Source organism: Haloferax sp. Atlit-109R (genome assembly GCF_003665865.1).
In the GTDB taxonomy this organism is placed as follows: Archaea; Halobacteriota; Halobacteria; order Halobacteriales; family Haloferacaceae; genus Haloferax; species Haloferax volcanii.
Genome location: NZ_QPLO01000001.1, coordinates 547,108 through 766,315, shown reverse-complemented (window position 1 = coordinate 766,315; position 219,208 = coordinate 547,108). Strand labels below are relative to the sequence as shown.

Annotated in this window: 227 protein-coding genes, 3 tRNA genes and 1 pseudogene (2 of these 231 running past the window's edge); 105 read left to right on the top strand and 126 right to left on the bottom strand. The window is 67.8% G+C overall.

Annotated features, from left to right (window positions below):
• Positions 1-1,548, bottom strand: the 5' portion of a protein-coding gene (gene lonB / locus DVK03_RS04025) for an ATP-dependent protease LonB (protein ID WP_004064360.1). It extends 537 nt beyond the left edge of the window; 1,548 of the gene's 2,085 nt are visible here — the first part of the coding sequence; its start codon is at positions 1,546-1,548; its stop codon lies off the left edge, out of view.
• Between the two features lie 169 nt (positions 1,549-1,717).
• On the opposite strand from lonB, the gene DVK03_RS04020 reads away from it, so the two are divergent.
• Genes DVK03_RS04020 through DVK03_RS04010 form a run of 3 tightly spaced genes read left to right on the top strand, consistent with a single transcriptional unit; the run spans position 1,718 to position 3,709 of the window.
• Positions 1,718-2,263 (top strand): nicotinamide-nucleotide adenylyltransferase, encoded by a 546-nt coding sequence (locus tag DVK03_RS04020; protein ID WP_006600584.1) that lies wholly within the window; start codon positions 1,718-1,720, stop codon positions 2,261-2,263.
• 1 nt (position 2,264) lies between these two features.
• On the top strand, positions 2,265-3,053 hold the full coding sequence (locus DVK03_RS04015; RefSeq protein WP_115802279.1) for an S-adenosyl-l-methionine hydroxide adenosyltransferase family protein: 789 nt from the start codon (positions 2,265-2,267) through the stop codon (positions 3,051-3,053).
• On the top strand, positions 3,053-3,709 hold the full coding sequence (locus tag DVK03_RS04010; RefSeq protein ID WP_004044157.1) for a trimeric intracellular cation channel family protein: 657 nt from the start codon (positions 3,053-3,055) through the stop codon (positions 3,707-3,709). Before DVK03_RS04015 ends, DVK03_RS04010 begins: the two co-directional genes overlap by 1 nt.
• Before the next feature lie 33 nt (positions 3,710-3,742).
• Here the strand turns inward: DVK03_RS04010 and DVK03_RS04005 are convergent, their stop codons facing one another.
• The 4 genes from DVK03_RS04005 to DVK03_RS03990 all read right to left on the bottom strand — a co-directional run bounded on the left by DVK03_RS04005 (position 3,743) and on the right by DVK03_RS03990 (position 7,973).
• Positions 3,743-5,062 carry an APC family permease gene (locus DVK03_RS04005; RefSeq protein ID WP_115802278.1) on the bottom strand — a complete coding sequence of 440 codons (1,320 nt, stop codon included), beginning with the start codon at positions 5,060-5,062 and terminating at the stop codon, positions 3,743-3,745.
• A gap of 187 nt (positions 5,063-5,249) precedes the next feature.
• Positions 5,250-6,812, bottom strand: a complete 1,563-nt coding sequence (gene thsA, locus DVK03_RS04000) for a thermosome subunit alpha (protein WP_008607594.1) — start codon at positions 6,810-6,812, stop codon at positions 5,250-5,252.
• Positions 6,813-6,986: 174 nt separating this feature from the next.
• Entirely contained in the window at positions 6,987-7,268 is a 282-nt protein-coding gene (locus DVK03_RS03995; RefSeq protein ID WP_004064366.1) for a HalOD1 output domain-containing protein, read from the bottom strand.
• 54 nt (positions 7,269-7,322) lie between these two features.
• Positions 7,323-7,973 carry a helix-turn-helix domain-containing protein gene (locus DVK03_RS03990; RefSeq protein ID WP_004064367.1) on the bottom strand — a complete coding sequence of 217 codons (651 nt, stop codon included), beginning with the start codon at positions 7,971-7,973 and terminating at the stop codon, positions 7,323-7,325.
• 187 nt (positions 7,974-8,160) lie between these two features.
• On the opposite strand from DVK03_RS03990, the gene DVK03_RS03985 reads away from it, so the two are divergent.
• Positions 8,161-8,985 carry an amidohydrolase family protein gene (locus DVK03_RS03985; RefSeq protein WP_004044162.1) on the top strand — a complete coding sequence of 275 codons (825 nt, stop codon included), beginning with the start codon at positions 8,161-8,163 and terminating at the stop codon, positions 8,983-8,985.
• A gap of 9 nt (positions 8,986-8,994) precedes the next feature.
• Here the strand turns inward: DVK03_RS03985 and DVK03_RS03980 are convergent, their stop codons facing one another.
• Both DVK03_RS03980 and DVK03_RS03975 read right to left on the bottom strand, forming a co-directional pair.
• Positions 8,995-9,897, bottom strand: a complete 903-nt coding sequence (locus DVK03_RS03980) for a glycosyltransferase family 2 protein (RefSeq protein ID WP_115802277.1) — start codon at positions 9,895-9,897, stop codon at positions 8,995-8,997.
• Between the two features lie 70 nt (positions 9,898-9,967).
• Positions 9,968-10,723 (bottom strand): class I SAM-dependent methyltransferase, encoded by a 756-nt coding sequence (locus DVK03_RS03975; protein WP_199505974.1) that lies wholly within the window; start codon positions 10,721-10,723, stop codon positions 9,968-9,970.
• Positions 10,724-10,836: 113 nt separating this feature from the next.
• Here DVK03_RS03975 and DVK03_RS19980 point away from each other — a divergent pair, with 113 nt between their 5' ends.
• The 5 genes from DVK03_RS19980 to DVK03_RS03955 all read left to right on the top strand — a co-directional run bounded on the left by DVK03_RS19980 (position 10,837) and on the right by DVK03_RS03955 (position 13,550).
• Positions 10,837-10,998, top strand: coding sequence for a hypothetical protein (locus tag DVK03_RS19980; protein ID WP_199505973.1), 162 nt, complete (start codon positions 10,837-10,839; stop codon positions 10,996-10,998).
• Between the two features lie 121 nt (positions 10,999-11,119).
• Positions 11,120-11,392 carry a winged helix-turn-helix domain-containing protein gene (locus DVK03_RS03970; RefSeq protein ID WP_004044165.1) on the top strand — a complete coding sequence of 91 codons (273 nt, stop codon included), beginning with the start codon at positions 11,120-11,122 and terminating at the stop codon, positions 11,390-11,392.
• Between the two features lie 114 nt (positions 11,393-11,506).
• Positions 11,507-12,289, top strand: a complete 783-nt coding sequence (locus DVK03_RS03965) for an MBL fold metallo-hydrolase (RefSeq protein ID WP_004064370.1) — start codon at positions 11,507-11,509, stop codon at positions 12,287-12,289.
• Between the two features lie 96 nt (positions 12,290-12,385).
• Positions 12,386-13,081: a YkgJ family cysteine cluster protein gene (locus DVK03_RS03960; protein ID WP_115802275.1), complete on the top strand. Its 696-nt coding sequence runs from the start codon at positions 12,386-12,388 to the stop codon at positions 13,079-13,081.
• Between the two features lie 64 nt (positions 13,082-13,145).
• A complete protein-coding gene (locus DVK03_RS03955; protein ID WP_004044168.1) occupies positions 13,146-13,550 on the top strand; it encodes a TRAM domain-containing protein in 405 nt (134 codons plus the stop codon).
• Between the two features lie 176 nt (positions 13,551-13,726).
• Here DVK03_RS03955 and DVK03_RS03950 read toward each other — a convergent pair whose 3' ends face one another.
• Positions 13,727-15,424 carry a radical SAM protein gene (locus DVK03_RS03950; protein ID WP_115802274.1) on the bottom strand — a complete coding sequence of 566 codons (1,698 nt, stop codon included), beginning with the start codon at positions 15,422-15,424 and terminating at the stop codon, positions 13,727-13,729.
• A gap of 121 nt (positions 15,425-15,545) precedes the next feature.
• Between DVK03_RS03950 and DVK03_RS19975 the strand changes: the two genes are divergently transcribed.
• Positions 15,546-15,704: a hypothetical protein gene (locus DVK03_RS19975; protein WP_004044170.1), complete on the top strand. Its 159-nt coding sequence runs from the start codon at positions 15,546-15,548 to the stop codon at positions 15,702-15,704.
• Positions 15,701-16,189 carry an Hsp20/alpha crystallin family protein gene (locus DVK03_RS03945; RefSeq protein WP_004044171.1) on the top strand — a complete coding sequence of 163 codons (489 nt, stop codon included), beginning with the start codon at positions 15,701-15,703 and terminating at the stop codon, positions 16,187-16,189. Before DVK03_RS19975 ends, DVK03_RS03945 begins: the two co-directional genes overlap by 4 nt.
• A 45-nt stretch (positions 16,190-16,234) precedes the next feature.
• Here the strand turns inward: DVK03_RS03945 and DVK03_RS03940 are convergent, their stop codons facing one another.
• Together DVK03_RS03940 and DVK03_RS03935 are read right to left on the bottom strand one after the other, a co-directional pair.
• On the bottom strand, positions 16,235-17,401 hold the full coding sequence (locus DVK03_RS03940; RefSeq protein WP_115802273.1) for an FAD-binding oxidoreductase: 1,167 nt from the start codon (positions 17,399-17,401) through the stop codon (positions 16,235-16,237).
• Positions 17,402-17,683: 282 nt separating this feature from the next.
• Positions 17,684-18,466, bottom strand: a complete 783-nt coding sequence (locus DVK03_RS03935) for a hypothetical protein (RefSeq protein WP_004064374.1) — start codon at positions 18,464-18,466, stop codon at positions 17,684-17,686.
• A 428-nt stretch (positions 18,467-18,894) separates the two neighbouring features.
• Here DVK03_RS03935 and DVK03_RS03930 point away from each other — a divergent pair, with 428 nt between their 5' ends.
• A complete protein-coding gene (locus DVK03_RS03930; RefSeq protein WP_115802718.1) occupies positions 18,895-19,383 on the top strand; it encodes a DoxX family protein in 489 nt (162 codons plus the stop codon).
• 144 nt (positions 19,384-19,527) lie between these two features.
• Here DVK03_RS03930 and DVK03_RS03925 read toward each other — a convergent pair whose 3' ends face one another.
• The 4 genes from DVK03_RS03925 to DVK03_RS03910 all read right to left on the bottom strand — a co-directional run bounded on the left by DVK03_RS03925 (position 19,528) and on the right by DVK03_RS03910 (position 23,013).
• A complete protein-coding gene (locus DVK03_RS03925; protein WP_004044175.1) occupies positions 19,528-20,124 on the bottom strand; it encodes a CoA pyrophosphatase in 597 nt (198 codons plus the stop codon).
• Positions 20,125-20,153: 29 nt separating this feature from the next.
• The gene (locus DVK03_RS03920; protein ID WP_115802272.1) at positions 20,154-20,642 is read right to left on the bottom strand and encodes a hypothetical protein; all 489 of its coding nucleotides are present in this window, start codon (positions 20,640-20,642) and stop codon (positions 20,154-20,156) included.
• On the bottom strand, positions 20,639-21,745 hold the full coding sequence (locus tag DVK03_RS03915) for a glycosyl transferase family 2 (RefSeq protein WP_115802271.1): 1,107 nt from the start codon (positions 21,743-21,745) through the stop codon (positions 20,639-20,641). Before DVK03_RS03915 ends, DVK03_RS03920 begins: the two co-directional genes overlap by 4 nt.
• A gap of 107 nt (positions 21,746-21,852) precedes the next feature.
• Positions 21,853-23,013 (bottom strand): MFS transporter, encoded by a 1,161-nt coding sequence (locus DVK03_RS03910; protein ID WP_115802270.1) that lies wholly within the window; start codon positions 23,011-23,013, stop codon positions 21,853-21,855.
• 181 nt (positions 23,014-23,194) lie between these two features.
• Between DVK03_RS03910 and DVK03_RS19970 the strand changes: the two genes are divergently transcribed.
• Positions 23,195-23,365, top strand: coding sequence for an HVO_0758 family zinc finger protein (locus DVK03_RS19970; RefSeq protein WP_004044179.1), 171 nt, complete (start codon positions 23,195-23,197; stop codon positions 23,363-23,365).
• Between the two features lie 45 nt (positions 23,366-23,410).
• Here the strand turns inward: DVK03_RS19970 and DVK03_RS03905 are convergent, their stop codons facing one another.
• The 12 genes from DVK03_RS03905 to DVK03_RS03850 form a co-directional block, all read right to left on the bottom strand.
• A complete protein-coding gene (locus tag DVK03_RS03905) occupies positions 23,411-24,502 on the bottom strand; it encodes an aldo/keto reductase (RefSeq protein ID WP_115802269.1) in 1,092 nt (363 codons plus the stop codon).
• Between the two features lie 91 nt (positions 24,503-24,593).
• Positions 24,594-25,778: a bifunctional oligoribonuclease/PAP phosphatase NrnA gene (locus tag DVK03_RS03900; RefSeq protein ID WP_004064867.1), complete on the bottom strand. Its 1,185-nt coding sequence runs from the start codon at positions 25,776-25,778 to the stop codon at positions 24,594-24,596.
• Positions 25,779-25,879: 101 nt separating this feature from the next.
• Positions 25,880-26,776: an SDR family oxidoreductase gene (locus DVK03_RS03895; protein WP_115802268.1), complete on the bottom strand. Its 897-nt coding sequence runs from the start codon at positions 26,774-26,776 to the stop codon at positions 25,880-25,882.
• Positions 26,773-27,192, bottom strand: coding sequence for a DUF5791 family protein (locus tag DVK03_RS03890; protein ID WP_004064871.1), 420 nt, complete (start codon positions 27,190-27,192; stop codon positions 26,773-26,775). Before DVK03_RS03890 ends, DVK03_RS03895 begins: the two co-directional genes overlap by 4 nt.
• A gap of 58 nt (positions 27,193-27,250) precedes the next feature.
• Entirely contained in the window at positions 27,251-30,316 is a 3,066-nt protein-coding gene (locus DVK03_RS03885) for a hypothetical protein (RefSeq protein ID WP_115802267.1), read from the bottom strand.
• The gene (locus DVK03_RS03880) at positions 30,304-31,188 is read right to left on the bottom strand and encodes a hypothetical protein (protein WP_115802266.1); all 885 of its coding nucleotides are present in this window, start codon (positions 31,186-31,188) and stop codon (positions 30,304-30,306) included. The genes DVK03_RS03885 and DVK03_RS03880 overlap by 13 nt, the downstream gene beginning before the upstream one ends.
• Entirely contained in the window at positions 31,185-31,577 is a 393-nt protein-coding gene (locus tag DVK03_RS03875; RefSeq protein ID WP_013035432.1) for a hypothetical protein, read from the bottom strand. Before DVK03_RS03875 ends, DVK03_RS03880 begins: the two co-directional genes overlap by 4 nt.
• Positions 31,555-32,025 (bottom strand): hypothetical protein, encoded by a 471-nt coding sequence (locus DVK03_RS03870; RefSeq protein ID WP_004064877.1) that lies wholly within the window; start codon positions 32,023-32,025, stop codon positions 31,555-31,557. The genes DVK03_RS03875 and DVK03_RS03870 overlap by 23 nt, the downstream gene beginning before the upstream one ends.
• A gap of 54 nt (positions 32,026-32,079) precedes the next feature.
• Positions 32,080-33,843, bottom strand: coding sequence for a pilus assembly protein (locus tag DVK03_RS03865; protein WP_115802265.1), 1,764 nt, complete (start codon positions 33,841-33,843; stop codon positions 32,080-32,082).
• Positions 33,837-35,819, bottom strand: a complete 1,983-nt coding sequence (locus tag DVK03_RS03860; protein WP_115802264.1) for an ATPase, T2SS/T4P/T4SS family — start codon at positions 35,817-35,819, stop codon at positions 33,837-33,839. The genes DVK03_RS03865 and DVK03_RS03860 overlap by 7 nt, the downstream gene beginning before the upstream one ends.
• 32 nt (positions 35,820-35,851) lie before the next feature.
• Complete coding sequence (locus tag DVK03_RS03855) at positions 35,852-36,313, bottom strand: hypothetical protein (protein ID WP_115802263.1); 462 nt, start codon at positions 36,311-36,313, stop codon at positions 35,852-35,854.
• A complete protein-coding gene (locus DVK03_RS03850; protein WP_004064881.1) occupies positions 36,310-36,936 on the bottom strand; it encodes a hypothetical protein in 627 nt (208 codons plus the stop codon). Before DVK03_RS03850 ends, DVK03_RS03855 begins: the two co-directional genes overlap by 4 nt.
• Before the next feature lie 121 nt (positions 36,937-37,057).
• Between DVK03_RS03850 and cetZ2 the strand changes: the two genes are divergently transcribed.
• Both cetZ2 and DVK03_RS03840 read left to right on the top strand, forming a co-directional pair.
• A complete protein-coding gene (gene cetZ2 / locus DVK03_RS03845) occupies positions 37,058-38,140 on the top strand; it encodes a tubulin-like protein CetZ2 (RefSeq protein ID WP_004064883.1) in 1,083 nt (360 codons plus the stop codon).
• A 205-nt stretch (positions 38,141-38,345) separates the two neighbouring features.
• Positions 38,346-39,455, top strand: coding sequence for a glutamate-cysteine ligase family protein (locus tag DVK03_RS03840; protein WP_115802262.1), 1,110 nt, complete (start codon positions 38,346-38,348; stop codon positions 39,453-39,455).
• Positions 39,456-39,470: 15 nt separating this feature from the next.
• Here DVK03_RS03840 and DVK03_RS03835 read toward each other — a convergent pair whose 3' ends face one another.
• Complete coding sequence (locus DVK03_RS03835; RefSeq protein ID WP_004064887.1) at positions 39,471-40,820, bottom strand: alkaline phosphatase family protein; 1,350 nt, start codon at positions 40,818-40,820, stop codon at positions 39,471-39,473.
• Between the two features lie 254 nt (positions 40,821-41,074).
• Between DVK03_RS03835 and DVK03_RS03830 the strand changes: the two genes are divergently transcribed.
• The 3 genes from DVK03_RS03830 to DVK03_RS03820 are packed head-to-tail and all read left to right on the top strand — an operon-like array spanning position 41,075 to position 43,823.
• Positions 41,075-41,515, top strand: coding sequence for a DUF5788 family protein (locus DVK03_RS03830; protein WP_004044195.1), 441 nt, complete (start codon positions 41,075-41,077; stop codon positions 41,513-41,515).
• The gene (gene polX, locus DVK03_RS03825) at positions 41,512-43,260 is read left to right on the top strand and encodes a DNA polymerase/3'-5' exonuclease PolX (protein ID WP_115802261.1); all 1,749 of its coding nucleotides are present in this window, start codon (positions 41,512-41,514) and stop codon (positions 43,258-43,260) included. The genes DVK03_RS03830 and polX overlap by 4 nt, the downstream gene beginning before the upstream one ends.
• Positions 43,257-43,823, top strand: coding sequence for a Mut7-C RNAse domain-containing protein (locus tag DVK03_RS03820; RefSeq protein WP_115802260.1), 567 nt, complete (start codon positions 43,257-43,259; stop codon positions 43,821-43,823). Before polX ends, DVK03_RS03820 begins: the two co-directional genes overlap by 4 nt.
• A gap of 53 nt (positions 43,824-43,876) precedes the next feature.
• Here DVK03_RS03820 and DVK03_RS03815 read toward each other — a convergent pair whose 3' ends face one another.
• Positions 43,877-44,869 (bottom strand): ribonuclease BN, encoded by a 993-nt coding sequence (locus DVK03_RS03815; protein ID WP_115802259.1) that lies wholly within the window; start codon positions 44,867-44,869, stop codon positions 43,877-43,879.
• Positions 44,870-45,040: 171 nt separating this feature from the next.
• Here DVK03_RS03815 and DVK03_RS03810 point away from each other — a divergent pair, with 171 nt between their 5' ends.
• From DVK03_RS03810 to DVK03_RS03800, 3 genes are all read left to right on the top strand, one after another.
• On the top strand, positions 45,041-45,322 hold the full coding sequence (locus DVK03_RS03810) for a DUF5789 family protein (RefSeq protein WP_004064895.1): 282 nt from the start codon (positions 45,041-45,043) through the stop codon (positions 45,320-45,322).
• 2 nt (positions 45,323-45,324) lie between these two features.
• Positions 45,325-45,996, top strand: coding sequence for a type II CAAX prenyl endopeptidase Rce1 family protein (locus tag DVK03_RS03805; RefSeq protein ID WP_004044200.1), 672 nt, complete (start codon positions 45,325-45,327; stop codon positions 45,994-45,996).
• Between the two features lie 79 nt (positions 45,997-46,075).
• A complete protein-coding gene (locus DVK03_RS03800; RefSeq protein ID WP_004064897.1) occupies positions 46,076-46,531 on the top strand; it encodes a DUF302 domain-containing protein in 456 nt (151 codons plus the stop codon).
• A 32-nt stretch (positions 46,532-46,563) separates the two neighbouring features.
• Here the strand turns inward: DVK03_RS03800 and DVK03_RS19965 are convergent, their stop codons facing one another.
• The 3 genes from DVK03_RS19965 to DVK03_RS03790 form a co-directional block, all read right to left on the bottom strand.
• Positions 46,564-46,737: a hypothetical protein gene (locus tag DVK03_RS19965; RefSeq protein ID WP_004064899.1), complete on the bottom strand. Its 174-nt coding sequence runs from the start codon at positions 46,735-46,737 to the stop codon at positions 46,564-46,566.
• A 35-nt stretch (positions 46,738-46,772) separates the two neighbouring features.
• Entirely contained in the window at positions 46,773-48,035 is a 1,263-nt protein-coding gene (gene nreA, locus DVK03_RS03795; RefSeq protein ID WP_006600604.1) for a DNA repair protein NreA, read from the bottom strand.
• An 84-nt stretch (positions 48,036-48,119) separates the two neighbouring features.
• Positions 48,120-49,100: a transcription initiation factor IIB family protein gene (locus DVK03_RS03790; protein WP_013035638.1), complete on the bottom strand. Its 981-nt coding sequence runs from the start codon at positions 49,098-49,100 to the stop codon at positions 48,120-48,122.
• 118 nt (positions 49,101-49,218) lie between these two features.
• Between DVK03_RS03790 and rnhA the strand changes: the two genes are divergently transcribed.
• Together rnhA and DVK03_RS03780 are read left to right on the top strand one after the other, a co-directional pair.
• Complete coding sequence (gene rnhA / locus DVK03_RS03785) at positions 49,219-49,812, top strand: ribonuclease HI (RefSeq protein ID WP_004064903.1); 594 nt, start codon at positions 49,219-49,221, stop codon at positions 49,810-49,812.
• Positions 49,805-50,365, top strand: a complete 561-nt coding sequence (locus DVK03_RS03780) for a hypothetical protein (protein WP_004064905.1) — start codon at positions 49,805-49,807, stop codon at positions 50,363-50,365. Before rnhA ends, DVK03_RS03780 begins: the two co-directional genes overlap by 8 nt.
• A gap of 35 nt (positions 50,366-50,400) precedes the next feature.
• On the opposite strand, the gene DVK03_RS03775 is transcribed toward DVK03_RS03780, so the two are convergent.
• Complete coding sequence (locus DVK03_RS03775; protein WP_004044207.1) at positions 50,401-50,760, bottom strand: PadR family transcriptional regulator; 360 nt, start codon at positions 50,758-50,760, stop codon at positions 50,401-50,403.
• Positions 50,761-51,096: 336 nt separating this feature from the next.
• Between DVK03_RS03775 and DVK03_RS03770 the strand changes: the two genes are divergently transcribed.
• From DVK03_RS03770 to DVK03_RS03755, 4 genes are all read left to right on the top strand, one after another.
• A complete protein-coding gene (locus tag DVK03_RS03770; RefSeq protein ID WP_004044208.1) occupies positions 51,097-51,630 on the top strand; it encodes an inorganic diphosphatase in 534 nt (177 codons plus the stop codon).
• A 517-nt stretch (positions 51,631-52,147) separates the two neighbouring features.
• Complete coding sequence (locus DVK03_RS03765; RefSeq protein ID WP_004064906.1) at positions 52,148-53,047, top strand: rhomboid family intramembrane serine protease; 900 nt, start codon at positions 52,148-52,150, stop codon at positions 53,045-53,047.
• 1 nt (position 53,048) lies between these two features.
• Complete coding sequence (locus DVK03_RS03760) at positions 53,049-53,885, top strand: endonuclease V (protein WP_115802258.1); 837 nt, start codon at positions 53,049-53,051, stop codon at positions 53,883-53,885.
• 87 nt (positions 53,886-53,972) lie between these two features.
• A complete protein-coding gene (locus DVK03_RS03755; protein WP_004064910.1) occupies positions 53,973-54,818 on the top strand; it encodes an SDR family oxidoreductase in 846 nt (281 codons plus the stop codon).
• Between the two features lie 63 nt (positions 54,819-54,881).
• On the opposite strand, the gene DVK03_RS03750 is transcribed toward DVK03_RS03755, so the two are convergent.
• Positions 54,882-56,111, bottom strand: coding sequence for an ArsA family ATPase (locus DVK03_RS03750; RefSeq protein ID WP_115802257.1), 1,230 nt, complete (start codon positions 56,109-56,111; stop codon positions 54,882-54,884).
• Positions 56,112-56,260: 149 nt separating this feature from the next.
• On the opposite strand from DVK03_RS03750, the gene DVK03_RS03745 reads away from it, so the two are divergent.
• Positions 56,261-56,791, top strand: a complete 531-nt coding sequence (locus DVK03_RS03745) for a CinA family protein (protein WP_004044214.1) — start codon at positions 56,261-56,263, stop codon at positions 56,789-56,791.
• 70 nt (positions 56,792-56,861) lie between these two features.
• Positions 56,862-57,386, top strand: coding sequence for a metal-dependent hydrolase (locus DVK03_RS03740; protein WP_004064917.1), 525 nt, complete (start codon positions 56,862-56,864; stop codon positions 57,384-57,386).
• A gap of 56 nt (positions 57,387-57,442) precedes the next feature.
• On the opposite strand, the gene DVK03_RS03735 is transcribed toward DVK03_RS03740, so the two are convergent.
• On the bottom strand, positions 57,443-58,207 hold the full coding sequence (locus tag DVK03_RS03735; protein WP_188148151.1) for a PHP-associated domain-containing protein: 765 nt from the start codon (positions 58,205-58,207) through the stop codon (positions 57,443-57,445).
• A 98-nt stretch (positions 58,208-58,305) separates the two neighbouring features.
• On the opposite strand from DVK03_RS03735, the gene DVK03_RS03730 reads away from it, so the two are divergent.
• Positions 58,306-58,608 carry a hypothetical protein gene (locus DVK03_RS03730; RefSeq protein ID WP_004044217.1) on the top strand — a complete coding sequence of 101 codons (303 nt, stop codon included), beginning with the start codon at positions 58,306-58,308 and terminating at the stop codon, positions 58,606-58,608.
• A gap of 180 nt (positions 58,609-58,788) precedes the next feature.
• Here the strand turns inward: DVK03_RS03730 and DVK03_RS03725 are convergent, their stop codons facing one another.
• The 5 genes from DVK03_RS03725 to DVK03_RS03705 form a co-directional block, all read right to left on the bottom strand.
• Entirely contained in the window at positions 58,789-59,241 is a 453-nt protein-coding gene (locus DVK03_RS03725) for a transcription elongation factor Spt5 (RefSeq protein ID WP_004044218.1), read from the bottom strand.
• Position 59,242: 1 nt separating this feature from the next.
• Positions 59,243-59,416 (bottom strand): protein translocase SEC61 complex subunit gamma, encoded by a 174-nt coding sequence (locus tag DVK03_RS03720; protein WP_004044219.1) that lies wholly within the window; start codon positions 59,414-59,416, stop codon positions 59,243-59,245.
• A gap of 180 nt (positions 59,417-59,596) precedes the next feature.
• Entirely contained in the window at positions 59,597-60,736 is a 1,140-nt protein-coding gene (gene ftsZ, locus DVK03_RS03715; RefSeq protein ID WP_004064924.1) for a cell division protein FtsZ, read from the bottom strand.
• A 158-nt stretch (positions 60,737-60,894) separates the two neighbouring features.
• Entirely contained in the window at positions 60,895-62,214 is a 1,320-nt protein-coding gene (locus tag DVK03_RS03710; RefSeq protein ID WP_006600608.1) for a D-aminoacyl-tRNA deacylase, read from the bottom strand.
• A 195-nt stretch (positions 62,215-62,409) separates the two neighbouring features.
• Positions 62,410-63,381 carry a calcium/sodium antiporter gene (locus DVK03_RS03705; protein ID WP_004064932.1) on the bottom strand — a complete coding sequence of 324 codons (972 nt, stop codon included), beginning with the start codon at positions 63,379-63,381 and terminating at the stop codon, positions 62,410-62,412.
• A gap of 174 nt (positions 63,382-63,555) precedes the next feature.
• Between DVK03_RS03705 and DVK03_RS03700 the strand changes: the two genes are divergently transcribed.
• The 5 genes from DVK03_RS03700 (at position 63,556) to DVK03_RS03680 (ending at position 68,499) form a co-directional block, all read left to right on the top strand.
• A complete protein-coding gene (locus DVK03_RS03700; RefSeq protein WP_115802256.1) occupies positions 63,556-64,365 on the top strand; it encodes a shikimate dehydrogenase in 810 nt (269 codons plus the stop codon).
• A gap of 44 nt (positions 64,366-64,409) precedes the next feature.
• Positions 64,410-65,186, top strand: a complete 777-nt coding sequence (locus DVK03_RS03695; protein ID WP_115802255.1) for a helix-hairpin-helix domain-containing protein — start codon at positions 64,410-64,412, stop codon at positions 65,184-65,186.
• 93 nt (positions 65,187-65,279) lie between these two features.
• Complete coding sequence (pabB, locus tag DVK03_RS03690; protein ID WP_115802254.1) at positions 65,280-66,794, top strand: aminodeoxychorismate synthase, component I; 1,515 nt, start codon at positions 65,280-65,282, stop codon at positions 66,792-66,794.
• Positions 66,791-67,510, top strand: coding sequence for an aminodeoxychorismate/anthranilate synthase component II (locus DVK03_RS03685; RefSeq protein WP_115802253.1), 720 nt, complete (start codon positions 66,791-66,793; stop codon positions 67,508-67,510). Before pabB ends, DVK03_RS03685 begins: the two co-directional genes overlap by 4 nt.
• Positions 67,507-68,499 carry an aminotransferase class IV gene (locus DVK03_RS03680; protein WP_115802252.1) on the top strand — a complete coding sequence of 331 codons (993 nt, stop codon included), beginning with the start codon at positions 67,507-67,509 and terminating at the stop codon, positions 68,497-68,499. Before DVK03_RS03685 ends, DVK03_RS03680 begins: the two co-directional genes overlap by 4 nt.
• Positions 68,500-68,529: 30 nt before the next feature.
• Here the strand turns inward: DVK03_RS03680 and DVK03_RS03675 are convergent, their stop codons facing one another.
• From DVK03_RS03675 to DVK03_RS03660, 4 genes are all read right to left on the bottom strand, one after another.
• On the bottom strand, positions 68,530-68,955 hold the full coding sequence (locus DVK03_RS03675) for a Rieske 2Fe-2S domain-containing protein (RefSeq protein ID WP_004064939.1): 426 nt from the start codon (positions 68,953-68,955) through the stop codon (positions 68,530-68,532).
• 341 nt (positions 68,956-69,296) lie between these two features.
• Positions 69,297-69,371 (bottom strand) — tRNA-Met (locus tag DVK03_RS03670).
• A 60-nt stretch (positions 69,372-69,431) separates the two neighbouring features.
• Positions 69,432-69,899 (bottom strand): GtrA family protein, encoded by a 468-nt coding sequence (locus DVK03_RS03665; protein WP_115802251.1) that lies wholly within the window; start codon positions 69,897-69,899, stop codon positions 69,432-69,434.
• Positions 69,892-70,677 (bottom strand): glycosyltransferase, encoded by a 786-nt coding sequence (locus DVK03_RS03660; protein ID WP_115802250.1) that lies wholly within the window; start codon positions 70,675-70,677, stop codon positions 69,892-69,894. Before DVK03_RS03660 ends, DVK03_RS03665 begins: the two co-directional genes overlap by 8 nt.
• Before the next feature lie 95 nt (positions 70,678-70,772).
• On the opposite strand from DVK03_RS03660, the gene DVK03_RS03655 reads away from it, so the two are divergent.
• Positions 70,773-73,136, top strand: coding sequence for a DUF2298 domain-containing protein (locus DVK03_RS03655; RefSeq protein WP_004064945.1), 2,364 nt, complete (start codon positions 70,773-70,775; stop codon positions 73,134-73,136).
• Here the strand turns inward: DVK03_RS03655 and DVK03_RS03650 are convergent.
• Positions 73,133-73,393, bottom strand: a complete 261-nt coding sequence (locus DVK03_RS03650) for an HAH_0734 family protein (protein WP_004044233.1) — start codon at positions 73,391-73,393, stop codon at positions 73,133-73,135. The two genes, DVK03_RS03655 and DVK03_RS03650, sit on opposite strands and share 4 nt — an antisense overlap.
• A 202-nt stretch (positions 73,394-73,595) precedes the next feature.
• Between DVK03_RS03650 and DVK03_RS03645 the strand changes: the two genes are divergently transcribed.
• From DVK03_RS03645 to DVK03_RS03625, 5 genes are read left to right on the top strand one after another with little or no spacing between them, the layout of a single operon-like run.
• Positions 73,596-73,877 (top strand): 50S ribosomal protein L44e, encoded by a 282-nt coding sequence (locus DVK03_RS03645; RefSeq protein ID WP_004044234.1) that lies wholly within the window; start codon positions 73,596-73,598, stop codon positions 73,875-73,877.
• A gap of 3 nt (positions 73,878-73,880) precedes the next feature.
• A complete protein-coding gene (locus DVK03_RS03640) occupies positions 73,881-74,075 on the top strand; it encodes a 30S ribosomal protein S27e (RefSeq protein ID WP_004044235.1) in 195 nt (64 codons plus the stop codon).
• Positions 74,076-74,093: 18 nt separating this feature from the next.
• Complete coding sequence (locus tag DVK03_RS03635) at positions 74,094-74,894, top strand: translation initiation factor IF-2 subunit alpha (protein ID WP_004044236.1); 801 nt, start codon at positions 74,094-74,096, stop codon at positions 74,892-74,894.
• Between the two features lie 4 nt (positions 74,895-74,898).
• The gene (locus DVK03_RS03630) at positions 74,899-75,090 is read left to right on the top strand and encodes an RNA-protein complex protein Nop10 (RefSeq protein WP_006600615.1); all 192 of its coding nucleotides are present in this window, start codon (positions 74,899-74,901) and stop codon (positions 75,088-75,090) included.
• 54 nt (positions 75,091-75,144) lie between these two features.
• Positions 75,145-75,912, top strand: a complete 768-nt coding sequence (locus DVK03_RS03625; protein WP_004064950.1) for a proteasome assembly chaperone family protein — start codon at positions 75,145-75,147, stop codon at positions 75,910-75,912.
• A gap of 45 nt (positions 75,913-75,957) precedes the next feature.
• On the opposite strand, the gene DVK03_RS03620 is transcribed toward DVK03_RS03625, so the two are convergent.
• The gene (locus DVK03_RS03620; RefSeq protein ID WP_006600616.1) at positions 75,958-76,857 is read right to left on the bottom strand and encodes a PhzF family phenazine biosynthesis protein; all 900 of its coding nucleotides are present in this window, start codon (positions 76,855-76,857) and stop codon (positions 75,958-75,960) included.
• 121 nt (positions 76,858-76,978) lie between these two features.
• The gene (locus tag DVK03_RS19960) at positions 76,979-77,149 is read right to left on the bottom strand and encodes a hypothetical protein (RefSeq protein ID WP_004044240.1); all 171 of its coding nucleotides are present in this window, start codon (positions 77,147-77,149) and stop codon (positions 76,979-76,981) included.
• 210 nt (positions 77,150-77,359) lie between these two features.
• Between DVK03_RS19960 and DVK03_RS03615 the strand changes: the two genes are divergently transcribed.
• The 3 genes from DVK03_RS03615 (at position 77,360) to mtnP (ending at position 80,116) form a co-directional block, all read left to right on the top strand.
• Positions 77,360-78,073 carry a phosphoribosyltransferase gene (locus DVK03_RS03615; RefSeq protein ID WP_004044241.1) on the top strand — a complete coding sequence of 238 codons (714 nt, stop codon included), beginning with the start codon at positions 77,360-77,362 and terminating at the stop codon, positions 78,071-78,073.
• A gap of 141 nt (positions 78,074-78,214) precedes the next feature.
• Entirely contained in the window at positions 78,215-79,210 is a 996-nt protein-coding gene (locus tag DVK03_RS03610; RefSeq protein WP_115802249.1) for an AEC family transporter, read from the top strand.
• A 45-nt stretch (positions 79,211-79,255) separates the two neighbouring features.
• Positions 79,256-80,116, top strand: coding sequence for an S-methyl-5'-thioadenosine phosphorylase (gene mtnP / locus DVK03_RS03605; RefSeq protein WP_006600617.1), 861 nt, complete (start codon positions 79,256-79,258; stop codon positions 80,114-80,116).
• A gap of 7 nt (positions 80,117-80,123) precedes the next feature.
• On the opposite strand, the gene DVK03_RS03600 is transcribed toward mtnP, so the two are convergent.
• From DVK03_RS03600 to DVK03_RS03570, 7 genes are all read right to left on the bottom strand, one after another.
• A complete protein-coding gene (locus tag DVK03_RS03600; RefSeq protein WP_115802248.1) occupies positions 80,124-80,600 on the bottom strand; it encodes a hypothetical protein in 477 nt (158 codons plus the stop codon).
• Between the two features lie 32 nt (positions 80,601-80,632).
• Positions 80,633-81,790 (bottom strand): ScpA family protein, encoded by a 1,158-nt coding sequence (locus DVK03_RS03595; RefSeq protein ID WP_115802716.1) that lies wholly within the window; start codon positions 81,788-81,790, stop codon positions 80,633-80,635.
• Complete coding sequence (smc, locus tag DVK03_RS03590) at positions 81,783-85,505, bottom strand: chromosome segregation protein SMC (RefSeq protein ID WP_115802247.1); 3,723 nt, start codon at positions 85,503-85,505, stop codon at positions 81,783-81,785. The genes DVK03_RS03595 and smc overlap by 8 nt, the downstream gene beginning before the upstream one ends.
• A gap of 83 nt (positions 85,506-85,588) precedes the next feature.
• Positions 85,589-85,912, bottom strand: a complete 324-nt coding sequence (locus tag DVK03_RS03585) for a chromosome segregation protein SMC (protein WP_115802246.1) — start codon at positions 85,910-85,912, stop codon at positions 85,589-85,591.
• 105 nt (positions 85,913-86,017) lie between these two features.
• Positions 86,018-87,352 carry an amidohydrolase gene (locus DVK03_RS03580; RefSeq protein ID WP_115802245.1) on the bottom strand — a complete coding sequence of 445 codons (1,335 nt, stop codon included), beginning with the start codon at positions 87,350-87,352 and terminating at the stop codon, positions 86,018-86,020.
• A gap of 46 nt (positions 87,353-87,398) precedes the next feature.
• The gene (locus DVK03_RS03575) at positions 87,399-87,863 is read right to left on the bottom strand and encodes a hypothetical protein (protein WP_115802244.1); all 465 of its coding nucleotides are present in this window, start codon (positions 87,861-87,863) and stop codon (positions 87,399-87,401) included.
• Position 87,864: 1 nt separating this feature from the next.
• Positions 87,865-88,749 (bottom strand): DUF3100 domain-containing protein, encoded by an 885-nt coding sequence (locus DVK03_RS03570; RefSeq protein WP_006600621.1) that lies wholly within the window; start codon positions 88,747-88,749, stop codon positions 87,865-87,867.
• Between the two features lie 169 nt (positions 88,750-88,918).
• On the opposite strand from DVK03_RS03570, the gene gatB reads away from it, so the two are divergent.
• Positions 88,919-90,409 (top strand): Asp-tRNA(Asn)/Glu-tRNA(Gln) amidotransferase subunit GatB, encoded by a 1,491-nt coding sequence (gatB, locus tag DVK03_RS03565; protein WP_115802243.1) that lies wholly within the window; start codon positions 88,919-88,921, stop codon positions 90,407-90,409.
• 65 nt (positions 90,410-90,474) lie between these two features.
• Here the strand turns inward: gatB and DVK03_RS03560 are convergent, their stop codons facing one another.
• On the bottom strand, positions 90,475-91,170 hold the full coding sequence (locus DVK03_RS03560) for a hypothetical protein (protein WP_115802242.1): 696 nt from the start codon (positions 91,168-91,170) through the stop codon (positions 90,475-90,477).
• A 296-nt stretch (positions 91,171-91,466) separates the two neighbouring features.
• Between DVK03_RS03560 and DVK03_RS03555 the strand changes: the two genes are divergently transcribed.
• Entirely contained in the window at positions 91,467-93,989 is a 2,523-nt protein-coding gene (locus DVK03_RS03555; RefSeq protein ID WP_115802241.1) for a DNA topoisomerase I, read from the top strand.
• On the opposite strand, the gene DVK03_RS03550 is transcribed toward DVK03_RS03555, so the two are convergent.
• Positions 93,986-94,948, bottom strand: coding sequence for a restriction endonuclease (locus tag DVK03_RS03550; protein WP_115802715.1), 963 nt, complete (start codon positions 94,946-94,948; stop codon positions 93,986-93,988). The genes DVK03_RS03555 and DVK03_RS03550 overlap by 4 nt on opposite strands.
• Before the next feature lie 147 nt (positions 94,949-95,095).
• Between DVK03_RS03550 and DVK03_RS03545 the strand changes: the two genes are divergently transcribed.
• On the top strand, positions 95,096-95,818 hold the full coding sequence (locus DVK03_RS03545) for a phosphoglycerol geranylgeranyltransferase (RefSeq protein ID WP_004044255.1): 723 nt from the start codon (positions 95,096-95,098) through the stop codon (positions 95,816-95,818).
• Positions 95,819-95,841: 23 nt separating this feature from the next.
• Here DVK03_RS03545 and DVK03_RS03540 read toward each other — a convergent pair whose 3' ends face one another.
• Positions 95,842-96,609: a DUF4013 domain-containing protein gene (locus DVK03_RS03540; RefSeq protein WP_199505972.1), complete on the bottom strand. Its 768-nt coding sequence runs from the start codon at positions 96,607-96,609 to the stop codon at positions 95,842-95,844.
• 76 nt (positions 96,610-96,685) lie between these two features.
• Positions 96,686-97,237, bottom strand: coding sequence for a cupin domain-containing protein (locus DVK03_RS03535; protein WP_004064992.1), 552 nt, complete (start codon positions 97,235-97,237; stop codon positions 96,686-96,688).
• Between the two features lie 159 nt (positions 97,238-97,396).
• Between DVK03_RS03535 and aspS the strand changes: the two genes are divergently transcribed.
• The 6 genes from aspS (at position 97,397) to DVK03_RS20380 (ending at position 101,902) form a co-directional block, all read left to right on the top strand.
• A complete protein-coding gene (gene aspS, locus DVK03_RS03530) occupies positions 97,397-98,701 on the top strand; it encodes an aspartate--tRNA(Asn) ligase (RefSeq protein ID WP_008605403.1) in 1,305 nt (434 codons plus the stop codon).
• A gap of 350 nt (positions 98,702-99,051) precedes the next feature.
• Complete coding sequence (locus DVK03_RS03525) at positions 99,052-99,471, top strand: SHOCT domain-containing protein (protein WP_115802239.1); 420 nt, start codon at positions 99,052-99,054, stop codon at positions 99,469-99,471.
• Positions 99,472-99,525: 54 nt separating this feature from the next.
• Positions 99,526-100,359, top strand: a complete 834-nt coding sequence (locus tag DVK03_RS03520) for a pantoate kinase (RefSeq protein ID WP_004064999.1) — start codon at positions 99,526-99,528, stop codon at positions 100,357-100,359.
• Between the two features lie 55 nt (positions 100,360-100,414).
• A complete protein-coding gene (locus DVK03_RS03515) occupies positions 100,415-101,167 on the top strand; it encodes a 4-phosphopantoate--beta-alanine ligase (protein ID WP_115802238.1) in 753 nt (250 codons plus the stop codon).
• Between the two features lie 46 nt (positions 101,168-101,213).
• A complete protein-coding gene (locus DVK03_RS03510; RefSeq protein ID WP_223173880.1) occupies positions 101,214-101,714 on the top strand; it encodes a hypothetical protein in 501 nt (166 codons plus the stop codon).
• Between the two features lie 56 nt (positions 101,715-101,770).
• A complete protein-coding gene (locus tag DVK03_RS20380) occupies positions 101,771-101,902 on the top strand; it encodes a hypothetical protein (protein ID WP_255409736.1) in 132 nt (43 codons plus the stop codon).
• A gap of 42 nt (positions 101,903-101,944) precedes the next feature.
• Here the strand turns inward: DVK03_RS20380 and DVK03_RS03505 are convergent, their stop codons facing one another.
• On the bottom strand, positions 101,945-103,018 hold the full coding sequence (locus DVK03_RS03505) for a molybdopterin-dependent oxidoreductase (protein WP_115802237.1): 1,074 nt from the start codon (positions 103,016-103,018) through the stop codon (positions 101,945-101,947).
• A 116-nt stretch (positions 103,019-103,134) separates the two neighbouring features.
• Entirely contained in the window at positions 103,135-104,115 is a 981-nt protein-coding gene (locus DVK03_RS03500) for a glutathione S-transferase family protein (protein WP_115802236.1), read from the bottom strand.
• Positions 104,116-104,365: 250 nt separating this feature from the next.
• Between DVK03_RS03500 and DVK03_RS03495 the strand changes: the two genes are divergently transcribed.
• From DVK03_RS03495 to DVK03_RS03485, 3 genes are read left to right on the top strand one after another with little or no spacing between them, the layout of a single operon-like run.
• Positions 104,366-105,400: a thiamine pyrophosphate-dependent dehydrogenase E1 component subunit alpha gene (locus tag DVK03_RS03495; RefSeq protein ID WP_115802235.1), complete on the top strand. Its 1,035-nt coding sequence runs from the start codon at positions 104,366-104,368 to the stop codon at positions 105,398-105,400.
• On the top strand, positions 105,397-106,407 hold the full coding sequence (locus DVK03_RS03490) for an alpha-ketoacid dehydrogenase subunit beta (RefSeq protein WP_115802234.1): 1,011 nt from the start codon (positions 105,397-105,399) through the stop codon (positions 106,405-106,407). The genes DVK03_RS03495 and DVK03_RS03490 overlap by 4 nt, the downstream gene beginning before the upstream one ends.
• Positions 106,408-107,421, top strand: coding sequence for an NAD(+)/NADH kinase (locus DVK03_RS03485; protein WP_115802233.1), 1,014 nt, complete (start codon positions 106,408-106,410; stop codon positions 107,419-107,421).
• Positions 107,422-107,475: 54 nt separating this feature from the next.
• Here the strand turns inward: DVK03_RS03485 and DVK03_RS03480 are convergent, their stop codons facing one another.
• Positions 107,476-108,996, bottom strand: a complete 1,521-nt coding sequence (locus tag DVK03_RS03480) for a 2-oxo acid dehydrogenase subunit E2 (RefSeq protein ID WP_115802232.1) — start codon at positions 108,994-108,996, stop codon at positions 107,476-107,478.
• A gap of 90 nt (positions 108,997-109,086) precedes the next feature.
• Here DVK03_RS03480 and DVK03_RS03475 point away from each other — a divergent pair, with 90 nt between their 5' ends.
• A complete protein-coding gene (locus DVK03_RS03475; RefSeq protein WP_004065032.1) occupies positions 109,087-110,010 on the top strand; it encodes a sulfide-dependent adenosine diphosphate thiazole synthase in 924 nt (307 codons plus the stop codon).
• 103 nt (positions 110,011-110,113) lie between these two features.
• On the opposite strand, the gene DVK03_RS03470 is transcribed toward DVK03_RS03475, so the two are convergent.
• From DVK03_RS03470 to DVK03_RS03450, 5 genes are all read right to left on the bottom strand, one after another.
• Entirely contained in the window at positions 110,114-110,581 is a 468-nt protein-coding gene (locus tag DVK03_RS03470; protein WP_115802231.1) for a hypothetical protein, read from the bottom strand.
• Positions 110,582-110,647: 66 nt separating this feature from the next.
• Positions 110,648-111,379, bottom strand: a complete 732-nt coding sequence (locus DVK03_RS03465) for a class I SAM-dependent methyltransferase (protein WP_115802230.1) — start codon at positions 111,377-111,379, stop codon at positions 110,648-110,650.
• Between the two features lie 12 nt (positions 111,380-111,391).
• A complete protein-coding gene (locus DVK03_RS03460) occupies positions 111,392-112,291 on the bottom strand; it encodes a thiamine-phosphate synthase family protein (protein ID WP_008607614.1) in 900 nt (299 codons plus the stop codon).
• Complete coding sequence (gene dcd / locus DVK03_RS03455; RefSeq protein WP_115802229.1) at positions 112,288-112,875, bottom strand: dCTP deaminase; 588 nt, start codon at positions 112,873-112,875, stop codon at positions 112,288-112,290. Before dcd ends, DVK03_RS03460 begins: the two co-directional genes overlap by 4 nt.
• A 129-nt stretch (positions 112,876-113,004) precedes the next feature.
• Positions 113,005-113,745 carry a Yip1 family protein gene (locus DVK03_RS03450; protein WP_115802228.1) on the bottom strand — a complete coding sequence of 247 codons (741 nt, stop codon included), beginning with the start codon at positions 113,743-113,745 and terminating at the stop codon, positions 113,005-113,007.
• 95 nt (positions 113,746-113,840) lie between these two features.
• Between DVK03_RS03450 and pth2 the strand changes: the two genes are divergently transcribed.
• Together pth2 and truD are read left to right on the top strand one after the other, a co-directional pair.
• Positions 113,841-114,179: a peptidyl-tRNA hydrolase Pth2 gene (gene pth2, locus DVK03_RS03445; RefSeq protein WP_004065043.1), complete on the top strand. Its 339-nt coding sequence runs from the start codon at positions 113,841-113,843 to the stop codon at positions 114,177-114,179.
• Positions 114,179-115,570 carry a tRNA pseudouridine(13) synthase TruD gene (gene truD / locus DVK03_RS03440; protein ID WP_115802227.1) on the top strand — a complete coding sequence of 464 codons (1,392 nt, stop codon included), beginning with the start codon at positions 114,179-114,181 and terminating at the stop codon, positions 115,568-115,570. The genes pth2 and truD overlap by 1 nt, the downstream gene beginning before the upstream one ends.
• A gap of 43 nt (positions 115,571-115,613) precedes the next feature.
• Here the strand turns inward: truD and DVK03_RS03435 are convergent, their stop codons facing one another.
• Positions 115,614-116,426: a hypothetical protein gene (locus DVK03_RS03435; RefSeq protein WP_115802226.1), complete on the bottom strand. Its 813-nt coding sequence runs from the start codon at positions 116,424-116,426 to the stop codon at positions 115,614-115,616.
• A gap of 125 nt (positions 116,427-116,551) precedes the next feature.
• On the opposite strand from DVK03_RS03435, the gene DVK03_RS03430 reads away from it, so the two are divergent.
• Positions 116,552-117,277, top strand: a complete 726-nt coding sequence (locus DVK03_RS03430) for a DUF2103 domain-containing protein (protein ID WP_008609097.1) — start codon at positions 116,552-116,554, stop codon at positions 117,275-117,277.
• A 38-nt stretch (positions 117,278-117,315) separates the two neighbouring features.
• Here DVK03_RS03430 and DVK03_RS03425 read toward each other — a convergent pair whose 3' ends face one another.
• Positions 117,316-118,341, bottom strand: a complete 1,026-nt coding sequence (locus DVK03_RS03425; RefSeq protein WP_115802225.1) for an NAD-dependent epimerase/dehydratase family protein — start codon at positions 118,339-118,341, stop codon at positions 117,316-117,318.
• Between the two features lie 102 nt (positions 118,342-118,443).
• On the opposite strand from DVK03_RS03425, the gene DVK03_RS03420 reads away from it, so the two are divergent.
• From DVK03_RS03420 to DVK03_RS19660, 6 genes are all read left to right on the top strand, one after another.
• Positions 118,444-118,713 (top strand): hypothetical protein, encoded by a 270-nt coding sequence (locus DVK03_RS03420; RefSeq protein WP_004044282.1) that lies wholly within the window; start codon positions 118,444-118,446, stop codon positions 118,711-118,713.
• A gap of 34 nt (positions 118,714-118,747) precedes the next feature.
• Positions 118,748-118,882 carry a DNA-directed RNA polymerase subunit P gene (locus DVK03_RS03415; protein WP_004044283.1) on the top strand — a complete coding sequence of 45 codons (135 nt, stop codon included), beginning with the start codon at positions 118,748-118,750 and terminating at the stop codon, positions 118,880-118,882.
• 1 nt (position 118,883) lies between these two features.
• The gene (locus DVK03_RS03410) at positions 118,884-119,153 is read left to right on the top strand and encodes a KEOPS complex subunit Pcc1 (protein WP_115802224.1); all 270 of its coding nucleotides are present in this window, start codon (positions 118,884-118,886) and stop codon (positions 119,151-119,153) included.
• Between the two features lie 43 nt (positions 119,154-119,196).
• Positions 119,197-119,580: a prefoldin subunit beta gene (locus DVK03_RS03405; protein ID WP_004044285.1), complete on the top strand. Its 384-nt coding sequence runs from the start codon at positions 119,197-119,199 to the stop codon at positions 119,578-119,580.
• A complete protein-coding gene (locus DVK03_RS03400; protein ID WP_006600635.1) occupies positions 119,581-119,835 on the top strand; it encodes a DUF3194 domain-containing protein in 255 nt (84 codons plus the stop codon).
• Between the two features lie 180 nt (positions 119,836-120,015).
• The gene (locus DVK03_RS19660; RefSeq protein ID WP_144860029.1) at positions 120,016-120,222 is read left to right on the top strand and encodes an HVO_0649 family zinc finger protein; all 207 of its coding nucleotides are present in this window, start codon (positions 120,016-120,018) and stop codon (positions 120,220-120,222) included.
• A gap of 111 nt (positions 120,223-120,333) precedes the next feature.
• On the opposite strand, the gene DVK03_RS03395 is transcribed toward DVK03_RS19660, so the two are convergent.
• From DVK03_RS03395 to DVK03_RS03385, 3 genes are all read right to left on the bottom strand, one after another.
• Positions 120,334-122,247 (bottom strand): DUF2070 family protein, encoded by a 1,914-nt coding sequence (locus DVK03_RS03395; protein ID WP_115802223.1) that lies wholly within the window; start codon positions 122,245-122,247, stop codon positions 120,334-120,336.
• A 176-nt stretch (positions 122,248-122,423) separates the two neighbouring features.
• Positions 122,424-122,975, bottom strand: a complete 552-nt coding sequence (locus DVK03_RS03390) for a GMP synthase subunit A (protein ID WP_004044289.1) — start codon at positions 122,973-122,975, stop codon at positions 122,424-122,426.
• Positions 122,976-123,075: 100 nt separating this feature from the next.
• Positions 123,076-123,618, bottom strand: coding sequence for a hypothetical protein (locus tag DVK03_RS03385; RefSeq protein ID WP_115802222.1), 543 nt, complete (start codon positions 123,616-123,618; stop codon positions 123,076-123,078).
• Positions 123,619-123,720: 102 nt separating this feature from the next.
• Here DVK03_RS03385 and DVK03_RS03380 point away from each other — a divergent pair, with 102 nt between their 5' ends.
• Positions 123,721-124,068 carry a DUF192 domain-containing protein gene (locus DVK03_RS03380; protein ID WP_004044291.1) on the top strand — a complete coding sequence of 116 codons (348 nt, stop codon included), beginning with the start codon at positions 123,721-123,723 and terminating at the stop codon, positions 124,066-124,068.
• 207 nt (positions 124,069-124,275) lie between these two features.
• A complete protein-coding gene (locus DVK03_RS03375) occupies positions 124,276-125,814 on the top strand; it encodes a (R)-citramalate synthase (RefSeq protein ID WP_004044292.1) in 1,539 nt (512 codons plus the stop codon).
• Positions 125,815-125,883: 69 nt separating this feature from the next.
• On the opposite strand, the gene DVK03_RS03370 is transcribed toward DVK03_RS03375, so the two are convergent.
• Both DVK03_RS03370 and DVK03_RS19955 read right to left on the bottom strand, forming a co-directional pair.
• Positions 125,884-126,063, bottom strand: a complete 180-nt coding sequence (locus DVK03_RS03370; protein ID WP_115802221.1) for a hypothetical protein — start codon at positions 126,061-126,063, stop codon at positions 125,884-125,886.
• A gap of 137 nt (positions 126,064-126,200) precedes the next feature.
• Positions 126,201-126,350 carry a hypothetical protein gene (locus DVK03_RS19955; RefSeq protein WP_199505971.1) on the bottom strand — a complete coding sequence of 50 codons (150 nt, stop codon included), beginning with the start codon at positions 126,348-126,350 and terminating at the stop codon, positions 126,201-126,203.
• Between the two features lie 105 nt (positions 126,351-126,455).
• Here DVK03_RS19955 and bluB point away from each other — a divergent pair, with 105 nt between their 5' ends.
• Positions 126,456-127,112, top strand: a complete 657-nt coding sequence (gene bluB, locus DVK03_RS03365) for a 5,6-dimethylbenzimidazole synthase (RefSeq protein ID WP_004065082.1) — start codon at positions 126,456-126,458, stop codon at positions 127,110-127,112.
• 326 nt (positions 127,113-127,438) lie between these two features.
• On the opposite strand, the gene DVK03_RS03360 is transcribed toward bluB, so the two are convergent.
• Positions 127,439-127,523, bottom strand: a tRNA-Ser gene (locus tag DVK03_RS03360).
• A 198-nt stretch (positions 127,524-127,721) separates the two neighbouring features.
• On the opposite strand from DVK03_RS03360, the gene DVK03_RS03355 reads away from it, so the two are divergent.
• The gene (locus tag DVK03_RS03355; protein WP_004065084.1) at positions 127,722-128,672 is read left to right on the top strand and encodes a MoxR family ATPase; all 951 of its coding nucleotides are present in this window, start codon (positions 127,722-127,724) and stop codon (positions 128,670-128,672) included.
• Positions 128,673-128,705: 33 nt separating this feature from the next.
• Here the strand turns inward: DVK03_RS03355 and DVK03_RS03350 are convergent, their stop codons facing one another.
• The 4 genes from DVK03_RS03350 to DVK03_RS03335 are packed head-to-tail and all read right to left on the bottom strand — an operon-like array spanning position 128,706 to position 131,996.
• Positions 128,706-129,212: a hypothetical protein gene (locus DVK03_RS03350; RefSeq protein WP_115802220.1), complete on the bottom strand. Its 507-nt coding sequence runs from the start codon at positions 129,210-129,212 to the stop codon at positions 128,706-128,708.
• The gene (locus tag DVK03_RS03345; RefSeq protein WP_115802219.1) at positions 129,200-130,468 is read right to left on the bottom strand and encodes a DUF58 domain-containing protein; all 1,269 of its coding nucleotides are present in this window, start codon (positions 130,466-130,468) and stop codon (positions 129,200-129,202) included. The genes DVK03_RS03350 and DVK03_RS03345 overlap by 13 nt, the downstream gene beginning before the upstream one ends.
• Positions 130,465-131,037: a hypothetical protein gene (locus DVK03_RS03340; protein WP_115802218.1), complete on the bottom strand. Its 573-nt coding sequence runs from the start codon at positions 131,035-131,037 to the stop codon at positions 130,465-130,467. Before DVK03_RS03340 ends, DVK03_RS03345 begins: the two co-directional genes overlap by 4 nt.
• On the bottom strand, positions 131,034-131,996 hold the full coding sequence (locus tag DVK03_RS03335) for a DUF4129 domain-containing protein (protein ID WP_004044300.1): 963 nt from the start codon (positions 131,994-131,996) through the stop codon (positions 131,034-131,036). The genes DVK03_RS03340 and DVK03_RS03335 overlap by 4 nt, the downstream gene beginning before the upstream one ends.
• Before the next feature lie 765 nt (positions 131,997-132,761).
• On the opposite strand from DVK03_RS03335, the gene DVK03_RS03330 reads away from it, so the two are divergent.
• The 3 genes from DVK03_RS03330 (at position 132,762) to DVK03_RS03320 (ending at position 138,241) form a co-directional block, all read left to right on the top strand.
• The gene (locus DVK03_RS03330; protein WP_004065096.1) at positions 132,762-133,988 is read left to right on the top strand and encodes an orc1/cdc6 family replication initiation protein; all 1,227 of its coding nucleotides are present in this window, start codon (positions 132,762-132,764) and stop codon (positions 133,986-133,988) included.
• A gap of 225 nt (positions 133,989-134,213) precedes the next feature.
• A complete protein-coding gene (locus DVK03_RS03325) occupies positions 134,214-135,668 on the top strand; it encodes an ATPase domain-containing protein (protein ID WP_115802217.1) in 1,455 nt (484 codons plus the stop codon).
• Complete coding sequence (locus tag DVK03_RS03320) at positions 135,665-138,241, top strand: PAS domain S-box protein (protein ID WP_115802216.1); 2,577 nt, start codon at positions 135,665-135,667, stop codon at positions 138,239-138,241. The genes DVK03_RS03325 and DVK03_RS03320 overlap by 4 nt, the downstream gene beginning before the upstream one ends.
• Positions 138,242-138,264: 23 nt before the next feature.
• Here the strand turns inward: DVK03_RS03320 and DVK03_RS03315 are convergent, their stop codons facing one another.
• The 5 genes from DVK03_RS03315 to DVK03_RS03295 all read right to left on the bottom strand — a co-directional run bounded on the left by DVK03_RS03315 (position 138,265) and on the right by DVK03_RS03295 (position 145,225).
• Positions 138,265-138,660 carry a hypothetical protein gene (locus DVK03_RS03315; RefSeq protein ID WP_004065102.1) on the bottom strand — a complete coding sequence of 132 codons (396 nt, stop codon included), beginning with the start codon at positions 138,658-138,660 and terminating at the stop codon, positions 138,265-138,267.
• A 6-nt stretch (positions 138,661-138,666) separates the two neighbouring features.
• The gene (locus DVK03_RS03310; protein WP_004065104.1) at positions 138,667-139,602 is read right to left on the bottom strand and encodes an ABC transporter permease; all 936 of its coding nucleotides are present in this window, start codon (positions 139,600-139,602) and stop codon (positions 138,667-138,669) included.
• Positions 139,599-140,618: an ABC transporter permease gene (locus DVK03_RS03305; RefSeq protein WP_004065106.1), complete on the bottom strand. Its 1,020-nt coding sequence runs from the start codon at positions 140,616-140,618 to the stop codon at positions 139,599-139,601. The genes DVK03_RS03310 and DVK03_RS03305 overlap by 4 nt, the downstream gene beginning before the upstream one ends.
• A gap of 25 nt (positions 140,619-140,643) precedes the next feature.
• The gene (locus tag DVK03_RS03300; RefSeq protein ID WP_004065108.1) at positions 140,644-142,374 is read right to left on the bottom strand and encodes an ABC transporter substrate-binding protein; all 1,731 of its coding nucleotides are present in this window, start codon (positions 142,372-142,374) and stop codon (positions 140,644-140,646) included.
• A gap of 148 nt (positions 142,375-142,522) precedes the next feature.
• Complete coding sequence (locus DVK03_RS03295) at positions 142,523-145,225, bottom strand: ABC transporter ATP-binding protein (protein WP_008605714.1); 2,703 nt, start codon at positions 145,223-145,225, stop codon at positions 142,523-142,525.
• Between the two features lie 168 nt (positions 145,226-145,393).
• On the opposite strand from DVK03_RS03295, the gene DVK03_RS03290 reads away from it, so the two are divergent.
• Together DVK03_RS03290 and DVK03_RS03285 are read left to right on the top strand one after the other, a co-directional pair.
• Positions 145,394-145,903, top strand: coding sequence for a hypothetical protein (locus DVK03_RS03290; protein WP_115802215.1), 510 nt, complete (start codon positions 145,394-145,396; stop codon positions 145,901-145,903).
• A gap of 108 nt (positions 145,904-146,011) precedes the next feature.
• The gene (locus DVK03_RS03285; RefSeq protein WP_004065113.1) at positions 146,012-146,437 is read left to right on the top strand and encodes an EamA family transporter; all 426 of its coding nucleotides are present in this window, start codon (positions 146,012-146,014) and stop codon (positions 146,435-146,437) included.
• A 35-nt stretch (positions 146,438-146,472) separates the two neighbouring features.
• Here DVK03_RS03285 and DVK03_RS03280 read toward each other — a convergent pair whose 3' ends face one another.
• Positions 146,473-146,985, bottom strand: a complete 513-nt coding sequence (locus DVK03_RS03280) for a zinc ribbon domain-containing protein (RefSeq protein WP_115802214.1) — start codon at positions 146,983-146,985, stop codon at positions 146,473-146,475.
• A gap of 97 nt (positions 146,986-147,082) precedes the next feature.
• Positions 147,083-147,529, bottom strand: a complete 447-nt coding sequence (locus DVK03_RS03275) for a MoaD/ThiS family protein (protein WP_233521747.1) — start codon at positions 147,527-147,529, stop codon at positions 147,083-147,085.
• 126 nt (positions 147,530-147,655) lie between these two features.
• Here DVK03_RS03275 and DVK03_RS03270 point away from each other — a divergent pair, with 126 nt between their 5' ends.
• Together DVK03_RS03270 and DVK03_RS03265 are read left to right on the top strand one after the other, a co-directional pair.
• Complete coding sequence (locus DVK03_RS03270) at positions 147,656-148,549, top strand: UbiA family prenyltransferase (RefSeq protein WP_004065117.1); 894 nt, start codon at positions 147,656-147,658, stop codon at positions 148,547-148,549.
• 115 nt (positions 148,550-148,664) lie between these two features.
• Positions 148,665-150,446, top strand: coding sequence for a histidine kinase N-terminal 7TM domain-containing protein (locus DVK03_RS03265; protein WP_006600648.1), 1,782 nt, complete (start codon positions 148,665-148,667; stop codon positions 150,444-150,446).
• Between the two features lie 77 nt (positions 150,447-150,523).
• Here the strand turns inward: DVK03_RS03265 and DVK03_RS03260 are convergent, their stop codons facing one another.
• Positions 150,524-151,645 carry a site-specific integrase gene (locus tag DVK03_RS03260; RefSeq protein ID WP_115802213.1) on the bottom strand — a complete coding sequence of 374 codons (1,122 nt, stop codon included), beginning with the start codon at positions 151,643-151,645 and terminating at the stop codon, positions 150,524-150,526.
• Positions 151,646-152,563: 918 nt separating this feature from the next.
• Here DVK03_RS03260 and DVK03_RS03250 point away from each other — a divergent pair.
• Complete coding sequence (locus tag DVK03_RS03250) at positions 152,564-154,006, top strand: lamin tail domain-containing protein (protein WP_006600651.1); 1,443 nt, start codon at positions 152,564-152,566, stop codon at positions 154,004-154,006.
• A complete protein-coding gene (locus DVK03_RS03245; RefSeq protein ID WP_006600652.1) occupies positions 154,003-154,302 on the top strand; it encodes a DUF3006 domain-containing protein in 300 nt (99 codons plus the stop codon). The genes DVK03_RS03250 and DVK03_RS03245 overlap by 4 nt, the downstream gene beginning before the upstream one ends.
• Positions 154,303-154,333: 31 nt before the next feature.
• Here the strand turns inward: DVK03_RS03245 and DVK03_RS03240 are convergent, their stop codons facing one another.
• The 5 genes from DVK03_RS03240 to DVK03_RS03215 all read right to left on the bottom strand — a co-directional run bounded on the left by DVK03_RS03240 (position 154,334) and on the right by DVK03_RS03215 (position 158,884).
• Positions 154,334-155,263: a transcription initiation factor IIB family protein gene (locus DVK03_RS03240; protein WP_049896132.1), complete on the bottom strand. Its 930-nt coding sequence runs from the start codon at positions 155,261-155,263 to the stop codon at positions 154,334-154,336.
• Positions 155,264-155,362: 99 nt separating this feature from the next.
• Entirely contained in the window at positions 155,363-155,587 is a 225-nt protein-coding gene (locus DVK03_RS03235) for a hypothetical protein (RefSeq protein ID WP_006600654.1), read from the bottom strand.
• A 48-nt stretch (positions 155,588-155,635) separates the two neighbouring features.
• On the bottom strand, positions 155,636-155,887 hold the full coding sequence (locus tag DVK03_RS20225) for an SWIM zinc finger family protein (RefSeq protein WP_223173879.1): 252 nt from the start codon (positions 155,885-155,887) through the stop codon (positions 155,636-155,638).
• A 620-nt stretch (positions 155,888-156,507) separates the two neighbouring features.
• The gene (locus DVK03_RS03220; protein WP_115802212.1) at positions 156,508-157,392 is read right to left on the bottom strand and encodes a DUF955 domain-containing protein; all 885 of its coding nucleotides are present in this window, start codon (positions 157,390-157,392) and stop codon (positions 156,508-156,510) included.
• 640 nt (positions 157,393-158,032) lie between these two features.
• Entirely contained in the window at positions 158,033-158,884 is an 852-nt protein-coding gene (locus tag DVK03_RS03215) for a DNA-binding protein (protein WP_115802211.1), read from the bottom strand.
• Positions 158,885-160,175: 1,291 nt separating this feature from the next.
• Here DVK03_RS03215 and DVK03_RS03205 point away from each other — a divergent pair.
• Together DVK03_RS03205 and DVK03_RS03200 are read left to right on the top strand one after the other, a co-directional pair.
• On the top strand, positions 160,176-160,649 hold the full coding sequence (locus DVK03_RS03205; RefSeq protein ID WP_223173878.1) for a hypothetical protein: 474 nt from the start codon (positions 160,176-160,178) through the stop codon (positions 160,647-160,649).
• Positions 160,650-160,699: 50 nt separating this feature from the next.
• Positions 160,700-160,963, top strand: a complete 264-nt coding sequence (locus DVK03_RS03200; RefSeq protein ID WP_049896150.1) for a hypothetical protein — start codon at positions 160,700-160,702, stop codon at positions 160,961-160,963.
• A gap of 18 nt (positions 160,964-160,981) precedes the next feature.
• Here DVK03_RS03200 and DVK03_RS03195 read toward each other — a convergent pair whose 3' ends face one another.
• Positions 160,982-161,200 (bottom strand): hypothetical protein, encoded by a 219-nt coding sequence (locus DVK03_RS03195; protein ID WP_115802713.1) that lies wholly within the window; start codon positions 161,198-161,200, stop codon positions 160,982-160,984.
• Between the two features lie 1,140 nt (positions 161,201-162,340).
• Here DVK03_RS03195 and DVK03_RS03190 point away from each other — a divergent pair.
• Positions 162,341-162,700 (top strand): annotated as a pseudogene (locus tag DVK03_RS03190) (hypothetical protein); the annotation flags it as partial.
• A 436-nt stretch (positions 162,701-163,136) separates the two neighbouring features.
• Here DVK03_RS03190 and DVK03_RS03185 read toward each other — a convergent pair.
• The 4 genes from DVK03_RS03185 to DVK03_RS03170 form a co-directional block, all read right to left on the bottom strand.
• Positions 163,137-163,784 carry an MBL fold metallo-hydrolase gene (locus DVK03_RS03185; RefSeq protein WP_049896133.1) on the bottom strand — a complete coding sequence of 216 codons (648 nt, stop codon included), beginning with the start codon at positions 163,782-163,784 and terminating at the stop codon, positions 163,137-163,139.
• Positions 163,785-163,918: 134 nt separating this feature from the next.
• Complete coding sequence (locus tag DVK03_RS03180) at positions 163,919-164,350, bottom strand: universal stress protein (RefSeq protein WP_004044322.1); 432 nt, start codon at positions 164,348-164,350, stop codon at positions 163,919-163,921.
• A gap of 535 nt (positions 164,351-164,885) precedes the next feature.
• Positions 164,886-166,373, bottom strand: a complete 1,488-nt coding sequence (locus DVK03_RS03175) for a tripartite tricarboxylate transporter permease (RefSeq protein WP_006600663.1) — start codon at positions 166,371-166,373, stop codon at positions 164,886-164,888.
• A complete protein-coding gene (locus DVK03_RS03170) occupies positions 166,373-166,888 on the bottom strand; it encodes a tripartite tricarboxylate transporter TctB family protein (RefSeq protein ID WP_115802208.1) in 516 nt (171 codons plus the stop codon). The genes DVK03_RS03175 and DVK03_RS03170 overlap by 1 nt, the downstream gene beginning before the upstream one ends.
• Positions 166,889-167,181: 293 nt before the next feature.
• Here DVK03_RS03170 and DVK03_RS03165 point away from each other — a divergent pair, with 293 nt between their 5' ends.
• Entirely contained in the window at positions 167,182-167,829 is a 648-nt protein-coding gene (locus DVK03_RS03165) for an MBL fold metallo-hydrolase (protein WP_006600665.1), read from the top strand.
• A 219-nt stretch (positions 167,830-168,048) separates the two neighbouring features.
• On the opposite strand, the gene DVK03_RS03160 is transcribed toward DVK03_RS03165, so the two are convergent.
• Entirely contained in the window at positions 168,049-169,092 is a 1,044-nt protein-coding gene (locus tag DVK03_RS03160; protein ID WP_115802207.1) for a zinc-binding dehydrogenase, read from the bottom strand.
• Between the two features lie 246 nt (positions 169,093-169,338).
• Here DVK03_RS03160 and DVK03_RS03155 point away from each other — a divergent pair, with 246 nt between their 5' ends.
• From DVK03_RS03155 to DVK03_RS03145, 3 genes are all read left to right on the top strand, one after another.
• On the top strand, positions 169,339-170,349 hold the full coding sequence (locus DVK03_RS03155) for a tripartite tricarboxylate transporter substrate binding protein (RefSeq protein WP_004044327.1): 1,011 nt from the start codon (positions 169,339-169,341) through the stop codon (positions 170,347-170,349).
• 204 nt (positions 170,350-170,553) lie between these two features.
• A complete protein-coding gene (locus DVK03_RS03150) occupies positions 170,554-171,243 on the top strand; it encodes a 4-carboxy-4-hydroxy-2-oxoadipate aldolase/oxaloacetate decarboxylase (RefSeq protein ID WP_115802206.1) in 690 nt (229 codons plus the stop codon).
• A gap of 221 nt (positions 171,244-171,464) precedes the next feature.
• Entirely contained in the window at positions 171,465-172,238 is a 774-nt protein-coding gene (locus DVK03_RS03145; RefSeq protein WP_115802205.1) for an IclR family transcriptional regulator, read from the top strand.
• 60 nt (positions 172,239-172,298) lie between these two features.
• Here the strand turns inward: DVK03_RS03145 and DVK03_RS03140 are convergent, their stop codons facing one another.
• The gene (locus tag DVK03_RS03140; RefSeq protein ID WP_004065139.1) at positions 172,299-173,195 is read right to left on the bottom strand and encodes an NAD(P)-dependent oxidoreductase; all 897 of its coding nucleotides are present in this window, start codon (positions 173,193-173,195) and stop codon (positions 172,299-172,301) included.
• Positions 173,196-173,524: 329 nt separating this feature from the next.
• On the opposite strand from DVK03_RS03140, the gene DVK03_RS03135 reads away from it, so the two are divergent.
• Both DVK03_RS03135 and DVK03_RS03130 read left to right on the top strand, forming a co-directional pair.
• Entirely contained in the window at positions 173,525-174,193 is a 669-nt protein-coding gene (locus tag DVK03_RS03135) for a type I 3-dehydroquinate dehydratase (RefSeq protein WP_115802204.1), read from the top strand.
• Positions 174,194-174,803: 610 nt separating this feature from the next.
• The gene (locus tag DVK03_RS03130; RefSeq protein ID WP_004044332.1) at positions 174,804-175,478 is read left to right on the top strand and encodes a type I 3-dehydroquinate dehydratase; all 675 of its coding nucleotides are present in this window, start codon (positions 174,804-174,806) and stop codon (positions 175,476-175,478) included.
• 76 nt (positions 175,479-175,554) lie between these two features.
• On the opposite strand, the gene DVK03_RS03125 is transcribed toward DVK03_RS03130, so the two are convergent.
• Together DVK03_RS03125 and DVK03_RS03120 are read right to left on the bottom strand one after the other, a co-directional pair.
• On the bottom strand, positions 175,555-176,505 hold the full coding sequence (locus DVK03_RS03125; protein WP_115802203.1) for a homoserine dehydrogenase: 951 nt from the start codon (positions 176,503-176,505) through the stop codon (positions 175,555-175,557).
• Positions 176,502-177,035 (bottom strand): hypothetical protein, encoded by a 534-nt coding sequence (locus tag DVK03_RS03120; protein WP_004065146.1) that lies wholly within the window; start codon positions 177,033-177,035, stop codon positions 176,502-176,504. Before DVK03_RS03120 ends, DVK03_RS03125 begins: the two co-directional genes overlap by 4 nt.
• Before the next feature lie 570 nt (positions 177,036-177,605).
• Here DVK03_RS03120 and DVK03_RS03115 point away from each other — a divergent pair.
• Complete coding sequence (locus DVK03_RS03115) at positions 177,606-178,052, top strand: ester cyclase (protein WP_115802202.1); 447 nt, start codon at positions 177,606-177,608, stop codon at positions 178,050-178,052.
• 238 nt (positions 178,053-178,290) lie between these two features.
• Here DVK03_RS03115 and DVK03_RS03110 read toward each other — a convergent pair whose 3' ends face one another.
• The 14 genes from DVK03_RS03110 to DVK03_RS03045 form a co-directional block, all read right to left on the bottom strand.
• Positions 178,291-179,022 carry a hypothetical protein gene (locus DVK03_RS03110; protein ID WP_004065151.1) on the bottom strand — a complete coding sequence of 244 codons (732 nt, stop codon included), beginning with the start codon at positions 179,020-179,022 and terminating at the stop codon, positions 178,291-178,293.
• Between the two features lie 118 nt (positions 179,023-179,140).
• Entirely contained in the window at positions 179,141-179,608 is a 468-nt protein-coding gene (locus DVK03_RS03105) for an OsmC family protein (protein ID WP_115802201.1), read from the bottom strand.
• Positions 179,609-179,672: 64 nt separating this feature from the next.
• Entirely contained in the window at positions 179,673-180,257 is a 585-nt protein-coding gene (locus tag DVK03_RS03100) for a hypothetical protein (RefSeq protein ID WP_006600671.1), read from the bottom strand.
• Positions 180,254-181,027, bottom strand: coding sequence for a P-loop NTPase (locus DVK03_RS03095; protein WP_115802200.1), 774 nt, complete (start codon positions 181,025-181,027; stop codon positions 180,254-180,256). Before DVK03_RS03095 ends, DVK03_RS03100 begins: the two co-directional genes overlap by 4 nt.
• A gap of 378 nt (positions 181,028-181,405) precedes the next feature.
• Entirely contained in the window at positions 181,406-182,419 is a 1,014-nt protein-coding gene (locus DVK03_RS03090; protein ID WP_115802199.1) for a histidinol-phosphate transaminase, read from the bottom strand.
• Between the two features lie 99 nt (positions 182,420-182,518).
• Positions 182,519-183,274: an adenosylcobinamide amidohydrolase gene (locus tag DVK03_RS03085; protein ID WP_115802198.1), complete on the bottom strand. Its 756-nt coding sequence runs from the start codon at positions 183,272-183,274 to the stop codon at positions 182,519-182,521.
• Positions 183,267-184,289, bottom strand: coding sequence for a threonine-phosphate decarboxylase CobD (cobD, locus tag DVK03_RS03080; protein WP_115802197.1), 1,023 nt, complete (start codon positions 184,287-184,289; stop codon positions 183,267-183,269). Before cobD ends, DVK03_RS03085 begins: the two co-directional genes overlap by 8 nt.
• Entirely contained in the window at positions 184,279-185,346 is a 1,068-nt protein-coding gene (locus DVK03_RS03075) for a nicotinate-nucleotide--dimethylbenzimidazole phosphoribosyltransferase (protein WP_115802196.1), read from the bottom strand. Before DVK03_RS03075 ends, cobD begins: the two co-directional genes overlap by 11 nt.
• Positions 185,337-185,942, bottom strand: coding sequence for an NTP transferase domain-containing protein (locus DVK03_RS03070; RefSeq protein ID WP_115802195.1), 606 nt, complete (start codon positions 185,940-185,942; stop codon positions 185,337-185,339). Before DVK03_RS03070 ends, DVK03_RS03075 begins: the two co-directional genes overlap by 10 nt.
• Positions 185,942-186,706, bottom strand: a complete 765-nt coding sequence (gene cobS, locus DVK03_RS03065; protein ID WP_004065184.1) for an adenosylcobinamide-GDP ribazoletransferase — start codon at positions 186,704-186,706, stop codon at positions 185,942-185,944. Before cobS ends, DVK03_RS03070 begins: the two co-directional genes overlap by 1 nt.
• Positions 186,697-187,605 carry an adenosylcobinamide-phosphate synthase CbiB gene (gene cbiB / locus DVK03_RS03060; RefSeq protein ID WP_004065186.1) on the bottom strand — a complete coding sequence of 303 codons (909 nt, stop codon included), beginning with the start codon at positions 187,603-187,605 and terminating at the stop codon, positions 186,697-186,699. The genes cobS and cbiB overlap by 10 nt, the downstream gene beginning before the upstream one ends.
• The gene (locus tag DVK03_RS03055) at positions 187,596-188,231 is read right to left on the bottom strand and encodes an HAD family hydrolase (protein WP_004044348.1); all 636 of its coding nucleotides are present in this window, start codon (positions 188,229-188,231) and stop codon (positions 187,596-187,598) included. Before DVK03_RS03055 ends, cbiB begins: the two co-directional genes overlap by 10 nt.
• A 65-nt stretch (positions 188,232-188,296) precedes the next feature.
• Positions 188,297-189,280 (bottom strand): aldo/keto reductase, encoded by a 984-nt coding sequence (locus tag DVK03_RS03050; RefSeq protein ID WP_115802194.1) that lies wholly within the window; start codon positions 189,278-189,280, stop codon positions 188,297-188,299.
• Positions 189,281-189,480: 200 nt separating this feature from the next.
• Positions 189,481-189,554, bottom strand: a tRNA-Tyr gene (locus DVK03_RS03045).
• Between the two features lie 112 nt (positions 189,555-189,666).
• Here DVK03_RS03045 and DVK03_RS03040 point away from each other — a divergent pair.
• From DVK03_RS03040 to ftsZ (DVK03_RS03030), 3 genes are all read left to right on the top strand, one after another.
• Positions 189,667-190,269 (top strand): zinc ribbon domain-containing protein, encoded by a 603-nt coding sequence (locus DVK03_RS03040; RefSeq protein ID WP_008605665.1) that lies wholly within the window; start codon positions 189,667-189,669, stop codon positions 190,267-190,269.
• Positions 190,270-190,481: 212 nt separating this feature from the next.
• On the top strand, positions 190,482-190,667 hold the full coding sequence (locus tag DVK03_RS03035) for a ribbon-helix-helix domain-containing protein (RefSeq protein ID WP_004973176.1): 186 nt from the start codon (positions 190,482-190,484) through the stop codon (positions 190,665-190,667).
• A 2-nt stretch (positions 190,668-190,669) separates the two neighbouring features.
• Positions 190,670-191,872, top strand: coding sequence for a cell division protein FtsZ (gene ftsZ / locus DVK03_RS03030; protein ID WP_004044352.1), 1,203 nt, complete (start codon positions 190,670-190,672; stop codon positions 191,870-191,872).
• A gap of 179 nt (positions 191,873-192,051) precedes the next feature.
• Here ftsZ (DVK03_RS03030) and DVK03_RS03025 read toward each other — a convergent pair whose 3' ends face one another.
• A complete protein-coding gene (locus DVK03_RS03025) occupies positions 192,052-193,017 on the bottom strand; it encodes a TIGR00269 family protein (protein WP_008605664.1) in 966 nt (321 codons plus the stop codon).
• Positions 193,018-193,157: 140 nt separating this feature from the next.
• Here DVK03_RS03025 and DVK03_RS03020 point away from each other — a divergent pair, with 140 nt between their 5' ends.
• The gene (locus DVK03_RS03020) at positions 193,158-193,805 is read left to right on the top strand and encodes a hypothetical protein (protein ID WP_115802193.1); all 648 of its coding nucleotides are present in this window, start codon (positions 193,158-193,160) and stop codon (positions 193,803-193,805) included.
• Between the two features lie 60 nt (positions 193,806-193,865).
• Here DVK03_RS03020 and DVK03_RS03015 read toward each other — a convergent pair whose 3' ends face one another.
• Positions 193,866-194,147, bottom strand: coding sequence for a hypothetical protein (locus tag DVK03_RS03015; protein ID WP_006600677.1), 282 nt, complete (start codon positions 194,145-194,147; stop codon positions 193,866-193,868).
• Positions 194,148-194,222: 75 nt separating this feature from the next.
• Between DVK03_RS03015 and DVK03_RS03010 the strand changes: the two genes are divergently transcribed.
• On the top strand, positions 194,223-194,438 hold the full coding sequence (locus DVK03_RS03010; RefSeq protein WP_004044356.1) for a zinc ribbon domain-containing protein: 216 nt from the start codon (positions 194,223-194,225) through the stop codon (positions 194,436-194,438).
• 17 nt (positions 194,439-194,455) lie between these two features.
• Here DVK03_RS03010 and DVK03_RS03005 read toward each other — a convergent pair whose 3' ends face one another.
• Complete coding sequence (locus DVK03_RS03005; protein WP_004044357.1) at positions 194,456-194,803, bottom strand: helix-turn-helix domain-containing protein; 348 nt, start codon at positions 194,801-194,803, stop codon at positions 194,456-194,458.
• Positions 194,804-194,945: 142 nt separating this feature from the next.
• Here DVK03_RS03005 and DVK03_RS03000 point away from each other — a divergent pair, with 142 nt between their 5' ends.
• Positions 194,946-195,584, top strand: a complete 639-nt coding sequence (locus DVK03_RS03000; protein WP_008605661.1) for an NAD(P)-dependent oxidoreductase — start codon at positions 194,946-194,948, stop codon at positions 195,582-195,584.
• 63 nt (positions 195,585-195,647) lie between these two features.
• On the opposite strand, the gene DVK03_RS02995 is transcribed toward DVK03_RS03000, so the two are convergent.
• From DVK03_RS02995 to DVK03_RS02985, 3 genes are all read right to left on the bottom strand, one after another.
• Complete coding sequence (locus tag DVK03_RS02995; RefSeq protein ID WP_233505989.1) at positions 195,648-196,445, bottom strand: class I SAM-dependent methyltransferase; 798 nt, start codon at positions 196,443-196,445, stop codon at positions 195,648-195,650.
• A gap of 82 nt (positions 196,446-196,527) precedes the next feature.
• Positions 196,528-197,403: a deoxyribonuclease IV gene (locus tag DVK03_RS02990; RefSeq protein ID WP_115802191.1), complete on the bottom strand. Its 876-nt coding sequence runs from the start codon at positions 197,401-197,403 to the stop codon at positions 196,528-196,530.
• A gap of 54 nt (positions 197,404-197,457) precedes the next feature.
• Positions 197,458-198,285, bottom strand: a complete 828-nt coding sequence (locus DVK03_RS02985) for a biotin/lipoate A/B protein ligase family protein (RefSeq protein ID WP_004065206.1) — start codon at positions 198,283-198,285, stop codon at positions 197,458-197,460.
• A 176-nt stretch (positions 198,286-198,461) separates the two neighbouring features.
• Between DVK03_RS02985 and DVK03_RS02980 the strand changes: the two genes are divergently transcribed.
• From DVK03_RS02980 to DVK03_RS02970, 3 genes are all read left to right on the top strand, one after another.
• Entirely contained in the window at positions 198,462-199,112 is a 651-nt protein-coding gene (locus DVK03_RS02980) for a VOC family protein (protein ID WP_115802190.1), read from the top strand.
• Between the two features lie 48 nt (positions 199,113-199,160).
• Positions 199,161-200,216 carry a sensor histidine kinase KdpD gene (locus DVK03_RS02975; RefSeq protein WP_115802189.1) on the top strand — a complete coding sequence of 352 codons (1,056 nt, stop codon included), beginning with the start codon at positions 199,161-199,163 and terminating at the stop codon, positions 200,214-200,216.
• A 528-nt stretch (positions 200,217-200,744) separates the two neighbouring features.
• Positions 200,745-201,656 (top strand): serine/threonine-protein kinase RIO2, encoded by a 912-nt coding sequence (locus DVK03_RS02970; protein ID WP_006600682.1) that lies wholly within the window; start codon positions 200,745-200,747, stop codon positions 201,654-201,656.
• A gap of 210 nt (positions 201,657-201,866) precedes the next feature.
• Here DVK03_RS02970 and DVK03_RS02965 read toward each other — a convergent pair whose 3' ends face one another.
• Together DVK03_RS02965 and DVK03_RS02960 are read right to left on the bottom strand one after the other, a co-directional pair.
• The gene (locus DVK03_RS02965; RefSeq protein WP_004044365.1) at positions 201,867-202,937 is read right to left on the bottom strand and encodes a TrmB family transcriptional regulator sugar-binding domain-containing protein; all 1,071 of its coding nucleotides are present in this window, start codon (positions 202,935-202,937) and stop codon (positions 201,867-201,869) included.
• 5 nt (positions 202,938-202,942) lie between these two features.
• Complete coding sequence (locus DVK03_RS02960; RefSeq protein WP_115802188.1) at positions 202,943-205,126, bottom strand: alpha-amylase family glycosyl hydrolase; 2,184 nt, start codon at positions 205,124-205,126, stop codon at positions 202,943-202,945.
• Between the two features lie 104 nt (positions 205,127-205,230).
• Here DVK03_RS02960 and DVK03_RS02955 point away from each other — a divergent pair, with 104 nt between their 5' ends.
• Complete coding sequence (locus DVK03_RS02955) at positions 205,231-207,237, top strand: glucan 1,4-alpha-glucosidase (protein WP_115802187.1); 2,007 nt, start codon at positions 205,231-205,233, stop codon at positions 207,235-207,237.
• A 60-nt stretch (positions 207,238-207,297) separates the two neighbouring features.
• On the opposite strand, the gene DVK03_RS02950 is transcribed toward DVK03_RS02955, so the two are convergent.
• A complete protein-coding gene (locus tag DVK03_RS02950; RefSeq protein WP_115802186.1) occupies positions 207,298-208,437 on the bottom strand; it encodes an ABC transporter ATP-binding protein in 1,140 nt (379 codons plus the stop codon).
• 230 nt (positions 208,438-208,667) lie between these two features.
• Here DVK03_RS02950 and DVK03_RS02945 point away from each other — a divergent pair, with 230 nt between their 5' ends.
• The 5 genes from DVK03_RS02945 to DVK03_RS02925 all read left to right on the top strand — a co-directional run bounded on the left by DVK03_RS02945 (position 208,668) and on the right by DVK03_RS02925 (position 213,134).
• Positions 208,668-209,960, top strand: a complete 1,293-nt coding sequence (locus DVK03_RS02945; RefSeq protein ID WP_115802185.1) for a substrate-binding domain-containing protein — start codon at positions 208,668-208,670, stop codon at positions 209,958-209,960.
• A 5-nt stretch (positions 209,961-209,965) separates the two neighbouring features.
• A complete protein-coding gene (locus DVK03_RS02940) occupies positions 209,966-210,901 on the top strand; it encodes a carbohydrate ABC transporter permease (RefSeq protein WP_115802184.1) in 936 nt (311 codons plus the stop codon).
• Positions 210,898-211,974, top strand: a complete 1,077-nt coding sequence (locus DVK03_RS02935; protein WP_004044371.1) for a sugar ABC transporter permease — start codon at positions 210,898-210,900, stop codon at positions 211,972-211,974. Before DVK03_RS02940 ends, DVK03_RS02935 begins: the two co-directional genes overlap by 4 nt.
• Positions 211,975-212,202: 228 nt before the next feature.
• A complete protein-coding gene (locus DVK03_RS02930; protein ID WP_004044372.1) occupies positions 212,203-212,793 on the top strand; it encodes a 50S ribosomal protein L15e in 591 nt (196 codons plus the stop codon).
• Between the two features lie 107 nt (positions 212,794-212,900).
• The gene (locus DVK03_RS02925; protein WP_008577269.1) at positions 212,901-213,134 is read left to right on the top strand and encodes a hypothetical protein; all 234 of its coding nucleotides are present in this window, start codon (positions 212,901-212,903) and stop codon (positions 213,132-213,134) included.
• Between the two features lie 47 nt (positions 213,135-213,181).
• On the opposite strand, the gene DVK03_RS02920 is transcribed toward DVK03_RS02925, so the two are convergent.
• Positions 213,182-213,535: a rhodanese-like domain-containing protein gene (locus DVK03_RS02920; RefSeq protein ID WP_049921808.1), complete on the bottom strand. Its 354-nt coding sequence runs from the start codon at positions 213,533-213,535 to the stop codon at positions 213,182-213,184.
• 136 nt (positions 213,536-213,671) lie between these two features.
• Here DVK03_RS02920 and moeB point away from each other — a divergent pair, with 136 nt between their 5' ends.
• Positions 213,672-214,484, top strand: coding sequence for a molybdopterin-synthase adenylyltransferase MoeB (gene moeB, locus DVK03_RS02915; RefSeq protein ID WP_115802183.1), 813 nt, complete (start codon positions 213,672-213,674; stop codon positions 214,482-214,484).
• Between the two features lie 21 nt (positions 214,485-214,505).
• Here moeB and DVK03_RS02910 read toward each other — a convergent pair whose 3' ends face one another.
• The 3 genes from DVK03_RS02910 to DVK03_RS02900 all read right to left on the bottom strand — a co-directional run.
• Complete coding sequence (locus DVK03_RS02910; RefSeq protein WP_233505991.1) at positions 214,506-215,228, bottom strand: SDR family NAD(P)-dependent oxidoreductase; 723 nt, start codon at positions 215,226-215,228, stop codon at positions 214,506-214,508.
• A 214-nt stretch (positions 215,229-215,442) separates the two neighbouring features.
• A complete protein-coding gene (locus tag DVK03_RS02905) occupies positions 215,443-217,113 on the bottom strand; it encodes a methyl-accepting chemotaxis protein (protein WP_115802181.1) in 1,671 nt (556 codons plus the stop codon).
• Positions 217,114-217,318: 205 nt separating this feature from the next.
• On the bottom strand, positions 217,319-219,208 hold the 3' portion of the coding sequence (locus DVK03_RS02900) for a methyl-accepting chemotaxis protein (protein WP_006600686.1). Its footprint extends 606 nt past the window's final position; 1,890 of the gene's 2,496 nt are visible here — the last part of the coding sequence; the start codon falls outside the window, past its right edge — the gene reads right to left on this strand; its stop codon occupies positions 217,319-217,321.

Genomic DNA, 219,208 nt, shown 5'->3' with positions numbered 1-219,208 from the left:
CTGACCGGGGCCCTGCGAGGGCGTGACTTCGGCCATCACGGGGAGCATGATACCGGAGTCTTCGCCCATGACGGCGAGACCGTTGACGCGGCCGGTGACGAAGCCGTCGTTGACCGACAGCTCGTAGTCCTTGCGCCGCTCGATGTACTGGTCCGCAATCTGCTGCTCGATGGAGCGCGCGCGGCGCTTGGCCTGGAGCACGTGGTCGCGGGTGGTCAGCTCGGCGTTCTCGCCGCGGGCGATGTCGCCGGCGACGCGGACGAGGCCGCCGAGGTTACGGAATTCGAGGGTGAGGTGGCCCTTGCGGCCGGCGCGGCGGCGGGCTTCGAGGATGAGCTCCTCGACCGCCTCCTCGGTGAAGTGCGGGAGCCGGCCGTCGTTGGTGACCTCCTGGGCCACGAAGCGCGCGTACTTGCGGCGCATCTCGGGGGTGTCCTCGATGGTGTCGTCCATGTACACCTCGTAGCCGTAGCCCTTGATACGGGAGCGGAGCGCGGGGTGCATGTTCTCCATCGCGTCGAGGTTCCCGGCAGCAATCATGATGAAGTCCGTCGGGACGGGCTCGGTCTGGACCATCGCGCCCGAGGAGCGCTCGGACTGGCCCGTGATGGAGAACTCGCCCTCCTGGATGGCCGTCATCAGGTGCTGCTGGCTGCGCACGTCGAGCGTGTTGATCTCGTCGACGAACAGGACGCCCTTGTTCGACTTGTGAATCGCGCCGGGTTCGACGCGGTCGTGGCTGGGCGTCTCCATGCCGCCGGACTGGAACGGGTCGTGGCGGACGTCGCCGAGGAGCGCACCCGCGTGAGCGCCCGTCGCGTCCTGGAACGGCGCGGACTTCTGGTCGGCGTTGTTCACGATGAGGTTCGGAATCATCGCGTCGCTGCCGCGCGAGCCGTAGCGGAACGCGAGATAGATGATACCCGCGGCGAGGATGCCGAGCAGGACCTGCTGGGCGATGATGAGCGAGTAGCCCAGCACGACCGCGATAATAATCCACATGAGGAACGAGCGCATCTGATTGCGCTTGCGTGCCTCCTCTTTGTGCGCCTCGACGATCTGGTCACCTTTGCCCGCGGGGACCGTGCGGACCTTGGGGCGATTGCCGTCGTCGGGGTTGTGGTAGACGAGCACGTCCTGGAGCTCCTCGCGGGGGAGAAGCTCGGACATCGCCTTGGCGAGCATCGACTTCCCCGTCCCCGGGGAGCCGATCATCATGACGTGGCGGCGCTGCTTGGCCGCCTTCATGATGACGTCGCGGGCGTGTTCCTGCCCGATAACCTGGTCGACGAGGCGGTCCGGGACGGGAATCTCGTCGGTCGTCTCTATCTGGAGACCACCGAGGAGGTCGTTCTCGTCCACGTTCTCGGCCACGTCGGCGTCGATTTCGACATCGCTCCCGAGGTCGTCGATCGTCTTCTTGTCGACCTCTTCGGCCTCGTCGTGCTGGAGCGACCCCCCGTCGTCGATACCCTCTTCCGAGGGCGCGTCGTCGGGTGAATCCTCCCGCTCGTGGAGGCTGTCGTCGGTGTTCGTATCGTTACTCATAGAACTGTCGTCGCTACTTCTAACGTAGGCCCTGCGACTGATATACTTTCTCCCCGTCACCATCCGGTGGCTCTTGCCGTAATCTCGCGTTTCGACCTTCCTACCACCAGAATACCGGAGTTCTCCGAACTCGGCGTATTTATAAGTAATCCGGACTAACGCCCGACGCATGCGGGGGTTCTACATCGGCCGGTTTCAGCCGTACCACAACGGCCACCACCGAATGGTCGAAGAGATTGCCGCCGAGGTCGACGAGCTCGTCCTCGGTATCGGGTCCGCGGGCGACTCCCACTCGCCGCGGAACCCGTTCACCGCGGGCGAACGAATCATGATGGTCAACAAGGCCGTCTCGGATTTCGACATCACGACCTACGCGGTCCCCATCGAGGACCTCGACCGCAACTCGGTGTGGGTCAGCCACGTCCAGTCGATGTCCCCCGCGTTCGAGGTGGCGTACTCCAACAACCCGCTCGTCATCCAACTGTTCACGGAGGCGGGCGTCGAAGTCCACCAATCGCCCATGTTCAACCGCGAGGTGCTAGAGGGCACGGAGGTCCGCCAGCGCATGATAGAAGACCGCGACTGGGAGTCGCTCGTCCCCGACGAGGTGGCCGACGTGGTCCGCGAAATCGACGGCATCGAGCGTCTCCAGCGCGTCACGGCCACCGACGGGGCCGAGCGCGTCGACGACGACGAGGACCCCAACCCCTGTTGAGATGATTACGCTCGCGTCCGACTTCGGGCTCGCGTACCCCGCCGCGATGAAGGGCGTCGTCCTCTCGCGGACCGACGCGCGACTCGTGGACGTGGCCCACGACCTCCAGCGACAGGACGTTCGCGCGGCCGCCTTCTGGCTCCGCGAGACGCTTCCGTACTTCCCGCCCGCGGTCCACCTCGTCGTCGTCGACCCCGGCGTCGGCACCGACCGCCGCGCGGTGGTCCTCCGGGTCGGTGGCCACGTCTTCGTCGGCCCCGACAACGGCGTCCTTCGTCCGCCGGCGAGGCGCGTGGCCGCCGAACTCGACGACGACGCGCCCGTCGAAGCCTACGAAATCGACGTTCCGAACCCCGAGTCGACGACCTTCCACGGGCGGGACGTGTTCGCGCCCGCGGCCGCCGACGCCCACGTCGCCGGCGCGTCGGCGCTCGGGTCGGTCGACCGCTTCGAACCGATACCCGTCGACTCGCTCTCCGAGTGCCGCCTCCCCGAGGCGACCGTCTCCGACGACGGCCGCGAGGCGACCGGCGAGGTGCTGGTCGTCGACGACTTCGGCAACTGCATCACGAACGTGCCGGGCGCGTTCGTCCGCGACGCGGCGGGCGAGACCGTCTCGGTGAACGGCGAGTCGGTCTCCGTCGGTCGCACGTTCGAGGCCGTCGCGCGCGGCGAGAAACTGGTCACGGTCGGCAGCCACGGCAACGTCGAGTGCGACGTGAACCACGGCCGCGGCGACGAGGCGTTCGGCCTCGCGCCCGGCGACCGCGTCGAACTCCGGGTCGACTGATGGCGACGCTGCTTTTCGTTTCGGCCCCCGCCGCCGTCGCGGTCCCCGAAATCGACCCGTTCGCGGTGATGAACGTCGTCGGCCTGCTCGCGTTCGCGGTCGCCGGCGCGCTCAAGGCCGCCGAGGCCGGCCTCGACGTGTTCGGCGTCTCCGTGCTCGGCATCGTGACCGCCCTCGGCGGCGGGACGACCCGCGACGTGCTCGTCGACCGGCTGCCGGCCTCGCTCGCGGGGACGTGGGACATGAGCGTCGCGCTCGTCGGCGTCGCCCTCGCAATCGTCCTCATCCACTCGATGGAGGGGCGCGTGCGCGACCACCCGGCGTTTCTGACCACCGACGCGGTCGGGCTGTCGGCGTTCGCGGCGACCGGCGCGCTCGTCGGCGTCGACGCCGGCGTCACGTCGTTCGGCGTCGTCATCCTCGCCACCATCACGGCCGTCGGCGGCGGCTCCATCGCCGACATCCTCATCGGGCGCGTGCCGGTCGTCCTCCGCGACGACTTCTACGCGACGCCCGCCGTCGTCGGCGGCCTCGCCTTCCTCGCGGCCCGCGCGGTCGGCGCGCCGACCGGCGTTCCCTCGGGGCTGTGCGCCGCGGTCGTCTTCTCGGTTCGGGTGCTCGCGCTCCGCTACGACTGGCGGCTCCCGCGGGTCTGAGGCGGGGCTGGGAGACCACCGGGAACGGAATCCCTACAACTCGTTTTCGACGCGTCGTTCCGCCGACCGAACCTCGCTTGCGATGCTCTCGCGCTCGAAGTAGAGCACCTCGACGCCGACGACGACCACGGCGAGCGCGAGGACGGTCCAGAACGTCCCGCGCTCGGCGTCGAACAGGTGCCACAGGAGCGCGGCCGCCGAGCTAACTCCGCCGATGGTCCCGACGGCGGGAATCACGGCCGTCGCGAGGTCCTCGCGCTCCCGAAACGCGAGAAACGAGAGGCCGCCGAAGATGCTGATGAACGCGAGCGACGCGAACGAACTGATGGCGTCGAGGCTCCCGAGAAAGGCGAACCCGGCGGCGAGCACGCCGAGCGTCGCGAGCGGGCGAACCGGCTCGTCGGCGGACGCGTCGCGGAGGCGACTCGGGAGCAGGTCGTCGGCGACGAGGCGCTTCGAGAGCCGCGCGGAGCTGAACAGCGTGGCGTTGATGGCGCTCCCCGTCGAAAACAGCGCCGCGACGGAGATGAGGACGAACCCGGCCTGCCCGAGGAACGGCCGGGCGGCGACCGCGAGGGCGGTCTCGGCGTGCTGTTGGATGGCGTCGATGCCGGCGAGGTTGGTCGTGACGAGCGCGACCATGATGTACAGCCCCGTCGCGCCCGCGATGGAGATGTAAATCGCCTTTCTGACGGTCTCGCGGGGGTCGGCGATGTTCTCCTGGTCGAACAGCAGGAGCTCCCAGCCCTCGAAGGCGACGAAGGAGACGGCGGCGGCGACGAGCGGGCCGATACCGAGGTTCGACAGGCCAAAGGAGAGGCCGCCGTGGGTCGCGCCGTAGGCGACGCCGCCGACGCCGAACACGAGCAGGATGGCGACCTTGAGGCCGACCAGAACGTCTTCGGCCCGCCCCGAGGCGTGCGCCCCGAAGACGTTGAGGCTCACGAACGCGGCGACGGTGAGCGCGGAGACGAACGGCTGTATCGAGACCGATGCGACCGTCGAAACGCCGGTGAGTTCGACGAAGTAGCCGCCGAAGGCGTAGGCGTACATCGCCATCGTCCCGACGTAGCCGAAGACGAACGTCCAGCCCACGACGCCCGCGAGCGTGGTGTTGTCGTCGGTGAAGCGCTCGACGTAGCCGACGGGCGACCGCGGCGACTCGCACAGCCCGTTCAGTCGGAGCAGCGAGTAGCCGGCACAGGCCGCGAGCACGCCGGCGACGACGAACGCCGCCCAGGCGAGCGTCCCGGCCGCGCCGGCGACGACGCCGAGCACGGCGAAGATGCCGCCGCCGACCATGCCCCCGATCGCCATCGACACGGCTTCCGGAAGCCCGACTTCGTCGGACATGGCGTGCAGTTCGACGCTCGTGACGGAAGAACGTAGCGGCCAGTTGAGAGGTATTATTCGGCGGCGCGGCTCCGGAGAGAGTGGCTGTGGGCGGCACGACCGCGAAAAGCGACACGAAGTGGCCCGGCGGCGGGAGCGCCGCCGGAGATGGGTTTGATGGGGGGAGTGCGTTCTGCGAGCGGAGCGATTACTTGGCGGCGATGACGTCGTCGATGCGCACGATCATCGTCGCGGCCTCGGTCGCGGACTCGATGGCTTCGCGCTTGACCGCGACGGGGTCGATGACGCCGAGTTCGACGGGGTCACCGATTTCGCCGGAGCGGCCCGAGGAGATGATGCCGGCGAGGCCCTCGTTCTCGTAGCGGGCGCGGAGGTCGACGAGCGCGTCGATGGGGTCCATGCCGGTGTTCTCCGCGAGGGTGCGCGGGAGCGCCTCGACGGCGTCGGCGTAGGCTTCGACGGCCAGCTGCTTGCGGCCCTCGATGCCGGCGGCCTCCGAGCGGATGCGGTCGGCGATGGCGATTTCGGTCGCGCCCGCGCCGGGGACGACGCCGCCCTTGTCGATGGCGGCGACGACCACGTCGACGGCGTCTTCGATGGCGCGTTCGAGTTCGTCGACGACGTGTTCGGTGCCGCCGCGGAGGAACAGCGTGACGGCCTTGGCCGCCGCGCCGCCCTCGACGAACGCGAGGTCGTCGTCACCGAAGCTGCGGATGCTGACGGCGTCGACGCGGCCGAGGTCAGACTCGTCGAGGTCCGAAAGCGAGCCGAGGCGCTTCGCGCCGGTCGCGCGGGCGAGGGCCCGGGCGTCGGACTTCTTCACGCTCTTGAACGCGAGGATGCCCGCGTCAGCGAGGAAGCCCGCGACGCGGTCGTCGATGGACTTGGTGCAGAACACCACGTCGACGCCGGCGTCCGCGAGCGCCTTCGCGTAGCCGCGGAGTTCGCTGTCCTCGGCGTCGATAGCGGCGGTAAGCTGGTCGACAGAGGTGATGTTGTACTCGGTGTCGACCTCGCTCTTGCGCACGTCGAGTTTCATGTCGAGGACCGCGACGGTCGCGTCGGAGACGGACCGCGGCATATTCTCGTTGACGGGCTCCTTGTCGAGGACGACGCCCTCGACGAGTTCGGTCGCCGAGGAGGACGCGCCCGTGCGGGTGAGCACGCGAACATCGTCGCGGTGGAACACACCGTTGTCGTCTTCGTGGACCATCTGGACCGCCTTGACGACGTGTTTGGCGAGCACGTCGGCGGTCACGTCGCCGGTGCCCTTGCCGGTCATGGAGGACTCAGCGACCTTCCGGAGCAGGTCGTCGTCGAGCGTCACGTCGAGAACCATGTCGTCGATGGCGTCCTGGGCGATGCGGGCGGCCTCGGTGTAGCCCTCGACGATGACCGTCGGGTGGAGGTCGTCGTCGAGGAGGTCCTCGGCGTGCGCGAGGAGTTCGCCGGTGAGGACGGCCGCGGTGGTCGTGCCGTCGCCGACTTCCTCCTCTTGGGTCTGGGAGACTTCGACGAGCATCTGCGCGGCGGGGTGCTCGATGTCCATCTTCTCCAGAATGGTCGCGCCGTCGTTCGTGATGACGACCTCGCCCGAGGAGTCGACGAGCATCTTGTCCATGCCGCGTGGCCCGAGTGTGGTCCGTACGGCTTCGGCGACCGCCTTTCCGGCGCGGATGTTGGAGTCCTGCGCTGAGCGGCCGTGCGTTCGGTTCGTCCCCTCTGCGAGAATGTATAACGGTTGCTGCATTCGTGAAGCCATGTTGAAACCTCAACCGCTATCAACGATTGCAGTTCTATAAATACGTTTCGCCGGGAGTGAGCTACGAAATCGCACGACAGGGCGACGGTTTTCGAATCTCGTCCGAGGTGTCAACGGCCCGAATCAGCGACCGGGCGAGGTTCCGTCGAAACGGGCGCAGGGCTACTCGTCGAGCGGGTGGACGGTGAGCGTCCCGTCACCGAACAGCGAGACGAGGTGGCCCGCGTACTGGAACGAGAACCGCCGAGACGGGTCGTGAGAGGGGTGAAAGAGAACGTCGAGGGCTTCGGGGTCGACGCCGATGTCCGAGAGCGGCGGGAGTTCGAGTGGGCTGAGTTCCGTGGCCGTCGCGACCGCCGAGGCGATGGCGACGGCCACCTCGTCGTACCGGTCGACGGAGGTGGTTACCACGGACCCAACTCCATCTTCGAACGGGTCGTCCATACAATCCGAATGGGTAGTGGAGTACCTATTGGTGTGGGTTGATTATGTAACCCGCTATTGTGGGGGTCGCTCGTCTCGAATTCGCTCTGCGAGCGTCCGGTACGCGCGTTTGAGACGGGCGGCGACCGCCTGCCGCGAGATGCCGAGTTCCGCGCCGAGTTCGGCCAGCGACGTGGCCCGGTGTTCGTCGAAGTAGCCGCGTTCGAGCGCGAGCAGCAGGGTTTCGAGCTGCGCGTCGGTCAGCTCCTCGCCCGGCGGCGCTTCCTCGGCCGCGACCGTGGTGATGCGGTCGAACTCGGCGTCGATGCCGTGGGCCGCCCACTCGCGTCTGAGGTCGGTCAGCACCCGGTACGACGACACCCGAAGCTTGAGCCACCACGAGTCGACGGTCGAGCGGCACTCCAAGAGGACCGCGTCGCGTTCGGCCAGCGCGTCGAAAATCGGGACCTGTGAGACGTTCCAGCTGACGCCGTAGAGCACCCGCCCCGAGACGGATTCGACGAGCGTGAGGTCGTCGACGCTCGGAAGCGACCGCACCGCCTCCCCGAACGACGCCGCGTCGGGACCGCGGACCCAGACGAACGACACCGACCGCGAGGCGGTCGGAACGGAGCGTTCCAGTTCGAGTTCCACGTCGTGTTCCACGACCGCGGACCCGAACGGGACCGCGGACAGCGGCGCGACGACCTCGGCGATGAGGCACACGCGTGAACGATAGGAGTATCAAGCCAAAAAGTTGCGTTTCAGGCTCTCTCCGTACCGTCGTGGAGGAATGAACGTCACGCGTCGATGAACGAACCCCGGCGGGCGAGCGGCCGATACTGTGAGCGCGGTGAAACGACGACGGCGGATTCTACAACCTATTTGACGGCCACCGGAGAGTGACACCACAATGCTGGAGTTGGAACACGGGTTCAGGGTCGTGGACGTGAACGCCCGCCTCGACCCCGACGAGCGGTCGGTCGCGGTACGCGGGCGGGAGATAAGCCCCGAGCGCCTAGAGCGCGAACTGCATCAGGCGGGCGTCGTTCGCGCCGTCGTCTCGCCGGGCGCACAGCGGGTCGCGGGGAGCTACCTCCGCCCGAACAACGCTGTCGCGCGGATGAGCGTCGACCGCCCGTTTCTGGCGTTCGCCCGCATCAACGGCCCGCGCGACCCGAGCGGCCGGGCCTCGGCGCGGCTCCGGAACTTCAGGTCGTCGCGGGCGGACCACCACGCCGACCCCGACGACATCGAACAGTACGCCTACGACGACCGCTTCCACGGCTTTTCGCTCGCGCCGGCGGTCGACGGGCTCCCGGACGACGAGACGCTGGCGATGCTGGAGGACGTGGGGCTGCCGGTCTTCGTCGAGGGCGGGCAGGCCTTCGAGCCGAGCGCCGTCGCCCAGTCGCTGCTCGGGCGGTTCCCGGTCATCCTGTCGGGATTCGGCGGCTTCCCGCTCGACCGCGGGCTGATGGACGAGGCTATCGACCTCCTCGACGACCACGAAGACCTCTATCTCGACACGAGTTTCGTCCGCTACCGGAGCGTGCTCGAACGCGCGCTGCTCGAACACCCGGACCGGGTGCTGTTCGGCAGCGGCGCGCCCGAGACCCACCCGAACGTGGGCGTCATGGAGATACTGACGCTCGACGTGTCGGAAGACGCGCTGGCGAAGGCGTTCTCGAAGAACGCGGCGCGGGTCATCGCGGCGCTCGGCCCCGGAGAACAGTAAGGAGGCGAGTCAGCGCCGGTCGTATCGGGCGACGGCGCGGTCGGCGCGCTTCGACCGGCCGTGGGGGTTCCGCGTGCGAGTTCGGTCGCGGGCGCGGGCGACCAACCCGTCGGAGACGCCCGTGGCGATGCCGCCGACCACGTCGCGGCCGGTTCCGAGCCAGCCCGACGGCGTCACGTCGCCTCGCAGGACGCCGAGGGCGGCGTCGACGCCGTCCGAAACCGCGTGTGTCACCGTCCGCTTGACGGTCCCCGGTCTGATGCCGTAGTTCTTCACGAGTCGATAGGTCAGAGAGCGGTACTTCCAGCCCCAGTCGCGCTCCGAGACGCCGCCGTCGGCCTCGAACTCGCGGCGGACGCACATCTCGGGAGCCCACGCGACGGAGCGGTCGAACCCGGCGAGGCGGTGGGCCGCGTCGCGCGCGCCGCCCGTCTGGAGGTACTCGTCGAAGCCGTCGAGGGCGTCGATGGCCCCGCGGCGGAACGCGACGTTGCCGCCGTTGAAGTACGTCACCGTGCGGCCGCCGATGGCGTTCCGTTCGAGCGACTCGGTCGTCATGCCGTTGCGGAGCGTCTGGTGCATCGGCCCGGTAACCACGTCGGCGTCGGCGATGCCGGCTTCGAGCGCCGACAGCCACGACGACTCGACGGAGAGGTCGTATCGAAGGAGTGCGACCACGTCGCCGCCGGCGACTTCGAGGCCGGCGTTACGGGCGACGTTGAGGTTGCGGTCGGAGATTTCGACCAGCACGTCCACGTCGTCGCGCTCCCTCACCATCCCGGTCGTGCCGTCGGCGGAGGGACCGTTGACGACGACGACTTCCGCGTCGGGGGCGTGCTCGGCCAGCGCGTCGAGGCTGGTGGCGAGCCGGTCCCGACCGTTGAGCGTCGGGAGCACAACCGAGAGGTCCATACCCGACAGTTGCGGTGGACGTACTTAAATGTGAATCGAGAACTGTGTTAAAATCTGCCGTGAGAACGCCTCACTCGGCGTCGCTCGCCCGCGTCGCCGCGCGGGACGACTCGTCGGCGGATTCGACCCGCGCGTTCCAGTACGACACGGACGCGAGGTCGTCGCCGAGCGGTGAGTCGCCGACGGCGAGGTCGAGCGAGCGGAAGGGCTGTGCGATGCCGTTGGGGACCTTCCGGTAGAAGCCGAACGGGATGACGAAGTCGTGATTCGCACCCGCGAGGTCGAGTCCGGCGTCGCCGAGCAGCCGCCGCACGTCGCGTTCCGAGTAGAGCCGCGACCCCATCGGGAGCAGCCAGTTGTAGGCCACACGGAGGCTCCCGTCGTTGAAGGTGTCGAAAAACACCTGCCCTTTCGAGACGCGGGCCATCTCGGCTAAGAACTTCGCCGGGGTGTCCGCGAGGTGGAAAAACCGCATCGCGAACACCGCGTCGAAGTGGTCGTCCGGGAACGGCAGCCGCGCCGCGTCGCCGCGGAGGAACTCGATGCGGTCGGCGACGCCCGCTCTGCGGGCCTTCTCCCGCCCCTGTACCATCATCGCCCGCGAGATGTCCAGTCCGACGACGTTCGCCCCCTCCTGGGCGAGCATCACGGTGAACCGGCCGGTCCCGCAGGCGATTTCGAGGATGTTCTTGTCCTCGACGGGGCCGAGCGCCGCGAGGACCGCCTCCTTCTCTCGCCGGTCGATGAGGCGACCGCCCTTGGAGAACCGCTTCGAGTCGTACTCCTGGGCGACCTCGTCGGCCTGGTACCACTCCTTTCCTTTCACGCTACGCATACTCGCGGGGGGGACCGTAAAACGGTACTGGATACGCGGTGCGGAAGCGGGGTTCGACGGGCGGAGGGGAGGGGTTTTCGTCCGCCGAGCGCGCACCATGGTATATGCCAACGTGTAGAAACTGCGGCGCGACCTGCGAGGCGGACGCGTTAACACGACACGTCAGCGAAGGGTGGCTCGTCGTCCACTGCCCGGACTGTCACGCGCCGCTCGGGAGCTATCGACTCGGCACTCCAGCGGTCGATACGATGCGAAACGTGGAGTGAGACGCCTACTCGCGGTCGATTTCCCAACAAACGCACGATATTAATATGTGTATTATGTGTCTGGATTCTTTTCACACACTTGTAGCTAACCCTTAACACGGAGCAACCGACTGTGACGGGTATGAGCACCACCACCGCAGAGCCAGATACTGAAGACCTGCTCTCGGAAGCCGAGTTCCGAGAGCGCCTCCGCGAGCTTCCCCCGAGCGCGAAGCTCGTCGCAAAAGTCCTCGAAAGCGACGCGCCCCTCTCGCAGGGCCAGCTCGCGGAGGAGTCGCTGCTGCCGGACCGTACCGTCCGCTACGCGCTCAACCGTCTCGAAGAGTCCGACCTCGTCGGCTCGCGCTACTCCTTCAAGGACGCGCGAAAGCAGGTCTACTTCCTCAACACGTAAGCGCGCGGTCCCACCGATAGCGCGACAGACCACCGCCCGCGGGGGCGCACTCCCGCAGACCAAGCCACCACTTCTCTCGAACGACCTAACCCGCCGGCGAGCGTAGCCGCCGCCATGCACGCCACGCGCGTCTCCGTCCCCGTCGCAACCCGCGCGCCGACCGGCGCGACGAACGCCTACCTCGTCGCCGGCGGCGGCGACACGCTGCTCGTCGACCCCGCGGCCCGCACCGACCGCCTCGACGACCTCGTCGCGCGCGAGGGCGTCGACCACCTCGCGGTCACCCACACCCACGCGGACCACGTCGGCGCGGTCGCCGCCTACGCCCGCGAGACCGGCGCGACGGTCTGGTGTCGTCGCGGCCGCGAGCGCGCCTTCTCGGCCGCGACCGGAGTCGACCCCGACCGGACGTTCGCGGAGGGGACGACCGTCCCCGTCGGCGCGGGCGTCGAGGTGCTCGACACGCCGGGGCACGCCCGCGACCACGTGAGCTTCGTCGCCGGCGACGACGTGCTCTGCGGCGACCTCGCGGTGGCCGAGGGCAGCGTCGTCGTGGGCGCGCCCGAGGGCGACGTTCGGGCCTACCTCGTCGCGCTCAGGCGACTCCACGCGCGCGGTCCCGAGCGACTGCGTCCAGGTCACGGCCCCGAAATCACGGACCCGCGGGCGACGCTCGCGCGACTCGTCGCGCACCGAAACGACCGCGAGCGGGCCGTCCTCGACGCGGTGCGCGCCGGGAACGCGACGCCGGACGCCGTGACCGACGCCGCCTACGACAAGGACGTGTCCGCCGTGCGCGACCTCGCCCGCGCGACGGTCGTCGCGCACATCGAGAAACTGGCCGCCGAGCGGCGGGTCCGCTGGGACCCCGAGGCCGAGCGGGTCGAACCGCGATAGGGCGCGCGTCGTCGGTGTCCGAGACCGCGGGTGGCCGGGGGTCGCGCCCCCGCGAAAAACCGCGCCCCTCTTTGGGCTCGCGCCCGCATCGCGGGTATGGACCTCGACGCCGAACTGGCCCGCGCCCGCGACCTCGACGTGTCGGAACTCGCCGACGCCATCGAGTCCATCGGCTTCGAGTGCACGCGCTGCGGGGCCTGCTGTAAGGGCTACGAGGGCGACGACGGCCCCGAACCGCACACGGCGACCGTCTTCCCCGACGAGGTGCGCGCCTTGCAGGAGGCCGGCGGAGACGACTCGGAAGGCGAGTCGGGAACCCCGATGGAGTGGCGGGACGTGGCCCGACCGATGCCCTACGGCCTCGTCGAGGGCGACGACGGCCCCGAGGGCGAGACGTTCGAGTGGGCGCTCCAGACGACCGCCTGCGGCGACTGCCGATTCTACGAGGAAGACGACTCCGGGCGGGGCGCTTGTCAGGTCCACGAGGACCGCCCGCTCATCTGCGAGACCTACCCGTTCAGCGTCGCCCTCGGCGGCACGAGCCAGCCGATGGGCGAGGCCGTCGACGAGGAGGGCGTCGTCCGCGCCCACGAGTGCGAGGGCCTCGGCCGGGACATCTCCCGGGGGGACGCGGAGGAACTGGCGCGGGCGCTGAAAGAGCGGGCGGTTCGAGAGCTCCGCGAGGCGCGGGGCGTCACCGACGCCTACGAACCGGTCGAGACCGGGCCGGGCGAGGTCGTCGTCCACGACTCGGAGGGCGCGAAACGGCCCGACGGGACGCGGGTTCAGTAGTCGAATCCGCTGACTGCGGTACATCTTTAACACTCCGGCCTGACCACATATTGGAGGTCTTACGGTGGAAATCTCAGATAAACTCCTGTGTCTGTTCAATGCTGACGTTCGCACCGAGGACGACCGTTACGTCGTCGAAATTCCGCGCCGCGAAGTCGAGACCGGGACCGTCGAACCCGGCGAGACGTACCGCGTCGCGCTCATCTCCCGCGAGTCGAACGAACCCGCCGAGTCCGAACCGAACGCCGGACCGACGCCCACGAACGAACCGCAACCGCCCGTCGAAGCCGGCGAACTCCGCTACGTCGAAATCGAGGACATCGGCAAGCAGGGCGACGGTATCGCCCGCGTCGAACGCGGCTACGTCATCATCGTTCCCGGCACGGAAGTCGGCGAGCGCGTGAAAGTCGAAATCACCGAAGTCAAGTCTAACTTCGCCGTCGGCGAGGTCGTCGAAGACGACTTCTGACGGCGCTCTTTTCGCGGTTCGACGCCGTCCGCCGCACCGACAGTGCTCACCCCACCGACAGACCACGGCTGCAAGTGAACGACGCACCACGCTTGCGAGTGAACGCGGCGGTCGCGTCGGGCGCGCAGAGAGAGCGCGGTTGCAGGTGAAGAACGGCGTTTCGAGGACTGAACGCGCTACTGAACGTACTTCGTCACGTCGGCATCGACGCCCACGTCGGCCGCGTCGGCGTAGGGACGGTTCACCACGATGTCGCCGGCGGTCGACCGCCCGATGCCGGGGATGGCGGTGAGTTCGTCCATCGACGCCTCGTTGAAGTCAAGCGGGTAGGGGACGCCGGTGACGGAGCGGTAGCCGTGGTCGACGACGGCCACGTCGATTGTCTTCCCGAGTTCGCGCTCGCCCGGAATCCCGACCAAAAGCGGGTAGGTGCCGAGTTGGCGGCCGAACGTGCGGCCGTCCTGGTGGTACTCGAGGTGGACGTTCGGGAGGACCGTCCCCGCGGGGGCGACCCGGCGAAGCATCGGCCGGTCGATTTCCTCGCGGACCTCCGTTTTGTACGTCTTGAACAGCTGTTTGTGGTCGCGGGCGATGTCGGCACCCGTGTCTGACATGTCGGTGCCGTCGAACGCCATCACCTGCCGGATGTTGATGCGGCGGACCATGAGGCCCTCGTCGTAGACGCGCTGGAGGAACCGCTTGTTGTGCTCGAACGTCTCCTCGCGCTCGCCTTTCAGCCCGTGGAGGAGGTTGATGCCGGGGAGGAGCTTCGGCAGGCGGTTCGCGGCGTCCGAGCCGTGGGTCGGCGCGTCCGCGGGGTCGTCGCCGGGTCGCCAGCCGGCGACCTCGTTGACGATTTTGACCGCCTCGAAACACTCGTCGGCGGTGACGTTGAGGTTGTTCTCCTCCTGCACCACGGGGTCGGCGGATTCGAGGCCGAACGCCGCGGTGTCGCCGGCCGTGTTGTGCTCGGCGATGATGCGGAGCGCCTCGCGGGACTTCTCGGGCCAACCGACGATGGTGATGGGGTTGACGTTGTCGAGGTGGAGCGTGCCGAGGTCCGGCGCGACCTCGCGGATGCCGCCGTAGAGCCGGCGGAGCGCGTCGGGGTTCGGAGCCTCGCCGTCGCCGCCGAACGCGAGGATGTCGGCCTGCCGGCCGAGCCGGAAGTGTCGCGCGCCGCGGTCGTAGAGGTTCTCGACCTCCTTGACGACGGAGTCGGCGGTGCGGAACGCGGGGTTGCCGTACAGCGGTTCGGTACAGAACGAACAGCGGTAGGCACAGCCCCGCGAGGTCTCCATCTCGCAGATGAGGTGGTCGGGGTGGTTCGGGTGCTGTTCGACCACGAACGCGCCCATGGCGGCCCAGCGGTCGAGTTCCTCGTTGTCGCGCATGCGGTTGCCGAAGCCTTCGAGGCCGGAGTCGACGAGGTCGTAGGCGGCCGCCTCGATGTCGCCCTTGGCGACGAAGTCGTAGTCGAGGTTCTTGCGCTCCATGTCCTGGCCGCCGGCGTTCTCGTCGCCGACGCCGAAGCGAATCGGCCCGCCCATCAGGGCGGTGCCTTCAGCGACCCACGCGAGTTCGCGCACCTCGTCGGGTTCGGCGGGCGTCCCGCCGACGTACTTGCCGGGGACGGTCATGCCGCCGATGTAAATCATGAGGTCGGCGTCGGCCACGTCGCGCCACTTCTGTTTGTCCTCGCGGAGTTCGTCGATGGTGTGGTAGACGACGTTGGACTCGGGGACGCCCGCGTCGACCACCGCACCCGCGGTGAACCTCGGATACGTCGAGATGTACGGCGGCACGCCGAAATGCGCCGGCTCGTCGACGTATCCGTCGACGATAGTCACGGTGAGGTCGGCGGGGTCGGTCATCGGTCGCGGTTCGGGTTCGACGCGGAAAACGCAACCGGTCGGCGGTCGCGGCCCCGAACCGCGTCGTGGGGGCGCTTCCGCCTCCCGCGCGTTTATGAGCGTGGGAGCGTAACTGACGGCCATGCCCGCGACCCTCGAAGTCAAGTGCGCCAACGAGGACTGCGAACTCGACATGTTCGAGCTGCACTACACCTACGACATGCCCGACGACGTGACGGTGGCGGACTTCTCCTGTCCGTACTGCGGCGAGTCCCGCGCCCTGGAGGAGATTCAGCTATGAGCGACCTGCGGAAGTACGGCGAGTCGGCGGCGAACGCCGTCCTCGAACGGGTCGGCCGCGGCGTCAGCCAGATGCAGGAGCGCAAGCCGCTCGCCCACGACCTGCTCGAATCCGAGGACGCCTACCTCGTCGTCTTCGACGCACCCGGCGCGCGCGCCGAGGACGTGCAGGTCCGCTTCCTCGACGGCGAGGTCGAGATTCGCATCGACCGCTTCCGCGACTTCCACGAGGGCTACGAGATGCGCTTCCCCGGCCGCGGCCTCACGCTCTCGGGAACGGCGACCATCCCCTCCGACGCCTCGGTCGAAGCCGCCGAGGGAACCGCCACGGTCGGCAAGCACGGCACGCTCCAGATTCGGATTCCCAAGGACGAACGCGCGAGCGACATCGCCGTGACCGAGGAGGAAGACGAAGCCGACGGCGAGGCCGACACCGAGTCCGACGACGAAGTCGACTTCGGCGACGTGGACGACCAAGACGCCTGAGTCTCAGTTTCGGGCGCGACGACCCCTCCGAACCTCCGTTTCGCGCTAGTCGCCGTCAAGCGTCATCCCTTCGACCACCGCGAACTCCTCGTCGCCGTCGAAGCGGCGAGGGTCGAACGCGGCCGGAATCCGTTCTTGACCGTCTCCGAGCACCGCCTCCGCGAGTCGTTCCCCGATTGCCGGGGCCCACATGAAGCCGTGGCCGTGCCAGCCGGCGGCGACGTAGACGCCTTCAGCGACCGCGCCGACGAGCGGGTTCCGGTCCGGGGTCGCCCCGCAGAGGCCGGCCCACGCGCTGTCCGGCTGGTCGGCCTCGGCCGCCGCCTCGCCGGCCTCGTCGAAGCCGTCGATGCCGGTCCGGTGGCGAACCCCGTCGAGGGCGTCGGCGACGAACCAGTCGTCCGCGGTCGGGTCCCAGTCGTCGGGGTCGGGTTCGACCGGTTCGACGCCGTCGCCCGCGAGGACGCCGCCGGGATGCGGCCGCAGGTACGACTCGTCGGTCGCGTCGTAGACGGTCGGCCCGCGGTAGTCGCAGTCAGCGACGAGCGCCTGCGCCCGGTAGGGCTTGAGCGCGATTGGGTGGCCCGCGTCGGCGAGCAGGCGGCGCGAGTGGACGCCCGCGGCGACGACGACGGCGTCGAAGCGGGCGGTCACCACGTCGTCGACGGCGACGGCCGGCGGGTCGGTTCGAAGCGTCACCGCGTCGCCGACGCGGAACGCGACGCCGGCCGACTCGCACTGCTCGACGAACAGGTCCACGTAGGCCGCGGGGTCTGCCCAGCCGGCGTTCTCAGCGACGCCCGCGAGGAGCACGTCGTCGGTCCGAATCGGGAACCGGTCGCCCAGTTCGTCGGCTCCGACGAGCGACACCGCGCGGTCGTGGACGCGCATTCGCTCGACCGACTCTTCGAGGGCCGCGGCCGCCGCGTCGTCGCCCTCGCGCGCGAGAAAGACGTAGGGCGTCTCGTGGAAGGCGAACCCGCCCTCGCCCGACAGGCTCCGAAAGCGGTCCATCGCGCTCCCGGCGACGGCCGCGTCGATGTCCTCCGCGTAGGCGTCGTAACAGATGCCGGCGGCGCGGCCAGTCGACCCGCCGCCGGGGGCGTCGCGCTCGAACAGCGTGACTCGCGCCCCGCGCTCGGCGAGGTCGAAGGCGGTCGTCAGGCCGACCGCGCCCGCGCCGACGACCGCGACGCGCGCTGATTCGTTCATACCCCGTCTGCGTCGGCGACCGACTTGAATGGCAGTTGCTCGCCGGTCGTGGGGCGAGAGTGGTCGAGAACTGCGCGGCGCGGTCGCTCAGGATTGTAGAGAGACGGGGTAGGTCGGCCGGCCGTGGCCCGCGTGGAAACCACGTGGGTCCGAAAGGAGCCACCCGACCGTGCCGTCACCTGTCCTCTCCGGCGACCGCGTAAAAGGCCTCCGGTGCTCGGCGCGGCACAGGCGGGGCGAACCGCAGGAGGCGGAGAGCGGGCGACCGCCCGGCGCGCCGGACTACTCTGCGAACTCGTCGACGCCGCGGGCGGGGTAGCCGACCACGAGGTCGATACCGGCGTCGCGGAGGTCGTCGATTCGCCGGCGGATGTCGTCGACCGAGCCGATGAGCGCGTAGTCGCGGGCGGCTTTCAGGAGCACCTCGCGGGCGCGGCCCTCGGCCGAGGCGTCGGTCGCGGCGTCGTCGGGGAGCGCGCGAGCGACGGGACGGCGACGGGAGACGTACGCGCCGACGGCGTCGAGAATCTCGTCGTCGTCGTCGGTGAGGGCGGTCGGGGCGTAGAGCGCGACCTCGCCGCCGAAGCCGGCCGCCCGGAGCGCCCGAACGTCTCTGCGGGTCGACCGCGAGAGGAGTTCGTACTGCGTGCCGCCGGCGGCGAGGGCGATTCGCTCGATGCCCTCGGTGCCGACCCACGCGTCGGGCGCGCGCTCCCTCGCGGCGCGGAGCCGGGGGGCGACCGCCCGGCGCGCCTCGTCGTCCGTCAGATACGCGCCGTGGCCGGCCACGAGCACCTGCCGAACCCCGTCGGGGAGCCACTCGTACAGCGAGTCGTCGCCGAGCGGGTCGAAGCCGTCGGTGCGGACCGGCGTGGTCAGTCGGACCTCCTTTTCGGCCGCGAGGTCGCGCAGTACGTCCTCGTCGGGGAGCCGCTCGCGGCCCTCGTAGTCGATGGCAACGACATCCAGCGGGACCGAAAGCGCCTCGCGCACGTCGCACTCGGCGGGTTTGAGCGCGACTGCGTCCAGACCGGCTTTCGAGACCGCACGCTCGGCGGTCAGCATGCTATCACCACAGAAGTTTCAGTACCGTCGCGGAACGCGATCCATCGTCTGTGCGACCATGTGAGAACGAGTAGCGCGGAGGAGGGCAAAACCCTGTCGATGACGGCGATGCTGGCTCTCCCGGCGGTGTTTATATACCCTGCATCGCCCGGCAGCGACCGGTTCCGCAGCGCGTGTCAGCCGGTCGCACTGCGAGAGACCGCCGTGTTCACCCGCGTCTCGACACGATTGTATTTGGGACACAATTCTATGTCTCGATTAGTAGTCGAAAACGAATCGTGACAGTCTCAGACGCCCGTTTTCGGTCATTCCCAGTTCTATGGATTCGGAAGTCGCGTCGCCGTTATATGGGGTTCGCGGCCGACGATTCAGATGTAAGGTGAACCGAGATGCCCGCTAACGCACAAATCGAGATGCTGGGGAACAGAATCGACTTCGACTACTCGCGGGGCGTCACGGGCTACGTGCTCGTGTTGACCCGCCTCATCACCGGTTACTGGTTCCTCCACGCGGGACTGGGGAAGATAACCGGTGAGCCGTTCAGCGCCGCGGGCTACCTCGCGAACGCCCCCGCAGCCTCGCCGCTCCAGGGCTTCTTCGCGTGGGCCGCCGCGACCCCGTGGCTCCTCGACCTCACGAACGTCATGGTTCCGTGGGGCGAGTTCCTCATCGGTCTCGGGCTCATCGTGGGTGCACTCGTCCGGCTCGCCGCCTTCTTCGGCGGCGTCCTGATGGTGTTCTTCTACCTGGGGAACGCCGAGTGGGGCCACGGCGTGGTCAACGGCGACCTGTTCGGGCTGATGATGTTCGTCATCGTCGGCACGCTCGCGGCGGGCCGCATCCTCGGCCTCGACGCCATCATCGAGAAGATGGAGTTCGTCCGCCAGCGCCCCGCGCTCAAGTACCTCCTCGGCTGAGGGGGTACTCGGGGGGCAGAAAGGGAGTTGTCGTGGGGACGACGACACGCTGACGCGGTTTTGTTTTTCGGAACTGACTCAGACACCGTGAGCGGGCGCGCTGGGGGCAGTACGCCGAGGAGAACGAGACGTCGAGTGGGGACGCTACACCGGGTAGTCGGCGTCGGGGTCGACCACGCGGTCGACCTCCTCGGGGACGCGCCAGTCGGTCGTGAGTTCGAGCAGTTGCACGAGCATCCGCCCGGTCGCGCCCCAGACGGTGTAGCCGTCGACGTGGAAGAAGTGGAGCCGAATCTCGCCGTACTGCGGGTGGTCGCGGCGTTCCGACTCGTAGTTCGCGCGGTCGATGAGGTCGCCAACCGCGAGCACCGCGATTTCGGCCACCTCGCGCTGGTCGGGTTCGTACGCGCGGTCGGGAACCGTGGCGACGAACGGCGAGACGGCGTAGTCGGTCACGGTTCGGATGTCGTCGAGGCGGCCGTGAAACGCCGCCTCCTCGGGTCGAAGTCCGATTTCCTCGTTGGACTCGCGGAGCGCGGTCGCCCGCAGGTCGGCGTCGCTCGGTTCGCGGCCGCCGCCGGGAAAACTCATCTGGCCCGGGTGCTCGCCGAGGTGGTCGGCGCGCTTGGTAAACAGGATGTGCGGCCGCTCGTCGCGGAACACGACGGGGGCGATGACGGCCGCCCGCCGGCCCGCGTCGACGGTCACCGGTTCGTGTCGAGTGACGCCCGCGAGGTCCATCGTCACGGTTCGTAAAGCGATGCCGCGACTTAGGCCTGCCCCTCCGAGTCCAGCGCGGCGTCGAGGCGCTCGCGAATCGACCCCACGTCGGTGTCGGCCCACGCTTCGAGGTCGTACGTCACGTCCAGCAGACGCTCGATTTCGTCGTCGTCGCCCGTCTGAACTGCACTCGCGGCCGCCGCCCGGAGACGCGACTCGACCTGCGTCGCGAGTTCGTCCCGCGGCACCTCGCGGGTCGGGTAATCGAGGATGTGCGGCAGGTCCTCCGCCCGGTCGGGGAGCGTCGGAAACGCCATCGGGCCGACCGTCAGAAGCTCCGCGTCCGTCTTGTCGTCCTCGTAGGGGACGAGGTAGTAGGCGTCGACCGCGTCGGAAATCGCGCCCGACAGCGCGTCGCCGTCGGTCTCGCGGCCCTGCTTGAACGCGAGTTCGTCCAGCGCGGTCGCAAGTTCCTCGCGGGTGAGCGCGCCGAAGAGGTCGACGACGCCCGCGAGGTCGTCGTAGGTCGCCTCGCTCATCGGCCCGCGCCCTCCCGAACGTCGTCGAGGTCGTCGCCCGCGGCGGCGAGCACCTCGTCGGGCGACAGCGACGTGTCGTTCCACGCCGGGAGCCGCGTGTCCTCGCCGGGTTTCGAGATGGCATCGGCGTAGGTGGCGACCTGCTCGCGCTCGTCGCCGCGGTCGTAGTCGAAGCCGTTGAACGCCGCGTCGGCCGCGTACTGCTCGACCAGCCGGTGTCCGGCCTCGCGGTAGCGCTCCGCGAGCGTGTCGAACTCGACGCTCCCGCCGTGTTCGACGACCGCTCTGAGGAGCGTCCGCCCGACCGACTCGCTCATGTCCGAGAGGCCGGTCGGGCCGCTCACGGAGCGGTGGTCGTGTTCGTACTCGCCGAGGTCGACCTGTGCGCTCCGGTCGAAGCCGGCGTGGGCGAAGGCGTCGCCGAGGGTGCCGACTTCGAGGCCCCACTTCCGCGGCGACCGCATCCGCACCGCGAGGTCCGAGGTGGCGGCGAACTCCCCGGCCAGCGCGTACCGAAACGAGTCGAGATACCGGACGATGGGGGCGTCGGTCTCGGCTTCGAGCGCGCGGACGAGCGGGGCGTAAAACAGCCTGAACAGCCGGCCGTAGAGCCGCTCCTCCTCGACGCGGGCGTAGTAGCCTTTCGAGAAGTCGTGGCCGTGCGCGAGCGGGAACAGAAGCCGCGGGACGTAGCGCTCGTCGTAGGTCTTCGTGTCCGCGTCGTGGACGACGACGTACTCCTCGCTGGCGGCGCAGCCGAGCGCGAGCCACACGTCGCGGCCCTTGCCGCGCTCGCCGTCGAGGCCGTGGGAGTCCAGCAAGTCGGCAACGCGGGGGCCGTCGCACCACAGCACGTCGAGCGGCAGGTCGTACTCGTCGAGCCAGTCGGTAAAGGGGGCGACCCGGTCGGCGGGCGCGCGGAGGGGGACGACGACCCGCGCCGGCGAGAGCGACTCCAGCGTCGACAGCACCCGGTCGGCCGCGAGGCCGGCGTACTCCCGCTCCGTCATCGGCACGACCACGGCCGCGCGGTCGGTCGGGGCGTCGGGGACCGAGCCGGAGAGGTCGTGGAGCGTCGTGACCCGCTCTTGTACGTACTCCATCGTGTCGGCCGTGGGACCGGGCGAGCAAAAGTGCGGCGAGAGCCGAGTCGGCTGCCGACTTCGCTCCGGGCGTCCCCGGTCGCCCCCCGGTCACCCCCGGTCGCCCCTCAGTTCGGGATGCGCCCGGCGTGTTGGAGCGCGATGAGGCCCGCGACGACGACCGCCAGCCCGACCGAGAACCAGAAGAACACCTCGTCGAACGCGTAGCCGACGTCGGTCAGGGTGCCGACCGCGCCCGACCCGCTGGCCTGGAATATCATCATGCCGAACGAGTACACCGAGTAGGCGCTCCCGCGGCTCTCGTCGGGGAGCGTGTCGAGCAGGTAGGCGTCGAGCGCCGGAAAGAGGCTGTGGATGACGTAGCCGACGACCGCGGTGACGACGATGAGACCGACGAGGCTCGTCGTCATCGTGAGGACGAACACCGAGACGACGAAGGAGACGAGCACGCCGAGGATGTAGGGGATGCGCGGAAGCTTGTCCGCGAGTCGCCCCGAGAGGAAAAACGCCGGCACGCCCGCGCCGAAGACGACCGTCAGCATGTTTCGCGCCGTCGTCGCCGGCAGGCCCTTCGACACCATGTACAGCTCGTAGAAGTTGAACAGGCCCTGCCAGACGAAGCCGGTGAAGCCGAGGATGACGATGCCGGTGAGGATGACGCGCCACTCCGTGCGGGCCGCGCCGAGGAGGTCGCGGTCGGCCGCGCCCGCGTCCGGGAGGTCCGTCGAGCGCGCCGTGACGAACAGCGCCAGCGTCACGACGGCGGCCGCGAGACCGACGCAGACGAAGACGAGCTGCCACGCCGCGGAGACGAACGGGAGGCGGTCGACGAGGTCGGGGCCGACCGCGAGGACGAGCGTGACGAAGGGGGCGACGCCGACGGCCGCGAGCTGGCTGGCGGTGCCGTGGATGCCCATCGCGCGGCCGACGCGGTCGGGAAACAGCTCGCTCACGAGCGGGTTGGCGGCGACGAAGTACGCGCCCGAGGCGAGCCCCATCGAGACCGCGCCGACCATCAGCGCCTCGATGGTGGTCGCGCTGGCGGTCACGCCCGAGGCGACGACGAGGACGACGCCGGTCCCGAGCACCACGCGATGTCTCGGCACGCGGGTGAGCAGCCAACCGGTCGGGACGCGGAGGGCGGCGCTCCCGAGCCAGACGAGGGTGGCGACGATGCCGACGGTAGCCCGGTCGACCTCGAAAAAGAGAATGAACTCCCCGAGAAGCGGTGCGAAGACGACCCGAGCGAGATTGACGAGTAACACCATCCCGCAGAGCGTTCCGAAGAGGCGGCCACGTGACACGGACGGAACCGCGCGCCGCGAGGTGACAACAGTTTCGGCTGAACGAGACCGCGGGGCGTCGTGCGGGTCGAAAACGGGGGTGTTGTGCGGGTCGAAAACGGGGATTGTCGTCGGGTTTTTATGTTCGTTGCACAAACGGGAGCGTATGAAGACAACGCGGAAGGGGCTTCGAGACGGGGAGTTGGAAAAAGACACCTACGGACGGCTGACCTGCTCCGAGTGCGGCGAGTCGCTGAAGAAGAAAAACGACCCCGACGAGGTGTTCTCGGTCCGTATCTGCGCCGACTGCGGGCGCGAGTGGAAGGAACTCAGATAACCGCGAGTCGACCGAAAGCGGCCGTCCGAGAACGGGGGCGACTGCTCACTCGAAGACCGAATCGAACGTCCGCGCCCCGAGGGGGTCGAACGTGCCGGCCGCGACGTTCTCCGCGACGTGTTCTACCGACGATGCGCCGACGAGCGCCGCGGTCACGCCGGGCGCGCTCCGCGAGAAGTTGAGCGCCCGCTGAGCCGCCGTGTCGCCCGCGAGCACCGAGTTCACCGACGCCGGAATCTCGGCGGCGAGGTCGCCCTGCGCGAGGCTGGCGCTCGTGAAGGCGTGCAGGCCGTGTTCGTGGGCGTACCAGAGCGCGCTCATCGCCTCGCCCGCGTCGGTGTCGTGGGCCTCGACGGTGAACGCGTCGGCCATCACGACGTTGAACGGGAGCTGAATCGCTTCGAGCGAGTGGTCGTCGTTGCCGACGGTCTCGGCCGCGCGCTCCGCCCGACGGACGAGTTCGGGCAGCGACAGGTAGGCGTCGTGGTCGGGTGCGACCCGGAGCGCCTCCCACGTTGCGACGCCGTACCGACCGATGTCGGCGGCGGCGACCCGGCGTTCGAGCACCTCGAAGGCGGCCTCGACGCGGTCGTACACCGTCTCGCGGTCGGTGACGGCCAACTGCGTCTCGGGGTTGTGGAGGTAGTAGCAGTCGACGTGGTCCAGTCCCGTCAGGTCGAGCGAGCGGTCGACCATCTCGTCGACGAAGGCGGGCGCGATGGTGTGACTGCCGTGTGCGAGTTCGTCGGGGTCGGCGAGGCCGGCGTCGAGGACCGTCTCGCGGACGTACGCGCCGGGGTCGTCGGGGCGCTCGCGGTCGAAGGGGACGAACCCGGCCTTCGAGGCGACGACGACGGCGTCGCGGTCGACGTCGGCCCCGCGGACCGCGTCGCCGACGACCCGCTCTGCGCGCCCGTGACGGTAGTTCGACGCGGTATCGACGAGGTTGACGCCGTGTTCGAGCGCGGAGACGAGCGACTCGCGGTAGCGGTCGTCGACCGCGTCGGTCGGCTCGCCGAGGTAGGTTCCGATGCCGATACTGGAGACGACGCCGGGGCCGAACCGGCGGTAGAAGGTGCGGCCGAAACTGTCGCCGAACCGGTCGCGGTAGGCCCACGTCGCCCGTCCTGTTGCCATGGGCGGGGCTACGGCGGCCGGCTGTTAAGGGCCACCGGTCCGGGTCCGCGATAGTGGTCCCGGTCCGGTCCGATTCGGTCCGGTCCGAGAGTCAGATATCGCCCGACAGCGCCTCGAAGATGTGTTCGACGAGTTCGTCGCGGGGGACGGACTCGCCGTTGCCGCCGTCGGTGACGGCGTCAGGCCGGATTATCTGGCCGCCGCCCATCCGGGCGTGACCGCCGGCGCTCGCCCCGCGGTAGTGGTCGAGCGCGGATTCCAGCGTCCGGCCCATGTGGACCCGGTCGTCGCGGGAGCGCCCCGAGAGGTAGACGTTGCTCTCGCGTTCGCCGCAGACGACGGCGGCGGTGACGCCCTCTAGTTGGATGAGTTCGTCGGCCGCCTGCGGGATGGCGTCGACGTTCGAGATGGTGCCGATGTCGGCGACGGCGAAGGGGCCGCGCACGTCGCGGCCGGCGATGGCGCGGGCTTTCGCCTCCAACACCTCGCGGGAGACCTCGGGGTTGGCGATGCGGTCGAGGTGGTCCTCGTTGACGCCGGGAAAGAGGAAGCCGGCGGCGTCGAAGTCGGCGGCCGAACAGCCCGCAGTGAGGTGTTTGGTGTCCGTGAGAATCCCGTAAACGAGGCCCGTCGCGACCTGCGAGGGGACGGTGTACGAGGCGTTCACCTCGCTTGCGTGCATGTCCGGCGGGACGGGTTTCGCGCCCACGTCGCGAAAGTACTCGGCGACGATGCTCGAACACGCGCCGTAGTCGGTCCGCACGTCCGTGAAGGCCTCGCCGGTCCCGTCGCCGGGATGGTGGTCGACGACGGCGTAGGGGAGGATGCCCTCCGCGCCCGCGAAGCCGCGCGGTTCGTTGTGGTCGACGAGGACGACCGCTTCGGCGGCGAGGTCGCTCACGTGGTCGATTGGGTCTAAGTCGAGGTCGAGAACGGTTCGGAACGCGCGATTTTCTTGGTGTCGAATCTGGCCGGCGAACTGGATGGTCGGTGTGGTGCCGACCTGTTCTGCGAGACAGGCCACGCCGATTGCCGCGGCCATGGCGTCGGGGTCCGGGTTCGGGTGCATGAGGACGGCGATTTCGTCGACGCCCTCCAGCGCCTCAGCGAAGCGCGTGCCCATCGGCCGCTTGAACCGAATCGCGGCGTAGACGACGAGCGCGAGGGCTCCGAGCGCGACGACGAGCGCCGCCGCGATTTCGGGGTGGGTTCGCACGAACGAGTCGAGAGACTCGAAGATAGCACCCGTGTCGAACTGCCCCACCGGACCGAACATACACAACACGACCGGGGCCTACCGTATGAATATTCCCCCTAATCGAGCTGTCCCGAGTGACAGAATTTCGGCGGTTCGAACCTGTCGTCCCCCGAATACGGTCAGTCGCCGTCGGCTCGGTAGGCGTCGATTGCCGCCCGGTAACCCTCCCGATACGTCGGATACGCGAACGAATAGCCGAGTTCGTGGAGGTAGTCGTTCGAGCAGCGCTTGCTCGTCAGGATGCGGCGACGGGCGGCCTCCGAGAGGTCGCCCGCGTCGAGGCGTTCTTCCTTCGTGCGCTTTTCGGGGCGCGGGACGCCGCACTCGTCGGCCAGCCAATCCGCGAACTCGTGTTTCGAGACGGGTTCGTCGTCGACGACGAGGACGGTGTCGTCGCGGGCGCGGGCGGTTTCGAGGAGGGACGCGACGGCGCCCGCGGCGTCGTCCCGGTGGACCATGTTGAGGTAGCCCGCCGTGACCGGGCCGGTCAGATAGCGGTCGAGTCGGTAGCGGCCGGGGCCGTAGAGGCCGGCGAACCGGGTGACGGTCCCCTCGATTCCCCGTTCGGCGGCGTGCTCGCGGGCGACGCGCTCGGCCTCCGCGAGGACGCGGGTCTTGTCGGTCGTCGGGTTCAGCGGCGTCGATTCGTCGACGAAGTCGCCGCCGTGGTCGCCGTAGACGCCCGTACTCGACGTGTAGACGAGGCGCTCGGGCGGCGAGTCGCGGGCGGCGAACTGGTCGATTGCCGTCCGGAGGCCCTCGACGAAGACGGTCCGGGCGGCGTCGGCCCCGCGGCCGCCGGAACTCGCGGCGAAGACGACGTGGTCCACGTCGGGGACCGCCCCGAGGGAGTCGGCGTCCGTCACGTCGGCGCGGACCGCTTCCGCGCCGGTCGCTTCGACGGCGTCGAGGCCGTCGTCGGAGCGGCGGACGCCCCACACGTCGTGGCCGTCGGCGACGAGCGTGCGGGCGAGTTCGAGGCCGACGTAGCCGCAGCCGAGGACGGCGACTCTCATCGCTCGTTTCGGACGGCGATGACGTGGTGGATGGCGGCCAGTTCGTTCAGCGTGGCGGCGGTGCGGCCCTCGATGGCCTGCTGAATCTCCTGTCCGGAGAGGTCGAGGTCGACCTCGGACGCGAGCGTGTCCACGTCGAGGATGCCGCTCGTCATGCCCATGAGGAGGTGGTCGCGGAACTCCCAGACGATGGCGTCGGCGTCGGGGTTGTCGTCGGCGAGTTCGAGGACGGCGGCGGCCTGTTCGAGCGTGAGGTCCAACACGCCGTTCGAGAGCGCGGCTTCCGAGACGCCCGCGGCCTCGGCGGCCGTCTCCGGTCCGGCGGCGTCGACTGCGCGGCGAATCTCGTCCTCGTAGGCGGCCCGCAACTCGTCGGCCGAGAGGGTTCCGGGCTCCGCGGCGGCGTCGTGCAACATACACCGCGGGTTCGGCGTTCCGGCGGCAAAACGGTTGCCACTCGGGTCGTATTGGCGGCTACTCGTCGAGCGGGCAGTCGGCCGCGACGGTACAGCCGGGGCCGCCCTGCCACCCCTCGGAGCGCTCGTCCGCGTCGCCGTCGATGTCACCGACGCCGACGCCCGACGGCGGCACCGCGACGACGATCGTCGTCTCCACGTCGAACGAGACGCGGTCGCCGCGACCGACCGTCTCGGCGGTGCCGTCGTCGTCCCAGTCGAGGGCGACCGTCGAGCCGTCGCGGGCGTACGTCAGCGACTCGGCGTCGCCGCGGGCGTGGACGCGGAACTGCGCGAACTCGCCGGCGACCGCCACGTCCCAGACGTTGACCGTGGCGTACCAGGAGCCGGGGACGGGCGCGACCGGCATTCCGGCGGGGATGCGCTTGAACGACGTGTCGAACCGCGAGTCGAGCGTGTCGTTCAGGCGGTCTGCGACCGCGTCCTCGGTCGCGCTCATCGCCGCATCGGTCGCGGTGTCGGAGACGGCCTGCTGGCGGGCGGTCCGCGTCGTCTCGACGGTCCGGTTCGTCAGCCGCTGTGGGACCGTCGTCGAGCGGTCGCTGCGAACGGCTCGGAACGCATCGTCGAGGCGGAGTTCGAGGAGGTCGGCCTCGACGGTTCCCGGAGCGGCGGCCTCGACGGCGATTGCGCGCGCCGCGGAGCCGTTCGTAATCGCCAGCGCCCGATGAGCCGGGTCGTCCCACGCGCCGAGCGAGCGCTCCAAGATTCGCTGGCGCTCCGTCACGGAGTGGTTGGTGTGGTCGCGAAGCGTGTGGCGGGCGGCCTCCTCCGCGGGAACGACCGACCGGTCGACCGCGGTTTCGAGCCTGTCGCGGCGGTCGGCAAGCGTCTCGTTCGTTGCGTTCGTGTTTTCGAGCGTCGAGTCGGCCGCGAGGAGCGTGCGGGCCGCGACGCGGAGGGGAACGCGGCGGTTCGCGCCGAACAGCGGTTCGAGAACCGTGTCGGCGGCGTCGCCGTAGGGGAGCGTAAACAGGTTCGTGTTGCGGGCGACGAGCGGGTGATACGTGCCGCCCCGGGCGACCGTGGGGACCGCAGCGCCATCGAGGCCGCCGAGCGAGAGGTACATCGGGTCCGCGTCGGGGACGAATCTGACGCCGCTTTCGTTGGCAGTTCCGTTCGCGCCGTCGGCTCGCGAGTCACCGAGCGCCGCGCGGGCGACCTCCTCGGCGCGGACCGCCTCCGAGAGCGAGCCGAACTCCGCGTCCTTGCTCTCGTTGTTGGCCGCGTCGCTCGCTGCCGCGGTCTGGTTCGCCCGGCGGTCGAGCGTCGCCAGCACGCGGTCGAGGTAGGTCGCGCGAACCGCGACGCGAGCCCGGTCCGCGACGCCGTCGTAGGCGGCCGGCGCGTCCACGAGGTCGCTGCGGTCGGCGCGGAGGTCGGACGCGAGCTCTGCGGCGGGGTTCACCTCGCCCGCGGCGACTCGCCGCGCAGACACCGTCACGCGCCGGTCTCTGACCCGGTCTGCGAGCGCGATGAGGTCCGAGCGAACCCAGCGGTCGAGGCCGGCTGCCATCGGTGCGGTCGTCTGTCGCGGTTCGGGCGGGGTGCCGGTCACAACATCGCAGGCGATGTCGTCGAAGCCGCCGCGCGTCACGACCATGTCGGCGGCCGCGTCGGCGGCCGCGGCGAAGTTTTCGCCGTCGAGCGCGCCGCCGGAGGTGGCCGCGGGGTCGATGGGTCGAACGGGGGCTGAGACGGCGGCCGGGTCGACGACGGCCGCGAGGTCGACGCGCGTCCTCGTCTCCGTTCGCGCTTCGGTCTGGAGCGTTTCGTTGCCCCGGCGGAACGTTCGAGTGGTCGTCTCGACCGTCGTCACGATGCGGGAGCCGGCGTCGACGACGACGGTGTCGGCGTCGACCGCCGGAGTTCGCGTCGGCACCGTCTCGGCCGACGACGACGTGTCGGTCGAGATGCTGACGAGTGTCCATCCGCGTCCGGAGTTCTCCGGCGGGTCTTCGGTCCGAGAGAGAACGTCCGTTTCGGCGTCGATTTCCACCCCGGCGCGGTGGGCGTCCGCGACCACGTCGTCGTAGGCCGGCGCGTCGCCGCGGCCGTCGAGGAGGCCGACAAGCGCGTGGTCGGCGGCGGAGCCGACGGAGGCGTTGATGGTCCGGTTCGTCGGGACCTCGCTCGCGGGCGACTCCGCGTCCGGGTTCGGTGCGGGGAGCGCGTTCGCCAGTTCGGGCGCGGCGGGGGCGCCGGTCTGCGAGAGCAGGCTCTGGGCACCGACGCGGACGGCGTCGCGGCCGGTCGCGCCGCGGGCGTCGGCGTCCGTCGCCCCGAACGCCTGCTGTTCGGCGAGGAGGACGCCGGCGTTCGTCGCCAGCGCGGCGTGGTCGTTCGAGACGACGTTGTCCACGGGCGCGCCGGCGTACTGGCTCCAGCCGCGGGTCCACGCCGAGGCCCACAGCGCGGTCGTCACCGTCGCGTCGAGCGTCCCGCCGTCCAGCGCGTTCGCGTCGAGGCGGCGCTCGAAGGATTCGGTCCGGTCGTGGAGCGCGAGGACCGGCGTCCGGACGCCGACCGTCGTAGTGACTGAGTCGGCGGCGACGGTGCGGCCGCCGCGGGCGACTTCGACGGAGACGTTCTCGACGGTCGCGACGAGGACGGTTCCGTTCTCGCGACTCGATATGGAGACGCGGTCCATCGCGTCTCGCAGGCTCGACTCGTTCGTCGGTCGCGGCAGGGTCGCGGTCGCGTTCACGTCGCCGCGGCCGACCGAGACGGCGCGGAGCCGCTCCGTCGCGGCCAGCGCGATGCGGAGCCGAAGATAGTCGCGGAAGGTGTGCTCGTCCGAGAGCAGTCGCCCGGCGGTCGTATTCGCGGGCGAGGTGACGGGGTTCGCCGCGGCCTCGCGCGCCGCGTCGCCGACGGCCGCGCGGACGGCGGCGTCGGCCTGCGCGGTCGCGCGGTCCATCGCGTCGTCGACGCGGCGGTCGGCCACGGGGTCGTGGGCCGAGAGCGCGCCGGAGAACGTCGCGCTCCCGACGAGCAGTAACACGCCGAGCAGGGCGAACGGAACCCGCCCCCGGTCGTCGGCGGCGAGTCTCACAGCGACCACGTCCTGACGACGACGGTGACGCGTCCCACGGAGACGGCCTCGGCGGCGGCGCGCGGGGTGTCGTACCGGGCGCGCATCGTCTTTGCGAACCGCGGATTCAGCGCCGCGGCGAGGTCGGCGTTGGCGGCGCGAGTCTCCTCGCGGGCGACCTCGGGCGCGACGGAGGCCCCCGCCAGCGCGCCGGCCCGCTCGTAGCGGTGAGCCATCAGCGTCGATACCGGCTCGTCGCCGCGGAGCGCGAGCCGGGCGAGCGTCGGCGGGAACAGCCCGGCGACGGTCCGGTCCGCGACGAGCCGAGCGACGGCGTCGAAGCCGTCGTCGCTGGCGGCGATGGCGTCTTCGCGCGCTGCGGGGAACCCGCTCGGCACGTCGAGCGTCGCGGAGTGAACCGTCGCCGAGGACGGCGGCTCGGGACCGAGCGTGTCGTTCGCGCGGACGGACGAACCGGGGAACGGCGTCCACGAGACGGCGACGGAGACGCCGCGCGTCGGGAGTTCGGAGGCGACGCGGGCGGCGGCCCGCTTCCGGAAGTCGTCGCGGGCGCGGGTCAGGCGAACGCCGTCGACGGTGACTGCGCCGAGCGTCGAGCGGGCGAGGAGTCCGGCGAGGCTGCCGTGGGCGGTCCGTTCGAGTTCGCGGGCGTCGATGTCGTCGGCATCGAGCAACGACGGGTCGGCCGCGTCGACGCCGGGTGAAAGCGAGTAGTTGACCGTCGCGGTGCTCGTGGCCAGCGACGAGGCGACCCCGTCGGCGTCGACGGCGGCATCGCCGTTGAGGCCGGTGTCCGCGCCGGCGTCCGCGGTGACGACGAGGCCGATGCTCGCGCTCACGAGGAGTAGACACACCGTCACGTCGAAGACGAGGTCGGTCATCGCCACACCTCGACGCGGAGCGTGCCGAAGCCGACGCGTCCGGGCTCGGCGCGGACGGTGACCCGAGTCGAATCGGTGTCGGCGTCGGCGGGCGCGTCGGGGCCGACGGCGCGGCGGTCGTCGTCGACGGCGACGACGACGCGGCAGGAAAAGCCGTCCGGACAGGCGTCACGGGCGTCGGAGAGCCGCGAGAGGACGACGACGCCCGAGTCGTCTTCGAGCGCGGACTCGACGTTCGACAGGGTCGCGGACGCGAGGTCGCGGTCGGCGGTCGGCATCGACTCGTCGAGCACCGTCGCGTAGCCCGAAATCGCCGCGCAGACGACGAGCAACGCGGTGAGCGCGGCGACGGGCGAGGCCTGTGCTCTACGCCGAGACGACGGTGACATCCGTTCCCTCCCAACTGACGTGGCGGACGACGAGCAGTTCGCTGGCGGGCCGCCACGAGGCGTCCCGGTCGCGTGCGGTCTCGGCCGCGGCGTCGAACTCGGCGGCCGTGTCGAAGACGGCGCTCGGGGGTGCGCCGCGGGCGACCGAGCCGAGTCGAGAGTCGGGGGTTGCCGGCGTGACCGGGCCGAATCCGAACGTGGCGTGCGCCGCGCCGCCGTCGTTTCGGAGCCCGATGCGGTGCGGGCCGATGCGGACGGCGTCGGCGTCGAGGTCGTGTTCGGCGGTCGCGTCGTAGTCGGCGACGGCCACGGTATCGACGGCGTCCGCGACCCCCGAGGCGTCGGGTGCGGGCGTCACCGGGAGGCCGGCGACCGTCCCGATGAGGACGGTCGCGGCCACCGAGAGCGCGGTCCACGTGTAAAGCGTATCGAGCGGTGCGTCGAGCATAGACCGGGGTGGTCCCGTCCGGGTATATAAACCTCAGCACGAACTCGCGGCGGCTCAGACGAGCGTCCCCGCGGCGGCGAACGCGACGGCGAACGTCGCCGTCGCCGACACGAGCGCGCGGCCGACGCGGGAGGCCACGAGGTGGCGGTCGAGGCCGTGTTCGACGCCGACCGAGAGCGTCGTCAGAATGACCGCCGAGAGGAGGACGTACGCGCCGACGGCGAGTCCGAGGTCGGCGGTCGAAAGCGGCGTTGCGACGGCGGTCTGGTCGAGCGTCTTCGCGGGGGCCATCCCGTCGGCGAGCGCGACGGTCGCGCCGGCGACGAGCGGCCCGAAGACGGCGGCCGTGTTCGACAGCGTCTCCGTGACCGAGGCGAGTTCGCGGCGGGCCTCGGCGTCGAGTCGAGACAGCGCGGAGAGCTGGTCGGCCATCGAGACGATGGCGCGGCCGGCGGGGCGGCCCTCGCTGGCGGCGAGGCCGAGGAGCGTCGCCACGCCCGCGACCCGGGGGCTCGGCGTCGATTCGAGGACGCCGTACTCGCCGCGGAACGACTCGACGACGCCCACGCGGAGGCGACGCTGGACGCCGACGGCTTCGTCGAGCAGGTCGCCGGTTTCGCCCGGGACCGAGGTCGCCGCGCGGGCGAGCGCGGATTCGACGGCTTCGCCCTCGCTGACGGCGCGTCCGACGAGGTAGAGCGCGTCGGGGAGGCCGTCTTCGACCGCGCGGACGCGGGCTCTGAGCGCCACGACCGGGCGGGCCGCGACGAACAGCGCGGTTCCGGTCCCGAGGCCGGCGGCGGCGAGCGGCGCGAGCCACGGTGCGACGAGCGCGTCGGCGGCGACGAACCCGACGATGCCAGCGACCGCGCCACCGGCGACGCCGAGGAGTCGGTGGTCATCGACCGCGGGGTGGGACGCATCGACCGAGAGCGGCGCGAACGCGACCGGCCGGCGGACGAGCACCCACCCGACGGCGGCGAGGAGGCACGCGGGAAGCGCCACGTCGTAGACGAATGCGACGTGCGCGGCGGTGACGCCGACGCCGGCGACGCGGGCGGCGGGGAGCGCGCCGACGAGCGCGAGCGGGAGCAGGACGCCGAAGGCGTAGACCGCCGTCACCGGCCCGCGGACGGAGCCGACGAAGTCGGCGAGGCGGTCGCGGGTTCCCTCGCGAACGACCTCGTGGGCGCGGTCGAGGGCGCGGTCGCGCTCGCCGGCGGGAACGTCCGCGGCGGTCTGCAAGAGCGCGGTCGAACGGTCGAGCGCCGGGAACCACGCGCGCCACGCGTCGGCGAACGCGGAGAGTCCCGCGGTCGGCGTTCCGCGGGCGCGGTCGGTGTGCGCGGCGAGCGAGGTCGAAAGCGGGTCGTCGCCGCCGCGCGCGGCGAACGCGCTGGCCCGCTCGACGGAGGGCTCGATGCGCATCCGAAGCGCGATGCGGCCGACGAGTTCCGGCGCGTTCCCGAGCGCCCGCGTCCGGCGGAGCGTCGCCAGCCAGACGGGGAGCGTGTGAACCGCGTGGGTCGCGCCGAGCGCGGCCGCGAGCGCGACGAAGACGACGGTGACGGTCGGAAGTCGAGCGACGAGCGCGACGAGTCCGCCGAGCAGTCCGGCGGGGAGCGCCGCGCCGTAGCCCGCGGCGACGACCGTCTCGGGAGCGAGGTCCGAATCGAGAAACGCGAGCGAGCGGCGGAGTTCGTCGCTCGGCTCGGCGTCGATGGAGTCGGGCGAGAGCCGCGCGAGCGTCGTCGCGGCCGTGCGGACCGCCGGATTCGAGTCGGGGTCCGCGGGCGCATCCGTGTCCGGGTTCAGCATCTCGAACCACGCTCCGCGCGGGCCGCGGCGAGGTCGTCTGGAGCCGTCCGCTCCGTCTCGGCGAGCGAGGCGAGGTGAGTGGCGCGGGCGTCGAGCGCGTCGAGCACGTCCGCGTACGACTCGCCGGGGCGGGCCAGGGATTCGACCGCGAGGCTGTCGCCGCGCGCGACCGACCCCGTGGGTTCGAGGGCGCGCCCGTCGTGTTCGAACAGCGTCTCGAACGCCGCGTCGTCGCCGACGGGGCGGACCTCTTCCACGCGGGCGACGCGGTGTTCGTCAGCGTGTTCGCAGGTAACCACGAGGTCGGTGGCGGCGAACGACGACGCCGGGACGCCGAGGTCGGAGACGACGCGCTCGCGCACGTCGGCGGCCCCGTCGCCGTGAATGGTTCCGAGGACCGCGTTGGCGTTCGCGCCCACGCGCATCGCCTCGTAGAGGACGGCGGCCTCCTCGCCCCGGACTTCGCCGAGCGCGAGCGCGCCGTCGCCCAGTCGGAGCGCCGCGTGGAGCGCCTCCTGCGGCGTCGGCTCCGGGCCGCCGGTCGTGTCGGTTCGGAGCGACTGTACGTCGCGGTCGGCGTCAAGCAGGCTCGACGCCGGCAGCTCCGGCGTGTCCTCGATGAGCACCGTGCGAACGTCGCGCGGGAGTTCCCACAGGAGCGAGCCGAGGAACGTCGTCTTGCCGGCCCCGCGGGAGCCGGCGACGAGGAGCGAGGCCCCGCGTTCGACCGCGAGCGAGCAGAGCGCCGCGGCGTCGGCCGACAGCGTCCCGTTGGCGACGAGCGCGGGGAGCGTCAGCGGCGTCTCGTCGTGGCGGCGGAACGCGAAGCCCAGTCCGTCGCTGGCGGGCGCGGTCACGCCCGCGACCCGGACGTTCGCGCCGCCGGCCTCGACGACGGTGTCGAGCGTCGGGTCGGCGCGGGAGAACGACGCGCCGCTCACGCGTCGCAGGCGGGAGGCGAGCGACTCCGCGCCGCCGGGCGCGAGGCGGACGTTCGTCGGCATCGAGACGCCGTCGGCGACGACGCGAATCGGGTTCTCGTCGGCGGGCGTCGAGACGTACACGTCCGAGACCGCGGGGTCCGAAAACAGGTCGTCGAGAACGCCGTTACCCGTGGTGTGCTTCGCCAGAATCGCCGCGAGCGTCTCGACCGGGGCGTCCGCGTCCGCGGCGAGTCGGACGGCGCGACCCGGCGCGCGGGGGCCGGCGTCGACGATGCCGCGGGCGAGTCGGTCGTGGGCGGCTTCGAGCGTCCGCGCGGCGCGCTGGTCGAGCGTCGATTCGGGCGGCGTGAGATGGTAGACGGGGCCGCGCGGGCACTCGTAGCGGCGGGCGACTGCGCCGGTGTCGAGGTCGGTCGCCTCGACGAGTCGCCCGTCGGCCGGTGGACGGGGGTCGACGCGAGAGCGTGCGAGCGTCGGTCCGACCACCGCCCGGAGTGCGTCGCCGTAGTCGGCGCTTCGGGACGCGCCCTCCGCGAGCCCGGTCTCGACGGCGGCGCGGCGGACCGGCCCGGCGCGACCCGTCGCCTCGTGGGCGGCTCCGAGCGGGTCCTCGCGGGCGCGGTCTGCGAGGCGGTCGTCGCGGAAGCGGACGCGCTCTGCGAACCGGCCGGCGGCGACGAGCAAGCCGGTCGCGTCGGCGTCGTACCGGCGTTCGAGTCCGTCGGCGCGGACGACGAGTCGGTCGGCGTCGCGGGTTTCGAGCGCCTCGACGACCGCCGCGCGGCAGGGGGCCGAAGTCGAGAGCGACCCGCGGTGCGGGCAGTCGCCGGCGTCGACCGCGAGCGTCACGGTGTTGTCGTCGGGGCGGTCGGTGGGCGTCGAGAAGGCGGGTTCACAGCCGCAGTCGCCGGCGGAGTCACGGGAGTCGCGCTGGCTGCCGGTCGCGTCGGCGAGCCGGTCGCCGAGCGCGTCCGGGAGCGCCGCGGCGACGGTTTCGGAGAGGGAGTCGATGGAAGGTGAGCCGAGGGGCATACGGGGTCGTGGTCCCGTCCGGGTATTTGAACCTACGCCGCCGACTGGTTGGCCGTCGCGGGGGCGATGACGACGACAGAACCGCCCGCAGCGGCTTCGAGCGTCAGTCTGAGTCGATGCTCGCCCGGTCCGAGGGCGAGTCGGTCGCCGGCGACGCGAGTCCGAGGACCGCCGACGCGACGGACGACAGTCGAGCCGGTGGTGACACTCGCCGACAGTTCGACGCCGTCGCCGCCGCGAACCGTGAGGTTGGAGACACCGGCGGCCCGCCACGACCCGGACGGAACGTCGAGGACGACGTGCCGCTGCGCGCCCGCGACGCCGGCCGGCGTCGGGTCTTCCGCGGCCGAAAGCGTCGTGGCGGCGTGCGCGATATCGTCGGCCAGCGAGCCGATTTTGACCGTGGTCGCGTCCGCTCTCGCCGCGTCGGCCGCCGGGAAAACGACGCCCGCGATGGCGACCGCGAGCAGACACGTCAGAACGACGCGAATCACAGCGCGTCGCGGAGGCGGGCGGCCAGTCCACGGTCGGCGGAGTCGCCGCGGGAATCGGTGGGTGCGCCGGAATCGGGAGCGGCGCGAGACTCGGGTGAGGGGGTGGCGGTGCCGGTTCCGAGACCGGTCTCCGCGGCGCGCTGGGAGCCACTACCGTCACCACCGTCGGTAGTCCGTCCGGCGTGCGACGCCGCTTCCGAGGCGAGCGCGTCGGTCGACCGCGAGGGCGCGGGCGACGCCGTCTCGTCGACGAGTTCCGATTCGAGCGACTCGGCCTTGGCGAGCGCGGCGTTCGCCCGGCGTTCGACGTCTTCGTTGACCGCGCGGACGCCGCCGAGGTAGCCGCGCATCGCCTGCGTCGCGGCGTCCATCTCGTCGAGGCGGTCGGTGAGCGACTCGACCGCCGATTCGAGTTCGGTGACCCGGCGTTCGATGGCCGCGAGGTCTTCGAGCGACGAGAAGTCGGCGTCGCCGTCGGTGATGGTGCGCTCGACCGCGTCGAGTCGCGCGGCGAGGTCGGCGGTGCGGTCGGCCGTACGGTCCGCCGCGGGCGGGGCGCTGGAAGCGGGCGAACCGAGTTCGGTGTCGACAGCGGCGTCGGAGCGAGTTGGGTCGGTCGTCATAGACCGGCGTGGTCCCGCCATCCGTCATAAAGCTCCGGGCCAGCACCCGAGTCGAACAGCCAGATGAGATAACAGTCCCCATGTGAGGAATGTTCAAGGGAGTCGCCGGAGTGAATCATGTATGAAAACCGTCCTGATTGGTGTGGGGCAGGCGGGTGGGAAGCTCGCGTCGGCGCTCCAGTCGTTCGACCGGCAGATGGGCTTCGGCGCGGTGCTCGACGCGGTCGCGGTGAACACCGCGAAAGCGGACCTCCAGTCGCTTCCCGTCGAAACCGTACTCATCGGCCAAGACCGCGTCAACGGCCACGGCGTCGGCGGCGACAACGAACTCGGAGCCGCGGTCATGGAGTCGGACCAGACCGAGGTCATGTCCGCCCTCGACGGCCGCGTGACGGCCGAGGCGGAGTCGATTTTCGTCGTCGCCGGCCTCGGCGGCGGCTCCGGGTCCGGCGGCGCGCCCGTCCTCGCGAAGGCGCTCGCCGGCGTCTACGACGTGCCGGTGTACGTCCTCGGCATCCTGCCCGGGGCGGACGAAGGGGCGCTGTATCAGGTGAACGCCGGCCGGTCGCTCAAGACCGTCGCCCGCGAGGCCGACGCCGTCCTCCTCGTCGACAACGACGCGTTCCGCTCGGCCGGCGAATCGATGAGCGAGGGCTACGACGCCATCAACGAGGCCATCGCTCGCCGCGTCGGCTTGCTTCTCGCGGCCGGCGAAGCCACCGAGGGCGTCGGCGAGAGCGTCGTCGACACCTCCGAGGTCATCAACACCCTCCGTTCGGGCGGTATCGCCGCGCTCGGCTACGCGAGCGCCGAGGCCTCCCCGAACGCCGAGGACAACATCAACGCGGTCATGAGCACGACCCGCCGGGCCGTCCTGACGGGGACGAGCCTGCCCGACGCGAGCGACGCGGACGCCGCGCTGGTCGTCATCGCCGGCGAGCCCGACACCATCCCGCGGAAGGGCGTCGAGCGAGCGCGTCGCTGGGTCGAAGACGAGACCGGCAGTATGCAGGTCCGCGGCGGCGACTTCCCGCTGGAGAGCGGCCGACTCGCGTCGCTCGTCCTCCTCGGCGGCGTCGAGCGCTCCGAGCGGGTCGAGTCGTTCATGGAGCGCGCCCGCGAGGCCATCGACAAGGCGGAGACCGAACCCCGAGAAGACCCCAAAGGGATGTGGCACAGCGACGACCTCGACGACCTGCTGTGACAACCGACCCCTGTCGTTTGCGACACGAACGACCAACAAACGAGTCATTTTAAAGACGGTTGTCCATCGATTCCGCGACGACTGCCCAGTCTGCGAATACTTTTTCCGTCTCCCTTCCCATCCGTGGTATGTGTTAACAATATCTTCTCTCGGGGGCGCGAAACGATGCACGTGAGAACTGACTCGGCACAACGCCGGAGTCGCCATGTCTGAGTCGGCCTCGGACCCGCTCCGGCGAAGTATCGAAGTCGAGTACTGGGTCGTCGAGGAAGACGGGTCGTTCACCGACCCGGGTGGGCTCGTCGACGCCTCACCCGGGGCCGAACGGGAGTTCGTCGAGCCGGTGTTGGAGGTGAAGACGACGCCGTGCGACTCGGCGGCCGAGTTGCGCAAAGAGCTGTACGAACGGCTCGGCGACGTGCTCTCGCGGGCCGAGGAAGTCGGCAAGCGACTCGTCCCGCTCGCCACGCCGGTCAGCGACGAGACGGTGACGGAACTGGAGAGCGACCGGACGCGCATCCAGAACCGCGTCGTCGGGTCGGACTTCCAGTACGCGCGGCACTGCGTGGGGACGCACGTCCACGTCGAACAGCGCCCCGGCCGCGAAATCGACCAGTACAACGCGCTCGTGGCGCTGGACCCCGCGCTGGCGCTCGTGAACTCCTCGCCGTACTACGACGGGAAGCGGTTGGCGGCGGGCGCGCGGTCGAAGCTGTACCGCCGGATGACCTACGACGACGTGCCGCATCAGGGTCGGCTGTGGCGCTACGCCGACGACACGCGGGAGTGGTCGCGCCGCCTCGAACGCCGGTTCGAGGAGTTCCTCGTGCGCGCCGAGGAGGAGGGCGTCGACCGGGCGACCATCGAGGCGAACTTCGACCCCGAGAGCGCGATTTGGACGCCGGTGCAACTCAGGGCCGAGTTCGGCACGGTCGAGTGGCGCTCGCCGGACTGTTCGCTCCCGAGCGACGCGCTCAGGCTGGCGAACAGCGTGGCCGACGTGGTACACCGTCTCGACGACGCGACGCTCAGAATCGAGGGCGAGACGGGGCGCGTGACGGACGACCGGGTCGTGCTCCCCGAGTTCGACGCGGTGCTCCGGTACGTCAACGCCGCCATCGAGGACGGCCTCGACTCCGAGACGGTGCGGTCGTATCTCGACCGGATGGGGTTCGACGTGGGTGCGTACAGCCCGGTGTCGCACGAAATCGACGGCCGCGAGACGGTCACGGCCGCGGAGGCGCGGGAGTTGCGACTGACCCACGCCGACCGGCTCGAACGGGACGTTCGGAACGCGGTCCGGCAACGAGAGTGAGAAACCGCCGACCGCTTACTGCTGGATGAGGCTCGCGCCGTCGAGTTCGGTGCGGCTGTACTCGACGTCCATGAGGTCGAGGATGGTCGGGGCGATGTCGTAGAGGTCGGCGTCCTCGATGACCGCGCCGGGGTCGTCGACGTACAGCGTCGCGTTGTCGAACGAGTGCATCCCGTTACGGGGGCCGACGCCGAACACGTCGTCGTGGCCCTTGAAGCCGGACTTCAGGTCGAAGCCGTGGTTCGGGATGACGACGAGGTCGGGGGCGATGTCGTCGTGGTCGCCGCGGAAGGCGTCTTCCTTGACGACGACGCGGTCTGCGACCTTGTTGCCGTCGGGGCCTTCGAGCGCTTCGAGTTCCGCCTTGAGTTCGTCGCGGACCGCCTCGTACTCGGACTGCGGGACCGACCCCCGTGGCTCGCGGCCTTCGAGATTGACGAAGAACCGGCCGGGAATGAGCGAGTACGCCTTCGAGTCCTCGTCGATGTCCGACAGCGCGTCGTGGTCGTCGTCCTCGTAGGAGAGCCAGCCGTTCTCTTCGAGCCACGTGTTGCAGTGGACCTCGTAGTCGAGGGAGGTAAAGCCGTGGTCGGACGCGACGATGAGCGTCACGTCCTCGGGGAGGGCGTCGCGGATGCGGCCGAGGTAGTCGTCGACGGTGCGGTAGAACTCCATGAAGGCGTCTTTGTTCTTCCCGTCGCGCTCGTAGTCCTTGAACAGGAAGTGGTTGACGCGGTCGGTCGTCATGAAGACGCCGAAAAAGAGGTCCCAGTCGTCCTGGTCGATGTAGTGCTCGAACGCCTCGTAGCGCCGGTCGAGCGTCTTCCGGGCGTCCTCCATGAACGCGGTCTTGTCCTCGTCGTGACCGAGCTTCGCGTTCACGTCGATTTTGTAGTTCATCTCGGAGAGCGTGTCGCGGAAGTCGTCGGGGTAGGCGGCCTTGTCGACGCCGGGCGAGAGGAAGCCCGAGACCATGCGCTGGACGTTGCGCTGGGGCGGGAACGTCACGGGGACGTTCATGACGGTGGCCTTGCGGCCGGCGTCGGTGACGCGGTCCCAGACGCGGGTGGCCTGCACGTCGCGTCCCATCGGGACGTACGTGTCGTAGGAGCCGACCTCGCGGTCTTGGAAGCCGTAGACGCCGGTCTCGCCGGGGTTGACGCCGGTCGTGAGCGCCGGCCAACACGCCGAGGACTCCGGCGGGACGATGCTGTCGATGTCGCCCGCAGAGCCCTCGTCGGCCAGCGCCGCGAAGTTGGGGAACTCGTCGGGATGCTCAGAGAGGAGAGTGAACGGAACCCCGTCGATACCGATGAAGGCGACGCGGGGGTGGTCTTTGCCGCGGAGACGGTCGAACAAACCCATACCTCACGGTATCCAAGACGAACCATAAGAAGGTTCGTCTCTCCGCCGGGGCTTGCGACGAGAGACGACGGAGACGCGGCCGCTGTCGGAGAAAGCGGCGAATCTCTCCGGGCGACCGCGGGGCGCTGGCCCGTCGAGGACCTGTCAACGTCGAAGCAGGCCCGCAGGAACGACGACGCCGGACGCGTGGCCCAGTCGAGGCACACACCGAACCGGGCGAAGGAGCGAAGTGCCGCGCGGGACAACGACAGGACGTGAAGGAGTTCGAGCGTAAACAGCTCTTGGAGCGCGTCAATCGGGAGGGTGCGACCGTCGGCACGCAGATTCCCGACCGCATCGAGGTCCAAGGCGAGGAGATAGACCTCAGGCAGTTCGTCTTCGAGATAAAGCGTCGCGACACCATCCCGTCGGGGGAGAAAGAGCGCGTCGACCGGGCGAAGCGGAACCTCCGCCGCGAGCGCCTCGAACGGCTCCAACGAATCGAGGACAACGAGGTGAGCTACGACGAGGGGCGGCGACTGGCCGAGGACATCGTCGGCATCGACCGGGCGCTGAACGCCCTCGAACAGCTTCGGCCGGTCGACCTCGAACAGGAGGAACACCGCCAGAACGCCGCGGACCAGAAGCGCTGGATGAACTTCCTGAAGAAGGCGCTGGGCCGCGACGGCGGCAAGGGCAAACGGGGCGGCCGATGAGCCGAAACGACGAGATAGCGACCCTGCTGGAGGAGTTCGCCGACCTGCTGGAGGCGAAAGACGTGGCCTACAAGCCGTCGAGCTACCGCCGCGCCGCCGAGAACGTCCGCGAGCACCCGAAACCCGTCGAGGAACTCGCCGAGGCGGGCGAGGACGCGGTCCAGGAAATCGACCGCGTCGGCGACGCCATCGCCTCGAAAATCGTCGAGTACGTCGAGACCGGTCGCATCGAGGAGTTGGAGGAACTCCGCGAGGAGTTGCCGGTGGATATGGCCGGCCTGACGAGCGTCGAGGGCGTCGGTCCGAAGACGGTCGGCAAACTGTACGAGGCGCTCGGCGTCGCCGACCTCGACGACCTCGAAGCGGCCGCCCGCGAGGGGAAGATTCAGGAGGTCAAGGGGTTCGGCGCGAAGACGGAGGCGAACATCCTCGACGGCATCGAGTTCGCCCGCGAGGCGACCGGCCGCGAACTGCTCGGGAAGGCGCGCCCCGTCGCCGACGACCTGCTGGCGTATCTCGGCGACCACGACGCCGTCGGGCGGGTCGAACCCGCGGGGTCGATGCGGCGGTGGCGCGAGACGGTCGGCGACATCGACGTGCTCGCCGAGAGCGCCGACGCCGAAGCCGTCATCGACCGCTTCCTCGCGTGGGACCTCGTCGGCGACACCATCGAGGCGGGCGAGCAGAAGGCGAGCGTCCGGGTGAACGGGATGCGGGTCGACCTCCGCGTCGTCGCCCCCGCGGAGTACGGCGCGGCGCTCCAGTACTTCACCGGGAGCAAGGACCACAACGTCCACCTCCGCAACATCGCCATCGACCGCGGCCTCAAGATGAACGAGTACGGGATGTTCGACATCTCCGACGTGGACGACCCCGACGACGGCCCGCGGGCCGGCACGCGCGTCGCCGGCGACACCGAGGAGTCGATGTACGCCGCGCTCGACCTCCCGCTCGTCCCGCCGGAGATGCGCGAGGACACCGGCGAAATCGAGCGTGCCGCCGAGGGCGACCTGCCGGACCTCCTCGCGGAGGGCGACCTCAGGGGCGACCTCCACACCCACACCGACTGGTCCGACGGCGACAACACTATCGCCGAGATGGTCGCGGCCGCCGCGGAGCGCGGCTACGACTACCACGCCGTCACCGACCACGCCACCGGCCCCGGCATGGTCGGCGGCGTCGGCGTCGAGGACGACGACCTGCTCGACCAGATTGCCGAGGTCCGCGCCGTCGCCGACGACGCCGACATCGCGGTGTTCACCGGCGTCGAGGCCAACATCGACGCCGAGGGCGGCATCTCCGTCGCCGACGACGTGCTCGACCAACTCGACGTGGTCGTCGCCTCGCCCCACAGCGCGCTCGACCAGGACCGCGAGACGGCCACCGAGCGACTCGTCACCGCGATGGAACACCCCGCGGTGAACGTCCTCGGCCACCCGACCGGCCGACTCATCAACCAACGCCCCGGCCTGCCCCTCGACTACGAGCGACTCGCGGAGGCCGCCGTCGAACACGGCGTCGCGCTCGAACTCAACGCCAGCCCCTATCGCCTCGACCTGAACGGCGAGGCGCTCAAAATCGCCGTCGAGGCGGGCGCGACCGTCGCCATCGACACCGACGCCCACCGACCGGGTGAACTCGACCACGCCCGCTACGGGGTCCACACGGCCCGTCGCGGCTGGGTCGAGACCGCTGACGTGCTGAACGCGCGGTCGGTCGAGGAACTGTCCGACTTCCTCGCGTGACCGACGACGTTGGAGCCGGCCACCCCGGCACGGTCGCCTCGGGCGTCGAGCGAGCCGCGCCCGGCGACACGGCGCTCCTTCTGGACGTGATGCTCGGCAAACTCGCCACGTACCTGCGGATGTGCGGCTACGACGCCGAATACGCGCTCGACGGCGGGGACGAAACAGAAGACGGAGCGGACGGAGCGCGCGACCCCCGAACCGACCCCGGCGACGACAACCTCCTCGCGCGGGCGGACGCCGAGGGGCGCGTCCTCCTCACCCGCGACGTGCGACTTGCCGAGCGAGCCCCGCGGAACGTCCTCCTCGCCGAGCGGGAACCACTCGCGCAACTCCGCGAACTCGAAGCGGTCGGCTTCGCGGTGTCGCTGGACGAGGAGCCGTCGGGGTGTGGCGTCTGTAACGGCCGCGTGGAGGCGGTCGGCCGCGACGAGCCGGTTCCCGACTACGCGCCCGACCCGGGGGAGACGGCGCTGTGGCGGTGTCGGGACTGCGGGCAGGTATTCTGGCGCGGGAGCCACTGGCGCGACGTGGAAACGAGATTGAACGGCGGAGAACAGTAAGCGGAAACGGTCGGGGCGGTCGGGTCAGACGGGCCGTCCGAGTCGTCGACAGACTACTCGCGGCGGCGCGGGAACCACTCGTCGCAGGCTTCCATGTCCTGCATCATCTCGTCGTGGGCCGCGCAGTAGGGCTTGAGCCCGTCGGAGGTGCGGACGTACTCGAAGTACGTGCAGTTGCCGCAGTAGCGGTCGCCGACGGTGGCGTTCGCCGGGCGGTCGGCGTCGGGGTGGTCGGCCGCGCCGGCCGGCGAGCGCGCGGACTCGGTGGACTGGACGGTGTCGACGCCGGAGCGGTTCGTCGCCGCGCCCGCCGAGCCCGCCGACTGAGTCGCGTCCGCCCCGTCGGACGAGGGCGACGCCGAGGGCTCGACGTCGAGCGGGGTGATGTCCTGCGTCGACGCGCCGCCGTCGGTCGCGCCGGCGCTCGCGGTCGAGGTCGACTGGTTCGTCTGCGTCTGGACGTCGCCGTCGGGCGTGCCGCCGAGGAAGCCGATGCCGCCGAGTCCGCCGCCGCCGGAGTTCTCGACTTCGACGACGCGGGTCTCGCCCTTCTTCGTCACCTGCACCGTGGCCGTGCCGCCCGGGTCGTTCCGCGTCTTGAAGTTGGCGACGCCGACGAACAGACACCAGAACGTCGTGACCGTGCCGAAGAAGTAGACGGCGACGGTTTCGAGCGTGAGGTCGGGGAGGCCGGCCCCGCAGGTCGCGCCGGTCCACTGGCACGGGTACGCGTGCGAGAAGAGCGCGACGCCGAGGACGGCGATGCTCGCGCCGATGAGCGACGCGGCGCGGGTTCGACGGCTCGCGGGAAGGACCGCGAGGACGCCGAGGAAGACGGCGGGAACGCCGATGCCTCCGAGGATGCCCCCGAGTTCGCGCGCTTCGCCGAGGGTCGCCCCGCCGGACGTGTACACGTCGGTGGTCGCGACGACGATGCCCGCGACGACGAGCAGCACGCCGAGGAGGAACCCCCCGAATCCCAGGGACAGCCGTCGGAGACTCGGCCCGCCCCGGCCACCGTGGTACGCCTCCGAAAGACTGGTCATGGCCCCGACTACGAAACCAGCCCCTAAAACGATGCGTCAGACGATTGTCTGCTTCTCGACACGTCGCGGGCTATCGATATCGGCGCGTCGTCCCGTCGGCGCGCCGGCGGTGCGTCGCGGTCGCATGCGAATCTCGAAGGGATTATCATGCGCGGTGGCTAACCCTCGCGCATGGCTGACGAGGAAGCAGACGAGGAACCCGCCGTCGAACTCGGCACGGGCGCGTCCGTCGAAGGTGCGCCGCTCGCGCGCGTCGCCTCCCGACTGACGTGGCCCCAAGAAAAGAGCAGCATCCTGAACAAAGAAGGCGACGCGGTCATCCGCACGCCCGACGGCCCCCAGAGCCTCGAAGACGTGCTCGCCGAGGCCGACGAGACCTACTTCGACACGCGACAGGCCTTCCTCGACGACGTGTTCGACATCGTCGGCCGCGACCCGGTCCAGACGGAATAGCGGTGTTACGCCGCCGGCTCGCCCGCCTCCCGTGGCTCTACCGCGCCCTCATCGTCGGGGGCGTCGTCGGGGCCGCGTGGAGCCTCTGGCCGCTTCCCGCCGGCGACCTCACCTACCGCGCGGTCCACGACGCCCTCCTGTTCATCCTCGTACCCGGAGCGCTCGCGCTCGCCCACGGCCGAAACCTCGGCTGGAACGTCGACCGCGCGGCGCTCCGAAACACGCTTTTGCTCGCGCTGTTCGTCCTCCCCTTCTACCTCGTCGGGTCGAGCCTGCCGTCGATTCGGGCGTACTACCCGATGTGGCACACCTCGACCGCGCTCGCTGACTTCCTCCCGCACGCCGCCCAGCAGCTGCTCGTCGTCGTCGCCGCCGAGACGTACTACCGCGGCCTGCTCTGCGTCGGCGTCCGAGAAATCGGTCGGAAGAGCGCCCTCATCAGTCCGATTCTCTACGCGTTTCACCACGTCGGCAAACCCCCGATAGAGATTCTCCTGTCGGCCCCGACGGACGTGCTGTTCGGCCTCGTCGACTACGAGAGCGACTCGATTCTCCCCTCCATCGTCGCCCACGGCGGCGGCCTCATCCTCTTGGACTGGCTCGTGCTCCACCCGCCGCTGTTCCCGCCCGAGCGAGTCGCCACGGCGCTCCAGTGGCTCCCGATTCCGCTGTGAGCGGCGGACGCGACGAGGCGTTCGTGTGGAGTCGATACACTACCATAGCTTTTCCCCGCCGGGGCGTCAACGGGGAGTCATGGCACTCCCAATCGACCCCAGCGCCATCAAACCGGAAGACATCGGCGAGGAACGCGTCGTTCTCGAGATGGAACACGAGGCGGCAATCGAGCGCGTCCGCGAGGCGTTCACCGACGCCGGGTTCGGTGTCGCCACCGAATTTTCGCCCTCCGAGATGCTCAACGAGAAGGTCGACGCCGGCCGCGACCCCTACTACGTCCTCGGCGCGTGTAACCCGAACATGGCGGACCGCGCGCTCGACGCCACCGACAAGAAGATGGGCGGGCTGTTCCCGTGCAACGTGGTCATCTGGGAGGAAAAGCCGGGTAAGCAGGTCGTCTACCACCTGAGCATCATGCGCGTCGCCCGGCTCATCGGCATCGCACCCGACGACGACGAGATGGCCGACATCATCGCGGACACGGGCGAACTCGTCGAGCAGGCGCTCGCCAACCTCGACGCAGCCGACGCGTAGGCGAGATACCGAGCGCCCTCGGGTGGCTCGACTTACACTCCGTCTCGTGCGTCGAGCGCGTCCGCGATGCGCTTCACGTCGCCGCGAATCTTGTACAGCAGATACAGCGCGACGAGCGCCGCGATTACGGGGAGGAGCGCGAAAATGCCGTAGACGAGGAAGATGATGAGCAGTTCGGGACCGCCGGGTACCTGTAACGGAACCATGCGAGAACGTATCGCCCGACTGTCAAAATAGTTGCTCAGGCGAAGTCGAAGATGTCGGTCTGGAGACCGGCGGCCATCGTGGACTTCCGGCGGAGGTCCGCGAGCGACACCGGGAGGTACTCCGTCACGTCGCGGACGGCGTCACCGAACGTCTCGGCGTCGGCCATCTCGCCCTCGAAGGCGTGGCGGATGGACTCGCGTATCTGCCAGACGCCGACCGGCCCCCAGTAGTCGTCGGAGACGTGTCTGATGACGAGCGCCTTCGCCTGTCGGCCGCGCTCTTGGAGGTGTTCGAGGACGCCGAGGCGGGAGGCGTGGTACGCGCCGGCCGTCTCGTTCACGTAGCCGGTCCGGCCCTCGTAGCCCTCGCGGTCGGCCGCGAGGTACATCCCCGCCTCGGGGTCGGGGTTCCAGACGCTCCCCGGCGCTTTCAGCTCGATGAGTTCGAACTCCCAGCGCCCCGGCGCGAGGATGACCCAGAAGGCGTTGCCGATGAACTCGTTGCGGTAGATTTCGACGCCGTCGACGCTCTCTGCGTGTTTGACCTGCCCGCGGAGGTACTGTCCGAGCGTGTCGTCGACGGCGGTGATGGACCACCGCGTCGGGACGAGCCGGCGCTGTTCGGTCTGGCCGAGCGCGCCCGCAGAGAGGATGGTGTTGATGTCGTACACGTCGAAGCCGCGGCGGTAGAGATACGTCATCGCGCCCTCGGCGTTCCAGTCGTCGTCTTCGAGCGTCTTTTGCACCAGTTTGGGGACGTGCGGGTTCTCCGCGAGGTCGGCCGACCGGGCACGGGCCCGCGGGCCGACGGGGGTCGCCACGTCGTCGGCGCTGGCGTCGAGGTCGAGCGACGGCTTCCCGTCGAGGCCGATTTCGACCGTCACGGGGCGGTCGGCGATGGCGACCTCGCGTTGCGTCCCGAGGAAGCCGTCCCACGAGTCGGCGACGTTCGTCACCTTCGTCCCGCGATTCGAGTTCAGAAGCGAGGTGCGCCGCTGGAACACGTCGTCGATGCTCACGCCCTCGTCGTACCACGCGGCGCTCGTCTCGAACGAGGCGGCGTCCTCGTCGTGGCCGACCGGCGAGAGGATGCCCGTCGAGACGTTCGGGTAGTTCGACCGACCGACGAAAATCGACGGGGAGACGCCGCCGTACAGCGAGTCTCCCTGCACCGTCTCCTCGAACCGGTCTTGGAACGTTTCGAGGTGGTCGAGGATGCCGTAGGACTTCTCCTCGGCGAGTCGCCGCCGCTCGGCGCGCTCGTCCCGCTCGATGTCCATGTACTCGTCGAGCCGCATTCACCGGACGTGGGTCGCCCGCGGATATGAACCTTCGGCGACGGGTCCGGGGTCAGAAAGGGATGCGACTCGCGCGGGCGACCGTCAGGTGTGGATGCCCATCGCTTCGATCTGTTCTTGGTAGCGGTTGCGGATGGTGACCTCCGTCACCTGCGCGACCTCCGCGACCTCGCGCTGGGTCTTCTTTTCGTTGCAGAGAAGCGACGCGGCGTAGATGGCGGCGGCGGCGAAGCCGGTCGGCGACTTCCCGGAGAGAAGCCCCTGTTCCGCGGTCGTCTCGATAATCTCGTTGGCCTTCGACTGGACCTCCTTCGAGAGGTCGAGTTCGGAGGAGAATCGCGGCACGTACTTCTTGGGGTCGACCGGCCGCATCTCCAAGCCGAGTTCTTGGGAGATGTAGCGGTACGTGCGCCCGATTTCCTTGCGCTCGACGCGCGACACCTCGGAAATCTCTTCGAGGGAACGGGGAATTCCCTCTTTCCGACAGGCGGCGTACAGCGCCGAGGTGGCGACGCCCTCGATGGAGCGGCCGCGAATCAGGTCCTCGCTGAGCGCCCGGCGGTAGATGACCGAGGCGACTTCCCGGACCGACCGGGGGACGCCGAGCGCCGAGGCCATGCGGTCGATTTCGCTGAGGGCGAACTGGAGGTTGCGCTCGCCGGCGTCCTTGGTCCGGATGCGCTCTTGCCACTTGCGCAGGCGGTGCATCTGCGACCGCTTCTTCGAGGAGATAGAGCGGCCGTAGGCGTCTTTGTCCTTCCAGTCGATGGTCGTCGTCAGCCCCTTGTCGTGCATCGTCTGCGTGGTCGGCGCGCCCACGCGCGACTTCGACTGCCGCTCGGAGTGATTGAACGCCCGCCACTCCGGGCCGGGGTCGATGCGCTCTTCTTCGATGATGATGCCGGTCTCCTCGTGAATCAACTCGCCGTCGCCGGTCCGAACGACTTCCTCGGGGTCGAGGTTGTCGAGGTCCAACTCTTCTTCGGATGTCTCGTCGTCCTGTGACTCGTCTCCCCATCGAGTCCGGTCGTGCTCACGCTCCCGCTGGCGGGTAGGCCGTTTCATCGCATTTATATATTGTCTATTTCCTTGCACTTCAACCTTTGGCGGCGTTCGTCGGTGTGTCACCGCGGCCGCAACGACGAACGGAGCGCCTTTACCGAGTCCCCGGCGAGGTGACGGTATGCCGACCGTCGAGTGCGACCCCGACGAAGCCCGACGACGACTCGAAGCCGCGGGCGTGTCCGTCTCGCCCGGAAACACCGACCACGAGCGCTGGCGCGCCGAGCGCGGCGACGCCAGCGCGGTCGCCTACGACGGGAAAGTCGTCGTACAGGGGTCGCGGCCCACCGACCTGCTCGCGCTCATCCGGCCGAAAGGCGGTCGCGCGCACGTCTACTTCGACGGCGCGAGCCGGGGGAACCCCGGACCCGCCGCCATCGGCTGGGCCATCGTAACGAGCGACGGCATCGTCGCCGAGGGTTCGAAGCGAATCGGCGAGACCACCAACAACCGCGCGGAGTACGAGGCGCTCGTGGAGGCGCTATCGGTCGCAGAAGAGTACGGCTACGACGAGGTGGACGTGCGCGGCGACTCGCAGTTAATCGTCAAGCAGGTCCGCGGCGAGTGGAACACGAACGACCCCGGGCTCAAAGAGCGCCGCGTGAAGGCCCGAGAGCTGCTGTCGGCGTTCGACCGCTGGTCGCTGGAGCACGTACCGCGAGAGATAAACGACCGCGCCGACTCCCTAGCCAACGAGGCCCTCGACGATGCCTGAGTCAGAACTCCCCGAAGACGTGGTTTCCGAAGCCGAGCGGCTGACGCGACTGGCCCGCGACGCCGTCGACCCCGACGAGGCCGCGGCGTATCGGTCCGCCCGCGACGACGTCGTGGGCGAGTACGAGTTCCGCGCGCGACACCGCGAGGAAGACGACGTGTTGGTGCTCCACCCCGACGAGTGGGTCGACGACGACGGAATCGTCGACCCGGCGGAGATAGACGACGTTGACCGCGGAATCGAACGCCCGCTGTCGGGGACCGGCGAGGACCACGAGTGGAGCGCGGTCGAAGAACACAACGCGGCGTGCGTCGCGGCCGTCGCCGAGGAACACGGCGCGGCCCACGCGGCGAACGCCCGGGCGTTCGCGGACTTCCTCGGCAACCACTACGTCCGGCGAATCGAGACAGCCGGCGCTCCAGAGGTGCGCGAGTTCGTCGAAGAATATTATCCACGCAACGCGTGGCCGACCGCTGAACAGCGGTCGTTGTTACCGGAGTCGCTCGAGTTGCTCTTCGACGCCGCAGACGCCGAAGTGCCCGAATACAACTGAGCGAACCCCGCGGTTCGTGCGGTGGACGCAGCCGATTACAGCTTGTTTTCGACGAGTTCCGAGACCATCTCGGCGCGCTCGTCGTCGGTGACGAACTTCGCGAGCATCCAGTCGAAGCGGTCGAGGACCGCCTGGAGGCCGTCGTCGGTCAGTTCGTACTGGTTCGTCCGCTTGTCGAGTTCGCTTTTCTCGACGAGACCCATCTCGACGAGGTCGTCGAGGTTGGGGTACAGACGCCCGTGGTTGACCTCGGTGTCGTAGTACGATTCGAGGTGACGCTTGATAGCCAGACCGTACATCGGCTCCTCGGCGAGAATGACGAGGATGTTCTGTTGGAACGCGGTGAGGTCCCGAGCCGCACCGGATTCGTTGCCAATTGTTTGTGCCTCTGACATGCATATGGAAATGTCATCGGCCTATTTAAACTTTGTCAACGCGCAGTCTGTTTCACTACCAATCGAGGTACCATTATACGAAGAAATCGGGGCGGAGCGGACACGAGTGGCGAGTATTGCACACAGACGAGCCACGGGTGAGAACCGAGAGACAGCGCGCGGGAGTCGAGCGGTCATACCCGGGGAATATCTCACACGCATAGCGGTAACGTCGCGGGGTTCTGTCGATAATACCTCTACATATAGAGGGGTTCAAAGCCGCCGACGAAATCCGGACGACGGCGATACGAGACTAATCCCGAAAGGACTTTTGCCCGTATCGAGGATGGATTCGGTATGGTGAACCTCTGGGAAGATATGGAGACCGGCCCGAACGCGCCGGACGAAATCTACGCAGTCGTCGAGTGCCTCAAAGGCGAGCGCAACAAGTACGAGTACGACAAGGACATCCCCGGCGTCGTCCTCGACCGCGTGCTCCACTCCAACGTCCACTACCCGTCGGACTACGGCTTCATCCCGCAGACGTACTACGACGACGAGGACCCCTTCGACGTGCTCGTCCTCGTCGAGGACCAGACGTTCCCCGGCTGCGTCATCGAGGCGCGCCCGGTCGCGCTCATGAAGATGGACGACGACGGCGAGCAGGACGACAAGGTCATCGCCGTCCCCGTCGAGGACCCCCGCTACGACCACATCGAGGACCTCGACGACATCCCGCAGCAGACGCTCGACGAGATTGACGAGTTCTTCGCGACCTACAAGAACCTCGAAGCCGGTAAGGAAGTCGAGACGCTGGGCTGGGAGGACAAACAGGCCGCCAAGGACGCCATCGAACACGCGATGGACCTCTACGAAGAGAACTTCGCGTAAGCGACTTCAACCACGCGCTTTTTTCGACGCCGCCTTCGACCGAGAGCCGCCGCGCCCGTCCGCGGCCCCCGAGAACCGTCCGGGCAGGAGACCGACCGCCGTCGTCGCCACAGATACCCGACAGTTATGGCCGGCGCACCGACCGATGAATTATGCGCATGGGTAATCTTTAGTCCCTGTGTCGGCTACGTTGGGACGAGTATGGCAGCCAAGCAACCCCGCCTCGGGCTTCAGCACCCGACCGTCGTTCCCACGAACTTCACGCCCGCCGACGAGGCGGCCGAAGACGCCGACGAAGCGTCCGACAAAGACGCGTAATCTCGCATTTCTCGCGCGACGACTGCCGAGAGCGACAGCGTCGCCCGCGCCGACGAGAGACAACAGTCGGCCAGAAAACCGGCTATTCCGGCCGCGTGAGGCGTCTGCGGTTCGAATTCGTCTCCTAATCAAGAGGTGCGTCAACACGCCCCATCTATGAGGGAACCCCTTTTTATCTCGCCGCCGTAAGGCGTTGGTAATGCCTATCTGCGACGTGTGCGGCAAAGACGAGAGTCTGCCGTACCGCTGCTCGCGGTGTGGCGGGACGTTCTGTTCCGAACACCGCCTCCCCGAGAACCACGACTGCACGGGGCTCTCCGACTGGGACGACCCCGCCGGCGTCTTCGATAGCTCTTTCGACGATTCCGTGAACAATGAGGGCGGCCGCGGCGGCGGCCTCTTGAGTTCGCTCACGGGCGCTGGCGGCGTGTTCGGCTACTTCCGCGGGAACGTCACCTACCTGTTCCTCGCGCTGATGTGGCTCACGTTCTTCTCACAGCTCGTCTTAGAGCAGTTCCTCGGACTGTCCGACCTCTCGATTAGCGCCTTTTACCTCACGAGCATCCACCCCGAGTACGTCTGGACGTGGGTCACCTCGATATTCGCCCACGGCGGCTTCTACCACATCGTCGGCAACTCCATCGTGCTGTTCTTCTTCGGCCCGCTGGTGGAGCGCTACGTCGGCTCGCGGAAGTTCGCGGCGCTGTTCCTCGTCAGCGGGATGCTCGCCGGACTCGCGCAGGTCGGCTCGTCGATGCTCCTGTCGCCGGGGAGCCTGAGCGCCGTCGTCGGCGCGAGCGGAGCCATCATGGCCGTCCTCGGCGTCTTGACGGTGCTCAATCCGGGGCTCCGTATCTACCTGTACTTCATCATCCCCGTGCCGCTGTGGCTGTTCACGCTCGGGTTCGCCGGCATCTCGGTGTTCTTCTTCGTCAGCCAGAGCGCCGACGGCATCGCCCACTTCGCGCACCTCATCGGGCTCGTCATCGGCCTCGCCTACGGCCAGCGCGTGAAGGGTCGCCGGAGCGTCCCCTCGCAGATGTCGCTCGGCGGGCGCGGCCCCGGCGGTCCCGGCGGCCCCGGCCGCGGTCGGTTCTGAGATGCGGCCGGCCCGTCCCGACCTCGCGCCCCGCCCCGGCCTCTCGCGCGACGAGATGGAGTCGCTCCAGCGCCGCGTCGCCGAGACGGCCGTCTTCGCGGACGACCTCCCGTTCGACCCGGCGGCCGTCTCGCTCGCGTCCCCCGAGACGGAGCACCAGACGCTCGCGGAGGCGACGGCGCTTGACGCCGACGCCGACGCCGCCGCCGACTCGCCGCCGCTCGTCGCCGGTATCGACCAGTCGTTTCTGGACGACCGCGCGCTGAGCGCCGTCGTCGTCCTCCGCGGCGGCGAGGTTGTCGAGCGCGCCCACGCCGTCTCCGACCTCGAGTTGCCGTACATCCCCGGCCTGCTCTCGTTCCGCGAGGGCGGCCCCATCCTCGACGCGCTCGCCGAACTCGACTGCGACCCCGACCTGCTCGTCTTCGACGGCTCCGGGCGCATCCACTTCCGGCAGGCCGGGCTCGCCACCCACCTCGGCGTCGTCTGCGACGCGCCGAGCATCGGCGTCGCCAAGTCCCTCCTCTGCGGGACGCCGGACGAGGACGTGAACGGTCGGCCGGAGGGCTGGCGAACGCCGATTCGCGCCGACGACTCGGTCGACGCCGTCGGCGGCCACCCCGCCGACTCGGAGACGACCATCGGCTACGCCTTCCAGTCGCGGCAGTACGACTCGCGGCCCGTCGTGAACCCGCTGTACGTCAGCCCCGGCCACCGCCTCTCCGCGGCGACGACAGTCGACCTCGTTTCCCAGCTGTCGGGGTCGTACAAGCTCCCCGAGCCGACCCGACTGGCCGACGCGTACGCCGACGAGGCGAAGGCCCAGTACGAAGACTGAGACGATTCCGGGAGGTGTCGCGGCGGGCGACAACCCCAATCGTGGCGAACCGCGTACACTTAACAGCGCGCGGTTCGACCTACCGACGTGCATCAAAAGACGGTCCTCATCACCGGATGCTCCTCGGGAATCGGGCGCGCGACGGCGCTCGACTTCCTCGACGAGGAGTGGGAGGTCTACGCCACCGCCCGGAACCCGGCCGACATCGAGACGCTGGGGGAACGCGGCGCGAACATCGCGACGCTCGACGTGACCGACCAGGGGGACGTCGACCGCGTCGTCGACCGCATCGTCGACGAGCAGGGCCGCATCGACTGCCTCGTCAACAACGCCGGCTACGGCCAGATGGGCCCCGTCGAGGACGTGCCGACCGAGAAGGTCCACGACCAGTTCGACGTGAACGTCTACGGCCCGCACCGACTCGTCCGCGCCGTGTTGCCCCACATGCGCTCGCAGGGCGACGGCACCATCGTCAACGTCTCCAGCGTCGTCGGCCGCGTCGCCTTCCCCGGCACCGGCGTCTACGCCGGCTCGAAGTTCGCCCTCGAAGCGATGACCGACGCGCTCCGAACCGAAGTCGAGGAGTACGGCATCGACGCCGTCCTCATCGAACCCGGCCCGGTCGAGACGCAGTTCTCGAATCGCGTCGAAGCCGAGGTCAACGGAAACGGCGACGAGGCCGACGGCCTCGACCGCTCGGGCGCGTACGAGAAACTCTACAAACTGTTCGACGACTCGCAGGCGCTCGGCGGTAGCGGCCCCGGCGCGATTCCACCCGAACGGGTCGCGGAGGATATCGTCAACGCCGCGAGTTCGACCAAGCCGCGGGCGCGCTACCAGCCCGGCACGGTCGCCCGCGTCGGCGTCCTCGCGCGCTTCCTCCCCGACGCGTGGCGCGACGCGCTCTACGGTTTCGCTCGTAAACTGCCCTGAAACGCGCCGTCGCGGTCGGCCTTCGAAATCGTTCGTCTCGTTTCGTTTTGTTTCGTCTCGGCGTCAGTCGAGACAGGTCGCGACGACCCGAAGGGCGTCTTCGCCCTGTACCTGTTCCGCGAGCAGCGGCACCCGCTTCACGTCGCGGCCGCGGAAGAGGTTCGTCGCCGAGCGCAGCGCGTCCTGCTGGACCTGCCACCGACGCTGACAGAAGCCGCAGTTCTCCAAGTCCGGCGACTCTATCCACTCGGGGTCAACGTTTGCCACGTCCTCGACGGACTCCATGACGCGGTTGACGACGAGCGTCTGGACGGGGATGTCGAACTCGTCGAGCCGCGAGACGAGTCGCTTGGACTCCACGACGCTCATCTCCTCGGGAATCATGACGACGCGGAAGTCGGTCCGCGTCGGGTCCCGGAGGACCGCGCGCAGGCGCTCGATGCGCTCGCGGAGGTCGTCGAGGTCCGCCATCCTCGCTTGCGGGTCGTCGGGACCGCCGCCGAACATCCCCTTGAGGTTGTCCATCATGCCGGAAAAGCGCTGGCGCATGCGGGCGATGCGGCCGAGCATGGAGTCCATCAGTTCGGGGAGTTCGAGCAATCGGAGCGTGTGGCCCGTGGGCGCGGTGTCGACGACGACGCGGTCGAACCGCGGGTCGTCCATGTATTCGAGAAGCTGCTGCATCGCCGCGGCCTCGTCCGCGCCGGGCATCGGTCCGCCCATCCCCATCGGCCCGTCGCCGCCGAGGAGGTCTTCGAGACCGCCCATGCCGCCGCCCATCCCGCCGAACGGGGAGTCAGCGTCACCCGAGCCGCCGCCGGCGAAGGGGTTGTCGTCGTCGTACTCGCCGGCGTCGTAGTCGGTCTCGTCGTCGAAGCCCTCGTCCGCGCCGTCGCCGCCGGCGAACGGTCCTTCCATGACCGCGTCGGGGTCGATTTCGGCCGCGTAGAGGGGAATCTCCTCGCGGATGCGACTCGGCTTGTCCGGGACCGGCACGCCGAGCGTGTCGGACAGAGAGTGCGCGGGGTCCGTGGAGACGACGAGCGTCGCGGTGCCGTCGGCCGCGCTGGCGAGCGCCGTCGCCGCGGCCATCGTGGTCTTTCCGACGCCGCCCTTGCCGCCGTAGAGGACGTAGTCGGGCGCGTCGATACCATCGGGGAGGCCCTCGGTGTCGGTCGAGGCGACCTCGTCTGGGTCGGTGACTTCCACCTCGATTTCGGCCGGCCCGTCGTCGCCGGCGTCGTCGTCTTCGTCGGCGTCGGGTCGCTCCGTCGGCTCAACGTCGATGTCCATGTCGGACCCGACACCGCGGGGCTTTGTGTACTTCTCGGTCTCGGAACCGCCGGAGGACTTTTGCCCGGTCGCGCCGGTCCCGACCGCGGCACTACCCCCGCAGATGGCCTCCCCGTCCGCTTTTGTCCCGACCGCCCGTGGTCGGTCGTATGCGCGAGTTCGCATCCGACCCGCCCGAGGAGGTCCGCGCCGGCGACGCCCTCCGCGAGGCGGGCCACACCGTCGCCGTCGCGGAGTCCTGTACCGGCGGCCTCATCGGGTCGCTCCTGACCGACGTGCCCGGCTCCAGCGACTACTTCGACCGCTCGCTCGTCACCTACTCCTACGACGCCAAGCGCCACGAACTGGCGGTCTCGCGGGAGTCGCTGGACGAACACGGGGCCGTCTCCGAGGCCGTCGCCCGCGAGATGGCCGCCGGCGTCCGCGACGTGGCCGACGCGACGTGGGGGCTGGCGACGACGGGCATCGCCGGGCCGGAGGGCGGCCTCCCCGGCAAGCCGGTCGGCACCGTCTTCGTCGGCGTCGCCTTCGCCGCGCCGTGGGGGTCCGGCGACTCCTACGCCCGCGTCGAGCGCTTCGAGTACGACGGGTCGCGGACGCAGGTGAAAGAACGGATTGCGCGCGGGGCGCTGGCGCTCCTCCGCGAGGAAATCGAATCCGAGTCCGTCACGACCGGCTGAGCCGGCCGCACGGCCGCCGTCGGTCGGTTCCGTGGGAAAGCTTTGTATCCCGCCGGACCAGTCTGCATCCATGAACAAGAAGGGACACGTGCTCAACGCCATCCTGTTGGCGCTCGGGCTCGGCGTCATCCTCACCGTGGACCCGCGGTCGTTCGAACCGACGATGGATTCGGCGTTCCTCCTCGCTCAGAAAATCGGCCAACTGTCGCTTCCGGTCGTCCTCGGCGCGCTGTTTCCCGACGTGGACACCGCCTTCGGCAAGCACCGCAAGACGCTCCACAACCTCCCGGTGCTGGTGATATTCCTCGCGTTCCCGCTCGTCTTCGACAACCTCCAGTTCGTCTGGATTGGCGTCGCCACCCATTACGTCCTCGACATGGTCGGCTCGAAGCGCGGCATCGCGCTGTTCTACCCGCTGTCGCCGCAGGAGTACGACCTGCCGACCGGCGTGGCGACCAGTTCGAAACACGCCGACGCGGTGACCGTCGTCGTCACGGTCGCCGAACTCGGCGTTCTCGCGGGCGTCCACTACTTCCTCTTTTCGCTCGACGTGTCCCTCGCGGACGCCGCGGCGTCGTTCACCGCGGTGGTCTGAGGGCGGGGCGGCCGCAACGCTGGCGCGGTCGGGCGCGCTCGAAGATATGTTGCGAATCAGTAGACGCTCACGTCGTCGAACCGGCCGTCGTAGGCGATGTGATTCGGGTGTGTCGGCTCCATCCCCGAGAGCAGGAGTCGGTCGATTTTCCCCCACGAGTTCTCGTAGCCGAGGTGGGCGAACTCGGCCGCGCCGCGGAACCCGTGGGAGACGCCGGTGCGGCGGACGACCCGACGTTCGGCCCCCTCGCGGAGCGCGGCGACGAGGTCGGCCTCGGAGTCGATGTCGCGGTCGAACTCGGTCCACGCCTCACCGACGGTGCCACGGAGGTGCGCGTACGACGACGCGAAGCCGGGCAGCCCCGTCTCGCGGGCGATGTCGCGCCCGCGGCGGTTGTCCCGCGGCAGGGCCTTCGTGTTGTACGTCTCGACGGCGTCGATGTCGTCGCGGCGGGCGGCCACGTCCTCGGCGGTGAGACTCACCGTCAGGAACGTCGGGTGGGGGACGAGCGTCGCCGCGCCCTGCCGGTCGAACTCCGCGAAGGCTCCGTCGAGAGTGATGAAGTCGGGAACGGGGTCCGAGAGCCCGACCGCGAGGACGTGTTTGCGGTCGCGCCACGACCCCGTGAACACCTCGCGGGCGGGGACGACGAGCAGGTCGTCGTCGGAGAATCGCGCCGCGCGGGCGCGAGCGTCGGGCAGGCGGACGAAGTGCGGCGCGTAGACGAGCACGTCGATGCCGCGGGCTTTCGCGCGAGAGACCACCCGCTCGTCGAGAATCTTCACGTGCATATCGACCCGCGTCGTCGTGGTCGCGCTCACACGATACGGTCGGGTCAGCCACCAGTTAGTGGTTGCTATTTGTCGAACGGCGGCCGGTCGAAGAAACGGTTTTGTGGCTCACGGCCGTCGGGGGGAACATGTCCCGGTGGAAGTGCGGCATCGAAGGGTGTGACGGTCGGTTCGAAGACGTGGAAAGCGCGGTCATCCACCAGACGGTGGACCACGAGCGCCACGAGTGCAAGGTGTGTGGGACGGTCGTTCCCGAGGGCTACTTCGCGATTCGCCACGCCTTCGACGAGCACACCCGCGCCGAGTTCGTCCGCGCGTACGACGCCGATTCCTCGGCCGTCCGCATCCGCGAGGACGTGAAAGACGCCGTCGAGGCGGACGCGGACCTCAACAGCGTCGTCGAGACGCTCCGCGAGCGGGGCGCGCTGTAAGACCACGCGAGACCGGCGGGTCGCGGTCGCGGTGGGACGCGACGCTGCTCGCCCGAGACGGCGCTCGTCGGGGACTGTCGGGGGACATGGGAGTCGCCGGGGACGCGCCGCTACACCGCTCGTCACGCGCTGCGTCGAGCCGAAAACTGAGAGAGAAGAACCCTTCGTCGGGGCGGACGCTTACCGCTCTTCGGAGTCGAGGACGCGAATCTGGTCGCCGCGGACGGTGACCGGAATCGGAACCGTCGCCTCGTACAGTTCGACGGTGACCTGGTCTTTCGTCTCGTCGATGCGCTGGACGCGCGCCTTCTCGCCTTTGAACGGGCCGGCGATGAGCTCGACGATGTCGCCCTCCGCGATACCCTCCACGTCCGGCGTCGGCGAGAGGAAGTGCTCGACTTCGGCCATGCTGGAGGTGCCGACCGCGCCGCCGCTCTCGACGAGGCCGCGAGCGTGGGGAATCTCTTCGAGGACACGCGTGACGATGCCGTCGTCGTCGGCCTCGACCATCACGTAGCTCGTGAGCGAGTCGGGCGCGAGGACGGCGTGAATCTGTTCGAACTCCTTCGTCGCGATCATGTCCGCAACCGTCTGCTCCTGGCGAGCAGTGGTCTTCACGGCGAAGATGGGCATCTCAGACCCCTCCGGGGAGGAAGCTCATGACCGCGAAGATGATGAAGCCGAGCAGTCCGACGAGGAAGATACCCGCGCCGGCGATTTTGGAGATTTGGGAGAACTCCTGCCAGGACGGGGTGCTCGCGAGTTTCAACACGCGAACGTAGCTGTTCAGATCGTACTTGACGTCCATGTTGCTGGGGCCTACGGCGTCGGGCTTTTTCTATCTATTGATGCACCGGCGGGTGGGATTCGGAGCCGAACGCGGGCGAAAACGCCGGATTCGACGGCGTGACGCCGCTGTGCGGAACCTGAGCGGAGCGAAAAGGAAGCGCGTCGAGACCGCGAGCGCGGTGCGTGCGGGACGACTCGACTACTCGACGTAGTCGATGTCTTCGAGACGCTCTTCGGCCTGCGCCTGTGCCTCGCCGTTGCGGCCGTAGATTTGGGGCGACTCGACGCCGGTGACGACGATCATCGTCCGCATCATGCCTTCGAGTTCGTCGTCGACGGAGGTCCCCCAGATGATGCGCGCGTCGGGGTCGATGCGGTCGTAAATCTCCTCGACGACGCCCTCGGCCTCCTCGATGCTCATGTCCGAACCGCCGGTGACGTTGACGAGCGCGGAGTTCGCGCCGGAGATGTCCACGTCGAGAAGCGGCGAGCGGAGGGCGGACTTGACGGACTCCTGAGCCTTGGACTCGGAGTCGGACTCGCCGAGACCGATCATGGCGACGCCGCCGCGCTCCATGACGGTCTTCACGTCGGCGAAGTCGAGGTTGACGAGACCGGGCTTGGTGATGAGTTCGGTGATGCCCTTGACCGAGCGCATCAGCACCTCGTCGGAGACCTTGAACGCCTGCCGGACGGGGAGTTTGCCCACGGCGTCGAGCAGGCGGTCGTTCGGGACGACGATGACCGTGTCCGACACGTCGCGGAGCCGTTCGAGACCGGCCTCGGCGTTCGTCCGTCGCACCTCGCCTTCGGCCGTAAAGGGCGTCGTGACGATGGCGATGGTGAGCGCGCCCGACTCGCGGGCCGCCTTGGCGACGACGGGAGCCGAACCGGTGCCGGTGCCGCCGCCGAGTCCGGCGGTGACGAACACCATGTCGGAGCCCTCAATGGCGTCGTAAATCTCCTCTTGGGATTCGAGGGCGGCCTCCTCACCGACCTGCGGGAGCGAGCCCGCGCCGCGGCCCTGGGTCTTCTGCTCGCCCATGAGAATCTTCGTATCGGCCCCGATTTCCACGAGGTGCTGCACGTCGGTGTTGGCGGCGACGAGCTTCGCCCCCTTGATTCCCTCCTCGTGCATCCGGTTGACGGTGTTACCGCCGGCACCGCCGCACCCGACCACCGTGATGTTGGTCTGGAGGTCTTTGAGAACCGCTTTCAGTTCGTCGTCAGTCATCGTCCCGGACCGGTTGATGTTGGCCGCGCCGTCGACCTGAGCCGACTCATCCCCCATGTCCTCGGCCTCGGCCTCGTCAATTGCGTCGCCGACGATAGAGTCCATATTTATGGAGACGGTTTACGGAGGACGACTAATTATCTTTCCCCCTTGCGTCAGACATCTGTCCGACGCGCCGTCGATTCGTGCCGAAACGTGACATGTGAGCCCGCGGCACAGACCGTCTCTCCGGCCGAAATCGGTCGGCCGCCTCCCGATGGCGACTACACCGAGAACTCGACGAGCCGCTCTTTCGACACGTCCTCGGGCGCGACGGTCTCGCCGTCGACCTCGACGGACTGCCCGGCCGAGAGCTTGCCGAACGCCGGCCCCTCGGGGACGCCGAACTCGCGTGCGGCGGCGGGGTCGAAGGCGCGCGTGGTCGCCGTGACCGCCCCGTCGTCGCGGACGACGCTGTCGTATTTCTCGCGCAGCACGTCGCAGAGCCGCGACACGAGTTCGTCGTAGCCGTCGCCCGCGACCGCGGCGCGGCCCACCGCGCGCGTGCCGCCCTCGGTCGTGTGGAAGGCGACGGTGGTCTCGCGGACGGCGGAGAGCGCGGCGTCGAGGTCGATGCCCTGCGCCTCGCCGAGCAGGCCGTCGGGCAGCGAGACGACCTCGTAGTCGTCGGCGTCGACGCGCGCGCCGAAGCGGAGGCCCTCCTCGACGGTCGTCACGTCGGCTTCGAGGGCGGCGACGCGGTCGAGGGGGACGCCCGCGGTCTCGCGGACCCACGTCTCGGAGACGACCCGGAACCCCTCGGCTTCGAGGGCGGCCGCGAGGTCGTCGCGGTCGCCGTCGACCAGCGCGAGGTCGGCCGCCGACGCCTCGAACGCCCGGCGGAGCACGTCGCGGTTGTCCTCGGGCGCGCCCATCGCCTTGAGTTGCCAGTCGGCGGCGATGTGGCCGACGCGCCAGTCGGTCTCGTTGAGGACGCGCTCGAACCGCGGGGCGTAGTGGCCGCCGCCGAAGCCGACGAGTTGGCGGTCCGCGTCGGGCGCGACGCCCTCGATGTCGAGGACGGCCGCCGCGACCGCGCGGGCTCCCTCGGGGTCGCCCCACTGCGCCTCGTCGCTGCCGAGTTCGACGAACATCGAGGGAACCGTCGGCTCGGTCGGACCGTGGTGGGTCGCCTCGATGCCGACTTCGTAGCCGTCGGGGGCACGGTCGCGGAGCGCCTCGATGACGGCGCGCTGGGCGTTAGGGCACGCGCGGGCGAATCGACCGGGGTCGCCGCCGTAGTCGGCGGGGCCGAAGTTCCCGGTGAAGTGCGCGGTCAGAAGCGGGCCGGTCTCGCCGGCGTGCCGGGAGACGACGACGAGGAGGTCGAGGTCGGCGTCGAACGCCGCGGCGGGGTCGTCGAGGTCGATGTGCAGGTCGTCGAACTCGCGGAGTTCGAAGCCGTCCCGGGCGAAGACGGTGCCGCCGCCGTCGGCGTCGGGTCGGTCCCCGTCGGTTCGTTCGTCCCAGTCGGCGAGTTCGAGCAGGTGCTCGCCGATGTGAACCGATGCGCTGTCGGCGCGGCTGACGACGATTCCAATCACGGTACGAGGGTCGCCGAGGGCGGCGAAAAGGGCGTCGGAAGCGGCGAGGGCGGCCGGTCGGTCCTCGTCGCGGCCGGGACCTCGGTCGCGCCGTCGTCGCCGCGGACGCGCCGGTCATTGGCGACCGCGGAGGTCGTGGCCCCGAACTCTCCCGAGACGGGCGCGAGTGACGAATGTCACCGCGACAGACACCGATTACGGGAGGATGAGCCAGAAGAAGACGAGATAGCCGCCGACGAGGATGCCGCCGTCGAATCGGGACACGTTGTGGTTGCGGAGCATCAGCGCGATGACCCCGAAAGTGAACGCGAGGAGCGCCGGGAAGTCCAGCGAGATAGTGCTCGCGGGGACGTTCACGGGGACCATGATGGCGAGGATGCCGAGGACGGCGACGACGTTGTAGATGTTCGAGCCGACGACGTTGCCGATGCTGAACTCCGACTCGCCGCGGACCGCGCTGATGACCGACGCCGCGAGTTCGGGCAGCGACGTGCCGAACGCGAGGACGGTCAGCCCGATGAATCGCGGACCGAACCCGAAGGCTTCGAGCAGTCCCTGCCCGCCCTGAATGAGCCAGTTCGAGCCGACGAACAGGAGGAGCAACCCGAGACCGAGATAGAGCACGTCCTTGAACTGCGCGGACACCTCGTCTTCGTCTTCGATGTCGATTTCGTCCGTGCCGAGGGCGTCGGCCTTCGCGGACCGCGCGCGGTAGAGCAGATAGCCCGTGAACGCGACGAGGATGAGCAGGAGGACGACCCCGTCGGCGGCGCTGAGGTTTCCGTCCATGCCGAGCGCGACGAGCGCGACCGCCGCGGCGATCATAAACGGGACGTGTCGGCGGAGCGTCGTCGTCGAGACGCCCATCGGCTGGATGAGCGCCGAGATGCCGAGCACGAGACCGATGTTGGCGATGTTGGAGCCGACGATGGCACCGAGTCCGAGGTCGGCGCTGTATCCCAACCCGCTCAGGACCGCGACGAACAGTTCTGGCGTCGTCGTCGCGAACGCGACGATAGTCACACCGACGATAGCCGCCCGGAGACCGAGACCGATTGCGAGTCGGGAAGCGCCCTCGACGAGCGCTTCGGCCCCGAGATAAAGCCCGACGATACCCGCCACGAGGAGCGCGGTATCGAAGGAAAGCAAGGTTGCGAGTGCCGACATACGCGGGAGTAGACCCACGGGAGACCAAAAGCGCGCCGGTACACGGTACGCCCGCGACGAACTCTCACGGGAGCGCGAAACCGGCCGCCTACCGGTCTCGCAAGCGCGGTCCGAGTCCCGGCGGAATCCGACGCGGGCGGGCGAGTTATATCGTCGGCAGGTCACCTCCCGCCCATGCAAGTCTACGGTCTCGTCGGCAACCCGGTCGGCCACTCGCTGTCGCCGCCGATGCACGAGGCGGCCTACGAGGAAACCGGCCTCGACGCGCGGTACGTCACGTTCGAACCCGCCCGCGACGACATCGCGGCCGCCGTCGGCGGCGCGGACGCCCTCGGCGTCTCGGGGCTGAACGTCACCATCCCGTTCAAACAGGACGTGCTCGAACTGGTCGACCCCGACCCGCTGGCCGAACGCATCGGCGCGGTCAACACGGTCGATTTCGGCGGGGAGACGCCGACGGGCTACAACACCGACGCGGCGGGCGTCACCCGGTCGTTCGAGCGCCACGGCGTCGACCTCGACGGGACGGACGCCGTGGTCGTCGGTGCCGGCGGGGCGGGTCGCGCCGCCGCGTTCGCCCTCGCCGACGCCGGCGCGTCGGTCCACGTCGCCAACCGGACCGCCGAAACCGCGGTCGAACTCGCCGCGGCCGTCCCCGGTGCGACCGGCGGCGGACTGGACACGCTCGACCGGATTCGGGAGGCGGACGCCCTCGTCAACGCGACCAGCGTCGGGATGGAGTCGCCCGACGAGACGCCCGTCTCCGCGGAGTACCTCCACGGCGACCTCGCCGTGCTCGACGCGGTCTACACGCCGCTTGAAACGCGACTCCTCCGCGAGGCGGCCGCGGCCGGCGCGGTCACCATCGACGGCGCGTGGATGCTCCTCTTGCAGGGCGTCGAAGCGTTCGAACTGTGGACCGGCCGCGACGCCCCCGTCGAGTCGATGAACGCCGCGCTCCGGAACCACCTCGAAAGCGACTGAGGCCGCCGGTTTTTAAATAACGGGATTGCATAGGAGAAGGTAACATGGGCTTGCTTGACACTATTTCGTCGTTCTTGAAATCCCTCGTTGGTGGCGACTCGTCGTCCTCCTCGTCGGACGGACGTGACGACACGGCGACCGTTACGGTCGAACGCGACACCAGAACCGAGCGCGAGGAGCCGGACACCGAAACCGAGGCCGCGGTGAAAGAGTCGGTCGAGGAGACAGAATCGGCGGACGAGACGGCGGACGAAGAGGCCGACGACGCGGTCGAACCCGAGGCCGACGCGGAGCCCCACGCGGACGACGAGGACACCCGCGACGACGCCGAGGTGGCGGCCGACGCCATCGAGGAAGCCGAACCGGAGGACGAAGCAGTCGAACCGGAGCCTGAGTCCGAGTCCAAGTCCGAGGTCGAAGTCGAAGTCGACGGCGAACCTGAGGTCGAGGGCGAACCGGAACTCGAAGACGAGGACGAGTCTGAATCCACCGACGCCGACGAGGACGAGGACGAGGACGAGGACGAACCCGAGGAATCGGACGAAGAAGGGACCGAAGCGGAAGACGCGACCGAGGACGAGGAATCCGACGGCGCGGAGGTCGAAGACGAAGAGTCCGACGACGAGACGGCCGACGACGCCGACGCGCCCACCGTCGACACGATTCGCGGCATCGGCCCGGCGTACGCCGAACGCCTCTCGGAGATCGGCATCGAGACCATCGCGGACCTCGCGGCGGCCGACGCCGACGAGGTCGGCGACGAAATCGACGTGTCACCGAAGCGGGTCCAGCGCTGGATCGACCGCGCCGGCGAGGCGTAACCGACGCGGCTGTTCTCCCGACTGACGACCGCTTTCGACAGCTCGTCGATACGTCGCGAAACCGTTTACCCGGCGGACGGACTGGTGTGGGTAATGACCGCACCGACCGTCGTCACCGACCGCGACGACTTTCGCGCGACCGCCGCGGTCGCGTCACCCGGCGCGCGCGTCCCCGTCGAGGTCCGCGTCGCCGTCTCGGACCCCTTCGACGCCTATCGACGCGCCCGCCGGGATGCCGGCGGCTTCTTCTACGAGACGACCGGCGGGCAACCCGGCTGGGGGGCCTTCGGCGTCGACCCCGCGGAGCGCCTGACCGCTGACGCCCCGACCGACGACGACTGGGGAGACCCCGGCGTCGACACCGCACCGAGCCTCGCCGCGCTCGAATCGTTCGTCGATTCGGAGACGCTCGTCCGCGGCGACTGCGACGCGCCGTACCCCTGCGGCCTGTTCGGCTGGCTCTCGTACGACGCGGCCCGCGAACTCGAATCGCTCCCCGAGCAGACGACCGACGACCGGGGACTCCCGCACCTGCAACTCGGCCTGTACGACCTCGTGGCGTCGTGGGCGGAACCCCGGCCCGACGACGGCGAGACGACGCTTCGCGTCACCTGCTGTCCGGCCGTCGAGGCCGACGAGAACCTCGACGCCGTCTACGACGAAGCCCGAGCGCGAGCGACCGACCTCGCCGTCGAAGCGGTCGAAGGCGACCCCGCGCCCGTCTCCGCGCCCGTCGAGGCCGACGAGGCGACGTTCGAGAGCGCCTGCGGCCGGGAGGCGTTCGCTGACCGCGTCCGCGCCGCGAAGGGGTACGTCCGCGACGGCGACACGTTTCAGGCGAACCTCTCGCAGCGACTCGTCGCGCCCGCCGCGGTCCATCCGGTGGACGCCTACGCGGCGCTCCGGAAGGTCAACCCCGCGCCGTACTCCGGCCTGCTCGAACTCCCCGGCGTCGACCTCGTGAGCGCCAGCCCCGAGCTCCTCTTGCGCGTCGAGGGCGACCGCCTCGTCACCGAACCCATCGCCGGCACCCGCCCGCGGGGGGCGACGCCCGAGGAAGACGAGGCGCTTGAGGCCGACCTGACGGCCGACGAGAAGGAGCGCGCCGAACACGCGATGCTCGTCGACCTCGAACGCAACGACCTCGGGAAAGTCTCGGAGTACGGGTCGGTCGAGGTGACGGAGTACCGCCGGGTAGACCGCTACTCGGAGGTGATGCATCTCGTCTCGCTGGTCGAGGGGACCCGCCGCGAGGGGACCAGTCTGGCCGACGCCATCGCCGCGGTGTTCCCCGGTGGGACCATCACGGGCGCGCCGAAGCCCCGGACGATGGACATAATCGACGAGCTCGAAGCCACCCGGCGCGGCCCTTACACCGGGAGCATGTTCGCCGTCGGCTTCGACGACCGCGCGGTGCTGAACATCGTCATCCGGACGCTCGTCCGCTTCGAGGACGAGTACCACCTCCGCGTCGGCGCGGGCATCGTCCACGATTCGGACCCCCAACGCGAGTACGACGAGACGCTGGCGAAGGCGCGGGCGCTCATCACCGCCATCGACGAGGCGCTGGGCGAGCGCGCGAACATGACCGTGGGGACGGAGCGATGACGCGCATCCTCGTCGTCGACAACTACGACTCGTTCGCCTACAACCTCGTGCAGTACGTCGGCGAGGCGGTCTCCGAGGCGCGGGGTGGTGACGAGAGCGCGGATGGGAGCAGTTCGGACGGCTCAGACGACGTGCTCGTCTATCGCAACGACGCGCTCTCGACCGACGACGTGCGCGACATCGACCCGGACGGCATCGTCGTCTCGCCCGGACCCGGCACCCCCGCGGAGGCCGGCGTCTCGGTGTCGGTCTTCCGCGACCTCGACTACCCGACGCTCGGCGTCTGTCTCGGCCACCAGTCGCTGTGTGCCGCCCTCGGGAGTCGCGTCGGCCACGCGCCCCACGTCGTCCACGGGAAGCCCTCGCTCGTCGAACACGACGGCGCAGGGGTCTTTTCGGGGCTCCCCGACCGAATCGAGGTCGGCCGCTACCACTCGCTCGCGGTCGAACACGAGGACGTCCCACCCGAGTTGGCGGTGACCGCCTACACGGTCGCAGAAGGGTCCGAGGCCGGGGGTTCGGACGGCGACACGGGAACCGAGGGCGACGAACCCGCGGTCGTGATGGGCGTTCGTCACCGCGAGAAGCCCCACGTCGGCGTGCAGTTCCACCCCGAGAGCATCCTCACCGATTCGGGGAAGGACATCGTCCGCAACTTCGTCGCGCTCGCCGCGGGCGACGGCCCGGCGGCGGAGGCGTGGGAGGGAGAGCGATGAGCGACGACGGAGTTGGAGACGGCGATGGCGACGCCGACGCCGACACCGGTGGGCGGTCGCTTCGCTACCACGTCGACGGCGACCTCGTCCCCGCCGAGTCGGCGTCGATTCCGGTCACGGACCGCGGCTTCCTCTACGGTGACGCGGCCTTCGAGACGCTCCGCGCCTACGGCGGCGAGGTGTTCCACTGGGACGCCCACGCCGACCGACTGGCCGAGACGTGCGACGCGCTCGGGATGGACCACGGCCTGTCCGACGACGACCTTCGCGCGCGAATCGACGAGACGCTGGCGGCGAACGACCTCGACGAGGCGTACGTCAGGCTCTCGGTCACCCGCGGCAGTCAGGGTGGCCGCCTCACGCCGGCCGAGGCGGTCGACCCCCGCGTGGTCGTCATCGTGGAACCGCTCTCCCGCGGCGGCCGCGGCTCCGACCCGGTGTGGGACGGCCCCGCGACGGTCCAGACGGTCAAGACCCGGCGCATCCCCGACCGGTCACTCCCCGCGCGGGCGAAGACGCACAACTACCTCAACGGCATCCTCGCCCGCGTCGAACTCCGCGTCACCGGCGCGGACGAGGCGCTCATGCTCGACGCCGACGGCTACGTCACCGAGGGCGCGACGAGCAACCTCTTTTTCGTCGACGATAACGCGCTCTGCACGCCGAGTCTCGACGGGCCGGTCCTCCCCGGCATCACCCGGCGCGTCGTCCTCGACCTCGCCCGGCAGGAGGGCATCCCGATTCGGGAACGGCGCTTCACGCCGGACGACGTGCGCGACGCGAACGAGGCGTTCCTCACGAACTCGACGTGGGAACTCCGACCCGTAGAGACGGTCGACGGCATCGAAGTCGGTGACGGCCCGGTGACGAAACTGCTCTCGCGGCTCTACGACGACTACGTGGAGCGACGCCACTACGGCGGCGACGGGGGCAGCGATGACGCCGACAACGGTGGCGACGCCGACAGCGTCGGCGGCGACGAGAACTGAGAACTGCTGTCGCGCCCGCCGCGCTCGCCCTCAGAACTCGACGTTCGAACTCGAACTCCGGTCGGCCGGGTCGGTCTCGATTTCGCCCTGCCCGACGTAGTCGAACTCGTCGTCCGAGAGGAAGACGTGGTCGCCGTCGACCGTGATATCGAGGTCGTCGAGCACCGCGCCCTCGCAGGGGCCGTAGTTGCAGTAGCCCGTGTCGGCCTCGAAGTACGCGCCGTGATTCTGGCAGATGACCTCGCCGTTGCGCATCGGCGCGCCCGACCCCTTGTCGAGTTTGATGTGCGTCAAGTGCATGCAGTAGTTCAGCCAGCCTTGGATGCCGTCGTCGGTGCGCACGAGGATGGCCTCGCGTTCCTCGGCGTCGGCGTCGTCGGCCGCGCGGACCCGAAAGAGAAAGGTCGTGTCGTCGGGCACGTCGCCCACCGCGCAGATTCGTTCGAGGTCGCTCATTGTGCTCTCGTTGGGTCGGGGTCGAAAATCTCCTTCGAAAGCGGTCAACTGGTGGGCAGTCGCTCTTGTTGTGAGAAAGGAAGGGGGGATTTGAACGACGCGACTCTCGCTTCGCTCGATTCTCTGGTTCAAACTACCTGTTGCGAGTACCACGGAAAACGGGCCGCCGCAGCGCGATAAACCGCCCCGCTTGGGGCGTCGTTTTCAGGAGAATAGCGGGAGGTAGATTTGAACCCCGGTCGCTGACGCTCCCCGGTTCAGATCTACTGAGCTATGTGGCCGACCTCGTGGGCCGCGCCGAGCCGAGACTCGGCGCTCAGGAGTTGAGGTCGGCAAAACCATAGCGGGAGGTAGATTTGAACTACCGATCTCCGGGTTATGAGCCCGGCGGAATCTCCTGGCTATCCCATCCCGCTGAATCAACAAACGAGTCTGCTATTGTTAAGACTTCTGTTTCGGGAGCCGTGTGTCAATTTTCACCGTGAGTCGCGATGACTCGAACGGGTCGCGATGCGCCACGTGAACAGGCTTTCTGCGACGTAGTTCAGGAGCATCGACGCGCCGATAGCGAGGGGCAGCGGGATGAGTTCCCAGAGGTCGATACCGGCGACCTGAATCGACAGCGGTACCTCCCCGAGCGCCCGGACGACGAGCACCTGCACGAGGAGGCCGCCGCTCCGCACGAGGTTCGACTTCACGAAGCGCCGGACCTTCGCGGTGAGCAGGTCCGAGCCCGCGCCCGCGAACGTCCAGCGGTCGTTGATGACGAACATGACGACGATTGCCAACTCCGCGCCGGCGAGCTTCGCGAGTTCGTTGGCGACGCCGAAAAAGACGATGAGGAGACTGCTCAGAGAGAGGTCGAACACCGCGCCGACCGCACCCACGGAGGCGAATTTGCCGAAGCGAGTGCCGGAGACGAGCGCCGAGAGCCGGTCAGTCATCCGCGACCTCCGTCGAGAACTGCTCGACGAGGGTCCGTTCGTCGCTCCGCGCGTCGATGAGTTCGTGGAGGCGGTCCTCGCGAATCGTCCGGGCGCGGTGGCGCGACCGGAGCAACCCGCGGGCCATCTTGACCGTCGTGTCGACCGGCGAGACCGTCGAGTTCGGCTGGTCCTCCCAGACGACCGGCACCTCGGCCACGCGGTGGCCGAACGCCCCCGAGACGGCGATGAGTTCGATGTCCCACGCGAACCCCGGCTCGTACAGGTGGGTCCGAACGTCGTTCCACGCCGCGGCGGTGACGGCCTTCGCGCCGCACTGGTAGTCGTACAACGGGACCTCGGTCAGGTGGCGGGCCAGCCACGCGAAGCCGTCGCCGAGGTAGCGCCGCGCGACCGTCTGATGGGAGGCGACGGTCGCGTTCGGGTGGCGGCGCGACCCTACCGCGAGGTCAGCACCGTCGCGGACGGCGGCGACGACATCGGCCATCGACGCGGCCGGCGTGCTCCCGTCGGCGTCGGCGAACGCGAGGATATCCGTGCGAAGCGATTCGAACCCGGCGGTGATGGCCGCGCCCTTGCCGCGGCGGGCGTCGACGTCGTTCACGCGGGCGACGGCGGGGAGGGCGTCGAGGGTGTCGAGCGTATCGGGCCGCGGCGCGTCGAGTTCGACGCGGACCGCATCGGGGTCCAGCGACTCGACGAGGGCGTGGACGTAGGGGACCAGACGCTCGGGGTCTGGTCGATAGGCGGGGACCACCACCCCGACAGACTGCGACATGCACGACCATTCACTCAATGGGGTAAAAAGCGAACCGCTCTGGCCGCACCGGCCATCACAAAACGTATTGCATCCGCGGCGCAGTCAACGGATAGATGGAGTACGCCCTCGTTGTCCGGTGGTTACTGCTGTTCGCAGCCCTCTGGGCGGTCGGCCTTCCCCTCTCGGCCCGCCTGTTTCGCCGCCTCCCCGGCCGCGGCGCCGGACTCGCCCTCCCCGTCTCGCTCGTCGCGTTGACCCTCCCAGCCTACTACGTCGGCCACCTCTCGTTCGGCCCCGTCGCCCTCGTCGCCGGCGTCGGGACGCTCCTCGTCGCGTCGGCGGTCGCCGGCCTCGACTTCGGCGCGCTTCGCCGCGGCGACCGCCGACTCGCACCCGGCCTCGACATCGACCGACGCGCCGTCGCCGACGCGGCCGCGGTGTTCCTCGTCGCCTTCCTGTTCGCCGTGGCGCTCCGCGCGCTCGACCCGGCGGTCCACGCCGGCGGCGGCGAGAAGTTCCTCGACTTCGGCCTCCTCCAGTCGCTCGCCCGCGCGTCGGTCCTCCCGCCGGAGGATATGTGGTTCGCCGGCGAGCCGGTCCGCTACTACTACGGCGGTCACCTCGCGTCGATTCTCCTCGCGCGGCTCACCGCCACCGACCCGTCGTTCGCCTACAACCTCGCGCTCGCCGGCTTCTTCGGGGTCCTCGTCACTGCGGCGTTCGAACTCGGGCGCGGCGTCGCAACTGCCGCGGGCGCGAACGGTCGGCTCGGCGGCCTGCTGTCGGCGTTCTTCGTCGGCTTCGCCAGCAACCTCGTCACCGCGGGGCGGTTTCTCCTCGCCGCGCTCCCCGAGGGGTTGCGCCGGCCCGTCGCGCGGGCCGTCGCCGAGCGGTCGCAATACACCGTCGAGCAGGTGCTCGCCGGGGCCTCGAACTTCTCGTACTGGAGCGCGAGCCGCGTGATTCCGGGCACCATCAACGAGTTCCCGCTCTTCGCGTGGCTCAACGGCGACCTCCACGCCCACATGATGGGCACGCCGTTTCTGCTCCTCGCGGCCGGCCTCGCCTTCGCGTACTTCCGGACGCCTGAAGAGGCGGTCGGTGAGCGCCGACGCCTCGTCGCCGCGACGACGCTCGTCGGCGCGTTCCAAGTCGTCGTCGACACGTGGAGTTTCCCGTCGGTGTTCGGCGTGCTGTTTCTCGGGATAGTCTTCGCGCCCGCACGCCCGTGGACGTTATTTCCGGGGCGAGAGCGCGTTCGCTCGGCCGTCGGCGGCTCGGCGGTCGCGGGCGAACTCGCCCGCCTCGGCGGCACGGTCGCGGCGGTCGGACTCGCGGGCGTCGCCGCCACCGTCCTCGCCAGTCCGTTCCTCCTCGGCGCGGTCGCGGGCGGGGGAAGCGCCCGGACGGTCGAGCTTCTGTCGCCCGACCAGCGAAGCGGGTTCGGCGCGCTGGCGCTCGTCCACGGGGCGTTCCTCGCGGCGTTCGCGGGCTACTACGTCCGCCGCCTCGGCGCGCAGGACGGACTCGGCGGGCGCGAGTGGGCCGTCCTCGTCGGGAGCTTCGCGGCGCTGACCGTCGTCGCGGCCGCCCAGTCGTTCGCCGCGCTCGCGCTCGTCGCGCCCCTCGTCGCCGTCGGCTGGGTGCTCCTCCGGTTCGCCGACGACCCGCGGTTCGAAACGGTGCTCGTCGTCGCCGGCGCGGGCCTCGTGATGCTCGTCGAACTCGTCTACGTGAACGAGCAGGCCGGGCCCGGGCGGATGAACACGGTGTTCAAGACGTACATGCAGGTGTGGGTGCTCTGGGGGAGCGTAATGGGGGCCGTGTTGGCCGGCTTCGTCGGCGACGCGGTCGCCGCGAGCGACGTGTCGCTCCCGAGGGTCGACCTCGGCGTCCGCGGAGGCGCGGTCAGCGCCGTCGGCGTTGGCTTCGTCGTTCTCCTCGTGGCCTCCACGTCGGTGTACGGCGGGCTGGCCGTCACCGAACACACCGGCTCGGCCAGAGAAGAGGCGACGCTGGACGCGACGGCCTTCGCAGACTGGCGGCACGAAAACGAGTCGACGGCCATCGCGTGGCTCGACGAGACCGTCGAGGGCAACCCGACGATGCTCACCGCGCCGGGGACGAAGTGGTCCGAGGCGGTGACAGACAAACGCGAGGACGTCATGTACGACTGGCGCGGGAATCCCGAATCGAGCCTGACGGGCGTCCCGACGGTCGCCGGCTGGGCGCACGAAGTCGGCTACCGCGGCCCCGACGCGTACTACGACCGCGTGCGCGACGTGGACGCGATGTACGTCGGCAACGAGTCGACGCGGGCGCGGCTCGTCGAGCGCTACGACGTACAGTACGTGTGGGTCGGGCCGGGCGAGCGCGCCCGCTACGGGGAGATAGAGACGGACGTGGCGTGGCTGACGCCGGTCCACCGGTCGGGGTCGGTCGCGGTCTACGAGGTAGAAGAAGCGAGACTACCTTAGGCCGCGCCGCGCTCGCGGACGACCTCGACGGCCTCGGCGTCGACGCCCTCGGTTTCGAGCCAGTGCGGGACGAACTCGCGCTTTTCGAACGTCTCGCGCTCGTCTTCCGTGCCGGCGGTACACCACAGCTGGACGCGGTCGGGACCGTGCCAGTCGCCCTGTCGGTCGACCGAAAACAGGACGTACTCCTCGCCGTCGTACTCGATGACGCCGTCGCGCCGGACGCCGGGGTCGCCGTGGATGATGAGCTTCTTCATGTGCCGGGATTGGCACAGTCACCGCTTAATCGCTTCGGCTTCCGGCGTGCGGTGTGCGACGGGGGAGACCGCGGACGGTGCAGTCACCGTGGGCTGCCCACACGTAACACGGCGAACGCCCGGTCACGGCGGGTTCAGGGGCCGCGTCGAACCAAACGGGTTTTAACGGGCCACACCAAAACCCACCACAAGGTCGATATCTATGCAGATGCCACGCCGTTTCAACACGTACTGCCCGAACTGCAAGGGTCACCACGAACACGAAGTGGAGAAGGTCCGGACGGGACGCCCGACCGGAATGAAGTGGAACGCCCGTCAGACGCGACGCGGCAAAGCCACTATCGGTAACGCCGGTAAGTTCTCCAAGGTGCCCGGTGGCGACAAGCCGACGAAGAAGACCCACCTGAAGTACATCTGCTCCGACTGCGGCAAGGCCCACATGCGCGAGGGCTGGCGCGCCGGTCGCCTGGAGTTCCAGGAGTAAATCATGGCAGGAAACTTCTACAAGGTCGCGTGCAGCGACTGCGAGAACGAACAGGTCGTCTTCGGAAAAGCCTCCTCGGTCGTCAACTGCGCCGTCTGCGGGACGACCCTCGCCACGCCGACCGGCGGCAACGCCGAGTTCCACGGCGAGGTCGTCGAGACGGTCGAGCGTCGCGACAGCGACGAACTTGAGGCGTAACTCCCTGGAGGACCTCGTATGAAGTACAGCGGATGGCCTGACCCCGGCGAACTCGTCGTCGGAAAGGTAGACGACATCGCGGACTTCGGCGTCTTCGTCGACCTCGAAGAGTACGAAGACAAACGCGGCCTCTGCCACATCAGCGAGGTCGCCAGCGGATGGATCAAGAACGTTCGCGACCACGTCCGCGAGGGACAGACAGTCGTCGCTAAAGTGCTCGAAGTCAACGAGAGTTCCCAGCAGATAGACCTCTCGATTAAGGACGTCAACGAGCACCAGCGCAAAGAGAAGATTCAGGAGTGGAAAAACGAGCAGAAGGCCGACAAGTGGATGGCGCTGGCGTTCGGCGAGGACATCGCCGACGACCGCTACCAGTCCATCGCCAACGCCCTGCTCGCGGAGTTCGAGTCGCTGTACGACGGCTTCGAGCAGGCCGCGATTCACGGTATCGAGGCGCTCGACGGCGTCGAACTCGACGACGACGAACTCGAAACCATCGTCGAGACCGCGCGTCAGAACGTGTCGGTCCCCTACGTCAACGTCACCGGCTACGTCGACCTGCGCTCGCCCGCTGGCGACGGCGTCGACGACGTGAAGGAGGCCCTCAAGGCCGCCGAGGGCGACGGCGAAATCGGCGACGAAATCGAACTGTCGGTCACGTACGTCGGCGCGCCCGAGTACCGCGTCAAGGTCAAAGCGCCCGACTACAAGACCGCCGAGACGGAGCTCGAATCGAGCGTCGCGCGGGCCCGCGAAGCCATCGAGGCCGCGGGCGGCACCGCGGAGTACCACCGCGAACGCAGCGGCGACGAAGAGTAATCGAATGAAATCAGACATCCGGGTGTGCAGCGCGTGGCGCGACCGCCACGACCGCCCGGTGTACTCGCTTTCTGAGACCTGTCCGGAGTGCGGCGCCGCCACCGAGAACAGCGCGCCCGCACCCTACAATCCCGAGGACCCCCACGGCGAGTACCGCCGCGCGCGGAAGCGCCGCCTCGCCGAGGAGTCGGAGTAGCCTCCGTCTTCGGCTACCGACGCTCTCTTAACCGGCGCGGCCGCCACTACGTGCATGGACGACATCGAAATCGAGGCTGTCGAGGAGGTCGACCTCACCGACCCGGTCCTCATCGAGGGGCTGCCGGGCGTCGGCAACGTCGGCAAACTCGCCGTCGAGCACCTGCTGGAGGAGTTCGAGGAGGCCACGCTGGTCCGCCGCGTCTACGCCGACGCGTTCCCGCCGCAGGTGAGCATCGACGAGGGCGTCGCCGAGCTGACCCACGTCGCGATTCACGCCGTCGAGACGCCCGGCGAGGGACCGGACCTGCTGCTTCTCACGGGCGACCACCAGGCGCAGTCGAACGAGGGCCACTACCACCTCACCGACACCTTCCTCGACATCGCCGAGGAGTTCGGCGTCGAGCGCCTGTTCGCGCTGGGCGGCGTCCCGACCGGCGAACTCGTCGACGAGCCGTCGGTCCTCGGAGCCGTCGCCGACGAGTCCCGCCTCGACGAACTCGACGAGGCGGGCATCGAGTTCCGCGAGGGCGAACCCGCCGGCGGCGTCGTCGGCGTCTCCGGCCTCCTTCTCGGCCTCGGCGGCCGCCGCGGCCTCGACGCGACCTGCCTGATGGGCGAGACGAGCGGCTACCTCGTCGACCCCCAGAGCGCGCAAGTCGTCATCGAAGTCTTACAGGACCTCCTCCAGTTCAGCGTCGACTTCGAGTCGCTCGAAGAGCGCGCAGAGGAGATGAAGGAAGTCGCCGCGAAGATTCAGGAGATGCAACAGCAACAGCAAGGGAGCATCGCCAGCGACGACGACCTCCGGTACATCGGCTGAGGCCGCCTCGGCCCTCGCGGCCCGTCTCGTTTTCAGCCCGGAGAGTCAGGCTTCGATGATGTCGTCGTCCGCGAACTCCGGGACGACGATTTCGCCGTCGAGCGACTGCACCGCGCGGCCGCCGACGCGTATCTCAGCGCCGACCTGCACGCGGACGGTTCCCGGTCGGTCCACGAAGTGGCCCTGTTCGAATCGGAGTTCGTCGGGCATCGAGTCGAACGCGCCGACCTGCCGGAGGTACGCGCCGCACGCGCCGGCGGCGGTTCCGGTCGCGGGGTCCTCGGAGATGCCGATGCCGGGAGCGAAACACCGCGCGTGAAGCGTGGAGTCGCCGTCGATGGCGTCGAAGGTGTAGGCGTAGACGCCCGCCGCGTCGTGTTCGGCCGCGAGGTCTGCGATGGCGGCGTCGTCCGGGTCCGCAGCCGAGAGGTGTTCGAGGAAGTTGACCGGGACGACGAGGAAGGGAAGCCCGGTGGAGGCGACCGCGACGGGGAGGTCAGCGCCCACGTCGCGGAGGGCGGCGTCGTCGACGCCGAGCGCCGCCGCGAGGCGGTCGTAGTCGACCTCCAAGGGCCGGACCGTCGGGGCGTCCTGCGTCATCCACACCTCGCCGAGGTCACCGAGTTCGATGTCGAGGGTGCCGACGTTCGTCTCCAAGGTGTGCGTGCCCGGTTCGAGGTCGCGTTCGGCCGCGAGGTGGGCGTGGGCCGCGATAGTCGCGTGGCCGCAGAGGTCGACTTCCTGTTGGGGCGTGAAATAGCGGATGCGGCGGTCCGCGGCGGCCGACGAGCAGACGAACGCCGTCTCGCTCGCGCCGAGTTCGGCGGCGATGGCGCGCATCTGTTCCGCGTCGAGTCCGTCGGCGTCGGGGACGACTCCGGCCGCGTTACCGGACAGCGGTTCGGTCGTGAAGGCGTCGACGAGGAGGGCGCGTCGGCTATCCATGGAAAGGCGCACTACACGGCGATGTATCAAACCAGCGGGTCGGCGGTCGGGTCGTATGAGAAGGGAGGAGGGCGATACGAGCGGGCGCGGTCCGGGCGCGAGTTGGTCGACCGCGACCGATTCACGCGCGGGTCCACCGGACGCGGCCGCTCGTTTGAGCTGCGCCGTCGCCCTGCATCACTTCGCGCATGTTCATACAGGCTGGACACCCGACGACCTCGTCCATGTCGTTGCCGAAGACGCGGACGAAATCGCGGGAGACGAACTCACCACAGTTACCACACGTGTGCATTCTATTTCACCTACAAATCCGCATACTCCGGCACTCGATATAACTATGTCCCTTGTTAACATGCGTTAGTATCCGCCTGAACGTCTGGTTCTCCGGTTAGTCACCGAATAACGTCGGTTCGGGGGGTTTTGGCACGCCGACACACGGGCGGGCCGAGTCGTACAGATTAAAGGGCGTCAGGCGCGGCAGTACGCACGGTGAACGGAAGATATGGGCGACCTCCCCGACGAGTTTAACTGTACTATCACGAACTGGGAGTACATCTACGGCCTCTGCCGCGACGTTTCCGACGAGGTCAAAACGTCCGAGTTCGAACCCGACGTCATCGTCGCGTTGGCCCGCGGCGGCTGGTTCGCGGGCCGGTGTATCTGCGATTTCCTCGGGCTGGACGACCTGACGAGCCTGAAGATGGAACACTACGTCGGGACGGCCCAGAAGTCGAACGAGCCGGAGGTCCGCTACCCGATGCCGGAAGGCAGCGTCGAGGGCAAGGACGTGCTCATCATCGACGACATCGCCGACACCGGCGGCTCCATCAAGCGCGCACACGAGTACGTCAACGAGCGCAACGCGGGCGAGGTCCGGACCGCGACGCTCCAACTCCTCCAGACCAGCGAGTTCGAACCCGACTACGTCGGCGAGCGCCTCGAAGAGTGGGCGTGGGTCGTCTACCCGTGGAACTTCATCGAGGACATGATAGACCTCACCTCGGGCGTCATGGCGAAAGCCGACGACGACACGTTCGAACTCGAAGACATCCGCCACTACCTCGCGGAGTTCCACGACGTGGACCGCATCGAGATGGAAATCGCCCAACCCGACCGGATGCCGGAAGTCATGTCCGAGATGGAGCGCCGCGGCTACGTCGAGTCCACCGGCGACGGCGCGTGGCGTCTCCTCGAAAACGACGGCGTCGGGGCCTGAAACCGGCTCGTTCAGTCCGCCCGGCTTCGTTCGACCTCGCGCTCCTTCTCGGGTCCGCTTCGACACCCAGTTTCGGCTGTCTCTCCGGCCGCCTGCGTCCGAGTTCCGTCGGGACTCGCTCGAAGCGAAACGTTCGTTTGCGTGACGCGCTTCGGCACGCGCATGTCGCTGTTTTCTATCTTCGCCGGCGCGCTCCTGCCGATTCTCGCCATCGGCGCGGTGGGCTTTCTCCTCGGTCGCGTCCGCGACGTGGACCCCGAACCGCTCAACACGGTCACGGTGTACGTCCTCGCGCCGGTCCTCGTGTTTTACAGCCTCGCGACGACCGAACTCGCCGGCGAGACGCTGGCCGCCCTCACCGCCGGCGTCGTCGCCTACCACGTCGCCATGCTCCTCGTCGCGGGCGGCGTCGCCCGACTCGCGGGGATTTCCGACCCCCTCCTCGGCGCGCTCGTCCTCGTCGCCGCCTTCCCGAACTCGGGGAACTACGGCATCCCCGTCAGCTCCTTTGCCTTCGGCGATACCGGCCGCTCGACGGCCGTCGTCTACCTCGCCGTCCAGAGCGTCCTCATCTACACGCTGGGCGTGTATATCGCCGGACGCGGAGCCGACCGCGACGACGCCCCGCCGGGGTGGCGCGTCGGCCTCGAACGCATCGTCCGAATCCCGCTCGTCTACGCCGTCGTCGCCGCGCTCGCCGCTCGCTGGCTCGGCGTCGTCCCGCCGACGGGCGTCCCCGCGATGGAGACGCTCAGGCTCGTCGGCGACTCGTCGATTCCGATGATGCTCCTCATCCTCGGCATCCAACTCGCGGGGGCCGACCTCGGCTCGACGCTCTCGGAGGTCGGCGTCGTCGCCGCGCTCAAGATGGTCGTCGCGCCCGCGGTCGCGGTCGGCGTCGCGCTCGTCGCCGGCTTCGGCGACCCGACGGTCGCGCGGACGTTCGTCCTCGAATCCGCGATGCCCGCCGCGGTCACGCCGCTCATCCTCGTCGCGGAGTTCGGCGACGCCTCGGGAACCGGCTCTGCCACCTCGCTCGCCGAGTTCGTCTCCGCGGCCGTCTTCGCGACGACGCTCCTCAGCGTGCCCGCGCTCTCGGTGCTCATCTACCTCTTGAACCACGGCTTCGTGGTGTAGCGCCCGTTTCGCCACGATTTTGTGCGCCCTCCCCGACCTTCGAGTATGAAAATCGGATTCATCGGTGGCAGCGGTATCTACGAGGCGCTCCCGCTGGAGAACACCCGCGAGGAACCCGTCGAGACGCCGTTCGGCGAACCCTCGACGACGCCCGTCGTCGGCGAGTTCGGTGACACCGGCCGCGAGGTCGTCTTCCTCCCGCGACACGGCCCGGACCACCAGCACTCGCCGACGACGCTCCCCTACCGCGCGAACATCTTCGCGCTGAAGCAGCTCGGCGTCACCCACGTCCTCGCCAGCAACGCCGTCGGCAGCCTCAAAGAGGACCTGCCGCCGCAGACGCTCGTCGTCCCCGACCAGATTTACGACCGCACGAAACACCGCCCCCTGACGTTCTTCGACGAGGGCATCGTCGTCCACCAGCCCTTCGCGATGCCGTACGACGAGGAACTCGTCTCCATCCTCGCCGAGGCCGCCGAAGAGGCGACCGACGCGCAGGTCCAAGAAGGTGGCACCTACGTCTGCATCGAGGGGCCGTCGTACTCCACGAAGGCCGAAAGCGAACACTACCGCGCGCAGGGCTGGGACGTCATCGGCATGACGACCATCCCCGAGGCCAAACTCGCCCGCGAGGCCGAGATGGCCTACGCGACCATCACCGGCGTCACCGACTACGACGTCTGGAAGGACGACAGCGAAGTCACCCTCGACGAGGTGCTGAAGAACGCCGCCGCCAACGAGGAGGCCATCAAGGAGACCGTCGAGGCCGCCATCCGCAAGATTCCCGACGGCCACGAGACCGACAGTCACTCCGCGCTCGAAGGGACCATCAACACGCCCGACGAGGCCATCCCCGCCGAGACGAAAGCAAAGCTCGCGCCACTCATCGACGAGTACGTCGACTGAGCCGGTCTCAGTCGTTCAGTTCTGCGGATTTGCCCGAGTCGCCTTCCGACTCCCCGACCTCGCGTTCGCCACGCGCCGCTTCATCGGTCGGTGAGAACTCGACCCCGTGACAGCGCGTGCAGTACTCGTTTTCCCCGCGGTCGGTCGTCGCGAGCGGGATGCCCGCGACGACGAACTGCGTGCTGAACTCCCGGACGACGCCTCGGTCGTCGGCCTCGCCGCAGACGACGCACTCGCGGACCGACCCCGGCGACGTGACCACCTCGCGGACGCGACCGAACGAGGTCGGACTGTACGAGACGTAGCCGGGGACGTAGCAGTGCAGCCAGAAAATGGGAAAGAAACACAGCACCGCCAACGGCCAGATGACCGACTGAGGGAACAAGATAGCCGACGAAATCACTGCGAACGTCACCGACGTGACGAGCGAGACCGCGACCGTCAGTCGTCGGAGCGTGCTGGAGAGCAGAGTCGGATGGGGCACGTCCGAGACTGACGGCGGGTTCGATAAAATAGCTAGTCGTCGGCGATGGCCTCGGCTTCGAGTTCGGGGTCGTCGTCAGCGTTGTCAGCGTCGTCGGCGTCGTCGACGTCGTCAGCGACGGTGTCGGAACCGCCATCGGCCGCCTCGGCGTCCACTCTGTCGGCACCCGCCGCGTCCGCGTCCACTTCCGACCCCGCGCCGGGGTCGGCGTCGAACACCTCGGGGTTCCGAATCCAGAGGTCGCCGAACAGGTCGTCCTGCTTGAGGTAGACCGTGCTCCGGTGGGACAGAAACAGGAGCGCGAGATAGGTCGTCATCACGGTGTCGCCCACGTCGCGTATCTCGGCGAACAGCACCTCGTCGCGGCCCTTCTCGTAGTGGGTGGCGAGCACGTCGCCGACGGCTTCGACGACCGCTTCGATGTCCTCGTTGTGGGCGGTCCCGGTCACGTCGTCTTCGGTGGGTTCGCCCGCGCCGCGCATCTCGCCGGGCGTGTGGTAGTCGAGCGTCTGCGTCCCGCGAGAGAAGCCGCGCGGCGACTCGGAGGTGTCGTACTCGCGGCGGCGCTTCCACCACGACCCGCGTTCGACCTCCCGGAGTTCGCGGACGAGTTCGTCCAGCGTTTCGGGCGACCCGCGGGCGTGCTTGCGTTCGAGCCGACGGTCCATCTCGTCTTCCAGCGCGTCGATTGGGTCGAACCCGGGAGGCCCCTCGCCGTTGTCGCCGGGGTGGCCCTCGTCGCCGCCGCTCTCCAAGGCGAGTTCCCACGGTTCGAGTTCCTCCTCGTCGGGTTCGTCCGGGGCGAGGAGTTCGTCCGACTTCATGCGCAGGAGGACGCTCGCGTAGAACAGCGCCCGGCCGGTCGTCCGGAGGTCCATCGCGTCGAGGCGGTTCAGGAACGCGTCCGTGACCTCCACGATGTCGATGTCCCACGGGTCGATGGTTCCCTCCTTGGCGAGTTGGACGAGGAGTTCGACCGGTTCGACCTCGTCGTCGTCCGACTCGGAGACGTCCTCCGGGAGTACCTCGTCCATCGCGTCGGGTTCGGCGGGGGCGGCGTCTGCCTCGGAGTCGGGCGCGGCGTCGTCGCCGGCGAACGAGAAGACCCCGTCGTCATCGTCGTCGCCGTCGCTTCCGTCTCGCTCGCCGCGCCCGCGAGAGAGGTTCAGTTCGGGGATGTCGTCAGTCATCCGCCGGAACCTCCGCTTCCACGTCCGCGTCGGCCTCGCCGCCGTCACCACCGTCCGCGTCGTCGTCGGGGCGGTCGCCGCCGTCGGAGTCGCCGGAGTCGTCGCCGCCCGAGCCGTCCGCGTCGCGGCCGTCACCGCCGTCGCTTCCAGCCCCGCCGTCGCCGCCGAACTGGATACCCGTGACCGCGCTGACGTTGTCGCCCTGCATCGTCACGCCGATAGCGCGCTCGGCGCGTTCGAGGAGCGCAGAGCGGTGCGAGACGACGACGAACTGGGCGTCGCCCGCGAGGTCGTCGACCATCTGGCCGACGCGCTCGGCGTTCGCGGCGTCGAGGAAGGCGTCCACCTCGTCGAGCGCGTAGAACGGCGCGGGGTTGTGCCGCTGGATGGCGAAGATAAACGCGAGCGCCGTCAGCGACTTCTCGCCGCCGGACATGGCGTCGAGGCGCTGGATGGGCTTGTCGCCCGGCTGGGCCTTCATCGTCAGGCCCTCCTCGAAGGGGTCGTCGGGGTTCTCTAACTGGAGGTGCCCCGTCCCGTTCGACAGGCGCTCGAAGATGTCCGTGAAGTTCTCGGCGATGGCGTCGAACGACTCCATGAACGTCGCCTTCTTCTGGGACTCGTACTGGTCGATGCGGTCGGCGATGGCGTCGCGCTCTTCGACCAGCACGTCGCGGCGCTCCTGGAGGGCTTCGAGGTCGGCTTTCACGTCGTCGTACTCGTCGATAGCGAGCATGTTGACCGGTTCGAGTTCCTCCATCTCCTCGGTGAGTCGCTCGATTTCCGACTCGACCGTGTCGTGGTCGGGAATCTCGTCGGGGTCGTAGTCTCCGACCTGCGACTGGAGTTCGTCGATTTCCCATTCGAGCCGTTCGGCGGCCGAGCGCATGCTTTCGAGCTTGGATTCGACCGCATTCACCCGGTCTTTCTTCTCGTCGCGGGCGCTCCGAGCTTCGCGGAGGTCGTCTTGGAGCTCCGTGCGGTCCTCCTTGAGGTCGACCAGTTCCTCCTCGAGTTCGGCGACCGCCTCGCGCTTGGCTTCGAGGTCGTCCTCGCGCTCCTCGATTTTCGACTCCGCCTCGGAGATGGACTCCCGAGCCTCGGCCTTGCGGTTCTGGGCGGCCTCGACCGTGTCGTGGAGGTCGTCGACCGCGTCCTCGGCGTACTGCTTTTCGAGTTGAATCTCGTTGAGCCGGCCGTCGAGCGTGGACATCCGGTCTTCGAGGTCGTCGATGTCCGCCCGAATCTCGTCGGCGCGGGCGGTGAGTTCCGGAATCTCGGAGTCCGCGAGTTCGGCTTCGATGTCCTCGATTTCGGCCTCGACCGTCTCGATTTCGTCGTCGAGGTCGGCGATTTCGTCGTCGAGGTCGGACATCTGTTCGTCCACCGACTCGCGTTCGGACTGGAGTTCGTCGAGGCGGTCTTCGAGCCGGTCGATTTCGGCTTCGGCCTCCTCGATATCCTCCTCGGCGTCCTCGATTTCGCGCTCGATGGTCCGAACGCGGTCGGCGGCGTCGGAAGCCCGCCCGCGAGCGTCGTCGAGGTCGTCATCGATGTCGCGAATCTCCTCGTTGAGCGAGCGGCGGCGGTCTTCGAGCTTCGTAATCTCCTTCGCGAGGCGGTCGAGTTTGCCCTCGCCGGACTTCGAAAACGAGTAGCGAGAGCCGCCGCCGGAGCCGCCGGTCATCGCGCCGGAGCGCTCCACGAGGTCGCCGTCGAGGGTGACCATGCGGTAGTCGCCCATCAGGTCGCGGGCGGTCTCCATGTCCTCGACGACGAGCGTCGACCCGAGGACGTACGAGAAAATCGACTCGTACTGCGAATCGTAGTCGACGAGGTTGCGCGCGAAGTCCACGACGCCGGGGTTGTCGGGCTCGCGCGGCAGGCTCCGGTTGTCCATCTTCGTGATGGGCAGGAACGTCGCGCGGCCCGCGTTGCGGGACTTCAGGTGGTCGATACAGGACGACCCCACGCCGTCGTCGTCGACGACGACGTTGGCGAGGCGACCGCCGGCGGCCGTCTCACAGGCTTTCGCGTACTCGCCGTCGACGGAGCCGAGTTGGCCGACCGCGCCGTGGACGCCGGAGATGCCGGCGTTGAGGATGGTCGTGACGGCGCGGGGCCACGAGTTATCACCGTCCTTGCCGGCTCGGGCTTCGAGGCGGGCGTACTCGGACTGCTTGGTCTGGAGTTCGTCCGTGACCTCGGACAGTTCGTCGTTCAGGTCGGCCTTCTCGGCCTGCAAGTCCTCGATGACGCCGTCTATCTTCGCCTCGTTCTTCTCGGCGGTGTCGAGTTCGCTGTGCAGGTCGGAGACGGTCGCCTTCAGTTCGGGGATGCGCTCGCGGGCGCGTTCGAGTTCGTCCCGGGTCTCCGAAATCTGGTTCGAGCGGCGGCGCGCGTCGTCGAGCAGGCGGTCCTTGGCGCGCTGGCGGTCGTTCTTCTCGTCTTTGAGCTCGTCGAGCGTCTCCTTTCGCTCCGCGAGTTCGGACTTCAGCTCGTCGAACTCGGTGTCCACCGAGTCGATTTCGGCCTGCACCTCGGAGAGTTCGACCCGCTTGGACTGGATGTCGCTTTTGACCGACGCCTTCTCGACTTTGACCTCGCGGATGTCGTCTTCGAGGTCGTCAATCTGTTCTTGCTTGCGGTCGATGTCGACGAACGCCTTGCGGCGCTCGGCCTCGGCGTCGTCGCGCTTCTCCTCGGCGGCCTCGATGGCGTTCTCCAGCCGGGAGATGTCGCCCTTTATCTCCTCCATCTCCGACTTGATGCGGAGCTGTTCGTCCTCGCCCTTGCGCTCGATTTCGCGGGTGAGGTCTTCGAGGTCCTCTTCGAGGCGAGTGACTTTCCCCTGTCGCTCGTCGAGTTCGGCCTGTAACGCTTCGAGGTCGGCTTCGGTGGACTCGATGCGCGATTCGGTCCGCGAGAGGTCCTCGCGCTTGTCTTCGAGTTCCGCGGCCTTCAGGTAGCCCTCGTACTCTTCTTTCTCCTCGCGGAGTCCCTTGTAGGTGAGCGCCGTCTCGCGCTCGTCTGCGAGCTGGTTGAGTCGCGTCTCCTTTTCCTCGATGCGGAGGTCCGCCTCGTCGACGCGCTCTTCGACCGCCTCCAACTCCTCGAAGGCGGCGTCTTTCTTCTCGTCGAACTCGGCGACGCCCGCGATTTCGTCGATGATGCCCCGCCGCTGGTAGGGCGTCATGTTGATGATTTCGGTCACGTCGCCCTGCATGACGACGTTGTAGCCCTCGGGGGTGATGCCCGCCTGCGCGAGCAGGTCCTTGATGTCCGAGAGGTTGACCGAGCGCTCGTTGAGGTAGTAGTACGAGTAGTAGTTGTCCGGCGTCTCCTTGACGCGGCGCTTGATAGTTATCTCCTCGACGCCGCCGACTTTGTCGGTGCCGGCGGCGTTGACGACCTGCGAGCGGTCGAGCGTCCCCTCGGAGTTGTCGAGGACGACCGTGACGCTGGCCTCCTTGGGCTTGTCGGGGGCCTCGTCGCTGCCGTCGGCGTGGCCGGGGTTGTAGATGAGGTCCGTCAGCTTCTCGGCGCGAATCCCGCGAGTGCGGGCGAGGCCGAGCGCGAAGAGGACGCCGTCGATGATGTTCGATTTGCCGGAACCGTTCGGGCCCGTAACGACCGTGAAATCCTCGTAGAACGGGATGCGAGTCGGCCGCCCGAAGCTCTTGAAACCGTCAAGGACGAGCTCTTTGATGTGCATGGGTTGGTGTTCACGCGGGCGACGCCCGCAGGTGGAACGCGCCGCATGAACACGGGGCGCGCTCGCTCGGACGGCGCGCCCGATTACGCGACGATGATATCGTCGTCGGGCGTCTCGCCGTCCCCTTCGTCAGTCTCGTCGGCCTCGTCCGGTTTAGTCTCGTCGGCGTCGGCCGGCGAGGTCTCGTCGGCGTCGGCGGGCTCCGCGGCGGCGGCCTCCGCGTCGGCCTCGTCTTCGGTCTCCCAGTCGCCGCGACGGGTCGCGGCCCGCGAGGGGACCTGCACGTCGTTGGCGTCTTCGAGCTGGCGGAGCCGTTCTTTGGTCTCGACGAGCTCCTCGGTGAGCCCGTTGACGGCGGCCTGAAGTTCTGCGACTTTGGATTCGAGTTCCTCTACCCGGTTACTCATGGGTAACATAGCCCCGCGCGTGAGACATAAATGTGCGTCAGACAATCACCGAAAATGTGATACGTGTGAAGGGGGTCCCGGGGCGGAACCCCCATCGCTGACATCTCAGTCCCGGTACGACTCGGTCGTCGTCGCCCGGAGCGACCGGACCGCGTCGAGGTACTCTTCGCGACTGCGCTTTTCGGCTTTCGCTTCGCGGACCGCCGCCATCGCCTCGGGGCTGGTGAGCAGGTCGACCAGCGTGCAGGCGGTGAGCTTCGCGGGGATGACGTAGGCCATCTCCTCGTCGACGACGCGGAAGTCGCGGGCGTGAACCGCGCCCTCGAAGCCGCCGGTCCACGGGTGGATGCCGGGGACGAGTTGCGTGATGTCGCCCATGTCGGTCGACCCCGAGAGGTGCGGCGTCCCCGGCGTGACCGCGTCGGGACCGACGATGTCGCGGGCGTTCTCGTCGTAGAACGCGACTATCGTCTCGTCGGTCCGAAGCGGCATGTAGCCGGGGTAGTCCTCGATTTCCACGTCGCCGCCGAGGCCCATCGCGCCCGAGGCGAGCGCCCGATTGACCGACTCGTTGGCGTCCGCGACCGCTTCGACCGAGGCCGCGCGGACGTACGACTCCATCGTCACCTCGGCGGGGACGACGTTGACGCCGTCGCCGCCGCGGGTGATGATGGGGTGGACGCGGACGTGGTCCTCGTCGCGGAAGCGCTCGCGCTGGGCGTGGACCGCGTTCATCCCGAGCATCGCGGCGTTGAGCGCGTTGACGCCCTCCTCGGGGGCCGCGCCGGCGTGCGCCTCGGTCCCGCGGTAGGTGACGAACTTGCCGACGAAGCCGTTGGTCGAGAAGTCGCTCGTAATCGTCCGCTCGGGCGTGTCGCTGCCGGCGTGCATCATCGCGGCGGCGTCCCAGTCGTCGACGTAGCCGCGGCGGATGAGCTCCTGTTTGCCGCCGAAGAACTCGATATCGCCGGCGTCGAGCAGGCCGCGCCGGTAGTCGAGGTCGAGATACTCTTCGGCCGGGACGGCGACGAACTCGACCGCGCCGTCGAGGTCGTCCACGACGCCGCTGCCGACGAGGCCGAAGGCGGTCCCCACGAGGTTCGCGAGTTGGGCGTTGTGGCCGCAGGCGTGGACCGCGCCGGTCTCGGGGTCCGCCATCGGGTGGTCCGGGTTGACGAGCGCGTCGAGTTCGCCGAGGACGGCCGCGACGAAGTCGCCCGACCCCGCGCGGGCGCGAGCGCCGGTAATCGCCAGCTCCGTCTCCACGTCGAGGTCGAGGTCTTCGAACAGCGAGACGATCTTCTCGGTCGTCTTCACCTCCTTGTAGCCGAGTTCCGGTTCGGCCTGCACGTCCTTCGCGAAGTCGATAATCTCGTCCGCGCGGTCGTCGATAGCGTCGCAGACGCGGGCTTTGAGGGCCGCGACGCGGTCGTCGGTCATCGCGTCTCACCCCGGCGAGGACGGCGGGCGGTCGTGAGGCGCGACATCAGATAATCCCCTGTGCGGACAGCACGGCCTGCGAGATGAGCGCCGAGCCGAAGAACGTACCGAAGAAGACGAACACGGCCACGAGGACGAGCTTCCAGCTGACCTCCTTCATCTTCCCGGTCTGGAGGCCGATAGAGAGGCCCGCGTAGGCGAGAATCGGCGTCGTCGTGGCGAGGAAATCGATTTCTCCGACCGCGGCGAGAAACGGCGCTTGCACCGGCGAAAACGGCAGTGCGAGCGCGAACGCGAGCACCATCGCGTAGGCGAACGCCGGCAGGTCCAGCGGAATCAGCCGCCCCATGAGCAGGCCGACGAGGCCGAGGACGACGATGAGCGCCATGCCGGGGAGCGCGGCGACGAAGCCCGTGCCGGTGGCGATGAAGTTGGCCGTCAGCGTCAGGAACGCCACCACGAGCAGCATCTTCAGCGACTCGACGGAGAACTCCGGGGTCGACATCGACATCTCACTCACCTCCGTCAGTCGCGGCGGTGTCACGGCCGAACACGGGCGCGAGGACCGCGTACAGACGCGTGATGACCGGGAGGCCGACGAGGATGACCATGTAGAGCCCCGTGATGCCGGTCAGGAGGTTGCTCGTCGCGGCGAAGCTCAGAATCTGGTCTTCGGCGACGCCCGCACCGCCGACGGCGGCCGCCAGCGACGTGGAACAGGCGGTCATCATGCTCGCCGACCCCATGCCACAGGCCATCGAGAGCGCGAGCGGGTGCAGCCCCGTCGCGGGCGCGAAGCCGCCGAGCAGGCCGAAGAAGACGGTTCCGAGGACCGTGCCGGTCATGTAGGTGCCGAGGACGCCGCGGCCCTCGGGCGACTCGATGCCGTACTTGTCGGTGATGACGCCGAGGGTCGGTTCGCGGGCGATGCTGACCGCCGCGCCGATGGACTCGCGTTTGAGGCCCAACAGCAGGGCGAGCGGGAGCGCGATGAGAATCGTGCCGAGGTTCCCGAACTCCTGGAGGACGAACGCCGGCCCGGCCGCCACGAGGTCGTAGAACGAGGGCGCGACGAGCGTCCCGTATTTCACGCCGAGCGGCATCAGCGCGACGACGAGAAGCGGCGAGGCGATGCGGCTCACGTCCTCGTCGACGACCGACCGGAGCGGTTCGATGACCGACCCGAGGACGCTGTAACTGAGGGCGAGGCCGAGAACGACCGCGTACAGAAGCGGCAGGAGCACGACCTGGCCCGGTCCGAGCGGGAACGTTATCGTCCCGATGAGTTCCGCGACGACGACGATGAGAAGGACCGTCAGATGCGTCCGGAGATGCGCCGAGAGCCGGCCGGCGGTCCGAATCGGTGCCCATCTATCCGAGGTGGTATCGTTTGTCATATGTGAACGAATTCCGTAAATCGTGGTGATGAAACGCCAGTATATAAAACCTCGTTAGTGATTGTCTGTCGGGTGTCACAGGGCTCGGTGTCGGGCCGCCGACCCGCGAACGGGGTCCACCGCGACCAGTCCCGTTAGTCTTTAGCCCACCGCCGTCGAAGCCCGGCCAATGACTGCGCAAGCGCTCGAACAGCGCGAACTCGCGGTCGTCATCGGGTTGGAGGTCCACGTTCAACTCGAGACGGCCACGAAGATTTTCTGTAGCTGTTCGACCGAGCCTGCCGAGGACGAGGAGCCGAACACCCGCGTGTGCCCCGTCTGTCTCGGACTGCCGGGCGCGCTCCCGGTGCTCAACGAGGCGGCGGTGGAGTCGGCGGTCAAAATCGGCAAGGCGCTGAACGCCGACATCGCCGAGGACACCCGCTTCCACCGGAAGAACTACTACTACCCCGACCTGCCCAAGAACTTCCAGATTACCCAGTACGACGCGCCCATCTGCGCCGACGGGACGCTGGAAGTGTCCGTCGAGGGTACCCGCCGCGACATCGGCATCACGCGCGCCCACCTCGAAGAGGACCCCGGGAGCCTCCAGCACAAAGGCGGCAGCATCGACACGGCGGACTACACGCTCGTCAACTACAACCGCGCCGGCACGCCGCTGGTCGAAATCGTCACCGAACCCGACTTCCGAAGCCCGCAGGAGACCCGCGCGTTCCTCGCCAAGCTCGAAGAGGTGCTCGAATACCTCGGCGTGTTCGACGCCACCCGCGACGGCTCGCTCCGCATCGACGCCAACATCTCGCTCGTCCCCGCCGACGAGGTCGACGACGACGGCGCGATTTCCGACGACGCGCTCGAAGCGGCCAACCGCACCGAGGTCAAGAACATCTCCAGCCACAAGGGCGCGGAGAAGGCGCTGGCCTACGAGGTCACCCGCCAGAAGAACGCCATCCAGCGCGGCCGCGCCGTCGAACAGGAGACGCGCCACTGGGACGAGTCCCGCGGCATCACCGTCTCGATGCGCTCGAAGGAAGAAGAAAAGGACTACCGCTACTTCCGCGAGGCCGACCTCCCGCCGCTCCAGGTCGCCCACTGGAAGGAGGAGATTCCGATTCCGGAGCTTCCCGACGCCCGCCGCGAGCGCTTCCATACCGAGTACGGCATCGACGAGGAGTCCGCCTCGAAGCTCACCTCGACCAAGGAGGTCGCGGACTTCTTCGAGGACGTAGCCGCCGAGTTCGACGCCGACCTCGCCGCGACGTGGGTCGCCGACAACCTCCTCGGCGAACTCAACTACCGCGATATGCACATCACGGACGTGTCGGACCGCCTCGACGAGTTCACGCGGCTCGTCGAACTCGTCGCCGCCGACGAGGTGACGACGAAGAACGCCGAGGAAATCGTCCTCCGCGAGATGCTCGACGAGGGCAAGGACCCCGACACCATCGTCGACGAAGCGGGGCTGGGCAAGGCCGACGACGACGAAATCGGTGGTTTCGTCCAAGAGGCAATCGACGAGAACCCCGACGCCGTCGAGGACTACCACAACGGCGAGGGCGGCGCGCTGAACTTCCTCGTCGGGCAGGTCATGCAGAAGTCCCAGGGAAGCGCCGACCCCGGCACCGTGAACCGGTTGCTCCGCGAGCGACTGGACGAATAACCGACCGACTTCGGGTTCGCTTCTCCGCGACGACGGCCGTTTCCTGTCAGCCCCGGAGAACGTGACTACGACCAGTCGCCGTCATCGTCGCGGCCGAACAGCATCGCCGACCCGAGAACGACCGCGAACCACGTCAGTGCCTCCTCTGCCGCAGGCGACGACGGAAGCGGGCGGTCCACGCCGGTCCGGTAGACGAGGTAGTAGTCGCCGTCGACTTCGAACACTCTCGCGCCCGCGTCCGTCGGCCAGAGTTCGCGGTCCGCGGTCCCCGACCCGTTCTCGATAGCCGTCCACGCGGTCGGGTATCGGTCCGGGGCCCGAGCGATATGGTCCAGCGCCGCCGCGGCCGGGACGCGCGCCGTCGAGAGGACGTACCGGCCGTCCTCCCACGTCGATTCGCGCTCGAAGACACGGCCGTCGTAGTACGCGAGATACCGTTCGTCGGCGTCGAGATACCCGGACGAACTTGATTGCATGTCCGGGTGGTCGACCGCGAGCGACCCGTTCAGGGTCGCGGCCTCCAGCGCGCAGTAGCGCGTCACCGACGAGCCGACCGAGCAGGCGAAGCCGTCGATGCCGTGCCACAACGCCGAGCGAGCGTCGCGGTCGGGGACGTCGAGTCGGTTATCCTCGACCCCGATTTCGGCGGACTCGTAGGTGTACGTCGGGCCGGTGAGCCCGAGCGCCGGCCCCCAAAGCGGCGTGAATATCAGGAGGACCGCGAGGCCGAGGCGGAGGTGTTCGGTGGAGGGCTGTCGCATGGCGCTCCCTTCCGAGCCGTCGGAGAAAGTCGTTCTGCTGTCAGGTTCGGCGGGCGGCTGTTATCGGTTCCCGTGTCGCAGTCGTCTCGGGTATCGTCGTCGCTCCTAGCGTCGGGTCGGCGGAGCGAGTCGGTGAAATCCGACGGGAGACGCGGCGTGTCGCGGACGCGTCGGCAGACACACACCTTCGCGCGCGAGGGCGCTCACCCGCCCGCCCGTATCCGCGCGCGTTGAGGCCGCTACGCTTCGAATTCGGCACGAAAGGTTTAGGACAACCCCCGACATATCGCCGCTCAATGAGCAGGGGTCCGGAACTCATCATCACGGAGAAGGACAACGCCGCGAGGCGCATCGCCGACATCCTGAGCGGCGAGACCGCCTCCGCGGAGCGAATGAACGGCGTGAACGTCTACAAGTGGGGCGGCAAGCGCTGTATCGGGCTGTCGGGCCACGTCGTCGGCGTGGACTTCCCGCCGGAGTACAACGACTGGCGCGACGTGGAGCCGGTCGAACTCATCGGCGCGCCCGTCGAGAAACACCCCACGCAGGAGAACATCGTCGCCGCGCTCCGCCGGCTCGCCCGCCGCGCAGGAAAGGTTACTATTGCGACCGACTACGACCGCGAGGGCGAACTCATCGGCAAGGAGGCGTACGAACTCGTCCGCGACGTCAACGAGGACGTGCCCGTCGACCGCGTTCGGTTCTCCTCGATTACGAACCGCGAGGTGACGGAGGCGTTCGAGAACCCCGACGACCTCGACTTCGACCTCGCCGCCGCGGGCGAGGCCCGACAGATTATCGACCTCGTCTGGGGGGCGGCGCTCACGCGCTTCCTCTCGCTTTCGGCCCGCCAGCTCGGCAACGACTTCATATCGGTCGGCCGCGTGCAGGGGCCGACGCTGAAACTCATCGTCGACCGCGAGCGCGAAATCGACGCGTTCGACCCCGAAGACTACTGGGAGCTGTTCTCCAAACTGACGAAGGACGCCGACGGCGACGCCGAGTCGTTCGAGGCGCAGTACTTCTATCTCGACGACGACGGCACCGAAGCCGAGCGCATCTGGGACGAAGACGACGCGGAGGAAGCCTACCAGACGCTCCTCGGCGTCAAGGCCGCCGAGGTCTCGTCGGTCAACCGCCGCACGCGGACCGACACGCCGCCCGCCCCGTTCAACACCACGCAGTTCATCCGGGCCGCCGGCTCTATCGGCTACTCCGCCCAGCGGGCGATGAGCATCGCCGAGGACCTCTACACGGCCGGTTACATCACCTACCCGCGGACCGACAACACGGTGTACCCCGACGACCTCGACCCGCGCGAACTGCTCGGCGCGTTCGAGGGCGACCGCCGGTTCAAGGAGGACGCCGAATCCCTCCTCGAACAGGAGGAAATCGAGCCGACCGAGGGCGACAACGAGACGACCGACCACCCGCCGATTCACCCGACCGGCGAACTCCCCTCGGCGTCCGACCTCTCAGACGACGAGTGGGACGTGTACGAACTCGTCGTCCGGCGCTTCTTCGCCACCGTCGCCGAGGACGCCGTCTGGGAGCACCTCCGCGTCGTCGCCGAGGTCGAGGGGCTCTCGCTGAAGGCAAACGGCAAGCGCCTGCTCGAAGCCGGCTACCACGACGTGTATCCGTACTTCAACTCCAGCGAGTCGTTCGTGCCGGACGTCGAGGAAGGCGAGTCGCTCGTGCTGTCCGACACGCACCTCGACGCCAAGCAGACCCAGCCCCCGCGGCGCTACGGCCAGTCGCGGCTCATCGAAACGATGGAACAGATGGGCATCGGGACGAAGGCGACCCGCCACGACGTGATTCAGAAGCTCTACGACCGCGGCTACATCGAGAGCGACCCGCCGCGACCGACCCGCCTCGCGCGGGCCGTCGTGGAGGCCTCCGAGGACTTCGCGAAGCTCATCGTCAGCGAGGAGATGACCTCGCAACTCGAATCCGATATGCTAGCTATCGCCCGCGGCGAAGCCACCCTCGAAGACGTGACCGAGGAGTCCAAAGAGATGCTCGGAGAGGTGTTCGAGGGGCTGATGGAGTCCCGCGAGGAACTCGGCAAGCAGCTCCAAGACTCGCTGAAGGCCGACAAGACGGTCGGCACCTGCCCGGACTGCGGCGGCGACCTCGTCGTCAGAAAGAGCCGTCGCGGCTCGTACTTCATCGGCTGTGACTCTTATCCCGACTGCACTTACACGCTGCCGCTTCCCTCCACAGGGAAGCCGCTTATCATGGAAGAGTCCTGCGAGGACCACGACCTCCACCACATCAAGATGCTCGCCGGGCGCAAGACGTTCGTCCACGGCTGTCCGCTCTGTAAGGCCGAGGAGGCCGACGAGGAAGACGACCTCGTCATCGGGACGTGTCCCGAGTGCGGCGAAGAACACGACGGCGAACTCGCCATCAAGCGCCTCCGCTCCGGCTCCCGGCTCGTCGGCTGTACCCGCTACCCCGACTGCGACTACTCGCTGCCGCTACCCCGTCGCGGCGACATCGAGGTGACGGACGAGTCCTGCGAGGAACACGACCTGCCCGAACTCCGGATTACGTACGAGGGCGACCGCGAGCCGTGGGAACTCGGCTGTCCCATCTGTAACTACCGCGAGTACCAAGCCCAGCAGAACGGCGAGGGCGGTTCCGAGTTAGAGAGCATCAACGGCATCGGCGCGAAGACCGCCGAGAAACTGAAAGACGCCGGTATCGAGGACGTGAAGACGCTGAAGGCGTCCGAACCCGACGACATCGCGGCGAAAGTCGAAGGCGTTGGTGCGGATACGGTTCGGAAGTGGCAGACGGCGGCGGATTAATTCCCGTTCCAAACGTATCGTTTTTCGCGTCCGTTTTCGACCGAGACTTCGGGGAGTCGGGCGAGCCAAACGCCGACCGAACTGCCCCGGCGTTTCGCGCTACTCCGCGATAGCTCCGACTCGGACGCGATGAAGTCGACGAGCACGCCGTGTCCGAATGACCTCTCCTTCGAGAGCGAGTTTACGAGTCGTTCGATTATCTCTGCGTTTCGAATCCCGTCGAGAAGGAGGATTTCGGCCTCGTCGTCGAGGCCCGCCGCTCGATAGGCGACGTACCGAGCGCCGCTTCGGGTGAGCGACCAGCGGCGCTGTCTGTGGGATTCCTCGTCCGGCCACTCTTGGTGAACGAACCCGAGAACCCAGCCCGCAATCGCGTACAGGTCCGCGTGACGGGGCGACGCGCCCGCGGACTCGACGATATCGTCTTTCTCGCCACGGGAGTCACCGATAGCCGAGAGAACGGTATCCAGCGTTTCGAACGAATTGGCGAGTGGGACTCGCTTAGATGGTATCACGCCCGCCTCACCGGGCTCTCCGAACAGGCTCCAGAACTCTTCGTCGGGTTCGAACCGAGTACTCTGCCGGCGAACGCCGACGCGAAGGTCGATCATCGAGTCGAACAGCTCGGAACCATTCACCAAGTGAATCCCAGCTCGTTCGGCGCTTTCGACGGCTGGTGTGGTGAACGAACTCGCCGTGATGACCGTCCCGGTGTCGCATCCCGTGTCGGCCAGCGCCCCCTGAAATCGCTGTATTTCGGGCGAACCGACCGTGTTGCTTGAGCCGTACTGCTTCGCCTGAACGCCCAGCGAAACGTCCAAAAGCGAATTTCTGATGCGTCCGTCGATGTCGATACCGCCGTCCTGTCGAAACGCCGTCACCGAGAACCGCGCCGAGGGGAGTGACTCGGAGAGTACCGACTCGCAGAGTAATTCGAACTCCTCCGGGGACAGCGTCATCGCTCGACTTTCTACATACTCGGTCGCGGCGGCAGCGTCCATCGTACACCGGGTTTGGTGACAGGTGGGTTAAAATTCACTCCCGGCTATGCGTGTGACCCGTTCCATCCGCACGCTTTTTACGCCCCCTCAAGCATAGAGCGACCAATGAGCTATCCGTGGGAAGACTGGGACCATATCACCAAAATCGACCCTGACAAGGACCTCGTCGACGGCGAGACGTTCGAAGACGTGTGTGAGACGGGCACCGACGCCCTCGAAATCGGCGGCACGCTCGACATCACAGAGGAGAAGATGGAGCGCGTCATCGAGGCCACCTCGAAGTACGACGTACCCATCTATCAGGAGCCGTCGAACCCCGGCGTCGTCATCGACGACGACGCGCTGGACGGCTACCTCATCCCGACGGTGTTCAACGCGAGCGACTCGTTTTGGATCACCGGCGCGCACAAGGAGTGGGTCCGCATCGAAGACGGCCTCGACTGGGACCGCACCCACACCGAGGCGTACATCGTGTTGAACCCCGAGTCGTCGGTCGCCGAGTACACCGACGCCGACACCGACCAGTCCGCCGAGGACGTGGCGTCGTTCGCCCGCGTCGCCGAGAAGATGTTCGGCCAGAAAATCATCTACGTCGAGTACTCCGGCACCTACGGCGACCCCGAGAAGGTCGGCGCGGCGCACGACGCGCTCGACGACGCGACGCTGTTCTACGGCGGTGGCATCCACGACTACGAGTCGGCCTACGAGATGGGCCAGCACGCGGACGCGGTCGTCGTCGGCAACCTCCTGCACGACGAGGGCGTCGACGCGGTGCGCGAGACGGTCGAGGGCGCGAAGGACGCGACGGCCGAACTCGTCGCAGAGTAATCCCACGGGCGCGGTTTCTGTTTCTACGCCGACGGTACCGACTCCGCTGACTCCACCGACTCCGCGTTCACGCCGTCGGCGTGCGACTCGCGGGTCGCGTCGGCACCGGGCGACGACGCATCCGGTGCGCCGCGACCGAGGAGCGTCGCCGACACGACCAAAAGGAGGAACGACGCGGTCGCGGCGAGAAGGGTTCCGGCGACCGGAACCGCGGCGCAGAGAGCGACGAACAGACGAGCGACGAAGACGACGAGCGCGACGGCCGAGGCGACGCGGACGAACGAGCGGTCGGACGCGAGGTCGCGCGTGGCCGGAATCGCCGCGGCGAGCGACGCTTCGCGGGCGAGAGCGACGGTCGCCACCAGCGAGAGATACGACCCCAAAAGCGAGGCGAGGCCGGCGGCGACGAGGCCGGCGGTGTCGAGCGCGGTGACGCCGAAAGACCCGAGCATCACGGGGTTGGTCGCGTACGAGAGCATCGCAATCGACGGCCTGGAACCCGGAAGGGCGACGGTCGCGAGGCCGACTGCGGGGAGTTGGAGCGCGACGAGCGCGGCCGAGAGACGAGCGCCGTCGACGGCCATACCGGTGAGGTCGTCGAACGAGGGGAGCGCGGCCGCCTCGCGGTCGCCGGCGCGAACGAGGCGGACGACGTAGCCCGCAAGCAAGATGCCCGCAAGCGGCGTGGCGAGCGACGCGAGCGTCGAGACGACGCCGAGGAGGGTCGTATCGACCGAGGTGTCTTCGGCGAGCGGGAGTGCGAACGCGGCTTCGAGGTCTGAAACGTCCATGTCCGAGGCGAGATGGTCGCGGGTTCGTATATAAATCTCAGCGCCGGAGCCGTCGCCGCGACCGCGCGCGGCCGGTTCACTCCCCGGTCGTCGGTTCGCCGTCCCAGTAGTCTACGGCGGCGTCCCGCGGGAAGTAACCGTGGAGCGTTCGGGCGTCGCCGTCGCCGCCGGGCGGCGCGCCGCAGAACACGCCGACTTTGTCGGAGTCGGGATAGACGGTCACGTCGGGGTGGTTCATCGTCGAGAGCGCGAGGTATCGGAGCGGTTCGTCGCCGTCGTTCTCGATTTGCCTGGCGTAGTCGGCCCCCGCGGGGAGCGCGACGTAGGTGTCCGGTTCGAGGTCGAGGTCGGCCGCGCCCTCGCGCGTCCGGAGCGTGCCCGACCCCGAAAGGACGTACAGCGCCTCCTCGTTGCCCTCGTGGTAGTGCGTCGGCCACGGCCGCTTGTCGGGCGGCACTTCGTAGAGCGAACAGCCGAGGTCGCGGCCGCCGGCGCGGTCCGCGAGTCGCTTCCGGCGGAACGCAAAGCGGTCCCCGCGCCCGCGTTCGGCCCAGTCGAGGTCGGCGGCGCGAGCGGCGGTCGGTGCCGGGTCGGGCGTCGATTCTGCGTCGGGTGGGTCGGGAGCCATACCGGAGCGACGTGCGCCTCGGACTAAGTACCGCGGTGCCGACTACCACGCGAACTCGTGGCTCGGTTTCGCCCCGACGCGCGTGAGAGTGGACGGTCGAACGCCTCCGAGCGAGGCGAAGACACGATGTTTAAGACGAACGGTCGGGAACCACGTCGTATGCGAAACCGAACGTACACGGCCGACGCCGAGCCCGGTGACACGGTCACCGTCGCCGGCTGGGTCCACGAAGTCCGTGACCTCGGCGGCATCGCGTTTCTGATTCTCCGGGACACCTCCGGCAAGATTCAGGTCAAGTTCGAGAAAGACGAGATGGACGACGACCTCGTCGAGACGGGTCTGGGCGTCCACCGCGAGAGCGTCATCTCCGTGACCGGCGAGGTCGACGAAGAGCCGCGCGCGCCGACGGGCGTCGAAGTCACGCCCGAGAGCCTCGACGTCATCGCCGAGGCCGAGGCGCAGCTCCCGCTCGACCCCTCCGGTAAGGTCGACGCCGAGCTCTCGACGCGCCTCGACAACCGCACGCTCGACCTCCGCAAGGACGAAGTGAAGGCAATCTTCGAGATTCGCGCCGAGGTCCAGCGCGCCGTCCGCGACACGTTCCGCGACCTCCGCGCGACCGAAATCAACACGCCGAAAATCGTCGCCACGGGGACCGAGGGCGGCACCGAACTGTTCCCCATCACCTACTTCGGCCAGGAAGCGTTCATGAACCAGTCGCCGCAGCTGTTCAAACAGCTGATGGTCGGCTCCGGACTCGAACGCGTCTTCGAGGTCGGCCCCATCTTCCGCGCCGAAGAGCACAACACGCCCCGCCACCTCAACGAGGCGACTTCCATCGACTTCGAGTCGGCGTTCATCGACCACACGGAAGCGATGGACGTGTGTGAGGCCGTCGTCACGGCCGCCTACGAGGCCGTCGAGGAGAACTGTCAGGACGAGCTCGAAGCGCTCGGTCTCGAAGACGAGTTCGAAGCGCCGTCCGGCGAGTTCCCGCGGCTCACCTACGAGGAGGCCATCGAGCGCATCAACGCGACGGGCGAACTCGACGAACAGCTCGTCTGGGGCGACGACCTCCCCACCGAGGGCGAGAAGGCGCTCGGCGAGGACGTCGGCGAGCACTACTTCATCACCGACTGGCCCAGCGAAATCAAGCCGTTCTACATCAAGGACCACGACGACGACGAGACGCTCTCGACGGGCTTCGACATGATGCACCCGAACATGGAGCTCGTCTCGGGCGGCCAGCGTGAACACCGCTTCGACCACCTCGTCGCCGGCTTCGAGCAGCAGGGGCTCGACCCCGACGCGTTCGAGTACTACACGAAGATGTTCAAATACGGCATGCCCCCGCACGCCGGCTTCGGGCTCGGCGGCGAGCGGCTCATCATGACGATGCTCGGACTGGAGAACATCCGAGAAGCTGTGCTGTTCCCGCGAGACAGACAACGCCTGAGTCCGTAGACGAAGGCGTTTCTTCGAGTGGGTGCTCGTCGGACGAACGACGTGAGTCCGACGGTGTTCCCGCGCGACCGGCAGCGCCTGTCGCCCTAGGCGACGGCGCAACACGAGCGCGGGAGCCGGGAGCGGCTTTGCCGCGACCGAGTTCCCGCGTGATCGCCAGCGTCTGAGCCCGTAAGGGCGAAGACGTGGCGAGCCAACGAGACGAGCGCACGCGAGTCTCGTCGGACCGCCAGCGCCTGTCGCCCGAGGCGACGGCGCACCCCGCCGACGCGACCCCATTTTTGCGAAACAGTCGTTAGCTCGCGGACACGTTAGAGCACTATGTACGACCGTCGTCGCGGGGGAGACCGATGACCGACGCGGCCGACGACGAGGACTCGGCGCTCGAAGAACTGGTCGCCGGCGTCGTCATGGCGCTCATCTTTCTGGTCGGCTTCGGCCTGCTCGCGCACGGGGAGTGGTGGTTCTGGATCGTCTTCCCGGTCGGCTTTGCGGGCGTACTCCCCGCCGCACTCGCCCTCGTCCGCATCTACGAGTCCCGCCGCGGCGACGACGCGTCCGAGTCGATGACGACCGAGACCGAAGACGCGCTCGAAACGCTCCGGCGGCGCTACGCGACCGGCGAACTCGCAGAGGAGGAGTTCGAGGCGAAAGTCGAGCGACTGTTGGAGACGGAGACGGTCGCGGACGCCCGGGAGTCGGTGGCCTCGCGGCGACGCGAAGGCAAAGCGGGCGAGACGGAGCGGGAGACGGCGTTCGACCGCGACTGACGCGGACGCGACGAAACGCAACACCGTTAACCGACCCCCGTCGTAGAAACACCGATGAGCGACGACGCGACGGCGTTCGTGCCCGGGCACGTGACGGGGTTTTTCAGCGCCCACCCCGACGACGACCCGGCGGTCGCCGGCTCTCGCGGGGCGGGGCTGACACTCTCTCACGGCGTCTCCGTGACGGTCGAACCAGCACCGGTGACGGCGATCACTCTCGACGGCGAAGCGGTCGAGATGCCGCCGGTCGTAGGCGTGCTTCGAGCGCTCGGTGTGACCGCCGCAGTCGACGCGGAGAGCGAATTACCGCTCGGCGCGGGGTTCGGTGTCTCGGGTGCGATGGCGCTCGGAACGGCACTCGCGACCAACGCCGTCTTCTCGTGTGGCCGGTCGGAGAACGAACTCGTCACGGTGGCCCACGAGGCAGAGGTTCGAGCGGGGACCGGCCTCGGCGACGTAGTGGCGCAGGCCCGTGGTGGGATGCCTCTCCGCATCGACCCCGGGGCACCGCGACACGGATACATGGACGGGATTCCCGCACGCCCACACATCGAGTACGTCACCTTCGGTGGCCTCTCGACGGCCGACATCATCGGTGGCGACACGAGCACGCTCACCGCCGCCGGCGAGGCGGCACTCGACGCACTCGCGGAAGAGCCGACGGTGGAGCGATTCCTCGCCGAGTCACGGCAGTTCGCACGCGACGCCGGCCTGCTCACCGACCGTGTCGAGACGGCCATCGCAGACGTGCGAGACGCCGGTGGTGACGCGGCGATGGCGATGCTCGGCGAGACGGTGTTCGCCGTCGGAACGGGCCTTTCGGACGCCGGGTACGACGCCGAGCGATGCCGCATCCACCCCGCGGGGTCGACGCTCGACTCCGCGTGAGTTCCGCGTCGGAGATGAGAAAACGTGTTACTGCCGCGGCGACGACCCACCACCAATGAGCGACATCGAGATTCCCGAGAGCCACCCGAGATACCAGTCGCTTCTCACCCGCCACCGCATCGAGGAGGGCGTCGAGAAGGGTATCACGAGCCGGCAGGGACTCATCGCGCAGGGGCGCGGCGAGGCGTTCGACTACCTCCTCGGCGAGCGGACGCTTCCGAGCTCGGACGAGGCGGCGCGGGCGGCTGCGGCGCACCTTCTGCTCGCGGACCAGCCGGTCATCTCCGTCAACGGGAACGTCGCGGCGCTCTGCCCCGGCGAAGTCGTCGACCTCGCCGCCGCCGTCGACGCCGACATCGAGGTGAACCTGTTCAACCGCACCGACGAGCGCATGCGGGCCATCGCGGCCCACCTGCGCGAGCACGGCGCGGACGAGGTGAAGGGGCTCACCGCCGACGGGCGGATTCCGGGTATCGACCACGAGCGCGCGAAGGTCGACGCCGACGGCATCGGGAGCGCCGACGTGGTGGTCGTTCCGCTGGAGGACGGCGACCGGGCCGAGGCGCTCGGTGCGATGGACAAAGTCGAGATCGTCGTCGACCTCAACCCGATGTCGCGGTCGGCGCAGGTCGCCACGGTCCCCATCGTGGACAACATCATGCGCGCGGTTCCGAACATCGCGGCTCACGCGCGCGACCTGCGGGGCTCCGGCGCGACACGCGAGGAACTGGAAGCTATCGTCGCTGACTTCGACGCCGACGCCGCCCTCGACGCGGCCGAGCGGGCGATTCGCGCCGGCGACGAGTGAAGACAGGGAGCAAGGCTATTTGCTGAGCGACACGAGATGTGTCGATATGGACCGTCAGCGAGCCCTCGCAGTCGTGATGGCGGTCGTCGGTTTCGGAGCCGTCGTCGCCGGCATCCATCAGGAACTGCTCCACGTCGCACCCGGATACGACGGGACGATAACGACGGGATGGGGCGGCCGACTCAACCACGAGGAGTACCTGCTGGCGCGGCTCGGGGGCGTCGGTGTCGTCGGGACGCTGGCCGCATTCCGGTGGAAGTACGCCGCGGTTCTCCCCGTAGCAGTCGGTGGAGTCGAAGTCGGCTATTCGCTCGTGGCCGTGTCCCACTACGTCCGGGAGCCGGGACTCTACACCACGGTCCAGACGTTCGACGGGACGACGCGACTTATCCTCGGGGCGGAGCCGTTCTTGCTCGTCGCCGGCGGCCTCCTCTTCCTCGGTGCCGGCGTCGTCGCGTGGCGAACTCACGGCGAACGCGCCGCGACTGTACGAGGGTTCACCGACGCGGGACGAAAACAGCATCTCGCGGGATTCCGCGATGAGTGATGACCAGCGACCCCGCCACAGAAAGTATTTTCACGTTGACAAGAATAGCGGCCAGTATGCCCTCCTCCGATTCGAGCGCGCCCGACGAAGGCGAGGCGACGAACGCTTCGACCGACGACACGACCGACGAAGCCGAGAAGACGATTCTGGACCGCCTCGTCGACGTGCTGTGGATTCTCCCGTGGTGAGGTGAGCCGCTATCCGAGCCCGCTCACCAGCACTGCGAGCCATTATCCGAACCCGCTCACAAGCACCGCGAGCCACTGCGCCGGGTCGCGTCGCCGCCGCACCTCGACCACATCGACCCACTTGACCCACTGGAACCCGCGGCGGTTCTGCGCGACCAGTCGGAGCGGCGCGCCGTGGCCGTGCGAGAGCGGGTCGCCGCCGACGTGCGTCGCAAGCAGCATCTCGCGGGCCTCCGCGATGGGAAACGACCACCGAAAGCCCGTCACCGACCGGACCGTCACCCACCGCGCCGACGAGTGAACACCGGCGGCATCGAGCGCGTCGCCGAGTCTGACGCCGGTCCAGTGCTGCTCGGTGTACCACCCGCTCGTGCAGTCCAAGAGGACCGACCGCGTCTCGTCGGGCGCGAGGTCGGTCCGGTCGAGTTCGAGCGGGCGGTCGACCAGCCCCGCGACCGAAAGCGACCAGTCGGCGGGGTCGACGGGGTCGGGGTCGTCGGCGACCCAACTCGTCACCGGAAAGGCGTCGTTACCCTCGCCCGGTGGGAGCGGCCGCGACCCGGTGAACCGACGGCCGACGCCGCGGAGCGCCCCGACCGTCTCGGTCGCCCGGTAGGTCGCCGCGCCGAAGACGAGTATCGCGCCGTACTGGAGCGCCCGGCGACGCTCCGCGAAGTCGACCCGGCGGGGCGGCCGGAAGCGCGCCCGGAGGTGGAAAAACAGCACCGGAACCACGAGCAGGCCGAAGCCGATGTGGACGTTGAGCAGCGTCCAGAAGCCGATTCGGACCTCGACACCGAGCACCCACGCGACGCCGGTACCGAGGGACGCGAGCGCGACGACCGCGAGAAGCACCGAGAACGCAGTGTGGCGGTCCCGGAGCCGCGAGTCGAGCACCCGGTGGCGGACCCGATAGAGTTTGAAGCCGATGAGCGCGACCAGCGAGAGACCGGCGACGCCGTGGGCGACGAAGAGGAGGCCGTTGGCCGGGTGACCGGCCCCGAGGCTCAGCACGCCCGAGAGGGTCTCGAAGACGACGAGCGCGAAGATGGACCAGTCGACCGCCCGCGGCGGCGGTTCGAATCGCCGGAGCGCGCGGGTCGCGCGGCTTGCCATGAGAGATAATAGCGTTTCGAGCGGGAATAGGGTGTCGCGGGAGGCGACGAGGCGGAGACGAAACGAAGACGGAGACGAAACGGAGACGGAGACGAGTGCGAAAACCGAGCGGCGGTTCAGTCGTCGGCCGTCAGCGCCGCGGGGAGGTCCGCCGGGAGGCGGTCGCGGTCGTGTGCCGCCTCGAAGTCGAGGTCGGGGCCGACGCCGTAGATGCGCTTGGGGTTGATGTCGCCGTGGCTGACGAAGTAGTGCCGGACGATGTGGTCCATGTTGACCGTCTTTCGGACGCCGGGGAGTTGGTAGAGCTCCTTCGTGTAGTTCCAGAGGTTGTCGTACTCGTGGACGGCCTTCTTGTTGCACTTGAAGTGCGTGTGGTAGACGTGGTCGAAGCGAATCAGCGTCGCGAACATCGCGATGTCCGCCTCGGTGAGCACGTCGCCGGCGAGGAACCGCTGGTCGTCGAGCACCTCGTCCCAGTGGTCGAGCGCGTCGAACAGTTCCTCGACGGCCTCCTCGTAGGCCTCTTGGGTGGTTGCGAACCCGGCGCGGTAGACGCCGTTGTTGACCGGCTCGTAAATCTCGTCGATGAGGCGGTCGACCTCCTCCTCGTAGCCGTCGGGGTTGAGGTCCACGTCACGCTCGGCGAGGGGGTCGAACGCCTCGTCGAGCATCCGCATAATCTCGCGGGACTCGTTGTTGACGATGGTCTCGCGCTGTTTGTCCCACAGCACGGGGACGGTGACGCGCCCGGTGAACTCGTCGTCGGCGCGGAGGTAGATGTCGCGGAGGAACTCCTCGCCGTACAGCGGGTCCGGGAGGTCCTCGGAGAACTCCCAGCCGTCGTCGATGCGGACTGGTTCGACGAGCGACAGCGAAATCGCGTCTTCGAGGCCCTTCAGCGCGCGCGTCATCGCGGTGCGGTGTGCCCACGGACACGCGCGGCAGATGTAGAGGTGGTACCGCCCGGCCTCGACCGGGAACCGCTCGTCCTCGCCGACCCAGTTGCGGAAGTCGGTCGTCTGGCGCTCGAACTCGCCGTCTTCGTTGTTGGCGACGAACTTGTCGGTTCGCCACTCGCCTTCGTAGAGCATGTTCATGCTACCACGACCTGGAGTGCTTGCATAGCCGTCCGTTGGGACGTGACCACCAAAAGTGGAGAGGCGACATCGGTGTAACCGGTCGGCTATCAGGGGGCGGCAACGCGCGTCGCCACCACATATCAGAATTTCGTTAGAATCGGCTCAGTTCGGTGTGAGTTGATTATACTATCTGTTCCGCGTGACTAACCCAGTTGCTGTCAGTTTGAGTAAAAGTCATCATAGTTCATGGTAATTGTTGGGTCGTCACATGGTGGTACTAGATATCGAGACGGAGGATGGACAGCGCGAGGCGCTTCGCCGGATGCTCACGATTCGGGCGTTCGACACGAAGGCGGCCGACCTCTTCAGCGACGGCGAACTCCCCGGGTTCGTCCACCTCTACGTCGGTGAGGAAGCGGTCGGGGTCGGCGCGTGTTCGGCCCTCGAATCGGACGACTACATCACGAGCACCCACAGGGGACACGGCCACTGTATTGCGAAGGGACTCGACCCGGACCTGATGATGGCCGAACTGTTCGGGAAGGCCGACGGCTACTGTAACGGCAAAGGCGGGTCGATGCACATCGCGGACGTCGACGCGGGGATGCTCGGGGCGAACGGCATCGTCGGCGCGGGGCCGCCGCTGGCGACGGGGGCCGCGCTCACGTCGCACCTGAAGGGCGAAGACACCGTCGCGCTGGCGTTCTTCGGCGACGGCGCGGTCGCGCAGGGACAGGTCCACGAGGCCATCAACCTCGCGGCGACGTGGAGCCTCCCGGCGGTGTTCCTCGTCGAGAACAACCAGTACGGCGAGGCGACGCCCGTCGAGAAACAGCACAACGTCCAGAACCTCAGCGAGACCGCGGAGGCGTACAACATCCCCGGCTTCACCGTCGACGGGATGGACATCACCGCGGTCTACGAGGCCGTCAAGGAGGCGCGCAAGCGGGCCGCCGACGGCGAGGGACCGACGTTCATCGAGGCCGAGACGTACCGATACCACGGCCACTTCGAGGGCGACCAACAGCCGTATCGGACCGAAGAGGACGTGGCGATTTGGAAGGACCGCGACGCCATCGAGACGTTCAAGCGACGGCTCGTGGACGCGGGGACGATAACCGAAGCCGAGTTCAACGAGATGAAAGCCGAAATCGACCAGCAAATCGAGGACGCCGTCGGGAAGGCGAAAGACGCGGCGTACCCGGACCCGAGCGAGGCGTACGAAGACATGTTCAACGCGGCCGTCCCGGAGATTAGCGACTTTTCGACCGGGATGCGGGCCGACGGGGGTGAGGACCGATGAGCACCGAGACCAGCAGTGGAACCGGCCCGGACCGGACGGAGGAGATGACCATCCGGGAGGCGATTCGGCTCGCCCTCCGCGAGGAACTCGAACGCGACGACGACGTGTTCGTCATGGGTGAGGACGTCGGCGCGTTCGGCGGCGTCTACGAGGTCACGGGCGACCTCGTCGAGCAGTTCGGCGAGGAACGCGTCCGCGACACGCCCATCAGCGAGGCCGGTTTCATGGGCGCGGCGGTCGGCGCGGCGGCGACCGGGACGCGGCCGGTCGTCGAAATCATGTTCTCGGACTTCATCGGCGTCTGCTCCGAGCAGATAATCAACCAGATGGCGAAGAACCGCTACATGTTCGGCGGCAAGACGGAGATGCCCGTCACCGTCAGAACGACGGAAGGCGGCGGGAGCGGCGCGGCCAGCCAGCACTCCGGGACGATTCACACGTGGTTCGCCCACTTCCCCGGCGTGATGGCCGTCGCGCCCGCGACGCCGGCGTCCGCCAAAGGACTCCTGAAGTCGGCCATCCGGTCGGACGACCCGGTCATCGTCTTCGAGAACAAGCAGATATACGAGCAGAAGGGCGAAGTGCCGCTGGACGACGAGTTCACTATCCCAATCGGCACCGCGAGCGTCGAGCGCGAGGGCGAGGACGTGACCGTCGTCGCCACCCAGCGCATGGTCGGTGAGTCGGTCGAACTCGCGGAGGAACTCGCGGGACAGACGAGCGTCGAGGTCATCGACCTCCGGTCGCTCTACCCGATGGACACCGAGACGCTGGTCGAGAGCGTGAAAAAGACCGGCCGCCTCGTCATCGCCGACGAGAGCCCGCTGTCGTACGGGACCCACGCCGAGGTGGCGACGCGCGTCATGGAAAACGCGTTTTACAGCCTCGACGCGCCCATCCAGCGGGTCGGCGTCGCAGACGTTCACATCCCCTTCAGCCCCGCGCTCGAAGAAGAGGTGCTCCCCCACGGCTCCGACGTGGAAGCCGCAATCAACCGCATCGTGTAAGTGACGACCACTATCGGGCTCGTCGTCAACCCCGCCGCCGGCCGCGACATCCGCCGACTCACCGGCGGCGCGAGCGTCAGTAACAACTACGCGAAACGCCGCACCGCGGGCTGCGTCCTCGCGGGGCTGACGCTCGTCGACGACGCGGAGGTACTCGTCATGCCCGACAACGCGGGCCTCACCGGCCGTATCGTCGACGACGCGCCCGACGAAATCGGCGTCGAGTTCGTGGACATGACGGTCACCGCGTCGGGTCAAGACAGCCGAACGGCCGCGGCCCACTTCGCGGAGCATGCCGACGCCGTCGTCGTCCTCGGCGGCGACGGCACGACGCGGGACGTGGCCCAGACCATCGACGACGTGCCGGTCGTGAGCATCTCGACGGGGACGAACAACGTCGTCCCGACGCCCGTCGACGGCACCGTCGCGGGCGCGGCCGCCGCGCTCGTCGGGAGCGGAGCAATCCCCGCCGCGGAGGCGACCACGCGCCACGGAACCATCGAGGTCGATGTCGTCCGGTCCGAGGAGACGACGGTCATGCGCGGCCTCGCCACCGTCGGCGTCCTCGACCGCCCCTTCGTGGGCACGCGGGCGATTCTCGACCCGAGCGACATCGTCGGCGGCGTCGTCTCGCGCTCGTCGCCCGCGGAAATCGGCCTGTCGGGTATCGCCGGCGGTCTCGTCACGCACCGACCGGACGAACCCGGCGGCGTCGGCTTCCGACTGGCCCGTGGCGGCGAGAGCGGAGCGACAAGCCCGGCAACGACGGTCAGAGCGATTACCGTCCCCGGACGCCTCTCGACGGTCGACGTGGCCGAACACCGCGTCCTCGACGACGGCGAGGGCTACGCGTTCGAGGTGGACCGCGGGGTGATAAGCGTCGACGGCGAGCGCGAACGCGAGGTGCGAAACGGAACCGTCCGCCTCCGCCCGGTAAGCGACGGCCCGCGACTGGTCGACGTCGAGGCGGTCCTCGAACGGGCGGCCGACGACGGGCGCTTCAGACTCGGGTGAGCCGGCGGCCCCGACTCGAACCGGCCTGACCGACCAGTTCGGCCCCCGGTTTTTTCACCGTCCGCCGGCGGCGATGACGAGCGGCCACGGGTTCTCGACGTGTTCGACGAGCGTGCCGAGCATGCGGGCGGCGTCCGCCCCGTCGACGATGCGGTGGTCGAACGACAGCGAAAACGAGATGACCCGCCGGACGGCCACGTCGCCGTCGTCGGTCGGCACGGCCTCCCGGCGAATCGTGTTGACGCCGAGGATGGCGACCTGCGGCGGGTTGATGACCGGGTCGAACGACTCGACGCCGAGGACGCCGAGGTTCGAGACGGTGAACGTCCCCCCCGAGAGGTCGTCCATCGTGAAGTCGCCCGACAGCGCCCGCTGGGTGACCTCGGCGCGGGTCTCGGCGAGTTCGGAAAGCGACAGCGAGGCCACGTCGCGGACGACCGGTGCGATGAGCCCCTCGTCGACGTCGACCGCGATGCAGACGTTGTGTTCCCCGTGGAGTCGGTGGACGCCGTCCTCGAAGGTCGCGTTGAACTCGGGGTGCTCGTCGAGCGACGCCGAGAGCGCGAGGAGCAGGACGTCCGTTATCGACACGTCCACGCCGAGAGCGTCGTCGGCGGCGTTCGCCGCGGCCAACAGTTCCTCCGCGTCGGCGCGGCGGTCGACCGTGACGTGGACCGCCTCGCGGTAGCTCTCGCCGAGGCGGTCGGCGATGGTGCGGCGCATCCCGGATAGCGGCCGCTCCGTTTCGGCCGGTTCGCTCGCGGCAGTCGCGTCAGTCGCAGCGGTCGTGGCGGCTCCGGCGGCCGACGAGTCGGTCGCCGCCGCGGTCGCGCCGCCCGCCGCCCGCACGTCGGACTCGGTGATGCGGCCGTTCTGTCCCGTCCCCTCGACGGCCTCGATGTCGACGCCGAGTTCGCGGGCGAGGCGGCGGGCGCTCGGCGGGGCGAACACGCGTTTTTCGGCCGCGGTCGCGGTCGCGGTTCCGGCGTCGTCGGCCTCGGCAGGCGTCGCGGAGTCGGCCGCGGTTTCCACGTCGCTCTCGGTGATTGCGCCCTGCGGCCCGGTGCCTTCGACGGTCGTGAGGTCGACTCCGAGGTCGTCCGCGAGTCGCTTCGCGCGCGGCGACGCGCGCACCTCGCCGTTCTCCGACGCCCCGTCCGACCCGCGCGAGCGCGACTGCGCGACCGACGAAGCGTCCCCGCCGCCGGTCGCCGCCGTCTCCGTCGTCTCGGTCGCCTCGGTCGGGGACGGGTCGACCGCGGAGTCGTCGGTCGCGGCGGGTTCGCTCCCGCCCTCACCGACGCCCGCGTCAGCTTCCAGCCCGGAGATGTCCTCGTCCGCGCCGGCGACGATTGCCAGTGCGCCGCCGGGCGCTGTCGACTCGCCTTCCGCGAGAACGACGCGCCGCAGAACGCCGTCTTCCTTGGCGTCTATCTCCGCGGTCGTCTTCTCCGACTCGATTTCGGCGATTGGATCGCCCTCGGTGACCTCGTCGCCCTCCGAGACGAGCCACGCCGAAAGCTCGCCGGACTTCATCTCCAACCCCAGTTTGGGCATTTTGACTACGTACGCCATGACAGTAACATACACAATAGTCCGTGATATATCTAGGTCGCCGCGTGCGCGACCACCAGATTTTACTACTAGGTGGTATCACTAGGTAGTATGTCGTTCGACGGCTTCACCGACGCGACGGAAGCACAGGTCACGCGCGCGATTTCGGACTCGTGGATGGAGGAGTTCCGCGAGCGCACCGACACGGAGGTCATCGTCGTCGGCGGCGGCCCCTCCGGGCTCGTCGCGGCCAAGGAACTCGCCGAGCGCGGCGTCGACGTGACAATCGTCGAGAAGAACAACTACCTCGGCGGCGGCTTCTGGCTGGGCGGCTTCCTCATGAACAAGGTGACCGTCCGCGACCCGGCCCAGCGCGTCCTCGACGAACTCGGCGTGCCCTACGAGGAGAGCGACGAGGCCGAGGGGCTGTACGTCGCCGACGGCCCGCACGCCTGTTCCGCGCTCATCAAGGCCGCCTGCGACGCCGGCGCGAAAATCCAGAACATGACCGAGTTCACCGACGTCGTCCTCCGCGAGGACGACCGCGTCGGCGGCATCGTCATGAACTGGACGCCGGTCCACGCGCTCCCGCGCGAACTCACCTGCGTCGACCCCATCGCGGTCGAGTCCGACCTCGTCCTCGACGCGACCGGCCACGACGCGGTGGTCCTCTCGAAGCTCTCCGAGCGCGGCGTCCTCGACGTGAACGGCATCGAACACGCCAAGGAACACAACACGGGTATGGACAAGACCGCCGACGGCGAGTACGGCGCGCCCGGCCACGACTCGCCCGGCCACGACTCGATGTGGGTCTCGGAGAGCGAAGACAGCATCGTGGACGCGACGGGCGTCGTCCACCCCGGCGTCGTCGCCTCCGGCATGGCCGTCGCCACGGCCCACCACCTGCCGCGCATGGGGCCGACGTTCGGTGCCATGCTGCTCTCCGGCCGACAGGCGGCGCAGTCCTGTCTCGACGAACTCGGCCGCGACGCGCCCGAGGTGAGCATCTCCGGTCCCGCCCCCGCCGACGACTGACCGCCTCCCGGCGGTCCGACTGTCGGTTCCCCCGACGCCTCTGACACTTGTTCTGGGTCGCTCCCGACCCAGTCCGACCCAATCCGACCCGGTTCGACTTCCATTACCGCTGGACCGCCTCGCGTTCCTGCTCGTGAACCCAGCCGAGCGTTCGCCGGATTCGCGCCCACCCGCGATTCCACACGAGCAGGGTGCCGGGAAGGACACCGACGGCGAGCAACGCGAGATAGTACTGCAACTCGACGACCGGCGGGTACGTCACCGACGCGAGTACGTCGAGGAGTCGCAGCGCGAACCAGAGCTGTGCCGCGACGAAGTGACCGATGACGAAGGTGCCGACGAGTCGCTCCTGAACGCCCGCCGGGTCGGGCCGCCCGCCGATTCGACTCCGGTAGAGCAGATACCCGACGACGAGCGGCTGGAAGACGACACATCCGAGCGCCCACAGGAGACTCGCGTCGCTCCCCCGCTCGGCGGCGTCGAGCGACACCCAGTAGCCGACGAGCGCCAAGAACAAGAGGTGAAACGCGTTGAAGGGCGCGCCGAGAAGCGCCGCGAGGAACGAGGCCATACCGTCGGTTGACACGGAGCCGACATATCGTTTCTGTCGGCTAATCGAGTCACGCGGCGACGGTCGTTACTCCACGACGCCCGCACGAACCCGCGCGAAGCCGAGCGCGTGGGTCGTCTCGTGGGTCACCCGACACCGCGATTCGAGCGCTCGATGGGCCGCGACGAGCCGCCGGTTCAGCAGCTTCGTCGGCGACGCGCGCATCGTGCGCGACCCCGGTGGCGCGGTGACGCGAACGAGCGCCCGAAACGCCGGATTGAGCGGCCGCCAGCGCGAGTCGGTCGTCTCCGCGAGGTCGACGAGACAGAGTCGCCCGTCGGGGCCGACGAGGTCGGCCCACGACGAAATCACGGCCGCGGGGTCGTCGAACATCCCCGAGACGAAGGTGGCGAGGACGGCGGCCGGCGATGCATCGAGGTCGCGCGCGACCGGCGGCCGGGTCGCGTCGCCGCGGACGAGATGGACCTGCGGGAACTCGCGGGTTCGCTCGCGGGCCACGTCGAGGACGCCGGGGGAGAAATCGACGCCGACGACGCTCCCCTCGGGGCCGACGCGTTCCGCGAGATACGGGAGGTTCGCGCCCGTACCACAGCCCATCTCGACGACCGTCTCGCCCGGGTCGAGCGCGAGCGCGTCGGCGGCTTCGGTTCGGACGCTCCCGACGCCGGGCGCGCGACGGGCGAGCGCGTCGTAGAGCGTCGCCCACCGAGTGTAGAACGACTGGGCGACAGCGGAGGGTGAGCGGGAACGGGAGCGAGAGCGACCGCGAGAGCGAGAGCCGGACTGTTCGGCTGTCATGGGACGGGAGCCTCAGAGCAGGACGCGGACCACGTCGGCGACGGCGGGCGCGTCGGGGCCGAGGATGTACGTGATGGGTTCGATACCGTAGCCGCCGCTCTGGTAGACGACGAACGTCTCCGGCAGGTCGCGGGCGGTGAGGAGTTCGCGGACCGGGTCGGTCGGCGCGTCGGGGTCGAACTCGATGCACTCGTAGCCCGCGGCTTCGAGGTCCTCGATGACGCCCGCGTCGTAGACGATGTTGAGCGCGGCGTTCACGTCGGCTCCGGCGGCGCGGGCCGAAAGCAGGACGCCCGCGACGTGGCCGCTGACGCCGAACTCGGGTTCGCCGGGGACGGTCGCCTGCCCCTTCACGTCGAAGATGCGGCCGGGGATGGCGGCCACGTCGTCCACGCTGTCGGCGTCCGGCAGCGACTCCACGAGGTTGGAGCCGACGTTCGGGATGAGCCCCGCGAAGCCGGAGGTGTTCGTGAGCATGCGGAGGCCGCGGCGGACCGACGAGCGGACCTGCTCGACGGTTCGGAGGCGACCCTCGGGGTCGTGGATGCTCCGGAAGCCGTCGTGGGAGGCGAGTTCGGGCATCTCCTCCTCGTGGAGGTCCGAAAGCAGGTCGCCTTCCTCCAGTTGGCGGATGAGGACCTCGGCCTCGACGAGCGCCTGCACGGGCGTCATGTCGCCGGTGGCGAGACCGTCGCCGACGCGGGAGACGAGGTCGACCACGCGGGGGTCGGTGGCGACCCGCTCGTTCGTGGCGACCTCGCCGTGGGCGTACTTCGAGACGGCGCTCTGGCTGATGCCGAGCGCGTCGGCGACCTCCGACTGGGTGAACCCGCGGTCGCGGAGGTCCTCCGCGAGGAGCGCGCGGAACGTGGGCAGGAACGCGTCGACGACGATTTCTTCGATGAACTTCATTCGTCACCACCGAACTCGGGGTCGGAACTGAGCCGCGACGCCTGCGGCCCGCGCTGGCCCTGATACTTCGAGCCGCGTTCGACCCCGTAGGGGCGGTCCGCGGGCGACTTCATCTCCGTGAACACGAGCTGCGAGATGCGCATGCCGGGGGTGAGCGCGACCGGGGCGGTGCCGAGGTTCGACAGTTCGAGCGTGATTTGGCCCTCGTAGCCGGGGTCGACGATGCCCGCGGTGGCGTGGATGACGACCGCGAGGCGGCCGAGCGACGACCGGCCCTCGACGGTCGCCAGCAGGTCGACGGGAATCTCCACGCGCTCTTTGGTCGTTCCGAGGACGAAATCGCCGGGGTGGAGGATGAAGTCGTCGCCCTCCGGGACGTGCGTCTCGCGGACGTACTCCGACACCTCGCTTTCGCGGTTCGGGTGGATACAGGAGATGTTGGTGCGCTGGAACTCCAGGAATTCGGTGCCGAGACGGAGGTCGACGCTCGCGGGCTGGACCTGCATGTCCACGTCGTCTATCGGGTCGACCACGAGGTCACCCTCGGCGAGGCGCGAAAGGATGTCCGAGTCGGAGAGTATCATACTCGAAGGGAGCGCGACGCGGACAAGTAAATCCACCTTTCGACCGGAGACGACACCCCGTCTCGGCGGGCCGGCAGCGCCCCCGACGCAACGGAGCGACGCCGGAGCGACGCACCCACCCGACGCGACTCAGAGGAGTTCGAACAGGAGACCGACGAGGCTCAGGCCGACGGTGACGACCGCGGCCGACTCCACGTCGAGGTCGCGAGCGCGAGCCATCCCGTAGGTGCGGACGTACGTCGCCCACGCGACCGTGACGACCACGACGGCCCCGCTGACGAGGCCGAAGCCGGACAGCGCGGACTGCATCGCGGCGACCGCGGCGTCCGGGGTCGACGGGAGGTCGATTCGCGGGAGGACGTAGGCGAGGTAGCCGGCGAGCGCGAGGGCGCGGGCCGCGCTCGGGACCATCCCCCACGCGGCGACCGTTAGCGACTCCGCGAAGCCGCCCTCGCCGCCGACGAGCGACGTGCCGAGGTGGAGCATCGCCCCCTCGAACAGCCAGAACAGCGGCACGCCGAGGAGCATCGCCCACGGGACCCACGAGATTTCGTCCCAGACGAGGTCGCCGAGGCGCTCGTCGAGCTGTTCGGGCACCGAGGGGTCACAGCCCGCCGGCGCGTCCATGTCGTCGAACGGGCCGCCTTCCTCGTAGTTCTCGCACATGAACTCGGGGGCGTGTTCGGGGTTGTCGACGCTGACACGCTGGTCGAGCTGTTGGGTGAACGTGACGAGGATAGCGCCGGTGGCGGCCGCGACGACGAGCGTCACGAGCGCGACGACGGCGAGCGCCCGCCCGGTGTCGAGCGGTCGCGGCCGCGACGCGAAGTACTCGCGCGGCTTGCGGAGGGGGGTTCGGGGACCTGCCATCGGTCGGACCACGGAGATGTCGCTGAAATGTCTTTTGCTCGTGCGCGACGCCCGCGATGGGAGGACATTTACCGCGTCGGCGGGGAGTAGCGGGCATGAAACAGGCCATCGTCGCACGCGCCGACCTCGGTATGGGCCGGGGAAAGCTCGCCGCGCAGGTCGCCCACGCCTCGCTGTCCGCCTACGAGGACACCGACTCGCAGACCCGGAAGCGCTGGAAGGGCGGCGGACAGAAGAAGGTCGTCCTCAAGGCCAACGGCGAGTCGGAACTGTTCAAACTCGCGGACGAGGCCGAGCGGGCGGGCATCCCCCACGCCATCATCCGCGACGCGGGACACACGCAACTCGACCCCGGCACGGTGACGGCGCTCGCCGTCGGCCCCGCCGAGGACGACGACATCGACCGCGTGACCGGCGACCTCTCGCTGTACTGATGCGCGAGGCACACCCGCTCGAGCGCGCGGTCGGCATCGACAGCTACGTGAGCGACGCCGACGGCGTCGGCGGCCGCCTCCGCGTCGCCCCCGAGGACTTCCGCGTGCGCGAACTCGAACTCGACTCGCTGAACGTCCGCCCGCCGGACGCGCCGACCGGCGACTTCCCGAACCTCGTCCTCCGCGTCACGCTCCGCGGCTGGGACACCAACGACTTCGCCGGCCGGCTCTCTGACGAACTCGACGCGAGCAGAGAGCGCGTCTCGTGGGCCGGCACGAAGGACAAACACGCCGTGACGACCCAGCTGTTCACCGTCAACGGCGGCGACGCCGCCGACGTGCCGGAGATTCCGAACGCCGACATCGAGGTCGTCGGTCGCCTCGGCCGCACGCTTGACTTCGGTGACCTCGCGGGCAACGGCTTCCGCATCCGCGTCCGCGACCCCGAGACCCCCGACAACGCCGCGGCCGTCACCGACGCGCTCACCGAGTTCGGCGGCCGCGAGGGTCGCGTGGGCGTTCCGAACTTCTTCGGCCACCAGCGGTTCGGCAGCATCCGCCCCATCACCCACACAGTCGGTCTCCACGTCGTCCGCGGCGAGTGGCGCGAGGCCGTGTTGGCGTACTGCGGCGGACCGACCGAGGACGAACCCGAGGAGACACAGGCGGGTCGCGCCGTCGTCGACGAGGAAGCCGCGTCGGCCGACCCGGACTGGCACCGCGCGCTCGACCGGATTCCGGGCTACCTCGGCTACGAGCGCGGCATGCTCCACCGCCTCGCGGAGGACGGCGCGGAGACCGACGAAGACTGGCGCAACGCGCTCGAATCGGTCCCGTCGAACCTCCAGCGACTGTTCGTCAACGCCGCGCAGTCCTACGCGTTCAACCGGATGCTCTCGGAGCGCCTCGACCGCGGCCTCCCGTTCGACGAACCCGTCGAGAGCGACGTGGTCTGCTTCGCCGACCGCGACGCGCCCGAGGGGCTGGAACTCCCCGACGTGAGCCGACTCCAGACCGCGACGGGCCGCCGCGTCGACGTCATGAGCCGCCACATCGAGCGCGGCCGCGCGTTCGTCACGGCCCCGCTCGTCGGCACCGACACCGAACTCGCGGAGGGCGAACAGGGCGACATCGAGCGGGCCGTCCTCGACGACCTCGACCTCGAACCGGGCGACTTCGACCTCCCCGGCAACTTCCGATCGACCGGGACGCGCCGGGCGATTCTCGTCCGCACCGACCTCGACGTAGAGCGCGAGAGCGGCGACGACGACGCCGACACCGACGCCGCTGGCGGCGCTGACGACCTCGTCTTCGACTTCGCGCTTCCCCACGGCTCGTACGCGACGGCCGTGATGCGCGAGTATCTGAAGGCCGGCCCGCTGGACCTCTGAAAACGGATCGAGACCGAACGTACAATCGAACCGAGACGCGAATCTACTGTTCTACGGCGCTCGCGGCGGGGCTGGCTCCCGCCTGTCGCTCGGCGTCCGCGGTGCGCGTGGTCGCGTAGCCGATGGCCGCGAACGGAAGCGAGAGGAGCGTCGCGGCGACCGCGAAGCCGAGAGCGAGACCGACGATTCCCGGCTGGAAGCCGGCAGCCTCCGCGGCCGGCGGGAAGTACGTCCACGCGGGGACGGCGAAGGCGAGCGCCGAGACCGCCGCGCCGAGGCGGAGCCGGCCGCGGGCGCTGGCGACGCCGAGCGCGTAGCCGACGGCCAGCGGGAGCGCCAGCGTGGCGGTTCGGGCGACCGCGGGACCGGCGACGAGGGACGCGATGACACCGCCGACGGCGACGGGAGCCACCGCGTACAGCGACCCGGTGACGACGCCCCTGGCGTTCGAGCGGCCGGCGAAGACGGCTCCCGCGCCGGCGAGGAGCGCGACGCCCGCGCCGGCGACGACGACCGGCCGGTCGCGGGCGAAGATGGCCACGAGCGGGACGGTCGCCGAGGCGACGAGCGCGAACGCGTGTTCGGCGGTCGTCCGCGTATCGGAGGGGTCGCGGTGGGCGACGAAGGCGCGGAAGCCCCCGGCGGCGACCCACGCGAGGGCGGCGAACAGCGCCGTCGAAAGCGGCGCGGCCCGACCGAGATACGAGGCGACACCCCGGCCCGTATCGAGCGCCGATTGGCCAAGTTGCGTGGCGAGACGGACGGTCGTCTCGGGGTCGAGCGCGAGCGCGACCAGTCCGGCGAGACCGGCGAGCGCGAGCGGCGACAGCGACGCGAGAAGGGCCCGGCGGCGCATACGAAGTGGAGTCTCGGACACGGGAACGAATATGTTTCGCCGGGCGAGTCCGCGGCGGGAATCGCGGCGCGTCCATCTCGACCCGCATAAACGGCCTTTTGTACGCGCACGTCCGACACGTCGATATGCACTGTCGGCGGTGTGGAAATCCGTTAGAGAAGCCGGGAGACTACTGTCTCACCTGCAACACCGCCAACTGCGACGCCGTCGTGGCCGTCTTCGCGGCCGACCGCGCGACGCTGACGTTCCTCGACGACGAAGACGTGCTCGGCGAGACGACGGTCACGACGATACCCGAGTCGGACGACGAGACGAAGGTGGTCCAACTCCGGAACTTCGCCGGCCTCGTCGCCGACGAGATTCGGCGCAAGCGCCCCGAGACGGTGTACGCCGCGGGCGAGCGCGCCCCGCTCCGCGAGACGCGCGCGCAACTCCACCACGAGTTCTACCGCGTCTCCGACGACGACCCCGTCCAGCGCGTCCTCGACACCCGCGGCGAGCGGGCGCTGGAGGTCGTCGATATCCCGCCCGCCGAAAAGTTGGGCGGGAGCCACAGCACGCTCATCGGCGGACGACGGGGCCGCCGGGCAATCGGCGTCGTCGCCGGCCATCCGCACGTCAAGAAGGTCATCCCCGGCCCCATCGACGCCGGCGGCACCGGGTCGCGGACGGGCCTCCGGGCGAAGGTCACCCGCGCCGACGGCAACGGGAACGTCAGGCTCCTGCTCCGCGACGGGTCGAGCGTCCAAGAGAACCGCATCGTCACGACGGCGATGAACCGCGAGACGGGCGAGCGCGTCCGCGACGACCTGAACGAGGCGCTGCGCGAAGACGGGCTCCAAGACGAGTAGGCGGGTGAGCGCGCCGAGGCCGGAATCGAGTGGGCGACTCAGGCCGACTCGGTCGCGCCCTCGGGAGCCGTCTCGATGTGAATCGGCTCCGTCTCGTCGGCCTCGCGCTGTGATTCGAACCACGCGACCGTCTCGGCGATGGCGTCCTCCAGCGGCGTCGGTTCGACCGCGTCACCGAACGTGTCGCGGAACTTCGCGTCGCGGACGACGTACGGCTCCTCGAAGGCGTAGCGCATCTCCGAGAGTTCCTTCAGCGGCGCGCTCAGGTAGTTCAGCGGCGCGCCCAGGTAGCCGCCGAGCGTCAGCGCGACCCCCGGCGCGGCGATGATGTGCGGGAAGCCGGGGTCGACGTCGGCGGCCTCGTAGACGAGGTTGACGAAGCGGCGCGTCGAGACCGTCTCGGGGTTCGGGACGTGCCAGACCTCGCCGAGCGCCTCGTCGCGCTCACCGAGGAGGACGAGCGCCCGCGCGAAGTCGGGGACGTAGGTGTAGGTGTGGGCGAGTCGCGGGTCGCCGAACACCTTCGCGCGCTTGCCGGCGACGGCGGCCCCGAACACCCGCTCGCCGACGACCGACTCGCGGACGCGCGGGCCGAAGAAGTCGCTGGCGCGGCCGATGGTCGCCTCGATGCGACCCGCCTCGTGGGCGTCGAGGACGATGTCGGCGCACTCGGCTCTGACCTGTCCCTTCGGGCCGGTGGCGGCGTACGGGAGGTCCTCGGAGAGACGAGCCTGCACCGGGCCGTACATGTAGAGGTTCTCGGCGACGACGAGGCGCGCGCCGGCGGCTTCGACTCCCGCGACGATGCCGCGGGTGAGGTCGGGGAACAGTTCGGGCCACTGGTCGTACGGCGGTTTGGCGCAGTGATAGACGACATCCGCGTCCGCGAACGCGGCGACGGCGCGGTCGGGGTAGAGCACGTCCGCGAGGCGGCTCTCGACGCCCTCGGGGAGGAAGTCGGGGTCGTGACGCGTCACCGCGGCCACGTCCGCCCCGCGTTCTCGGAGCTGTTCCATCACCGCGAGTCCGACGGGACCGGCACCCACCACCACGTGTTGTGTCATGGTCCCCCGTACGCGCGCCGGCGACAAAGCGGTGTCTAGGCCCGTCAGGTCCCGAGACGACTCGTAGGGTTTATCCATACCGGCGAGGTAGTTCGCGGTACTATGGCCGACAAGAAGGCACGATCCGTCGGTAGTTCCGGGCGCTTCGGCGCTCGGTACGGCCGCGTCGCTCGACGCCGCGTCAAGGAAATCGAAGCAGAGATGCGCAACTCCAAAGTCGACGGCGACGACGTCACTCGCGTCGAAACCGGCGTCTGGAAGAACGAGGAGACCGGCGAGATTTTCACCGGCGGCACCTACCGCCCGCAGACCCCCGCCGGCAAGCAGGTCCGTCGTTCCATCCGCGCCGCGCTCACCGGCGAGGACGAATAACCCACAAGTAGCCTCGACGCTTTACATCTTCACAATGAGCTACAAGTGTTCCCGGTGCAAGCGCGATGTCGAACTGGACGAGTTCGGTGGCGTCCGCTGTCCGTACTGCGGCCACCGCGTCCTGCTGAAAGAGCGGTCGCCTAACGTCAAAGAAGTCGCCGTCGAGTAGCGTGCGCCCCGCGCACAGCGCTTCGCTCGAATTCGACTACCCCGACGAGCGGCGCGCGCGCGTCGTCGAGCGCAGCGTCGCCGTCGAGGAAGGCGAGATAGACGACGCCCGGTCCGGTGCGCGCGTCGCCCGCGAGGGACGGACCGTCGTCGTCACCGTCGAGGCCGGCGACCTCGTCGCACTCCGCGCGGGCGTGAACTCGTGGATACGCCTCGTAGAGACCGCAGAGCGCGTCGCTTCGGCGGGTGAGGCGCAGTCGGAGTCCGCGTAGGAGACCGCGGGTGTTTTAGGGCCGGCGTCCCGTCGGTTCGGGTATGCAGGGAAGCCTACCGCCGGAAGCCCAAGAGAAGCTCGAAGAACTGCAGAACCTTCAGGAGACCGCCCAGAACGTCTCCGAGCAGAAGCAGTCCTCCGAGAGCGCGCTCAACGAGGCGCAGACGGCGCTCACGACGCTCGAAGAGATCGACGGCGACTCGCAGATGTACCGCGAAGTCGGCGAACTCCTCATCGAGACCGACTACGAGTCGGCCAAAGACGACCTCGAAGAGAAGGTCGAGAGCCTCGAAGTGCGCGTCGAGCAGCTCACGAAGCAGGAGACGCGCGTGCAGGAGAAGTTCGAGAGCCTGCAAGAAGAGCTCCAGCAGATGCTTCAGGGCGGCGCGGGCGGCGCGGGTCCGATGGGCCCCGGCGGCGCGTAAATGTCACAGCCGACGGACGAAGAAGTGGTCGAAACCGCCGCGGAAGCGGCTGAAGGCCTCATCTTCGCCCGCTTCAAGCAGTCGCGCGTCAAGGACTTCGACGTCACCGTGACGTTCGAAGACGGCGTCCTCGACGTTGACGTGTACGTCAACGCGCCCGACGACGCCGACGACGCGGAGGCGGTCGCCGAGGAAGCGGCGCTGACGGCCCAAGAGGCCGTCGACGAACTGTTCGCGGCCGCCGACGAGGAGTAAGGGACGTTCTCGCGGGCACCCCCCGCACTCGATGTTGTCCGGTGAGCGGCGGCGCTGTGCCGGCCGGCGCGCGAACCGAACGAGAGAGTCGGACATCGGTTTCGCATTCCGCAAGTATCACCACGATTCGGTGCGGAGCCGCCCGACACAATTAAACATGATAGTGGTGTATGGTACCGTATGTCAATTAGAAGGACGCCGAGAGGAACGACCGCGTTGGACCGGTTGCGGGAGCGATACAGCGACGCCGACCTCACCTGTTCGAAATGTGGCTTCACCGACGACGACGGCGAGTGGTCGGCCAAGACGACCGGGTCGAGCGTGTTCTACCGGCGGGTCTGTCCGAGTTGCGGCGCTATCGAGACGCGGACGCTCTCGCTGAAGTAGTGCGGCGGGGAGTTGCTCGTCGCTGGAATCGACTCGCGAGTGGCGACGCCGGAACCGCAGAGAACGAGAGGAGAGCGGGAGCGCCGGACGGCGACGCGCCGCCAGCGTCGCCTACGCGAGGAAGAACACGAGCAGGCTGACGGCCATCGCCGCGAGGATGAGCGCGAGCGCGAGCGCCCCGCCCATCGAGACGACGACGTTAGCGTGGCTGGCGAGCGTCTCGGTGCGGTCGTTGCCGAAGATGGTCACCTCGGCGCGCTCGGTCGCCATGCCGGCGACGACCGGTTCGGTGTCCGCGAGCGCCTCGTCGACGAGGCGGTCGATGGTCTCGCGGAGTTCGTCGTGGTCGATGGCCGCGCCGACCTGATTTTCCGCCTCGACGGTGTTGACGATGTGGGTGTCCGTCGTCATCACCTCGGCCACGTCGGCTTTCGCGTTCGGCCCGGTCGTCAGCCCCTCGACGATGCGGTCGCGCAGGCCCGGTTCCATGTTGTTGCCGTCGATGAGGACGTACGCGGTCGTCTGGTCGCCGACGGTCGTCGCGGCCACGCGGATGCCCAGCGGGCCGATACCCTCCCGCGGCGTCCAGTCGGTCGGGTCGAACGACGTTCCCAACGACAGCGACCCGCGCGACGAGGCGGAGAGTTCTTCGCCCGCGAGTCCGGCGGCGGTAATCATGTCGAACGAGCGCTTGCTCCCCGGCGTGACGTGGCCGAGGTCGGGTCCCTGAAGCCCGTTGTTGCAGTTGTGGGCGTCGACGAGAAGCACGTCCCGCAGGCCCGTGGTGCGAGCCTCGGCGGACGCCGAGAGGCCGACCGCGTACTCCACGTCGTCGGCGAACTGCGGGGCGTACGTCGAGACGAGCAGCGCGTCGTCACCGAAGCGCTGGCCGAGCATCTTCGCGTCGCCGGACTGGACGCGGACGCTTTCGGTCACGTCGGGGCTGTACTCGATGCGCTCGTAGGCGTCGTCGGCCGCGTCGAGGACCACGTCGACCTCGCGTTCGGTCACGAGGTTGAAGTCGTGGCCCGCGGTCGCGTGGGGCGGGAACACGAGCCCCTCCGCCCGGCGGGCGACGCGCTCGGGGAAGTTGCCGCCGCCGATTTCGCCCATCGGACCGGGGTGAATCATCGGCAGGACGAACCGGGCCTTCTCGGTTCCGTCGTCGCGTTCGAACGAGAGCACGGTGACGGGGACGATTGCCTCTTGGCCGAGCTGTTCGAAGAAGTCCTCCAGTTCGCGGGTTCCCTCGGCGATGTGGCCGATGAAGCCGCGGATGAAGTCGAGGACCGACACGCCGAGGCCGCGACGCCACGGGCGGTCGACGATGCGGAGGAAGACGTAGACCCCGAGGGCGTACATCACGCAGGTAATCGCGAGGAGCTGGAAGTGGCTCAGCGCGATGGCCGACAGCTCCGGCGGTGCCCGGTCGGGGCGGGCGAGATACGGCATCAGATAGGCGTCGAGGATGGGACCGCCGACCTCGAAGAACCGGAGCGTGCCGCTGTAAACGAACAGGAGCGCGGCTGACGTGAGCGTCTGGATGCTCGCCGGGACCGCCGCGATGAGCAGCGACGACCGCGAGACGGCCATCACGATGAGCAGGCGGAAGGCGAACACCGACGCGAGAGCGATTACGAGCGCGTCGAAGATGAACGTCTGGCCGAGGCCCGTGAAGACGGAGACGATGGCGGCCCCGGTGAGGAACGTGACGATAATCACCTCGCCGGCGAGCGCGAGGAGCGACGAGCGGTTGTGCGTCAGCTTCCCGCCGACGAACCGGTCGACGCCGGTGGTTCCGAACGCCGCGACGACGGTCGGAATCCCGATGAAGAAGATGCCTTCCCAAGCGTCTCTCCCGAGGAAGAAGATGCCCCGCCACGAGCCGGCGAGGTCCCCGGAGTCGAACGCGCCGATACCCGCCATCGCGGCGACGAGCAGGGCGAACCCGAGACTCGTGTACCAGCTGGGCGCGCGGAAGATGAACCGCGAGAGCCCGGCGAGGTCGCTCTGGGTGGAGGTCATTTCCCGAACAGACAGAACGGAGGCCGGTAAATGTCTCGGCTTGCTTCCGAGGAACGACCGTGAGAGACTTCATCGTGTCGCCGGATTGCGGTTTCCCGCCTCGGCGACGGAGCAAAAAGCCAGTCGTCGCGGAGCACCCGGTCGCGGTCGAAGGCGACCGACCGCTCGGCTACCGGTTACCGCTCGCAGATGTCGATGAAGTTCTCGAACACTTCCTCGCCCTCGGCGGTGTGGGCGACCTCGGGGTGCCACTGGACGCCGTAGAGGTCGCGGTCGGCGTCGCTCATGGCCTCGATGGTACACACGTCGCTCGTGGCGGTGTGGGTGAAGCCCTCGGGGACCTCCTTGACCTCGTCGGCGTGACTGGCCCAGACGCGGGTCTCGGGGGCGAGCGAGCCGATAAGCGGGTCGTCCTCGTCGAGGATTTCCACGTCCACGTCGGCGTAGCCGCCGTAGTCGCCGGAGCCGACGCGGCCGTCGAGTTCTTCCGCGAGAATCTGCATGCCGAGACAGATGCCCAAGACGGGCACGTCGAGGTCGAGGTAGTCGGGACAGCGGCCGATGCGGTCCATGTCGGGGCCGCCGGAGAGGACGATACCGTCCGCGTCGATGTCCGCGGGGTCGGTGTCGTTGTCGACGAGTTCGGTGTCGACGCCGAGGTCGCGGAGCGCGCGCCGTTCGAGGTGGGTGAACTGCCCGTGGTTGTCGATGACGACGATGCGGGTCATGTCCCGGATTGGACTACCGTGCCTAAAAGTCAATCGAAGAACGGTCGAGATGCGCGTATCCGTGCATCAGATTGGCGCGTCGGGCCGGTCGGGTCGCGCCTCACTCGTCGCCGGCGCGGTCCCGCGCCGTCTGAAACCCGAGTTCGTCGAGTTCCTTCGTCCGGCGGCCCTCTCGCTCGGCAATGGCTTCGACGTCGGGAGAGGCGTCGTCGTCGATGCGGGCGAACGACTTGTGAACCTTCGTGTGACACCACCGACACAGCGCGACCGTGATTTCGTGGGATGGTTCGTCGCCGTCGCCGCTGCCGTCACCGCCGCGGCCGCCGTACGAGAGGTGGTGTGCTTCGAGGAGCGGGCGAGCGGTCGAATCGTGGGCCATGCGGACCTCTTCGAGGCCGCAGCGGACGCACTCGCGGCCGCTCGTCGTCGAGGCGTAGTGCGGGCAGTCGCGGAAGTCACAGCCCTCCGCGGCCGCGACGCAGTCGTAGTCCGCGCGGCGGCGCTCGCGGGCGAACGCCGGGTCGCGGTCGGCGTACTCGCGGGCGAGGCGGCACGCGCCGTCGCTCGTGAGGTGGTCGCAGCGGCCGGCGTGGTCGTAGGGGTCGTCGACCCCCACGGGCGTCCCTGTCGGCGTCCGCTCCATGGACCGGGTTCGGGGCGGGGCGGGCCTAAACGTTGCTCTCGACGGCGGACGAACCGACGGCCCGGCGGTGGATTCATCACGTCCGCCGTCGAAGCCGGCTCCGTGAGACTCGTTCACCGACAGAACGGAGCGCAATCGACCCTCGCGTCGAACGTCGAGACTGCCGACTCGTTTCTCTCGCAGGCGCGCGGGCTGATGTTCCGCGGCTCCGTGCCGGACGACTACGCCCTCGTCTTCCGGTTCGACGACGCCGACCGCCACAGCCTCCACATGGTGTTCGTCCCGTTCGACATCGACGCGCTCTGGCTCGTCGGCGACGAGGTGACGAAGAAAAAGCGGCTGTCGGCGTGGACGGGTATCGGCTTCGGGATGGCCGACACCGTCGTCGAACTCCCCGCGGGCGCGGCCGACGGCGTCGAACCCGGCGACCTGGTCGAGATTGCGGAGTGACTCGACGGTCTCGAAGCAACGCTCGTCCAGCGCGGTCCCCGGAGAGACACCAATTTCTGTCGGAACCATCTCTTTTATCCCTTCATCGACAAATGTGTTCAACTACTATGTCGGAACCTACCACACCGACGGAGGATAGAGTAAGTCGTCGCGAGACGGCTGGCTGTGAAATTCGACGGTTCTAACCCACAAGGACACGATTCTACCGTGAACGAACGATTCGGGAAGACCCCCGAGCTACGCACTTCTGATTCAGTACAGCTCTTAGACACCACGCTCCGCGACGGTGAGCAGGCCCCCGGGGTCTCGCTGACGCCGACCCAGAAGGCCGACATCGCCCGCGCGCTCGACCGCGCGGAGGTCGATTACATCGAAGCCGGGAGCGCCTGCACCGGCCCCGGCGAGCGCGAGACGATAAAGCGCGTCACGTCGCTCGGCCTCGACGCGACGGTGACGAGCTTCGCCCGCGGCGTCAAGAACGACGTCGACCTCGCGCTCGACTGCGACGTCGACGGCGTCACGCTCGTCGTGCCGGCGAGCGACCGCCACGTCGAGTCGAAAGTCGGGACGACCCGCGAGGACGTCGTCGAGACGACCGACGAACTCGTCGCCTACGCCAAGGACCACGGCCTCTGGGTCGAGGTCATCGGCGAGGACGGCTCGCGGGCCGCCCCGGAGTTCCTCGAATCGCTCGCGCGCGCCAGCCACGACGCCGGTGCCGACCGCTTCTGTTTCGCCGATACGGTCGGCCACACGAGCCCCGAACACACCTACGAGGTCGTCTCCCGACTCTCCGAGCTTGGCCCGACCTCGACGCACACCCACGACGACCTCGGCCTCGCGATGGCGAACGTCCACGCCAGCCTCGCCGCGGGCGCGGACCTCGTCCACACCACGGTCAACGGCATCGGCGAGCGCGCCGGCAACGTCGCGCTCGAAGAGGTCGCCATCGCGCTCGACCACTGCTACGACGTGGAGTCGGTGAAGCTCGACGAACTGTACGCGCTGGCCCAGAAGGTCGCACAGGCCACGGGCGTCTCGCTCCCGCCAAACAAGGCGGTCGTCGGCCAGAACGCCTTCACCCACGAGAGCGGCATCCACACCGACGGGACGCTCAAGGACGACGCGATGTACGAGCCGTACCCGCCGGAGACGGTCGGCCGCGAGCGCCGCCTCGTCCTCGGGAAACACGCCGGGCGCGCCGGCGTCAAGGCCGCGCTGGACGAACACGGCGTCGACGCCACCGACGAGGAAGTCGCGGCCGTCGTCGAGCGCGTGAAGGAACTCGGGGACCGCGGCAAGCGCGTCACCGACGCCGACCTCCTCGCGTTCGCAGAGGACGTTCAGGGCCGCGAGCGCGCCCGACAGGTCGAACTGCTCGACCTCACGGCCGCCTCGGGCGGCGGCACGCCGACCGCGAGCGTCCGCCTCCGCGTCGAGGGCGAGGAACGCGTCGCCTCCGGCACCGGGTCCGGCCCGGTCGACGCCGCGGTGAAGGCCGTCCGCGAGGCGCTCGGCCCCGACGCCGACGCCCAACTCGACGAGTACCACGTCGACGCCATCACCGGCGGCACCGACGCCGTCGTGACCGTCGAGGTGACGATGTCGCTCGGCGACCGAAGCGTCTCCGTCGCGGCGTCGCACGCCGACATCACGCGGGCGAGCGTCCAGGCGATGGTGGACGCGCTGGACCGGCTGCTCGCGCCGAACCACACGTCGCCGACGCCCGCGTCGGCCGACGACTGAGAAGACGACCCTGTCGCGTCGCGGCCGCGTTTTTCTCCCGCTCCCGGGACGACTGAATCCGAACCCGGACTACCGCGTCTCTTTGGCGACGAGGTAGGTCCAGCCGCCGCGGCGCTCGAACCCGATAGCGTCGTCGCCGAGCTCCGTCTCCGCGAAGTCGGCGACGCGGCCGGTCCGGACCGTCGTCACGTCGATGCGTCGCGTCCCGTCCCGTTCGCTCGTGTCCGCGCTTACTGCGTTCGCACTCATACCCTCGCTGACGCGGGCAGGGGATATGTATCGAATCCTAGGAGAGTGAAAGTGAAATCGAGGGACTGCACGGCCCCGTGCCACGATGTCGCACACCTTACGCGAGGACGACACTCGAAGCAAGCGTCTCGAAGCGCTCACTCCAGCGCGAAGGCGACGAGAACGATGGTGACGACCACGACGAACGCTGCGCCGAAGTAGCCGGCAACCCGGTAACTCTCGATGAGCACGAGCAAAAACAGGAGGGCGATGATGACGTCGAGTCTGTATTTGAGCGCGGTGTCCATACGGACCGGCATTCGTGTCTAATTAGTAACTGTTTTGGTGGCGTGAAGCGCGCTCCGTCGGGCGTATCAGAACCGATTTGCGAGCCAGTCAGGACTATCGAAACGATGGTTGGGTTCACGGAGCGCGAGCGGTCGGGCGTGTACAAGTCGATTTACGCACGGCGGGACATCAGGCGGTTCAGCGACGATACGGTGTCCGAGGAGACGCTGGCGCGACTGCTCGATGCCGCGCATCACGCCCCGAGCGTCGGCTTCTCGCAGCCGTGGGACTTCGTCGTCGTCGAGGACGACGAGACGAAAGCGGCCGTCGCGTCCATCGCGGAGCGTGCGATTGCGGCGGCCCGCGAGGGCTATCGAGAGCCTCGAAAGTCGGAGTTCGGTCGGTTGAAGCTGGAAGGAATCACCGACGCCCCGGTGAACGTCTGCGTCACGTGCGACCCGACGCGGGACGCCCCGCACGTCCTCGGGCGCAACACGATGCAGGCGATGGACGCCTACTCGACGTGTCTCGCCGTGCAGAACCTCTGGCTGGCCGCGCGGGCCGAAGGCGTCGGCGTCGGCTGGGTGTCGTTTCTCTACCCCCACGAGGTCCGCGAAGTACTCGGGATTCCGCACCACGTCGAGCCGATTGCGTATCTCTGCGTCGGCTATCCCGAGGACGGCTTTCCCGAGGAGCCGGTCCTCCAACGAGAGGGCTGGCGCGAGCGCATCGACACGAGCGAACTCGTTCACTGGGGAGAATGGGAGTCTACGTCGGACTGAGAGAATCGGAGTCGCGGCGCGACGAGACGTGCCGCTCGGAACGTTGTGGCCGCGAGAAGCGCCGAGGGTGAGATTTGAACCTCACTCGCTCACTGCGTTCGCTCGCTGGTTCAAATCTCGGGTCGTCGCACAGCCTCGTCACGCGGGGCGAGAGACATGAACGTCTCTCGCGGGGTGACGTTCGGAAGAAGCGCCGAGGGTGAGATTTGAACCGCAGTCGCTCCCATGCGGTCGCTCCTTGATTCAAATCTCAGGACGTTGCACACGCGGCCACGGAGTCGCGGCGCGACGAGACGCGCCGCTCGGAACGTTGTGGCCGCGAGAAGCGCCGAGGGTGAGATTTGAACTCACGTGTCCGAATGGACAGTAGATTTCGAATCTACCGCCTTGGCCGGGCTAGGCTACCTCGGCTTCCATCGTTGTCTCTCTCGCGGATAGTTTAATCCGTTTCGATTTCCGAGGGCCGCGGCGGAGAGTCACACGGATGCAGTCGGCGGGTCTCTGGCCCAACTGCGTCCGGGCGGGACGGGCGGAGTCGACGACCGACGAGCGACCGACCAGAGCGCCACCGACCAATGGGAATAAGTCGCACGCAGACCCGGGTGGTGTATGGACATCGACACGGCCAGCGAGACGTGCTCCGAGGTGCTCGACGCCATCTCGGAGGCCGTCATCGCCGACCGAGCCTTCCTCGAAACCGTCCTGACGGGCGTCCTCGCCCGCGGCCACGTCCTCCTCGAAGACGTTCCGGGAACCGGAAAGACGCTCACCGCGCGGAGCGTCGCCACCGCGCTCGGGCTGTCGTTTTCCCGCGTGCAGTTCACCCCGGACCTGCTTCCCGCCGACGTGACCGGGACGAACATCTACGACGAGCGCGAGCGGACCTTCGAGTTCTCGCCGGGGCCAATCTTCGCCAACGTCGTCCTCGCCGACGAAATCAACCGCGCGCCGCCGAAGACGCAGGCCGCCCTCCTCGAAGCGATGGAGGAAGGACAGGTGACCGTCGACGGCGAGACACACCAGCTCCCGAGCCCCTTCTTCGTCATCGCGACGCAGAATCCCGTCGAACAGGAGGGGACGTTCACCCTCCCCGAGGCGCAGGTCGACCGGTTCGTCGTGAAATCGGCCATCGGCTACCCCGACCTCGACGGCGAGGTCGAACTCCTCCACCGGCGTGCGGGCCGGAGCGATCAGAGCCCGAGCGTCGAGCGCGTCCTCGACCGCGACGCCGTCGCCGCCATCCGCCGCGCGCCCGAATCGGTCCGCGTCGAGGACGACCTGCTCGAATACATGGCGAAGCTCGCGCGGGAGACCCGAACCGACCGCCGGGTCCGCATCGGCGTCTCCCCCCGCGGGACCCAACGGCTGTTCGAGGCGACCCGCGCCCGCGCCGTCATCGAGGGCCGCGAGTTCGTCACGCCCGACGACGTAAAGCGCGTCGCGCAGTCCGTGCTCGCTCACCGCCTCGTCCTGACGCCGGACGCGCGGGTCGAAGACGTGCGGAAATCGGACGTCGTCGACGACGTGCTCGGTCGAGTGGCCGTGCCGACGCTGGAGTAAGGCGGGAGACGTGAGGCGTGGGGCGGACACGGCTCAGCGCGCCACGACCGCCACGAGCGCGACGACGCCGACCAAGAGTAAGACGACGGCCGTGATGGGCTGGCCGCCGGCGGCCGCCCGGTCAGCGCCGTAGACGACGGCCGCGCCGACCGCGAGCACGACGAGCGTCGCCGCCGCGTGGACGAGTTCGAGCTGGAGCGTGTCGGTCTCGCGGCCGAGGTGTGCGCCGACGGAGCGCGCGTTGTCCGCGAGGTCCCACGCGAGTATCGACCCGACCGCGGCGAGCAGAAGCGCCTCCGTCCCGGCCCCGCTCGCGCCCGCAAAGAGGAGCGAGAGGAAAAACAGCCCGCCCGCGGCGTCGACGACGCGCCGCGAGCCGCTGAACAGTCCGGCGGCGAGCGCGACCGTCGCGGCGAGGCCGCCGACCGCCGCCGTCGACGTGGTGAAGCCGAGCGCGAGGACGGTGAACCCGGCGGCCGACAGCGCCAGTGCGGTCCCCGTCCGGGTCGGCTGGCGGGTGATTTCGCTCACCGCGACCACCCCGCTTCGGCCCGCGCGAGCGCGACACCGAGGGACTCGTCACCCCAGTCGACGACGCGGAGGCCGCTCCCCCGGAGTTCGCGGAGCCGCAGGTCGCGCTCGATGCGTGCGAGGCGCGCGCCGACGGTCGATGTCGTCGTCGGGTCCGGCGAGACGACCGTCACGGCGTGGCCGTAGGCCTCCAACCGACGGGCGACCGAGACGCCGTAGTCGTCCACGAGCGGCGAGCAGAAGATGACCTGCGCGTCGCTGGCGAGTCGACGCCGGAGTCGGCGCACGGCCACGGAGGGGAAAAAGGCCCCGTCCGGCGGCGTCGGCGCGAACGCCGGGTGGGTCGCGAACAGCCGGCGGGCGCGGGCGCGGTGGTCGACGCCCGACGAGGGGGCGAGCCAGCACTCGTCGGGGCCGAACGCGGCGACGCCGACGCTGTCGCCGCCGTCGAGGAGTGCCGAGAAGGCGACGCTCGCGGCGTCCACGGAGCGCTCGACCGCGGTCTCCCCCTCGTCGTCGGGGGCGACGTGCGCCTCAGACCGGGTGTCGACGACGAGGACGACGGACGCCGCGCGCTCCTCTCTGAACTCCACCGTGGCGAGTTCGCCCGTGCGGGCGCGGCGGTTCCAGTCGATGCGCCGAATCGGGTCGCCGTGGCGGTACTCGCGGATGGAGGCGAACTCCAGTCCCGACCCCGGCACGTCGGTCTCGACGCGGCCGGCGTACTTCGAGGTGAGGCCCCGAAGCGGCAGGTCGGCGGTCGCGGCGAGTTCGGGCTCACACCGGAGCGTCGTCTCGGCGTCGACCGTCTCGCGGGACTCGACGGCCCCGCTCGGGTCGCGGACGACGACGACCGTCTCGTCCCACGAATGCTCGCCGCGGACGGCCGTGACCGTGTACGTCGCGGTCGCGGTCGCGCCCGGTCGAAGCGCCGTCCCCAGTCGGGCGGAACCGTCGACGACGCCGAGCGCCGGCGGCACGCCGTCGACGACGCGGAGGTCGAACAGCGTGCTGGACCCCTCGTTGGTGACGCGGAGCGTGACTTCGACCTCGTCGTCGGGGTCGGGCGTCGCGTCCGAGAGGTCGCGCTCGATTCGGAGCGACACCTCGGGAATCGCCGCGACCCGGACGTAACCGAGGACGACGACGCCGAGGCCGGCCGCGAGGAGCAGCGACGATTCGCGGGTGAACACGCCCGCGGCGGCCGCCACGAGGACGAGGCCGTCGAGGCCGGTCCAGCGTTCGGTGTCGAACCCGTGGCTCATCGGCGCTCACCCGCGGGGCCGTCGGTAGTGCCGACTTGTTCTATCGCGGCGACGGCTCGCTCGGCGCGGTCGGTGAGCGACGACCGGCCGGACAGAAACAGGCGGACGCGCTGTCGGAGCGGAATCGAGACGGACGCGCCGAGAAAGCGCGCGGCGACCGGGTCGTCGGTCCACCCGCCGGTTTCGAGGAGCGCGGCCGCTTCCTCGGGAGCGCGACCGCCGCGGGCGACGAGCGCCTCCTTGGCCCGCGTTTCGAGGCGGTCGACGACGCGCTCGCGGGCGGCCCAGCGGGTGCCCTGACCCATCGCAGACACGAGGTCGTCGTCGAAGTCGGCTCCGGGCACCGGGACCGAAATCCGCGCTTCCGGGTCGTCGGTAACCGTGGTGTTCGAGGGCGTATCGCGGCGGCGCTGGACGTACCGAAGCCCCTGGAGCGCCGCGAGCGCCGCGACGAGTCCGAGGAAGATATCCGTCAGTTCGAGGCCGAAGGAGACGCCTGCGACGACCGCAAGTCCGGCGGTCGTGGCGACGACGCCGACGAGCAAGAACAGCCGACGCGTCAGCGTCATCGGTCGCCCTCCGGTGAGTCGGCGTAGGCGCGTTCGATGCTTCTGAGCGCGTCGACCGCCCGGCGCTCCCGCTCCGGCGTCGCCTCGAAGCCGCCGTATCGGACTTCCTCGAACAGCGTCGTCAGGTCGTCCACGTCGTCGCGGTCCATCCCGGCGTCGACGGCCGAGTGGGCGAACTCGGCGGGCGTCGCAGCGCGACGGTTCGGCACGTCGAGGAGCGCGGTCATCTCACCCCACGCGCGGAACACTTCGTTTTCGACGTCGGCGTCGCCGTCTTCGATGCGCTGGGCCGCGGCCCCGGCGGCCCGTCCGACGGCGGCGACGTTCGACCCCTCGTCCTCGTCGGCGGGGGTGACTTCGTCGTCGGCCGCGGGCGAGTCGCCGGTCCCGGTGACGAGCATGAAGGCCGCGACGGCGAGGGCGACGGCGAGCAAGAGGCCGAACAGCACCGTGGGCGGTGAGACGCTCTGCGCCGCGTTCCCGCCTTGGCCGAGACTACCACCGCCGCCGGCGGGGAGAAACGACACGTTTCGCGCGGCGGCCGCGGCACGAGACGAAAACGAGAACTCGCGGCGACATCCCGTGAGGAGGGCGAAAAGCAGGACGACCGGCGGCCCGACCGCCGCGAAGATTGCGAGGGGCGGAAGCAGAGAGCCGGTCTCCCGGTAGGCGTACGCGCCGAGGAGGACGAAGACGAGGGCGACGACCGCGAGGACTCCGGGTGAGAGCAACCACGGGAAACACGGCGTCGGGATGCTGAGACTGCCGGACGAATCACCGGACGGTTGGGTGCCGGTCTCGTCTGTGTCTCCAGCGACCGCGCCGCCGGTCTCGCCGCCACCGAAGCCGACTGGGCCGCCGCTTGAGACGACGGTCGAATCGATGGTGGCGGCGACGACCGAGAGGGCGACGACCGCGAGGAGGGCCAGTGCGAGCGCGCGGAGGGCGGAACGGTCCACGGGGGTAGGTAACAGCATCCGAGGTAAAGACATTTCGAGGGGCGGGGCCGTCGCCGGCGGGACGACTGTCACCCCGTCGACCAGTCGAGTCGAGCGGAGCGTCGGTCGCGCCGTGTCGGCGGTGCCGAAGGGTCACGGACGACGCGACTGGACAGACCGGCCGTACAAGTGAATGGGTCGCCGCGGCGGAACGCGAAAGCCGCGGTCCGACACCCACACACCACGTTTGCAAGTGAATTGGCGGGGAAGCGATGGGTCGCGGCGTACCCACAGACACCACCGTTGCACGTGAAGCGCGGTGACGCCGCGGAGGGGGTGGGACCGGCGACTGCGCGGGGAGAGCACCGGTGCAAGTGAACCTCGAACGGGACTCGTCGCGCGTCACCCACCACCATTTCAGGTGATTCACTCCGATTGAGGCCGTCTACGCCTCGTTAACGGGAGACGCTTCCCACCGAGACGTACACCGTGAGCACCGAAACATGTCAACTCTTTAGTTGAACGCGTGCTCTGTTGTTCTACTAGCTACTCTCGCGTGCTCTCCTTCACTTGCAAACATGGTGTGTGTCTGTTCAAACGAGTTCACATTACCCACGAAATACGATAACATGGACCAGTGTAGAGTGAGCAAGCATCAACCGAGAGACGGCGGTTCCAGACGAGAACACGCGGTCCGACTCCGGCGATACCGTCGTCGTCACAATTCACATGAATCAGATGAAATCGGGGTTTTAAATAAGGGGACGCTACAACGGACCGACGCTAATGCGCCGGTTCGAGCGAAAACAAAACGTCTTCACCAACAAGGACGCCCTCGGGGAGTCCTACAAGCCCGAGCGCATCGAGGAGCGCGACGACGAGATTTCGGAGTACATGGACGCGCTCCAACCGGTCGTCGACGGCTGGGAGCCGAACAACGTCTTCCTGTACGGAAACACCGGCGTGGGGAAGACCGCAGTCACCGAGTTCCTTCTGGAAATGCTCCTCGAAGACGTCTCGCAGTACGACGACGTGGACCTCAGCGTCATCTCCATCAACTGCAAGACGCTCAACTCCTCGTATCAGGTGGCGGTCGAACTCGTCAACGAGCTTCGACCGCCCGGTGCGGAGATTAGCTCGACCGGCTACCCCCAACAGACCGTCTTCAAGAAGCTGTTTCAGGAGTTGGACGACGTGGGCGGGACGGTGCTCATCGTCCTCGACGAAGTCGACTCCATCGGCGACCGCGACGAACTCCTCTACGAACTCCCGCGGGCGCGCTCGAACGGCAAGCTCGAAGACGCCAAGGTCGGCCTCATCGGCATCTCGAACGACTTCAAGTTCCACGACCAACTCGACCCGCGCGTGCAGGACACGCTCTGCGAGCGCGAACTCCACTTCCCGCCGTACCAAGCGCCCGAGCTCCAGAACATCCTCGAATCGCGCGCTGAGGTCGCCATCGCAGAAGACGCCTGCGAGGAGGGCGTGCTCAACCTCTGTGCGGCGCTCGCCGCCCGCGACAGCGGGAGCGCGCGGCAGGCGCTCGACCTCCTGCGGCTGGCGGGCGAACACGCCGAGAACAAAGACGACGAGCGAATCACGCTCGACCACGTCGACATCGCCCGGCAGAAACTCGAACAGGAGCGCGTCGTCGAGGGGATGCGCGAACTCACCGAAAACGGCCACTTCGCCCTCCTCGCGGTCGTCTCGAAGGCCGCCCACGACGAGACGCCGTGTCGGATGCGCGACCTCTATCAGGAGTACCTCCGGCTGTGTAACTCCGCCGGCATCGACCCGCTCGCCCAGCGGTCGGTCCACAACCACCTCTCGGACCTCCGGATGCTCGGCATCCTCTCGGCCGAGGAGAACCGAACCGGTTCGCGCGGGAACTATTACAGCTACGCGCTCGACGTGCCGTTCTCCAGCGCGATGGAGGCGCTGTCCGACGTGCTCGCTCTCGACTCGGTCCTCGACGAGATTCGGAAGACCGCGACGCAGGCCGAGGCCGCCTGACCCCACGGCGACGCGGCCCCCCGAATCGACGTGCCGAGGTAGTGTGTCACGGATGTGGTGCTCCGGGCGTGGTGTCCGGGATGTGGTGCTCCGAGCGTGGTGTCTCGGGACATGATGTTTCGGGGGGCGGTGTGCTGGACTGCGGCGTTCCGAGACGTGGCGTTCCGAGACGCGGTAGTTCGAGGCGGTGGTAGTTTCTTGGTGCGCCAAACAGATGTGTACGGTATGACGAATCTCCCCCCGCGACTCTCCACGGGAATCTCCGGACTCGACGCGGTACTAGACGGCGGGCTAGTGCCGAACCGAACGTACATGGTCCGCGGAGAATCCGGGGCGGGAAAGACCATCGCCGGCTACCACTTCTTGACCGCCGGGCGCGAAAACGACGAGGACGTGCTGTTCATCTCCTTCGAGGAGTCGAACGCCGAACTCCGGGCGAACGCCGGAACGCTCGGGTTCGACCTCTCCGAGCTCCCGATTCTCGACTTGAGCCCGTCGCCCGATGCGTTCCTCGACGACGAGGCCTACACCATGCTGTCGCCGAGCGAGGTGGAAGGGAAGTCGACGGCGACCGAACTGCGAGACGCAATCGATGAACACGACCCCGACAGAGTCGTCATCGACCCGCTGAGCCAACTCGGTCGGCTCTCGTCGGACGAATACCAGTTCCGCCGACTCGTCTCGTCGCTCCTGAGCTATCTCAAGCGGTCGGGTGCGACGACGCTGTTCACGAGCCAGCCGTCGAGCGGCGGCACCGACGAGACGCTCGCGTACCTCTGCGACGGGTCGATATCGCTGTCTCGGTCCGACTGGGGGCGGTCGGTCCGCATCGAGAAATTCCGCGGCTCGGACTCGCAGACGGGGCCGCACGCCATGCGAATCGACGGCGGTCACGGGATGCGCGTCTTCCCGCGACTCGTCCCCGGCTCGCACCACCGCGAGTTCACTATCGAGCCGCTCTCGTCGGGCATCGACGACCTCGACGCCCTGCTCGGCGGCGGCATCGAGCGGGGGAGCATCACGCTCGTCAGCGGCCCGAGCGGCGTCGGTAAGTCCACCACCGGAGCCGCGTTCGCGCGGGCGACCGCCGAACGCGGCGAGCGCGCCGCGGTCTATCTGTTCGAGGAGAGCAAACGGAGCTTCCGACACCGCTCCGAGTCCGTCGGCATCCCGATAGACGACCTCGTCGACTCCGGGAACCTCCGGGTCGACGCCGTCGAACCGCTCTCGCTTTCGACCGACGAGTTCGCCCAGCGGGTGCGCGCCGAGGTCGAAGCCAACGACACCAAATTCGTGCTGATAGACGGTACCGCGGGCTACCAACTCAGCCTTACCGACGAGCGGAGCGACATCCGCCGCGAACTCCACGCGCTGGCGCGGTACCTCAAGAACATGGGCGTCACCGTCGTGCTGACCGAGGAGGTACAGCAGGTCACCGGCGCGTTCCACGCCTCGGACAACCACGTGAGCTACCTCGCGGACAACATCCTGTTCATCCGCTACATCGAGGTGCGCGGCGAGATTCGCAAGGCCGTCGGCGTCCTCAAAAAGCGGTTCGGCGGCTTCGAGCCGACGCTCCGGTCGTTCGAAATCGGGAGGGACGGCATCACCGTCGGCGAACCGCTCGACGAGCTACGGGGCATCCTCACGGGGACGCCGACGTGGAACGAGGCCGAGTGACCGTGAGCGAAGACGCGTCCCGGAACGGAGCGCGCTCCGCGCGTGACGCGTCCGACGAGGAACGGATACTCCTCGCGGTTCGCGGCGCTCGGGACCGCGAGCTACTGGCGGGCCTCCTCGACGCGTACGAAGTCGTCGTCTGGGAACGCGGCCGCGAGGACGAATCCCAACTTCCGGAGTTCGACCTCTGTATCGTCGATATGGCGACGTACTCGGCGGTTGCCGACGCGCTCGACGAACGCAAAGCCGACGCCGGCGACCGCTTCGTGCCGGTGCTGTTGACGGTCACGCAAGACGAACAGCGCGTCGCCGCACGGCGACTCGACGACGTGCCGGACGACGTGCTCGCGGTCCCCGCACCGAGCGCAGTCATCCGGTCGCGGGTCGAGTCGCTCCTCCAGACCCGACGGCAGTCGCTCCAACTCGCGCTGTACCGCCGGGCGATGGACAGCGCGACGGTCGGCATCACCATCACCGAAGCCGACGACGACCAACCGCTCACGTACGTCAACGACGCCTTCGAGGAGATGACCGGCTACGACCGCTCGGAGGTCATCGGCCGGAACTGTCGATTCCTCCAAGGGGACGACACCGACCCCGAGGCGGTCGAGACGCTCCACGAGGCGGTCGACGCTGGCGAGAGCGCCGCCGTCGGCCTCACGAACTACCGGAAGGACGGAACGCCGTTCTGGAACGACCTGAAGATATCGCCGGTCTACGACGACGGTGAGCTCACCCACTTCGTCGGGTTCCAGACCGACGCGACCGTCCGCCACGCGCTCAGGAACCAACTCGTCAACGAGACGCAAACGCTCAAACAGCTCTTCGAGACGAGTCCGGTCGGTATCGTGGTCCTCGACGAAGACGAGATAATCATACGCGCCAACGAGTCGGCCCAAGAGATTCTCGGTCTGGGCCGGTCAGTCGTGCTCGGACAGCCGTACGACGCCCCCGAGTGGGAACTCGTCGACGAGCGCGGAGAGCCACTCGACCGCGGTGGGCTCCCCTTCGAACGGGCGAGAGAGGCCGGTGAGACCGTCAAGGGCTTCGAACACGGCATCGAAGTCGGCGGCGACCGCCGGTGGGTCGTCGTCAACGCCGCGCCCCTGACTGGAAGCGGCGGGGAGTGCGTCGGTGTGATTGCCGTCATCGAGGACGTGACCGAAGTGAAGCGCCAGCAGCGCGACCGCGAACGACTGCTCGACCTGTTCGACCAGAGTCAGAAAATCGCCTCGGTCGGCGCGTGGGAGTTCAACACACGGACCGGGGAAGTCCTGTTCACGAGCGGACTCGCGGAACTCGTCGGCGTCGATCCGCGGGAGACCTTCGACCTCGAAGAGGCGTTCGCGTTCTACCATCCCGAGGACGAACACGAGGCCCGAGCGGCGTTCGGACGGCTCGTTGCGACCGGCGAAGAGCAGTCAGTCGAGTGCCGACTGGAGACGATGGACGGCGAGACGCGCTGGGCGAACGTCCGCGGCGTCGCGGCGCGGGAGACCGACGCCGCCGTCTACCGCGGGACCGTCCAAGACATCACCGAGCGAAAGGCCCGCTCCGAGGAGTTAGAGCGGTACGAGCGCATCGTCGAGACGACGGCCGACCCGATTTACACGCTCGACGACAATCTCCGGTTCGTCCTCGCGAACAGCGCGACCGCCGACCTGCTGGACTGTGACCCCGGCGAACTCACGGGCGAACACGTCTCGGCGGTGTTCGGCGAGCGACACGCCCAGGCGCTCTTAGAGGCTATCGCGTCGCTTCTCTCGGGGGATAGCGCCGAGGAGACCATCGAGACGGTCGTCGTCGACCGAGGCGGCGCTGAGCGACAGTTCCAGACGACCATCGCGGCGAAGTCGTCGGGCGGCGAGTTCGACGGCATCGTCTGCGTCGGCCGTGACGTGACCGAACTCCGGGAGCGCGAGCGGCGGCTTTCGGTCCTCGACCGCGTCATCAGACACAACCTCCGGAACAAGATGAACATCGCGCAGGCGCACGCGGCGATGCTGCTCGAAGCCGCCGACGACGCCGACGTGCGCGAGTCGGCGGCGGCCATCGAGCGGGCGGCGGACGAACTCCTCTCAATCGCCGAGACGGCACGAAAGTTCAGCTCCGCGCTCGACCCCGACGTGACCGAGCGGGTGCAACCGCAGAACGTTGCCGACCGCGTCCGCAGCGTGGTCGAAGGCGCTCAGCTCAGCTACCCCGGGGCGACCATCACCGTCGACGCGCCGGAGAACGTGCGAGCGTTGGCGCACGCGACGTTCGAACTCGCGGTGAACGAACTCGTCGACAACGCCGTCGCCTACGGCGGTGACGACGTCGAAATCGAACTCTCTGTCGCCGAGGCCGACGGTGCGGAGCAAGTGACGGTTCGAATCGCGGACAACGGGCCGGGGCTCCCCGCGCTCGAACGCGAATCGCTCATGTCCGGGCGGGAGTCGCCGCTTCGGCACACGAACGGGCTCGGTCTCTGGTTCGTCCGCTGGACGGTGACGAACAGCAACGGCACGATGGAAATCAGAGACAACGAACCGAGCGGGACGATTATCGAGCTTCGCCTGCCGAAAGCCTGAGTCCGAGTCTGCGTTCGGCCGGCTCAGGCGGCGACGAAAACAGAGGCGACCGAACCGACCGCCGTCGCCCCGAGCATCACGCCGAGTCCGAACCCGAGAACACGGGCCATCGCCCGGCGAGCGTCCGCTTCCGTCCAGCCCGTTCCGGTGTCGAGGTGCGCCTGCATCGACTCGATGCCGCGACCGAGCGCGACCGCCCCGGACCAGCCGAGGAGCCCGAACCCGAACGCGAGCGAGCCGACCGCGAACGTCGTCTCGACGCTCGCCGAGAAGTCACCGACGACCAGCCGAGCGACCAGCCAGACGGCGGCGACGAGCGCGCCCGCGAGGGCCGCCGTGCCGACGAGTCGGAGGCGAGTCGCCGCCCGTTCGAGCACGGGGGGCGACGCCGCGTCCGTCGGGTCCGGTGGCGCGGACACGGTCGGTTAGTCGACCGCTTCGCGCATCCGCGGGTCCAGCGCGTCGCGCATGCCGTCGCCGAGGAGGTTGAACCCCAGCACCGTGAGCGCGAGGAAGAACCCGGGGAAGAACGACCACCACCAGACGCCGGTGAGCAGGCCCTGACTCACGCCGTTCGAGAGCATGAGCCCCCACGAGGGCGTGCCCGCCGCGGCACCGAAGCCGAGGAACGACAGCGCCGCGAGGTCGATGATAGCCAGCCCGAAGTTGAGCGTGCTCTGGACCGTGATGGGCGCGAGGCAGTTCGGCAGGACGTGCCGAACCAGCACGCGCGGGTCGGCCGCGCCGAGCGCGACCGTCGCGTCGATGTACTCGTTTTCGAGCACGGTCAGCGCGGCCCCGCGGACGACGCGGGCGAACCGCGGCGTGTAGACGAGCGTCAGCGCGGCGACCGCTCGCCACAGACCGAGGTCGTCGGGGAAGATGGCGACGAGCGCCAGCGCCAACAGCAGCGACGGGAACGCGAGCAGCACGTCCATCGTCCGCATGATGACGTTGTCGGTCACGTCGCCGTAGTAGGCCGCGACGATGCCGAGCCCGACGCCGAGGACGGTCGAGGCGGCGACCGTGACGGTGCCGAACAGCATCGCGTACCACGCGCCGTACGCCACCCGCGGCAGGAGGCTGCGGGCCTGTCCGTCGGTGCCGAACGGGTAGTCGAGACTCGGCGGGGCGCGGTTCGGGTTCGTCCCGAGCTGCGACTGCGTGATGACTTCGAGGTCCAAGAACAGCCGCGCGTACAGCGCGATGACCACCATCGCGACGATGATGGCGATACCGGCGAGCGCGAGGCGGTTCGACAGCAGTCGGGAGACGAACGGCGACGCCGTGAGGCGGTCGACGAGCCCGCGTTGGTCGACGTCGGTCGCCGTCTCGTTCGTGGTCGTGGTTTCCGTGCTCATTGTTCGATCCGCGGGTCAAGGATGGAGTAGGTGATGTCGACGCCGAGGTTGACCAGCGTGAACAGGAACGCGAAGGTCAGGACCGTCCCCTGTACGATGGGGTAGTCACCGACCTTGATGGCCTCGACCAGGAGCGTCCCGATGCCGCCGATAGCGAACACCGTCTCCGTGAGTACTGCGCCGCCGAGCAGGCCACCGAACTGGATGCCGATGACCGTGATGACGGGAATCATCGCGTTGCGGAAGCCGTGCTTCAGGACCGTAATCTTCGCGCCTTGGCCCTTCGCGCGGGCGGTCCGCATGTAGTCCTGCCGGATGACCTCCAGCATCGACGAGCGCATCATCCGGGAGATGAGCGCCATCGAGTAGACGCCGATGACCGACGCCGGGAGAATCATGTGGCGGACCGCGGAGACGAACATATCCCAGTTGCCCGCGAGGAACGTGTCGACCGTGACGAGGCCCGTCACTCGGATGGCCTCGACGTTGTACAGCACCGAGATGCGGCCGCTCGTCGGGAGCCATCCGAGCACCTGTGCGAACAGCAAGATGAGAAGCGGGCCGCTCCAGAAGATGGGCACGCTGATACCGGCGAGCGCACCGATGCGAGTCAGGTGGTCCGTGATGCTGTCCTGCTTGACGGCGCTCAGGATGCCCAGCGGGATGCCCAGCGAGATGCCGATGAGCTGCCCGTAGAGAGCGAGTTCGAGCGTGACCGGCAGCTTGTTGCCGAGCACTTCGCGGACCGGGGTGTTCCGCTGGATGATGAAGGACTCGCCGAACTGGAACTGCGCGGCGTCGGCGAGGAAGCGCCCGTACTGCACCCAGATGGGGTCGTTCAGGCCGAGGCTCTCTTCGACCTGCCGGACGAACTCCTCGCTGGCGCGTTCGCCCGCGATGGTGAGCGCCGGGTCGCCCGGCGAGAGATGCAGGATGGAGAAGACGAGCGACGCCACTCCCACCAACACCGGGACGAGCAACAGCAGCCGCTTGAGTACGAATCGTGTGGAAATCATGAAAGTCGAAGGCGCGGTCAGTTCCTCAGTTCAGGCTGACCAGATTGAGGTACGGACCGCTGATGGCGGCGACCTGGAACCCGCTGACGCGGCTGGAGACGCCGCGAAGCTCGTCCGCGTAGTCGAGGTAGACCCACGGGGCCTCGTCGTGTGCAATCTGGTTCGCCTCGTTGTACAGCGACTCGCGCTCGGCCTCGTCGTAGGTGCTCTGACCCTGTTCGACGAGGTCCATGTACTCGCGGTTCGCCCACGCCGAACGGTTACTGGTGTTGTAGCCTTCGGCGTCGAAGCTGACCCAGTCCTGTCCCTCCGTGAGTTCGCCCTCCTCTACCTGCGGGTGCAGGAGGACGTACATGAAGTTGTCCGGGTCGGCGTTGTCGGTGTACCAGCCGAGGAAACACGCGTCGTGGCGGCCCTGAGCGGTGTATTCGAGGAACGGACCGAACGACTGCTGGTTGATGTCGACTTCGATGCCGATTTCGCCGAGGTTGGACGCGACGGTCTCGGCGGTCTGAATCGGCGACGGGTTGTAGCCGCGGGGGTTCTGGAACGTCGCCAGTTCGAACGAGAAGCCGTCACCGTAGCCGGCCTCTTCGAGGAGGCGCTGGGCCTCCTCGGGGTCGTACGGGTACGGGTCGATGTCGTCGTTGTGGCCGAGGACGTTCGGCGGGAGCGGCTGGCTCGCCTGCGTCGCGAAGCCCGAGTAAATCTCGTTGACGATGGCTTCGGTGTTGATGGCGTGACTGACGGCCTGCCGGACGCGGCGGTCGCGGAACTCCTCGCGGCTCGCCATGTTGAACGCCATGTAGCCGATGTTGATACCCTCGGTGCGGACGAGGTTCGCGTTGCTGGCGTTTTCGACCTGGACGGACGACTGCGCACCGAGCCCGTCGATGATGTCGAGTTCGCCCGACGCGAGCGACTGCGCGCGCGTCGAGTTCTGGCCGATGGTGACGAAGACGACCTCGTCCACGTTCGGCCCGTCGCCCCAGTACTCGGAGTTGGCTTCGAGGCGGATGATTTCGTTCGCGTCGTCGAGGTTACTCAGCTGGAACGGCCCCGTCCCGACGGGGTTCGAACTGAGTTCCGTCCCGTACTCCTCGATGGCGGCGAGGGAGTGCACCGACGCCGCGAACATCGCCAGATTACGCAGGAACGGCGCGTACGACTGGGTCAGCTGAATCGTCATCGAGTAGTCGCCGTCGACCTGAATCTCGTCGATCCACGAGCCGAGGGTGAACGGCCCGTAGGCGGAGACGTAGTCGTCGCCGGCGTAGTACTCGTAGTCGCTGTCGACGAAGCGGCGATAGGTCGCCACGAAGTCCTCGGCCGTGAACTCCTCGCCGTTGTGGAACATCACGCCCTCGCGGAGCGTGATGGAGGCCGTCTCGCCCTCCAGGGAGTACTCGGTGGCGAGCCCCTGGGTCAGCGTGGACTGCCCCGGCTCGAAGTTGATGAGCGTGTCGTAGAGCTGTTCGGTCACCTTGGCGACCTCGCCGCTCGTACTGTTTTGGAAGTCGAGCGTCGGCGAGTGACTGCCGCGACCGTAGCGCAGGACCGAGTTCGAACCGTCGTCTTCGGTCTGTTCGGTCTGTTCGGTCTGGTCCGTCTCTCCCTCGGTGGTCCCCTCACCGGATTCGGTGGTGGTTTCCTCGCCGCCGCCGCCGGAACAACCCGCAAGCGCGGCCGTCGCCGCAGCGGTTCCCGCGGCCGTCAGGAACCGACGCCGCGAGACGTTATTGCCATCTTGTGACATACGTGTACCTATTGATGTGCCCCTATAAAAATAACGAAGAATCGTCCACGGGAACGAATGACACCACCGACCTGTTCCGGTAAAAATACGAGCCAATCAAAAAACGTCTGACAGCTGACGAGACCCCGTATCGGGGCCTGCTCGTCGTCTATTCGTCGACGAGGTGACACGCCGCGGGGTGCGTCTGTTCACCCAGTTCGGGCGCGTCGCGCTCGCAGACGCTCTCGAATCGCTCGCGGAGGATTTCGCCCGCTTCGTCCCAGTCGTCGGCGACGACGCGTTCGAGCGCGCGGTCGACGACGCCCCGGAGTTCCGGCGACAGCGAGTGCGACAAGTGCGACTCGCGGAGTTCGTCCACGACGGCGTCGGCGTCGGCGGTGCCGCCGTCGGCGCTCACCGCTGCTTCGGCGCTCGGGTCGCCCGCATCGAGTGCGGCGTCGCGGGCGGTCTCGACGTCCAGCGCCTCGCGCTCGACGCGCTGGCGGAGGTCCATCACCTCGCGGTAGGCCGCCTGCTCGATGTCGAGGTCGGCCGGGGGGATGACCTGCGGACACCGCGTCCGGAAGTGACAGCCCGACGGCGGATTGATGGGACTCGGCACGTCGCCTTCGAGGATGATGCGGTCGTCGGTCTCGGCGGCCGGGTCGGGCTCCGGAATCGCCGACAGCAACGCCTGCGTGTAGGGGTGTCTCGGGTCGTCGAACAGCTCGTCGGTCGCCGCAACCTCGACGATTTCACCGAGGTACATCACGGCCACGCGGTCGGAGATGTGCCGGACGACGGAGAGGTCGTGCGCGATGAACAGATACGTCAGCCCGAAGCGCTCCTGGAGGTCTTCGAGCAGGTTGAGAATCTGCGCCTGCACGGACACGTCGAGCGCGGAGACGGGTTCGTCGGCGACGATGAAGTCCGGGTCGACCGCGAGCGCGCGGGCGATGCCGACGCGCTGGCGCTGGCCGCCGGAGAGTTCGTGCGGGTAGCGGTCGTACTGGCCGGTTTCGAGGCCGACCGCGTCGAGGAGTTGGTGGACCCGACGACGCCGGCGCTCGCTGGTGGAGTCGCCCGGCGTGACGCGGACGGTGACGCCCGAGACGACATCACCCTCGCGCTCGACTTCGACCTCGGTCCGGAGGCGCTCTTCGACGGCCACGTCGACCTCGCCGTCCGCGACGGTGACGGTCACGGCGGCGGTGGCGACGCCGTTCGAGGAGCCGACGATGGCGTCGATTTCGTCGCTCGCGGTGACCGAGACGCGCTCGGCGTCGATGCCCGTCACGGTCACGTCGGCCTCGCCGCGCACGTTCGGGTCCGACTCGGGGAGGTCGTGGACGTCGAGCGGCTCGCGGATGGTCTGGCCGACCGTCATCCGGGGGTCGAGCGACGACATCGGGTCCTGAAAAATCATCTGCATGTCGCGGCGCATCGCGCGGAGTTCGTCGCTGTCGAGCCCCGAGAGGTCCGTCCCCGAGAAGACGACGCGACCGCCGGTCGGCGGCGTCAGATGCAGGAGGCTCCGCCCGGCGGTTGACTTCCCGCAACCGGACTCCCCGACCAACCCGAGCGTCTCGCCCTCGTACACCGTGAAATCGACGCCGTCGACCGCCTTCACGCTCCGGTCGTCCGCCCCGAGGAATCGGTCGAGGATGCCGTCGGCCTGTTCGTAGTACTTCTGCATGCCGTCGACTTCGAGCAGCGGCGTGTCGGAGGGCTCGGTGCCCGTCGAGGCCTCGATGGCGTCGCCGCCGTACTCGCTGGTGTCGAAGTCGTCGAGGACGCACTTCGAGCGGTGGTCTACCTCGTCGTCGCCGTGTTGCTTGTAGGGTATCTCACCGGAGGTGCACTCCGGCTGGGCCCACGGACATCGGGGCGCGAAGTGACATCCTTCGGGCATATCGATGAGGTCCGGCACGTTGCCCTCGATGGGCGTCAGGCGCTCTTTGTCCTCGCTCGGGAGCGATTCGAGAAGCGTGTACGTGTAGGGGTGCGAGGGGTTGTGGAAGATTTCCTCGACCGGCCCCTCCTCGACGATTTCGCCGGCGTACATGACCGCGACCCGGTCGCACGTCTCCGCGACGACGCCGAGGTCGTGGGTAATCATGAGCACCGACATGCCGAGGTCCTCCTGGAGGTCGTCGATGAGGTCGAGAATCTGCGCCTGAATGGTCACGTCGAGCGCGGTGGTCGGCTCGTCGGCGACGAGCACGCGCGGCTGGCAGGCGAGCGCGATGGCGATGAGGACGCGCTGGCGCATCCCCCCGGAGAACTCGTGGGGGAACTCGTCGACCCGCGCGCCGGGTTCGGGGATGCCGACCGATTCGAGCACCTCGATGGTCCGCTCGACGATTTCGTCGTCGATGTCGCGGCTGATGCGGGGGAGCAGTTCGCGGACCGCGTTGAACCACGAGTCCTTGCGACGCCCGCCGTACTGGTGGAGTCGGAGGCTCTCTGCGACCTGCTCGCCCACCGTCAGCGAGGGGTTCAGCGAGGTCATCGGGTCCTGGAAAATCATGCCGAGCTCGCGCCCGCGGACGGCCCGCAGCGCCTCCTCGGGGGCGTCGACGAGATTGACCACGTCGCCGTCGACGAAGGCGGGGTTGTTGTACTCCTCACGGAACTCCTCGGCGAGCCGGCCGCTTTCGAGTTCGACCGACCCCGAGACGATTTCGCCGGGGTCGTCGACGAGGCCCATCGCCGAAAGTGCCGTCACGCTCTTTCCGGACCCGGACTCACCGACCAGTCCGACCGTCTCGCCCTCGCCGACCGTGAGGTCGAGGCCGTCGACGGCCTTGACCTGACCGCGGCCGGTCGAGAACTGAGTTCGGAGGTCCGAAAGAGAGAGTAGATTCCTCATTGAATGGGAATGACCTGCATGGAGTGAAATACCTTTTCAATTTTTGCCAGTTGATGAGCGGCTGTTGACAACACTCACCATCACGCAATCGCCCGCGTGACGCGCGAACGCGAGCGACAGCGGCGAGAGAAGCCAAAGTTTAGGTAGCGGACTCCGACACCATGCCGCATGGAAGAACATCCGCTCTCGGACGAGTCGGGCACGTGGGAGACGGTAGTCGCAGAGTGCGAGTCGCTCGCCGACGACTATCGGGAGCGAGACTGGACCGTCGTCGTCGCCCTCCCGGGGGACGTGGTTCCGGTCCCCGCCGCGGGCGACGAAGTGGTCGAACACGTCGGGCTCGACGTGGTCGTCGGCGACGACGTCTACCCCGACCTGGAAGCCGCCGTCGAGGGCGCGACGTTCGACGAGTACGAGGCGTTCCGCGCGGTCTCCGGCGGCCTCGTCTACCTCGCGCTCGTCGTCCGCGCCACCGACGACGAAGTCGCGGTCTGTCTCCCCCTGTACTACCGGCTCGCGGAGTCCGAACGCATGTTCTCGCTCCTCGACGGCGGCGAAACGATGCAGACGAAAGTCCACCCGCTCGACCCCGACAAGGGCGTCGAGTTCGTCCACGAGGACCCCGACCCGCTGCTCCCGCCGGACTGGGACGCCGACCTCTCGGACGAGTTCGCGTAGTCGCCCGCTCGCTGAACCGAGTTCCGAACGCGGTTAGCCGCCCCCGCATAGACACCGCTTATACTGGAGGTCCGGTTTCTTTCGGATAGCGACGCGAGGCGCTATCCGATGGAACTCGCAGAGGTGGACTCGGCTGTCCTGTTCGGTTTGATTACGATGGTGACGTGGGGGATTTGGATCGTCGTGGGCAACGCCGCCTCCGAGTCCATGGACCCGCGGACCGCCGCCGCCATCTCGTATCTCGTCGCGGCGCTGCTCGCGTTCGGCTTCATCGTCGTGTCGGACGCGTCGCTCGTCGTCACCGCGAGAGGGGGACTGCTCGCCGGGGTGGCCGGGCTGTGTACCGGCGTCGGCCTCATTTCGATGTACATCGGCTTCACCCACGGCTCGACGACCGTCGTCTCGACGCTCGGTGCCATGTACTTCGTCGTCGCGGCCGTCATCGGCGTCGTCGTTCTCGGAGAGAACCTCACCGTAACGAAACTCACGGGTATCGCGTTCGCCGTTCTCGGTATCGTCTTGGTCACCCGTTGAGTCGCGCCTCGGCCCGTGGCCCTGCGGTCCCGCGTCTACTCCTCGCGGTCGTCGTCGGTCTCCTCGTCGTCACTCTCCTCGTGATCCGCCGCCTCGTCGCCCGCCGCCTCGCTCACCGAAACCTCCGTCTCGCGGTCCCGCCCCGACTCCCGCTGTAACTCCTCGGCCCGGAGTTCGGCCCGGGTGTAGGCGTCGTACACCGCGTAGAGCCACACCGCGGGCGCGAGGAAGAAGCCGATGAGGACCATCACCGAGGCGGTGGCGACGAGGAAGCCGACCGCGAAGACGAGGCCGCGTTCGAGTTCGCGGTTGTACAGCTGTCCGAGGCCGGGGAAAACCGCAGACAGCACCGCCGCGATGAAGGGATTACCGCCCTCGAACAGGTCGTCGAGCGCCGAGTCGACCGACGACTTCGGCGGGTCGCGCTGCCGGACCCCGCACTCGGGGCAGATTTCGGCGCGCGCGTCGATGACCGCGCCGCAGTCGCGGCAGAACGCCTCGCCCGGGCCGCGTTCGCGAGTCGAGTCGTCCGCGGGGGTCGATGCCATATCTCCCCTCTGTCGGCAGCGGACGTTAGTCCTGTGGCGGTCGGGCGTCAGGACGACCCGCGGCCACGTCCGAAGGCCCCCTCACGGGGACCACCGCTCACACACAGTACAGAAACGGCTTCATCAGCGCGACGCGGTCGCCGTCTTCGAGTCGCGTGTCGAAGCCGTCGAGGTTCTCGTTGAACACACCGTTGACGAGCACGCGGGCGTAGGGTTGCGTCTGCTCGCCTTCGGGGTTCTTCCGCCACGTCCCCGGCGGCCGGTCCACCCGCGCCCACCCCCGCGTCGTCGCGTCCGCCTCGCGCTCGGCGATGACCAGGTCGCGCACGTCGTACGCCGCGAAGAACGCCTCAAGGAACGCCCGGAGCGTCTCGCCCTCGAAGGTGAACTCCGTCCGGTGGGTGCCCGCAGCCGACCTGACGTGGCCGGTCAGTTTGACCTCGACGGTCGTCTCCACTCGCTCGGCTGTCGCCGCCGTCTCTCCTGTCGCCGCCGTCTCTCCTGTCGCCGCCGTCTCCGTCCGCTCGGCTGTCGGTATCTTCATGCGTCCTCATACGCGCCGGGAGAGAATGAGCGAGGCCCCGAACACGTTCGACCGCGAAACGAACAACCGGGGTGAACTGTTGCCTGCCGCACATCTAATTCGTCGGCGGGACGATTCAAAGGCGCAATGCGAATCGTTCCAACTCGCCTGTACGGTGCGGTCGTGCACAGTTCAGTGTTCCTCGGTGCGTCCACCATCGCCGAGGTGTTCGTCGCGTCCGCGCTCGCCGGTATCGGGCCGAACGTCGCCCTCGCCGTCGGCTTTCTCATCACCGTCGGCATCTACAACTTCGACAAACTAGCGGACCTCGACGCCGACGAAGAGAACTACGCGGAGCGGACCGCGTTCGTCGCCGCCCACCCGCGGCTGTACGCCGGCTTCTCGGCGCTCGCAGTCGTCGGCGCGCTCTGGCTCGCCGTCCGGCACGGCGGCGTCTACGGACTCGGGCTGACGCTGTTTCCGGGCGTCGTCGCGGTGTTTTACAGCGCCCCGGTCGTCCCGCTTCCGTCCGTCGACCGGCTCAAGGATATCTTCCTCGTCAACACGGCGTCGGTGTCGCTCGCGTGGGCGGTCCTCGTCGGCTTCGCCCCGCTCGCGGTCGCCGCGACCGCGCCCGAGTACGCCGCGGGCGCGGCCGTCGCGGCGGTCTGGTTCTTCCTCCGTTCGGCCATCTCGGTCGAGGTCCACAACGTCCGAGACGTGGCGGGCGACGCGCAGAACGGCGTCGAGACCCTGCCGACGGTCATCGGCGTCCGCCGGACGCAACTGAGCCTCTACGCGCTGGAACTGGTCTCGGTCGGACTCGTGTGGGTCGCGGCGCGAGCCGGTGTGGTCCCCGCGTGGGCCCCGTTCGCGCTCTTGCCCGCCGTCGCCTACTCGACGTGGATTACGTACGCGCTCACCGAGACGGACCGGTCGGTCGAGCGGCTCTGTACGCTCCGCGACGCGGAGGGTGTGCTGATGGCCGTCGGCGTCGCGGTCGTCGCCGCGGCCGTCGGAACCGGCGGTACGCTCGCGTAACGCGTCGGTCGGAGACGGGACACCCGAGACCGGCGCGGAGTCGGACCCCGGGCCGGGACAGTCGGACCCGGTTCTTGAATACTCTTTTGACATATGGTGTATAATTACCGTGGTAGTGACTCCGAACATCGAGTGGAGGGCCGTCGAACAGTTGGTGTTCGGAGGAGCGGTCGGTCCCCAGCTACTCACCCAGCCGGTTTCCCTCGTGGTCATCATCATCGGGCTGATGGTCACGTCCGGCGTCGTAAGCGGCTACGTCGCCCTGTTCGCGTGGCAACGGCGGTCGATGCCCGGGGCTATCGGGCTGGGCGTGCTCGCCCTCGCCAGCGGGTGGTGGTCGTCGGGCTACCTCCTCGAACTCATCGTCGCGGACGTGACACTCAAGCTCACGCTCGCTGACCTCCAGTGGGTCGGCGTGCTCGTGGCACCCATCGCCTGGTTCTTCTTCGCGTTCTCCTACGCCGGCCGGGACCGATTCACCGCTCGGCCGTCGCTTTGCGTCCTCTCGGTGCTCCCGGTAATCGGCCTCGTCGCCGTCTGGACCAACTCCCTCCACCACCTGATGTGGACGTCGGTCACCGTCGTTCCCGCGGTCGGCCGGGCCATCACCATCCTCCAGATGGAGTGGGGGCCGCTGTACTGGGTCGTACTGGGATACAGCTATCTGCTGTGGCTCGCTGGCGCGGTCGTCATCCTCCGAACGGCGCTCGATATGCCGGACATCTACCGGTTACAGGCGATCACGCTCGTCCTCGGGACGCTGATGCCCGTGCTCGGGAACTTCGCCACGACGCTCCTCGAACTGTACGGCGCGGCAATCGACATGACGCCCGCGGCGTTCACGTTTGCGGGGCTCGCCTGCACCGTCGCTATCAGCCGCTACGAGCTCCTCGAATCCCGACCGGTCCCCCGCTGGGTCGCCCGCGAGCGCGTCGTCGAGACGATGGCCGACGCGGTGGTCGTCACCGACACCAAGTGGCGCGTCACCGACGTGAACCGGGCGGCCGCGCGGGTTCTGAACGACACCGCGGACGACCTCAAAGGCCGCCCCGTCGGCGACGTTATCGATGAGTTCTCGCCCGACCAGCGGGACACGGACCAAGTCACGGTCAGACTCGGGTCGAGCCAGCGGTACTTCGAACTCCGGACGAGCGCCTTCTGCGACCACCACGGCCGCGACATCGGCCACGCGCTCGTCTTCCGCGACGTGACCGACCGCCGACTGAACCTCCAACAGCTCGAAGTGATGAACCGCGTCCTCCGCCACAATCTTCGGACCGAAGCGAACCTCCTCGAAGGCTACGCCAACCTCGTCTTGGACGACATCGACGGCGGCGAGTTCGACGACGCGCGGGACCACGCGAAGACGCTCCAAGACCACGCGAAAACGCTCGTCAACATCAGCCAGAAAGCGCGAAAGCTCGGTGTGACCCGCGGCAGCGACGGGAACGGCGACGTGCAACTGCACCCCGCGGCCGTCCAGATACGCGCCGCCGCGGACGCCGTCCGCACCGACTTCGCCTGTGCGAACGTCCGACTCGTCGAACTCCCCGACCGCGACGTGGTCTGTGCGCCCACGCTCGAACCAATCGTCCGCGAGCTCGTCGAAAACGGCGTCCAACACAACGGGTCGTCGACGCCGGTCGTCTCCGTGACGGCGGGCTGGGAGGACGACGAACTCGTGATTCGAATCGAGGACAACGGCCCCGGCATCAACGCGAGCGAACTCGCCGCCATCGACGCCCACGGCGAGACGCAACTTCGACACGCGAGCGGCCTCGGCCTCTGGCTGGTGAAGTGGGGCGTCGACCAGCTCGGCGGGACGGTCGTGTTCCATCGCCGCGAGGAGGGCGGGACCGAAGTGGTGCTTCGCATCCAGGCGGTGCGGGCCGAATAGCGTATACCTGACTTATTCACACATCGCCGAAAAGATGACTGCAGAGACTAAGTAGAGTACTTCTGCACTCGGCCTGTCTAAACTTCCGGAGTTAGTTTGTAGATCTGTTCCCGGTACGTTGCTTCAATATCTTTGTAATAGGCGTGAAGATACGCATCGATCCCACTACTGTTCGTGAAACTACCAGTACGGTCGCCGCGGAGATACTTCACGAGTTGCCGATTCAGATTTTGTTCAACACGCCAGTATGTGGTGAATCGATGTCGACCGAAGTGACTCGTGATCGGTCGGTGTGAATCTGTTCCTGCGTACTCCGGATGGAAGTTTGTCTTCCAGACCTTGTTCACACCCTTTACAGTCATCTTGGTGTGACTCTTTTTTGAAAGGAACAGCCATGACTCACCGTTCTTCGGCCGTGCGTAAAGATAGCGGTCAAGAAGCGAACAGAGTTCTGTATCTAATGGGAGCAGTCGCGGTCTAACTGATTTGTTCCCGTTCCGTTCATCCCGAGACGGAATATACACGAGGTTTGACCGTGTGCCTAGTGCTTCGTGCGAGCCGAGGTTGGAGTATGCTTCAGTTGTACGCGACGCTGTTAGTCGACAATCTTCGAGACGGAGGTTCGAAACTTCACCGGCGCGTAGGCCAAGCTTCAACTGAAGCATGATGAGTGTTCTCCCTCGGAGACTGGTTACGGAGGCAATCATATCTCGTAGCTCTGGAATCGTGACCTTTCGATGCTCCTTAGTCTTCTTGACACGCAACGGGACCCGTTTCTTGGCTAGCTCGAATGGGTTGTAGCCGTCTTTATGTGGGAACACGGGGTCTGCCTGCCAGTACTGATACGCCCGGTTGAGCTTGCGTAGTTTTTCTTTAATCGTTCGTGATGTGTTTTCGCGGCCACCCTCTTGTTTTGGTGCACGCTGTGTCTCGATGTAAGCCTCCACATGTTCAAGCGCAGGACAAGCCGGATGTCGTCCCATCTCATACATATGTGAGCGCCACTCGTCGAAGACATACGCAAAGTGTCCCAGAGTTGCTGAAGAGAGATTTCGTGCGTTTAGTACTTCCTCTGAGAACACCTGGAATGGGTCGACGGTCGTCTCGTTGAACGTCGGTTCAAGCGCGGCAAGTGGGTCTATGGACTGACCGAATTCATCCGCTAATGTCTCACGAGAAGTTGACTGACGTTCAGTCACGCAGAATCATCTCGCTTGTTCCGTTGGCGAACAGCCTCCCATTTGTCAATTTTCACACCCCAGAGATCACCAGTCGCACCACCGGCAATGACAGCAAGCATTACTGGAGAATACCGATGTGGGTGGTCGGTATGCCAAAGCAACCAATCGTAGAAGCGCTTGATTCGAATCCAGTAATTGTACGCAGTTGCAGGTGATTTATCATCTAGAAGGCTTCGACACCAACGCTCAACGTGTGTTGGTGTCGCAAGAGCGTGATGACGCTGCAAATCACCCATATGTTCGAGCCAATGTGATCCGGCTCGATCAACGGCCTCGTTGTACCGTCGACCAGAGCCACGTCCGTACTCGTATTCCTCACAAAATTCAGTCCAAACATCTCGGTCTCGGTACGTCGGCCGATACCGTGACAGTCGGTGAATCTCAGGAATATCACCAATACGAGCGTATATTCCAACACGATCTATCGCAACTCTTGATTTCGTTCGTCTCATACGTAATCGTCGACCGAATACAGCCGACACACCTGTCGGCTGTTATAAAATTACAGTACGGTCATTCACCAGTGATAGCGATCAATTTCACGTCTCTAAAAGATCTCTCGTGATCGTACCAGCGTAGCTTATCGAAATAGATCCTAACAATAGCATAATTGAAGACGCTATGCCATGTCTACAGATAGTTGTCAAGATATACGAACAATACTCCCCAAACATACCCAATCGATGACGGTCCCAACTCTGACTGACTGGGAGTCCACAGGCACTCGCCGACCTCAACAGTGAGTGGTTCGGGATTAAGATGCAGCGATGCCTGACGAGAGCGCGGTCATCAACTACGGCCCGGATACACACAACCGAGCGGAGATCCCCCTTGCCGACGACTAAAAGATAAACCGCCTGCCGGCGATGTCGTCATATGGCTCCCCAGGTTCAGACGGTTGCGGTCGTCCTTCTCGTCTTCATCGCCGGCTGTTCTGGTGCCGGTGGCCCCGTCGAGACGGGGGCAACCGCGTCGCCGGCAGCAACACCCACGTCGACGCCGATTGCGACGACACAGACTCCCCAAACTGTCGCGTCGGTCAACGGGACACTCGAAGTCCATTTCATCAACGTCGGCCAGTCCGTCAGTACGCTCCTCGTCGCCCCCAACGGAGAGACGATGCTCATCGACACCGGTGATTTCCGAGATGACGGTGAACACGTGCTTTCGTACCTCCAATCGCACGGTATCGACCGCATCGACTATCTCGTGACCTCACATTCCGATGCGGACCATATCGGTGGGAACGCAGCTGTTATCGACTACTTCGAAACACAGGCAGACGGTATCGGTGCGGTGTACGACCCCGGAATCACCTCCACGTCGCAGACGTACGAGGCGTATCTCGACGCCGTCGAACAACACGACGTGCCGCTGTACCGGACACAGGCCGGCGACGAGATTCAGATGGGTGATGTGACCTCCCAAGTCCTGTCGCCGCCCGAGGGCTACCTAGCAAACGAAGACCGCAACGAGAACAGTATCGTCCTCATGACCCAGTTCGGGACGAGTCGGTTCCTGTTTACCGGCGATGCCGAACACGAAGCCGAAGAGTATCTCGTCGACACGTACGGCTCGAAGTTGCACTCGACGGTACTCAAAACGGGCCACCACGGCTCGGGTGGAAGTACGACGGCCCCGTTCTTGGCAGCGGCCCAGCCGAACGTCGCCGTCGTCTCGAGCGCGTATGACTCCCAATACGGCCATCCGAACGAAGAGACGCTGTCCCGGCTGGCAGCGCAGTCCGTTCCAACGTACTGGACGGCAACCCACGGCACGATTGTCTTCGAAAGCGATGGCCAGCGCGTCACCGTGCGTACCCAACGGGATGCACCGATCGAGCCAACACACCTCCGCGAGGGAATGCCAATTGGACCGGGGACGACTGGTGAGGTGACCGCCCGGACGACCATCACGACCAACGGAACGGTCGCGACGCTCACGCCAGTCGCAACCGACGGTGGGACTGAGACCGAGACACCCGCTTCGTCGCTCGCAGTCGCTGACGTCCACGCCGATGCTGCGGGGGTCGACACGGACAACCTGAACGACGAGTACATCGTCTTCGAGAACACGGGGACTGACATTCTCGATGTCTCCGGCTGGTCAGTGTCCGATGCCGCAGGCCGGACCTACACCTTCCCATCGGGGACGACACTCGACGCAAGTGCAACGGTCACCCTCCACACCGGAACTGGCACGGATACGTCAACAGACTACTACTGGGGCTTCGGGTCGGCTATCTGGAACAACGGTGGCGATACCATCACCGTGACGGATAATACCGGCGCGCTCGTACTCAAAGAGGCCTACGCATGATTCCAGACGGGACATACACGGCGACAGTCGACCGGTTCGAGGACGACCGCGCGGTGTTGCTCGTCGAAGCCGACGGTCGGGATCTCGACCAACTCGTCGTCGACCGCGACGAGTTACCATGGCGAGCGAGAAGCCAAAACGCGGTCTTGACGATTTCCGTCGCCGAGGGCGAATACGACGGTGGCCGGTACGAACCCGACGAGACCGACGCACGGACGAATGCGGCCCAGTCACGCTTCGACCGACTCTCGCGACGTCCGCCGGCCGCTGCCGACGAAGACGACGAAGACAACTGAGCCAACAGCAGACGACTGTCGCCGCCGTTTCTCACGCCAGTTCGGTGAGTTCGACATAGCGTGCTCTGAGCGTTGGGACCGACACGTCCGCGAGTGCGGCGAGTTCGGTTTGTGTCGGGGCGACATCGTGTTCCGTTCCCGCGAGATAGAGACACGCCGCGGCGACGCCAGCCGGATTCCGCCCGTTCGTAATCCCATCCTCGTCGGCAGTTGTCGCGAGTTCGTACGCCCGCGATTGCACCTGCGAGGAGAGTCCGCTGTCCGACCCGAGCCGAGTAACGTACGTTCGAGCGGTGACGACCTGCGCATCGATTCCTAACTCGCTGTTGAGCGCCCGGTAGCCCGTCTGGACCTGGTCACACGAACAGCGCGCGACACTCGCGATTTCATCACGTGGGCGCGGCAGACCACGACGACGGCACGTCGCATAAAGGCTCCCCGCGGCAATCATCTCGACAGACCGCCCTCGGATGAGGTCTGCGTCCTGAGCACGTCGGTAGAGCTGACTCGCCTCTTCGATAAGACTCCACGAGAGGTCGAGTGCGCTCCCCATCCGGCTAATCTCACCGAGCGCCGTCGAGAGATTCCGCTCCGCTTTCGACTCGAAGCGTGCCCGCCGATGCTCGCGCCGAAGCCGGTGGAGTTGGCGTCGCTTCTTTCCTGACACCGTCCGTCCGTTCGCATCACGGTTGTAGCCGATTTCCGCTGAAACGCCTCTGTCGTGCCGCGTCGGGGTGAGTTTCCCACCCGTCCGTGGAACTGAATGTGGGTCCTCTTCGAACACGCGCGGTCCGTGCGTGTGGTCGAAATAGTACTGGTCGACGATGAGTCCACACCCCTCGCAAGCTGTTTCACCGCCATCCGTCCTCAGCCGTCCGTCACATTCGGGACACTCGCTGGCGTCGATGGATTTCCCGCACGATTCGTCGAAGGTTCGGTCGTAGATTTCTCTCAGAGACATGAGTGTCGGTCGTGAAGTGGCCTGATTCGCCACCCCGCACCCCTCAGGGTAAATAAAATTGGCTGCTAGCGCGTCGGGTGTCGTCGCGTCGACTGCGACCTACACCGGCTGGTTCGGACAGCCCTGCTCAAACCCGGACGGCTCGTTCCGTTCGTCTCCGCACTGGACACAGCGCCAGATGCGCCGCCGACCCTGGTCGAACTGCGTGAGTGTTTCGAGTGACGGTGCTCCGTCGTCGTCCCACTCGGTGACGACGAGAATCTCGTGTCCGGTCGGTGTTCGCTCGGCGATGCCGCTGTCGTGTTCGGTATGATTCGGTGCCATTGGAAGTACGAGGGAAGTTCCCCCGCACCCCTCAGGGGGTGATAAAACTCACCGCGAGGGCCCGAACGCACTCGTCTCTCGTCGCGACTCCGCCGCACACCGCGCGAAGCGCCCGTCCGGCTGAGGCAGGATACGCGTCCGGAGTTCGAATAACACCCGTCTCAGGTGCTTGCACTCGACACCGCGTTTCTGGTGGTCCGGACAGCTACACGTCCCCGCTGCGATATCGACCTCGTAGGTGTTCCCGCTCGATGACTCGACGTCGTAGCGCGGGCCGACGGTCCCGAACCGAATAGTCATCGCTTCGGTGAGTGCTTTCCACGTCCGTGAGTCTTCGACTGCGTAGCCCCCGTCGCTCACGAGCGGGCGGCCGGGTATCGAACGACACGGTTCGCGGAACTCGTCGCGCCGGTTTCGCTCGTGACCGCAGTTCCGACAGCGCCAAAACCGCGTTCGATAGCCGTCGCCATCGGAGAGTTCGATATCGTAGTCAGTTGGCTTGCTTCCTGGCAGCCACTCGGTCACACGGACGAGGTTGTGGCCGCGGTGAGTCGTTGACGCTGCTGACTGTCTGCTGGGTGGTCGTTGCGTTGTCATTAGAACGGCGAACGCTCGTGATGAGCCCCCGCACCCTGTGTGGGGGCGATAAAACGTCTCGGCGGTCGCTCACGCCTACCGGCCAAGCGACGTCTCGGTTGTCTCCGCGAGCGCTCGTTCGATTCGCGCCTGGGTCCAACCACACGGGGCCAATACACTCGTCGCCGCCCGAATCAGCGCCGTCTCGTAGAACCCCGCATCGTACGTCGACGGCGCTTCTTCGCGGAGCGCAACGCGTTCACGACCGCGCTTGTCGTCGTACGCTTCGAGTAGAGTGCAACTGGAACCTGTGCGGTTCTTCGGGAGTTACCCGTGTCTCCATACTACCGTACTCGTTGGTTCCCCCCAACTGCATCATCAATCGCCCCGAGTATCGACACCGTCACCGACCGAATCCGATTGAGCCGTTCGAGAACCGAATCGGCGTCCTCGCCCGCCCACGCAGCGAGGTAGAACGCTGAATTACACACATCCAACCCGAACTGCCGACCGACGAGATACGCGACTGCTTCCGCTTCGACTTCGCGCAGCGACCGCTCTGGGAGGATCGTCCGGTCTGCGTGCAACAGCCCATGAGCGACCTCGTGGACGAGCGTCGTCGCCATATCCGCCTCGTTCGGTCGCTGTCTGACTGCGACGCTTGGTCGGTGTCCCTGCGAGAATTCACACACACCGCGCGCCGCACCGTGGACCCACTCACTCGGAGACACGAGTGACACGTCCACCCCGAGCGACTCCGCCGCGGCACAGAGTATGGGAACGAGTCCGCTCGCGTCACCGTACGTGGCAGTCTCCAACGACGGAAGCGACTCGCCCGTCGTCTGTGACACGTCGAACACGGGGACCGGCTTGAACGACCTTAGTTGACTCGACCAGTCGGTGTACGGGACACCGTCACTCTCACAGTCGTCGTTGTGGCTGGACTTTGGTTTGCCACAGGCCGGACAGACTTTGGCTGTGATTGGAGCCCAGATCCAAATCGCCGACTCACCTTCCGAAACCTGTCTGTCGAACTCCGTTTGCCACGTTCGGTAGCCCGCGACGTGCGTCGCATCCGGACATTGCAGCGAGATCAGGAGAGCGTTCCGCGCGGAGTAATCGTGAAACTGGCTCTGGACGTCGAGCCACCGCTGGAACGCGTCGCTTGCGTGTGCGGTGGTCGTCTCGGCGAGAAGGTCGGCAATCCAGTCGTCGAGCGCGTCGAGCATCTCGTCGGTACGGGTGGGTGCGTCGCTGAACGTCGCTGTCTGCGTGGCTGTGTCTGGCTGTGACATTTCGAATCAGCAGGGCGAGTTGCCGCCCCGCACCCGAAGGGGGCAGATAAAATTCGGAGCGCGAATGGCCGTGGTTAACGGCTGTCCGAGAGACGCGTCTGGTGTATCTTAATCACGATTTTACTAATCATGATTTTACTATCTGAGTTGGTTAACTGGTGTTTGAGAGTTGAATCACTTGATGGCCATTCTGAGGCGAACCTTACCCTAGTAGCGAGGTCACCAACTCTGGATTGGAAAAGTCGAATTAGTAGTTAGGCTGCCACGGCTGGTTACAATTCGGGCATCGATCCGGAGCCGTTGCAATGTTGTCGTATGACTGGACGTTTCCGCAAGAACTGCACATCATTTCCCGTGCCATGGCCGCTGCTACTGTCAGCAATTGACTAAGTTGTAGGGTAGTTGATGAGTCGGTTCTGTACTGGTTGCCTCCCAATGAGCGGAGAGACCTATTCCTGTTTTTGAGGTCGTGGCTGCGCGCGCAGCACCGCAGGTGCGAGCACGGAGCGGTGGATGGGGAGGTGGGGTCTGGGCTGGTGGATACGTAAAAAAAGAACACACCCGCCGGCGACGCCTACTCAGCCCACCACGCCTCGCGCGCTGGGAAGCTGATGTCGGACCACCCCGTCACAGCCACCGACACGCGTCCACCGTACCAGCTCTTTGCGACGTTCCGCAGCGTCACCCGCTCGCCTTCTCTCACAGCCGGTTTTCTCGACTTGGCCCAAATGGTGAATTTCGTCGTTCCAGTTTCGTCCTCGATGAGTCCCACTTGTTGAATCGCCGCGCTCGACGACTCCCACAACTGCGTAATCGTACCTTCAATCGACACTTCACGACGACTGACCTCACTGACCGCCGCAATCGGAATCACCGTCCCGGGTGCCTGTTGCAACTCCTCGAACACACCCACGACCGCGCTCATCATCGAGTTCCCGTCTGCGACTACTTCGGCCAGCCGCCGGCTGATTGCCGCCCGCGACCACGCATCGAGTTTCGACTGCATCCGTGCCGCCTCCCTGTTCACAACGCCCAACTGTTCAGCCGTCAGTTGCTCACGCGGATCCACCTCCTCGGGGTCGGCCCACCGATTCACACACCCCGCACGCTTCTTGAACGCACGCGTTGCCTCGATACTCGACTGTTCGACCGCCGTCGCCGTCCGTGCTTCTCGACTCGACGTCTGTCTCCGGTCCCACCGTGCACGCGTCTGTTCGATCTCCCACTCACGCGCAGCCAGCCGCTCTTCTTCCGCGAGGGTCAGTCCCCGACTAACCGCTTCAGGATTGTTCAGGTCAACTTTGGCTTGAATCTCGAGTTCAACCGTGGGATGGAGCGCTGGCGTCTCACCAACCACGTCGTCGTCGACTGTCGAGGGGTGATTGCTGTGCGAAACTTCATTACGGAACTGTTTCTTACTACTCATTGTAGTTCTCTGAAAGGCGCTCACTCGGCGTCTTCTTCCGACACCACGACTCTCCAGCCGCAGCTTTCTCACAGACTGACCGACACCAATCGTCTCACGGCGACGCCGCCGCGCCTTCGCCGGCTTGTCCGGCGCGGCGCGTCGCCAACAGGTGTCCCCCACAGACGAGTACGGGGGTGAACCTCGAGGTGAGCGCGCGGTCAGGGCAGTCAATCCACCGACCCGCGGGTCGTCGACCCCGTGCAGGCCGTCCGTCGGAGACGCAACGGCTGAACCGGGACGACGAGACGGCAAGCGGGGGGTTGACAGTCCTGAACGGCGTCGCATACGGCCACAGCGAGGCCGCAGAGAGCGAGGACCCGCCGGACCAGCACCGCGCCCGGACCCGCACGAGCCTGTCCCGTCCGTCGCAGACGCAACGGAAACGCCTCGTGCGGCAGCCCGGTGCGGGCTGGATGCCCGCGGACCCACAGCTCGTCGCGGCCGAGTTTGAGCGCACGCCCGGCAGGCCGCACAGCCAGCCCTGAGTGAGCCCCGGACCGTGGCATACTGGGGGTGAGCACGGCGACCCCCAGTAGCCACCGCAGCCCGGACGAACGAGGGGTGAGGGCAATCGCCCGAACGGCGAGCAGCCCGCCCGGACCGCGCAAGCGGCCACGTCTGAACCAGCCGGCCGGCGGCGCGACCGCATCGAGGGAGCGCCGACCCAACGGCTGGTGAAGATGCAGCCAGCCCGGTCTCGGTCACGGCCCGGACGGGGGCCGAGCGCTCGCAGGCCCGCCCTCGGGGCTGACCGGTATCGGGTGGCTGCACCCGGCCCGACCCGGCCCCGCGACCGTGACCCGTCCGTCGCAGACGCAACGGCAGCGCGAAACGCCCGGGCCCGGCAGGAACGGTCTGCCCGCCGGAGCGCGCACAACCCGAGCAGTCGCCCCCAAGCGTACGGACGCGCGTCGCTGTTCACTTTGGGAGCGACGCTTGGGAGACGCCCACTACTCGGTCACGTCGTCGATGAACTGCTTGGAGAGACCCGACGTGACAGCCAGCAATATCGTCACATAGCTTCGGTGTGAAGTGTTCGTATGGGACTCGAAATTGATGAGGAGCGATTGGGGGCCGTCCTCGAAGCGCTTCCGACCGCTGCACACGACGGCGTCGGCCGACACGTCCACTTCACTCGCCAGAAGTACGAGACCATCTACGAAATTAACCCGAGACGATTGCTGGCGACCTCGACCGTGTGTTTGCGATTACGGTCCGGCAACGAGCAGGTTCCATTGGCACTCCCCGATTGACTGCCGCCCAAGAGCGGTTCGATGCTGGCGCGTTTCGTGCAGCGGAAACGCACGATGAGGCATACAAGTTACTGACTGCAATTGATGATGTTGGTCAGAAGATTGCGAACGAGTATCTCCGAAAAGTCGTTCACGCGTTCGAATTCCGGGACTCGTGGGTGGAGGATCTCCGCGTCCCGCTTGATACACACGTCACGAGAGCACTCATCGACCCGAAGTGTATCCACGAGAGCAATGGGAGTCGCACAGACCGAACGACGGTCGCCGCAGTTTTCAACCCTAATTCGGGGAGCAACCCATCAACACGAATCGCCGTCGACGACATGCAAGCGGCGTTCAAACGGGTCGCCGAAACACAGGGAACTGACCGAATCGCTTTCGACGAACTCTGGTCGGAACACAAGTTCTTCCTCTCGATTCCGGAGTTTCGAGACAAAAGCTGTCTGAGTGAGTTCCTCAACTCGCGGTGAAGATGTTGGGCCACGACGACTTTACTTCTGCATCACGTCTGAGAGACACGATGAGTCTACTTACTGCAGTCGTCGTGTTCCTCGTCGGCTTCGTCTCGGGGGTGGTGGTTCGAACAGTGGCCGGACTCGCAGCCATCGTTGCACTTCTGTTAGTCGTCTTCGGCGTGGCCGCGCCAGATATCGGCCTCATCAATTATATCGCGACACAGTACTACCAGGGGAATGAACTGCTCTTCCTTGCTGGACTCCTGTTTGGGATCGACGCCAAACAGACTCGGCGAGTCGTCGTCGACCGCGGAACAAGTTCGAAGTGATGTGAGGGGATTTCGGCCCTACTTGTTCACGTCACTGATATCCAACCGTTCGTGCACCTGTTCTGTCCGCGCCAGCAGTTGCGTGTACGCCGTCGTATTCCGGCCCGGTGGGGTCCGCGGCACGCCATCGAGTTCGTCGACGACGACGGCCGTCTGCAACAACAACTGGACGAGTTGCGCGGGGGCGACACCTTCGTCCGCGTAGAGGCGAAGCCACGCAAACAGTTCGAGTGTCATCTGTTGTTCGGTCGCGCTATCGACAGTCGTCTCCGTCTCGCAGTGGACACACATCGTGAATCAACACAGGCCAGAACACGCGCCTGCAGGGGTGCAGGCGCGCGATAAAACACCTCGGTGCGCCCCCACGAGCTGACCACAGACGTGACGGCTACCGACCAGTTACCGGGTGGGAGTGAACGGGGTCGCGGCGAGGACGAAGACGGCCGACTGTAGCACCGCAGGCCGAAGGCCGAGGCGCGCACGGAGGTCTTCGAGTCGTCGCCGCGGGGGCGTTCGAAGTCACACACGAACACAGCGAACAGCCTCGCGACCCGCTTCTCCACCCATCACAACCGCAACCAGCAAAACACCGACCACCCACCACGATTCTCGTCTGCTGCCACCGCACGCACCCGTGCTTCCACCGCCTGGCGAGTCGCACATTCACGAGGGGAATACTCAGGTGCGATTCTACACCCGTGATAGCGAGGAGAAACCGGGACGCACGCGCTACACCCACAGTTTCCAGGGATGTACATGGACGGCCTGCTCCCGTAAGGGTGTACTCGGTTGTAACCAGCGTGGGGGTGTAGCGAACCGGCATCGAGTCATTCAATTCACCCACACCAACAACCCGTTTTGCTCGGATACCTCATCTTCGACCACTCTCGGGACGTGTTTGGATTGGATACTAGTGCCGTTCGCTGGTGCTCACACTCGTCTGGGTGCCACTGTTCACGATTGGTGAGTTTCCTTGATCCCGGATACAATCCATCGTACGGGGGGTGTATCGCCTGTTTTCGGGAGTAGTTATTCGGACCTGTTGCGTCGCGTTCACCCGACTGACTCGTCGCGACATCTCCTTGTCTATCACCTCACGACAACCCCGTTCTCCCCGTGTTCGCTCGCCAGCACACGTCTCTCACGCGTTGCTCCACTCGCACTAGTGGCCGGCAATTGCCGACTTTGTGTAGGGTATTACGATGGCTGGGTTTGTTGGGTCGACATCTTGGCTGGAGGGGATGTTGTTGCGGGCATGTGCAAGGGGTGTAATCCAGTCGAAAGAGAGGTTGCTTCAACGTCCACGTATTCGACGGCTTCGCCCAACACTTGATGCTCTCGACCCATAGGACGTTCGTCACCAACGCCAGCGCAGCCGAGACGACCGAAGACGCCGTCGAACTGGCGACCGCGGGCGTCGCGGGACGATACGACTGGGCGGAGCGAGACGCCGCAGTCGCGGACTTTCGGTCGCGGCTCAACCCCGCGCTGACGAACGTCGAACGCGCGCGCCCCGGCGGCGTAGCGTTGACGACGAACGACTCGGCGGCCTCCGGGTGGGCGCTCAGGAACTGCCCCGACGGTCCGTCTCGGGAGTTCGGGCCCTGCGTCGCCGACGACGGCGTCGTGGTCCAAGAGCGCGCGGGCGAGACGACCGTCGTCGCCGTCCTCGTGGACGTTCGCATCGCCACGCCGCGGTCGCGGACGGACCTGACGGTTGCCGCGCGCCCGAACTGAACCCCATCGGCTCGGGTCGTCGCGCACCCCGATGGAGACCGGTCTACCGAGGCCATACGTTGACAATCAATGGTCTGACTAATCCCAAAAAGTATATGCAAATAGACTATTCAAAAGGAAAGAACCGAACAGACACAGACCGGCCGTGAAACATCCATAAGAAGCCAGTAATAGCCCATTATCGCGGGTTCAATAGGAGGATGCTAGTTTCTTCCGCATTGATGGCGTATCGAAATTCAGTCAGCCGAATATCGGCGTTTTGTGGGCTATGTGTCGTTTTTTCTCTTTTTACCCCTCCGACAGAGTCGATTCCCCCGACTCAAATTTATCAATTTTCACTATATCAAAGGAATTTGGTAATCGTTGTTCTGACTCGGGTGTGGAGCGACTCCGCGGCCGTGTCGGTCGGGTGCGCCTCCGGCCGACTCGAAGCGACTCAGTACGACAGCGTCCACTGGCGGTCGATGAGCCAGTCGTCCAACTTCCCGAGCGGGTCGTCGTCGACGTGCGTGCCGTGGCTCACGAGCACCGTCTCGATGTCGTAGTCGAACAGTTTGACGAGGTTCCGCTCGGCTTCCTCGTGGCTCAGGTCGTTGAACTGCGCCGCCGGCGGGACGAGGAATCCCGGCGGGAGACCGCGGCGGTCCGACCCCTCGACCACGTCGCCGGCGATGAACACGCCGTCGTCCTCCAACAGCAGGCCGCTGTTTGCGACCGTGTGGCCCGGCACCTGCACGATTCGAATCCCGCCGTCGAGCACGTCGTCGTGGCGGAAGTGGCGGTCGGCCTCGATGTCGAGCGCGTCGTAGAAGCCCTTCGCGCCGCCGGGGACGAGCAGTTCGGGGTCGAACGCATCCAACACGGCGGGCGTCCCGCCGAAGTGACCCTCGTCGCCGTGGGTGATGACGAGTCGGTCGACGCCGCCGAACTCCGACTCCAGCACGGACACTAATTCGTCGCCGTCGTCGGGGAATGCCGCGTCGACGAGCGTGGTCGTTCCGGCCGGTCGGTCTTCGATGACGAACACTCGGACGTGGTCGAACTGTATCGTGTACACTCCGTCTGCGACTGCTGTCACTGTCATGCGCGGTCGAGACTACGGCGAGTCGCGATAAAAAGGGAGACGCGCGTTCTCACGCGCGTGTAACGCGGCGGTCCGAAGCCGAGCCGACGAACCTGCGCGGCGGCGCTCCGGGCAGACTCGCGCCCCGACGGGCGCTACTCCTCGTCTGCGAGGGTCGAAACGACCGGGCACGACGCGTTCAGGAGAATCGACTGAGCGACGCTTCCGAACAGCATCTTTCCGGTGCGCGAGCGGCGTCGCGGACTCACCACGATGTAGCTCGCGTCCTGTCCGTCGGCGTACTCGATGACTTCGTCGGCCGGGTTGCCGACGAGTCCCACCGTCTCGTACGGAACGTCCAGTCCCGACACGGAGTCTTCGGCCATCTCGGCGGCGGCCGACCGAATCTCGTCCATATCCTTCGGCTCCTCGGCCTGCGCGCTCGTCAGCCCGAGGTCGATGAACTCCGAGCGGGTCAGCGCGTGGACGACGTGGACCGCTTCGTCGAACGCCGCCGCCAGCGATGCGGCTTCCGAGACAACGTGTGCTGATCGACCTGACCGGTCGACTGCTGCAACAACGACCATACCAGCGTGTACCACGGTGGGATATAATATCGTTTCGCCGAATCCCATTCGGAGCGACCACCGAGCGCCGCGTCGGCGCGATTCGCGGTTTCGGTTCGCGGTTTCGACAGCCAACGCGACACGTGAGTTCGACCGTCGAGCCGGATGTATTTCAACAGTATCGTAACTAAACCGAAATCGACCGAATCTCGTTACGGAGCTATGTCTGTAATTCCACTCCGAGTAGAACGAAAATTACCCCTGTCTTTCAACATCCTCGAAACGGAGCCGGTCAGTTCAAGCGGGTCGCCCGCGACATCGACGCCGTCGCGTGGGGGTGTGAGAGACCGGAGTGAACAGAATGGAACCGGGAGCCGACAACACTCCGGCAGCCGTCGTGAGCCGTCTCGGTGTTAGCCTCGGGCGCGCGCCTTGCCTGCTGTCGAAGCACCGCACGCGTCGCGAGCGCCGAGCGGTGCGCCGTTCGGGTGCAACCCGCGGGAGAAATCAGACGGGGAACGAACGCGGCGTGAGAAAAGCGTCGAGGGTGGCGGCGTTACGCGTTCGCGCGAATCGAGCGCACGGCGGGGAGCGCAATCGCACCCAGACCGAGCAGGATGATGACGAGGGCGATGGGACTCGTGAGGAAGATGGTCGGCGACCCGCCCGAGAGGACGAGCGACCGGCGGAGGTTCTCCTCCGCGATGGGCGCGAGGATGAGCCCGAGCACCATCGGTGCCAGCGGGTAGCCCCGTAGCCGCATCGCGTACCCCAACACGCCCGCGCCGAGCATAATCCACGCGTCGAAGACGTTGCCGCGGAGCGCGATGGCTCCGATGACACACAGCACGAGGATGACGGGCCAGATGTGGGACTTCGGGATGTTGATGAGGCGCGCCCAGTAGTTCGCGCCGAGCATGCCGAAGATGAGGATGAACACGTAGATGAGGAGGAACCCGACGAAGATGGTGTACAGCAAGACCGGCTCCTCTTGGTACAGGCCCGGACCGGGGTTCACGTCGTGGACCAACAGCGCGCCGATGAGGATGGCGGAGACGGAGTCGCCCGGGATGCCGAGCGTCAGCGTCGGAATCAGTGCGCCGCCGGTGCTCGCGTTGTTCCCGGACTCGGCGGCCGCGACGCCGCGAACGTTCCCTTCACCGAACGACGGGACGCTGTCTTTGAGCCAGCGGGTGGCCTCGTTGTACGTGATGAACGCCGCGATGTCGCCGCCCGCGCCGGGAATCGCGCCGATGAACGACCCGAGGATGCCCGACCCGACGCTGACCGGCGCGATGGACCGCAGGTCGGAAAGCGAGGGGAACACGCCGGTTATCTCCTGGTCGACGCGGTCGTTCCCGCTGTTGATGCCCTGAGAGTACTTGCGAAGTCCCTCGGCGATGCCGAAGAGGCCAATCATGACGGCGATGAACTCGACGCCGGTGAGCAGTTCGGGGATGTCGAACGTAAACCGGTGGAAGCCGGTCACGGGGTCGATGCCGACCGTCGCAACGAGCATCCCGAGCAGACCCGAGACCATGCCCTTGGTGAGCGAGTCGCCGCTCACGCTGGCGATGATGGTCAGTCCGAAGAAGGCGAGCGCGAAGAACTCCGGCGAGCGGAACCGGAGGGCGGCGTCGGCGATGACCGGCGAGAAGAACATCAGCGCGAAGACGCTGATGACGCCGCCGACGAACGACGCGATGGTGCTCACGCGAATCGCGCGACCCGCCTCGCCCTTCTGGGAGAGCGGGTGGCCGTCGAAGATGGTCGCCGCCGCCGACGGGGTACCCGGCGTGCGGATGAGAATCGCCGGAATCGACCCCGCGTACACCGCGCCGCCGTAGATACCCAACAGGAGAATCATCCCCTGACTCGGCTCCATCGTGAAGGTAAACGAGAGCAGGACCGCGATGGTCATCGTCGCGGTCATCCCCGGAATCGACCCCATGAGGATGCCGAGGAAGATACCGCCGACCATCAACAGGAGGATAAACGGGTCAGCGAGGTTGACGAGCGCCTGCCCGATGTATTCGACGACCATCAGAAGGTCACCACCAGTGGGAGCTGCGGCAGCAGTCGAGACACCGGGATGATACCCTCAGGGAGGCGAACGAGGAAGATGCGGCCAAAGATGTAGAACAGCGCGATGGGGAACCCAATCGACAGCACTGCGAGCAGCAGCTTCGAGTGGATGCTCGAGTAGTAGAGGACGACCGGCATGAACACCATGGTCGACACGAGGAACCCGAGGAGTGGCATCACGAGGACGTACGCGACGAGGAACCCCGCGACGACGGCCGCGGGCTTGAAGTCGAACTCCGAGATTTCGAGCTCCGTCTGGGACCCCGTCAGCACGTCGATGCCGGCGAAGAAGATGATGCCGACCGACACCGCAATCGGGAAGAACGACGGCCCGACGCCGTCACCCGACGGGAACTGGCTCGCAAAGAAGATGACGACGACCGAAAACAGGATGAAGAAGACTGACAGCGGACTTGAACGAACGCTCTCCAAGCCGATTCTATCAAGGACGGCCCCGACTTTCTGAATCACCATTATTTGTTCTGCCTCGTGGTATGATACCAAGCAATCGTATGTAATAAACATATTGGTCTTTCCCCGTCCGTTCGGGGCTGAAAGTCACGATTTCGACACGAGAGCTAAGTACGGTCGAGACCATCGTCCAGTCACCGTCGGAGACCGCCAGCGAGACTGGACAACCGCACACTGAAGCGTGGCCCGGCGGGCGGACGGTACGGTAGCGAAGCCGACATGTCCGCGGGCGACAACGCCGGGTTTCGCGCCCATCGATAGAATTAACCAGCGCTGCGAACTACCGTTCCACCGGAATGAGTGTTAGCAACGTCACCGAGGGTATCGACCAGATTCAGTTCGAACACGTCCGGGTCCTCGTCCTGAAGGACACGCCGACGGGGAAGACGACGCTCGTGGACACCGGCTTCGACGAGGACGGCGAGGAGCTCGTCGAGATTCTGGAGCGGGAGTACGGCGGCGTCGACCGCGTCATCATCACCCACGGCGACCACGGCCACCACGGCGGCCTCCCGTCGGTGATGGAGGCGTTCGACCCCGAACTCGTCGCGTCGGCCAACGAGTCGAAGCTCCACGATGCCATCGACTACGAGCCTGACGTGACGTTCACCGACGGCGACCTGCTCGACGGGAACATCCGCGTCATCGAGGTGCCGGGCCACACGAAGGCGACCTCGGCGCTCCTGCTCGAAGACCGCGACATCCTCATCTCCGGAGACGCCCTCGACGGGGCCGACCGCGCGGGCCTCCCGGCTGGCTACCTGCTCCCGCCGCCGGCGCTGTTCAACGACGACCACAAGGCCGCCGAAATCAACCTCTACGACCTGCTCCAGTACGACTTCGAGACGCTGCTCGTCTTCCACGGTTCGCACGTCTTCGAGGACCCCAAGGGCAAGCTCGACGACTTCCTCGTCGAGCGCGAGTGGGACCCCCGGCCGGAGTGACCCCGCCCCGTCGAACCGAGCGGCACCGGCGGTGTCACGATTCCCGATAGCCCACTTCGCGGCATGCTTTTCTGACGACCGACTGCGAAGCGGTCGCTCTGGACAGAGACAGGCGAGTGGTGAACGAGCTGTGGTGTGAAACGAGCCGTGGCTGAGAACTGAACCGCGGCTATGAAACGACGGCTGAGGGTGACTGCGAGCGAGACGGAATCGGTCGCCTTACTCCCGAAGGACCGAAACGTCGAACACCGGCTTGCAGGTCTCGCCGGCGAGGAACGCCTCGAAGGCGTCTTCGGACTCGGTGAGTCGGTAGCGGTCGTCGAGGAACGTGGCGTGGTCCACGTCGCCCGAGCCGATGAGTCGGAACGCCCGCTCGAAGTCCTCGAACGTCGCGCCGTAGGTACACTGGAGGTCGACCTCCGCGCGGACGAGCGGCGTGAACTCCATCGTGGTCTCGCCGGTCTGCCCGACGAGGACGATTTGGCCGCCCTTGCGGACCTGCTCGACCGCCATCGGCAGTCCCGAGGGGTGGCCGGTCGTGTCGAAGACGACGTCGAAGCCGACGCCGCCGGTCAGGTCGCGCTGGGTGGCGGTCAGGTCGTCTTCCTCGATGTTGACCGCGGGGTAGCCGAGTTCCTCCGCGAGCGGGAGTCGGTAGTTCGTGTCCCGGCCGACGCCCGCGACGACGACTTCAGCGCCCTGCGAGGCGGCCACCTGCGCGCAGAGCAATCCGATGGGACCGGGACCGGCGACGAGCACTCGGTCGCCGGCTTTGACCCGGGAGTTCTGAATGACCGCGCGCGTACAGATTGCGGTCGGCTCGACGAGCGCCGCGTGCTTCGGTTCGACGTTCGACGGGACCGACTGGAGCGCCGACTCGGGGACGGCGATGTAGCCGGCGTACGCCCCATCGAGGTCGATGCCGGTCAGGACCGCGTCCTGACAGATGCTCTCCTCACCGATTTGGCATTGGAAACACTCGCCGCAGCCGCGAATCGGTCGCTCGACCACGCGCTCGCCGACGGAAAACCGGCTGGCTTCGTCGCCGCGTTCGACCACGCGGCCGGTGTACTCGTGGCCGATGATGGTCGGCATCTCCATCCGCTCGAAGGCGGACTTGAACTTGTAGATTCCCGCGTCGCTCCCGCAGAGTCCGGCGTAGTCGACTTCGATGAGGACCTCGTTGGACGCCGGTTCGGGTGTCTCGACGTCGACGAGTTCCATAGCTCCGGGCTCTCGGCTCGTTTTGGCTAACCCGCGCATACATCTCCTTGAATACCGCCGGGGTATAAATCTACGCTCTTGGGGGAGAAGCTCGCGGGCAACGGTCGACACGAACGCGGGCCGTCAAGCGATGTCGCGAGCGCGAGTCCCCGCGAATCCTCCCGTTTCGGCCGGCGCTCGCGGGCGCGCGAAATCGTTCAGAACTGCACCGCGGTATCGACCGTCGCGCCATATTCGGAGCGACCACAATGCTTATTGTATGGATTGTTCAAACATTCGGGTACAATGGGAGACGACACCATTAGCAATCGGAGTGGACGGAGCGCGCTGAACAGACGGAACTTCATCAAGGCCGCCGGCGTCGGCGGGGTTGCGCTCTCGGCCGGCTGTCTCGGCAGCCTCTCGGGAGAGCAAGAGTGGCCCTCCCGTCCGGTCGAGGTTATCTCGCCGTGGTCCGCCGGGGGCGGAGCCGACCGAACGAGCCGCGCGGTCGCAGACGCGGCTGAGAACCACACCGATGTCTCGTGGAACGTCAGCAACCAGACCGGCGGCTCCGGCTCGGTCGGGATGAACGCGGCGGCCAACGCCGAGCCCGACGGGCACACCATCGGCTGTACTGCCCCCGAGATTGCGCTGTTCGAGCACCTCGGTATCGCCGACCTCAGCCCCGACGACATCACGCCCATCATGCAGTACACCGAGTTCCCCGCGGCGCTCGTCGTCAGCGAGGACGCCGAGTTCTCCACGCTCGACGAGTGGATCAGCTACGGGCAGGACAACACCCTGCAAATGGCGAACTCCGGGTTCGGGTCGTCGTGGCACATGGCGGCGGCCGGCATCGCCAGCGAGGCCGGCGTCAACGTCGAGCACATCTCCTACGAGGGTGCCGCCCCGGCTATGACGGCCGTCGTGAACGGCGAGGTCGACTGTACCGCGGTCGGCGCGGCCGAGGTCGCGCCGCAGGTCCAAGACGGCGGACTGTCCGCCCTCGGCGTGGCGTTCGACCAGCAGGTCGAGGCGCTCCCGAACACGCCGACGCTCCAAGACCAGGGTCTCGACATCTCCATCGGCTCGTGGCTCGCGCACTTCGCGCCCGCCGGCATCGACGACGAACTGAAGCAACAGCTCGCCGACGTGTACAGCGCCGTCTACGAGGACGACTCGTTCGTGGAGTTCATGGAGAACAACAACTTCATCCGCGTCGAACGCGGCCCCGACGAGCTTCAGGACTTCCTCGACCAGCAGTACGAGTTCTACGGCAACCTCGTCGACGAACTCGGCATCGAAGAGCAGTAACGTCGCCACCGCCGCCATCGAATCCCGTTCCCCGCGACAGAGGCACCCGACTCGACACGTACCTGCGCCCTTCTCTTTTCGTCGGCTCCACACCGCGAGCGGCGGCGGTCCTCACAGCGCTCTCGCGACCCGCGACCCGCGACGCGGACCGCAAGCGTTCGACCGACCGATAGTTTAACGTAAATCGTCCGCATCGAGTCGGGTATGCACACGATAGAGCTCGACGTAGAGCGACCGGACCGCGAACTCGTCGAGGCGTTCGAGGAGATTCCGAGCACCATCGTCTCCGACGTGACCGGCAACATCGGACTGACCATGGACGCCGGCCTCCGGCCAGCCTACGACGGCGTCGAGATGGCCGGGACCGCGGTCACGGTGAAGGCCGCGCCCGGCGACAACCTCATCATCCACAAGGCGATTACGCTGACCGAGCCCGGCGACGTGCTCATCATCGACTGCGACGGCTACACCGACACCGGCCACGTCGGCGAACTGATGTGCACCTCGTGTCAGGCCAACGGCCTCGCCGGACTGGTCATCGACGGCGCGTACCGCGACAGCCGCGAAATCGCCGAGATGGAGTTCCCGGTGTACGGCCGCGGCGTCAATCCGCAGGGACCGCTCAAGCAGGACCCCGGCTCCATCAACGTCACCGTCTCCGTCGGCGGCGTCAGCGTCGACCCCGGCGACATCGTCATCGGCGACGACGACGGGCTCGCGGTCATTCCCCGTGAGGGAGCCGAGGAAGTCCTCGAACGCGCACACGAGAAGCTCAGCGCCGAAGATTCCGTCCGCGAGGAAGTCCTCGAGGGCGAGTACCTCTACGAACTCAACGGCTACGACGAACTGTTCGAGAACCTGACCATCGTCGGTCCCGAAGACTCGATTCAGTAACGTCACCGAAGACGCGGCGAGCCGCGACGACGACCGACTCGAACAGTCCGCACGTCGACTGTCATGCCACCCGCGCGACCCGCGTTTTTCCCGAACCCAGACCAGTCGCGAGCGACGCGTCGGCCACGCGACCCCGGCGGACAGGACGTTCGACCCGCCGAACTCCAACATCGTTGAAACGAATCGGTGCTATTAGGGACGCGGTGGCCCATCGTCAAGTCATGACGAACTCCACCGGGTCGGGCTCGCGGCGGATACAGAGCGTCGAACAGGCGTTCGACATCATCCGATATCTCCGCGAAGTCGACGGCGCGACGCTGTCGGAGACCGCCGAGGACATGGAGCTGCCGGTCAGCACGGCGCACATCCATCTGGCGACGCTCGTGGACACCGACTACGTCGTCAAGGTCGGAAGCGAGTACCATTGCAGCCTGCGGTTCCTCGAGATGGGCGGGTCGATGCGCGACGGGATGGCGCTGTACCGGGTCGCCAAGCCGGAACTCGACGAACTGAAAGAACAGACCGGCGAGCACACCAACGTGACGGTCGAGCAAAACGGGTTCGCCGTCCAGCTCTACAAGGCCCAGAGCCCGGAGTCCATCGACGACGACGCGCCGCTCGGCGACCACCTCTACCTCCACTCGACGGCGACGGGGAAGGCGATGCTCGCGAAGCGCTCGCGGGACGAGGTCGACCGCATCGTCGACCGCCGCGGCCTCCCGGCCCTGACCGACGACACCATCACCGACCGCGAGGCGCTCCACGAGGAACTCGCGGAGATTCGCGACCGGGGCTACTCCATCAACCGCGGCGAACACTACCCCGGCGTCTGCGCGGTCGGCACCGCCATCGTCTCCGAGCCGGACGACGCCGTCGGCGCGATAAGCATCAGCGGCCCGATGAGCCGCATCGAGGACGGCCGCATCGAAGAAGAACTCGGCCCGGCGCTCCTGAACAAGAAGAACATCATCGAGCTGAAAATCAAGCAGTACTGAGCGGGCGACCGAAGCGCCGTCGGCCGCGGTCGCTGCGCTCGGCGGCGATCTCCCGTCGTCTCACTCGGGAGGGCTGTCCCACTCGGAGCCGTCGTCGGCCGGTTCGTAGTCGAGGACCGCCTTCGCGTGGTCGGTGTCGAACCAGCGAGCCTTGTTGCCGCTCACCGCGTAGAACGTGTCGTAGGTGACCGAGTCGTCTTCGAGACAGCATTCGAGCAGGTGCGCGAAGTCACGCTGCGAGGTCCACGTCGCCTTGAGCCGCTTGACCATCTCCTCGTACTCGTCGCTCCCGCGCTCCCACGAGCCCGTCTGTGACTGGTCCCACACCTCGCCGTCCTCGACTTTGTGCTCGTCGCCGCGGTCGACGCCGCGCTCAGCGTCGCCGTAGGGGTGGTCGTACTGCTCGGTCCGCACGCTGGAGATGCGAATCGAGTAGACCTGGCTCGGCGCGCCGTCGCGGCGGGCGTGCGTCCGGCAGATGTGCTCGCCGAACATCTTCGAGGCACCGTAGTAGCCGTCGGGCTTCGGGAGCGTCTCGTGGGTGAGCCGAAGCGGGTCGTACTCGCTGGGATAGTCCTCCTCGTAGAGGTCGGGCGCGAGGTCCTCCTCGTACAGCCCCATCACGCGCTGGGAGGAGGCGTAGATGAGCTTCTCGACGCCGGCGTCCTCCATCGCCTTGAGGACGTTGTACGTGCCCATGATATTCGGCTCGATGATATCCTCGAAGGCCGCGCCCGCGTCGGACTGCGCGGCGAGGTGGATGACGGCGTCCTGCCCGTCGAACGCCGGGCGGATAGCCTCGTAATCCGCGATGTCTGCGACGAACGTCTCGTACTCCGGGTGTTCGGTCCGGTCGAGATACGTGAACTCGTACTCGTCGCGTTCCGCGAGGTGGTTGAGAATCGCTTCGCCCGCCTCACCGAACGGACCCGTGACTAGGACTTGCTGCGTAACCATCGATACTGAGGGATACGGAACTCCCCGATTTAAATCTTGGTGGCGGCGGTAAGTTCGTCTCGCTCGGAAACGCGCCGCTTCGACCGTCCGTATTTCGACATCGTTGAAACAAATATGGTCTGTAAGACCATGATAATTACAGGATTAAGTTTGTCATAGTTATCCGCGAAACGCCGTCGTCGACCGAGATTCGTGACTCTCGGATGGTTCCAACATTGTCAAAACGGCGGCGTGCGTGACTGTGTGTCGGGTTTCGAGGGACTGACAGGTGACGGCGAAACGCGCTCGGCGGGGAACTATTTTTATACGAGTGCTTGGTATCAAGTTCCATGGCTGCGGACGCATACGCGTTGGCCGGAGTGACCGAGACGCTGACCGAAGCGGCGGCCGCGGAAGGCATCGCGGACTACGTCGAGTTCCGGATGGACGGGGCGACCACCCCGCTCGACGCGCTCGACGAGTACGACGGGTCGGTTCCGCTCATCGTCTCGAACCGGCCGGAGTGGGCCGGTGGAACCGCCGCCGAGTCCGACCGGCTGGAGACCCTCGTGGCCGCCGCCGCGTTCGACGCCGTCGAGATGGTCGACGTGGAACTGCGGACGATTCGTGAGTGCGGATGGCTCCGAGACGAACTGCGCGAGCAGGACGTCGAACTCATCGTCTCCCACTACGACCGCCACGAGAAACCTCAGAAGACGGAACTTTTGCAGATAGTATCAGATTGTAATAACTACGGCGACGTGGCGAAGCTCGTCGTCACCGCCGAGGAGAAAACCGACTCGCTCGCGCTGTTGCAGTCGTTCAATACCGCCTCCGAACGGGGGATGCGAGTTACCGGCTACGCGCTGGGCGAAATCGGCCGCCACACCCGCGTTATCGGCGTGTTCTACGGTGCGTCCATCGCCTATGCACCCATCGTCAGCGACGAGCGCGCTCCGAACGACATCGACCTCGAAAAGCTGTCGAACCTCGTCGAGTGGGTCTCTGCGGCCCGGTGAGCCCGTCGAGTCGGGGACGGCGAATCGACGGGTCGACCGCGTCGAACCGGGCGGTTCGTCCGCGGAATCGTCCGCGACTGTCGGTGTTTCGGACCGGCCCGACACGGGAGTGTTGTGCCGACGAGACGGTGATACTATCAGAAATACAGTACTCAAAGAAATCAGAGATAATTCGACCGAGTAGGACCAACTCGTCCGGGCGAGACGCCGTTCGGGTCGGGGTGGTCGGACGGCCGGGCGACCGAACGACTCGACCGGGTGGCTCACCGACTGCGCGCGCCCACGTCGGTCGCCGGCAGACGCCGACTGCCGGTGTCCGGTCGCGTCGTCGGAGAACAGATAGCCGAGCGTTGACGCCGAACGCCGAAGGTTTCTCGACAGTGTTCAAATCAGCGCCTCATAATCGTCGGCTCATAGCCGATATATTCGATGAACATTCCGGAGAAACCGCCGAAAACGGCGTCTCTCACCGCCTACGAGGGGGTGAGAACTCTTGCGTCGACAGCTAAGATTTATAGGCGATGGGATGATAGGCGTTCACATGAAACTCGACGAGTCTGCACTGGCGGCGACAACAAACGACCTCACACGAGAGGTAGACGCACGAGGGGTGGCAGACCTCATCGAATTCCGAATGGACCAAGCGGACGACCCGCTCGAACAACTCGCCGCGTACGACGGCGAACTCCCGATAATCGCGACCAATCGCGCACGATGGTTCGGGGGGAAGGCAAGCGACACCGGACGATTGGACGACCTGTTTTCCGCATCTCGGTACGACGCCGTGGAGTTCGTCGACATCGAACTCGAAACCGTCCGCGCCAAGGAGTGGCTGGCCCACGAGTTCCGCGAGAACGACGTGCAGCTCATCATCTCGCATCACGACTTCGATGAGACGCCCGACCGCGAGGTGCTCGACGCCATCATCGAGCAGTGCGCGGAGTTCGGTGACGTTGCGAAGGTGGCGGTGTACCCCCAAAACCAGCGCGACACGCTCACGCTCTTGGAGGCCGTCAACGACGCGACCAACCGCGGCATCGACGTGGCCGGTATCTCGATGGGCGAACTCGGGAGTCACACCCGCGTCATCGGCCATCTCTACGGGTCGAAGCTCGGCTACGCGCCCCTCCTCGCGGACGACAACGACTACGCGCCGGGGCAGATTCCGCTCGAAAAGCTCGCCTCGCTCATCGAACTCACCAAAAACGAGCGCGTCGACGGACAGGTCATCGACACGATTCGGAGCGAGGTGTCGGTGCCGAAGGAACTGACGCTCTCGGACTGACGCCGGCGACCTGCGGCCGCCCGCAGCAGACTCGTTTCATCTCTTCTCGCCGCGAACTCGTACTCGTCGCCCGGCGTCAGTCAGCAAGCCGCTCGACGTCCGTCAGCACCGCGCTCGCCGTTTCTGGACCGCCGGCCCCGCGCCCGGTGATGCCCAGTCGGCCGCAGTAGTCGGCTTCGATTTGGACGGCGTTTTCCGTCCCCGACGGGGCGACCGCCCCGTTTGCGGACACCAGTCGCGGGCCGACGCGGACCGAACCGTCCGCGACTTCGACGATGAGTCGAATCGTCTGGCCGTCTTCCTGCGCGAGGTCGAGCATCCCCCCCGAGAGCTCCTGAATCCCCTCGACTTCGGCGTCGCCGAGCGTGAACTCCGTCTCGCCCTCGGCGAGGACGTTGGCGACGATGACGCCCTTGAGCGCCGTGTCCGTGCCGTCGACGTCGAAGGCCGGGTCGGCCTCCGCTACGCCGAGGTCCTGTGCCTCCGCGAGGACGTGTTCGTAGTCGAGTCCCTCGGCGGCCATCCGCGAGAGGACGAAGTTCGCCGTCCCGTTCAGCACGCCGTACACCGCCGACACGCGCGACGGGCCCACGTCCTCGATAGTCGAGAGGATGGGGAGCGCGCCGCCGACGGTCGCGCCGAAGCGGACGGTCCCCTCGCTGTCGGCTTCGAGCGCACGCACGTCGGCGTAGCGTTCCGCGACCGGGCCTTTGTTCGCCAAGACGACGTGGCAGTCGTCGGCTAGCGCGCGCTCGACGTGCGAAAAGCCGGGTTCGGCGTCACCGAGCGTCGTCGGCGTCGCCTCCACTAACACGTCGTAGTCGGCGTCGAACACCGATTCGGGGTCGGCATCCCCGACCACGCCGTCTTCTCGCTTCTTCGACAGCACCGCGTCGGCGTCGATGCCGTCGGCGTCGACGACGGCGCTGTCGGAGTCAGCGAACGCGGTCACGACGTGGCCGTGTTCGGCGGCGAGTTCGACGACGGCGCTGCCGACCGCACCGGCACCGAGGACGCAGAGCCTCACGCGCGACCCCCCACAGTCAGCGGCTCGACGAGCTGGAGGTCCTTCTCGTCGGCGATGTCGCGCATGGCCGAGAGGACGTCTTCGGTCGACCCCGATTCGGCGGCCAGTTGGAAGCGGGCGCTGGAGACGTCGATAGAGCCGGCGGGTGCGGACAGCGAGATATCGGTGACGGTCGCGTTCCGCGTCGCCTCGATCTGCGTCAGCGTGTCGGAGAGGTCCGTCTCGATGAGGTGTCCCGAGAGGATGATGGTCAGGCGCTCGCTGTACCGCTCGGTGCCGGCCTGGATGACGTTGATGCCGGCGTCGCTCAGCCCCTCGACGATGTTGTCGAAGCGGTCGGGCGTCGCCTCGATGTCGACTTCCACCGGGATGTAGCCGCGCGGGGTGACGTTGCCGCGCTCGTGGAAAATCGAGAGGAGGTTCCCCCCGTGTTCGGCGATGGGTTGCAGCGACCGCAGGAGTTCGCCGGGTTCGTCGACCAGTTCGAGTCGAAGCGTGTACGCCTGCACGTCGTTGTGGACCTCACTCATCTGTCCAACACCGTACTAACGCGTCGTTCATTGTCGAAGTTCGTGCGAGCACACCCATATACGTATTGCGTTCGAACGGGTCGGGCACCGGCCCCGGGCGCGGCCGCCGCCCCGTCTGCTGTGAGAGAGTCATCGCTGAGGGTTCGCCGTACGCGCGTCGGCCCGAAATGTGCACAGGTTCGCTACAAAGATTACCGCGCCGGGAGGTCGACCCGAGAACAGAGTAATGCATATGTCATACAGTATCGAATCGGGGGAATTCAGGGGGCGTGTGTTTGAAAAATCTAAGTCCGAAGATATCACTCGCGAATTGCCACTACTTATTTCGGTTACACAGCGTATTGGAGATTCGATAGAGGTCGTCCAAAACTCAATTCGAGAGAACCAAACGACGCTCGTCTTCTGTCCCTTTGTTGTGTCTGTTAAGAGCAGTACTGTCTGCTGGACGCCGAGAGATGCATAGAGAATAGTTAACAGCTCACACAGCGTAGGGTTCGGTGTATCCGCCGCCGGCGGTACGCGAGAACGCTGCGGTCTGCGGACGGGTGCGACGGAGAGGAGAGAACAAGAATGGCATCAGCAAGCACACCGACACCGACACCGACGGGGAACGAACGAATCGCGCGACGCTTCCCGGAGGAAGTCGCGAGCGAGGGGAGCGTCGGCCTCATCGACGAAATCTGCGCCGAGGACGTCCTCGACCACAGTCCGCTCGGGGAGGTCCGCGGACGCGACGAACTCAAAGCCCAGATTTCGGGACTCAAGGAGTCGTTCAGCGACTTCTCCGCGACGGTCGAAGACGCGATTACCGACGGCGACACGGTCGCCATGCGCGTCACGCTCCGCGGGACCCACGACGGCGCGTTCATGGGTATCGAACCGACCGGGAAGCCCATCGAAGTCGGCAACATGGTGTTTACCCGCATCGAAGACGGCGTGATTGCCGAGCGGTGGGTCCAACCGGACATGCTCGGCATGCTCACGCAACTCGGCGCTGTCGAACCGCCCACGGCGTGAGACCCGCCGAGACCGATATGTTTTGCGCGGCGGCCGCACGGCTCGACGGATGAGAAGGAAGAGCGCGGACGACCGGGCACCCGCCCGCACTCCACGGACACTGGGGAAAACCTCCCCTGTATACGCAACCCAAGTGCAGGTATCTACCTGCAGTAGACGCTACAACGTCCTCCATTAAAACATTTTTCAAATGTCATATGCTGCGTGTGTTCAGAACACACGCCTGGCGGCCGAACGGTCAGCCGTCGAACGTCGAAAGGCGGCGGCGCTCCTGTGCGAGGATTCGCTCCCAGTAGTCGAACAGGACGCTGTCGAGGTCGTACACGTCGGCGATGCGGCGGACCCACTCGTCGTCCGAAAACAGCAGTCGCTGGAAGCTCCGCACGTCGGGGTCGAGTTCCTCCCGCCGGCCGGCGTAGTAGGCGACGGTCTGCTCGCGGGTTCGCTCGACCAACAGCGGCGGGACGAAGATGCCCGACTCGCGGGCGACGTAGACGAACCACTCCAGGTGGAGGACGGCGTCGGCGAGGACGAACCGCTCGGCGAAGCCGTCGACGCACGCCGTCGCGGGGCGGCCGTCGACGTACACGTCTTCGGGGCGGGAGAACCGCGGCACCGACAGGTGCGGGAGGTCGTCGGCGTACTGCTCGGCGACCCGCCGGAGTCGGTAGTCGGCGTAGGCGCACGGGGCCGCGAGGCCGAGTTCGTACCACAGCGGCATCCACTGACAGAACGGGTCGCAGAACGCCGCGTCGGCCAGTAGGTCTGCGGCGACGGAGCGGGCGAGGTCCGGGGGCAGGTCGGTTCGCCCCGCGCGCATGGCGTCCGTCGCGCGGACCACCCGCGACTCGAAGTCGCCGACGCGGAGGCCCATGCCCGCAGCCACGTCGTGGACGTACTCGGCACCGATTCGGTACCAGTCCGCGAAGTCGGCGGGCCGGCGGAGTCGAAGGAGGCGCAAAACGGTCACAGGGGAGCTACGGGTGACGGCGGTTTGGCTCTGTCCCCGTGGTGACGGCGAAAAACGAAACAGGCGGCGCGGTCGACGGGCGATTCCCGCGGCGGCGACGGCGACGCGAGTGCGGCAGCTACCGCCGGTCGAACGAGAGCGCGAGCGGCGTCGCGTTGCGCAGGTTGTCGCTGACCGGACAGCGCGCTTCGACCGCGGCGAGCCACGCGTCGATGGTTTCGGCGTCGGCGTCGACGTCGGCGGTGACCGCGACGCGAATCTCTTGGTAGCCGGCGCGGCCGTCCTCGCGCTTGCCCATGAACGTCGCGGGGTTCAGGTCGCCCTCGATGGCGATTTCGAGGTCGCGAACGTCGAGGTCCATCTCGCGGGCGACGACGTGGGCCGTGACGTTCAGACAGCCGGCGAGCGCGCCGAGGACGTACTCGACGGGGTTCGGGCCGGCGTTCGCCCCGCCCAGCGATTCGGGCTCGTCGACGACGAACTCGAAGTCGCGGACGGAGACGCGGGTCTCGGTCGGTGATTCGGCCGCCGCGGCGACGGCGAACGTCAGGGTCTGGTTCTGGGTCTGGGATTTCTCGGTGGACATACCTAGAGGGAGACGCCGCAGAGCGATAGCCACAGAAGACGGTTCTCAACCGTCGAGAAGCGTGTCAGCGACTGTCCGGGCCGGCGTCTATCGCGGCCGACTCGTCGGCGCCGTCCGCCAGCACGTCGTCGAGCCCCCACTCCGACGCCCTCGCGCGGGCCTCCTCGCGGGCCTCGGACCGAATCTCCTCGATGGCGTCGGCGTCGGCGAGGAACGCTTCGACCGCGCTCTGGTCGCGGCTCTCCTCGCGGCGCGCGGCGGGGGCGGCGTCGAGGGTCTTCGTCGCCAACCGCTCGTCGCCGGCGAGAATGCGGGCCGGCTCGCCCGGCGGGACGCGGAACGCCTCGACCTCGTGGGCGTCCGCGAGCTCCGCGGCGTCGACGGCGTGGACCGCGGCGCGGGTCGGGCCGGTGACGGCGAACCCCTCCAGCCCGTCGCGGCCGCCGACCTCGCGTTCCGTGTCGTAGGCGAGGACCGGAACTCCGTCTTCGAACGTGACGACGCCGCGGGTGGTCTCGCCGAGCAGGAGCGCGTCCTGCGGCTCGAAGACGACGTAGCCGGTGAGTTCCTCGTCGAGCACCGTCCGAAGCACCGCCGCCGCGTCGTCGACGACGCGCGACCGACGGAGTTCGCCCCGCGGGATTCTCATATTCGCTCGGGGACGACGGCGCTCTTGAACCGCTCTGCGACCTCGCGGCCGTCGCCGTCGCGCACGTCGAGTCGGGCGGCCGCCTCGCGGAAGGCGTCGGCCGCCGGGTCGTCGGGGGCGTGCGCGAGGAGGGGTTTGCCCTCGCGGCGGGCCGCGCGGACCGCGTCGCTCTCGGGGACCGACGCGAGCGTCTGTCCCCCGAAGTAGCGGCCGGCCTGCTCGGCGATTGTCTCCACGTTCTCGTCGGGGCGCACGCGGTTGAACACCACGCCCGCCGTGTCGGTGCCGTAGGAGTGGGCGTACTCCTGGACTTTCAGCCCGTCGGACAGAGACGGCACGGTGGGCTGGAGGACGACGACGATGCGGTCCGCGAGGACGACGGGGAGCACCGCGCTCTTGGAACCGAGCGCGGCGGGCGAATCGAGGAGCAACACGTCCGTGTCGGCCGCGAGCTCGGCGACCACGTCGCGGAGGCGACCGGGGTCCGCGGCCTCGAACGCCGCGAGACTCGTCCCACAGGGGACGACAGACAGCCCGAACCGCTCGTACACCGCGTCGGACACCGCGGCGTCGTGGTCGTCGATGAGTAAGTCGTGGAGCGTCACGTCGGCGTCGTCCAATCCGGCGTGGAAAAGCAGGTTCGCCATGCCCGTGTCCGCGTCGATGACGGTCACGTCGTACTCCTCGGCGAGCGCCATCCCCAGCGCGAGCGTACTCGTCGTCTTCCCGGTGCCGCCCTTCCCGCTGGCGACGGCGAACGCCTCGACCATGCCCCCACGTGCCCGGCGATTTCGCATAAGTGTTCGGAACGGGGGTGGACGCGCGCCGACGAATATCGTGCCAACTAGTAACAAGCATTAATAGTGAGGCCAACAGTGTGTGAAACGACCACCGATGTTCAGAATTGTCATCCAATCGTTCGCTTTCGCAGTCGAGGACTCGACGTTCGCGGTGTACGCGACCCTCCTCACCATCGCGTTCATCGTGTACCTGAATCGGTGACGGCGGTTCGAATCGCGGCGTGCAACCGAGTTCCGCGGCCCCATCCGGGACGGAACTGCGACCGTCGGCTGGCGTCGGCTCGGCGGCGAGTCGTCGGTGAGTCGGCGTTCGCGCCCCGGCGAGCGGTCGGTGGGTGACGCGGTTGCTCAGGACGCCTCGGCGAGCGCGTCGAGCAAGCGGTCGTTTTCGTCCGGGCGGCGGACGCTGATTCTGACGTGCGAGTCGAGGCCCTGATAGTCGCGGGCGTCGCGGACGGCGAAGCCGCGCCGTCGGGTCTCGCGGAGGACGCAATCGACGTCGTCGGCGCGGAACAACACGAGCGCGCTGTCGGCGGGGTGCGGGTCGTAGCCGAGCTGGTCCAGCCCCGCAATCACCCTCGGGCGCTCCCGTTCGACCCGGTTCCGCGTGGCTTCGAGGAAAGCCTCCTGTTCGAGACAGAACGTCGCAACCTCCACCGCCGGAGCCGAAAGCACCCACGTACAGCGCGCCCGCGAGAGCCGGTCACCGAGGTCGCCCGTCGCGGCCGCGAAGCCCGCGCGGAGCGAGGGGACGCCGAAGACGTTCGTCACCGAGTGGAGCGCGATGACGCCGTCGAGGCCGGCCGTGCTCGGGAGGCGCGTGAAGCCGAGGTACGTCTCGTCGACGATGACGGGCGTGTCGGCCCGGCGGCAGCCGTCGATGAACGCCCGAAGCTCGTCTCGCGGGTACGCGGTCCCGACCGGGTTGGCGGGATAGCTGAGAATCACCGCCGCGTGCTCGGCGGGGTCGACGGTTTCGAGGAGGCGGTCGTGCGGAACGTGGACCGGGTCGCCCCCCTGAAGCCGGATTTCGCGGGCGTACTCGCCGCAGCAAGGGGCCGGAAGCGCCACGCTGTCGCCGGGCGAGACGGTCACGCCGACGGCGAGTCGGAGCGCTTCGATGACGCCAGCGGCGGGGATGACCTCGTCGGGGTTGCAGCCGACGAACTCCGCGGCGGCGACGCGGAACCGCGAGTAGTCGTCCAGCGAGTCCCGCCGCGCCGTGGCGAGCGCCGATTCGTAGACGCCAGCGAGGCCGGACGGGTGTTCGGGGTTCGAACCGGTGCTGAAATCGACGAGCGAGTGGTCGGCGGTCCCGCCGTGAGTCACGTGGTCGACGTCGGAAACGGAACCGGGGTCCATACCGACCTGCTAGCTACCAACCATAATCAAGGCTTCTCCGGGGACCACTTAGCTACCACCGTGGATTCTTCGGCCGGAAACGCGTTTCGCCGGCGGTTCTCAAATCGGAGCGACGGTCGCGCGGTCGTCAGCGACGACGCCGTAGTTCGCCTCGTCGACGCCCCGCGGTATCGGCCCGGCGTCGTACCGCGAACCGAGGCTCGCGAGCACCGCGTCGCGGACGCAGACCCGGGCCGCGTTGCCGACCTCGGTCGCGCTCCCCGAGAACGTCGCCGGGTCGCCGGCGGGGTCGCACGCGGCGACGACCGCGTCGGTCGTCGTCCCCGGCGCGCCGCAGCGCGCGAGGAGCGTCGCCGCCTTCGCCTCGGCGGCCACGGCGACGAGGTTCGCGAGCGCGCCCGGCTCCAGCGACCGTGTCGTCCCGACGAAGACGTTGACCGTTCCGACCGGGTCGTCTCGGTCGTCTCGGTCGTCTCGGTCGTCTCGGTCGTCGCCGGCCGCCGCGTCAGGCGCGTCCGACGCGTCTCCCCACTCGCGCGGGTCGTCGTCTATCGGGAGTTCCGCCGGGTTCGACACGCCCGCGGTGGCGACGACTTCGACCGGGCCGAACCGGGCGCGCCGGGCGTGTTCCTGCCCGACGCCCGTCAGGAGCGTCGGCCCGCGCTCGTCGAAGCCGGCCGCCGAGAGCCGCCGTTCGACGTACGCGTCGAGGTCGGTCTCGGGCCAGCCCTCGGGGACGGTGACGTTGAACGCGGCGTCCGCCCGCGAGTCGCCCCCGGCGTAGCCCGTCGAGAGCCAGCGCGTCTCCGGCCGGGCGAGTCGGCAGACGCCGTCGCGGCGCGCCGTCTCAAACATCGTCGGCGACGGCGGCGAGCGCCCGGAGCAGTTCGTCGTTCTCGTCGGGGCGTTTCACCGCGACGCGGACGTGCGAGTCGAGCGTCGGAAACGTCGTCGCGTCCCGGACGGCGACCCCGCGGTCGCGGGCGGTCTCGACCACCGCGTCGACGTCGCGGTCGCCGACGTCCACGAGGAGAAACGGCGCGTCCGACGGGGACACCGCGAAGGCGTCGGACAGCGTCTCGCGGAGTCGCTCGCGCTCGGCCGAGACGCGCGCTCGCGTTCGCGAGACGAACTCGGCGTCGTCCATGCAGTACGCGCCGACGGCGGCCGCGGGCGTCGAGAGCGACCACGCCCGCCGGGCGACGGCGAGCCGGTCGCCGAGGTCGCCGGTGGCGACGGCGAACCCGGCGCGGATGCCCGGCAGTCCGAACATCTTCGTCAGCGACCGGGCGACGACGACGCCGGGTTCGCCCGCGAGGCTCGGTTCGTCGGTGAAGTCGAGAAACGCCTCGTCGACGACGAGCGTCGTCTCCGCCTCCCGACAGCGCGCCGCGAACGCCCGGAGGTCGTCGGCGGGCGCGAGTTCGCCCGTCGGGTTGTTCGGCGTGCAGACGACCGCGACCGCGTGGTCCGCGGGGTCGGCGTCGAGAATCGCGTCGTGGGCGACCGCCACCGGCTCCGCCCCTTGCAGGCGAATCTCGCGGTCGTACTCCCCGAAGCTCGGTTCGGGGACGAGCGCGGTGTCGCCCGGCGAGAGCGTCACTTCGAACGCGAGTCGCAGGGCTTCGAGGCCGCCGGCGGTCGGCACGACCGCCTCGGGGACACAGCCGACGTAGTCGCCGGCGGCCCCCCGAAAGTCGGCGTAGTCGTCGTCGGGGTAGCGGGTCGAGGCGTCGAACGCCTCGCGGTACACCGCCTCGACGCCGTCGGGGCGCTCGGGGTTCGTGTTCGCGCTGAAGTCGAGAACGGTCGGGTCGGTCGTCCCGCCGTGGGGGACGCGGCTCCCCGCCCGGACGGACTCAGGGTCCATCGTCGATGTCTGCGTCGGCGTCGACGCCGCCAGCGTCGGCTCCGCCGGCGTCGGCCGCCGCGGTTCCGGTTCCGGTCTCGACGGCTTCGGGGTCCAGCGTGGAGAGCACGTCGAGCGTGGCCGCCTCCACGTCGTCGAGGACGCCCATCCGGTCGGCGAGCATGAGCGCGCCGCCCATGCCCGCGCCCTCCTTTGCCTCGCCGGCGGCGTAGCGGTCCAGCGGGTGCGTCTCGAAGCCGGGGTCGGTGACCGTCAGTTCGAGGTCGAACGCCTCGGCGGCGTCGGCCAACTCGGGCACGTCCTCGGCGAGGTACGATGTCGTTGCGAGCGTCAGGTCGCCGTTCGCGCCGGCGTGGCGAGCGAGCGCGGCGGCCGCGAGCAGTTGGGTCCCGCCGCCGAGCGTCACGTCGATGCCGGTTTCGAGCGCGCCGACGGTGAGGCCGGCGACGACCGGAAGCACCGGGTCGCCGAGGTAGCGGGCGGCGCGCCGGGGTTTGTGAGCCGCGAAGCCGGGTTCGACGTCGCTGGCTTCGAACGCCTCGGCGACGACCTCCTCTTTCAGGCTCGTGGGGTTGTCCGGGAGCGACGACGAGACGGGGAACTCCTCGCCGAGCGCGCGGAACACGGCGAGCGCGGTGGTCGTCCCGCCGGGGACGGTCTCGCCGATGACGAGTTCGTCTTCGGGGAGCGCGAGGCCCATCCGCCGGGCCGCCTCGAACGCGCCGGGCGCGGTCGGGACCGGTTCGCTCTCGCGGATGTCGCGGCCGGGTCGCGCGCCCACGTCGATGGTCGGCGCGGCGCTCGGCTTCGCGAGGCCGGCGTCCACGGTGAGCACGTCGAAGCCGGTGAGCTGCTTGACGGCGCGGGTGACGGCCGCGGGCGTCGGACAGCCCATCGGGCTGACCGGCGTCACCGGCGAGCGGACGGGCTCGCCGTACTCGATGATTTCGGCGTCCGCGCTCGGCGTGTGGCCGACGAGCGACGGCTCCGCGCCGGCGGCGCTGATACCGGGTATCTTCGCCGTCTCGGTCGTGCCGGCGACGAGGACTACTCGCATCGGTCCTCCGCGAGTTCGATGTCTGTCGGGCGGTTCACGTTGAGTGCCAGTCGGGTGTCTGTGGAGAGGTACATGGTCGAGTGCGTGTCGGTGTCGGTGTCGGTGTCTGCGTCGGTATCAATTGTCGCGTCCGCGGCCGCGGGGCCGACGACGCCCAGCCCGGTCGGGCAGACGGCGGTCCCCTCGTGGTCGAAGACGAGCGCGTCGTCGACGCTGGCTCCGAGGTCGCGCTTCAGTTCGACGGGGACGCACGCGGTGGCGGCCCCGCCGTCCGCGGCCGAAACGACCGCATCGACGTGTTCGGGAGCCACGAGCGGGAGGTCGGAAACGACGGTGACGACCGGCCGGGAGACGCGGTCGAGCGCGAATCCGAGGTCGGAGACGTAGCCGTCGCCGGGAGCCTCGATGGGGTCGAGACCGAGGTCGGCGGCGCGCTCGCGGGTGTTCGGCGTGTGCGGCGAGGTGACGGCGCGGACGGTCTCGGCGCTCGACTCGCGGAGCGCCGCGGCGACCCGGTCGAGCATGGGTCGCCCGCAGATGTCCACGAGCGGCTTTTCGACCGGCGCGTCGAGGCGGGTGCCGCGGCCGCCGCACATCACGAGAGCGTCCACGTCACCACCCCCGCGTGGACGGCCGCGGCGCGGGCCAGTTCGTTCGTCGCGCCCAGCAGGTCGCCCGAGACGCCGCCGAGTCGGGCGCGGCCCCACGAGCGAACGAGCAGCGCGACGACCGGCCCGCAGCAGAGCGCCGCGACGACGGCGGGGCCGCCCGTGACCGGCGCGAGCGCGACGAGCGGGAGACAGGCCACGGCGACGGCGAGCAGCCCCGACGGACTGTTCTCGCCGACGAGCGCCGAGCCGAGTCCCTCGTGGGCGGGCGCGCCGAGACAGACCAGCGTCGCCATGCCGGCTTTCGCGCCGACCTCGGCGGCGAGCGCGATTGCGACGGCGGCCGTGAGGCCGACGCGACCGCCCGCACCGGCGAGGCCGAACGCGCCGAGCGCGAGGACGACGAGCGTCAGCCCGAACGCGAGCAGGCCGCCGACGCCCGTCTGCGAATCCTTCAGGACCGACAGCCGGCGGTCGGCGTCGCCGTGGACGACCGCGGCGTCGCCGAGGTCCGCGAGGCCGTCGGCGTGGGTGACGCCCGTCACGAGATACAGCGTCACGAGGTACAGCGCGGCCGCGGTCGGAATCGGCAACGGGAGCAACAACGGGAGCGCGGCCAGCGCGCCGACGACGTAGCCGGCGAGCGGAAACGCCACGGGCGCGCGCCTGAAAGCGTCCCAGTTCGCCTCGTCGCCGCCGACGGGGAGGCGAGTGAGGAAGCCGAGCGCGCCGCGGAGGGCGGTCAGAACCACGCGACCACCCCCGCGACGGCGAACGCGAGGAGGCCGGCCCGCGAGACGAGTCGGACGCCCCGCGCGGCGGTCGCCGCGTCGGGAGCCTCGGGCCCCCCGTCGAGCAGGTAGTGCCCGGGCTTTTCCAGTCGCGTCTCGAGCAGGACCGCGAGCGTCGCCATCGGCCACCCCGAGTTGGGCGACGACGGTCGTCGCGCCAACCCGCCGACCCGCGTCACCGTGGCCGGCGCGCCGGCGACGACGGCCAGTAAGACGGCCGCGACGCGCGCCGGAAGCCACATCACCGCGTCGTCGAGGCGGGCCGGGACGCGGCCGACCGGCTTGTGTCGGTAGCCGAGCATCGAATCGAGCGTGTTGACGCCCTTCACCCACGCGGCCGCGCCGACCGCGAGCGGGAGCGAGACGGGCGCGAAGAGCGTAAACGCGAGCAACGGGGCGACGAGGCCGTCGGCGAGGTTCTCGGCGGCGCTCTCGACGGCGGCGCTCCGGATATCGGCCGCCGACAGCGACGACGGGTCGCGCCCGGCCAGCGCCCGGAGTTCGTACCGGGCGGTATCGAGGTCGGATTCGTCCGCCGTAGCCGAGACGACCGCCGCGGCCGCGTCGAGGAGCATCCGGAGGCTCGTGGTCGAAAACAGCGCGAGCGCCGCGACGGCCGCGCCGAGCCACGGCGAGACGAGCGTCGCGCCCCACGTCACAGCCGCGGTGACGCCCGCGGCGAGCGCCGGAAGCGCGACGGCCGTGACCGCGCCGACGAGCGTCGGACGGGACCACTCGCGGTCGACGGGCGAGACGAGTCGGCCGAACAGCGCGACCGGGTGGACGCGCGCCGGCGGTTCGGCGAACCCTCGGTCCAGCGCCGCGGCGGCGACGACGGCGGCCGCGGCGGTCACGGGCACGGGTCCTCCCCGGCTCGCAGCCTCGCCGCGACCGATTCGAGCGTCGTCTCCCGGAGGTTCACGAACCGGCCGCCGACCGCCTCGATACCGCCGTCTGCGTCCGGGTCGTCGCCGACGTGGAGCAACTCGGCCGCGTCGACCCCGAGGCCGCGGGCCGCCGCCTCGAACGCCTGCCGGTGGGGTTTCCGCCAGCCGCAGGCGACGCTCGTCGTGATGTCGTCGAAGCCGCGCCGGTCGAGGTCCGACCGGATGAGCGTCCGCGCGACGAGTTCGGGGACCGAACAGTTCGAGAGGAGGCCGACCGCGCCGGCCTCGCGGGCAGCCGCGACCGCGTCGACCGCGCCGGGACGGGTCGTCACCTCGGGGTCGAACGCCGTGATGACCGCGCGACGAGCGGCGTTGTCCGGCGAGTCGACGCCCCGAGACCGGAGCGCCGCGGCGACGTGCGCCGGAAGCGGGACCTCCGCGCCCTCGGGCGCGTCGATGTGAACCTCGCGGTAGGCGTCGTCCCAGTCGTCGGGGACGGCGACGCCGTACTCGCGGAGCGCGTCCGCGACCGCCGAACCGGGATCTGACGGGTACTCGGCGTCGACGAGCGTGCCGAAGAGGTCGAACGTGACTGCCACTAGAATTTCATTGGCGAAACTGTACTTGAATATAGCGAAGCGGGGGGTTCGGCCGCGGTCTCAGGTCACCACCGATGGTGGACGTGCTCTCGCGCGTACGCGTTGTACACTTCTTCGACGCGCTCGAACTGGTCTGCTGACAGCGGTGGGAGCGACGCCGCGGCGACGTTGTCGCGGATGTGTTCGGGCGACTTCGACCCGGGAATGACGGTGCTCACGGCGTCGAACGAGAGAATCCAGCGGAGCGTGAACTGCGCGAGCGAGACGCCCTCGGGGACGACCTCCTGTATCGAATCCGCGGCTTCGAGACCGTCTTCGAACGGGATTCCGGCGAACGTCTCGCCCACGTCGAACGCCTCGCCGTGTCGGTTGAAGTTCCGGTGGTCGTTCTCGGCAAACTCTGCGTCTGCGGAGAGCGCGCCGGTGAGCAGCCCCGACGCGAGCGGGACGCGAACGATGACGCCGACGTTCCGGCGCGCCGCCTCCCGGAAGAACAGCTCTGCGGGTCGCTGTCGAAGCGGATTGAAGATTATCTGTACCGTCTCCACGCCGTCGTACTCGATGGCCTTGAGCCCCTCTTCGACCTTCTCGACGCTCACGCCGTAGTGGTCGATTTTCCCGGCGTCGCGGAGCTCCGACAGGGCATCGAACACCTCGGGCTGGTAGTACACCTCTCGCGGCGGGCAGTGAAGTTGGACGAGGTCGAGCGAGTCGACGCCGAGGTTGTCCCGGCTCCGGTCCACGAACCGTTCGAGGTTCTCGCGGTTGTAGCCGTCGGCCTCGTGGGGGTCGAGCCGCCGCCCCGCCTTGGTGGCGACGGTGACGTCGTCGTCGCGGTCCGCGAGCACGTCGCCGATGCGGCGCTCGCTGTCGCCGTCGCCGTACACGTCCGCGGTGTCGAGGAAGTCGATGCCCGCGTCGAGCGCCGCCTCGATGGCGTCGTACGCCTCGTCGTCGGTCACCGAGCCCCAACTGCCGCCGAGCTGCCACGTCCCCAGCGCGATTTCGGAAACGTCGAATCCGGTCGTGCCGAGCGGTCGAGAATCCATGCCGTTTGCTTCCGAACAGACGGGGGTAAATCACGGGGTCGCGGCGAGATATACTCCGATTGTTCGTGAGGGTCTGAGGCGACGGAACGGGGGACACTACGGGACGGAATCAACGAGGGCCGTTCCCCGATTTGAACTCACTCGCAACGCGTTGCGTTGCTCGTTGCTCAAACCGGCTCGACCGGATTTTGCAAGCAAAATCCGCTCTCCCCGATTTGAACGGGGGACAAGCCGATCTACAGTCGGCTGCTCTGCCAGGCTGAGCTAAGAGCGGTCACCGATTCGTATCCGGTCGACGCGTTTAACCATTATCATTCTCGCTGCCGCGTGTGCTGTGTGTCAGACAGGTGCGAACATTGATATGCCGCCGAGATAATCCCGGAGTAATGAGTAAAATCACGTTCCGCGCCGACGACGCCCTCGTCGAGCGCTTGGACCGCCTCGACACCTCGAAAAGCGAGGTGATGCGCGAGGCACTCCGCCAGTACCTCGACGAACTGGAACGTGACGACGGCGCGGACGCCGCGGACGACGCGTCCGACACCGCCGGTCTCGACGGCGCGCTCTCCGCGCGGGTCGAGGAACTCGTCGACGAGCGACTGGACGAACGGCTCCCGGCGCTCGTCGAGGAAGCCGCGGCGGCCCGCGAGTCCGAGCGTCCGACGCCCTCCGACCTGAACGTCAACATCAACGTCGATGGTTCGAACGGCGAATCTCGCGTAAACGCGGGTGTCGACACCGAATCGACCCCGAGTACGGTTCGTAAGACACGGGACGAACTGGAGTCCGGCGACGCGGACGACCCCGACATGACCTGTGGCCAATGTGGCGAATCCGTGGGTCCAGACCATGTTTACTGCCCGAACTGCGGTGAAAAGACGTCCCACCGCGTGTTCTGCGAGTGCGGCGACGAACTCCGCTCGGACTGGGCGTTCTGCCCCGACTGCGGCCGTCGGACGCCCGCAGCCGACGTTCTGGAACAAGCATAACCGGCGATTAAAGCCCCCTATACGGGATATTCAGCCTCTGTCTTACAACCGCCGTTACATTTATATTCTATCCCTCTGTGGTGATTATCGCGTAAGACGGTTGTCTTACAGCCACCCGACGGCGGCCCGTATCCCGGCGTCGTCCGTCGGTTTTCGGGTGTAAGACACTCGCACACGAGTGCGGAGCGCCGTCTTACCGGGGGAATGTAAACATGGAGCGTGTGACACTACGAATTCCGAAGCAGCAAATCGAGGAGGTCGAGCGGATGGTCGAGACGGGAGAGTTCCCGAACCGATCCGAAGCCATCCGTTCCGCCGTTCGCGATATGCTCAATGAACAGACGACCGACAAGCGACAGCGCGAATCTACCAGCAAGCGCGGCTGGGCAAAGGTGTAACTATGCAGGATATCGTTCGCGAGGCGATGGAACGGGACGAGGCCGAGCGTCAGACGCAGTCGTCGCTCGAAGACAGCGACGACCAGTTCGGTGACCCGCGAATCGTCATCGTCGGTGCCGGTGGTGCTGGCAACAACACCATCAACCGCCTGTACAACATCGGTGTCGAGGGGGCCGACACGGTCGCCATCAACACCGACAAGCAGCACCTGAAGATGATCGAAGCGGACACGAAAATCCTCGTCGGGAAGTCCCTGACGCAGGGTCTCGGCGCCGGTGGTGACCCGTCGATGGGTGAGCGCGCGACCGAGATGGCACAGGGCACGATCAAAGACGTGCTCGGCGACGCCGACCTCGTGTTCGTCACCGCGGGGATGGGCGGTGGCACCGGGACCGGTGCGGCCCCCGTCGTCGCGAAGATCGCAAAGGAGCAGGGCGCAATCGTCGTGGGCATGGTCTCGACCCCGTTCAACGTCGAGCGCGCCCGCACGGTCAAGGCCGAGGAGGGACTCGAAAACCTCCGCAACGAGGCCGACTCCATCATCGTGCTGGACAACAACCGCCTCCTCGATTACGTCCCGAACCTGCCCATCGGCAAGGCGTTCTCGGTCATGGACCAGATTATCGCCGAGACCGTCAAGGGCATCTCGGAGACCATCACGCAGCCGTCCCTCATCAACCTCGACTACGCCGACATGTCGACCATCATGAATCAGGGCGGCGTCGCGGTGATGCTCGTCGGCGAGACCCAAGACAAAAACAAGACCCAAGAGGTGGTCAACGACGCGATGAACCACCCGCTTTTGGACGTGGACTACCGCGGTGCGTCCGGTGGCCTCGTCCACATCACGGGCGGCCCCGACCTCACGCTGAAGGAGGCCGAGGGAATCGCGAGCAACATCACCGAACGGCTGGAAGCCGCCGCGAACGTCATCTGGGGCGCTCGCATCCAGGACGAGTACAAGGGGAAAGTCCGCGTCATGGCCATCATGACGGGCGTCCAGTCCGCGCAGGTGCTCGGCCCCTCGACCCAGAAGCAGGCCGACAAGTCGCGTCAGAGCATCCAGTCCCGAGAGTCACAACAGCAGCACTCGGGTTCGGAGTTCGATAGCTCGGAGCGAGCCCAGACGGCCCAGAGCGGCACGTGGTCCGACGGCGGCCGCGACGAAGTCGAGAAGAACAACGGTCTCGACGTCATCCGGTAACGCCCTGTCCGACCCGCGCGGACGCCGCCGCGCCCGTCGGGTTTCGTGGGTTCTTTTTCGCTGACGTGGATTTCTTCGACCGCGAGCGTCGCCGCCGATTCGGTCGACGCGACCGCACCCGGTTCTGTCTGACCCGTAAGACGCGTCAGAAAACGAGTTTCGTGTCGTTCCGTAGCCGCTCAGACCGCTTCTATCGACTCGATGAGTCGGCACTTCCGACAGACGTCGCCGGCGGTTTTCGACCCGCAGCGCTCGCAGTCGTTGAGGTCGACGCGACCCTCGCCGCGATACTCGCGGGCGGTCAGTTCGGCCAACTCCTCGTAGCCCGCCATGATGGAATGTCGGGTGCCGGGGTGGTTCTCTTCGAGTTTCAACAACAACTGCTGAATCTCGCCGCGGTAGGCCTCCGAGGAGTGGGGGCACTCGGTGATGTGCGCCGGGAGGTCCTTCAGGTGGGCGTAGAGCGCGACTTCCTTTTCGGGCACGTCGCGCAGCGGCTTGGCCCGCGGGATGAACTCGCCGGCGTCGCGACGCTTTTCGAAGTCACCGATGCTGGCGTCGAAGTGCTTTGCGACCTGCTTGAGGTCGCCCTCGAAGAAGTTCATGAGCGCCGTCTGCGCCTCGTCGTCGAGGTTGTGCCCCGTGAGCAGTTTGTCCGCGCCGAGTTCGTCGGCGAAGCGTTCGAGCAGGTCGCGGCGGAACACCCCGCAGTAGGCGCAGGCGGCCATGTTCTCGGGGTCCTTCTCGACCACGTCGTCCATCTGGACGCCGAACTCGTCCTCGTAGGTGGCCAGTTCGTGGTGGATGTCGAGGTCCTCCGCGAGTTCGACGCAGGCGTCGACGGACTTGTCGCGGTAGCCCTCGATGCCCTCGTGGATGGTGAGGGCGACGAGTTCGATGCGCGGGTCGCGCCCGAACGTGTCGTCGAGGATGTGTGTGAGGACGACGCTGTCTTTGCCGCCGGACAGCCCGATAACCCACGTCTGTGGGTTCTCGGGACTGGCGTCTCGTGGGAGCATGTTGTCCTCGCGGATGCGGCGGCGCACGCGTTTCTCGACCGAGGCGCAGAAGTGGTCGTCGCAGAGGTGGGCCCCGGAGTAGGCCGCGTGCATCACCGCGTCGCGGCCGCACTTGTCGCACTCCATTGCCGGTCGGTTGCCCGGCAGGAGGGATACGGGTTTCGCCTCGGGGCGACCGCGGCGTCGCTCGCGCGCCCGGCGGCTCGACCGCACTCGGTCACGCTCGGTCGCAACCGGTTTGACCCTCCGAACCCCACGGACAGTCGATGGACAGAGACGCCGCCCTCGACCGCGTCGACGCCGTCGTCGACGCCGTCGAGTCCGAGACGCTCCCCGTCCCGGTCCGCGAGGTGTGGGTCTACGGCGACGTGGCGCTCGGTCTCGACCCCCTCGACCGACTCGACGTGTACGTGACGAAAGACATCCTCCTCCGCGGCGACCCCGACGCGGCCGAATCGTTCGAGCGGTCCCACGGCGTGAAGGGCGTCGGCAAGAGCGTCCGCGCCGAGTGGGCGCGCGAACACCCCGACCTGCTGCGAGCCAACGCGAACGGCTACGCCGCCCCCGAGAAGTGTCTCGCCGCCCACCTCCTTCCGGACGACGACGAACCGGTCCACCTCGAAGTGTGTAACGCCTCCTTCGAGGACAACGTCACCCAGCGGCTGAAAGGCGCGGTCGAACGCGAGGCCTACGAGCAGATTCTCGACCCCCGCGGCGTCTGTCTCTACGCCGACGGCCAGCGCTCGTCGGACGCGATGTCGAAGCTCCGAAACGGCGAGTTCGCCTTCCCGACGCTCTCGGGCGCGCTGGAGATGCTCGGACTGGAGGACGACGATGCCGAGACGGCAGTCGAGGCGATGCGGGCCTATCGGGCCGAACAGACCGGCACGTCGGTCCGCGGCGACGTGGTCTGAGGCCGGAGTCGAGTCGAGGCCGCGACGACTCGAAGTCGAAACCGAGTCAGAGCCGCCCGGCTACCAGTCGCGGTCGCCGTCGCGGTTGCGGCCGCGGTCGTCGGTGCGGTCGGCGTCGGGGCCGAACTCGTCGCCGCGGCCGCCTCCGCTCGGGCGTCGGTCGGTCCCTCGGCCGCGTTGTTCGTTGTAGCGCCGCCCCTCGTCGCGGGCGCGACGCTCCGCCTCCTCGCGACTCATCGTCGGCGGGTCGCGCGTCTCGGCTTGAATCCCGGCGTAAAGGGCGACTGCGGCACCGATACTGAGGAGGGCGAAGAGGAAGAACACGAGACCACCGACGGACATGTGCGTACTCGCGAACGCGAGAAAGGAAGTGGTTTCGGAGGTACATTTTTCACCGGGGTAGTTCAACGGTTCAACATGAGCCCTCCACCAAGCGCCGACCGAGACGGCTGTCCGAAATGCGGCCACTCCGAGACCGAAATCGACTCCATCGCAACCACGGGAGGCGGCCTCTCGAAGATGTTCGACATCCAGAACCGACAGTTCACCGTCGTCTCGTGTGCGAACTGCGGCTACTCCGAACTCTACCGCGGTCAGTCGAGCGGGAACTTCGTCGACCTGTTCCTCGGCTGACTACCGGCCGAGCCCGCTTACGACTCCGCGCCGCCGTCTTCCGACATCCATTTTTCGCCCCACTCGGAGATGTCGTCGAACGCCGGGAGCAGTTCCTCGCCTTTCTGCGTGAGCGAGTAGTACACCGCGATGGGACTGCCGTCTTCGACCTCCCGCTCGACGTAGCCCAACTCTTGGAGGTCGTCCAGCACGCGAGAGAGCGTCTGGGAGTTCGCGCCCGTCGCGCGCTTGAGTTCGTTGAACCGGAGGTCGCCCTCGCGCAGTACGTGGATGACCGTCATCCGCCACCGCGAGCCGATTTCTTCGAGCGTCTTGATGACCGGACACTGTTCGTACTTCGCTTCGAGGTTCTGGTGCGGTGACATCGACGTGACCTACTCACACCGAGGTTCGCTTAACTATATTAAACTCACTCTCCTTGACCAAGTATGACGATGTAACCGCATCGTCGCGGCGAACCGGACGACGAACACGACGCACGAACACCCACACCCACACCATCTCATCATGAACGTACTCCTCCTCGGTGCGAGCGGCCGAATCGGCACGCGAATCGCCAACGAACTCCTGAACCGCGGACACGCGGTGACCGGCGTCTCCCGAAGCGGCGAAATCGACGGCGTCGACGACCCCGACTTCTCGGCGGTCGCCGGCGACGCGACCGACGCCGACCAAATCGCGCGACTCGCCGCGGGCCACGACGCGGTCGCCTCCGCGCTCGGCCCGAGCGACGGCGAGTCGCCCGAGGTCCTCGTCGAGATGCTCGACGCCGTCGTCGACGGGATGCGCCGCGCCTCGGTCGACCGCCTCGTCTGGACCGGCGGCGCGGGCATCCTGAACGTCGGCCCCGACACGCGACTCATCGACTCGCCGGAGTTCCCCGAGGAATGGAAGCCCGTCGCCAGCGCCGCCATCGAGGCGTACGGCCTGCTCGAAGACGCCGACGACCTGGAGTGGACCTACGTCGCGCCCGCGGCGTTCATCGAACCCGGCGAGCGCACCGGCGAGTTCCGAACCGCGCGCGGCGAACTCGTCGCCGACGAGGACGGCGAGAGCCGCATCTCCATGGAGGACTTCGCAATCGCCTTCGCTGACGAACTGGAGAGCGGCGACGCCGTCCACGAACAGCTCGCGGTCGGCTACTGAGCAGACAGTCTCGTTTTTCGGCCGGCGACTCGGCCATCGGTTCGGCCCGTCGAACAGGCCCGACTACACTCGCCCCGTCGTCACGTCGAACGGGACGACCTCGGCCCGACGGTACTCGCCGTCTCGAATCTGCTGGACGACCTCGCGGCCCATCTCTCGCCACTCGCGGCGGACGGACTCGTAGGAGTCGTCGTCGAGTCCCCGACGGAGATCGGCCTCGTGGCGGTCCAACCCCTCGCCGGTCGCCTTCTTCGCCGCGCTCCGAACGTCGTGGTCGTCGTACGGCGGCTCGGTCAGCTTGCGGTGGTGGTACCGGCGAGTCCCCACGACCGACAGGCCGGCGTCGTCGAACAGCCCGCGGACGCGGTCGCCGAGCGCCACGTCGGTCGCCACGCCGTCGCGGAAGGCGTCTCTGACGCGGCGGTCGAGCGCGGCCTCGGATTCGACGGTCGAGTCGACGCCGACGGCGGCGTTGTCGGGTTCGACCGTCGCCACGAGGTCCGACGAAACGCGGGCGAACTCCGAGAGGGCCGCTGTCGGCTCGGGGAGGTTCACGAGGAGCGCCTGACAGACGACCAAATCGAAGCTGCCTGCGGCGAAGGGAAGCCGGGTCGCGTCGCCGGCGACCGTCTCGATGCCGGCGCGGTCGGCGGCGACAGAAAGCAGGTCGGTGTCGGCGTCGACGCCGACGACGCGGGCGTCCGAGGCCTCCGCGAGGACGCGCGTGAACTCGCCGGTCCCGCAGCCCACATCGAGGATGCGGGTCCGCCCGCCGAGGTCGAGGTCCCCGAGGGCCGCGCGGGAGTCGTCCCACATACCGTCTCGCGTCCGCCGGAGGTACGATTCGGAGAAACGTCGCACACGCGGAGTCGGGCGCGGCGACCCAAAAAACAGTCGAAACGGTCGATGCGGGGGCTCAGCGGCCCTCCGCCTCGGCTCACCCTCAGTCGGCGCGGAGTTCGCGCACCCGCTCGATGTTCCACGCGAAGCCCTTGCCGTCCTCGGTGGGCGTCTCCAAGACGAGCGGCACGTCGTCGTCGACGATGGCGTCGTGGTTGATGAACGCGCGCATGCCCTCCTCGCCGATGAGGCCCTCTCCGATGAGGGCGTGTTCGTCCTTGTTCGTCCCGCACTCGTGTTTCGAGTCGTTGAGGTGGACGCACTTGAGGTGCTCTAAGCCGACCTCGGCGTCGAGTTCCGCGAACGTCTCGTCGACGCCTTCGGCCGTCGAGAGGTCGTAGCCCGCGGCGAACGCGTGGGCGGTGTCGAGACAGACGTCGAGGTCCTGGTCGGACTCCTCGAGGACGTAGCCGAGGTGGGCGAAGTCGTCGCCCATCTTGGTGCCCGAGCCCGCGTCGGACTCGATGAGGACGGTGACGCCGTCGGGGATGTCGAGGTCGTCGAGGACGGAGACGGCGTTGTCGAGGCCCTGCTGTTCGCCCGCGCCGGTGTGCGCGCCGAGGTGGACGTTCACGTACTCGATGCCGAGTTTGTCGGCCATGTCGACCTCCGTCTGCATCGAGTCCAGCGACTTCTGCCGGAGGCCGTCTTTGGGCGTACAGAGGTTGACGAGGTACGACGAGTGGATGACCCACGGCCCCGACAGTTTGTCGGCGGTCTGCTCGCGGAACAGTTCGGCCTCCTCGTCGGAGATGTCTGGGTCGCGCCACACCTGCGGCGAGGTGGTGAAAATCTGCCCGCAGTTGCCGCCGAAGGCGACCTGCCGGAAGACGGCGTTGGCGACGTTACCGTGCGGTGGCGTCTCGTCGTCGGACGAGACCTTCGAACTGGACATCGAGACGTGTGCGCCGACTTGCATGGGGAGTCCGACGGCGTACCCGAACAAAGGGACTTCGGAGTTGTCGGCGGCCGCTCAGTCGGACCGCGACCCCGGCCGGCGGCGCACCCAGTCGTCGGCGCGGTACTTCTCGTCGACTTTCTCGCGCGCGCGGTCGAGTTCGTCGTCGGTCCACGCGCCCTCCTCGGCGTCGACGAACTCCGAGAGCGACTCGGTCAGCGCCGCGACGAACGCCTCGCGGGAGGCGTCCGCGAGTTCGTCGATGCCGACGACGCGCTCGCGGAACGCCTCGGGCGTCACGTCGTGGCCCTCGAACACGCCGAGGTGGGTCTCGGCGTCGACCGAGTAGGTGAGCGAGCCGTGTTGGACGACGGCGTCGCGGCGGCGGTACTGGGCGTTGCCCGCGACTTTCCGGCCCGCGGCGACCATGTCGTGGGCGGGGTGGAGCGCCCGCAGATAGCACGCGGGGTGCCAGATGACGGGCACGTCGTCGTCGACGAAGTTCACGTCCACGCCGACCGCGCGAATCGCGTCCAGAATCGGCTCGCACAGCAGGTGATAGCAGTCCATGAGGTCGCCCGGGAGCTCCGATTTCGGCGCGGCGATGGAGTAGGCCACGTCGCCGTGGCGGTCGTGGTAGATGCCGCCGCCGCCGGTCTGTCGGCGGGTCACGTCGATGCCCTCGCGGTCGCAGTAGTCCCAGTCGACCGTCTCGGGGTCCTGTCCGTAGCCCAGCGAGAGGCAACTCGGCTCCCACGAGTAGACCCGGACAGTCCGGGGGCCGCCCGCCGCGGCCGTCTCGCCCGCGACCTCGTCGAGCGCCATCTGCATCGGTCCCGGTCGGACCTCCTCGCGAATCACCCGCCACTCGCGGTCGGCAATCGACCCCTGCGAATCGTTCATACGTCGGCTTCGTCCAACCGGGGGAAAGCGATTTCGACGCTCGGCCGCGCGGGGCCGCCCGGTCTCGCCGCGACGGTCTTCCGCCGAGCGCCCGCCGACGCAACCGGCGCTGCCGACGCGGCCGACGCGGCCGACGCGAGCGATTCCGTTAAACCGCATCGCGGTGACGTGGGACCATGAAGTTCACCCGCGTCGCCCTCGCCGCGACAGACCCCATCTCGCTGTGTGAGTTCTACGTCGAGACGCTCGGCTTCGCGGCCGTTCCCGGGTCGCAGCGCTCTGCGACCGCCGGGGAGACGACCCTGTGGTTCGAACTCGGAGACACCGACCCCGGCCACCTCGCGTTCACCGTCGCCGCCGCGGTCGACTCCGTGGTCGCGTGGCTGGACGACCGCGCGGACGTGGACGTGCTCGACACCGACGAGGGGCCGAGCGTCCGGTTCGACTTCCTCGGCTGCGACTCCGTCTACTTCGAGGACCCCGAAGGCAACGTCATCGAGTACGTCTGCTACGACGGCGACGCCGCGGGCGAGTTCGACCCGGCGACCGACCTCCGCGGCGCGACCGAGGTCGGGATGGCCGTCCCCGACGTGGCGTCGTTCGTGGCCTCGCTGACCGAGGCGCTCGGCATCGAGCCGCTGGAGTCGTTCGAGGGCGGCGACCTCGTGTTCGTCGGCGACCGAGACGCCCGATTCGTCGTCTCGCCGGTCGGCCGCCCGTGGTATCCGACCGACAGCGAGGCGACCGTCGGTCCGGTGTCGGCGCAGTGCGACGCCGACGGCGTTTTCGACCCCGAGGGGCTTCCCTACCGCGTCAACGCCGAGTGACAACTCGTTTCAGAGAAGCGTTATTAGCACTAGGAGAGTCAACGAACCGTGAACGTCTCTCGTCTCGTCAGTGCGGGGTCGCTCAGTCTCACCGGGGTGGCCCTGTTCGCCGTCGTCTCGAACAGCGTCGCTTCGGTCGCATCCGACCTCGCCGGCCTCGTCGCCGCGGCCTTCGGCCTCATCATCTCCGTGCTCTTCGTCGCCGTCGGCCCCGTCGTCTACCGAAGCGACCTCAAGACCAACCACGTCGCCCGCGTCGCCGGCTGGAACCTCCTCGGCGTCGTCGTCACCGTGTTCGTCCTCGCGCTCATCGGGAGCTACCAGCAGGCCGCGGGCGGGACGGTCAGCGAACCGCTTTTCAGCGCCGCCGTGGTCGTCGGCGTGAGCGCCGTCGCGCACGTCCTCATCGGCCTCAACGACGTGCGCCGGATTCGGACCCGCGAGCTATCGGAGCAGTACAAACGCTCCGCGGTCATCAACCGACTCGTCCGCCACAACCTCCGACACACCGCGCAGTTGCTCCTCGGCTGGGGCGACCGACTCGCCACCGACGGCGGCGACGACGAGACCGTCCGCATCGGCGAGCGACTGAAAGCGACCGGCGACGACCTCGGAACGATGAGCGACCAAGTGAAGACCGTCACCCAACTCGTCGACAACGACCACGGGGGCGAGACGGTCGACCTGCGCGAACTCCTCGACCCGCTCGTCGACGACCGCTCGGCGGCCAACCCGGAGGCGACCATCACCGTCCGCGGCGACGGTTCCGCGGCGGTCGTCGGCGGGAAGAAGCTGCAAATCGCGTTCCGCGAAATCGTCGACAACGCCCTCGAACACGCCGGGAGCGCCCCGACGGTCGAAATCGCGTACGAGCGCGTCGGAAGCGAGGTCGTCGTGCGAATCGCGGACGACGGCCCCGGCATCCCCGACCACCAGCGCGAACTCATCGAGCAGAACGTCGAAGAGAGCGACCTCGCCCACGGCAACGGCCTCGGCCTCTGGCTCTCGAAATGGATTGTGGAGGCCTACGGCGGCGAACTCCACCTTCCCCCGACCGACGACGGCGAGGGCGCAGTCGTCGAGTTCCACCTCGACGCGGCCTAATCCGCGCCTCGAAGACGGCTGACACGAGAGTTATTGCTCGATTTCACTGCTTGAATCAGCTGCTCAGCGGATGTGCAAGTCGGTCAACGAGGTTTTATCCGTTATTGTCAAGTATGGAACGGTTGTCACATGGGGGACCCGGAGTCAAGCGACAGTACTGGTTCGCGGGTTGATTCACGCCCGACAGCGTTTGTTATGTACTTAGTCGCATCCGGGGTTGTAGGAGGGCTACTCATTCGTATTGAATCAGCCCCTCTCCAGAGGACTTTTGTACGGCATTACTGCTGGGATGACATTCGCCACTCTCGACGCTGTGGTTGGTGATTAACTCTCGAAGAGATGCACGATACATCCTCGATGCGTCGCACCTCTCCCGTAGCCCTGCGGCGAGGTACCTATCTTCCAGACTCCCCCGCCGAAACGGTGTGAGTCGTCACATCACGAATTTCGTATCGTCATATAAGATTTATCGCGGGCGAGATACGCCGACTCGCGGGCCTTTTACGCCTCGCCGACGGACGGACGTGCATGGTACGGAACGTCGCCGGCGTCATGGCCGAACTCGAGCCCGAGGACTTCTACCTCCTCTCGGGCGTCGAGCAGGGCATGCGCTTCAGCGAGTGGGTCAACCGGGAGAAGTTGCCGAAGAACTCGGGGCTGACCGCCGAGGAGGTCGACTACCGCATCGACCGCTGTATGACCCGCGAGCTCGTCGAGCGCAAGACCATCCAGTACGAGGGGTACAAGCTCACGGTCGAGGGGTACGACGCGCTCGCCCTCCGGACGTTCGCCCAGCGAGACACCATCCAGGGGTTCGGCGCGCCCCTCGGCGTCGGCAAGGAAAGCGACGTGTTCGAGGTGCAGTCGTTCAAGCCGCTCGCGCTGAAGTTCCACCGCGAGGGGTACACCAACTTCCGCGAGGTGCGCCGCGAGCGCGACTACACCTCCGAGAACCACCACGTCTCGTGGCTCTACACCGCGCGCAAGGCGGCCGAACGCGAGTACGAGGCGCTCGAAACCCTCTTTCCGGAGGTGTCGGTGCCGCGCCCAGTCGACCACAACCGCCACGCAATCATCATGGCGAAGCTCGACGGCGTCGAACTCGCCAAGGCGAAGCTCGAATCCGAGCAGGTGACGGGCGTCCTCGATTTGATTCTCTCCGAGATGGCCGACGCCTACGCGGCCGGCTACGTCCACGCCGACATGTCGGAGTACAACGTCGCGGTCGGCGAGCGCGGCGTCACGGTGTTCGACTGGCCGCAGGCCGTCCCGACCGACCACGACAACGCCCGCGAACTCCTCGCGCGCGACGCGAAGAACATCGTCGGCTACTTCCGCCGCAAGTACCCCGGCGAGATGCCCGACGAGGTTGACATCGACGCGCTGTCCGACGCTATCGCCGGAAACGAGTTCGAGAGCGTCGACGAGTTCGCCGTCTGAGCCGTCGAGACCCCTCCGCTTTCTCTCGCTGTTCGTGTGTCTCCGAGCGACCCGGTCGTGACTCGGTTTCGACGCCGATAAACCAAATTGCGCGATACGAAATGTCGTTTTCGAGAAAACACGGACGCTGACCGGCGAGGCGTCGCTCGGTGAGACGGGCGTCAGAAAGACCAGCCGAACTGCCGAAAAGGAACTGCACGACGCGCTCGCCTACTCGGCCGCCGTGAACTCCACCGCGTCGGCCTCGAAGTCCTCGACGAACGCGCCTTGGCCACCGATGCTGTATGTCCCCTCGTCCGTCTCGACGACGAAGGCGTTCTCGACCGGGAAGGAGTTGTTCGCGGGTTCGAGGAGGCCCTGCCGGATGTCCACCACGCGGCCGTGAAGTTCGGTCGGGCCGTCGGTGTGGACCATCCGCCCGCTGACGGTCACGTCGAGGTCGATGCCCGCGCGCTCGCAGAGGGCGGCTTGCAGGACGGCGTGGCGGAAGTTGTGGTACATCGCCGGGAGCGGGTCGGGGTCGGTCGTGTACGCCTCGGCGGCCATCGGCCAGTAGTTCCCGAAGAAGGAGCCGACGATGACCGGACCGAGGTGTGGCTGTGCGAAGACGATGGCCTGCGACTCGGAGTTCGACCGGGCGACCATCTCGCCGGGGGAGATGAGGCCCGTTCGCGAATCGACGGTGAGCATCGTGGGCATGAGTTCGTGCCAGACGCGCACCAGCGAGGCCACGCCGTCGAGCGCGAGGTCGTCGTGCGGTTCGACGCCGCTGACGACGAGCGAGACGAGGACGCCGCGCTCGCGGGCCGCCCGGAGTTCGTCTTCGACCTCGTCGAGCACGTCGTAGGGGAGCGACAGCGTGATTTCGGACTCGGCGCGGCCGACGAGTTCTCCGATGCGCTTGAGCACCGTCACGCGGGACTTGATGACCTCGAAGCGCTCTTGGTCCCGGGCGGTGGCCGTGTAGCGCTCCTCCAGCGCGGGGCGCATGGATTCGACGCTCTCGGAGAGCGATTCGATGACCTCCATCGGCGGCAAGGGCCGAATCGTCGTCGGCACGACGTGGTCGTTGACCTCCACGAAGCCGCGCGATTCCAGTTCCTTGCTCACGCTGTAAACGTAGCGCTTGGAGACGCCCGCCGCGTCGGCGATCTGGCTCGCCTTCGCCTCCCCGAGTTCGAGCAGAGTCAGATACGTGTCGACGACCTTCTCTGAGAGCCCGAACTGCTCCAGGAGGTCGGCGAGTTCCCGGTCGTCCATGGTCGGACTGTCATCGACCATGATACTTAATGGCTCGAATCACCGACGGCGCGGAGCACGACCGCGTCGGCGACGGTGACGCGGACGCCCCCATCGCCCGCGGCCGCGCCGCTCGCGCCGACTCGCTCGCCCGTCAGCAGGTCGGTCTCGGCCGTCTCCGCGCCGAGTTCGACGGTCGTCGGCTCCCCGTCGAAGTTCAGGACGACGACGAGCCGGTCGGTGCCGTCGTCGCGGGCGAACGCGACCACGCGGTCGGCCTCGACACCATCGTCTCCGGCGGGGGCAACGCTGGCAGAGACGGGTTCGACGTCGCCGGCGCGGAGCGCCTCGTGCGCGTCGCGGAGGCGGGAGAGCCGCCGGTGGAAATCCACGAGGTCGGTGTCGGCGTCGTACCAGCGCATCGTCCCGCGCCGGTCCGCGACGCCGGTCTCCTGCCCGTAGTATATCATCGGCGCGCCGGGGAGCGTGAACGTCGCGGCCGCGGCCGCCCGAAGCGCGTCATCTCCGACTGCGCTCCGGTAGCGCTCCTTGTCGTGGTTCTCGATGTAGCGAAGTTGCACGGCGTCGTCGGGGAAGCCGTGCCAGCGGGCGTCGGCGACGGCGTCGAGGAGGGCCGTCGCCGGTCTCTCGCCCGCGCCGATGGCTCGGAGCGCCCCGTACAGCGTCGTGTCGTAGTGGGCGTCGAACTCGGTTTCGTGGTACGCGGGGTCCCGCGGGATGGTCTCGTCGAGGAGCAGGAAGTCGGGGTCGTCGGCTTTCACCCGCTCGCGGACCTCCTTCCAGAAGCCGTGGGGGACGCCCCACGCCACGTCGCAGCGGAAGCCGTCGACGACCGCCGCCCACTCGGTGATCACGTCGAGCATCCACGACCGGACCGCCGGCGAGTCGTAGTTGAGGTTCGGAATGCGCGTCCAGTTGAAGTAGTGCTCCGCCGCGCCGGGGCCGCCCCAGTCGATGTCGGAGGAGTCCTCGCGCTCGGGAACGCGGACGTAGTGGTCCTCGTAGCCGGGGACGCCGGTCGAATGGAACTGGAAGGCCGGGTGGTCCCGCGACGTGTGGTTGATGACGAGGTCGAAGACGACGCGGATGCCGGCGTCGTGACATCGCTCGACGAGCGCCTCGAAGTCCTCGCGCGAACCGAGGTCCGACGCGGTGTCGAAGTAGTCGGTGACGTGGTAGCCGTGGGTCGTGTGGCTCTCCAGTATCGGCGTGAGCCACAGGCAGTCCACGCCGAGCGATTCGAGGTAGGGAACCCGCCGGGCGAGTTCGTCGAACGTCGGGTCGGGCGTCTCGCCGGCGAACGACCGGACGAACACCTCGTAGACGGTCGCGTGGTGCGCCCACTCGGGCGCGTCCGCGGGCCGCGAGACGGAGAGGCCGGAACCGGATTCGTCGGTGACGACGCCGGGGTCCACGACCAGCGTGTCGAGAACCGAGTGCCGGACGTACGGTTCGCCCGACTCGCCCGACTCGGCCGTCGTTTGGACCGCGACGGCGTGGACCCGAACCGGCTCCGACGAGTCGACCCCGCGGAGCGTGTCGACCGGGACGCGCAGGCGGTCGTCGCGGACCTCGCAGTCACTCGGGTCGAGCGCGTCGCGGCCGTCGAACAGGAACTCGACGGCGAGCGTCGCTTCCTCGGCGTCGGGCGCGGTCTCCGCGTCCGCGACGACGAGGAGGTCGTCACTGTTCTCCTGCCCGACTCGCCCGTCGAGTCGAACCCGCGGGCGGCCCGGTCCGGGGACTTCGACGTCACCGCGGACCTGTTCCGCGAGGTCGTCGTGCGGGGCGAACCCGAACGGGTGCGTGCCCGGCGGGAGGTCCACGTCGAGGACGTAGTCGTCCCCGGCGCGGCGCGGCCGGTCGCGGCCGACGAGGCGGTCGTTGAACGGGCCGATGACGGCGACCTCGTCGGGCGACGCGGGTTCGAGGGCGGCCGCGGGGACCGCCATCGTCGCCGGGCGGCGGTCGTCGGGGAAGGCGCGAACGGTCTGTTCGTGGCGGCCGTCGGGCGCGTCGAGTTCGAGGTGGTACGTGCCGGGAACGTCGGGTGCGAGGTGGACGACCGGGCCCGAGCCGACCGTCGCGGCGCTCTCCGCGGGCGCGTCGAGGACGCGCCACCGGTACGTTGCGTCTCGTTCGGGGGCTCTCGGGGCGAGTTCGACGGGGCGGCCGACCGTCGTGACTCGCGGCGGACCGGGGTGATGCATACCCCACCTCGGGTGAGGGGGGTCGTTATCGTTTCGAAACCGTATGAAAGTGTGAAGGAACATTACACCAAGATTATTATCTGCGGGGGTCCCACGACTCAGCAATGCAACTACGCGACGCGCTGGCCGACTACAAGCGGCACGCAGACCACCCGACGCGGTTCCCGGGCGAGCGACGGACGACCAGCGGCCTGTTTTCGGGTCTCGGCGACCGGTTGGTCCACGTCGAGACCGACGGCTCGCTCCGCGACTTCGGCTACCCGCTGTCCGGGCTCTGGGGCGTCGAGCGCTCCCGGTTCGGCGTCCGCCCCGTCGGCGACGACGCCGGCGTCCACTGGTTCGACGAGGGCGCGAGCCAGTCGTACGCGGGCGACGGCGCGCTCGTCGTCACCGACCACGAGACGCCCCACGGCGACGTGACGCAGTACGACCTCGCAATCGACGACGGCCACGTCGGCCGGTTCGAGACCGACGCCGACGTGGAACTCGTCGCCTTCGTCCACTTCCAGCCGGACGGCCGCGACACGCTCGTCGGACAACTGACCCACGGCGACGCGGTGGAAGCGTACCACGCCGAGGAACACGACTTCCTCGCGTCGTCGCCGGCCTTCGAGCACGTCGAGGGGCGCGTGCCCGAGGGCTTCGACGAACTGCTCTCGGAGGGCGAGGTCGAACTGCCGCGACCCCGCACCGACGACTGCTACGAGGAGGGGCAACTGAGCGGCGCGGTCGTCGGCACGGTCCCGTTCGAATCGGGCGCGGCCGCGGTCGGCCACCTGCTCACCGACGACACCGAGACTGGTCGCGAGGACGCGCTGGACCGCGTCCGCGATCTCGTCGCCCGCGACCTCGACGACCTCCGCGAGCGCGCCGCGACGGAAGTCGAAGGCGCGGTGCCCGACCACCGCGAATCGGCCGCGATGCGCGACGACATCCGCGTGCTCTCGCTGCTTTCGGGGGCGCTCGGCCTCCGCATCGCCGGCCCCGACTTCGACCCCTACTACGCCTACTCCGGCGGCTACGGCTACACGTGGTTCCGCGACGACGCCGAAATCTCGACGTTCCTCTTCGAGTCCGACGAGCGACTCGACCTCGGCCTCGACGCGTGGCACGAGCGCAGCGCCCGCGCCTACTGCCGCACCCAGCGCGAGGACGGCTCGTGGCCCCACCGCGTCTGGCCCTTCGACGGGTCGCTCGCGCCCGGGTGGGCGAACGCCCGCCTCGAATCCGGCGACGACGCCGACTATCAGGCCGACCAGACGGGGAGCGTCATCGCCTTCCTCGCGGCCTACCACGACCGCTGTGCCGACGACGGCCTCCGCACCGACATCGAGGAGACGCTCTCGCGCGCCCTCGACAGCCTCGACGACACCCTCGACGACGACGGCCTCCCCGTCGACTGCCAGAACGCGTGGGAGAACATGACCGGCCGGTTCAGTCACACCGCCGCGACGTTCCTCGAAGCCTACGCCGCGCTCGCGCTGTCCGACCTCGATTCGGCGCTGACCGACCGCGCCGCGTCTCGCGCCCGCGAGGTGTACGAGGGCATCGACCGCCTCTGGAGCGAGGGCCGCGGCTGTTACGCCCTCCGCGTCGCCGACGGCGAACTCGACGACCGCTACGACTCCGCCGCGCTCGCGCTCGCGTCGGCCCACCGGACCTACGACCGACTCGAAGCCGTCGACGACGACCGGCTGGACCGACTCGTCCACCACGTCGAGTCCGTCTTCGACGGCCTCTGGCACGACCCCGACGACAGCGAGGTGAAGGGGCTGGTCCGCTTCGAGGGCGACGACTGGCGGATGCGCGAGCAGTCCTCGGAGAAGGTTTGGACCGTCTCGACCGCGTGGGGCGCGAACGCCGGCGTCGAACTCGCCGCCCTGCTGGCCGCCCACGACGACGACCGGGCGGGGACGTTCGCCGACGAGGGTCGTGCGCTCCTCGACCTCGTCCTCCCCGACGGCCCGCTCTGTACCGACGAGGGCTACCTCGCGGAGCAGTTCTTCGACGACGGCACGCCCGACAGCGCGACGCCGCTCGGCTGGCCGCACGCGCTTCGGCTGGCGACGCTGGCGACGCTCGACGCCGACGGCGCCTTCGACGGGGAGTAAGTCGACGGCGACGCGGCTGTCGAACAACGAGGGACCGCGAGAAAACAGCGAACTACTTCTTCACGCCTGCTGCGTCGGGGCCGCCCGCCGCTTCGATTCGCGGGAGAGGAGCGACTCGCCGGTCCGCGGGTGGAAGACGTGGAGGTCCGACTCGTCGAAGGTGACGCCGACCGTCTCGCCCGTCTCGGGTTCGACGTCCGAGTCGACGCGGGCGATGAAATCGGGGCCGACGTCGAGGTGGAGGTAGTTGTCCGAGCCGATGGGCTCGACGACGCCGACGGTCGAATCGACGACGTTCTCGCCGGAGGAGGCAGTCACCACGTCCTCCGGGCGGACGCCGACGCGGAGGTCGGTCGCGTCCGTCGCCTCGCGGAGCGTCGCCGAGAACGGTTCGGACAGGCGGTACGAGAAGGGACCGTCGCCGGCGAGGACGAGGCGGTCGCCCTCGCGTTCGACCGACACGTCGAGGAAGTTCATCGAGGGAGAGCCGACGAAGCCGCCGACGAACTCGTTGGCGGGGTTCTCGTACACGTCCTTCGGGCGGCCGACCTGCTGGAGTTTCCCGTCGTTGAGGATGACGATTTTGTCGCCCATCGTCATCGCCTCCTCCTGGTCGTGCGTGACGTACAGCGAGGTGATTCCGAGTTCGTTCTGGAGGCGCTGAATCTCGGTCCGCATCGTGGTGCGGAGCTTCGCGTCGAGGTTCGAAAGCGGCTCGTCGAACAGGAACACGTCGGGTTCGCGGACGATGGCGCGGCCGAGCGCGACCCGCTGTTTCTGCCCGCCCGAAAGCTCGTCGGGTTTGTCGTCGAGGAGGTCCTCGATGCCCATCATGGCCGCCGTCTCGCGGACGCGCTCGCGGCGCTCGTCCTTCGAGAGGTCGGTGCTCATCCGCAGGCCGAACGCCATGTTCTGCATGACGGTCTTGTGCGGGTACAGCGCGTAGTTCTGGAACACCATCGCCACGTCGCGCTTGCGGGCGTGCTGGTCCGTGACGTCCTCGCCGCCGATTCGAATCGTGCCGCCGGAGGGCGATTCGAGCCCCGCGACCATGCGGAGCGTCGTCGACTTCCCGCAGCCAGAGGGGCCGACGACGGTGATGAACTCGCCGTCCTCGACGTCGAGCGAGAGGTCCTCGACGGCGACGACGCGACCCCGGTCGTACTCCTTGCGAAGCGCTTCGAGCGTGAGACGTGCCATTACTCCCCGTCTGTTCCCATCGTCCATAATCGTTTTCCTATTTTCTGAATTTGTGATGCAATAGTTCGTATTGAATTTCAAAGACTCGATAGTACCGTGTAGAATCGCTCTGTCGTCGTTTCCGCGAATTCACGATGCCCGTCTCAGTGGCGATTTTCGCCGCGAATGCGGGCGTCATTCCGAACTATTAAATATATGAACACATAGTTCATCATAGATTCGTTATGCCAATGAACCGCCGCACAATCCTGAAGCAACTGGCAGGCACGACGGCCGTCGGCGCACTCGCGGGCTGCGTGGGCGTGTCGGAGACCGATTCGACGCAGACGTCCGAACAGAGCGGTGCGGAGGGCGACGACGGTAGCGAGGAGACCACCGCCGGAGCGGAGACCGAGTCCGCGGGGCCGAGCGGGGCGTTCACGCTCTGGCACCAGCGCGCGGAAGCCGAGAAGAAGGCGCTCGAATCCAACGCCGAGACGTTCACCTCGGAGACGGCCCACACGGCGAAGCCCGCCGAAATCGCCGACCTCCGGAAGAAGACGACCTCCGCCATCCCGGCCGGACAGGGCGCGGGCATGTTCGACTGGGCCCACGACTGGACCGGCGAGTACTACCAGAACGGCTTCCTCTCGGACCAGAGCGACCAGTTGGACGTTGACCTCTCGGTCTACACCCGACCCGCACAGGAGGCGGTCCAGTTCGACGGCGCGACCGTCGCGCTCCCCTACGCGGCGGAGACCGTCGGCCTCATCTACAACAAGGAGCTGGTGGACGAAGCGCCCGAGACCATCGCCGACATGACGGCCATCATGGAGGAGTACCACGACCCCGAAAACGGGATGTACGGCCTCAGCTACCCGCTGGACGCCTACTTCATGAGCGCGTGGGCGCACGCCTTCGGCGGCTACTACTTCGACGAGTCGAACGTCGAACTCGGCCTGTCGAACGAGGCGACCCTCGAAGGGTTCCAGTTCATCCTCGACAACTTCGTCCCGTACCAGCCGAAAGACACGGGCTACGACCCGCAGGCGGCCGTCTTCCTCGAGGGCAACGCGCCCTTCGCCATCAACGGGCCGTGGTTCCTCGGCGACGTTCGCTCCAACGACATCGACGCCGGCATCGCCCGGCTTCCCTCCCCCGAGGGCGACGCCGAGCCCGAGCCGTACACGACGGTCAAGCAGCTCTACTTCACCTCGACGCTGGAGGGCGACGAGGCGACGGCGGCCGCGTCCCGCGCGTTCGCCGAGTGGTACACCACGAACACCGACGTGCTCTCGGCGAACGCCGAGGAGTTCGGCTACATCCCGGTCCACAAGGAACTCGCTTCGAGCAGCGACCTCCCCGAGGCCGTCCAGGGCTTCTCGGAGTCCGTCTCGCTCGGCACCCCCATCCCGACGCACCCGAACATGGGCGACGTGTGGGGGCCGCTCGAAGACGCCTTCAACAGCGTGAAAAACGGCGACGCGGAGCTCGAATCCGCGTTCACGAAGGCCGAAGAAAACATCCGGTCTAACTGGGAGTAAGGACGATGAGCGTCGTCGACAGCGCCGTCGAGCGCGTCGCGGACAGCCCGGTGGTGAGCAAGGACGACCTGCCCCTGCTGTTGGTACTGCCGGGGCTGTTCGTCTTCCTCGCGTTCATGCTGTTTCCCGTCCTGTACCTGGTGTATCTCTCGTTCACCAACGCGGAGCCGGCCACGCTGTTTCAGGGCAAAGAGCAGTGGGTCGGCCTCGCCAACTACGTGACGGTCCTCTCGGACGGCCAGTTCTGGAACTCGATGGGCGTGACGTGGCTGTTCGTCGCCACGTCGGTCGCGCTCAAGGTGCTCGTCGGCCTCGGCATCGGGCTCGTGGTGACGGGCGAGCGCGTCCGCGGCAAGCGGTTCATGCGCGCGCTCATCATCATCCCGCTCGGCCTCCCGGGCATCTTCACCATCACCATCTGGCGCGGCATCTTCAGTTCGGCCGAGTTCGGCCTCGCCAACCAGTTCCTCCAGATGGCCGGCCTCGACTCCATCGCCTGGCTCTCCGAGCGCTGGATGGCCTTCCTCGCCTACAACGTCACCGAGGCGTGGCTGGCGTACCCGTTCATGGTCATCATCACCGTGAGCGCCTTGCAGGACGTCTCCGAGGAGCTCCACGAGGCGGCGATGATAGACGGCGCGGGCTTCTTCGCCCGCTTCCTGCACGTGACGCTTCCCTCTATCAAGCGCCCCGTGCTGTTCGCCTCGATTCTCACGGCCGCTGCGTCGTTCCAGCAGTTCCTCATCCCGTACGTGTTCAATCAGGGGGGGCCGTCGCGGACGAACGAACTGCTCATCGTCTACGGCTACCGCGAGGCGTTCCGCTTCCAGAAGTACGGTGAGGGCGCGGCCATCATGCTGGTCGCCGTGGCCGTCATCGGCGTCTTCATGATGCTAAACGTCAAGAAAGGACAGCTCGCCGACGGGGTGGACGACGCATGAGCGTCATCTCCGACATCGCGGCCGAACTCGCCGCCGACGCGCGGACCGCCGCGATGGCTCCCGTCGAGTCGGTCAAGGACGCCAAGTACACCCTCGAAGGCATCCGCGAGGGGCGCGTCAGCCCCGCGACGGTGCTGAAGACCGCCGGCATCACCCTCGGTGCCGCGGTCGTCGTCGCGCTCCTGTTGTTCCCGCTGTACTGGGTCGCCGTCGGGGCTTTCTCGGGCACCGGCGCGTCGCTGTACTCGTCGAGCGGGATTCGCCTGTGGCCGGCCGACCCGACCATCGAGCCGTTCCTGTGGGTCATCGGCGACCTCATCGTCCCGAGCTACCGCATCAGCCTCGGCCTCGGCGGCTACGAGGTGTTCTTGCAGACGCCCGAACTGACGTTCCTCGACGTGTCGCAGTACGGGGTCACGGAGACCTCCGAGTTCAAGCGGTTCTTCGCGAACAGCCTCACCGTGGCGATTCCGACGGTGCTGCTCGCGATGTGTCTCATCGTCCCCAGCGCGTACGCGCTGTCGCGCCGGCAGTTCATCGGCCGCTCGAAGGTGCTGTACGGCTACGTGCTGTTCACCCAAATCGGCGGCGGGCTGGGCGTCGCGCTCCTCATCGCGCTGTACGCCCTGTTCGTCCAGTTCGGCTTCAACGACAGCAAACTCGCGCTGTCGGCGTACTACGCCGCCACCGCGGTCCCGTTCAACACGTGGCTCCTGAAGACGTACATGGACGGGATTCCCGTCTCCTACGAGGAGGCCGCGATGATTGACGGCGCGCCGTCGTGGAAAATCGTCACGGAAATCATCCTCCCGCTGTCGAAGGCGGGGCTGGCGACGGTGTTCATCTTCACCTTCCTCACCGGGTGGACCGAGTTCGTCGTCGCCCAGACGTTGCTCTCGACGGACAACTACACCCTGCCCGTCGGGCTGTACTCGCTCGTCGGCCGGTACTCCATCCCGTGGGCCCGGTTCTCGGCGTTCGCACTCACGTTCGCCGCGCCGATTATGCTCATCTACCTGTTCGCACAGCGCTACATCGAAGGTGGCCTGTCGTTCGGCGGGATGGAAGGCTGAGCCGCATCGAGCGCCCCCTCGATACCGTCCTTTTCGGCCGCCTCACCACGTGAGTCGGTGGCACGCGCGCCGTGAGAATCCGAAGTCCTTAACCCTCCCCTGTTGGTAGTTCCGCCAACTCGCTGGCAACGCGGGCACGCCAGAGGGCACCCGTCACGCACGGGACGAAATGTGGTCTCAGGGGAGTTCCCCGACGGACTGAATCGCAAGCGCCCGCGGTGATACACAATGGCACGAAGCTTCTATTCCCACATCAAGGAAGCGTGGAAGACCCCGAAGGAAGGCAAGCTGGCCGAACTCCAGTGGCAGCGAAAACAGGAGTGGCGCAACCAGGGCGCTATCGAGCGCATCGAGCGCCCCACCCGCCTCGACAAGGCCCGTGAGCTCGGCTACAAGGCCAAGCAGGGCATCATCGTGGTCCGCGTCTCCGTCCGCAAGGGCGGCGCGCGCAAACAGCGCCACAAGGCCGGCCGCCGCACGAAGCGCCAGGGCGTCAACCGCATCGGCCGCCGCAAGTCCATCCCGCGCATCGCGGAGGAGCGCGCCTCCCGCAAGCACCCCAACCTGCGCGTGCTGAACTCCTACGGCGTCGGACAGGACGGCTCCCAGAAGTGGCAGGAAGTCATCCTCGTCGACCCCGAGCACCCGGCCATCCAGAACGACGACGACCTCAACTGGATCTGCGACGACACCCACGAGGGCCGCGCCTTCCGCGGTCTCACCAACGCGGGCAAGAAGAACCGCGGTCTCCAGAACCGCGGCAAGGGCACGGAACACAACCGTCCCTCCATCCGCGCCGGCAACGGCCGCGGCAAGTAACGCCCCGCGCACCGCGCCGATTTCTCTCTTTATCGACCATCGAGCCGCGGCTCTGTCTCGAAGCATCCATCCTTATCAGGGCGGGACCGGACCACCGAATCGACCCCATGGTCAGTATCGAACTCAGCGGACCGATACTCGTCGCCGCCGCGGTCCTCGGAGCGGCGTGGATATACCGGGACGCGAAGCGCCGCGCGATGGAGACGGCCGACATGTGGGCCGTCGGGTTCTTCGTGGCATTCATCCTCCTCCCGGTGCTCGGCGGCCTCGCGGTCTTCGTCTTCTATCTTCGAAACCGGAACCGGCGTCGCGGGTCGCCCGTCACGGTTCCCGGTGAGTAGGCGCGGGCGTCGCTTGCAGGCTGTCGAAAAGCGTCCGCAGAAGTGACTCAGAACGGCGACGTGGGACCGAGGTCCGTTTCGCCTTCGCTCTCGGTGCCGTCTTCGACCGCGCCGTCCCACGCGTCGAAGCCGCCGCGGAGGCTGGACACGTCGGCGTCGACGTTGCTGTCCAGCACCGAGGCGACCTGTTTCGAACTCTTGCCGACGTAACACGAGACGACCACCTCGGCGGGCCACTCGCGGTCGAACACCTCGGGGCCGAGCGTCGCAGCCGGGAGGTTCTCCGAATCGGGGATGTGGCCGGACGTGTACGACGAGGGGTCTCGGATATCGACGACGGCGAGCTCGTCGTCGTCGGCCAGTTTCTCGCGTAGTTCGTCGGGCGTCGTCTCGGCGACCATACCCGACGTGAACGGGCGGAGCGCCAAAGGCGCGTCGCTTCCGGCGATGTCGTCGCCGGCGGCGACGGTTCGGGGGTCGGAGAGAGGGGCGCGCCCGTGCCGCGGCTTTATTCGGGGGCGACGCCAACCTCGGGATATGACGCTCTCACTCGACGCCACCCAGTTGGACCGCTACTCGCGGCACATCATCATGGACGAGGTCGGCCCGGAGGGCCAAGGGCGACTGCTCTCGTCGCGCGTCGTCGTCGTCGGCGCGGGCGGGTTGGGCGCGCCGGCCATCCAGTACCTCGCGGCGGTCGGCGTCGGCGAACTCGTCGTGGTCGACGACGACGTGGTCGAGCGGAGCAACCTCCAGCGGCAGGTCGTCCACCGCGACGACGACGTGGGGACGCCGAAAGCCGAGAGCGCCGCCGCGTTCGTCCGCGGGCTCAACCCCGACGTGTCGGTCGAACCGGTCGAAGCCCGCGTGGACAAGTCGAACGTCCACGAGGTCGTCGCGGGCGCGGACGTGGTGGTCGACGCCTCGGACAACTTCCCGACGCGCTACCTGCTCAACGACGTCTGTCGCTTCGAGGGAATCCCGCTGGTCCACGGCGCGATATACAAGTTCGAGGGGCAGGCGACGACGCTCGTCCCCGACGGACCCTGCTATCGATGTCTGTTCCCCGAAGCGCCCGAGCCGGGGACGGTCCCCGACTGCGCGACGACCGGCGTCCTCGGCGTCCTCCCCGGCACGGTCGGCTGTATTCAGGCGACGGAGGCGATGAAACTCCTGCTGGACGAGGGCGAGGCGCTCGACGGGCGACTGCTGTTTTACGACGCGATGGACATGACGTTCGAGACGGTCCCGTATCGGACGAACCCGGACTGCCCCGTCTGCGGCGAGGGCGGGGTCGACTCCATCGAGGACATCGACTACGTCGAGAGCTGCGCAATCAGCCTCGACTGAGAAGAAAGCGGGTCGGCTCCGTTATTCCATCTCGCTACCGCCGTTGACGGGCGTGTAGGTTCCGGTCACGAACTGAGCGCCCTCGCCGGCGAGCGAGGCAATCGCGTGTGCCACGTCCTCGGGCTGCGCCACCCGGTTCAGCGGGGTTTGGGACGCGACCTGGTCGCGTACGTCGTCGATGTGACCCGCCGTGGCGTCGGTCTCGACCAGTCCCGGCGCCACGACGTTCGCGGTGATGTCGTGGGGGCCGTACTCCTGGGCGATGTACTTGGCGAACGCGTCGAGGCCGCTCTTGGCCGTGCCGTGAGCGATGAACCCCGGCGAGGGACTCTGTCCGGCGCCGCTGGAGACGTATATCGCGCGGCCGTACTCCTGTTCGACCATCTGCGGCAACACCGCTTTCGAGACGGTGAACGCGGCTTTGAGTTCGGCGTCGAGTTTCGACGAGAACTCGTCCCACGTCATCGACTCGAACGATTTCGTCGCGAACGGCATGTTCGCGTTGTTGACGAGCACGTCGATTCGCCCCCAGCGGTCGATGACCCCCTCGACCATCTGCTCGACCGCGGACGCGTCTGTCACGTCGGCCTGCGCGACGAGCGCCTCACCGCCGGCGTCGCGGATTTCGTCGGCCACCGCGTGGGCCTCCGTCTCACTAGCGCGATAGTTGATAACGACCTTCGCGCCGCGGTCAGCGAGCAATTTCGCCGTTTCAGCGCCGATACCGCGGCTGCTTCCCGTCACGAGGGCGACACGACCAGAGAGATTCGACTCGGACATCGTTCTAACCGAGTTCCGCTATCGACCAAGTATCTGTTGGATGATGATTTCGACGGCGATGAGAACCCGCAGCGTGCTGGCCGACGAATCCGACACGGATACCCGTTGTGTCGGAGTGCGGAGAGACGGCCGCGGAACGAAACGCGGACTCCGACCCGTGACCGACTCGGCGGGTGCGCTACCGGTCGAACTGGAACCCGCCGAACTCGTCGTCCGACCCGCCGTCGGTCGCCGCGCGAACCGAGTCGGCATCCGCGTCGGCGTCCGCGCTGCCGGCCGCGTCGTCGAAGTCCATCGCGTCCAGTTCCTCGACCGCCGTCGCGTCGCCGCCGACGAGGGCGTCCACCCGGTCAGCGAGCGCGTCGAGGGCGACCGTCTGGTCGGCGGTCGCGTCGGTGATGTCGGTCGTCGACGCCTCGGCGGCGGTCGCGTGCTCTTGGGCCACCTGAATCGTGGTCGTGACCTCCTCGATGTTCGTCGCCTGCGAGTCGGTCGCGCGGGCGACCTCGGTGACGCCGTTGGCCGCGGAATCCGCGGCGTCGGCGATTTCGGAAAGCGAGGCGAGCACGTCCTCGATTTCGCCGGAGGCGACCTGAATCTGCTCGTGCGACTGCTCGGAGGCCAGCACCGTCTCGTCGGCCTGTTCCTGAATCTCGGTGATGCTGTCCGCGATTTCTTCGGTGTGCTCGTGGGTCTGGTTCGCGAGCTGTTTGACCTCGTCGGCGACGACGGAGAAGCCCTCGCCGGCCTCGCCGGCGCGGGCGGCCTCGATGTTCGCGTTGAGCGCGAGCAGGTTCGTCCGGTCTGCGACCTCCGCGATGACCTCGACGACCTCCTCGATGACGACCATGCGCTGTTGGAGTTCGGTCACGCTGTCGAGCAGTTCGTCGGAGATGTCGATGACCTGGTCGGTCGCGGACCGGATGCTCTGGCCGGCCTCGTGGCCGTTCTCGGCGGCCACGCGGGCCTGATTCGCCGCCGACGCGACCTCGTCGGAGGTGGCCGCTATCTCCTCCATGCTGGCCGAAAGCTCCTGCATCTCCTCCGCGCCCGTCGACAGGAGGTCCGCCTGCTCCGTGACCTGCGATTCGATGTCGGTCGCGGCGGTCGCGGCCCGCTGAATCGCGCCGCCGAGGTCGGCGGTCGTAGCGTCGACCTCGCTGGCGAGGCGGTCGAACCGGGTCGCCATCTCGTTGAGGTCCGAGACGACCGCCAGCGTCTCGTCTTCGAGGACGCCGCGGTCGTCCGTGAACGACGCCCGGGCCGAGAGGTCGCCGGCGGTGAGGCTCCCGATGGTGGTCGATACCTCCTCGACGAGCGCCTCGGACGCCCGCTGTTTCTCCACCGCGTCGGTCCGGTCGTGGACCGCCTCGACGACGCCGACCAGTTCGTCGCCCTCGAACAGCGGTTGGGCGGTGAAGGCGATGTGGCGCTCCGCGCCGTGTCGGTCCGTCATCGTGCTGGCGTCGTGGTAGAGTCGACTGGCCTCGTCGACCACGTCGAGGCCGTGGACCTCGTCGGCGCTCCGCGGGTCGTCGAGCACCTTGTCGGCGAGCGTCTTCGCCCGGCGGCCGTCCGGGTAGAACAGTTCGCTCACGTGCTCCGAACCGAGCGCCTCCGCCGCGGGAACGCCCGTGAGCGTCGTAATCGGGTCGTTCCACGCGATGACCCGCCCGTCGGCGTCGAGGACGAACACCGGCATCCCCACGCCGTCGAGCAGAGCACCGGCGTGCAACTGCTCGGCCGCCGCCGCGACCGTCCCTCGTTCGTCAGCCTGTGCGCCGCCGTCGGTCCGCGTCCGAGCCCCGACCCCCGGGACCAGCGCCGCGAGTCGCGAAAGCAGGTCCATATGTCTCCCCTCACGCAGATTGCCGGTATAACGCTACGCTCCGGATTATCAACTGTGAGACTGAGGTGGTACGAAAACGGTCACAGCCGACAGCCGGCTGCGGGACGCGAAACAGTCGAGAAAACGGTGGTCGCGCGGGAGGGCCGAATCGGGAACCGACGGTTCGGACGGCCGCGAGGCCGCGCTTCGGCGGCGGGTCGCGGCGTCAGTCGAGTCGGTCGGAACGGTCGTCGGCAGAGCGGTCGGGGCCGTCGTCGTCGATGCCATCGTCATCGGGTCCGTCGCCGTCGAGGCCGCCGTCGGTCGTCGGCGCGTCGAGTTCGGCGGACGGAGTGGTGTCAGCGCCGGTGCGCGCACCGTCGCGGTCCGCGGCGTCGTGGTCGACGGTAAACTCGGAGACGAGCGACATCAGCCGCTCGGACTGTGTGGCGAGGCGGTCCGCGCCGTCGGAAACCTCGCTGAGCGAGGCGGTCTGTTCCTCGGCCGCGGCCGCGACCGATTCGGCTCGCTCGGCGGTCTCGTCACTAATATCCGAGACGCGGTCCATCATCGACGCGACCTCCTCGGTCGAGGCGGCCTGCTCGTCGGTGGTCCGGCTGATTTCGTCGACGCCGTCGGTCGTCTCGCGGACGTTCTCGACGATGGTGTCGAGCGAGTCGCGGGCGGTCTGGACCGCGTCGACGCCGGAGTCGACGGCGTCGCGCGTCTCGCGCATCTCGGAGACGGACGCCGCGGACTTCGCTTGGACCTCCTCGATGGTCGCCTCGATTTCCTCGGCGGAGGCCTTGGTCTCGCCGGCGAGCTCCTTGACCTCGTTGGCGACGACCGAGAAGCCCTCGCCGGCCTCGCCGGCGCGGGCGGCCTCGATGTTCGCGTTGAGCGCGAGGATGTTCGTCTGTTCGGCGATGTCGGTGATGAGTTCGACGATGTCACCGATTTCGGCCATGTCGCCTTCGAGGTCCTCGATGCGGTCGACCGTCCGGCGGGTCTGCGTCTCGACGGTCTCGATGGTGTCGATGGCGTTGGCGGCCGCCTCGTGGCCGTCCTCGCTCGCTTCGAGGGTGTGTTGGGCCGTGCGTTCGAGTTCGCTCGCCGAGGAGGCGACCTCCTCGATGGTCGCAGAGAGGTTGCTCGTCTCGCTCGTCGTCTGCCGGAGGTTCTCGCGCTGTTCGTGCGCGCCCTCGGCCATGACCTGCGTGGACTCGCTGACCTGCCGGCTCGCGCGCTCTATCTCCTGAGAACTCGCGGTGACTTCCTGGCTGGCCGCGGCGACGGTCTCGGCGAACTCGACGACCTCCGCGACGGTCGCTTCGAGTTCGTCGGCCATGTCGTTGAACGACCGCGCCATCTCGTTCATCGCGTCGTTGTCGGCGTCCTCGGACATCCGGCGCGTGAGGTCGCCGTCGGCGGCGTCCGCCATCGTCTCGCTGAACTCGGCGGCCGTCGCTTCGAGTTCGGTGATGAGGGCCTCCAGTTCCGTGTGCGTCTGCCCCATCGACTCGCCGAACGACCCCGGAATATCCTCGTCGAGGACGGGGTCGTCGAAGCGCTTGTCCGCGAGCGCCTCGGCCTGCCCGGCGACGGTCGTCAGGTACGCCTGCATCGACTCGAAGGAGTCGTACAGCCGGCCCATCTCGTCGATGCGGGCGGTGTTCGGGAGGTCGCCGTCAACCTCGCCGTTGGCGATGTCGTCTGCGTTGCGGGCGACGACCGAGAGGGACCGCGCGGTGCCGCGACCGATGGTCGCCCCGACGAGGAACAGCGCGCCGACGGCGAACGCGACGAGGAACATCACGTTCGTCGTCACGTGCGACTGGAGCGCGAACGCCCGCTCGGCCGGGACGTGGTAGGTGACCACCCAGTCGGTGCCGGTGATGGGCGCGTACGCCATCGCGTACTCGCCGGGCTCCATGCCCGTGCGGGCGGAGACGACCTCGTAGCCGGTCTGCCCCGACATCGCGGCGTCGATGGCCTCGATTGACGAGCCGTCGGCGGCCGCGTACTCGTCGAGGATGGACGCCTTGCGGTTGTCGAACAGGATGGTTCCGGACTCGGTGACGACCTTGGTGTCACCGGTCGCGTAGGGCGACTCGAA

Excerpts from the sequence above, each read along its gene's own strand:
- polX (WP_115802261.1), top strand. The coding sequence starts at position 41,512 with ATGAGCCGAAACGACGAGATAGCGACCCTGCTGGAGGAGTTCGCCGAC.
- DVK03_RS03875 (WP_013035432.1), bottom strand. The coding sequence starts at position 31,577 with ATGTCACCGTCGTCTCGGCGTAGAGCACAGGCCTCGCCCGTCGCCGCG.
- DVK03_RS03295 (WP_008605714.1), bottom strand. The coding sequence starts at position 145,225 with ATGAGGAATCTACTCTCTCTTTCGGACCTCCGAACTCAGTTCTCGACC.
- DVK03_RS03585 (WP_115802246.1), bottom strand. The coding sequence starts at position 85,912 with ATGAGTAACCGGGTAGAGGAACTCGAATCCAAAGTCGCAGAACTTCAG.
- DVK03_RS03415 (WP_004044283.1), top strand. The coding sequence starts at position 118,748 with ATGAGCTACAAGTGTTCCCGGTGCAAGCGCGATGTCGAACTGGACGAG.
- DVK03_RS03720 (WP_004044219.1), bottom strand. The coding sequence starts at position 59,416 with ATGGACGTCAAGTACGATCTGAACAGCTACGTTCGCGTGTTGAAACTC.
- DVK03_RS03465 (WP_115802230.1), bottom strand. The coding sequence starts at position 111,379 with ATGACAGCCGAACAGTCCGGCTCTCGCTCTCGCGGTCGCTCTCGCTCC.
- bluB (WP_004065082.1), top strand. The coding sequence starts at position 126,456 with ATGGTTGGGTTCACGGAGCGCGAGCGGTCGGGCGTGTACAAGTCGATT.
- DVK03_RS03345 (WP_115802219.1), bottom strand. The coding sequence starts at position 130,468 with ATGAGCCACGGGTTCGACACCGAACGCTGGACCGGCCTCGACGGCCTC.
- DVK03_RS03880 (WP_115802266.1), bottom strand. The coding sequence starts at position 31,188 with ATGACCGACCTCGTCTTCGACGTGACGGTGTGTCTACTCCTCGTGAGC.
- DVK03_RS03135 (WP_115802204.1), top strand. The coding sequence starts at position 173,525 with ATGGCTGCGGACGCATACGCGTTGGCCGGAGTGACCGAGACGCTGACC.
- DVK03_RS03475 (WP_004065032.1), top strand. The coding sequence starts at position 109,087 with ATGTCGTTCGACGGCTTCACCGACGCGACGGAAGCACAGGTCACGCGC.
- DVK03_RS03250 (WP_006600651.1), top strand. The coding sequence starts at position 152,564 with ATGGCTCCCCAGGTTCAGACGGTTGCGGTCGTCCTTCTCGTCTTCATC.
- DVK03_RS03965 (WP_004064370.1), top strand. The coding sequence starts at position 11,507 with ATGCACGCCACGCGCGTCTCCGTCCCCGTCGCAACCCGCGCGCCGACC.
- DVK03_RS03660 (WP_115802250.1), bottom strand. The coding sequence starts at position 70,677 with ATGTCGCAGTCTGTCGGGGTGGTGGTCCCCGCCTATCGACCAGACCCC.
- DVK03_RS03850 (WP_004064881.1), bottom strand. The coding sequence starts at position 36,936 with ATGACGACCGACCCAACTCGCTCCGACGCCGCTGTCGACACCGAACTC.
- DVK03_RS03240 (WP_049896132.1), bottom strand. The coding sequence starts at position 155,263 with ATGTCTCTGAGAGAAATCTACGACCGAACCTTCGACGAATCGTGCGGG.
- DVK03_RS03490 (WP_115802234.1), top strand. The coding sequence starts at position 105,397 with ATGAGCACCGAGACCAGCAGTGGAACCGGCCCGGACCGGACGGAGGAG.
- DVK03_RS03695 (WP_115802255.1), top strand. The coding sequence starts at position 64,410 with ATGGGCTTGCTTGACACTATTTCGTCGTTCTTGAAATCCCTCGTTGGT.
- DVK03_RS03595 (WP_115802716.1), bottom strand. The coding sequence starts at position 81,790 with ATGACTGACGACATCCCCGAACTGAACCTCTCTCGCGGGCGCGGCGAG.
- gatB (WP_115802243.1), top strand. The coding sequence starts at position 88,919 with ATGACTGCGCAAGCGCTCGAACAGCGCGAACTCGCGGTCGTCATCGGG.
- cetZ2 (WP_004064883.1), top strand. The coding sequence starts at position 37,058 with ATGAAAACCGTCCTGATTGGTGTGGGGCAGGCGGGTGGGAAGCTCGCG.
- DVK03_RS03745 (WP_004044214.1), top strand. The coding sequence starts at position 56,261 with ATGCGCGAGTTCGCATCCGACCCGCCCGAGGAGGTCCGCGCCGGCGAC.
- DVK03_RS03155 (WP_004044327.1), top strand. The coding sequence starts at position 169,339 with ATGGGAGACGACACCATTAGCAATCGGAGTGGACGGAGCGCGCTGAAC.
- DVK03_RS03945 (WP_004044171.1), top strand. The coding sequence starts at position 15,701 with ATGAGCGACCTGCGGAAGTACGGCGAGTCGGCGGCGAACGCCGTCCTC.
- DVK03_RS03675 (WP_004064939.1), bottom strand. The coding sequence starts at position 68,955 with ATGAGCGACCTCGAACGAATCTGCGCGGTGGGCGACGTGCCCGACGAC.
- DVK03_RS03075 (WP_115802196.1), bottom strand. The coding sequence starts at position 185,346 with ATGCGAGTAGTCCTCGTCGCCGGCACGACCGAGACGGCGAAGATACCC.
- DVK03_RS03405 (WP_004044285.1), top strand. The coding sequence starts at position 119,197 with ATGCAGGGAAGCCTACCGCCGGAAGCCCAAGAGAAGCTCGAAGAACTG.
- DVK03_RS03300 (WP_004065108.1), bottom strand. The coding sequence starts at position 142,374 with ATGTCACAAGATGGCAATAACGTCTCGCGGCGTCGGTTCCTGACGGCC.
- DVK03_RS19970 (WP_004044179.1), top strand. The coding sequence starts at position 23,195 with ATGAAGACAACGCGGAAGGGGCTTCGAGACGGGGAGTTGGAAAAAGAC.
- DVK03_RS03385 (WP_115802222.1), bottom strand. The coding sequence starts at position 123,618 with ATGGAGCGGACGCCGACAGGGACGCCCGTGGGGGTCGACGACCCCTAC.
- DVK03_RS02905 (WP_115802181.1), bottom strand. The coding sequence starts at position 217,113 with ATGGACCTGCTTTCGCGACTCGCGGCGCTGGTCCCGGGGGTCGGGGCT.
- DVK03_RS03510 (WP_223173880.1), top strand. The coding sequence starts at position 101,214 with ATGGACCGTCAGCGAGCCCTCGCAGTCGTGATGGCGGTCGTCGGTTTC.
- DVK03_RS03980 (WP_115802277.1), bottom strand. The coding sequence starts at position 9,897 with ATGGACCTCTCGGTTGTGCTCCCGACGCTCAACGGTCGGGACCGGCTC.
- DVK03_RS03035 (WP_004973176.1), top strand. The coding sequence starts at position 190,482 with ATGGAGCGTGTGACACTACGAATTCCGAAGCAGCAAATCGAGGAGGTC.
- DVK03_RS02960 (WP_115802188.1), bottom strand. The coding sequence starts at position 205,126 with ATGCATCACCCCGGTCCGCCGCGAGTCACGACGGTCGGCCGCCCCGTC.
- DVK03_RS03970 (WP_004044165.1), top strand. The coding sequence starts at position 11,120 with ATGAGCACCACCACCGCAGAGCCAGATACTGAAGACCTGCTCTCGGAA.
- DVK03_RS03020 (WP_115802193.1), top strand. The coding sequence starts at position 193,158 with ATGGACAGAGACGCCGCCCTCGACCGCGTCGACGCCGTCGTCGACGCC.
- DVK03_RS03310 (WP_004065104.1), bottom strand. The coding sequence starts at position 139,602 with ATGAGCACGGAAACCACGACCACGAACGAGACGGCGACCGACGTCGAC.
- DVK03_RS02920 (WP_049921808.1), bottom strand. The coding sequence starts at position 213,535 with ATGGTCGCCGAGACGACGCCCGACGAACTACGCGAGAAACTGGCCGAC.
- DVK03_RS19660 (WP_144860029.1), top strand. The coding sequence starts at position 120,016 with ATGTCAATTAGAAGGACGCCGAGAGGAACGACCGCGTTGGACCGGTTG.
- DVK03_RS03140 (WP_004065139.1), bottom strand. The coding sequence starts at position 173,195 with ATGGTTACGCAGCAAGTCCTAGTCACGGGTCCGTTCGGTGAGGCGGGC.
- DVK03_RS03750 (WP_115802257.1), bottom strand. The coding sequence starts at position 56,111 with ATGGACATCGACGTTGAGCCGACGGAGCGACCCGACGCCGACGAAGAC.
- DVK03_RS03435 (WP_115802226.1), bottom strand. The coding sequence starts at position 116,426 with ATGCGCCGCCGGGCCCTTCTCGCGTCGCTGTCGCCGCTCGCGCTCGCC.
- DVK03_RS03100 (WP_006600671.1), bottom strand. The coding sequence starts at position 180,257 with ATGAGAATCCCGCGGGGCGAACTCCGTCGGTCGCGCGTCGTCGACGAC.
- DVK03_RS03995 (WP_004064366.1), bottom strand. The coding sequence starts at position 7,268 with ATGGACGACCCGTTCGAAGATGGAGTTGGGTCCGTGGTAACCACCTCC.
- DVK03_RS20380 (WP_255409736.1), top strand. The coding sequence starts at position 101,771 with ATGCCCTCCTCCGATTCGAGCGCGCCCGACGAAGGCGAGGCGACGAAC.
- DVK03_RS03935 (WP_004064374.1), bottom strand. The coding sequence starts at position 18,466 with ATGCTGACCGCCGAGCGTGCGGTCTCGAAAGCCGGTCTGGACGCAGTC.
- DVK03_RS03650 (WP_004044233.1), bottom strand. The coding sequence starts at position 73,393 with ATGAAGAAGCTCATCATCCACGGCGACCCCGGCGTCCGGCGCGACGGC.
- DVK03_RS03620 (WP_006600616.1), bottom strand. The coding sequence starts at position 76,857 with ATGGATAGCCGACGCGCCCTCCTCGTCGACGCCTTCACGACCGAACCG.
- DVK03_RS03270 (WP_004065117.1), top strand. The coding sequence starts at position 147,656 with ATGCGAATCGTTCCAACTCGCCTGTACGGTGCGGTCGTGCACAGTTCA.
- DVK03_RS03120 (WP_004065146.1), bottom strand. The coding sequence starts at position 177,035 with ATGAGTGAGGTCCACAACGACGTGCAGGCGTACACGCTTCGACTCGAA.
- DVK03_RS03150 (WP_115802206.1), top strand. The coding sequence starts at position 170,554 with ATGCACACGATAGAGCTCGACGTAGAGCGACCGGACCGCGAACTCGTC.
- DVK03_RS03175 (WP_006600663.1), bottom strand. The coding sequence starts at position 166,373 with ATGGTCGTCGAATACATCGGGCAGGCGCTCGTCAACCTCGCTGACCCG.
- DVK03_RS03870 (WP_004064877.1), bottom strand. The coding sequence starts at position 32,025 with ATGCTCGACGCACCGCTCGATACGCTTTACACGTGGACCGCGCTCTCG.
- DVK03_RS03305 (WP_004065106.1), bottom strand. The coding sequence starts at position 140,618 with ATGATTTCCACACGATTCGTACTCAAGCGGCTGCTGTTGCTCGTCCCG.
- DVK03_RS03960 (WP_115802275.1), top strand. The coding sequence starts at position 12,386 with ATGGACCTCGACGCCGAACTGGCCCGCGCCCGCGACCTCGACGTGTCG.
- DVK03_RS03470 (WP_115802231.1), bottom strand. The coding sequence starts at position 110,581 with ATGGCCTCGTTCCTCGCGGCGCTTCTCGGCGCGCCCTTCAACGCGTTT.
- DVK03_RS03000 (WP_008605661.1), top strand. The coding sequence starts at position 194,946 with ATGAACGTACTCCTCCTCGGTGCGAGCGGCCGAATCGGCACGCGAATC.
- DVK03_RS03900 (WP_004064867.1), bottom strand. The coding sequence starts at position 25,778 with ATGTTCGGTCCGGTGGGGCAGTTCGACACGGGTGCTATCTTCGAGTCT.
- DVK03_RS03050 (WP_115802194.1), bottom strand. The coding sequence starts at position 189,280 with ATGGATTCTCGACCGCTCGGCACGACCGGATTCGACGTTTCCGAAATC.
- DVK03_RS03545 (WP_004044255.1), top strand. The coding sequence starts at position 95,096 with ATGAGCTATCCGTGGGAAGACTGGGACCATATCACCAAAATCGACCCT.
- DVK03_RS03235 (WP_006600654.1), bottom strand. The coding sequence starts at position 155,587 with ATGGCACCGAATCATACCGAACACGACAGCGGCATCGCCGAGCGAACA.
- DVK03_RS03505 (WP_115802237.1), bottom strand. The coding sequence starts at position 103,018 with ATGGCAAGCCGCGCGACCCGCGCGCTCCGGCGATTCGAACCGCCGCCG.
- pth2 (WP_004065043.1), top strand. The coding sequence starts at position 113,841 with ATGAAACAGGCCATCGTCGCACGCGCCGACCTCGGTATGGGCCGGGGA.
- DVK03_RS03500 (WP_115802236.1), bottom strand. The coding sequence starts at position 104,115 with ATGAACATGCTCTACGAAGGCGAGTGGCGAACCGACAAGTTCGTCGCC.
- DVK03_RS03390 (WP_004044289.1), bottom strand. The coding sequence starts at position 122,975 with ATGACCCGCATCGTCGTCATCGACAACCACGGGCAGTTCACCCACCTC.
- DVK03_RS03910 (WP_115802270.1), bottom strand. The coding sequence starts at position 23,013 with ATGGTGTTACTCGTCAATCTCGCTCGGGTCGTCTTCGCACCGCTTCTC.
- smc (WP_115802247.1), bottom strand. The coding sequence starts at position 85,505 with ATGCACATCAAAGAGCTCGTCCTTGACGGTTTCAAGAGCTTCGGGCGG.
- ftsZ (WP_004044352.1), top strand. The coding sequence starts at position 190,670 with ATGCAGGATATCGTTCGCGAGGCGATGGAACGGGACGAGGCCGAGCGT.
- DVK03_RS02925 (WP_008577269.1), top strand. The coding sequence starts at position 212,901 with ATGGTCAGTATCGAACTCAGCGGACCGATACTCGTCGCCGCCGCGGTC.
- DVK03_RS03815 (WP_115802259.1), bottom strand. The coding sequence starts at position 44,869 with ATGACCAGTCTTTCGGAGGCGTACCACGGTGGCCGGGGCGGGCCGAGT.
- DVK03_RS03015 (WP_006600677.1), bottom strand. The coding sequence starts at position 194,147 with ATGTCCGTCGGTGGTCTCGTGTTCTTCCTCTTCGCCCTCCTCAGTATC.
- DVK03_RS19955 (WP_199505971.1), bottom strand. The coding sequence starts at position 126,350 with ATGGACACCGCGCTCAAATACAGACTCGACGTCATCATCGCCCTCCTG.
- DVK03_RS03905 (WP_115802269.1), bottom strand. The coding sequence starts at position 24,502 with ATGGCAACAGGACGGGCGACGTGGGCCTACCGCGACCGGTTCGGCGAC.
- DVK03_RS03025 (WP_008605664.1), bottom strand. The coding sequence starts at position 193,017 with ATGGAGTGCGACAAGTGCGGCCGCGACGCGGTGATGCACGCGGCCTAC.
- truD (WP_115802227.1), top strand. The coding sequence starts at position 114,179 with ATGCGCGAGGCACACCCGCTCGAGCGCGCGGTCGGCATCGACAGCTAC.
- DVK03_RS03985 (WP_004044162.1), top strand. The coding sequence starts at position 8,161 with ATGCTGGAGTTGGAACACGGGTTCAGGGTCGTGGACGTGAACGCCCGC.
- aspS (WP_008605403.1), top strand. The coding sequence starts at position 97,397 with ATGCGAAACCGAACGTACACGGCCGACGCCGAGCCCGGTGACACGGTC.
- DVK03_RS03450 (WP_115802228.1), bottom strand. The coding sequence starts at position 113,745 with ATGGCAGGTCCCCGAACCCCCCTCCGCAAGCCGCGCGAGTACTTCGCG.
- ftsZ (WP_004064924.1), bottom strand. The coding sequence starts at position 60,736 with ATGGACTCTATCGTCGGCGACGCAATTGACGAGGCCGAGGCCGAGGAC.
- DVK03_RS03010 (WP_004044356.1), top strand. The coding sequence starts at position 194,223 with ATGAGCCCTCCACCAAGCGCCGACCGAGACGGCTGTCCGAAATGCGGC.
- DVK03_RS03800 (WP_004064897.1), top strand. The coding sequence starts at position 46,076 with ATGGCACTCCCAATCGACCCCAGCGCCATCAAACCGGAAGACATCGGC.
- DVK03_RS20225 (WP_223173879.1), bottom strand. The coding sequence starts at position 155,887 with ATGACTATTCGGTTCGGGACCGTCGGCCCGCGCTACGACGTCGAGTCA.
- DVK03_RS03400 (WP_006600635.1), top strand. The coding sequence starts at position 119,581 with ATGTCACAGCCGACGGACGAAGAAGTGGTCGAAACCGCCGCGGAAGCG.
- DVK03_RS03040 (WP_008605665.1), top strand. The coding sequence starts at position 189,667 with ATGAGTAAAATCACGTTCCGCGCCGACGACGCCCTCGTCGAGCGCTTG.
- DVK03_RS03890 (WP_004064871.1), bottom strand. The coding sequence starts at position 27,192 with ATGTTGCACGACGCCGCCGCGGAGCCCGGAACCCTCTCGGCCGACGAG.
- DVK03_RS03740 (WP_004064917.1), top strand. The coding sequence starts at position 56,862 with ATGAACAAGAAGGGACACGTGCTCAACGCCATCCTGTTGGCGCTCGGG.
- DVK03_RS03180 (WP_004044322.1), bottom strand. The coding sequence starts at position 164,350 with ATGGTCGTTGTTGCAGCAGTCGACCGGTCAGGTCGATCAGCACACGTT.
- DVK03_RS03700 (WP_115802256.1), top strand. The coding sequence starts at position 63,556 with ATGCAAGTCTACGGTCTCGTCGGCAACCCGGTCGGCCACTCGCTGTCG.
- DVK03_RS04005 (WP_115802278.1), bottom strand. The coding sequence starts at position 5,062 with ATGTCCGACGAAGTCGGGCTTCCGGAAGCCGTGTCGATGGCGATCGGG.
- DVK03_RS03625 (WP_004064950.1), top strand. The coding sequence starts at position 75,145 with ATGGACGACATCGAAATCGAGGCTGTCGAGGAGGTCGACCTCACCGAC.
- DVK03_RS03725 (WP_004044218.1), bottom strand. The coding sequence starts at position 59,241 with ATGCCCATCTTCGCCGTGAAGACCACTGCTCGCCAGGAGCAGACGGTT.
- DVK03_RS03640 (WP_004044235.1), top strand. The coding sequence starts at position 73,881 with ATGGCAGGAAACTTCTACAAGGTCGCGTGCAGCGACTGCGAGAACGAA.
- DVK03_RS03760 (WP_115802258.1), top strand. The coding sequence starts at position 53,049 with ATGCGGCCGGCCCGTCCCGACCTCGCGCCCCGCCCCGGCCTCTCGCGC.
- DVK03_RS02980 (WP_115802190.1), top strand. The coding sequence starts at position 198,462 with ATGAAGTTCACCCGCGTCGCCCTCGCCGCGACAGACCCCATCTCGCTG.
- DVK03_RS03280 (WP_115802214.1), bottom strand. The coding sequence starts at position 146,985 with ATGGCATCGACCCCCGCGGACGACTCGACTCGCGAACGCGGCCCGGGC.
- DVK03_RS03165 (WP_006600665.1), top strand. The coding sequence starts at position 167,182 with ATGAGTGTTAGCAACGTCACCGAGGGTATCGACCAGATTCAGTTCGAA.
- DVK03_RS03330 (WP_004065096.1), top strand. The coding sequence starts at position 132,762 with ATGCGCCGGTTCGAGCGAAAACAAAACGTCTTCACCAACAAGGACGCC.
- DVK03_RS03215 (WP_115802211.1), bottom strand. The coding sequence starts at position 158,884 with ATGAGTAGTAAGAAACAGTTCCGTAATGAAGTTTCGCACAGCAATCAC.
- DVK03_RS03095 (WP_115802200.1), bottom strand. The coding sequence starts at position 181,027 with ATGGTCGAGGCGTTCGCCGTCGCCAGCGGGAAGGGCGGCACCGGGAAG.
- DVK03_RS03195 (WP_115802713.1), bottom strand. The coding sequence starts at position 161,200 with ATGACACTCGAACTGTTTGCGTGGCTTCGCCTCTACGCGGACGAAGGT.
- DVK03_RS03325 (WP_115802217.1), top strand. The coding sequence starts at position 134,214 with ATGACGAATCTCCCCCCGCGACTCTCCACGGGAATCTCCGGACTCGAC.
- DVK03_RS03290 (WP_115802215.1), top strand. The coding sequence starts at position 145,394 with ATGGAAGAACATCCGCTCTCGGACGAGTCGGGCACGTGGGAGACGGTA.
- DVK03_RS03160 (WP_115802207.1), bottom strand. The coding sequence starts at position 169,092 with ATGCGCGGGTTAGCCAAAACGAGCCGAGAGCCCGGAGCTATGGAACTC.
- moeB (WP_115802183.1), top strand. The coding sequence starts at position 213,672 with ATGACGCTCTCACTCGACGCCACCCAGTTGGACCGCTACTCGCGGCAC.
- DVK03_RS04010 (WP_004044157.1), top strand. The coding sequence starts at position 3,053 with ATGGCGACGCTGCTTTTCGTTTCGGCCCCCGCCGCCGTCGCGGTCCCC.
- DVK03_RS03420 (WP_004044282.1), top strand. The coding sequence starts at position 118,444 with ATGGCCGACAAGAAGGCACGATCCGTCGGTAGTTCCGGGCGCTTCGGC.
- DVK03_RS03635 (WP_004044236.1), top strand. The coding sequence starts at position 74,094 with ATGAAGTACAGCGGATGGCCTGACCCCGGCGAACTCGTCGTCGGAAAG.
- DVK03_RS03495 (WP_115802235.1), top strand. The coding sequence starts at position 104,366 with ATGGTGGTACTAGATATCGAGACGGAGGATGGACAGCGCGAGGCGCTT.
- thsA (WP_008607594.1), bottom strand. The coding sequence starts at position 6,812 with ATGCAGCAACCGTTATACATTCTCGCAGAGGGGACGAACCGAACGCAC.
- DVK03_RS03665 (WP_115802251.1), bottom strand. The coding sequence starts at position 69,899 with ATGACTGACCGGCTCTCGGCGCTCGTCTCCGGCACTCGCTTCGGCAAA.
- DVK03_RS03630 (WP_006600615.1), top strand. The coding sequence starts at position 74,899 with ATGAAATCAGACATCCGGGTGTGCAGCGCGTGGCGCGACCGCCACGAC.
- DVK03_RS03070 (WP_115802195.1), bottom strand. The coding sequence starts at position 185,942 with ATGTGCGGCGGCCGCGGCACCCGCCTCGACGCGCCGGTCGAAAAGCCG.
- DVK03_RS03535 (WP_004064992.1), bottom strand. The coding sequence starts at position 97,237 with ATGGCTCCCGACCCACCCGACGCAGAATCGACGCCCGACCCGGCACCG.
- DVK03_RS03275 (WP_233521747.1), bottom strand. The coding sequence starts at position 147,529 with ATGAAGATACCGACAGCCGAGCGGACGGAGACGGCGGCGACAGGAGAG.
- DVK03_RS03835 (WP_004064887.1), bottom strand. The coding sequence starts at position 40,820 with ATGGGTTTGTTCGACCGTCTCCGCGGCAAAGACCACCCCCGCGTCGCC.
- DVK03_RS03515 (WP_115802238.1), top strand. The coding sequence starts at position 100,415 with ATGAGCGACATCGAGATTCCCGAGAGCCACCCGAGATACCAGTCGCTT.
- DVK03_RS03520 (WP_004064999.1), top strand. The coding sequence starts at position 99,526 with ATGAGCGACGACGCGACGGCGTTCGTGCCCGGGCACGTGACGGGGTTT.
- DVK03_RS03865 (WP_115802265.1), bottom strand. The coding sequence starts at position 33,843 with ATGCTGAACCCGGACACGGATGCGCCCGCGGACCCCGACTCGAATCCG.
- DVK03_RS03950 (WP_115802274.1), bottom strand. The coding sequence starts at position 15,424 with ATGACCGACCCCGCCGACCTCACCGTGACTATCGTCGACGGATACGTC.
- DVK03_RS03245 (WP_006600652.1), top strand. The coding sequence starts at position 154,003 with ATGATTCCAGACGGGACATACACGGCGACAGTCGACCGGTTCGAGGAC.
- DVK03_RS03145 (WP_115802205.1), top strand. The coding sequence starts at position 171,465 with ATGACGAACTCCACCGGGTCGGGCTCGCGGCGGATACAGAGCGTCGAA.
- DVK03_RS03895 (WP_115802268.1), bottom strand. The coding sequence starts at position 26,776 with ATGAGAGTCGCCGTCCTCGGCTGCGGCTACGTCGGCCTCGAACTCGCC.
- DVK03_RS03920 (WP_115802272.1), bottom strand. The coding sequence starts at position 20,642 with ATGAGCGAGGCGACCTACGACGACCTCGCGGGCGTCGTCGACCTCTTC.
- DVK03_RS02935 (WP_004044371.1), top strand. The coding sequence starts at position 210,898 with ATGAGCGTCATCTCCGACATCGCGGCCGAACTCGCCGCCGACGCGCGG.
- DVK03_RS03555 (WP_115802241.1), top strand. The coding sequence starts at position 91,467 with ATGAGCAGGGGTCCGGAACTCATCATCACGGAGAAGGACAACGCCGCG.
- DVK03_RS03730 (WP_004044217.1), top strand. The coding sequence starts at position 58,306 with ATGTCCCGGTGGAAGTGCGGCATCGAAGGGTGTGACGGTCGGTTCGAA.
- rnhA (WP_004064903.1), top strand. The coding sequence starts at position 49,219 with ATGCCGACCGTCGAGTGCGACCCCGACGAAGCCCGACGACGACTCGAA.
- DVK03_RS03560 (WP_115802242.1), bottom strand. The coding sequence starts at position 91,170 with ATGCGACAGCCCTCCACCGAACACCTCCGCCTCGGCCTCGCGGTCCTC.
- DVK03_RS03810 (WP_004064895.1), top strand. The coding sequence starts at position 45,041 with ATGGCTGACGAGGAAGCAGACGAGGAACCCGCCGTCGAACTCGGCACG.
- DVK03_RS03655 (WP_004064945.1), top strand. The coding sequence starts at position 70,773 with ATGGAGTACGCCCTCGTTGTCCGGTGGTTACTGCTGTTCGCAGCCCTC.
- DVK03_RS03915 (WP_115802271.1), bottom strand. The coding sequence starts at position 21,745 with ATGGAGTACGTACAAGAGCGGGTCACGACGCTCCACGACCTCTCCGGC.
- DVK03_RS03765 (WP_004064906.1), top strand. The coding sequence starts at position 52,148 with ATGCCTATCTGCGACGTGTGCGGCAAAGACGAGAGTCTGCCGTACCGC.
- DVK03_RS03615 (WP_004044241.1), top strand. The coding sequence starts at position 77,360 with ATGGGCGACCTCCCCGACGAGTTTAACTGTACTATCACGAACTGGGAG.
- DVK03_RS03480 (WP_115802232.1), bottom strand. The coding sequence starts at position 108,996 with ATGGCGTACGTAGTCAAAATGCCCAAACTGGGGTTGGAGATGAAGTCC.
- DVK03_RS03340 (WP_115802218.1), bottom strand. The coding sequence starts at position 131,037 with ATGACGCTGACGCGTCGGCTGTTCTTGCTCGTCGGCGTCGTCGCCACG.
- pabB (WP_115802254.1), top strand. The coding sequence starts at position 65,280 with ATGACCGCACCGACCGTCGTCACCGACCGCGACGACTTTCGCGCGACC.
- DVK03_RS03285 (WP_004065113.1), top strand. The coding sequence starts at position 146,012 with ATGGAACTCGCAGAGGTGGACTCGGCTGTCCTGTTCGGTTTGATTACG.
- DVK03_RS02955 (WP_115802187.1), top strand. The coding sequence starts at position 205,231 with ATGCAACTACGCGACGCGCTGGCCGACTACAAGCGGCACGCAGACCAC.
- DVK03_RS03105 (WP_115802201.1), bottom strand. The coding sequence starts at position 179,608 with ATGTCCACCGAGAAATCCCAGACCCAGAACCAGACCCTGACGTTCGCC.
- DVK03_RS03705 (WP_004064932.1), bottom strand. The coding sequence starts at position 63,381 with ATGTCGGCACTCGCAACCTTGCTTTCCTTCGATACCGCGCTCCTCGTG.
- DVK03_RS19965 (WP_004064899.1), bottom strand. The coding sequence starts at position 46,737 with ATGGTTCCGTTACAGGTACCCGGCGGTCCCGAACTGCTCATCATCTTC.
- DVK03_RS03115 (WP_115802202.1), top strand. The coding sequence starts at position 177,606 with ATGGCATCAGCAAGCACACCGACACCGACACCGACGGGGAACGAACGA.
- DVK03_RS02990 (WP_115802191.1), bottom strand. The coding sequence starts at position 197,403 with ATGCAAGTCGGCGCACACGTCTCGATGTCCAGTTCGAAGGTCTCGTCC.
- DVK03_RS03840 (WP_115802262.1), top strand. The coding sequence starts at position 38,346 with ATGTCTGAGTCGGCCTCGGACCCGCTCCGGCGAAGTATCGAAGTCGAG.
- DVK03_RS03395 (WP_115802223.1), bottom strand. The coding sequence starts at position 122,247 with ATGACCTCCACCCAGAGCGACCTCGCCGGGCTCTCGCGGTTCATCTTC.
- DVK03_RS02965 (WP_004044365.1), bottom strand. The coding sequence starts at position 202,937 with ATGGTCGATGACAGTCCGACCATGGACGACCGGGAACTCGCCGACCTC.
- DVK03_RS03200 (WP_049896150.1), top strand. The coding sequence starts at position 160,700 with ATGAGTCTACTTACTGCAGTCGTCGTGTTCCTCGTCGGCTTCGTCTCG.
- DVK03_RS03570 (WP_006600621.1), bottom strand. The coding sequence starts at position 88,749 with ATGACAAACGATACCACCTCGGATAGATGGGCACCGATTCGGACCGCC.
- DVK03_RS03540 (WP_199505972.1), bottom strand. The coding sequence starts at position 96,609 with ATGGACGTTTCAGACCTCGAAGCCGCGTTCGCACTCCCGCTCGCCGAA.
- DVK03_RS04020 (WP_006600584.1), top strand. The coding sequence starts at position 1,718 with ATGCGGGGGTTCTACATCGGCCGGTTTCAGCCGTACCACAACGGCCAC.
- nreA (WP_006600604.1), bottom strand. The coding sequence starts at position 48,035 with ATGCGGCTCGACGAGTACATGGACATCGAGCGGGACGAGCGCGCCGAG.
- mtnP (WP_006600617.1), top strand. The coding sequence starts at position 79,256 with ATGAAAATCGGATTCATCGGTGGCAGCGGTATCTACGAGGCGCTCCCG.
- DVK03_RS03170 (WP_115802208.1), bottom strand. The coding sequence starts at position 166,888 with ATGGTGATTCAGAAAGTCGGGGCCGTCCTTGATAGAATCGGCTTGGAG.
- DVK03_RS03770 (WP_004044208.1), top strand. The coding sequence starts at position 51,097 with ATGGTGAACCTCTGGGAAGATATGGAGACCGGCCCGAACGCGCCGGAC.
- DVK03_RS03645 (WP_004044234.1), top strand. The coding sequence starts at position 73,596 with ATGCAGATGCCACGCCGTTTCAACACGTACTGCCCGAACTGCAAGGGT.
- DVK03_RS03940 (WP_115802273.1), bottom strand. The coding sequence starts at position 17,401 with ATGAACGAATCAGCGCGCGTCGCGGTCGTCGGCGCGGGCGCGGTCGGC.
- DVK03_RS03780 (WP_004064905.1), top strand. The coding sequence starts at position 49,805 with ATGCCTGAGTCAGAACTCCCCGAAGACGTGGTTTCCGAAGCCGAGCGG.
- DVK03_RS19980 (WP_199505973.1), top strand. The coding sequence starts at position 10,837 with ATGCCAACGTGTAGAAACTGCGGCGCGACCTGCGAGGCGGACGCGTTA.
- DVK03_RS03460 (WP_008607614.1), bottom strand. The coding sequence starts at position 112,291 with ATGAAGTTCATCGAAGAAATCGTCGTCGACGCGTTCCTGCCCACGTTC.
- DVK03_RS19960 (WP_004044240.1), bottom strand. The coding sequence starts at position 77,149 with ATGCACACGTGTGGTAACTGTGGTGAGTTCGTCTCCCGCGATTTCGTC.
- DVK03_RS03680 (WP_115802252.1), top strand. The coding sequence starts at position 67,507 with ATGAGCGACGACGGAGTTGGAGACGGCGATGGCGACGCCGACGCCGAC.
- DVK03_RS03355 (WP_004065084.1), top strand. The coding sequence starts at position 127,722 with ATGGACATCGACACGGCCAGCGAGACGTGCTCCGAGGTGCTCGACGCC.
- DVK03_RS03550 (WP_115802715.1), bottom strand. The coding sequence starts at position 94,948 with ATGACGCTGTCCCCGGAGGAGTTCGAATTACTCTGCGAGTCGGTACTC.
- DVK03_RS03430 (WP_008609097.1), top strand. The coding sequence starts at position 116,552 with ATGCACTGTCGGCGGTGTGGAAATCCGTTAGAGAAGCCGGGAGACTAC.
- DVK03_RS04015 (WP_115802279.1), top strand. The coding sequence starts at position 2,265 with ATGATTACGCTCGCGTCCGACTTCGGGCTCGCGTACCCCGCCGCGATG.
- DVK03_RS03085 (WP_115802198.1), bottom strand. The coding sequence starts at position 183,274 with ATGTTTGAGACGGCGCGCCGCGACGGCGTCTGCCGACTCGCCCGGCCG.
- DVK03_RS03220 (WP_115802212.1), bottom strand. The coding sequence starts at position 157,392 with ATGCTCGACGCGCTCGACGACTGGATTGCCGACCTTCTCGCCGAGACG.
- DVK03_RS03525 (WP_115802239.1), top strand. The coding sequence starts at position 99,052 with ATGACCGACGCGGCCGACGACGAGGACTCGGCGCTCGAAGAACTGGTC.
- DVK03_RS02985 (WP_004065206.1), bottom strand. The coding sequence starts at position 198,285 with ATGAACGATTCGCAGGGGTCGATTGCCGACCGCGAGTGGCGGGTGATT.
- DVK03_RS03370 (WP_115802221.1), bottom strand. The coding sequence starts at position 126,063 with ATGAGTGCGAACGCAGTAAGCGCGGACACGAGCGAACGGGACGGGACG.
- DVK03_RS19975 (WP_004044170.1), top strand. The coding sequence starts at position 15,546 with ATGCCCGCGACCCTCGAAGTCAAGTGCGCCAACGAGGACTGCGAACTC.
- DVK03_RS03685 (WP_115802253.1), top strand. The coding sequence starts at position 66,791 with ATGACGCGCATCCTCGTCGTCGACAACTACGACTCGTTCGCCTACAAC.
- DVK03_RS03775 (WP_004044207.1), bottom strand. The coding sequence starts at position 50,760 with ATGTCAGAGGCACAAACAATTGGCAACGAATCCGGTGCGGCTCGGGAC.
- DVK03_RS02945 (WP_115802185.1), top strand. The coding sequence starts at position 208,668 with ATGAACCGCCGCACAATCCTGAAGCAACTGGCAGGCACGACGGCCGTC.
- DVK03_RS03925 (WP_004044175.1), bottom strand. The coding sequence starts at position 20,124 with ATGGACCTCGCGGGCGTCACTCGACACGAACCGGTGACCGTCGACGCG.
- DVK03_RS03090 (WP_115802199.1), bottom strand. The coding sequence starts at position 182,419 with ATGGACCCCGGTTCCGTTTCCGACGTCGACCACGTGACTCACGGCGGG.
- DVK03_RS03185 (WP_049896133.1), bottom strand. The coding sequence starts at position 163,784 with ATGACAGTGACAGCAGTCGCAGACGGAGTGTACACGATACAGTTCGAC.
- DVK03_RS03860 (WP_115802264.1), bottom strand. The coding sequence starts at position 35,819 with ATGCCCCTCGGCTCACCTTCCATCGACTCCCTCTCCGAAACCGTCGCC.
- DVK03_RS03580 (WP_115802245.1), bottom strand. The coding sequence starts at position 87,352 with ATGACCGACGACCGCGTCGCGGCCCTCAAAGCCCGCGTCTGCGACGCT.
- DVK03_RS03575 (WP_115802244.1), bottom strand. The coding sequence starts at position 87,863 with ATGTCGATGTCGACCCCGGAGTTCTCCGTCGAGTCGCTGAAGATGCTG.
- DVK03_RS02930 (WP_004044372.1), top strand. The coding sequence starts at position 212,203 with ATGGCACGAAGCTTCTATTCCCACATCAAGGAAGCGTGGAAGACCCCG.
- DVK03_RS03425 (WP_115802225.1), bottom strand. The coding sequence starts at position 118,341 with ATGACACAACACGTGGTGGTGGGTGCCGGTCCCGTCGGACTCGCGGTG.
- dcd (WP_115802229.1), bottom strand. The coding sequence starts at position 112,875 with ATGATACTCTCCGACTCGGACATCCTTTCGCGCCTCGCCGAGGGTGAC.
- DVK03_RS02950 (WP_115802186.1), bottom strand. The coding sequence starts at position 208,437 with ATGGCACGTCTCACGCTCGAAGCGCTTCGCAAGGAGTACGACCGGGGT.
- DVK03_RS03005 (WP_004044357.1), bottom strand. The coding sequence starts at position 194,803 with ATGTCACCGCACCAGAACCTCGAAGCGAAGTACGAACAGTGTCCGGTC.
- DVK03_RS02940 (WP_115802184.1), top strand. The coding sequence starts at position 209,966 with ATGAGCGTCGTCGACAGCGCCGTCGAGCGCGTCGCGGACAGCCCGGTG.
- DVK03_RS02970 (WP_006600682.1), top strand. The coding sequence starts at position 200,745 with ATGGTACGGAACGTCGCCGGCGTCATGGCCGAACTCGAGCCCGAGGAC.
- DVK03_RS03790 (WP_013035638.1), bottom strand. The coding sequence starts at position 49,100 with ATGAAACGGCCTACCCGCCAGCGGGAGCGTGAGCACGACCGGACTCGA.
- cobD (WP_115802197.1), bottom strand. The coding sequence starts at position 184,289 with ATGGACCCTGAGTCCGTCCGGGCGGGGAGCCGCGTCCCCCACGGCGGG.